Here is a 230,686-nt window from a genome sequence, read left to right as displayed (position 1 = left end):
ATATATTCTGCTGCGATCTGTTCGGCGGGTACGAGCAGCGTGAGTGTTGACCTGCGACCTCGACCACGCTGGGAGATCCAGCGAATCCAATCGCAGGCAGCCATTTTTTTGACAATGGTAAGGGTATTTCGATGTGTGCAATCCAGCAGTTCTGCGAGATCGGAGAGCGTAGCTTCATGCTCGGACATATCACCAAAGCGGTTATGAAGCAGCAAATATTGTTGATGCAGTTTCACGATTTCAAGCCTCCTCGGGAAAAGAGCTGTTGGTGCAACCGGACTAAAATAAGAAATTTTATCTCCTATAATTTCTCTTTATCTTCTTATTTTATCATCTAGAATAAAGTCTAGAAAGATAATGGAGGTTTTTCCCATGATTGAGAAAATACTGGCTTCACCGAATCGCGCTTTGATTACACTGTTGTCTGCCTTGCTGCTGGCGGTTATTCATCAGTATTTGTTTTATGGAAAAGAGGTGGGCGTATCGTATCTGCTCTTTGTGCTTCTTTTTTACGCATTTATGTACGTGTTTGCGAGGGATCGAATCCGGGCATTAACCCTGATTGACGCTTGGATGGCTGCAGTCGTACTCATGCTCGCGCTAACCTTTTTACTATTTGACAATGAACTGCTGCGTGTTCTCAATTTTCTGTTCATCCCTGGTTTGATTATTTTACATATAACATATTTGGCTGGACGTAAGCGGAAGCAGTGGTGGGATCTCCGAATCATCGGTACTTCACTGGATCATTTGCTGCCACAATCGATTCGCCACTGGGGGACCATCGCGGGCATCGTGGTAAAAGCAGGGGGGCGTGGAATGGGGAAGTCCCAGAAAGCAGTTCTGGTCAAAGTATTCATTGGACTGGCCGCATCCTTCCCGATCCTGATTGTGGTGGTCGCATTGCTGACTTCCGCAGATGGCGTATTCAATCAATATTTGTCCGGTTTTCCAGAATGGCTGAACCATCTGACTCTAACACCTGGATTTCCGAGAATGATCTGGATTATCATAGGAGGCATTTTACTGTTTAGTTATGTATGGGGATTCGTTCAACCTATGGAGTACGAAGCCGAGAAGAGGGAGAACGCCCATTGGAAAAATGCAGTCTTGTTATCGCCTGCGGCAGTCCATGTCTCCGATCAGGACCATGCGGGCCAGAAGAATACGGAAACCGAATCGAGCAAACCGGGTGAACCCAAAACCCATGCTCATTCCATCCGTACCGGCAGGGATACAGTGAAGCTGGATCCCATCATTGTGGGCACCATGCTGTTTGTTATTAACTGTGTGTATGTACTGTTTGTATTTGTACAGTTTTCCTACCTATTTGGTGCAGGGAGTGGGCATCTTCCCTCTGACCTGTCTTACGCAGAATATGCCCGAAGTGGCTTTGCTGAGCTGGTGCTGGTCACCAGTATTAACTTTTTCATTTTGATTGTTGCACTCCAATGTACTAGACCGAGTGGGAGAACAGCTTCGATTATTCATCAGGTACTTCTGCTTATTCTTGTGGGCTGCACCGCCATCATGCTGTATTCTGCGTTTATGCGTCTCCATCTGTACGAACAGGCTTACGGGTACACGTATATTCGATTCTTGGTACATGCATTCATGATTTTTCTGGCATTGCTGCTATTCATAGCTGGTATACGCATCCGATATACCTCCATTCCACTGCTTCGCTGGTACATTGTACTGTCACTTACAGCTTATGCAGTAGTCAATTATGTGGGTATGGATAACCGGATCGCCGAGATGAACGTGGCACGTTACCATAAGACAGGGAACATTGATGCGGCTTATCTGGCGAATTTGTCAGCGGATGCGATTCCGCAGTTAAGGAAGTTTGCCGAAGAGGAATTCCCGGCGCTGAAGGATCATTTATTGGAGCGTGAAGCTTACATGAATGAGAGAGAAAACAACAGTTCCTGGCCTTCTTTTAACGTGGCAAGACATAGGGCTGCGAAGGAATTGTCCAAATTGAGAACAGAATAGCGATTGATGATGACATTTAAGCCGTGAATTTATGCAAAACGGATATGTAAGTGTTATAATATAAAAATGAACCTATAAAGGGGGTGAATCCCTTGTTTGAACTTCAGGAGTTATTACCTTATTTATTCTCAATAGGGCTTATTTTCACCGTGAGCTATGCCTACATTGCCCATCTGCACTGTGGATTGACAGAGTACTGGATGGAAGGCGGAGGCGGAGACGGCGTTGAACCCGGACTCCCAACACTGACGCTTGATGGACAGCATAGACCTGAAGATTTAACCAGGATGATCAGACGTAGAGAAGCACCGGATGAAGATGAGCCAGATTGTACATCCTCGTTGGACACATGGAAACCCAATCAACGAGGAGGATATATATGGAACATAAGACAAGCAAGGGGTTCACTTTTACATCTGGCAAGGGACGGATCTATGGGCTGATTGCCATTTTATTTGCAGTCATGCTTTTGGCCGGATGCAGTAACAATGTTTCGGAGATTAACGCTTCAACACCTGGATTCTTCAATCACTATATTGTATTTCCGCTGTCGTATCTGATTCAGCACATTGCAACCATCTTTGGTGGCAGTTACGGCGTCTCCATTATCGTGATTACTTTGGTCATTCGGCTTGCGCTGCTGCCTTTGATGATGCGCCAGGCCAAATCCCAGCAGGGAACCCGTGTGATCATGAATGCCATGAAGCCCGAGATGGATGCACTCAAGAAAAAATACGAGGGCAAGAATGACGCAGCAGATCGCCAGAAGCTTTCTCAAGAAACGATGGAGCTGTACAAAAAACATAACTTTAATCCGCTGAATATCGGCTGCTTGCCGCTGCTGATTCAGCTGCCGATCCTTTCGGGCATATACACGGCGATTCGGCTAACGCCCGAATTGTCTTCACATTCTTTTTTGTGGTTCAAACTCGGGGCACCTGATTATGTGCTTGCTGTTGTGGTTGCGGTTATCTACCTGATTCAGGCAAAAGTTTCACAGGCCAATATGGCACCTGAACAGCGCAAACAGTTTGCTATCATGGGGTACATTTCACCGCTGATGATGGCCTTTTTCTCTCTGACAGCACCCGCAGCGATGCCGCTCTATTGGACGGTTGGCGGTTCATTCCTTGTCCTTCAGACGTTATTGTTCCGTAAACTGTATCCGGTGGAGCATCCTCAGGAAACAGTAATTCTGCAGGAGAAGAAGATCAAACCAGCCAAAGGAACCAAACCCGCAAAATCCTAGGTAACTTATCAACAAAAAACGCTATGAGAAGTGCAAGCTGGTAAGGTGTACTCAAGCGAATAGAACAAAAGAAGCGTAATCCTTAGATGGATTACGCTTCTTTTTTGTTCTCCGTCACTTATTAAACAGCACGATCATCGTTAAGTTGGAATCGGGATACGAAATACCAAATGAGCTCCCGGCGTGAGTATACGCTTGTCTTGGCGAAAATGGATTTTAAATGATCCTGGACTGTATACACGGAAATATTCATCACTGCAGCGATTTCTTTGGAAGAGTAGCTCCGCAGCACATAGCCGAGCAATTCCCGTTCACGCACAGATAAACCGTGACTCTCTGCAAGCAGGGACAGCAAATCCCGCGGCATGGCCTGTTCGAGTCTGACGGCGATCTGATTAGGACCAATCATCTGCTGCATGCGACTTGCATGTAGCACAAGATAGCGACCATCCAGGAGCTGTATGCAGACTTTGGAAGGTGACTTTGCGGACAACTCCGAAGATACAGCCGATGTGAGCGTCTGGCTCAACAAATGAGAACTAACTGCGCGTACCGGACGAGGCAGAATGTCCGGGCCTACTGACTCAAGCCGCTGCAATTGGGTTAGCCAATATTGGGCTGAGGCATTGGATGACAATAACTGAAAGGTATCGGTTATCATTATAAGCCCCGGATCGGCTGGACTTCCTTGTTTGATCTCATCTATAAGTGACAGACTGGTCCTTTTCAACATCCTGGCTATGGAAGTGGTCCATTCTTCAATCCATTGCCCTTCTTCTTCCGAGAAGAAAGGCTGATCTGCCTTTCGATAGAGGGTGAGGTACCCCCAACACCTCTCGTCACAGATCAGGACTGCTCGAAGCTCATCCCCGAAGCCAGCAGGCTGCAAGATCGAACGATATCGCAAACTTCGTTCGGGCATGTCATGGATGGATGCCTGTAGAAGAGCGGTGGGTTTGTTGCTGCGAATCAAGTCTGCATATTTATGTACATCGTCTTCCGTATATTCGTTAATGAACAGCCGATCATGTATCGCTTCAATGCCGTCTTCAGTCACAGCGCCGGTGGATAAAAGGGTCTGTGGGTCCACTGTCGTGAAACAGTATGCATCATAGGGAACAACGGTGTGGATTGCTTGGAGTACGGCTTCCCTGTAGGTACGGGAGGTCCAGGATCCTTTTTCGAGAGACGTTATGGATGTTCTGCCTTGCTCTAATGCTGACTTCATATCAGGTGTCTCCTCTCCCGCGGGGGTATCCCATTGTTCTGGGATTGTAGGCTCATCGTACTCTTTTATAATGAAATTAGATGAATCAGGAGTCAAGTCTAACATCAACACAGAAGGAGTGTGGCACCATGAACGCGGATCACTCATCCCTGATGAGCTGGAAGACAGCAGATGAAAATCGTTATGAACAATCCATTTCCCTAAAGATCCCGGGATATTCTCATATGCATGATCTGATGGAGAGGCTGCTGGCTGCATCATTAACGGATAACAACGAATCTAAGATACTCATTGCCGGTGCTGGAGGAGGGAAAGAGATTACCTTGCTCGCTGATAGACACCCAGGGTGGACGTTCACCGGCGTTGATCCTTCCGGGCCCATGCTTCAGTTAGCGAAGCGAAGGGTTGCTGAAGCAGGAGCAGGTCCAAGAGTGAAACTGCAAGGTATAACGGTGGAAGAATTGCCACTGGATGAGTTATACGACGGGGCAACAAGCATGCTGATGCTGCATTTCCTTCAGGGCATGGAGGCAAAGAGGGAATTTATGACCAGCCTCGCTGCGAGGCTTAAATCCGGAGCACCGCTGCTTCTTGCCGCCGTCAACGCCGATCTGAGTTCACCTGCGCATAAGGTCATGATGAACGCATGGAGGGACCACATGTTAAGTGCGGGAATTACACGGGAAGAATGGGATCGGTTTGAGGCATCCCTGGGAAGGGAGTCTGATCCGATCTCGGCCGAGCAGACCGTGGCGCTGCTCTCTGAATGTGGTTTTACTCATATTACACGCTATTTTGGAGCATTTTGGGTGGAGGGTTATTATGCAATTCGAATCTAATGTTAAGGCAAATAAAGAACAGATCTGGGTCGTAGGCGGTTATGGCCAGGTAGGACAAATGATATGCACCCAGCTCGGGCAACTGTTCCCGGGTAAGGTGTGGGCAGCGGGAACTCGAATGAATCGAGCGGAGGAATTCAGTCGCTCTACAGGGGGGACTGTGAAGCCGCTGCAGCTGGATGTGAGGCAAGCTATCGATCCAGTCATGCTGGAATCAGTTAAGCTGGTCATCATGTGTGTCGATCAATCGGATACACGGTTTGTGGAGGCATGCGCACAATCAGGAACGGATTATATGGATATCTCGGCCAAGGTAGATTTTCTTGCTCAAGTGGAAACATTACATAAGAAAATGGAGCGTCACAAGGCGACAGCCATGCTGAGTGTGGGCCTGTCACCTGGCGTGACGAATCTGCTTGTACGTGAAGCTGCTGCTCAACTGAATCAGGTGGATGAAGCAGATATCACCGTCATGCTGGGACTGGGGGAGAAGCACGGAAAGGCAGCGGTGGAGTGGACGGTTGATCAGATGAATGCGACTTATACTGTAATGAAGGGTGGTAAGCCAACTGAGGTCCGAAGTTTCCAGGATGGCAAATGGATTGATTTTGGACCAAAGCTGGGACGCAGAAAGGCATATCGGTTTAACTTCTCGGATCAACACGCGGTTGCCCGCACGCTGCATATTCCAACCGTGTCTACTCGCCTATGCCTGGATTCCCGCTGGATTACAAGATCCATGGCGATTACAAAGAGAGCAGGGGTGTTCAGCTTGCTGCGTTACCCTTCCATTCGAAACGAAACAGTCAAGGCATTCGCTCTCATTCCCGGCGGAGAAGAGATGTTTGCAGTCAAGGTGGATGCAGCTGGATGGAAGCAAGGCAAGCCGGTTCGAGTTGAGCACCTGCTAGTGGGTGAGCGTGAAGCCGATGCGACGGCCGCAGTGGCTGCAGCAGTTGCAGAACGAATGTACCGGACTGAACTGCCCCACGGCGTCTTCCATATTGAACAATGTCTCACCCTGCAAGATGTTCAGCATGCGCTCCCATCTCCGCTGAATGTCGTGACCGTTATCAAGTGAGTATTTTGAATAAACCCCATAAGTGCGCTCCAATCTTCAATGTTATAGTTCGAAATTCAAGTTATTATTTTGGCTCACCTCTCCAATCTGCTATGATGGAACCAGAATCATGACAAGAGCGGAGGGGGATCATGACCTGTATTGCAGTACTGCCATACTATAAAGTACAGAGGGAAGTGACAGGTCTCGCGCAAGAGATCAAGTCGAACGAACGATCCATGATCCTGTACTCGGACAAAATAGTAACGAAATATCGCGAGTTTCATATCAAGGATGTATTCGACATGTCCTTTCGAAGAATGGGGAATGGGGGGGATTTTTCTACCTCCATACAAGTACCGGGGTGTATCCCTATATGGTGAAAATGGACCCCAAACCTTTCATCCAAAGTTATCGAAAGATAACGATGCAGAAATATTCATGACTTGACCTTTCCGTTACGTGAAGGCTTATCCTTTGGATCTAGCTATTTATTTGAATCCAGAGGAGCTGTGAAACGAATGGGCATATTGATTCAGCAAGCGATGATTCTATCTATGAAAGACGGAGAGGCCCCCTTCCTGGGGGATATTCGTATTGAAGGAGACCGGATTGCCGAGATCTCGCATCACCTTGCCGCCAATCCGGGTGACGACATTATGAACGGAAAAAACATGCTTGCCATGCCGGGTCTGATTAATGCACATCAGCATTCCCCCATGAGTCTGCTTCGGGGGTTCTCGGATGATCTGAAGTTAATGGACTGGCTGGACCGCAAAATGCTGCCTGCTGAAGCACAAATGACGCGGGAAGACATCTATTGGGGAGCCCAATTGTCCATGGCCGAGATGATTCGATCAGGTACCACAGCATATGCGGATATGTATATCCACATGAATGAGATCGCTGAAGCCGTAACCAAAACGGGCATGCGTGCATCTCTTACGCGCGGAATGGTATTCATGGAGGATGATGGAGGCCGTAGGATGCAGGAAGCCATTGATCTCGTTCATCGCTGGTCAGGCAAGGCGGATGGAAGAATTACAACGATGTACGGGCCGCACTCGCCATACACCTGTCCCATGGAACCGTTAATGGAAGTCATTGCCCTGGCTGAAAAGGAAGATATACCTCTTCATATCCATCTGGCCGAAACGAAGGAAGAAGTCGCGAAAATTCGTGAGCGTTACGGTATGACCCCAACGCAATACCTTGAGGAAGCAGGTATGTTCGAGAACGCACATGTTCTGCTTGCCCATGGAGTGCACTTCAATCGCAGAGATATCGGCAGGCTGAAAGGCATGCGTGGAGGCATAGCCCACAATCCGGTCAGCAATCTGAAGCTGGGTTGTGGCATCGCTCCCATCACGGACATGATTGCACAGGACATTCATGTCGGACTCGGAACAGATGGAGCCGGTAGTGCGACGACTGTAGATATGTTCGAAGAGATCAAAGCTGCAACATGGCTGCAAAAGCTTGATTACGGAGATCCGACTCGCTTGCCAGCAAGGCAAGTGCTGAAGATGGCTACTCGAGGCAGCGCGGGTCTGCTTAAGCTTCAGGAGGATGTAGGTATGCTGGAGGCAGGGCGAAAGGCGGATCTGATTCTAATCGATCTGGAGAAGCCCCATCTTCAGCCTGTACATGAGGTGGAGTCTCTGCTTGCATACAGCGTAAATGGTGCAGACGTAGACACGACGATTGTAAACGGACAGGTTCTGATGAGAGGCAGGAAGCTCTTAACGATCGATGAGGATGAACTTTATCGTGAGGTGAAAGTTAGAGCGAAGCGGATTGTTAAGGGAATTTAATATTCTCTTTCGTATGAGGGATAAGGAGGCCAGCTTGGAACCGAGGTTCTTAGCTGGCCTATTTGTATATACACGGAAATGTAATGTTCGGAATCCCCATCTTTAACCTTAGTCAGTGAGGATAATATATATTTTTTGTTTACTAGCAGATCATTTGATAAAATAGAAGAGACGTGGAGAGTGAGTCTTTTAGAATGAAGTAGATTAGGACGTGGACTCAGGCGGTTGGTTCAAAATTCTTGTTTGCGCGTCCATGTGAATATATGAACATAAATATATATATTATATCAAAAGAATGGAGCCATCCCATGAAATATCGCAATATGGAAGATTGCATCAACGATCTGGAGCAGCATGGACATCTGATCCGGATTAAGGAAGAAGTAGACCCGAATCTGGAAATGGCCGCAATACATATGAAAGTTCACGAGGCGAAAGGCCCGGCGCTGTTGTTTGAAAATGTAAAAGGTTCGAAGTTCCAGGCGGTATCCAATCTGTTTGGCACGCTCGAACGCTGCAAATTCATGTTCCGTAACACGCTCGAAGGTGTACAACGGGTCATGGCAGTACGGGACGATCCGATGAAGGCGCTCAAGACACCTTTGCAGCACATCAGCACAGGTCTTGCAGCCTGGCAGGCGCTGCCCAAACAGAAGTCCATCAGTCTGCCTGTGTCCGCTCAGGAAATTCAAATCTCGGATCTGCCGCTGATTAAGCATTGGCCTATGGATGGTGGCGCCTTTGTAACGTTGCCGCAGGTTTATTCGGAGGACCCGGATAAACCGGGGATCATGAACTCCAATTTGGGAATGTACCGTGTCCAGCTGAGCGGTAATGATTATACGATGAACAAGGAAATCGGGCTGCACTATCAGATTCATCGCGGAATCGGTATACATCAGGCGAAGGCTGTCAAAAAGGGAGAGCCGCTCAAAGTCAGTATCTTTATCGGTGGTCCTCCAGCTCATACCCTGTCTGCGGTGATGCCTTTGCCTGAGGGTCTCAGTGAATTGACCTTCGCCGGTCTGCTCGCTGGACGTCGTTTCCGTTATAGCTACAAGGATGGATACTGTATTAGCAATGACGCTGATTTTGTCATTACCGGAGATATTTATCCAGGTGAAACAAAACCGGAAGGACCGTTTGGTGACCATCTGGGCTATTACAGTTTGACGCATGAGTTCCCGCTGATGAAAGTGCACAAGGTGTATGCGAAGCCTAATGCAATCTGGCCATTCACGGTAGTTGGTCGTCCTCCGCAGGAGGACACGGCATTTGGTGATCTGATCCATGAAATTACGGGCGATGCGATCAAACAGGAGATTCCGGGTGTCAAAGAAGTACATGCTGTAGACGCTGCCGGGGTGCACCCTCTGTTATTTGCAATCGGAAGTGAGCGTTATACGCCATATCAGACGGTGAAGCAGCCGACGGAATTGTTGACCATTGCGAACCGTATTCTGGGTACGGGGCAGCTGAGTCTGGCCAAGTATCTGTTTATTACAGCTGAGGATCAGCAGCCGCTGGATACCCATCGCGAAGTGGAATTCCTGACCTATATTCTGGAGCGCATAAATATGCAGCGGGATATCCATTTCCATACCAATACAACCATTGATACACTGGATTACTCAGGAACCGGGTTAAATACTGGCAGTAAGGTTGTTTTTGCAGCCTATGGTGAGAAGATTCGGGAGCTGTGCACCGAAGTGCCGGATACCTTGAAGAATATTCGTGGTTATACGAATGCGCAGCTGATTATGCCGGGGATCGTATCGATTCAGACGTCAGCTTTTACGAGTTATGAAGAGACGGCGCGGGAAATCCAGCAATTTACGGATATGCTGAAGGAACAAGGAGGACTTGATTCCTGTCCATTGATCATTCTGTGTGATGACAGCTCTTTCCTGAGTGCGAGCCTCAGCAACTTCTTATGGGCTACATTTACGCGCAGCAATCCATCTCACGACATATATGGCGTAAACAGCAGCTATACGCACAAGCACTGGGGCTGCGACCAGTTGATTATTGATGCTAGAGTGAAGCCGCATCAGGCACCACCGCTTATACCTGATCCTGCGGTTGAGAAAAGCATCGAACGCTTATTTGTCAGTGGAGCCAGTCTGGCATCGGTCAAAATTTAGCTTTGTAGGGAAGGGCCTAAACGGAAGTTTGGGCTCTTTATTTTTCTCCAATCCCAAGAAACGTAACATGCGATGTTCCTTATTGGGCAAAACCGGGATTATTTTAGAAATATGAATGAGAAGAAAGTCTTACTTGTTCGTATTTCCTTTTGCGATTAAGGTCGTTTGAACTATGCATAAAATCAAGAAAATGATCGATATAAAGAAGTATAGGTATTTTGGGGACCCAATCCATCGGGTACTGTTACTATAATGAATTGTTCAGGGGGAATACCGATTGAGAATCCATATTATGAACCTGCAAGACGGAGACCGTCTGACTGCGGATACATTTAGCGATGCGGGGTTGCACATTCTCGGGAAAGGGACTGTAATCAAAAGTGAGGATATTTCCTTGCTCATGCAGCACCGTGTGGACTATGTAGATATTGAATCACGTGAAGAAGAAATAACAGAAGCTGAGTTTTTTGCCGCTGCAGCCAAATTTGCAGCCGGTTCGAGTATGGCAGCTGGTTCGAGTATTAAGGAAGAACCGCCTGAAGAAGAAATGAAATCCCAATTTACACAGACTGTACATAATTACCAAAATGCATTTCTTGAAGCACTCACTGTAGGTAAATTCAATGCTACCATGGTGGATGATGCACTGCAGCCGATGGTGGATGGACTGGACGAGCAAAAGGATGTCGTACATCTCCTGATGATGCTGGAACGTGATGATGTAAACAACTACACACACTCCATTCAGGTTGGATTGCTGTCCTTCTATATTGCCAGCTGGATGGGTTATTCCCAGAAGGAAAGCTATCAGATCAGCCGCGGCGGCTATCTGCATGATATAGGCAAATGTAGGGTGTCCCATCGAATTCGTAATAAAATGGAACCGTTAACGGCGGATGAACAGCTGGAATTGCAGCGTCATACCATTTATGGCCATGATATCATCAAAAGTTCCATGACAGATGAGGCCACTGCGCTTGTTGCGCTTCAGCACCATGAACGTGAGGATGGCTCGGGGTATCCGATGCAAATGGATAAGAGTGAAATTCATCCCTATACGCAGATCGTATCTGTGGCTGACGTATACATCGGTATGAGATCCGGTATTCACGGTGGCAGTAATCCGAATCTGATCAACAATCTGCGTGACATCTATGCGATGGGGTTTGGCAAGTTGAATGAAAAGCCGGTTCAGGCTCTGATGCAGCACCTTCTTCCGAACTTTATCGGCAAGCAAGTGCTTCTGAGCAATGGTGAAAAAGGGGTAATCATCATGAATAATACATCGGACATCTTCAATCCATTGGTCAAGGTCGAGTCCGAGCAGTATCGTGACTTGTCCAAAGAACGCAGCATTGCCATTAAAGAACTGATTATTTAAGGTTATAAAAGTGTAGAGTACAAACAGGTCTCCTGCATAATGACAGGGGACCTGTTTTTGTGTAACGGCTTTTTGTGCATTGTTCTCTAAGAAGAGCAAGCGTATACTGGCTACAAAATCCATTTCACCTGAGGAGCGATAAACCTTGATTGAAGTAGTAACCGAAATCACGATACGTGCCCCAATTGAAAAATGTTTTGATTATGCCCGGGATATTGATGTTCATACACAGACGGTATGGAAACATACACGGGAACGAGCTGTTTCGGGCGTAACCTCCGGAAGAATAGGTGCCGGCGACACGGTGACGTTTCAGGCAACTCATTTTGGCATAAGGCAGAAACTGACTTCCCGTATTGTGCAATATGAACGTCCGCATGTGTTTGTCGATCAGATGGTAAGTGGGGCATTCCAGAGCATGCGTCACGAACATCATTTCAGCAGGATCGATGACCAAACCACTTGCATGAGGGACATGCTGAAATTTCAAGCACCACTCGGTGTGTTGGGAAGGCTGGCTGAGCAGCTCGTCTTGAAGAAGTATATGCATGCTTTTATCCAAAGCCGCAACACGAAGCTGAAAGCTATACTGGAACAGACGAACGAACAGGTTTGACGACAAATTACTTGATAAGGAATGATCGTGATGGAAAACGAATATTTTGTTGGTTGGGGTACCCTTGCGTTAATTAATGCCGGACTTGCTCAAGGGAAAAACAGAAGTGGGCTGAACTGGTTTCTGATCTCCCTCTTATGTGGTCCGCTTGCCACGCTGTTCATCGTTGTATGGAATAAGTTAGAGAAATAATTCAGTTTCCTTTATGTTGTATCGGAGCACAAGAGGACTGGATTATATTCCGTTGTAAGTAACGGTCAATAGCCCAGAATAGGAATGCGGCTGCACTCACTCCTGCTCCCAGCCAGCATACGCCCGTCCATCCTGACCAGGCATACATCATAGTCGAAGCGATAGATCCGGTTGCACTGCCAACCGAGTAAAATATCATGTATGCAGCAGTAAGACGGCTCTGTGCTTCAGGACGAACCTGATAGATTAGGCTCTGGTTGGTGACGTGGACGGCCTGTACAGCAAGGTCGAGAACGATGACACCACCGATCAGAAACCATAACGATTGATGAACGAATCCGATCGGCAGCCAGGACAGAAGGAGAAGTAGAAGAGAGAATCCAGTTGTGCGCTGCCCAAGCCCCCGATCAGCCAGTTTGCCGGCACGGGCAGCGGCCAGTGCACCCGCGGCACCTGCCAAACCAAAAGCGCCAATGGCTGTATGTGACAACGAGAATGGAGGTGCGCTGAGTGGAAGGACCATGGCAGTCCATAATATGCTGAATGCAGTGAAAATCAGCATGCCCAGCACGCCACGAACTCGAAGTATAGGCAACTCCCGGTAGAGTTGTATTACCGAAATAAGCAATTGAGCATAATTTAATTTTGTACGCTGAGGCTCATGCTTCGGCAGGAGAAGGAGCAGGGCGACTACTCCGAGCAATGTTAGCGATGCGGAGAACAGGTAAACCGATCTCCAGCCGATCCAATCATTCAGGGTGCCCGCAACCGTTCGAGCGAGCAATATGCCAATCACGATTCCGCTAGTCACAAGGCCTACAATCCGTCCGCGTTCCGAAGGGGCAGCGAGTGCTGCGGCAAAGGCAACGAGCGCTTGAGTGTTAACCGCCAGTAATCCGACGAGTGCCATTGCTATGAAAAAGATGAAACTGGATGATGTGGTGCCAACGACAAGCAGAGCCGCGACGGAGAAGAGCATCTGCACAATGATCAGTTTTCGCCTGTTAATCAGATCACCGAGAGGAACAAGAAAAAAGAGTCCAAGGGCGTAACAGACTTGGGTCACCGTAATGATTACGCCGATATGTGAGTGGGAGATCCGGAAATCCAGGGCCATGGCATCCAAAAGGGGCTGAGCATAATAAATGCTGGCTACGGAAAGTCCGCTGCACAGAGCGAAGAGGAGCGCAACAAGTTGTGACATGCCGGCATGAGCTTTTGAAGATGGGTGTACCTGTTGAATCGGAGTATTCATGGGAGTCACCTTTCAAGAGTGGATTTTTGAATTTAATTTTATACTGAACAGTACATAATAATTCTGAATTAACATACTGTATATATCATCCAAATGTCAATTGCATATTTTCAAAGTAGTTGTGAGTTAGTAATTCAATGATTTAGTGAAGGATTGCATTTGACATCATGATGGATGACAGCTACGATATAATATATCGATTGGTACATAAAAAGGAGAAAGAAAATGGTGAGACAACGGGAGTTTGATACCGATAAAGTGCTTGATGCAGCCATGCGCATATTTTGGGATAAAGGATTTGAAGCAGCGTCATTGACTGACCTGACATCCGCAATGGGTATTCAACGTCCCAGTTTGTATGCTGCCTTCGGGGACAAAAAAGAGTTATTTGAGACGGCGCTGCGCAGATATACCACTCTGCATGCCGCGCAAATTAGATCTAGGCTTCAGCATGAAGGGTCTGTAAAACAGGCATTTCGTGCGTTGTTTGAGCACATTGGGGCGGAGGGGGATGTATCGAAGCCGAGCCACGGTTGTTTTTGTATTAATACGATGGTTGAACTGGCTCCGCACGATTCGAAATTCGCCGTTTTAACCCGAGAGCATCAGATGTATCTGGCAGTGATTTTTCAGGAGACGATCGAACGGGGGCAGCGGTCCGGAGAATTGTCCGGTGATCTGAATGCGAGTGCAGCTGCAAAATCTTTGGTTATTTCAATGATTGGACTTACTGTGTTAATAAAATCGGGGCCAGAGCGCTCGTTTGTAGAGCAGAGTATTGAGGCGGCGTTATGGATTATTGGAGGGGAATCGATATGATTCAGCCGACCGAAACATTGCTGAAATGGTTTCATTCGGGCCGTCCTCTGGATATGGGTGTGATTCAATCCTATTGCCGAGTTATTGCGAGGTATGGGGACCGGGAAGACGCAGCGGTCTTGCTCCAGTTATATTTGGAGCACCCGGAGGACTACCGATATGTACTGCTGCTGGAGGTCGTCATGCGTTGCGGTGATTTGGAGCTTGCCCGGCAGCTTCATCAATGTAGTTTTGTGAATGGAAAGCTAAAAGAGGAGGTTCCCGGGGACGTTGTGCATGTCCTGGCTTACATGGGATATCAACTCAGCACCGAATATCTGGTGGATTGTGTAATGACAGATGATTGGTATTTGTCCAAAGATGCTTGTTTGGCTTTGCTGCATATGCCTTGTGAGGATCAACATCAGCGGTTGAGAGATAAATTCGAGCAAGTATATGGAAATGCTATTTTCCCGGAGATTCTCCCTGCATTGTGTGCAAAATGGGCTCCTGCTGATAAGATGGTGCCCAAGCTTCTGGCATGGGGAGAACAGGCGTCAGTGGACTGCAATGGCGGGCTGGTGTGGGGTATTGCGATGTTTGGAACATCCCAGAAGGAACAGGTTCGAAATATGTTATGGAATCCGAATTGGGAACTGTACGCTAATGGAACAGGCAGTCATTGGTGGGCCTACATGGCCATGCCCATGGTTGGATTAACATTCTCGGATTTGATCAGAGATCTGAAGGACGAAGCGGGCTTAGCTACAACAGTTAAAGCGAGTAGTGTGCAGACTTCCCAAGCAGGCTTAACAAGATGCGTGGCTGCGGAGCATCGGTTTCACGTGTTCCACGACTTGCTGCAGTTGAAACTCGAATCCGTCCCACACCCGCTTAGATATGTTAAGGAGAGCCAAGAATCAATGTTGAACCTGTATCAGCAGCTGTATAGCTGGAGTACACCACATGTGGATGATTCCATATTAGGTGTGATTGAGAAAGCACTCGGAATGGATCATGTGTTGGTCGAACGGTATAATCAATTGAGATCCAGGATGGAGCTATTTGTCAGTCATGAAATTGAACTGGATGCGTTGCGTTAAGGGGCGGGTGCTCGTTACACCCCTTCAATATCGTTAAACCGATAGGGAAATATAGAATATATGAGACTATATGTAAAGTGAAACGTAAATATAGTAACATTCAATTCCGAGGAGGAATTCCATGGTACTTACTACATATTGGCGATTGTATCTTACTATCTTTTATGTCCTGGGTGTATCGATAACGACTCTTGGTGGAGTAGGCATAATAACATTCATTCTCATCATGTTCGGATTATTGGCTCTGGCGGCGATAGAAGCATCTCTTTTTACCAATGATCAGGGAAAATTAGATCGGTTTGTATACAAAGTTCGTGGATTATCAAAGGTCACGGTTGCGATTGTAATTACGGCGCTAATTTTTAAAATGTTAATATGAATTGAAGAGGCGGAACTTACTTCCGGCTCTTTTTTATGTCTAAGGACATTGGGCAGACCAGTGTCGAATTGGTACAATACGGGTAGGTGTAGGATACAACGCATTTTGAAGGAGGGGTACATCTTGCAAACGAAATTACGTTGCGCCATATTGGACGATTACCAGAACGTCGCCCTGTCATTGGCTGACTGGAGTTCAGTCCAGGATCGGGTTGAGGTTCAGACCTTTAATCATTACATGGGCTCGGAAGAAAAGGTCTTTCAGGAGCTGCAGGATGTTGATATCGTCATTCTGATGCGTGAGCGTACGCCGTTTCCGGAATCGGTTATATCCAGGCTTCCCAAGCTGAAGCTGCTGATTACAACAGGGATGCGAAATGCCTCGATTGATCTTAAAGCTGCGGAACGCCATGGAGTCACGGTGTGTGGGACAGAGGGCAGCTCCAATCCTCCTACAGAACTAACTTGGGCGCTTATTTTGGGATTGTCCAGGCAGCTGGTTACCGAAAATAATGCGCTGAAATCCAATCGCAACTGGCAGAGTACGGTCGGCATGGATTTGTACGGAAAGACGCTCGGGCTTCTCGGATTGGGCAAGATAGGTGCCCGAATGGCCGCGATTGCCAAGGCTTTTGGCATGAACGTCATGGCCTGGAGTCAGAATTTAACACCTGGACAAGCCGGAGAACACGGCGTAATCTGGTGCGAAACAAAGGAAGAGCTGCTGGAGCAAAGTGATATCGTGTCGATTCATCTGGTGCTAAGTGAACGTACTCGTCATCTGATTGGACAGGCTGAATTCCAGCGGATGAAAAAGACAGCATTGCTGATCAATACATCCCGGGCGGGAATTGTGGATCAGGAGGCTATGGTAGAGGCATTGCAAAGCGGTCTGATCGCCGGGGCAGGACTTGATGTCTTTGAACAGGAACCTTTGCCCGTTAATCATATCATGCGAACCTTGCCCAACGTGCTGGCAACACCGCATTTGGGTTATGTGACCCAAGGGAATTATGAAATCTATTACAATCATGCAGTAGAGAACATCGAGATGTTTCTAAAAGGGAGCCCGATTAGACAGTTGGTTGTGAAGTAATAACAAACCACGCCAGAGTTCTCGCCAGTTTTCATTCAATCGATACAGACAAAAAAAGGTGACCCTCAGGCCGTGATTAATGGCTGCGAGGACACCTTTTTTGCTTGTGATTTTCATCATTTCATCATCCAGGATGGGCAATTAGGAATGTGGTGACGAGGGGCGAATCATCGCTACACTTGATTCACGTACGATAAGTCTGGGTTCAAACTGGATATGCTCATAGTCAGAAGTGTTCATCTCGCGGATTCGTTTGAGCAGCAATTCTGTCGCCAGCCTGGCAACCTCTTCGCCCATAATGGAAACCGAGCTGATCTGCGGGGACGAGACGGTAGTCCATTGATTGTTATCCACTCCGACCACAGCGACATCCTCGGGTACACGTACACCCAATTCTTTGAACCGGTTAACCAATCCGATGGCTACCATGTCATTGATGGCGTAGACTGCGTCTGGCATATGGGTCAGTCCATGGAAGTAATCCGCAGCGTTGGCACCGGTGTTCAGGGAGAAATCTTCTCCGAAATAGACAAGTGAAATATCGACATGAGACAGAGCTTGTTCATACGCCCGATAACGCTCTTCAATGATGTCCTTGGGGGCACCCGCATAGCCAATCCGGGTTCGTCCAATTTTAATCAGATGTTCCATCACAAGCTTTCCCTCAGGCTGAGATAGAGAGACGATATCTGCCTTCATGCCGGGTTCGAGTCTTTTGCCGTAGTTAATCATGGAGATGGGAAGGGGAGCCTTATCGATCAAGCCTGGCAGCGTTTTGGGATAAGCAAGCGGCATGAATATGAGTCCGTCCACATGCAGCTTTTTAATATTTCGAATGGTTTCCAGTTCTGTACGGGCATTCCCTGCCGTATTAATCTGTACCACGTGATAGCCGTGCTGTTTAGCGGTTTGTTCCACAGACCAGGAGATCTCTGGAATGATCGCGTTTCGTATATCCGGAACAACCAGGGCAATTTGGTGGGTCTGGCGTATTTTGAGACTCTGAGCGGATGTGTTGGGAACAAAACCGAGCTCTTCAATGGCCTGCATGACCTTATCTCTGGTTTTGCTGCTGATACCCTCAGAATTATTAATGGCTCTTGAGACGGTAGCAATTCCCACTCCCGCTAACTCCGCCACATCCTTGATAGTGACTTTTTGTTCTTTGCTCACGTTTGGGTAACCTCACTTCATCGGAAACGATTCCGAATCTATAGTAATTTCGTGTTGAATTCATGTATATACACTGATTATAACACTTTTAATAAGTCAATAGACTTTCCATGACCTATAATCGTAAGCAGAGTGTTAACTTATTCCATACGTTCTTGAGCGTATAATCTGCAAATCATTGGATACAGGCAATCGTAGCGGGTTTTATCATGCTGCATGTAAAGGCAAAAAATTCATGAATTCGACTTATTTATGGGGAAATGTGTTTGACAGACTATCTAAACTGTGACATATTTAACTACGGAAACGTTTCCGGTTATATTCAAACCTATGATCTGGGAGATGAAATGAATGAAAGCATTACGTTGGCATGGAGTTAAAGATTTGCGTCTCGAACATATCGATGAACCTAGCCCGGCACAGGGGAAAGTTAAAATAAAAGTGGAATGGTGCGGAATCTGCGGCAGTGACCTGCATGAATATACCGCAGGACCGATTTTCATTCCAGCTCAAGCACCGCATCCGCTAACAGGCGAACAAGCACCTGTAGTGATGGGACACGAGTTCTCGGGACAAGTCGTTGAAGTGGGTGAAGGGGTTACCCGTTTTCAAGCTGGAGACCGTGTTGTCGTTGAACCTATCTATGCATGCGGACATTGTGAAGCCTGCAAACAGGGAAGATACAATCTGTGCGACCAGATGGGATTCCTCGGTCTCGCCGGAGGGGGCGGAGGTTTCTCCGAATACGTAACAGCTGAAGAGTATATGGTACACGCCATCCCTGACTCCATTTCCTACGAACAGGGAGCATTGGTGGAACCGTCTGCGGTTGCGCTGCATGCTGTGCGTCAAAGCAAGCTGAAAGTAGGCGATACTGCAGCTGTATTTGGTGCGGGTCCAATCGGGTTGCTTGTTATTGAAGCGTTGAAAGCTTCCGGCGCCTCCGACATTTATGTGGTAGAGCTGTCCGAGGAGCGCAAAGCGAAAGCCGAAGAACTTGGTGCTATTGTTATTGATCCAACCCAGTACAATGCCGTGGAAGAGATTCATAGACGTACGCAAGGCGGCGTGAACGTTGCTTATGAAGTGACAGGTGTTCCACCTGTGCTGCAGCAGGCGATCGACTCGACACGTATTGGCGGAGAGCTGATGATCGTCAGCATTTTTGAGCAAGCGGCTCCGATTCTGCCTAACTCTATCGTCATGAAAGAACGTACAGTGAACGGCATTATTGGTTATCGGGATGTATTCCCGGCCGTAATTAGTCTGATGGATAAAGGCTTCTTCCCGGCAGACAAGCTGGTGACCAAACGTATTTCGCTGGATGAAGTGGTGGATCAAGGATTCGAAGCTCTTCTGAAAGAGAAAAATCAGGTGAAAATCCTGGTCAAAGCCGAGTAGCCACAATCAGAAATCTTCTCTAATTAATAATCGAAGTTATTTATGACTAAAGAGAGTACCTGCGTAGGCAGCTCATCTTCGGATGCAGCTGTCTATTTTTGTTGAAAAGGGCGGAATGTATTGCATGCTAGTTCTGTTTTACATAATATAAAAAGATACAATTTGTATCATTTATATGAAAAGGCATTCAATATCAAACGAAGGAGGAAGCGGGCATGCATAATAACACGAAATGGGCAGCTCTAATTTTGACCATCGTTGCAAGCGTGGGCTGGATGCTTACAGGGAGTGCCAAGCCCAAAAGCAGTGACAAGGCCGAGCGCAAGCCGACGGTTGAACGGGCTATGGCGAAGGTATCCAATGTACCCATCAATTCTGCGGATGTGACAAGCAAGATTGAGCTGCTTGGACGACCTTTTGCCAAAACGCCTTACGCCAATAATGTGTGGGATATGCAGTTGTACAGAGACAAGATCTATTTGGGCCATGGCAACAGCAGCAATATGGGGGTAGCGCCGAACTCGGGTCCCATTCCGGTCATCTATTTCGATACAGCAACCTCATCGTTTAATAGGCAGGCAGTCAGCAACAGCAATCATGGAATTGTCCCCTCAACCAAAATGGTTGTGGATGAAGAGCAGATTGATATCTACAAGGTCCTGGACGACAAGCTCTATATTCCGGGCAATGATTCTGACGGAGAGCAATGGAGTTTCGGAAACTTTTATCGGCTGGATGGGGACGTATGGACGAAATACCGCAACCTTCCGCTTGGGGTACACGTTTATGACCTTGCCCTGTATCAAGGCAAAATGTTCGCCGCCCTCGGAACAGAAAATAAGCCAACGATTCTGATTTCACATGATATGGGCGTAAGCTGGCAGAAGTTTGCAAACATTAATACGTTCGGGCTAAGGGCATATACGCTGTTTGAGCTGGGGGGCAAGCTGTATGCATCCGGCATGATGTATCCTGCCAATAAAATCTGGAATGACAAGACCAATTTCCTGGAGATTAACGCGAATCTGGAGAAGAAAGACGTCGTAATCTACGGTAACAAAATCCTGCCGGGACTGACCTATCAACAGGGCACGGTTCCGTATAACAAGATTGGGAAAAATGTTAACTTTGATAACAAGTTAGTCTATATCGCTGGTGGCGTATTCAATGACGGTCAATTGCTTCCCAAATCCTTGAATGTCATGACTGCGATTAACCAGGCTAGACGTGTGATTTTGCCGGATGCCAAAGCATTGCCAACAGACTTGCTTCTTCGCGACGGTAAAGTATATGTACTCACCTACACGTTCCAAAACAAAAATCTGTATATGAACCGGGTATACCAAACCACGGATCTGATCAATTGGCATGAAATCCTCCGGTTTAACCAGGATACGTATGCGAAGTCATTTGAAGAGCACGAAGGGGATTTCTATTTCGGTTTGGGAACGGATCCGGACGTCGTCTCACCTTCGTCAGGCAAAATACTCAGAGTTCATCGCAATGACATTCCTGTGAATTCGGATTAAGAGGGACGCACAGAAAGAGTAGGGAGTATATACTATGATTCATATTTATTTTTGGTTATCATTTAAAATGAAAAAGACGTAAACACAGAGCGTACACGTACAGCAGCGTAATTGTATTCCACTTGCTGCGGGGATGCTCTATTTTTTTCTGTTACATAATAGATCATTTCATTATTTCATTAGCGAGTTTGATAATAAAACTCACAAACTATAAAATGGAAAGGTAGTTGGGTTCTGACATTCCACAAGATAAAGGAGTTATAAACAAATGAACATACCTTCAGCGTTGTTTACACCCTTCACTTCAGACAAGCTTACATTGTCCAATCGGATCGTCATGGCACCCATGACTCGCGGTTTCTCTCCAGAGGGTGTACCCGGGCCGGAGGTTGCTGAATATTACAGACGCAGAGCAGCTGGCGGTGTAGGGCTCATTATTACGGAAGGGACAGGGATTAACCATCCTTCCTCTGTAAGCGGTGCGAGTATCCCGTTATTTCATGGTGATGAATCCCTCCAGGGCTGGTCGAATGTGGTTCAAGCCGTCCATGAAGCGGGCGGTAAAATCATGCCTCAATTGTGGCATGTGGGCACCGCAAGGCGTACGGGTGATCTGCCTCATGCAGAAGCGGAGCCTGTAAGCCCATCTGGCATCAGCATGGCAGGGGAAGAGAACAGGGAACCTTTAACGGAAGAAGAGATCCAAGGCCTGGTACAAGCGTTCGCACAAGCAGCTGCAGATGCGAAGCGGATCGGGTTCGATGGCATAGAATTGCATGGCGCTCACGGATACCTGATTGACCAGTTTTTCTGGGAGCATACCAATCGTCGTACAGACAAGTATGGCGGTGACTTGGTCAGACGCACACAATTCGCAGTCGAGGTTATTGAAGCATGCCGCAAGGCGGTTGGACCGGATTTTCCGATTGTACTTCGTTTCTCGCAATGGAAAATGGGCAATTATGATGCTCGGCTGGTGGATACCCCGGAACAGCTGGAGCAATTTCTTGCGCCGCTGGCTGCGGCAGGCGTAGATATCTTTCATTGCTCGACTCGTCGCTTCTGGCTGCCGGAATTCGAAGGATCTGAATTAAACCTTGCCGGTTGGACTCAAAAATTAAGCGGGAAACCTGCGATATCCGTTGGGTCCGTTGGTCTGGAAGCCGAATTCGTGGACCGATCAACCGAGAATCAGGGAACTGGCGATGCTCACTTGGACCAATTGAATACGATGTTAGAGAACAAGGAGTTTGAACTGATCGCTCTGGGGCGAGTACTGCTTAGTGATCCGGAGTGGCCTGCAAAAGTGCGTGAAGGACGCCAGTCCGAGATCATTCCATTTACGACTGAAGTGTTGAAAACACTGAATTAGTAAATAGTAGCAATTTAACAGCATTCTTCTGCATATTCACCTATAAGGAAGACAAAAAATGAGCAATCTACGACAACCTTATGCCGCCGAAAGGCGGCTTTTTCAACCTGCTTTAATAATAATTTCAACATATGAAAAATTCACAAGAGAATACCATTTCTCGCCCGCAATTACGCTCCCCGTTGATCCATACGACGCCCACGCCCTTCGCTTGAAAAAGTCATTTGAAACCATATTACAACCGCAAATGCAAACATTTTTTTGGCTAATCAGACTCATATCTCACTCTTTTAATTAAAGCAGGTGATTTTAAAAAAATAGTTGCTTATGTTAATGTTATGCCTGAACATTATGGTACACATTCCAACATGAATTAGGAGGATGACTTTCCTTGTATGTACATAACGATTCTATAAAAAATAAACGAAGACACTTGTTTCAAATGTTATTGCTGATTATTGCAGTCCTTATGCTCATTACCGCATGTGGAGAAACGCCAAAGCCAGGCTCCACAGCGAATTCCTCTGCAGGCTCTACTACGGAACAACAAGCTGCACCGGAAGGCAGTGATGATTCCGATGCGGAGGAAGCTGAGGAGAACAATGAGCAGAATAATGCTTCCCCTCAGGAAGAAGCAGATCCGGTTCAGGAGCAGTTGGACCAGCTCTCGCTGGATGAAAAGATTGGACAGATGATTTTGGCCGGGGTACAGGGGACGACTTTGGACGAGCAGGCCAAACAAATGATTGCGGACCAAAAGGTAGGAGGCATCATTTTCTATGGTAATAACGTGACGACGTTGCAGGGAACAGCGGATTTCGTGCAGTCCATCAAAGAAGCAAACCGTGCAAATCCGGTGCCAATCTTCATGAGTGTGGATCAGGAGGGCGGCAAAGTCAGCCGAATGCCGGATGAAGTGGAGAGTATTCCGTCCAATGGTGAAGTCGGTGCGACGAAAGACGCCGAACTGGCGGAAAGCATGGGAAGGTTGCTGGCAAGACAAATCCAACTTGCAGGCTTTAATGTGGATTTTGCTCCGGTATTGGACGTCAACAGCAATCCGAACAATCCGGTGATTGGTGACCGTTCCTATGGCAGTTCGGCTGAACTCGTGTCTCGTCTCGGCGTCGCTGAGATGAAAGGTCTGCGCAGCGAGGGAATGATTCCGGTCGTGAAGCATTTTCCCGGTCATGGGGATACGTCGGTGGACTCCCATCTGGATCTTCCCGTGGTGAATAAAACAGAGAAGCAGCTGGCTGAGCTGGAATGGATTCCGTTTCAGGCCGCGGTGAAAGAGCAAGTGGAAGCCGTAATGGTGGCTCACATTTTATTCCCCAAGCTGGATCCCGATCAGCCTGCTTCGTTATCGGATGTCATTATTGGTGAACATCTGCGGGGCAAATTCAATTATGACGGCGTCGTCATTACAGATGATCTCAGCATGGGTGCAATTGCCAAAAATTATAAACTGAATGAAGCTGCAATCGCGACCGTTCAGGCAGGCAGTGATATTCTGCTCGTGGCTCACAGCTATGAAAGTGCCAAAACGATATTTGATACATTAAAAAATGCGGTGAAGAATGGCAAAATTACCGAATCTCGAATTAATGAAAGCGTGTATCGCATTCTGGCCCTGAAGCAGTCGTACAAGCTGTCTGATGAGCAGCAGCCATCTGGTGACCTCAAGCAATTGAACGCAGACATTGTGCAGTGGCGCAAACAGGTTCATGCCGAATAATCCATCCTGTGTTATGATTTTGGAATGAGTGATAACATACTACATTTCATTATTACAGGTTAGGGGTGCGGCCCATTTATGTATACCATAATGATCGTTGAAGATGATCCCAAAATTGCAGGACTGCTGAAATCCCATATTGAACGTTACGGAGACAGAGCCGTTCTGGTAGAGGATTTTGAGGGGGTGTTACAGCAATTTGAGCAGATCCAGCCACATGTTGTTCTTCTGGATATCAACTTGCCCAGCTATGACGGGTTCTACTGGTGTCGTCAGATCCGTACGATGTCCACGTGTCCGATTTTGTTTATTTCCGCTCGGAGCGGCAAGATGGATCAGGTGATGGCGCTGGAGAACGGAGCGGATGATTATATAACGAAGCCGTTCGAACATGAGATCGTGATGGCCAAAATCAAAAGTCAGCTGCGACGTGTATATGGAGATTACGCAGCTCGTGACGAGGAACGCAAGGTCGAGCTGGAAGGGTTAACCGTATACCTGGAAAGACTGGAGATTCAGCTTGGTGATCGCAGAGTGCAGCTGACGAAGAAGGAAACGATCCTGCTGGAAACGCTCCTTCGTCGGAGTCCGAAGCTCGTGAGCAGGGAGACAATTCTGGAGAAACTGTGGGATGACTCATTTGTAGACGACAATACCCTCAGTGTCAATGTAACCCGTGTACGCAAGCGATTGGCCGAAATAGGCGTAACAGATGCTTTGGAAACGGTGAGGGGTTCCGGTTATCGATTAAACGCAAACTGGAATACGGCTTCATAATCATGAAGCTGTTTATGAGAGAACACCTTGCTTTGACATGCTGGGTGGTCGTCATCCTGCTTACCGTCGTCGGCGTATTTTGGTATGACGGTTACGACCATGTGCTGACGGCTGTCTATGCCGTATCGCTGGGGTTATTTTTATATGCAGGTTACCTGACGTACCGTTATATGTCTCACAGGGCGTTCTATACCCGAATGACACATCCCATGAATTCGCTTAATGAATTTGTCCCGCTCGAAGAGATGGTTCCCTTATCGGTAGCGCTGGAGAAGCTGCTGGATTCACAATATGGTCATTATCATGCTCATCTCCACCGTCTGGAGCAGCGCCAGCAGGAGTATCTCACATTTATGAATCAGTGGGTACACCAGATGAAGACACCATTATCCGTGATTGAACTGACCGTGCAGGACCAGGAGGACGATGACCCGCGTCTCAGGAGTATTCGTGAGGAAGCAGATCAGATGAGACGCGGATTGGAAACGGTGCTGTACGTAGCGCGTTTGGACACATTTGAACAGGACTTCAGTGTTGAACCGGTTACACTTAAGGCAGCAGGCGAAGAGGCCATTCATGAGCTGAAGCGTTTCTTCATTCGCAATCATGTCTATCCGGAGATTCAGATGGATGCTTCGCTAATTGTGCAATCGGACGCCAAATGGATTCGGTTTGTCATCGTCCAGCTGCTCTCCAATGCCATCAAATACTCCTCTGGTAACGGACAGAAGATATACCTGCGTGCATATAAAGCAGAACGGTCCATTATTCTTGAAGTTCAAGATCAGGGTGCCGGTATACCTAAGTCAGATCTCAACAGAGTGTTCCAGCCTTTCTTTACGGGAGAGAATGGTCGTCATTTCAAGGAGTCAACCGGTATGGGGCTGTACATCGTGAAAGAGGTCCTGACCCGAATGAATCATCGAATCGATCTGGAATCGGTATATGGTGAGGGAACGACGGTCCGGATTACATTTAGTGTCTAGAGACTGTATGGTGATTTTCAATATTGTTTTCCTAGAGGATGGTTCAAGCGAATCGACGTCTGTTACCCCGGGGTAATGACGTCTTTTTTGTTTTAATAGAAGCAACCTTACAACTTTGTCATGCAAGTGAAAGGTTAAGCCATAGGAGATTAGCCAAAACTTCGATAAACTGAAGTCAGAAGTCAGGGCATGAAGAGTGCAATGGATAACCAATGAATAAATAGGATAAGAGTTGGTCATGGGTGACTCATGTTCAACGTAAAAAAGGAGTGGTACATATGGAAATATGCTCGGTAAAACAGATCAGCAAAATCTATAAGGGAATTGTCTCTTATGAAGCATTATCGGGGATTGACCTCAGCATCCAGGAAGGCGAATTTGTAGGAATCATGGGTCCATCAGGCAGCGGCAAAACGACACTGCTCAACATGATCTCCACGATCGACCATCCGACATCGGGAGAACTGCGCATTGCCGGGAAAAATCCATTTGAGCTAAACCAGGATGAGCTTGCGCTGTTCCGGCGCAAAGAGCTGGGATTTGTCTTTCAGTCGTTCAATCTGTTGAATACTCTTACGGTGAAGGAGAATATCGTGCTGCCGCTTACGCTCGATGGAACACCGCTGGGGGAGATGAACGCTCGTGTGGAACGTCTCGCAAGCAAACTTGGGATTGAGGGAATTCTGGACAAGCGGACCTATGAGATTTCAGGTGGACAGGCACAGAGAACAGCTATTGCCAGAGCACTAATCCATTCCCCCAAGCTAATATTGGCGGATGAGCCAACAGGCAACCTGGACTCGAAAGCGGCACGTGATGTCATGGAAATGCTGGAGCTTCGCAATCAGGAGGACCAGGCGACGATGCTGCTGGTTACGCATGATGCGGTTGCAGCGAGCTACTGCAGCCGGGTTGTCTTCATCAAGGACGGCAAACTCTATAATGAGATTCACTATGGCGATAACCGGGCGGCTTTTTATCAAAAGATTATTAATGTGTTATCCCTAATGGGAGGGTCAGGACATGAATTTTCGCCAGTTCGCCATTAACAATGTAGTTCGCAACAAACGGATTTATTTGGCTCATTTTCTGAGCAGCACATTTTCCGTCATGATATTTTTCACATATGCACTGCTTCTGTTTCACCCGGATCTCAAGGATGGCTTGAGGGGATCAAGTGAAACGGTTACTGTTCTTGCCAATCAGGGCTTTATGATTGCAGAGATCATTATTTTTATCTTTTCATTCCTGTTTTTGCTGTACTCGGTCGGTTCATTTCTGAAAACACGCAAGAAGGAATTCGGTATATTTCTGATCATTGGGATGACACGCAAACAGATGAACCGGCTTCTGTTTATGGAGAACATGTGTATCGGAATCGCCGCCATTGCAGCGGGTATTGGACTTGGGATGATCTTCGGAAAACTGATACTGCTCATCTGTGGTTCCCTTCTGGCTGTGGAGAACAGTCTACGATTTTATTTTCCATTAAAAGCAATCGCTCTGACAGCTGTCGCGTTCCTTATTCTGTTTGCTGTCATTGCACTGTCTTCTTCTCTGCTTATCCGCAAGGGAACGCTGATTGATTTGGTGAAATCGGAGGAAAAGCCGAAACCGGAACCGAAGGCATCGCATTTGCTGGCCCTCTTGTCTGTTGTGCTCATTCTCGGAGGGTACGCAGGGGTGTTTACTTTTGTATGGGTGATTTTCTCATTTCCTTTGTTGCTTGGAAGTGTCGTTATGGTTATTGTGGGCACATACTTGTTGTTCACGCAGCTCAGTGTATACGCCATTCGGGCACTAAAAGGCAATCAGCGTTTGTTTTTCCGTAAAACCAATGTACTGTTTCTATCCGAGCTTACGTATCGCATGAAAGACAATGCTGTCATGTTTTTCATGGTAAGTGTCATCTCAGCCTCGGCATTTACCGGCATTGGCACCATGCTGGCGATCGCTGATCCAGGGTTGTCGTCGATGACGAACCCGTATGCATTCACTTACGCGAATTCATGGGATACACCTGAGGCAGAAGGGGATATCAGACAGATTGAGGAAATGCTTGTTGACCATGAGATCCCCTATGTAAAAGGCAGCTACACCCAGCTGTATGAGAATAAAGATGGCAGCAATATCATCAAATTGAGTGAATACAACCATCTGGCCAAGGCCCTTGGTTACGAAGAACGCACGTTGGATAAGGAAAATGGGGCCTTTATGACGCCATCGAATCTGACAGCACGCAAAGAGCTGCGTAAACAAGTAGAGCAGGGGTTCTCACCAACACAGGTCGATCTTGAAGTTGAAAATTATCATCAACAGGTTGAGCTGTCTCCTCCAGCTACCGAAATCGTTATCCCTGTTGATTTCAAAGTGGACATCTACGTCATTTCCGATGAATTGTTTGAAAAGATGAAGCGAGCGTACAATGAATTCCTAGACTTGAGTGAGGATTACTATTCCAATAAAATGACTCAATTTGTTGTGGAAGATTGGATGGGCACGCGGGCCTTCGCCCCTGAACTGGTTAATTCGATTCAGGATCGGCCGCGTACGAAAGGCTACTTCATGTTCAGTGCTCTCGTTGTGGACTGGCTGAATTCGAAACAAACCAATGGAATCATTTTGATCCTGAGCGGTCTGATCGGTATTGTCTTCTTTACCTTTGCGGCAAGCTTTACCTATTTTAGACTCTACGCGGATCTGGAAAGGGATGAAGCACAGTATCGCATGATTGGCAAGATGGGACTTAGTCGTCCTGAACTTCGTAAAATTGTAACTCAGCAGCTGCTGCTTATGTTTTTCCTGCCATTACTTATTGCTTTGATTCATAGTTCGGTAGCATTTGTGGCGCTGCAGCAGTTGGTCGATTTTTCGGTTATGGGATACAGCCTGCGTATCTTCTTCGTTTTTGCCACCATGCAGATCCTGTTCTTTGCGCTTGTGCGCTGGCGGTATTTACGCCATATGTACTCCAAATTAATCTAAACTGGCATGACCTAGGCAAACATCGGACGCTTCGTCCGGTGTTTGTTGACTTTTCTATCCTAGACACAGTACTATTTCATTAGATACAAATTGTATCACAGTGTGTATCATACATACCTTCAGCATGTGACAGTTGTAATTTGAGATTGGTAGCCATAGCAGGCTTTTTGCCTGAGAGGGAGGATGGATCATGAGCATCACGATGTCTCGCGGACAAGCTTACATACACCGATTGAATGATGAGCGAAACGTATGGCTGGATGGCAAGCGTGTCCGGGTAACCGTACATCCCGCCTTTCAGGGAACACTGCAGACCATTGAGAACTTGTTCGATTTGGTGGATGATCGGGATACACGAGATACGGTAGCATATTGGGATGAACAGACGGGGAGTTATGTGCACCAGGCTTTTCGGGTGCCTCACGCTGCTCAAGATGTCAGCAGTAGAGCGGCAGCATTTCGGCTCTGGTCGGATCGAACCTATGGAGTCATGAGCAGACTGTCGGATTATGCCCGCTCGCGTCTTGTCGGATGGTATGCCACACGTCAAGATATGGCACGACACGATCCCATGTATGCAGATAAGATAGCAGCCTACTATCAGGAGGCCAAACGAAAAGATGCATTCCTGACGATTGTCCAGCGTGACCCGCAGATCAACCGATCCCTGCCTGTTGGGGAAGATGAAGATGCCATGCTGCGGATTGTGAAAACCAACTCGGAAGGGATTATTGTTCGGGGCGCCAAGATGGTGGCGACCGCAGCTCCTTATGCAGATGATATCATTGCGTATCCGATTCAGCGGATTCCGGGACATCTGCCGGAACTGGCACATATGGTGATTGTTCCTGTGGGAAGTCCGGGTTTACATCTGATTTGCCGGGAATCTTTTGCCGCTCCGCAGTTGGATGCTGCTCATCCTCTCAGTGCCCGTTATGATGAGATGGACGCGGTATTATTTTTTGATGATGTATTGGTTCCATGGGAGCGTGTCCTGCTGCACAACAATCCGGAAGCCGTGTGGCAGGTTCGCTGTAACGCAGCCTCTTCCAGTCTGGCCTACCATCAGAGCATCATTCGGCTGCACGCCAAGCTGGAATTCATCACCGCCGTCACGGCAGCCATTGCCCAGGAGATCGGTGTGGATTCATTCCTGAATGTACAGGAACAACTCGGAGAGATGATCAGTCAGATGCAGACCATTGAGGGCTTGATCGTTGCTTCAGAGGCCCAGGCACAGCCAGATGCGCATGGCAACTGGCTCCCGTCATTCAAATACATTGAGACAGCTCGTAATCTGGGCAGCCGATATTACCCGAGAGCGGTTGAAATTCTGAAAACCATTGCAGCTGGTGGATTGATTCAGATCCCGTCGGGCAGATTTGATCTGGATGAAACGGTAGGACCATTGATGGCCAAATATCTTGGTGGAGTGACACTGCAAGCGCCAGAGAAAATCCGTCTGTTTCAGCTGGCTTGGGATCTGACCGGAAGTGCACTTGGGGCGAGGCATGATCTCTATGAGCGTTACTACGCAGGCGATCCGGTTCGCAACCGTGCAGGCCAGTATATACAATATGATAAGGAAAGTCTGAATAAAAAGGTTGAGCCTTGGCTCCACATGGAGTAGTCATTGAAGCTACAGCAGCATGGTGATTATGGATAGAATTACGAGCCCCGGCACATGCCAGGGCTTTTATTTAGGTTATCTTTAGATTTGATTTAGGTGGATTTAAGGGACGTGGTATATAGTAGTAAGATACATGTAAAAGAATACACAGCCGATGATTGAGGAATGAAGAAATGAGAGGAATAACATGAGATACACCGTATTGATTGCAGATGATGAACCAGAGATCGTGGAACTGCTTCAACTTTACCTTGAAAAGGACTATGACATCAGGACTGCCGCGAATGGAGCGGAGGCGCTGGAATGCATTCGTTCTGTACCGGTCGATCTTGTCATTTTGGATATTATGATGCCTGTAATGGATGGACTTCAGTTAATCAAGCAAATCAGGGCAACCCATCATATGCCCGTCCTGTTTCTATCCGCCAAAAGCCAGGACCATGACAAGATTCTCGGACTTGGACTCGGTGCGGATGATTATATTTCGAAGCCGTTTAATCCGCTGGAGATTGTTGCTCGTGTAGAAGCTTTGTTAAGACGTGTGAATCAATTTGACGCCCATGAATCCGCCGCACCTCAGGAGACAAATCTTGTTCTCGGCGAACTTACGCTGGATCGCTCCAAATGTGTGCTTTTTCGATCGGGCAAACCTGTAACCCTAACCTCCACGGAATACAAAATTGTGGATCTGCTGCTGGAGCAGCCTGGCCGGGTATTTACACGCAAGAAAATATACGAGGCGGTATGGGGGGACTATTACGCGCATGAAGACAGCACCATTATGGTGCATATCAGCAACATTCGTGAGAAGATCGAACACGACTCCAGACAACCGGAATATTTAAAAACGATAAGGGGACTCGGATACAAAATTGAAGCGCCAACGGAAAGCTAGAGAAAAGCGACTTTTGCAAACATCCCTGACACTGGACTTCCTGCTGTTCAACTTCTTTTTGCTGCTGCTCGTCTTGATTGTCTATCTCATGGTTTCGCTGGATGTCGTGGATTTCCGCATTTCGGATCAGGTGGTTGATCCTGATCTGAACGTCGAGGCGCATGTCTATGCAGCCGAATTAAACAAAAGGCTTGAGGATGACTCTTCAAGCAAGGAAATACAGCGTCTGCTGGATAGCGGAGGATGGATCGAAATTCTGGATGCAGATCGTTCGGTCATTCGCCAGATCGGTGTCAAGCAGGATGCAGTTACATATTACAGTGAGTCGGAGTTGTATGCCGGACTGGAGAATCGGAGCGATAGTACATATTATTATTCCATTTCTCCATACGCAGCAGAGAGAGGTGCGAAGTATGTACTGTTGAAAATACCGCGTGATCTGGTAAGTATCCGTATGAATGAAAATCTGCTGATTACCAATCTGAAGCATCCTTTGTCATTTTACATCATGATCGGAGTTGGCTTCGTTCTGCTCCTGATATTCGTATACAGCTATTGGGTCGCACGCCGAATCAAAAAACCACTTAGTATTTTATCACTGGGGCTTACACAGATGATTCAGGGAAATTACAGCACACGCTTGTCCATCTCGGCAGAGAAGGAATTTGTCCGGATCGGCGAGACGTTTAATTATATGGCAGATGTCATCGAGAATACCTCAGCTGAAAAGCGCTATGCGGAAGAGAGCAAACAGCGGCTGATCGTGGATCTGTCGCATGATCTGAAAACACCAATCACCTCCATTCAGGGATACGCTCAGGCTCTAGTGGAGGGACGGGTAGAAAACCAGGAAAGGCAGCAGCGTTATCTGGGATATATCTATAACAAGTCCGTTCAGGTGGCGCGAATGATACAGAATATGCTCGAACTGCTCAAGGTGGACTCTCCCGATTATCACATGCAGATCCAGAAGAGAGAGATCGGGGAATTCGTGCGTGAAGTCATGGCCGATACTTATGGTGAGATTGAGCAGAAACAATTTGTGCTTCATGTGCTGGTACCTGATCAGGAGATATACGCCAGATACGATCCTGAATTGCTGTCACGGGTTATTCAAAACCTCATTACCAATGCGCTGTCCTACAATCCGAAGGGAACAGAGCTGCGGGTAGAATTGATTCCGCTGGGTACGCATGTAGTCATTGAGGTTGCAGATACGGGGGTCGGTATTCCCCAGGAACTATGGAGCACCATTTTTGATCCATTTGTACGAGGAGATGAAGCACGCACTGGCACCGGCGGAACCGGACTAGGACTTGCGATTGCCCGGCGAAATACAGAGAAGATGGGTGGACGACTGATCCTGTCCCAGCGAGGCAAGGAGACTACTGTGTTTACGATTCAAATTCCAAACTGATAAGTTGAATGTACATTTAAACGGGTAACGAAGAGGGCAGAAAAAACCTGTAGAAAATCCCAAAAAGAAAAGGTTATGTGGAGGGGAACATTTTGTTTAAAGGAAGTTCGTTTGTCCGGTTCAGCATCGCGCTGGCTCTGGTGCTCGTCAATATCTACCTGCTATCACGTGTCAGCTTTATATTTCAGCCGCTGGTGACCATGCTTACGGTGATCACGGTTCCTATGATGCTGTCCGTATTCTTTTATTATCTGCTAAGGCCGCTCGTGAATTATATGGAACGGAAGAAGCTGAACCGAACACTCAGCATATTGCTAATCTATCTGGTCTTCGGTGTACTGCTCGTACTGTTCATTGTGGGGTTATGGCCGTCCTTGCGTGAACAGCTGATCAATCTGGTGGACAATGCACCGAATTTGATTAATTCACTTAGTGTACAGTTGAGAGAACTGGAGCAGAACGGAGCGATTAAGGCATTGTTCCCAGAGGGATCCACGCCGTTTTCTCAGCTTACGGACTATATTAATAAAGGATTTACCTTCGTGACCAACTATGTGAGTGGATTGTTCTCGCTCATTTCCAGCTTTGCGATCATTCTGTTTACGTTCCCGATCATCTTGTTCTACATGCTGAAACAGGGAGAGAAATTCGGCCGCAAACTGGTGCATATTGCACCAAAACGATTCCAAAAAGACAGCCGTGAGGTTGTTCTTGAGATCGATCAGGCACTCAGTGGCTTTATCGTCGGAAGAGTACTGGTCAACCTGGCACTTGGCGTACTGATGTATATTGGTTTTCTGATCATTGGTCTGCCGTATGCACTGCTGCTTACCGTCGTCGCGGTCATCATGAACTTTGTTCCATTTATCGGTGCTATCGTGTCGTCCATCCCCATTGTCATTATCGGTCTGATTCAGTCGCCATCGGTGGCGATCTGGTCGCTGATTATTATTCTGGTGGCCCAGCAAATTCAGGACAATCTGGTCGCTCCGTATGTGTTTGGCAAAAAGCTTGACATTCATCCGCTGACCACCATTATATTGGTGCTGGGTGCAGGGGATCTCGGCGGCATCATTGCCATCTTGATCATCATCCCTGTCTACATGATCGTTAAAATTATTCTGGTCAGGGTCTACCAGCTGTTCTTCAAGGAGAAATGGCAGAATGCCTGATTATAGGATTTAAAACGACTAGTCTGTTACACTCAGTCACTCCGATTGCAGTACCATCTTCCGATCGCTGTTATCCCCGAGTTTCTTGGATTCCCCTTATAAGGGGGAAACTCTGGTGATAAAGGCGAGCGCTTCGCTTCTCCAGATTGGTACTGCACTCTCCGTTAACGTGTAAAAATTTTATTTGCATTTTATAGCTTAATCATTCAATTAACCATAAAAGGAGTGGGAACCATGTCTGAAATCATCCCTAAACAATATATCGAACCCGAATACATCGAACCTCAAGCCGTCCGGATGGGCGCCATTCACATCTCTAATGATGTCGTATCCAAGATTGTGGGGATTGCAGCACAGGCCACCTCTGGCATCTCGTCCATGTCGGTTGGATTGACCGAAGGCATTGCGAAGAGCATCAGCGGTAAAAGCCTGCAGAAAGGCATTGACGTTGATGTAAAAGATGATCAGGCCTCCATCCAGCTGCGTATTAATGTACAGTACGGGTTCAAGATGCATCAAGTGTGCAAGGAGCTCCAGCACAATGTACAGCAGGCCGTGGAACAGATGACAGGCATCCTGGTCAATGAGATTAAAGTGCATGTCGTCGGTGTATCCATGCAGGAGCAAATGTAGCTGAAATCGTCTCTTCCGGAATAGGAATGATTATTAGCGATGGACAGGTTATGCTGTCTGAGCTTATGTGTAAGTAAAAGAACAGCACCCTCCCGTTAACTGCTTAACCGGGAAGGTGCTGTTCTGTGTTTACGGTAATGGGTGGGGGCTTCGCCCATCACCTTTTTGAACATTTTGGAGAAGAGAAGCTGATCGGAATATCCGACAGAGCGGGAGATATCCCCAATGGTCAAACCGGTATCCAGAGTCAGTTCGGCAGCCTTGCGCATCCGGTAGTTGACCAAATAGGATTGAATGCTGGTGCCCATCCGGTCTTTGAACAAGGAGCACAGATAGCTGCGCTGCAAGCCGATATGAGAAGCAATGGATTGCACCGTGATAGGGTTAGCATAGTTCATCTCGACAAAGTCCATGACCTGGGTGACATATGTTTCCTTGGAGAACTCTTGCTCGGGGGGAAGGATGTCTTCGTTTGCATGATCGATCAGAATGGAGAAAAATTGGTACAACCATCCGGTCATGCTAATCTCCCATCCTTTGTGTGTATTTCGGGAACGGATCATGCGATGCAGACAGGAGCGCATCTCATCGTCATTTTCCAGTTCGAAGATCGGATGCTGCTCCGACAGACAAGCCTGCTGTAATAGTGAATGGGAGGCATTTCCTTGAAAAGCAACCCAGCTGTATTCCCATGGATCTTCCAGATCAGCCTTGTAGTGCACGACGGAATGCGGGACGATGAGGAAGCCTTGACCCTTGTGCAGCTCATAGGTCTTGCCTCCGACTTCGAAAGTGCCTTTGCCATCCAAAATATAATGGATTTTGTAATGATCCCGCATGGCTGGGCCAAAGTGGTGACCCGGTGTGCAGGCTTCGGTTCCATAATGAAGGAGCTGCAGATCCTGGAACGGATTGTTTTTGAACATATATGTAATCAAGGCATTCACTCCTGTGCAGTTCTTTTCATCTTGCATTTTAACATGTTTTTAGTATGAGGATATGAATTGTAGATGTGATTTTATGAATAGACAACAAGTATTATTCCATACGGTTATAGCGATATGCCATATCGTTTTGGACCGAAACTGACTAAGATGAAAGGGTATTCACCCACTTTAACAAGAAATGAGAGAAAATGATATGCCTTATACTGCTAATGAACAACGTTACGATGAGATGAAGTATGCACGTTCCGGCAAATCCGGAATCAGACTGCCGCAAATAGCGCTTGGCCTGTGGCAGAACTTTGGCGGAAACCGCACGCTGGATATTCAGGAAGAGATGATTCTGCGTTCTTTTGATCTGGGAATTAACCATTTTGATCTGGCGAACAACTACGGACCACCTCCAGGATCTGCCGAGGAGAACTTTGGTGTCTTGTTCAAAAAACATCTGCGTCCATACCGGGATGAACTCCTGATCTCGACGAAAGCTGGATATTACATGTGGAAAGGTCCCTATGGCGAGTGGGGCTCCCGCAAAAACCTGATTGCCAGCCTGGATCAGAGCCTTGGACGGATGGGGCTTGAGTATGTGGACATTTTCTATCATCACCGTCCGGATCCGAATACACCACTGGAGGAAACGATGGCTGCGCTGGATCATATCGTAAGACAGGGCAAAGCGCTGTACGTCGGATTATCCAACTATGATGCGGAGCAGACAAGAGAGGCGGTCGCCATTTTGCGTAATCTGGGAACGCCTTGCCTCGTCCACCAACCGAACTATTCCATGCTTAACCGCTGGATCGAAGACGGATTACAGGATGTACTGGATGAGCAGGGCGTAGGCTCAATTGCATTCTGTCCTCTGGGGCGAGGTCAACTGACGAACAAATACGTGGACAAGATCAAGGAAGAACGTGCGAGCCCGACAGGCAATATGAGAACAGAAGCCTATACAGACGAACGGATTGCCAAGTTTGAAGCCCTTCAGGCCGTTGCTGAGCGCAGGGAACAAACCATTTCCCAATTGGCGCTGAATTGGATTCTCCGTGACAACCGGGTAACCTCTGCATTGATTGGCGCAAGCCGTGTTTTACAGATCGAGGAGAATGTTGCCGCATTGAAGGCACCTGGCCTGACCACCGAAGAAATGAATGAGATTGAAGGCATTCTGAACGGGATTGGAAATTACGCCTGGTAAACGAATTGGAACGAAAAAAGTTCGGAAATCACGAATAAAATCGCGAGAATAAACACAAGTCAGTTGTAATGAGAGTTCATTATAATTGACCTGTGTTTATTTTTTTCAAAAAGGTGTTCATATCATAGCACCTGGTCCTAGGATTTAGGGTATAATATATAGATGCTATACATTTGAAATATGAAGGAGAGGCTCCATTTGAATTTTGAACAGTGGATTTCGCCTGAAACCTATAACCTGACATCCGAGATGGAGAACCACCCGTCAGACCGGATTGCACTTAGATGGCTCAGCGATCAAAAAGAATTGGAAGAGATTACGTACGGAGAGTTGTTTAAGCAGGCCAACCGTCTTGCCGGGGGCTTGCGTGATTTGGGCTTGGAAAAAGGTGATCGGGTACTGGTCATGGTACCACGCCGTATTATTGCCTATGTCATTTATATCGCTTGTCTGAAACTGGGAATTGCCGTGATTCCATCGTCCGAAATGCTGCGTGCCAAGGACTTGGAGTATCGCCTGCGGCATTCCGAGGCGCGAGCGGTCATTGTATGGTCCGAGACAACGGCTGAAGTGGAGAAAATGGATGCAGACCTGCCTGCACTGGCCCATCGCATCGTGGCATCACCATCTGGCGACAGCAGCGTTCCCGCTGATGGCTGGGTTAACGTACATCAGCTGATGGAAGGTCAGTCGGATGAGATGAATGCCGTAGAGACACACCGTGATGATATCGCCATACTGGCCTACACTTCCGGCACAACCGGAAATCCAAAAGGAGTTGTACATAGCCACGGCTGGGGATATGCCCACCTGCGTATCGCTTCCACGTTATGGCTGGATATTCAGCCATCAGATATCGTATGGGCCACGGCCGCGCCGGGATGGCAAAAATGGATCTGGAGCCCGTTCCTTTCCGTACTCGGAAGAGGAGCAACGGGTCTCGTTTATAACGGATCATTCCAGCCAAAGCGCTATTTAGAGCTAATGCAGGAGCATGGCATTAACGTACTATGCTGCACGCCAACGGAATATCGTCTGATGGCAAAAGCGGATGACCTCGGTCACTATGATCTGTCCAAACTCCGCAGTGCGGTGTCAGCTGGTGAACCCTTGAATCAGGAAGTGATTGAGATCTTCCAGCGTCATTTCGACCTGACCATTCGTGATGGATACGGCCAGACCGAAAGTACATTGCTGATCGGCAGTCTGAAAGATGCGCCAGTACGGATCGGGTCCATGGGACAATCGATTACGCCGGGCCTCATCGAGATTGTTAACGAGGACGGACAACCTCAGCCTGCAGGGGTAGTGGGTGATATCGCCGTTCACCAGGATATGCCTGCCTTGTTCCGTACGTATTATAAGGATGCAGGACGGAAAGAAGCGAATCAGCGCGGGGAATATTTCGTAACAGGAGACCGCGCGCGTAGAGACGAAGAAGGATACTTCTGGTTTGAAGGCCGCAGCGACGACATTATCATCAGCTCCGGATATACGATAGGACCGTTCGAAGTGGAAGAGGCGCTGATGAAACACGCCAGCGTGAAGGAATGTGCCGTCGTTGCCAGTCCGGATGAAATTCGGGGAAATGTGGTCAAAGCCTTTGTTGTGCTGAGAGACGAGTCCCTTGCTTCGCCAGAACTGGTGCGTGAGCTGCAAAATCACGTCAAGGAATGGACCGCACCATACAAGTATCCACGCAAAATTGAATTTGTGACGGATCTGCCGAAGACGAATTCTGGCAAGATCCGCCGGATTGAACTGCGCGAGCAAGAAAAGAGAAACGCGTAAAACATAAATTAAATCCTATATGAACCAGGAGTGAATGGACCTATGAGTAATTTCGAGCAAACGTTTGAGCAATCGTTGGAACAATATGCAGAACTGGTGGTCAAAGTAGGCGTGAACATTCAAAAAGGACAGGATTTGCTTGTCACAGCTCCTATCGAAACGCTTGAGTTTACCCGCTTGATCGTTGCCAAGGCATACGCTGCCGGGGCCAAGTATGTACAGGTGGATTTTGAAGACGATCAAATTACACGCAGTCGTTTCCAGCAAGGTTCTGACGACAGCTTCGATTACTATCCGGCATGGAAAGGCGACATGATGGAGAGATTTGCAGAAGCTGGCGGCGCTACCTTAACGATCAAAGTACCGGACCCCGAACTGTATAACGGAATTGATTCCGACAAGGTTTCACGTGCTACCAAGGCGGCTGCCCAGGCACGCCGCGGTTATTCGAAATATACGCGCAACCATGAAATCAGCTGGTGCCTGATCAAGGCGCCGACCAAGGCATGGGCGAATAAGGTGTTTGCCGACATACCTGAGGAGGACCGCATCAATGTGATGTGGGACACCATCTTCAAAATGAATCGTGTGGATGGCGGTGATGCGATCCAGAACTGGAGACAGCATCTGGACACCCTGAACACGAAGAGTGATCAACTGAATCAGAAAAATTATAAGAGCCTGCACTACCGCGCACCAGGAACCGACTTGAAAATTGAGCTGGTAGACAATCACATCTGGGGTGGCGGCGGAAGTGAGAACAAAGCGGGTGTGTACACTGTCGCGAACATGCCAACCGAAGAAGTATTCACCATGCCGAAGCGCAGCGGTGTTAATGGTTATGTCAGCAGTACGATGCCTCTGAACTTGAACGGACAGCTGGTAGATCAGATGAGAATAACGTTTAAGGACGGTCAGGTTGTGGCTTTCACAGCGGCTTCTGGTGAAGAGCATCTGAAGAACCTGTTCGCTACGGATGAAGGAGCGCGTTATCTGGGTGAGGTGGCACTTGTGCCGCATGATTCACCTATTTCGAACCTGAATCGTATTTTCTATAATACCGGTATTGATGAGAATGCATCCTGCCATCTGGCTGTAGGCAGCGCATATCCGTTTAATATGAAGGACGGCACAACGATGTCTAACGAGGAATTGCTTAAACATGAGTGCAATGTGAGTTTGACTCACGTCGATTTCATGATTGGGTCGGCTGAACTGGACATTGACGGCGAGCTTCAGGATGGCACAATTGAACCAGTATTCCGCAAAGGCAACTGGGCATTTTAATATTTTTACAGCGTAGACTAGTGAAAAAGTGACTTCAATGATGAAGTCACTTTTTTGTGCTGTCCAACGGATTAGATTAGACCTGTTTCACAGGCACACATATTTCGCACTCATGCTGTTCGAGGAGATCCCATCGATATCGCTCCAGAACCGGTTGTTGATCAATGATATAACGGTTGTTTTGCAAATAAGGGATTATTTCATTCCATGCTTGCTGAATACCTTCTGGCGTGTGTCTAACCTTGCAGATCAGATAGTTCCCGCCCTGAAGCTCTCCAATCTCAATCGAGTCATCTTCAGGGAGTTCAAGTTCATGGAGCACGATTGCGGCATCGTATCTGCAGTGGTGCGGTGGTGTCGTTGATGGGTTATCCTGTGGTATGCCAAATAAAACGGCAGCTTCTGTGAGTAAGCGTTTCTCGTTTGCCCACTGTTTTAACTGGTTCATAGCTTGGACGTTAGCAGAACCATAAGGACCTACCTGCCTTACATAAGCGATTCGACATGACGCCAGATGTTCCATAGACATTTCCATTTTCTATCTTCCCTTCTCAGGAGGAATTCTCTTACTTGATGGATGTTAACATGATATAAAAAAATTTGCATAACTCTTTTCGAAAAAGGAGATTCGCAGGAGGGGACTTCATTTAACGATGGGTTCTAGGTTGTATGTAAGCTTCCTGATTGATTCCTGAAGCGGTACACCATAGAATAGGGATGATATGCTTGATGGACGTTTCGGTGTGAAATGAGGAAGGGAGATTCCGGATATGGATATTACACATGCCTTTACGGATGAACGTTTCAGACAGTATGTATTGGACCACTTTTGTAATCAACGGGATTATATTCAGGAGAGTGACATCCAAGAGGTAACTTCATTGCAAATCACAAGTCAAGATGTGAGAAGTCTGAGCGGAATTGAATATTTCAGAGACCTCGAAGAACTAGACTGTGGCAATAATTAAATAACGTATGTGGATCTTGGACGCAATGATAAGCTCAGAATTTTACACTGGTTTTGGCAGATGTGGAATTTCAGGACTGTGAGGTTTTCAGGCTCGGGTATGACGCGGGTGATACACCAGCAGGCCGAATGTACATCTATGCAGAGCTCGATGAGAACCTACAATTGTCGGAGCAGCTGATCTATGAAATGTATTAAAGCCACGGAACCGTGGCTTTTTTGGCATATCGATTTGAATGGATTTACTCTGCATGCATTTTATTAAAGCTGACGTACTCGTTGATGGGTTTGCGATAGCCGCGTGGGCGCTGTTTGGCTTCTGACTTTTTACCAATCGTAATCATCATGACAGGAACGTAATGTTCGGGAACATTCAGACTGCTCTGCAGTTCATCGGCGTCAAAACCAATCATTGGACACGTATCCCATCCCATATCCTGTGCAATCAGCATCAGCTGCATCGCCGACAGGCTGGCATTACGGATGGCGTCTTCACGCTGAAACACACTGCCACGGGCTTCGTAGAAGTCAAAAACACTTTGGGACTCCTGTTCATATTCAAACGGATTGAGCACACCCAAATGCAGTAAACCTTCATTAATCGTGCGGATGTGGTGGTGAGCCTTGATATCACCCAGAACAACGATGACAGCCGAGGCTGTTTTGACTTTGTATTGCTGTGAGGCTTCGTATGCTTTTTCTTTTTGGGCCGGGTCAGTCAAGACCAGGTAGTGGGTATGCTGAAGGTTAAAGGCTGATGGGGCAAATTTGTTTAAAGCAAACATCTGCTGCAAATCGGCTTCCGGGATTTCGATACCTTCTTCAAAAATAACGGCGGATCTACGGTTTTTGACCAAGTTTTCCAGTGAACTCATGGTGGTTTACCTCGCTTATGTATAAAGTATAAATTGACTATACCACGCTTGGTTACTTTTGGTAAGTATTATTTTCGAATAAGACAAGACCAAGGGACCATAACCTTTAATAAAAACAGTAGAGGTGAAACATGAGGACGTTCATCACCAGATTCAGGAGGGAGAGCTCCTATCACGAATTCAAGGTTTATGTCATTCAATCCTCCACACTAAAGCGATTTTTGGTCATGGAAATCATCGTTGGCACGCTTGCCTACCATGCTGCATTTTATTTGTTTCATAATGCACTCCTGGCAGGAGCAGGTTCCTGGGCGGGAACCGAAGGTTTGAAACGACTGCCTCTCGCGGTCAAAAGAATGGTCAGTTTTTGATCATAAGAAAGGTTGCTGCAGAAACGTATGGTGTCTTAACCATAAGCACAATGTAGTTATCGTGCAGAATGCAGGAGCAGAATGCCCATTCCGGGCTCCGGCTCCTGGTTCATTCATTTTTTCCTTAGTATAAGCAATCTCTTCGTTATTTGGCGCGCTCCAGATATTGTTCCAGAGTAAGTTTCTGACTTGTAATTTCCCCAGCGATATAGACCCCAACGTAACGCACATGCCAAGGTTCATAAGAGTAACCGGTCAACTTCTCCTGATCCTTGCCATATCGAATGATGAATCCATACTTGTGGGCATTGGCCTTCAGCCATTTGCCTTCTTTGGTGTTGCCGAAGCTCTGCTGCAGATCGTAGCCTACGGATGCACTGGAAATATCCATGGCAAGTCCGGTTTGATGTTCACTTTGACCTGGGCGAGCACTAGTCTTGTTGGCTACAGCTTCACCTTTGATGCTTGCATTTCGTTCGAAGATGGATTTCTGTGTCGAATAGGAACGGTAACCCGATACGGCTTTGATGTCAATGCCATCTTTTTTGGCTGCTGCAAACAGCTTTTCAATCGCGGTAGCAGCGACCTTACGCATTTGTTTCTTCGGACTGGAGCCGGAGAAGCTAAATGGAATATTCGGTACAACCAAATCTTTTGGTGCATAGGTTGAAGGCAGATTTCTTTTTTTATTCACGAGTACCACGGTGCTGGATAGATTCGTTACCGTTGCGAGACCGCTGCTGCTTGTTTTAATGGTGCGGCTTGGTGCGTTATCATGTAAAAATTGAGTGAAACTGGAGCTTGCAGCCGATGCGACTGGCGTCATGGATGGTACAAAGGGAAAGGCAGTGAAGGCAGCGCCTGCTACGACAGAGCCTATGAGTAAAGTGGATATGATAGATTTGCGTGTAAATGATTTCATGATGTTCCTCCTCGGGTTAATGAATCTCTGGCATGCTGCATCTGATCGATACCAGGCATGCTTTTCTATATACCGAGTATACTAGAGGATTATATCCATAGGTTCTCCAATTGTTTCCGAGTTGTAAACAAATCATGCGAGATTCATAGTTTCGGTCATTTGGCCAAAAGGAACACAAACAAAGACTCTGCATTCAGTGCAGAGTCTTTGCTTATCTGGATATTTAATGTTCAACGATTATTTAAGAAAATGAACGGTTGTTGCTTACAGCATGCATGCATCAGGTGCAGTGGATTGTCCCGCATTCACAGTTCGCGTGTCCCGAACACGAACGTTGCTGCTAAGTACACCCGAATCACTGCTCAATGTGAAAGAAGGATAGTTTTCTTCCGTATCCAGCTTCATATGCTGTTCGAGATTTAATTGCTGTTTTGGATCAACATAGAATGGAACCAGATTGGTCTCGATCTGCTCATCCAGTGCAGCAGGCTCATCCACAATCAAGAGGACCAGAATTCCGTTACATCCACAACCTTCAGTGTCATAGAACACTTTGAAGTAGCCAGGCTGGTCATTCAAGCTCTCGGTTAATCTCGCTGCAGCCAGATCTGTAATTTGAATATGCATCGTGCTCACTCCTTATATGTTGAAAATAATCCTGAAATGTAAATGAAGTAGTTGACTCTCCTTTCATTATACCACCTGGCTTCCAAATCAACGCAAAATATTTTCTTGACTGATTGGTCTGGAAAATGTATTCTATTCTCATGAAGAGGGAGGTGAGGTCGGGAATTGGGAAGAGCCAAGGAATTTGACACGGAATTTGTTCTGCGAAAAGCTACGTCAGTATTCGGGTCGTACGGTTATGAGGGGACTTCCTTGTCGGTGCTGCTGAAAGAACTAGGTATCGCTCGTCAGAGCCTATACGACACCTATGGAACGAAACATGAACTGTTTGTCTCTGCACTCAAGTTTTATGTTCAGCAGAAAACCGATGCCAGCATCGAATTCCTGAATGAATGCTCGAATATTCGCCAGGGTGTGGAAGAGATGTTTAACGAAGCAGTTCGTGTACTTTCGGATGATGAGCGCCGCAATGAATGTTTTATCATCAACAGTGCCGTCGAACAGGCACCGCAAAACCACGAAATCGCTGCCTTTATTCAGGAGAACAACAAGCAAATGGAGGATGTATTCCTTGCAGCGCTAATCCGGGGGAGAAATAATGGTGAACTTCGTCATACAGAGGAGGAATTGCCTGGTCTTGCCCGGTTTCTGAACTATTTTCGCTTGTCGCTGACGTTTACAGCCAAATGTGGTGCTGGTTCAGAAGTCCTGCAGGATCTGGTACGCACAACCTTAAGGGTATTGGATTAAAGTCGGATTTAGAGAATGAACGCGTAAAGCGTTTATTTTTTCACAATTTTAGACTGAATGGTCTGGAATAATACACATCCATTTTTGAGGAGGACATCAGATATGAATGATACGAACAAGCAAGTGGGGAACAACGTGGCCGGGCAAATTATGCATGGATTTACTCAACTGTTGTTGGAACGTAAGCTGGATCAATGGACCGAGCTGTTTGCAGCAAAAGCCGTGTTTGAATTTCCATATTCCCCGGCAGGATATCCGCAGCAATTGAATGGGAGCGCTGCAATCTCGCAGCATATCCATTCTCTTTTCGAACAAATGGAGATCCAGGAGTTCTCTGAGCCGGTAATCATGGCTTCACAGGATACGAATCAATTCGTAGCTGAGTTCACGTGCAAAGGGCGCTCGTTGATCACGAACAAGCCATATCATCAAGCCTACATATCGGTCGTTACTTATGACGATAACGGCAAGATTACACATTACAAGGACTATTGGAATCCCCTGGTGGTACTTGAGTCTATTGAAACAGAGTGAGTCTGTAAAGAAAGTATATAATTTATTAAAATTCAGGAGGAATTCACATGATTAACGATAAACCCCTAACGCTTATTACAGGAGCAAGCGGCAAGACGGGCAGCCGGATTGCTGCTATGCTTCAGAACCAAAACTATCCCGTTCGCCTCGCTGTTCGAAAGAAGTCTGCTTCCGATTTGGATGAAAACCAGGTCCATTTTGATTGGTATGACCCTTCTACTTATGCAGCTGCACTGAAAAACGTCGATCATGTCTACCTCGTTTTACCGATCCTGGACATGAACCCGGAGGACGTCATGATTCCGTTTATTAAGGAAGCGATCTGGGGAGGAGTGAAACGGTTGGTGCTGCTTGGCAGTGCTTCTATAGATGAAGATGGCCCAGTATTCGGGAAGGTTCATCAGACGTTGAAGGAGCTTGCTCCGGAGTGGGCGGTGCTCCAACCATCGTATTTCATGGAGAACTTTACGGAGGGACCACACCGGATGACGATGGAGCAGCATGGAGAAATTTACAGTGCTACAGGAGATGGAAGAGTTGGTTTTGTTAGCGCGGATGACATCGCAGCTGTAGCTTTTCATGCTCTCATTGATGAGGAGCCCCATAATACGGAGCATATTATTACTGGGCCGGAAGCCTTATCCTACGGGCAGGTCGCAGATATTTTCAGTCGAGTAATGGAACAGACCATAGAGTATCGTCCAATATCGGACGAAGCATTAACAAGAGGTATGGTGGAATCAGGAATGCCTGCTGAATACGCCGCCTTCCTCGCCGGACTGGACAGACTGATCCGGGAAGAAGGGACAGAAGATCAAACAACAGATACAGTGAAAAATGTGACGGGACGTGATCCGATATCACTGGAGCAGTTGATTACGATGCCTGTTCGCGTATGAAATGAATAAGTCTGGGACAGCTTTGCATGAATTGGAGGACGGTGCTTAATGCTCCGTCCTTTTTATGTTGGCCTTTTTCATATTCAGGATGCATTGAATAGCAGCAACAAGCCTCTGTTGAGGAGAGGTATTCTAGCAAAAGGGATGATTATTGGGGTGTTCTTTTGGGGAAATAGATGAGAATAAAAGGTTTTGCGGGAAGGAACAGGAGGGACAATTCATGACACAATTATACGATCTAATTGCAATAGGAACCGGTAGTGCAGCGAATTCAGTTGTAACTCGCTGTGCTGAAGCTGGTTGGAAAATAGCCGTGGTTGATGAGCGTGAATATGGCGGAACTTGCGCCCTGCGAGGCTGCGATCCCAAGAAAGTGTTGGCAGGAGCTGCTGAACTGATCGATTGGAATGAACGAATGCTGGGGAAGGGTATACAGGGAAGGACGACCATCAACTGGCCGGAACTTATGGCTTTCAAACGAACATTTACGGCGAGTATTCCGAGAGCCAGCGAGGATAAATTCAAACAGGCCGGCATGGATACCTTCCATGGCAAGGCTTCTTTTGTAGATGAAGATCACATTCGTGTGGGAGATGAAGTGCTGCATGGAAAACATATTCTGATTGCAACAGGCGCGCAGCCTGCACCGCTCCCAATAGACGGTTCAGAACATCTTCTTAACAGCGATGAGTTTCTGGAACTGGATCAGCTTCCGGATCAACTGGTTTTGGTGGGCGGAGGTTACATTGCGTTTGAATTTGCCCACATCGCTGCAAGAGCAGGAAGCGAGGTTCACATGATCCACCGGGGAGAGCGGCCGCTGGAGCAGTTTGATCCGGAGCTTGTTGACTTGCTGGTTCAAAAATCGGAAGAGATCGGCATTCACATTCACCTGAATGCGGAAGTGAAGTCCATTCGGAAACAGGGGGAGACCTTCGTGGTCAGTGGTACCCGGAATGGAGCCGATCATCAGTGGCATGGTGGACGGGTCGTCATGGGGCGGGACGTATCCCTAATGTGAATGGACTGGAATTGGAAAAAGGGAAGGTCAATTACAGTGAGAATGGCATCTCCGTGAATGAATATCTACAAAGCACCAGCAACCCCAAAGTATACGCTGCCGGTGACGTTGCTGCAACGAAGGGGCTTGCCCTGACGCCTCTGGCAGGTCAGGAATCGCGGGCTGTCGCCTTTAATCTGCTGAAGGGCAATCATACTATGCCGAACTATAACGTTATGCCTTCCATCGTATTTACTGTGCCATCTCTTGGCTCTGTTGGCCTCCAGGTTGATCAAGCGGAAGAGGAAGGATACAAGGTGAAGGTAAATGACATGTCGCAATGGTATACTTATAAACGGACAAATGAGAAGTATGCCATGGCCAAAGTTGTGATCGACAACGACTCAGGATGCATCCTGGGAGCCCATGTACTCGGCAGGGAGACCGAAGAGCTGATTAACCTGTTTGCCATGGCCATTCAGTTCGAACTGACAGCCGATCAGTTAAGCACCATGAATTTTGCATATCCTACGGCTGCATCGGATTTGGGCTCTTTGATTTGATGTTTTGATTAGGGGAGGGTGTTGAAAACATGTCTGCAGCACAATTTCTGGGCACATCAGATGCCAAATGGACCACTGAACCGGTTGCAACCCGTACAGAGGGAGAACGTTTCATCGTGGAGGCACAGGAAGGCAGTGATTTTTGGGAGAACACGTTCTACGGATTCAGTCACCAAAATGGACATGCCCTTCTGACGCCGTGGGAAGGTAATGAAGCCGTCGAAATTACGTTTGATCTAAGTTCTTTTACTGAACTTTATGATCAGGCAGGTTTAATGCTCTGGCACAGTCGTGAACAATGGATCAAGGCTGGCGTGGAAGTAAACGATGGGGTCGTTCATATCGGCGCTGTGGTAACAGATCACTTTTCGGACTGGTCGCTATCTCCCGTTCCGGAATGGGGAGGACGTAAGGTTACCATTCGAGCTTCCTATCACAACGAAGCGGTAGTCATTCGGGCGCGTACGGACGAACATCCTTGGCGAACCATTCGGGTTGCGCGTTTTGCCTATCCGGAGAACAAGAAGGCGGGTCCATTCCTGTGTTCACCCAAGCGTGCGGGGTTTGAAGTGGCATTCACGAAGTGGAGAACAACGACACCTGACGAGGATTTGCACTCCGATCCGCCCATACAGGATTGAGAACGGAAGCAACCGTTGAATGGTTCTTTCCATGCCAAACAAGCAAGTCCTTCCTGTGTGGAAGGCTTGCTTGTTTACGTTGTGAAGAAGGGAGCAGCCAGGATGCTCAGCAGGATTTCAGCGAGATGTGAAACAGCGATTATTCTGCCTTGTCTCTGGATTACTCATTTTTACACCCAAATTACTTCGTTTCGTTGTTCTCACCATTCTCTTCGTTACGTTCCTCAGCTTCGTTCAACTCACGCATCCGTTCTTCATAATCGTCCAGGAACCATAACGGGTCCATGTTGTCTTCTTCGCCATTGTAATTGATCAGGATCTCTTCGCCCGCTTTGATATCTGTATAAGCATAGAAGTCAAATGTATGGTTTTCAAAGTTGATATCATAGGTTGCGTTGGGCTCGTACGAATGATTGATCAAGCTGCCGTATCCCAGCAAAATGGCGGTGTGGTTGGCACCGTACTCAAATACATAATCCTCCAGGATCGTTTTTTCGACATGTTCGTGGTCTTCGTTGGGATAAGGGACAACCGGGGCCTGATGGATCAATTGGCCTTTGGGAATATCCACTGTGGCAAAAACCCCTCGATTAAATTCGCCATCACCCAATTTGGATTGTTTTACTTCAATCATAATGTTCACCTGATGCTCGCCTGAGAGAGCTCCGTTCTATAGTAGTTTAAGGCCAAATTTTAACCGATTCATGCATATAAGGCAAATATGGCGTTGAGTTGTGCAGGTTATAACGATTATAATATACAGGAATGAAGTCTATATAGAAAAGGTGTCATGAATGAGCATATTAAATGTGGAAAAATTAAGTCACGGTTTTGGTGACCGTGCTATCTTTAACGACGTATCTTTCCGCCTGCTGAAAGGCGAGCACATTGGACTGATCGGGGCCAATGGTGAAGGTAAATCCACCTTCATGAACATTATTACTGGCAAGCTTCAGCCCGATGAGGGCAAAGTCGAGTGGTCCAAGCGCATGCGCGTGGGATATCTCGATCAGCATGCCGTGCTGAACAAGGGACAATCCATTCGTGATATCCTGCGCAGTGCGTTCCAATACCTGTTCGACATGGAGCAGGAAATGAACGAGATGTATGGCAAGATGGGAGACGTTACTCCCGAGGAACTCGAACAGCTGCTTGAGGATGTCGGAACCATCCAGGATACCCTGACCAACCAGGACTTTTATATGATTGATGCAAAAGTGGACGAGACTGCACGCGGTCTGGGTCTTACGGATATCGGCCTGGACAAGGATGTTAATGATCTGAGCGGTGGTCAACGGACCAAAGTACTGCTCGCCAAGCTGTTGCTTGAAAAGCCGGATATTCTGCTCCTCGACGAGCCGACGAACTATCTGGATGAACAGCATATTGAATGGCTGAAGCGTTATTTGCAAGAGTATGAGAATGCATTTATTCTGATCTCGCATGATATTCCATTCCTGAACAGTGTCATTAACTTGATCTACCACATGGAAAATCAGGATCTGACCCGTTACGTGGGCGATTATGATCACTTCCAGGAAGTTTATGAAATGAAAAAGCAGCAGCTGGAATCAGCCTACAAGCGTCAGCAGCAGGAAATTGCGGATCTGAAGGATTTTGTTGCACGTAATAAGGCCAGTGTGGCGACACGCAACATGGCGATGTCCAGACAGAAAAAGCTCGACAAAATGGATGTGATTGAACTCGCCAAGGAGAAGCCGAAGCCACAGTTCAACTTCCGTGATGCCAGAACATCCGGCAAGCTTATTTTTGAAACCAAAGGACTGGTGATCGGGTACAACGAGCCATTGTCCAGACCACTGGATCTGCGTATGGAGCGTGGTCAGAAGATTGCACTCGTGGGTGCAAACGGAATCGGTAAAACCACCCTGATGCGCAGCATTTTGGGCGAAATTCCGGCCCTGGAAGGAACAGTTCAGCGCGGGGAGCATCTGGAGATCGGGTACTTCCAGCAGGAAATGAAGGATGCGAACTACAATACCTGTATCGAAGAGATCTGGCAGGAGTTCCCGTCCTATACCCAATTCGAGGTTCGTGCTGCCCTTGCCAAATGTGGACTGACCACGAAACACATTGAGAGTAAGGTTGCTGTGCTGAGTGGTGGAGAAAAGGCTAAAGTGCGTCTGTGCAAACTGATCAACAACGAAACCAACCTGCTTGTACTTGATGAGCCGACGAACCATCTGGACGTGGATGCCAAGGATGAGCTGAAACGCGCGCTCAAAGCCTACAAAGGCAGCATTCTGTTGATTTCGCACGAACCTGAATTCTATCGTGATGTTGTGACAGAAACATGGAACTGCGAATCGTGGACAACGAAAGTATTCTAGATTGATGTCGAAATGAAGAGTTGAGACTTGTCGCAATCAGAGAATAATTCGTTCTGGCCCCGGTTACATGATGCCAAATGAGCGCAATTGCGAACAAGCTCGAACCAATGATTAAGAACACGTATTTTGCTTGCGGAAGCAGGCAGGATGCGTGTTTTTTTGCGTGGTTCTGCGAAAAATGTTCGAGCTGTGATGCAGTTGACAGCGTCAATAAGGCGATAATATAATGCGAGAAAGCACTTACATTCACATGACATAAGCAACCTGTTTCACTACTTAGGGCAAAGAAGACACGGTAATCCGTATTGGGATCATTGCACTTAGCAGAGGAGACAGGTCTTTTTTTTTGCGCTCCAATGAAACCGATTTCATTAAACGAAGGAGGTGAAACGCCTTACCGCGCGCTGGATACACAGGTAATGCCAAATAACAGCATCGTGTGATCAGGACCATGCTTTCATTTTCCGAGGCAAAGGAGAGAATGGATATTGGATAAACTCAGAAAGCCGCTCATATTCATGTTATCTGCTACGCTCGTGTTATCTTCCGGACCTTTGATGCTGCCAGGCAAGACATATGCTGATGCTTACAGCATGCCTGGTATGCTGCTGCAGGACGATTTTTCTGATGGGGATTACTCGGCATCACCCGCATGGAACGTAAGCTCAGGTACGTGGGAGGTAAGCCCAGATCCTACAGACGCATCGAACCAGACGCTTTTTCAGAGCGATACTGGGGAAGGCATCATCTCCACTGGCGACATCATGTCCGACATGACGTTGTCCATGCGCTTTTACACGGGAGATGGTCAGGGATACCCGGGAATGCTGCCGCGATTTCAGGATAAGAGCAATTTTTATTATTTTCAGATGCAGGTTCCAGCCAATAAACTCGTCTTCTCCAAGCGGGTGAATGGAGCGGATACAACGTTAAAGTCGGTGGATTATTCTTTTGCCAAACACACATGGTATACCCTGAAAATAGTACTGTCAGGACCTTCCATTCGTGGGTACATCGTCGAAAACGGAGCAAATCGCTTGGTATTCGATCTGATCGATACGACATACAGTGCAGGCAGCATCGGCATACGAAATCGCTGGCAATCCGTTCATGCAGATGACGTGATCATCGCCGAGCCGCCGCCAGGAAATGATGTTGTGCTCTCAGCCGATGGGCAGACGTCATCCTCGGTTTCTCTGCAATGGACCGAGACAGCAGGTGCGACCAGCTATCGCCTGTATCGTTCCACCTCGCCTGAAGCGGGATATTCCTTGGTGGCGGATACCGAATCACTGGGTTATGTAGACGATGATTTAATCACCGATACGTTCTATTATTACAAGCTCGCCTATGAATACGGGGGAATGACGGAATCGTTATGGTCGGCACCACTCGAGGTTCGGACAGCAGCAACCGCACCGCAGGCTCCAGGAGAATTGAAAGCTCTGGCCCTGAATACATCCAGTGTGAAATTGTCTTGGCCAGCTGTGGATAAGGCAACCGGATACCGTATCGTCCGTTCAGAGGCGGGCAGTGAGCAATATGAGCAGGTGTATGAAGGTCAGGCACTCACTTACACGGATCAAGGTCTTGCATCCGGCCAAGGCTACAGCTATCGCATAACGGCGTATAATGCAGCCGGAGAGTCCGAATATGCAGCTGCAGAGGTGACAACGTACCTGATGGATTCCCCAGCCGAATTTACCGTTTCGGACGTGACCAGTACGTCGATTACCCTTGGGTGGAATGCGCTCCCCGGTTCGGATGTGACATATTCCGTTTCCAGATCCACCAGTGCAGGCGGGACGTATCAAGAGGTCTATAGCGGCGGGGCTAACACGTTTAACGATAGCGGCCTGACAATGGGCACAGGATATTATTATATTCTTCAGGCAACTGTGGATGGTGTTCCTTCTCCTGCATCTGCACCGCTGAGTGCTGCCACAATACGCACGAGCTTTACACCGGGCCAGTTATGGCCGGATCTTGGCGGTAAGCCCATCGATGCCCATGGGGCGGGCTTTTTCTACGATGAGCAGACAGAAAAGTACTACTGGTATGGGGAATATCATACGGGAGGCTGGCCGGCCGTTGGTATTCGCGTGTATTCATCGACGGATCTGCTGAACTGGACGGATGAAGGCATGGCACTCACCATGATTCAGTCCATGGATGATTTCGAGAATGATCCACTGATTTCCGAATTGTATGCTGGGCGTGAAGATAGGGTGGACATTTGGGCCGATATCCGTAAAGGGCGAATTATTGAACGTGCGAAGGTAATCTATAATGACAAAACGAAAAAGTACGTCATGTGGGCTCACATGGATGGAGACAAGGATCCCTACAACAATAGTGCCAATTACGGAAAAGCACAGGCTGGTTATGCCATTAGCGATTCGCCAACAGGGCCGTTCGTTTACCAAAAGAGCTACCGGATGGACAGAGCTCCGGAAGGGGAGAAAGATTACTTCCCAAGCGATCGGGGCATGGCACGTGACATGACTTTATTCAAGGACGATGACGGTACGGCATACCTGATCTATTCCAGTGAGGAAAATCTGACACTGTATATTTCCAAACTGAACGAAGATTACAGCGATGTGACAGGTTGGCATAAGCAAGGTCTCACGGATGAGAAAGGCAATCCGGTGCGAGATGCTACGTATCAGGCTGAATATGGCGTTGATTACGTCAGAGTATTCCCGGGTGGACAACGCGAGGCACCCGCCATGTTCAAATATCAAGGCAAATATTACATTTTGACCTCCGGTGCGTCGGGATGGTCCCCGAACGAAAACAAGGTAACTGTGGCGGATAACATTTTTGGTCCATGGTCCACGATGAAGAATCCATTTATACGTACACTGCCGAGCGATCCTGATCCAGGCAAGGCATTCGGCACGCAGACTACATCGGTCATTCCTGTTGACCCGGAAAAAGGAAAATTCATTTACGTGGGGGATACGTGGAACGGCGGTAATTTCTCCAATGATGGGGCTAAATACGTGTTCTTGCCGATTGAGTTTGGCATGGGCTCCGACATTGCAATTCGATGGTACGACAGCTGGACCCCTGATCTGCTGAATTCCATGGGCAAGGTCGACATCGCCGACCCACTGCCTGAGGCCGTGCCTCTCGGGAAAGTGCCTTCTCTGCCAGCAACAGTTAACGTGCGGGATGGAGGGTCGCTTGTGCCAACACCAGCAGTATGGACGGTGGATAACCGTGCGATGACTGCAGATGATTTTGCCAAACCGGGACCGGTTACGCTGCAAGTAACGACACCGGAGTACGGCAACAAGAAACAGGCAGTCCGTGTATATGTCATACCGGAGAACGCACTTTATTTCGTGAACAGCGGAGGTTATGAAACGGCTGATTACAAACTAATGGGTGAATATATGAAAGATTCGCTAGCCAATTCGGGAACAGCTGACCAGCAGTATGCACCGGCAGAAGGACGGAATTGGGGTTATGTTAGTGCTGATGCACTGCCATCCGGTTCAGCTGGCGGGGATATCTACTCCACCGTGCGCTATTTGAACGGTGGCAATGTGAGCAATTCGCCCAAGGGCAGCGACCTAACCTATACCTTTGAAGTGCCGAATGGAACTTATGATGTATACGCAGGTTTCAACGATCCGTGGACCAATACGTCCCGCAGAGCAAACTTCCTGATCAACGGCAATAACACGGGTCCGGTGACGTATACACCTGCTAATGTCAGAGCTCATACAGGTATTGCCGTTACGGAGAATAAGCTTGAATTGACGGTGCGCAATACGGCATCACAGGACCCGCTGATCAGCTGGATCGTGATCGTCAAGCCGGGTGAAGTTCCACCGATGGACAACACGGCCGGGCTGAATGCGGAAATATCGGATGTAACGAGTGCTACGCTTCGCTGGGATGCTCAGCTAGGTGCGGCAAGCTACAAGCTCTACCGTTCGAACAAGGAACAGGGTGAGTATAATGTCGTTTACAGCGGTAGTATGCGGGAAAACATCGACAGCGGGCTGCGTCTTGGCACCGATTACTATTACAAAGTGGAGGCCTTTGATGCCTCGGGGCGTACCATTCGTGGTTTATCTTCTGCTTATCTAGTGCGTACCGCTGAAGAGGCCGCTGCTGATGTGGCTGCACGCATTACAACATTGGAGCAGCCTTCTGCAGGTGCCAAGCAGTTAAAACTTCCGGTCGTACCGCAAGGCTTTACAGTAAAGATCGCTGCCAGCTCGTTACCATCCGTTATTCAAACCGATGGAACAATCGTGCCGCCAACCAAGGCAACTGCGGTGACATTGGAACTGGAGGTTACTCGAGCCTCGGATGACAGCAAAGCCATGACCCAGCCATTAACGGTGTACGTACCTGGGTATACGCCTTCCCCGGGTGGATCCGGATCCGATGGTTCAGGTGGAAATTCTAACGGAGGCTTAAGCAATTCCGGAGGACAACCGGGGTCTGGTACGCCAGCACCAGGGAATTCTTCGCCAAAACCTGAACCACAAAAAGATCGTTCCATTCTTGAGTTCGAAGGGGTGGCAGATAAGGATGGGCTTGTGCAGACGAAAGTGGATGCTTCTGTAATCCAAGAAGCCCTCCAAGCTGCACCTCCTACAGGTACGGGTATCCGACAGATCGAACTTCGGCAGAAACCTGTCTCAGGGGCAAGCACTTATGAAGTGTCCCTGCCAGCCTCGGCATTGGCGGATCAAGGCGAATCGCGCGTGTTCCAGATCGTGACGGAACTGGGAACACTAGAACTTCCTGCGAAGCTGTCAACAGAAGACTTGGCAGGCCACGAACTGGCTAAGGTGCGATTCATCCGCACGGAGCTGCCAAAAACAGTCGCCGATCAACTCGGAACGCAGCATGGAGTACGCCTTGAACTCGTTTTGGATGGAGATGCTTGGCCAGAAACACATGAGCTGAAGCTTCACCTGCCTTACCGAACGCTGCAAGGTGCAGAGCGAGATCGAATCGTAGCGTTCGCGTTGAATGCGAATCATGTGGCAGCCCCGTTGCCGCAAAGCCGTTACGATCAAGAGAAGAGGGAGGTAGCATTCTCCGTAGCGTCGGCAGCAGGAAATTATGCAGCCGTATCTGTGCAGCAGGAATTCGCAGATATCACCGATGTGCCATGGGCCAAGAATGCATTGGAGGCACTGGCTGTCCGCGGCGTCATGGATGCAGCTGAAAACGGTAGCGAACGTCAACTACATCCGAAACAGGAGATGACACGCGGCCAATATGTGCAGTGGCTGATTACTGCACTCGGCTTGAATGGCGCGCCTGGCATTCCGTTCTCGGATGTAAGTTCTGACGCTTCGTACTACGAAGCTGTTAATGCCGCTCGCTCGCTTGGCATTACTGGCGGCACGGGAGATGGGCGCTTTAAGCCTGAAGCCACTGTCACCCGTCAGGAAATGATCACGCTGACGGTAAGAGCACTGCAGGTGGCAGGGCTGGTCGAACCCGAATCGGCTTCCACGGATAGCCTTGCTCGCTTCCGCGACGCTTCTGCAATCCGTTCATATGCCCGGGACAGTGTTGCCATTCTGGTGGATCTTGGTATCGTTAGCGGGTACAACGGCGAGGTCAAGCCGCTTGCCAAAGCGACCCGTGCTGAATCGGCTGCGCTTGTGTACGCATTAATGGATAAATTGGTGTGGCCTAACTGACGAAAACAATATAACGAAGAGGAAGAAAAAAAGGCTTACTAAGACCTGGATTGAAGGTCTAAGCAAGCCTTTTTTGCATGACCATAGATGGAGTGAGTTTGTACATATTGTTCCTTTATCAGCGAAACTGATAAATGTTATAAAATGATTGAAATTGACCCCCAACACCCGGTGTGTTAGGTTCTAGAGAGTAGAAATAAATTTGATCATTTTAGTAGGAATTAAAATTGAAGCAATGCGCGAGGTGGCAAATGGTGGAACTTCAAGTGACAAACAGCCCTTTTAATCAGGAACAGGTTGAGCTGCTCAACCGTCTTATTCCTACATTGAACGATTCACAAAAGACTTGGCTTAGCGGATATTTAACAGCTATTCAGGGGATCGCAGCAGTAGCGGCCGGAACAGGTGCAGCACCAAATGTACAAGCGGAAGCGGTATCGGCTGTCAGTGTACCCCCGGCTTCCCGGGAAGTAACGGTACTCTACGGATCCCAAACAGGGAACTCCAGCGGATTATCCAAGAAGCTGGCTAAGAAATTGGAAGAGCAAGGTCTTCAGGTGACGTTATCATCAATGGGAGATTTCAAACCGAACGGACTGAAAAAAATTGAGAATCTGCTCATTGTTGTCAGTACTCATGGTGAAGGCGAGCCGCCGGATAATGCGATTCCGCTTCATGAGTTCCTGAACAGCAAACGCGCTCCGAAGCTTGATGGATTAAAATATTCCGTGCTGGCGCTGGGAGATACGTCGTATGAATTCTTCTGCCAGACTGGCAAGGATTTTGACCTTCGTCTGCAGGAGCTTGGTGGTACGCCAATTGTTCCTCGTGTAGACTGTGATGTTGATTTTGACGAAGCGGCAGCGGAATGGATGAATGACGTTCTTGCCTCCCTTAGCAGCACGCCAGCAACTGCGGGTACCGTATCCAGCGAAGCTGTCGTCGCTGCGGTGAGTGGCGGGGAATCCGAGTACAATCGGACCAATCCATTCAAGGCAGAAGTGCTGGAGAATCTTAATCTGAACGGCAGGGGATCAGACCGGGAGACTCGTCATATCGAATTGTCTCTGGAAGGTTCCAATCTGGACTACGAGCCGGGAGACAGCCTGGGTGTATTCCCGGAAAATCATCCTCGTCTGGTAGATGAGCTGATTGCAGCCATGGGATGGAATGCCGATGAACGTGTAACGGTGAACAAATCCGGTGAGCAGGTATCGGTATATGAAGCGTTGCTGCGCTATTTCGAAATTACCGCTGTGACCAAACCTGTAGTCCAGGAGCTTGCAAAACTAAGTCCTGACAGTGGACTTGCCGATTTGCTCGCAAATGACGCCGAGTTCCGCAATGTTATGAACAGCTGCGATCTGCTCGATCTGGTACAGGATTATAATCTGAAGGGCATACCGGCGGGAGAATTTGTTGCCGTTCTTCGTAAAATCCCTGCACGTTTATATTCCATCGCCAGCAGTTCGAAGTCATTCCCGGATGAAGTACATCTTACGGTACGTACGGTGCGTTACGAAGCGCGCGGAAGAGAGCGTTATGGAGTTTGTTCAGTTCATCTGGCAGAGCGAATTGAAGCAGGAGACAGCCTGCCCGTGTACATTCAGCATAATCCGAACTTCAAATTGCCAGAGAACCCGGATGCCCCAATCATCATGATTGGGCCTGGAACGGGAGTAGCCCCATTCAGATCGTTCCTGGGTGAGCGTGAAGAAACGGGAGCACAGGGCAAAACGTGGTTGTTTTACGGGGATCAACATTTCCTAACGGATTTCCTATATCAAACGGAATGGCAGCGCTGGCTCAAAGACGGTGTGCTCACCAAGATGGATGTGGCCTTCTCTCGGGATACGGAGCATAAGGTATATGTTCAGCACCGGATGCTGGAGAATAGCAAAGAGCTGTATCAATGGCTTCAGGAAGGCGCAGTCATCTATGTGTGCGGTGATGAGAAGAAAATGGCGCATGATGTTCATGGCGCACTTGCTACCATTCTTGAACAAGAGGGCGGTTTGACTTCTGAGCAGGCCTCGGAGTATCTGACAAGGTTGCAACAGGAAAAACGTTATCAGCGGGACGTTTATTAATTCGGAGATGAGGCACCCGCAGAGACGAGAGGAGAAAGCAGCATGGTTTATAATAACTTACTGAATCCGCAGCGCACAAATAGTGATGTGGAAGATATAAAGATCAAAAGTGATTACTTGCGCGGCAGTCTCACCGAAACACTGGCGGACCGTATTAGCGGTTCGATTCCGGAGGATGACAACCGGCTGATGAAGCATCACGGAAGCTATATGCAGGATGACCGTGATCTGCGCAACGAACGAAACAAGTCGAAGCTTGAGCCTGCTTACCAGTTCATGCTGCGTGTACGAGCTTCGGGCGGAATTGTCACTCCTGAGCAATGGCTCATGATGGACCGAGTCGCCCATAAATATGCGAACGGAACCATTCGCTTGACTACACGTCAGTCTTTCCAGCTTCATGGTGTATTGAAATGGGATCTCAAAAACACGATTCGTGAAGTGAACGATTCCCTGCTGAGCACACTTGCGGCATGTGGAGATGTGAACCGGAACGTGATGTGTAATCCAAACCCGAATCAGTCCGATGTGCATGCAGAAGTATATGAGTGGGCTTGTCAGGTGAGCAACCACCTGGATCCGCGTACTCGGGCATATCATGAGTTATGGCTGGACGGGGAGAAAGTGATCGATACCGGAGCGAGTGACGAGGAAGTGGAACCAATCTACGGTAAAGTATATTTGCCGCGGAAGTTCAAGATCGGGATTGCGGTTCCTCCATCGAATGATGTCGATGTATTTTCACAGGATCTTGGGTTTATCGCCATCGTCGAGAACGGCAAGCTGCAGGGATTCAACGTGTCGGTAGGTGGCGGAATGGGGATGTCGCATGGTGATCCGAAGACGTATCCACAAGTGTCCAAAGTCATCGGCTTCTGCACACCGGAGCAAATGATTGATGTTGCGGAGAAAACGGTCACGATTCAGCGGGACTATGGAGATCGTGCAGTACGGAAGCATGCACGATTCAAATATACCATCGATGACCGCGGGCTCGGCTGGTTCGTGGAGGAATTGACGAACCGCCTGGGCTGGAGCTTGGAAGCAGCACGTGCTTACCATTTTGATCATAACGGAGATCGTTACGGCTGGGTCAAAGGTAGCAATGGCAGATGGCATTATACGTTGTTTATCCAAAACGGACGGGTAAAAGATATCGACGGCTATCCGCTTATGACGGGATTGCGCGAAATTGCGAAGATTCATAGTGGCGATTTCCGGCTGACCGCCAATCAAAACCTGATTATCGGGGACATCAGCAGTCAGAAGAAGAAAAAAATCGAAGCGTTGATTCAGCAGTACAATCTAACGGATGGGGCTCATTATTCGGCTCTGCGCCGGAGCTCCATGGCGTGTGTGGCACTTCCTACCTGTGGTCTGGCCATGGCAGAGTCCGAGCGTTACCTGCCGTCCCTGATCGACAAGCTGGAACCAGTTCTGGATGAAGCAGGGCTGAGAGATGAAGAGATCGTCATTCGCATGACGGGATGCCCCAATGGGTGTGCGCGTCCAATGCTCGCCGAGGTTTCGTTTATTGGGAAGGCCCCGGGCAAATACAATATGTATCTGGGTGGCAGCTTTACGGGTCATCGTCTAAACAAGCTTTACAAAGAAAATATTGGTGAAGCAGAGATCCTGGATACGTTGACTCCGATGGTGCATCAGTATGCGAGAGAACGTCATGAAGGGGAACATTTCGGTGATTTTGTTATTCGTGCCGGTTATGTGTCTGAAGTGCTGGACGGCCAGCAGTTTCATGCCTGATTGAATCGGGTCGTTAGAAGAGCATTCCTGCGGGAATGCTCTTTGTGCTAGATTTATTGATTGATTTGGCATTCGGCGAAGCTCGTCAAACAATAGGAAATCGAAGTATATTTAGGAGAGAGCCGAAAGGTTAATGAAAGGCCGAATGACGTTTCAGACTTCATCTGACGACCGTTTGCTATGAAACATTACCATTATTTCGTCATACTGAACTTGTTGAAGCAGTCTCAACAAGATATAATAACTAGGTAGAATGCAGATTACATGTTGAAAGTGAGCGGAAACGATATGGGTCGTAAGTGGAATAATATTAAGGAAAAAAAAGCTTCAAAAGATGCAAATACAAGCCGGGTTTATGCCAAGTTCGGCGTTGAGATTTATGTAGCTGCCAAGAAGGGTGAACCAGACCCGGAGGCAAACCGCGCGCTGAAAGTCGTGCTGGAACGTGCGAAAACGTATAACGTACCAAAAGCGATTATCGATCGCGCGATGGAAAAGGCTAAAGGCAGCGGGGACGAGAACTATGAAGAGCTGCGTTATGAAGGCTTCGGACCAAATGGTGCGATGGTCATCGTGGATGCACTCACCAACAATGTGAACCGGACAGCGCCTGAAGTTCGCTCCGCATTTAACAAAAACGGCGGAAACATGGGCGTCAGCGGTTCGGTTGCTTACATGTTCGATCCCACTGCGGTCATCGGTGTAGAAGGCAAAAACTCCGAAGAAGTGCTGGAAATCCTGCTTGAAGCAGACGTGGATGTGCGGGATATCGTGGATGAGGATGAATCCGTGATCGTATACGCGGAGCCAGACCAATTCCATGCCGTACAGGAAGCTTTCAAAGCTGCTGGTGTTACCGAGTTCACCGTAGCCGAGCTGACGATGCTGGCACAAAACCATATTGAACTTCCCGAAGATGCACAGGCTCAATTCGAAAAGTTGATTGATGCCCTGGAAGACCTTGAAGATGTTCAGCAAGTGTACCACAACGTAGAATTTGTATAAGATTACTTGCATACTTGCCTATTGCTTGTGTCTATAAGAAAAAGAGTGTCCAATCCATCTTGCTGATGGTCGGACACTCTTTTTTTGCATGTGTAATTAAGAATCGGACCGCAGAGCTCGGCGAGGCTTCTCCGCTGTATTGCTTTTACTGCCGCCAAATTTGAACAGCACAATTCCTCCCACGATTACAAGCACCCCGAGCAGCTGATTCCAGGAGAAGGGGATCTTCTCCAGCCCGAGCCAACCCATCGAATCAAACAAGAGAGCAAAACTCAGCTGGGAGGTCAGGACAATGGATATGGCAAAGGTAGGCCCGAGAAGCTTCATTCCTTGAACGAGACAGAATACGACGCCTACCCCGATAGCACCACTTACCCAGTACCATGGCTGCATATGCTGGAAGCTGAACGTGTTTTTGCCTTCCACCAGCAGCGAAATCAGGAAAGAGGCAATAAATCCGGTGAAAAGAACCATCGTTGTCGTGGACCATGACCCCGTCTTTTCATTAACTTTACTATTAAAAACGGTTTGCAGACTCACGAGTGAACCTGCAAGTAATGCGAGCAAAATACCCGTAACAATCATGAGCTGTAATCTCCTTATTCATAGATGTTGTGACCTGCAATTTGACGCAAACCGGCTCGATCTTTGACTTGAATAAAACCTTGGTTGCGTTCAATGAACCCGTCCGTACATAGCTTCTGAATGACCCGATTTAGATGCCGATAGCTTGTGCCGATCAGATTGGCAATGTCCGTCAGATTGAACGAATCCAGCCCCTCATGTACGACCGCACCTGCTTCCTCGGTGGAGATGGACAGCAGGTAGCTGGCTAACCGTACCTCAACGGGGTACATCAGGTTGAAGCTTGAGAAGTTTGAATCAATATAGAACTTATGAGAAATGATCTTTAGCAAAAATTTGAGCAAAGGGGCATAGTCGCCTGCATGTTCAGCCAGGTGCCGGTAGTGGATACGAAGCATGACGACAGGCGTGACAGCCTGCACGGTATTGATGATATGGCTTTCCCGGACATACTCCACGTCTCCAACCACTTCAAGTGGGGTTTTGAAGCAGAGCACGAGTGTTTTGTCCTGAGCGGACGTCGTAAAAATCTTGATTTTGCCTTCTACCAGCACATATAAGTACTCGGATGCTTCACCTTGGCGGCAGATCAACTCACATTTCTCAAAATGACATACGGTCATCAATGGACGCAGGGGCTCGGGAAATACCGTTTCGAGCTGGTACTGCTTCAAGTAGTGCAACAATTGATTTTCATCATGGACTTCTTTCATTAAGTACTTCGCCCCCGACCTGTTCTTGTGCAAACTTAAAAAAGAAACTAGAGTTTCATAATAATAACACCCGTAATCATGAGTGCTATGCCTAGAAATTGCGGCAGCTTCATCTTCTGCTTCACGACACCAAACCACCCGTTGCTGTCGACCAGAAAGGTCAGGAATAGCTGTGCAATCAACAGGGCAGAGATGGTGAAGGTTACCCCAATTTGTTGAATGGCAGACACTTCACTGAAAATAATAACCGCACCGAAAGCTCCTCCGGCGAGATATAGTGGTTTGACTTGTTTTAATCCCTGAAGATTGACATCACGGACAAACATCAGAATGATGGCTGCCAAGATAAAGCCGGTAAACTGTGTAATGGTGGCGGCTTGCCATGTACCCATGTCCGAACTAATCCGGGTGTTGGCCACACCTTGCAGCGTAATGCAGGCACCGCCGAGTAATGCAAAAATAATTCCTTTCATGATGTACGCTCCTTATCACTGTGTTACTTCGACTTCTATTAAATGATAGAAGTGCCCCGATCGCCAAGGACAAATGTCCTGAACTCCAAAACCATAGCAATCAGCGTACAACAATGGAGCATAAAAATCCACATGTGAGCGAAGTGGAGGTCGAACAATCTAAACTTAATCAGTCAGACAGCAGCTAAGGATCTTTTGGAGGACAATAAAAAGAAGCCCTCTTCGCAGAGGGCGGCGATCAAGCCGAAATGAATTAAAGCAGGTTATATACAGGCTGTTCTCCAACAAAGGTCACAGGCAATTCAGGATAGGCTTGGTCTAGCTTCATGGCTAGGAGTTTCATCCCGGAAGACTCACTTTCGGCATGGCCGATCATGATAAGCGCCTGCTGCCTGCCTTGCTGTACAGCATCACGTATGTATTCCGGTGTTTCCCATTCGAAGCCCTCGCCTGCGATAATCAGGTTCAATCGTTCGTTATGCAGCAGGGGGATCGTTAGATTCCCATTACCGCGAAAACCAACCAATACGGCTGCACGCTGGCAAGTCATCTCCAGGTTACCGGCAACGCGCACATATTCAATCTGAAGTGTATGTTTGATATGTTCTGCAATTTGCTGAACCGTCATACCCGTATCAAAGGAAAGAATATCTGCTTCCGGCTTTCTTTGCTCAAGGAAAGATGTCCATCCCAATGCTTGAACTAATCCTACGGTGATGCCGTCGGGTTGAACTTGGTGAATGGAATCATGGCACCGATAAATGGCAATTCCGGCTTTATCAATGAGGTTACGCTTCGTCTGATAGACAGGATCTTCGGTTAGCCAATCCGTATGACTATGGTGGTTATAGAAGGGGGGCTCATGGGCGATGATCAGGTTGGCTCCCTGTTGTACTGCACGTTCAATGACTTGCTGAGTGGGCATGAATGCAACAACGACACCCGAGACGAGTTGATCCATTGATCCGCTAATTAACTGATCCACGGTGTTATCCTGCAATTCAACATGAGCAGTCAAATGATCGATAATTTCTTGAACACGTACCTCCATGAATACGATACCTCCAATGACAGAATATATCCTCAGTGTATCATTTTGATGAAATGCCAGCATTAACCATTGTAGACTTGCTGCTAAATAACGGGTGTATTTCACTGCTAGATTGACCATGTTAATAGCGAAAATAAATGATGGTGGCTTCCGGCAAACATGATGGTTGGGGTCTTTTTACCTCGTAATACAAGGAGAATGGAACATACATACGAGAAGGAACATACATTAACAACCTTATAAAACGTTCTAAAAGTAACGGTACCCGGTACAAGTAGTTTTCTTCTGCGAGAAAAAGTATACTTACATAGAATCTTTATCTGGATGAAGTAGGCATCCATAACAACCTGCATTGAACATGTGGTTCGCGTTCGGTTTTTAATTTTGATAAAGGAAGTAGAGAAAGGTGTGATTACATGACAGCCAGTACCATTATGGAACGTCTGAAGAGTGAGACAGCTCACTATCACAGACAAGTGGAACAGAACGACTATGCGAAGGCTATTATGAATCAAACCGTGAGCTTAGAAGAGTACAAGGAATATTTAGAGAAATTTTACGGTTTCTTAAAACCATTGGAAGAACATGCTCTGCAGCAGCCGTTTTGGGAGAATACAGGACTTGATTACCGGATCCGGGGCAAAGCCATTTTACTTGAAAACGACCTGCGTCATTTAGGCTCCAGTGATGAAGATATCAAGCAGCTGCCAAGATGTGAGGAATTGCCGGATATATCTTCGCCTGCACGATTGTTTGGGTATCTGTACGTCATTGAAGGGTCTACTAATGGAGGCCAGATCATAACCAAGCGTCTTTCACAATTTTTGCCGATTGAAGCGGGTCGCGGACTTGAATATTTCAACGCTTATGGTTCCGAAACCAGAACAAGATGGGCTGAATTCATGGAGAAGCTGGTTCAATTCGCTCACAGCGAGGAAGAACAAGACGTCATGGTCCATACTGCATCGGAAACATTCCGGTTACTTGACCAATGGATTAATACCAAATGAGAAATATAAACTTGTAATGTAATGAGCGAATACTTGCAATGAAAGAATCCTTTTAAATATATATAATTGGGGATACCATGAGAGGGGTTTTTTCAGGCCATGGCCGAATCGAAGTCCAGGAAAGATAATAATCTGCTGAACCGTACGCTGCTTCATCAAGGTACGTATACCAATGATCCGATAGATCTTAACAATTGTGATAAAGAACCGATTCATATCCCCGGCTTCATTCAGCCTCATGGTGTGCTTTTGGCTGTGAATACCCATAATGTCCCCACAATTGTACAATGCAGTCAGAATACAGAAGAGCTTCTCGGCCTTAAAACAGATAAAGTGCTCGGTCTGCCTCTCGAAAATCTGATTGGCAGAGAGAGTCTTCACCAGATTCTCGCACGCAGCTTCAGTGCTTCAGTTACCTCAGATCTGCAATATATGGATATTACAATCAACATCGCTGGACAGGATCAGGTGTTCACGTCGGTGATCCATGAGAGCGAAGGTTTGCTCATACTGGAGATGGAGCCTTCCAATGAGAGCAGAACGATGGAAGGTAATGATTTTGAGTGGATCTCACGCTTTTTTGGACGGATCAAGAGCACGGACAGCCGAATTGAGGCCAGTCAGATTGCAGCGGAGCAAGTGAAGGAAATGCTCGGTTATGACCGAGTCATGATTTACGAATTTGACGAACAATGGAATGGGAAGGTCATTGCCGAAGCGCGTGAGGAACAGCTTGAACCATTTCTCGGACATCACTATCCGGCATCGGACATTCCTAAACAGGCACGTGAATTGTATTTGCGGAACTGGCTGCGTACCATCGTTAATGTCAATTACCAACCTGTAGAGATTATCCCTACACTGCAGCCCTTGACGGGTAAACCGCTCAATCTGAGTCTTTCGGTCCTACGCAGTGTCTCGCCACTGCATATTGAATATTTACAGAACATGGGCGTTGGTGCGACAGTAACGATCTCTCTGATTCATGACAATCAACTGTGGGGCTTGATTACATGCCATCAATACTCGGCCAGATATGTACCTCATCGTGTCCGGAACTTATGCAACTTCCTCGGTGCATTTTTCTCCAGTGAATTGTTCCAGCGTCAACAGCTGGATGAATATCAGGCAGAGATCAGGTCGCGGGAAGCTGCTTCCCGGATTTCGAGCATATTTATCGGGAATACCAGCCCTGCCAGAATTCTGGAAGAGCTTCAGAGTGAAGAGCAAACGTTACTTGATCTCATGAGTGCTTCCGGGGCGGCCATCTGCTACCAGGACAAGTTAATGTTGTATGGCGATACACCGACACGTGAACAAGTACGTGAGCTTGCCGCTTGGCTTGCGGGTAAATCAGAAGACTATAGTTACCATACATCCAAGCTGAGTTTGGAGTACGGACCTGCGACAGCCTACAAGGACAAGGTGTCTGGCGCAATCTATGTTGCGATTTCACCAGGGCAGCATCATTATATGATCTGGTTCCGGCCTGAGGTGATTCAGCTTGTCGATTGGGCAGGGGACCCGGCAAAAGCAGTTATAAAGACCGATGACGGTGTGCGTCTCTCTCCGCGTAAATCGTTTGAGAAATGGCGAGAGGTTGTACAATCCACCTCCTATCCATGGACAACAAAAGAGCTGAATGTGCTGCCTTTGCTCAAAAGCATTGTGCGCCGTCAAACGGAAAATCAGCTGGTACAGGCCGAAGAACAGGCACTGCAAAATGCACGTATTTTGCGGCAAAATGAACAACGCTATTTACAACTGATGGAGTTCTCACCTGTAGCCTTCTTTACGTTGACGGATGGCAAAATTATATACTGCAATAACCGGGCGGCAGAACTGTTGGGGTATGAAAACTCGAAGCTTCTGAACGGCATGGACTTCAGCCAATTCGTGCCTGATAATGCAAGAACCGTCTTGCAGCAGCATCTGGAAGAGTTGAAACTGGATAATACACGTTTGTACACAAACCAGTCCTATTTCACAACAGCTGCAGGAGCTTCCCTGCTCCTGGAAGTTACACTTGCTTCGGTTACGCACGCAGGCAAACCTTCGGTCATGGTCGTTCTGAACAGTGGAGTATCGAACCACGAGCAGGAACGTTATACGGAGACAACCAATCAGCTGCAAAACTATCTTAATACAGATCCATTAACGGATATGCCTATTCAATCCATTTTTAAATCTCAGCTTCAGGAAGATTGGGATGCGTGTTTGCAGGAAAAATGCAGCCTTGGACTGCTGATTATTGATATCGACGATTTCCGATCCTACAATGCTACCTACGGTCTTCAGGGCGGAGATCTCTGCCTGCAATGGATAGGCGAAGTGCTGGCTGTCGTTAGTGAGCAGAATGAAGCGCTGATCTCCCGCCTGCGCGGAGGAACGTTCATGCTGAAACTCAAGGGCACAACGTCAGAACAGGCTGACCAGCTTGCAGAAGAGATCAGGCAGCATGTGCTTGCTCTTCAAATTCAGCGGGACCCGTCCAGCCCGGATGAAGTCGTTACCGTTAGTGTGGGCGGTGCTGTCATGGTGCCTGATGAGAGTCTAGCCGTGTCTGGTTTAATTGAAAAGGCAACGCAGGCTCTGCTTCAATCCAAGAGTGAAGGGAAAAATCGGATCACTATGGTCTGATATCCATTAAGGATCACAAATTCATTTTAGCAAGACTGTTTATCAATTATAGGGTGGCGTTTGAACTGGAGACCAGTTTGAACGTCATTCTTTCTTTTTATTGAAAAATGCATTCTCATCGCCATTGTCACAGGACAAGTGCTATAATGAGGCATATGGATACACTTGTTCGTATTATGAATTATGGAGGATGGTGAAACAGTTTCAATGAAAGACCATTCAAGACAGTTGGAATTTATGGAGATTGATCTGACCGAAGAGCCAGAAGCTTCGGCTGTTCCGGTGCCTGAACGTTCAACCATTCCCCGCACGCAATTTCATTCAAGCCGTGCTGGCGGCAGCATATTGTCTTCGGAAAAGCGATTCGTGGAAGAGGCAAGGCAGCTTGAAGAAACGGAGGGAGATCCTGCTCCGTTTGTTCCCTTTATGAGCTACTGGCCAACTTACGGTGTCATGAACGAGTCCCAGCGCGAGTGGTACTTGTACTGGAGGTCGGAAGTCAGGCAAGGGCGATTCCCGGATACGGATCTCTCTTACCTATTCGTTCATACGTATGAGTTAATTAACGGAGTAGGGTGGAGGGATCCTCAAGCGGGCTACGATCAACTGAAACAGTTATGGATACATTACCGTGTTCAGAATCCGCAGCTGGACATGTATATGCAGGAATGGCTCGTGGATTACACGCTGGTTCATCAACTGGACATGCCGTTGTCCGAGATTTTGGACATTTCAAGCGGATATCTTCCCGCTGAGATACAGGATATGGAGATGCAGCGGATTTTGCTGAATCGAATCTCCGACGTTTCGTTGAATCTGCTGCGGCGATATTATGACTATGACATCACGCTTAGCAAATTTTATAGGGATGGTGGCAAGGAAGTTCTGGAAAAGGTTATTCCCAAGGTTATGGTGCTCATCGATTCCTATCTGCTGCGAACACGTCAGGCAGGGATCGCGGACCATTTTATACAGGATAAGCCGAGAACAACGGAGCGGGTGCTCTTTCGCAAAGCGGTATATGACGATAACCTTTATGGGAAAACGGTTCCCTTGTCCTATGTTCCGGTTGGAGAAAATTCGGATTTTGTCCAGTTGGTTACACGCATCTTTCGTTGTACCGAAAACAAGTGCCGGGAACTGCTCGGATTCAGAGGCCGATTGCGTGGAAAGACTTTGGAACCTGAACTGGCTGGCTTGATCGAACGTTATCTGGACAAGGTATATGCTGCTAAACAAACAGAAGCCGCCGAGAAACCAATCATTCGAATTGATACGGAGAAACTGACGTCATTACAGCAGGAGAGCGAATATGTCCGCCAGGCTTTAACGATTGAGGAAGATCTGGAGCAGGTACAGGAAGCGGCTTCCTTTGAACATCAGGCTGCAGTTGAGGGAGACGCGAACGAAACCGTGACGATCATGACTGAATTGAAAAAGGATCACTCTCTCGAGCCAGAGGCTGATGAGGCGTTAGCTGAACGTTCCGAAGCCGTCGCAACGAACGATAAGGCAGTCGATTTGCAGTGGGAGGAAACGATTGAAGGGGATTTGGATGAAGAGTGGCTCCACTTGGCGGACCAACTTGCTCCTCAGCATGTGCTGGCCATTCATGCTCTGCTCGGCGAGCACCCAGATACTGAACTGAACCTTGTGGCTGAACAATATGGAACCATGCCTGCACTTCTGCTTGATGAAATTAACGATCTGGCCATGGAAACGATTGGAGACCTGCTGATCGACAGTGACCGGATTGTTTCTGAATATATGAGTGTATTTGAACATGTGAAGAGGTGAGAGGACAGTGACAGAACTAAAAATACCGAAACGGCTGACCACCGCGCTGGTGAATTCATTGACAGCGGGTGTTGTGCCGCGAATTGGACTGGAACAGATTGCCGTCGGCCGCAAGCCTGAAGTGGACGCGATATTGCGTGATTTGGATAACATTGCCGAAGGCGGAGCTGCATTTAAACTGATTACAGGAAGGTACGGCAGCGGGAAAAGCTTTCTTTTACAAATGATTCGCAACTATGCGATGGACCGGGAGTTCGTTGTAGCAGACGCAGACCTGTCCCCAGAGCGAAGATTGGTAGGGACCAAAGGTCAAGGACTCGCAACGTACCGAGAACTGATGACCCGTCTGTCCACGCGCACACGTCCGGATGGTGGAGCACTTGAACCAATCCTGCAAAAGTGGATTGCTGCCCTGCAGCAGCAAACGATGCAGAACCAGGGCTTGCGACCTGATGATCCTGCCCTGCCGTCCGAGGTGGAGAAGCAGATTTACGCGGTCACAAACGAAATGCAGAACCTGGTGCACGGCTTTGATTTTGCCAAAGTTCTTGCTTCGTATTGGAACGGATACAAGCTGGCAGATGATGATCGCAAACAGGCTGCGCTTCGCTGGCTCAGAGGGGAGTATGCCACCAAGACAGAAGCCAGAAAGGAACTTGCTGTCGGCGTGATCATCGATGATGACAACTGGTATGATTATTTTAAATTATGGTCAGAGTTTACGGCACGTATAGGTTATAAAGGATTGCTGCTCTTTATTGATGAAGCGGTGAATCTGTACAAGATCACGAATAGCCTCTCTCGGCAAAGCAATTATGAGAAATTGTTGACCATGTTCAATGACACGATGCAGGGCAAGGCGGAGCACCTCGGCATATTTGTTGGCGGTACGCCGCAATTTGTAGAGGATGAGAGACGCGGATTGTTTAGTTATGAGGCGCTTCGTTCCAGGCTGATCGATGGAAGGTATGCTGCGAGAGAATATGCGAATTATACAGGACCTATTCTGAAGCTTGCGATGTTATCCCATGAAGAGATTCTCATCCTATTGCAGAAGCTGCGTCAGATTCATGCCCTTCATTTTGGTTACCGTGCCAGCTTGACGGATGAAGAGCTGGTTGATTTCATGCAAACGGCGGTGAACCGTCTCGGGGCGGATGAGCTGCTTACGACCCGTGAGGTAGTACGAGATTTTATGGATGTACTGCATACGCTCCACCAGAATCCGGAAGTGGCTTATGCCCAATTGCTTGGTGAGCGGGCAGCCGAGCCACAGGATGGCGGAAAAGGAACATCAGCATCATCTGCTTCGGATGAGATGGACGATTTTCTGGCGGAATTTGAATTATGAGCCATAATCCTTTTTACAGACTGGCGCCTTTTGTCCAGGAATTTATATATAAAAAAAGATGGGATTCGCTTCGCCCTGCACAGATTGAGGCTTGTCATATCTGCTTCGATACCCCGCATCATATGCTGATTGCGGCAGGAACGGCTTCAGGCAAGACGGAGGCTGCCTTTTTTCCTGCACTGACAGAGTTGTATGAACGTCCTTCCAAATCGGTGGGCATTCTGTATATCGGGCCACTTAAGGCACTGATTAATGATCAATTTGAGCGTCTGAAGGATCTGTTATCCGAGGGCAACATTCCGGTGTGGCACTGGCACGGGGATGTGCCTCAAGCGGAAAAAACACGTTTGGTGCGTAATCCGTCCGGTGTGCTCCAGATTACACCGGAATCGCTCGAGGGTTTGCTCATGAATCGTCCCAATGCCATACCAGCGCTGTTTCATGATTTGCGGTACGTTATTATTGACGAGGTCCATGCATTCATGGGGGCAGATCGGGGCATTCAGGTATTGAGTGAACTGGCCCGGATTGAGCGGATGGCTGGCTGCAGACCTCGCAGAGTGGGATTATCTGCGACGCTGAGTGATTATGAGGCAGCAACTTCATGGCTGGCAGCTGGAACGCAGGAAGCGGTAGATGTCGTGTCTTCTCCAGGCGGCCGCAAGCTGCGCTTGCGGGTGGAGCATTTCTCTTTTCCGGATGCCCGGGATGAGGAGCAGGCCGAACATCTGCACAACGCACGCAAAGCCTATTACGATTTCATCTATGAGAGCACCCATCGCAAAAAGGCGCTAATCTTCACCAACAGCCGAACGGATGCCGAAGTGACCATCCTTGAAATGAGAAGAGTCGCTGCACGTCGGGAAGAAAGGGATGTATTTCATGTACATCACGGAAGCATATCAGCCATGCTTCGCGAAGAGACGGAGGCGGCCCTGCGGACCGGGGTGGGTCCGGCCGTAGCTGCAGCTACAGTAACATTGGAACTGGGGATTGACCTTGGTGAATTGGAACGGGTAGTGCAGCTCGGTGCCCCTTACAGCGCTTCGAGTTTTGTCCAGCGTCTCGGAAGGTCAGGAAGACGGGATGACATGGCTTCGGAAATGTTATTCGTATGTCCGGAAGAAGAGGATGAAGAAGCGCAGCTTCCAGCTCGCATGCCATGGACACTGCTTCGTGCCATTGCTGTCATAGAGCTGTATGTGAAGACCAAATGGGTCGAACCGCTTGAGGCTCGCAAAATGCCAATGGGCGTTCTTTACCATCAGACGATGAGCATGCTGAAAAGCATGGGGGAGGCAGAGCCGCGCGAGCTCGCGTATGCCGTTCTGTCTCTTGCACCGTTCAGTCAGATCCGGGCCGATCAGTACCAGACATTCTTAAATTATCTGATTGAAACCGATCATCTGCAGTGGACGGAAGAACAGACCTTGATCATTGGACTCACTGGCGAGAAAACGGTGAATAATTATCGATTTTACGCGGTTTTCAAAGACGATGAGGAACACAAGGTGCTGAATGGTTCAGAGGAAATCGGTTCGATTACGACAGTTCCACCGCCTGGCTATTGCTTTTCACTTGCAGGAAAGCTGTGGAAAGTAGAAGAAGTGGATCATAAACACAAAGCCGTATATGTGAAGGCGGCCAAAGGCAAAGTAGACACCCTGTGGCTTGGAGCGGGGGGTGACATTCATACGCTGGTCATTCAGAAAATGCGTGAGGTTCTGTCGGATTCAGTGATCTATCCTTATCTGTCTCCACAAGCGGTGAATCGCTTGGAGCGTGCACGCCGGTTGGCAAGGGAAAGTGGATTGCTGAAGCAGGTGGTTATTCCGGCTGGCGGTGATTCCTTGTACGTTCTCCCCTGGGTGGGAAGCAAATCGTTTCGAACACTGGAACGATTGATGAAGCATAATCTGTCCAATCGATTTGCACTTCGTTCGGTCGTGCCCATGGAGCCTTATTATTTTGTCGTCTCTGGAAAAGTGGATGCACGAACACTTCTGGCAGAGATAATGAGCGAATGCCGGACCGTTGAGGATGCTTCAGGACTGCTGGCGGAAGACGAAGCCCCGTATCTAGGCAAATATGATGAATTTGTGGCCCCGGCATTGATCAGGGAAGCTTTTGCCGTGGACGGCTTGGATCTGCAAGGTTTACAGGAGGGTTTGGAACAAACGCTGGCTTGGGAATCTCCTGAATGAGATGACGCCGTGGATGATATCGTTCGTTACTTATAGCTGTCCAATTTCATTTTCAATGCAATGATGGGGTTGACACCATCTCACCTGCCATGTAATATATGAAAAGTCGTCACATACGTAACATCACAAAAGCATACTTCATTTCGTATAACCTCGCAGGCCAAACGTGTACACAGGGCGAGGGTCTCTACGGGAAGCCTATACTTCCTAACTACGATGCCAGGAATTTCGTTTATTCCTTGCTCGAAGTTAGGATTTTTTGCGTTTGGATGGCAGGTTGTGACCTTGGCATGGATTAGACATGCGGACGTATTATCGATCATCAGGAGGTTTATTCATAATGAAGTACTATTTGTCCGTTCTCGCTGGAGCGATGAGCTATGGCATCTTGTCCACTATAGTTGTGCTGGCATACGGTGAAGGGTATCAACTCGGAGAGGTTGTTGGTTCACAGCTGGTGACGGGGTTCATCCTGTCCTGGTTGCTGGCATTATACACGAAATTTAAAACAAAACGCAGATCACAGACTAGCAAAACATCAGCAAAGGCGACCAGTGTGTTTACGCGATTGACATGGAAGCAGCGTCTTCTGTTAATGGCTGCCGGAACGCCAACAGTTATAACAGGGTTGGTATACTATCAGTCATTACGTTACATTCCCGCATCCCTCGCGATTATTCTGCTATTTCAATTTACCTGGATTAGCGTGTTGATTCAGGCGGTAAGCAAACGCCAACGTCCAGACAAAGTAACCTTCCTAACTCTGATTATCCTGTTCGGAGGTACACTTCTTGCTGCAGGATTCTTGGAGCAGGGACTGAGCGAGTTTAACGGTCTGGGGATTGCACTCGGACTGATGGCAGCAGTGAGTTATTCACTGTTTGTGTTGTTTAGCGGCAAAGCAGTCCCGTCAGCACATCCTGCGTTTCGCAGCGCGTGGATGGTTACCGGCGGATTGATTCTGCTCTGCATTCTGTTCCCGCCGACATTCCTGTTTAACGGACTGATCTGGAGCCAGCTGCTTGTGTTCGGATTACTGCTCGGTTTCTTCGGTGCTTTCATTCCGCCAGTGTTGTTCGCCATTGGGGTTCCTCATATTGGGGGCGATATGGCAGGCATTCTGGGTGCAGTAGAGCTTCCGGTTGCGGTGTTGTTATCTTCCATCGTACTTCATGAGCATGTTAGTGGACTGCAGTGGTTTGGCGTCATTATCGTTCTGATCGGCGTTGCACTGCCAGAGTTATATAAGATGCGGCTGAAACGGAGTCGAAGTGCTCCGCAGTATTCCTCTTAACTAATCTATCAAGCTGGGAATGCAAAAGAGTTATCATGGATATAAATATAAACATAGAGAAGCCTGAGCAATCAGGCTTTTTCTGATGAAATGAAGTTTTCAGTTGGATATACAACCCTCACTTGCTAAGTATGATCAGACATGGCCCATAGGAGCCATTTTCTTATGCAGCGGGTTAAGGTATGATATAGGCTGTACTTTTATTTCAGGAAAAGAGGCATGCTGATATGAATAGCTCGATTAAGAAAATGTGGCCGTGGCTTACGCTGGGCCTTGCTGTTATTGTATTACTCGGATCATTTTTGGTTTATTTCATGGGCAAGGACATGTCTCCCGGTGCAGGAGGCTCGGTAACAGCACAAGCTGGGACGCCAGAAGAATTGGAAGGATATGAAGTCATTGATGTGAATGTGAGTAATGACGGATTTGAGCCTGGGGTGATTGAAGTTAAAGCTGGAGTTCCCACTAAAATTAATTTTATTCTTACCCGGTCAGTCACCCATGTGAAATCGGTTGGTTCACAGGATCTGGGGATGGATTTGTATATGCAAAAAGGAGACAACTACTACACGGTTGATGAAAATTTGCAGCCTGGAGAATATGAAATTCACTGCGGCATGTACATGATATATGGAACAATTAAGGTCGTTTAAATGAGAGGAGCAGAGTCAGTGATAAGCTGGCTTTGCTCCTCTTTTGCATGCGTGCTATCATGGACTTGTGAGACATTCCATCTGGAGGTGGCTTAATATGAAAGCGCTATTTATTGGAGGAACGGGTACAATCAGTACGGCAATTACGCATCAGCTCGCCAGTCAGGGTTGTGAGCTTTACTTGATCAATCGCGGCAATCGTAATGATGACCTACCCGCGGAAGTCAATGTGCTGCAGGCCGACATCAACGATGAAGAACGGGTGGCAGAACTCATTGCGGATCTTGAATTTGATGTCGTTGCAGACTTTATAGCTTTTGTCCCGTCACAGCTTGAGAGAGATTATCGTTTATTTAAAGACAAAACCAAACAATTCATATTCATAAGCTCGGCATCAGCCTACCAGACACCACTTGCCGACTATCGCATTACGGAAGGTACACCATTATCCAATCCCTACTGGGAGTATTCACGCAATAAGATCGCTTGTGAAGACTATCTGATGAAGCAGTACCGGGAGTATGGTTTTCCGGTGACGATTATACGTCCAAGCCATACGTATGGTGACCTGTCTGTGCCTCTGGGCGTGCATGGAGCCAAAGGAAGCTGGCAGGTTCTCAAGCGGATTAATGAAGGCAAACCCGTAATCATTCACGGTGACGGTACATCGCTATGGACGATTACGCATAATAGTGATTTTGCCAAAGGTTTTATCGGTCTGATGGGGAATATCCATGCCATTGGTGAGTCTGTACATATTACCTCGGACGAGTCGGTGACGTGGAACCAGATCTATGAAATTATCGCTGGAGTACTTGGTGTCAAGCTGAATGCGGTTCATGTCTCTTCAGAATTCCTGGCTGCATGCAGTGATCAGGATCTTCGCGGCGGTTTGCTTGGAGATAAGGCCAATACGGTCGTATTCGACAATAGCAAACTCAAGAGGCTTGTACCTGAATTTGTAGCAACAACGAGAGCGGATCAGGGAATTCGGAGAACGATACAGTATATGCTGGATCATCCAGAGCTGCAAACCGAAGATCCTGAATTTGACGTTTGGTGTGACAAGGTGGTTGGAGCTCTGGACGAAGCGTTGAAGAAGATTAGAGAATAGAAGTGAGGGGACAGTCATGACCCAGACGGGGCATCGAATCGTCAAGGAAATAACCAAAACGTTGACATTGGACTACTTGCTGCACATTCCAGATACGGAAGACCAACCAGCAGATATGAAGTGGCCCGTTATTCTATTTCTTCACGGATCAGGCGAACGCGGCAGTGATTTGAATAAGGTGAAAGCAAACGGACTACCGAACATTGTAGATCAGGACAAGAGCTTTCCGTTTATCGTCATATCGCCTCAATGTCCGGAGGATGAATTCTGGGCAATGGAAAAGGAAGCTCTGCATGCCATTGTTGAACATGTCCTGGAGAACTATTCTGCAGATCCGAAGAGAGTATATCTTACCGGATTAAGCATGGGCGGTTACGGGGCGTGGCATCTGCCCATCGACTATCCCCATGTATTTGCTGCCGTAGCCCCTGTGTGCGGGGGAATCGATCCATCCAAAGCAGAAGCCTTGCGTGGTGTGCCGATCTGGGCATTTCACGGTGCCAAGGACGATGTTGTTCCTCTCTCGGAATCACAGGGAATTGTGGATGCCCTTGAAGCGATAGAGGCAAACGTGAAGCTGACTGTCTATCCGGAAGGGAACCACAATGTTTGGGATGAGACATACAGCAATCCGGACCTGTACAAGTGGTTTCTGAGTCACACCTTGTAAACAGTTATTTATCACCCGTGCTGATAGAACCACCAAGTGCATTAACCCTGCCAATAATGCTATAATAGGTTGCTAATATGATAAAAAGGGTAATGAACTATGGTGATGAATGATGAATAACAAGTTTATCCGAATCTACGAAGATATCGCAGCTCATATTCGGACTGGGGAGATCGAGGCGGGTTCGCTTCTGCCATCGGAGCTTGATTTGTCCGAAAGCTATCAGACGTCCAGGGAGACGATACGCAAAGCGCTGAAAATGCTGTATGAAGAAGGTTACATTCAGAAAATTCAAGGCAAGGGATCCATTGTACTGGATATCCGCAAAATTGATTTTCCCATTTCGGGACTGGTCAGCTTCAAGGAACTGGCCAAGAAAATGGGACATCGGGCAAGAACCCATGTTGAGAAATTTGAGGAACAGAAGGTAGACCAAGCCTTGTTTAAAACCATTCATTTTGGGATGGGCGAACAGGCATGGAAAATCGTGCGTGTAAGAAATGTGGATGGAGAACGTGTCATTCTGGACAAGGACTATATCAGTCAACGTCTTGTTCCGGGATTGAACAAAGAGATATGTAATGACTCCATTTATGAATACATTGAGGAGCAGCTCGGATTGTCCATTTCTTTTGCCAAGAAAGAGATCTTGGTGGAAGAGCCTACCGAAGAAGATCGCAGACTGATGGATCTGGAAGGTTTCCACAATGTTGTCGTTGTACGCAGCCAGGTCTATCTGGAGGATGCGAGTCCTTTTCAGTTCACGGAATCCAGGCACCGTCCGGACAAATTTAGGTTTGTTGATTTCGCAAGGCGAAAATAATTGCACAAAGAATTAAAAGAAATGCCTGTCCGATTCTTCATCATTGGGCGGGTGTTTCTTTTTTTTTCATAAAGAGTTAAGAATGAGTTGACTGGTAAGCGTTTTCATTTTATCATAATCTCATAACCTAAACGATAAAGTAAATTATAAACACAATGTTTAAATTTATTTGTTTTTTATAACTTTCTTTATTAGTTGTTAAATTTGATTTTAGTTAACCTGTTGCCTTGTGCAGGGTTAATTGAAATATAAAAAAACTCAGGAGGTTATATGCCATGGCCAAGTTGCAAAAGGGTACAATCTTAACAGTCATTGCAGCACTGATGTTTGTCCTTTTGGGAAGCGCGGCTCCCAAAGCCGCAGCAGCTTCAGGTTTTTACGTGAATGGAGGTAAATTATACGATTCTACGGGTAAACCATTTTACATGAGGGGTATCAATCATGGGCACTCCTGGTTCAAAAATGATTTGAACACGGCTATCCCTGCGATCGCAAAAACGGGTGCCAATACGGTACGAATTGTTTTGTCGAACGGTACACAATACACCAAAGATGATCTGAATTCCGTAAAAAACATCATTAATGTCGTAAACGCAAACAAGATGATTGCTGTGCTTGAAGTACACGATGCCACAGGCAAAGATGACTACAATTCGTTGGATGCAGCGGTCAACTACTGGATCAGCATCAAGGAAGCACTGATCGGGAAGGAAGATCGGGTTATTGTAAATATTGCAAACGAGTGGTACGGAACATGGAATGGAAGCGCTTGGGCTGACGGGTACAAAAAGGCTATTCCGAAATTAAGAGATGCAGGCATTAAAAATACCTTGATTGTAGATGCAGCAGGCTGGGGTCAGTATCCTCAATCGATCGTCGATTACGGACAAAGCGTATTCGCCGCGGATTCACAGAAAAATACGGTATTTTCCATTCACATGTATGAGTATGCAGGCAAGGATGCGGCCACCGTCAAATCCAATATGGAAAGTGTGCTGAACAAGGGGCTGGCGTTAATCATTGGGGAATTCGGAGGATATCACACGAATGGAGATGTCGATGAATATGCAATCATGAAATATGGTCAGGAAAAAGGGGTAGGATGGCTTGCATGGTCTTGGTATGGTAATAGCTCTGAACTAAACTATCTTGATTTGGCAACAGGACCTATCGGCAGCTTGACGAGCTATGGTAATACGGTGGTCAATGATACTTACGGAATTAAAAACACGTCCCAAAAAGCGGGAATCTTTTAATATCTATACCTATTTCCATCGATATTGTTCGGTAAGGATGGTTGAATTTTAAACGGCATGTTGAAGCTATACTGGTTTTTCACTGCATTCTTGACACTCTGACGGCAGCGTCAGGGTGTCTTTTGATTCAACGCATTAGCAGGGAGTTCATTCTTTTGATTATTTCCGTTTGTATTTAAAATCTTTTGTTTTCAAAACAAAACAAAGATGTTAAACTCTGATTAGGAATAAAACAAACATTATCGGAGGGGAATGAATGGTACAGAGTTTATGGAATTCTTCACAGGCTTCTGAGCAAACAACAGGACTTGAGCAGCTGGTTTACCGATCCAATCTGATTGGCGCAGACCGCAGTGTATGCAACATTTATGGTGGGAATACGTCTACCAAAACAACAGTGAAGGATTTTCGTGGGCGCGATGTAGAAGTCATGTACGTGAAAGGAAGCGGCTCCGACCTGGGCTCGATGCAAGCGAAGCATTTTACAGGCCTGGCTCTGGAAGACATTCGTCCCCTGATTGAACGTGAATCGATGACGGATGAAGAGATGGTTGAATATTTGGGTCATTGCATGATCGATTCCAAGCACCCGCGTGCCTCGATCGAGACCTTGCTGCATGCCTTTCTTCCGTACAACCATGTGGACCACACGCATCCGGATGCGATTATCAGTCTATGTTGTGCAGATAATGGGAAAGAGTTGGCGAGAGAGATTTATGGAGATCGGTTTGTGTGGGTCCCATATGTTCGCCCAGGTTTTACGTTATCCAAGATGATTGCTGAAAGCGTATTCGCGAATCCGAATGCGGAACTGGTTCTGATGGAGAAGCACGGACTCGTCACTTGGGGAGAGACATCCGAGGAATGTTACGCACAGACCATCAAGATTATCAATGAGGCGGAAGCGTTCATTGAAGCTCGTGTGGATGAAGGAAGTTTGTTTGGTGGCGTTAAACATCCAGCCCTCGCTGCTGAAGTGCGGCGTGAGATTGTAGCCAAAATCATGCCAACGCTTCGCGGTGCCGTATCGGATAGCAAAAAAATGATCCTGTCCTATGACGATCAGGACGATGTACTTGCTTTTGTCGGTGGAGCCAATTCACCAGAGCTGTCACAGGTGGGGGCGGCTTGCCCGGATCATCTGGTACATACCAAAGTCGTTCCGTTATTCATCGACTGGACGCCGGATGCTGAGGATATGGATGGTCTGAAAGCCAAACTGACAGAAGGCGTAGCTGCATACAAAGAGCAGTACAAACAGTATTTTGAAAGCAACAAAAACGAAGGCGATGTCATGTTTGAAGCAGCTCCTCGCGTTATTCTCATCCCGGGTGTGGGTATGATCAACACAGGCAAGAGCTGGGCGCTATCCCAAGTAAGCGGAGCACTGTATCACCGTGCGATTGCCGTCATGCGGGGTGCGACGAGCCTGGGTAAATTCGTATCGCTAAGTGCGAATGAGTCCTACAATGTAGAATACTGGCCGCTTGAATTGTATAAATTGTCTCTTGCACCGGCGGAGACGGAATTTTCCCGGAAAGTGGCGTTTATTACAGGTGGTGCCGGCGGAATTGGCAGCGAGACTGCACGCAGGCTGGTATCCGAGGGAGCTCACGTCGTTCTGGCTGACCTGAACCTGGAAGGCGCTCAAAAAGTAGCCCAGGAAATCAATGACCAATATGGTGCGAATCGCGCATATGCGCTAAAAATGGATGTAACGGATGAGGAAGCTGTGCAGTCGGCGTACGCTGAAGTGGCTGTACAATATGGCGGTGTGGACATTATCGTTAACAATGCGGGTCTTGCCACATCGAGTCCATTTGACGAAACCTCACTGAAGGAATGGAACCTCAACATGAATGTGCTGGGTACCGGTTACTTCCTCGTTGCCCGTGAAGCATTCAAGCTGATGAAACAGCAGGGGATTGGCGGCAGTATGGTCTTCATCGGGTCCAAAAACTCGGTCTATGCCGGTAAAAGTGCATCGGCTTACAGCTCGGCAAAAGCGCTTGAAGCTCACCTTGCACGTTGTATTGCAGCTGAAGGCGGCGAATATGGCATTCGTGTCAACACGATACTCCCTGACGCGATCCTGCAAGGGTCTGCGATCTGGAATGGTTCCTGGAGAAACGAACGTGCGGCAGCGTATGGGATTGAGCCTGATCAACTGGAAGAGTACTATCGCAAACGTACGACACTGCTTGTGAATATTTATCCGAAAGATATTGCGGAAGGTATTGCCTTCTTTGCATCTTCCAAATCCGAGAAAACAACCGGATGCATGATGACCATCGATGGCGGTGTACCGGCAGCATTTACACGTTAAGAGGAGGGTTTCTGCGAATGGATAACCAAGTCAAGCAAGCGTATGAAGCAGCCAAATTGTTATATGCCCAGCATGGAATTGATACGGATGAGGTATTGGAGAAGCTTGCAGAGATCAAGGTATCTGTGCACTGCTGGCAAGGTGATGACGTGAAAGGCTTTTTGAACCAGGATGGAGAGTTGACGGGAGGCATCTCCGTTACAGGTCAATATCCGGGAGCAGCAACCACTCCTGCTGAACTTCGGGCAGATCTGGAACAAGCCTTTTCGCTGATTCCAGGCAAGCATAAGGTCAATCTGCATGCAATCTATACCGATACGGATGAAAAAGTGGAGCTGGACCAGATTGAGCCCAAGCATTATGAGAAATGGGTGCAATGGGCCAAGGAGCAGGGGTTGGGTCTTGATTTTAACCCGACGTGCTTTTCCCATGAGAAATCAATCGACGGATTCACATTGAGTCATCCTGATCCGGAGATCCGTAAGTTCTGGATTGATCACTGCAAGGCGTCTCGTCGCATCGGTGCTTATTTTGGCGAACAATTGGGTCAGACGTGCGTAACGAATGTTTGGGTTCCAGACGGGTTCAAGGATAATCCGGTAGATCGCATGACACCGCGCAAACGTCTTAAGGAATCGTTGGATGAAGTATTTGCAGAGAAGCTTGATCCGAAGCATAATCTGGACGCGGTTGAGAGCAAGCTGTTCGGCCTTGGTTCGGAAGCGTACGTGGTTGGATCACACGAATTCTATATGGGATATGGATTGCAAAATGATACCTTGATCTGCCTGGATGCAGGCCATTTCCATCCCACAGAGGTCATCTCCAACAAGCTGTCTTCCCTTGCGCTGTTTACAAGTGGCATTCTGCTGCATGTGAGCCGTCCAATGCGTTGGGATAGTGACCATGTCGTCATTATGGACGATGAGCTGTTGGAAATTGCACGGGAACTCGTTCGTCATGACCTGCTGCCAACGACGCATGTGGGCCTTGATTTCTTTGATGCCAGCATCAATCGCGTAGCTGCCTGGGTTGTCGGTACGCGTAACACGATCAAGGCTTTGCTGCGTGCCATGCTGGAACCGGTAGATGCACTAAAAGCAGCTGAACTGCAAGGTGATTATACGGTACGGCTTGCGCTGACCGAAGAATTCAAATCCTATCCATTTGGTGCCATCTGGGATTATTATTGTGCCCAGCAGGGAGTGCCTGTTCGCGAGAAATGGATCTCCGAGATCAAAACCTATGAAGAGGATGTTTTGCTGCAGCGTGGTAAATCGCTCGTTTAACTTGTTCTTGTAAAGGAATTTTGTATTACTTACTTTATCCTAAATATCCTAAACTGATAAAAGTCCGCCGTGGAGCCAGTGTTCCATTGCGGGCTTTTTGGCGTGGTGATCAATCACGATGCATAAGTGAACCGAGAAATAACATACTACAAATACATAAACAGGCTTATAGAATAGCCCAGTTACTGCAGCAAAAAGAAAAGGAGGATGCTTTAAATTGAATCTAGCCCACAATAAGTTGTATGTCGCTGCTCTTGGCGGCGTAAATGAAATTGGTAAGAACATGTACATTATTCAGTACAACAAGGATATTATCGTCATCGATTGTGGTTCCAAATTTCCGGATGAGACCTTGCCCGGCATCGATCTGATTATTCCGGACGTCTCCTACTTGCTGGAAAATCTGGACCAGGTGAGAGCACTTGTGGTTACTCATGGACACGAAGATCACATTGGGGGCATACCTTATTTTCTGAAACAAATGAATATCCCCGTCTATGCATCCAGACTTACCCGTGGTTTGATTGAACTGAAACTGAAAGAGCATAACATGCTGCGAACGGCAGATCTTCATACAATCGATGCTCATTCCACTGTAAAGCTGGGGGAAATCGATGTTTCCTTTTTTGCAACGAGCCACAGCATCCCCGACTGCCTGGGTGTCTTCTTCCGTACACCTGGTGGAAATGTGGTACATACCGGCGACTTCAAGTTCGACATGTCACCTGTGAATGGGCCTTATCCAGACCTTTATCGAATGGCTGAGATTGGTAAACAGGGCGTTCATCTGCTGCTATCCGAGAGTACGAATGCCGAACGGCCTGGATTTACACCCTCGGAGCGTGTTGTAGGGGATCGGATTCTGGATGCTTTTATTCGAGCCAGGCAAAAGATATTCATCTCCACCTTTGCTTCCAATGTCAGCCGGGTCCAGCAAATTGTGAATGCCACGTTTGAGACCGGCCGCAAACTGGCCTTGCTGGGCAGAAGCATGGTTAACGTTGTGTCGGTTGCAAGTGAACTGGGATACCTGGACGTTCCTGACGGCCTACTGATTGAAGCGATTGATGCGGATCAGTTTCCTCCCGAACAAGTGGTCATTCTCTGTACTGGAAGCCAAGGTGAGCCTATGGCTGCACTGTCACGGCTCGCGACAGGTAAACACCCTCATGTGAGAGTGGCAGCAGGTGACACCGTCATTATTGCGGCAGGAGCGATTCCGGGCAACGAACGCAATTTAGCCCATGTTATTGATAACCTGTATGTATTGGGAGCAAGAGTACTATATGGTTCGAGCGGGTCGGGTGGCATGCATGTGTCGGGGCATGGAAGTCAGGAAGAGCTGAAGCTGATGTTGACACTCATGAAGCCGGATTATCTTGTTCCCATCCACGGCGAATTCCGCATGCTGTACCAGCACAGATTGCTGGCTGAATCGGTTGGCATAGACCCTGATCACGTATTCATCGTAAATAATGGTGACATGATTCAGTACAAGGATGGCGTAGCATCACCGGGTCCCAAAATCGCTTCAGGCAACAGTCTGGTTGACGGCTTGATTATGGGGGACGTAGGTAATATTGTGCTGCGGGATCGCAGACAGTTATCGTCAGACGGTATGCTTGTCATTGTGACGACACTAAGCAAAACGGAGAAGCAAATGGTCACCTCTCCAGAGATCATTTCCAGAGGATTTGTGTTTGTGAAAGACTCGGAGGAATTTATACAGGAGATTCACAGCCTGGTACTGTCCAGAATGGAAGAATTGACCGGAGCCGGAGTGAATCAGTGGAATGTCATCAAAAGAAAGCTTAAGGACGAGATCGGACATTACATTTATGCCCAGACGAAACGAAGACCGATGATCCTGCCTATTATCATAGAGGTATGAAAAATGGTTAGAATAAGAAAAAGCCTGAGGGATGCTCATTCATATTTAATGAATAGGCAACTCCTTCAGGCTTTTTTGCTTTTGCTTACTTTAAAAAATTCTGTTCATTTTCTTCTACGGCTTTTAATCCTTTAATAAACCGGATTGTCTCACAGAGGAGAGGAAATGATGGAATTGTTCGATGTTCAACTGCTGCGCACTATCGGATAGCGCAACCGCTGGATTCGGATGCACTTCCACCATAACGCCGTCGGCACCAGCCGCCAGAGCAGCTTTGGCGCATGGAGCCAGAATATCTTTGCGTCCGGTAGAGTGGGTTACATCCACCAGAACGGGCAGATGGGTTTCCTGTTTTAGAATAGGCACGGCAGAGATATCTAAGGTATTGCGAGTGGCTTTTTCATAAGTGCGGATCCCTCGTTCAATCAGCATGACTTGTTTGTTCCCACGGGATACGACATACTCCGCAGCATGCACGAATTCATCAATGGTTGCTGCCAACCCTCGTTTAAGCAAAATCGGAATACGAGCGTCGCCCGCTGCTTTGAGCAATTCAAAGTTTTGCATGTTACGGGCACCGATCTGGATCACATCGATGTAATCTGCTGCCAGCTCGATATGGCCTGGATGCACAATCTCACTGATCGTTTTGAGACCGAACTCGTCAGCCACTTCCTTCAGAATTTTCAGTCCTTCAATCCCTAATCCCTGAAAATCATATGGGGAGGTGCGTGGTTTAAACGCTCCGCCGCGCATAACCGAAATTCCGGCTTCTTTCAAAGCCTTGGCAACCTCCCGGACTTGCTCGTAACTCTCGACGGAACAAGGTCCGGCAATCATGATTGGTTTGCCTGCGCCAACCTGAATGTCACCAATGGAGACGATCGTATCCTCCTGCTGGTTTTTACGGCTAACGAGAAGCTGTTTCTTATGTTCGTCGACCTGCAAATGCAGCGAAGCCTGAAAGATCTGCTTGAACAGCAGCTTGATGGCATCATCCTGGAAAGGCCCAGGATTGGCTGCCGTCAATTCTTCCAGCATTTCTTTCTCACGAACGGGGTCAAACTTGGGAACGCCCTGTTTTTCCTTGATCTGACCGATTTCCTGTGTGATTTTCGCCCGCTCTGATAGTAAGTGAAGCAGATCATGATTAATCTCATTCAATCGGCTTCGTAATTGTTCCAAGGTTTTGTTCTCGTCCATTTACAACCACTCCTCCGTCACGTTGGATATGAATTCATTTTATTGAAAAACAAAAAAAGCCCTTCATCCGCAAGGGACGAAGAAGCCGTGGTACCACCCTAATTAGAAACGGTTTAGCCTGATTGCAGGCATGCCGATTCTCACTTTGACCTTTTAACGCAAGGAACGGATTGTCCTAGAAGCTGACGCTTGAAGAAGCCGCTTTTCAGCAATCGGCTCGGGAGTGAACTTCAGCGGATGGTTGCCTCGGGTGCTCTCAGTCTTTGGCACCACGTCCCTGTAATCAACGCCAGATTCCGCTTACTCTTTCCGTCATAGCCTGTACATTGTTTATTGATATGTTAATATTTCATCGTGCACGATATGAATTGAAGTTATACTAGCATGTACATCATATGCATGCAATGAATTGAAGTGATGCCGCACATCAATAACGCTGTACTGCAGCACAATGATATTCGCCACATCGACATCAACCAAGTATAATAAGAAGGGTGCATTATCCATTTTTAAGCTGTACACAAGAGGAGTAACTATGAACAAAACCATTTCTGATATCGCTCAGCTGGCCGGCGTGGCCAAAAGCACCGTTTCCCGTTTTCTTAATGGCGGTTCGGTCAGTGAAGATACACGCCAGAAGATTGAGCGCATTATTAAACAATATAATTACGTACCAAATACCTTTGCACAGAGCCTCAAAGCGAAGAAGACCAGTATTATCGGAACGGTCGTCCCCCGGCTGGACTCATTTGCAACGTCACAGACGCTTATCGGCATAGATGAGGAATTAAGAAGCAATCAGTACCAGATGTTGATTGCCAACACAAGCCAGGATATGGACCGTGAAATAGATGCCATCTATGATTTTGCAAGGCAGAAGGTATCCGGCATTATTCTGCTTGCCGCTGAAGTGACTGAAGCACATCTTAAGGCAGTCGAAGAGATTGGTATTCCGGTGTTGTTGGTGGGACAACAGCATGAACGTCTGCATAGTCTGGTTCACAACGATGACCAGGCCGGATACGATATGGGCAAATACGTGGTGGAGAAGGGGCATCGTCAGATTGTTTATATTGGAGTAACGGAGAGGGACCAGGCCGTCGGTATACATCGCAGACAGGGATTTCAGCGTGCCATCGCCGAATATGGCGGGGGCGGTTGTGATGTTACGTACTATGAGACAAGCTTCAAAATGTCCGAAGCGATCGTTACAGCAGAAGCCATTCTTCGGGACAATAAGCCGAGCATCATTGTAGGTGCCACGGATAACATCGCACTTGGTGTAATGAAGACCGCTTTCTCTAACAAGATTCAAATCCCCCATGAATTGTCGGTAGCCGGATTTGGCGGATACGATATCACGGAAATGATTCATCCGGCGCTGACAACAGTGAAGTTTCATTATTTGCAGGCCGGTAAACTGGCTGCGAGCCACATGATTCGTCAGGTTACAGGTGAGCCGGTAGAGAAGCAAACTATACTTGATGTGGAATTGATTCCCCGAGAAAGCGTTGACAACGTATAAACTTATCCTTTATGATAATTCCATCGAACCGGTTCCATTCGTTTAAGATATTCGAATTGGAACAATGGTTTTGGCTGTATGCCGTGGAATTATTTTTTTATTTGTGTTGGAACCGGTTCCTCTTTAATGTAATGATTTTGGGCAAGGATAGGAGATATGTTATGAAAATGACCAGAGAGCAGCGCTACAGATTCATTGAGCAGGCGGAAGAAGGAGAGATTGATAAGCTGAAAGCGTTGATTTCCGCTTGCTCTTGGAGACAGTCCTATCATATTCAACCTGTTACGGGCTTGCTGAATGATCCTAACGGATTTTCATATTACCAGGGACACTATCATCTTTTCTATCAATGGTTTCCCCTGGGAACAGAGCATGGAATGAAATATTGGTATCATGTTCGCTCGACAGATCTGGTGACCTGGGAGCAGGTGGGCATCGGCATCCGTCCCGGTGATCCATTCGATTCGCACGGGGCTTACTCAGGAAGTGCCATTGTCAAGGATGACAAGCTGCACCTGCTCTATACAGGCAACACCAGGGATGAAGCATGGATCAGACATCCGTATCAATGCTTGGCGGTCATGGATGAAAGCGGTTCAGTTGTGAAAGCCGACCAGCCGGTTATATCGTCAGTACCGTCCGGGTATACAGAGCATTTCAGGGACCCGAAGGTTTGGCAGGATGGGGATACCTATTATTGTGTAATCGGAGCACAGCGGACAGACATGACAGGATGCGCGGTGTTGTACCGATCATCCAACCTCACGGCGTGGGAGTTTCTGGGTGAGATCCAGACTCAGCTCTCCCAATTCGGCTATATGTGGGAGTGTCCGGATTACTTTGAGATGAATGGCAGAGGCGTGCTTCTTTTTTCACCGCAGGGTATCGAAGGTGAAGGGGATTTGTACAACAACATTTTTCAGTCAGGTTACCTGATTGGTGAGCCATTGAATCTACAGACGAGAGAGTTTGATCACGATTCTTTTCAGGAATTGGATCGCGGGTTCGATTTCTATGCGCCACAATCGATGGAAGCTCCGGACGGAAGACGCATATTGATTGGATGGATGGGACTTCCGGATGTGGAGTATCCAACCGATGCGAGCGGGTGGGCCCATTGCCTTACGATCCCGCGCCAGTTGTTCATGAAAGACAGCAAACTCATTCAACAGCCTGTAGATGAGATGAAGAAACTGCGTCAACAATCCGAGGGACACCGTTATCAAACGACACTTGTGAACAGATCTGAACGTGTAGCTGCATTCAACGGCACTGCCTATGAGCTGGAATGTGAAATCAGTTATTTTGATGCTGAACGATTCGGGATTGAATTTCGAACAGGCGGTGAAGAAAAAACCGTTTTGCAATATGACCGTCTCCAGCAAAAGTTGATACTGGACCGAACCTCATCAGGTGCTCCAATGGGGGGCATGAATGGCACGGTACGCCAGTGCACGCTGAACGGAGATCGGATCAAGTTACAACTGTTTGTAGATACGTCATCGGTTGAAATCTTTGTTAATGATGGGGAAGAGGTATTCACAAGCCGAATTTTCCCAAGCCCCGAAAGTACAGGAATTCGTTTTTTTGCGAGTGGAGGCAAGGCTGAGTTCAAAGCGACCAAATGGGATTACTAGATATCAGGTGAGGGGAATGAAATACCATGTCGGATAATCAACAAATAGCCAAGGAAGTCATTCAAGCCATTGGGGGCAAAGATAACATCGCATCATTTGCCCACTGCGCGACACGCCTTCGCATTATGGTGAATGACAAAGAGAAAATCGATCAGAAGCAGGTCGAGAATATAGACAAGGTCAAGGGTGCCTTCTTCAATTCCGGACAGTATCAGATTATTTTTGGTACGGGTACCGTGAACCGGATCTTTGAAGAGGTCGAGAAGCTCGGAATCGAAGGTACCTCCAAGGAAGACGTGAAGAATCAGGGGAAAAAGGAAGGCAATGCATTTCAACGAGCAATCCGAACGTTCGGAGATGTGTTTGTACCCATTATTCCTGTGCTGGTGGCTACAGGGTTGTTCATGGGGCTGCGCGGACTGCTTACCCAGAATGAAATTCTGTCCTTGTTCGGTGCAACCCCTGAGGACATTTCGCCCAATTTTCTGTTATTTACGCAAGTTCTGACGGACACTGCATTCGCATTCCTGCCTGCACTGGTGGCCTGGTCTGCATTCCGTGTATTTGGCGGCAGCCCTGTGCTCGGGATTGTACTCGGACTGATGCTTGTGAATCCGGCTCTGCCGAATGCCTATGCTGTGGCAGATGGATCGGCTCAAGCATTGCACATGTTCGGATTTATACCCGTTGTAGGCTATCAGGGGTCCGTTTTACCAGCATTTTTCGTGGGACTTATTGGAGCGAAGTTCGAAAAATTTCTGAGAAGACGCGTGCCGGAGGCGTTGGACCTGATCCTCACGCCTTTTATCACACTGACGGTTATGATCACATTGGGACTCTTTGCCATCGGTCCCGTCTTTCATTCACTTGAAGAGTGGGTGCTGCATGGGACGACAGCTGTTCTGGACCTCCCATTCGGTATTGCCGGAATTATTATTGGTTTCTTCAATCAGATTATTGTCGTTACCGGTGTGCATCACATCTTCAACTTTTTGGAAATCCAGTTGCTGGAGAAAACCGGTTATAATCCGTTCAATGCCATCGTAACTTCGGCAATGGCTGCACAAGGAGCCGCTTGTTTAGCGGTAGGATTAAAAACTAAGAATACGAAACTCAAGGCACTGGCCCTGCCATCGTCCTTATCCGCTTTTCTCGGGATTAGCGAACCTGCCATTTTTGGGGTAAACCTGCGCTACATGAAACCGTTCATTATGGGACTGATTGGTGGCGGAGTCGGTGGTTTCCTCGCATCCTTGTTCCATCTGCAGGGTACCGGCATGGCCGTAACGGTGATTCCCGGTACATTGCTGTATCTGAACAGTCAGCTGCCTCTGTACATTCTTGTCAATGTGGTTGCTGTGGGGGTGGCCTTTGCGTTAACCTGGTTCTTCGGTTACAAGGATCAGCCGCTTGCTGTAGAGGAGACAACGAAGAGTGGAAATGAGAGTGATCCTTCGGCTGACCAAACCGTAGCTATGAAAGATCGTATCAATCAAACAGCGGTACATCGGCCCAAAGTGGATATGTTGGAAATTGCTTCGCCGATGACCGGTACAGCGGTGGCTTTGGCCAACGTACCTGATCCTGCATTTTCAGAGAAACATATGGGTGAGGGGATTGCCATTGAGCCTACGGAGGGTAAGGTGTTCGCACCTTTTGATGGCGTCGTAGCCCATGTGATGAACAAGAGCAAACATGCTGTCATTCTGGAGCATGAGAGTGGTCTGCAGATGCTTGTTCACGTTGGAATCAATACCGTTGGTCTAAAGGGAGAGGGATTTACCGCTCATGTCCAAAGCGGAGATGCAGTCACCGCTGGACAATTATTGATTGAGTTTGACATGAACGCCATTCAGGCTGCGGGGCTGCCACTCATCACTCCCGTTCTGATCCCGAATGGAAATGAAACGATAGCAGAAGTGCAGACGGCCAAGATCGGCAGCGTACAGGCGAATGGGGACAACATCCTTGTCGTGAAGTTTAAATAATAATGAACAAAGCAGGCAGAGAGAGCTGATGAATTTGACCAGACTCACTACCTGCTTTTTTTTGTTATTCATTCATGTAACAAGTGTATTAAAACGAATAATAGGTGAGCGCATATTCCATCAAAAAGGCACGCACCTGTTCCTGGCTCATATGCAAATTCCCGCAGTTCTCCAGATTGAAGATCAAATTGTCCAGGCATTTTAGAAGAAAATGAGCACGATCCTCTCCCCACAGACTTTGGTGCTCGGTGATGTAATGGATAGCTTGCTTCGGTTCAAGCCCTTTTAACCCTCCGAATACCGAAGCCCATTTGATCAGATCGGCGGGCTCTGAACCTCTTGGTATATCAAATTCTGCAAATCCGTGAATGCCTCCACAAGAGATTTTGAACAAACCGGAGTAGCTGTTTGAATGTTCATAGGGGAGTAACGGCAGCTTTCTCACATCATACCGAATGATTTCCATGGAAGTAATCTTCATTTCATGGTTTTTTGTTATTTGATTTATGAGTTCACAACTCGGAAACACGCCACCAACCTCCATTGAATGAATGCGACTTTAAGTTCTTCAACCTTTGGTTTATGTTACGGCTGAGTGACGATGAAGTAAAATGTTGGGGATCTTTTATTTACCGCATTTAAGTGCTTCCGGGTAGATATTTCTGTGATGTAAGCGATTAAATCGGGATTAATTTTGCTGATTACATCCGTTTATTCATTGGCTCATTCCCTCCACGGTAAAATGAAGCTAGATTAAGCCAGGAGTAGATTATGGATTAAATGAACTGGAATTTCGCCAGAAACGGCTGATTTACGCAGTAAATCGTTCCCTTACTGCCTTGCAGCCCAGTGGGTACAGGACTATGATTCGCTCATACCGTGCCAGAGGATATTCTTGCTGGCTTGGAGACGAAGGTGAGGGAGTACGATGTCAGAGGACGCTGTAATGTTAGTTTCAACGGGACAGAGCTCAGCAGGAATGGAGTTTGTTCGTTTATTGCTCAAGAGGGGAATAGGTGTAATCGTGCTCGTCCACAACGCAGAAGAGGAACAGCAGCTGACTGAATTGATCGGTAAAATCTCTGTGTATCGCCTCTATCCCTCTGGTTCGGCAGACAAGACGCCCATTGCTATAGATTGGGCGGTGAAACATGCCTTTGTATTTGAAAGAAATCTGCCAGAGTGCTGTCAGGACATTCAATTATGCCATAGTTGGTGCCCGCAGCGGCTTTATGTGGTTACGAGCAGCTTGAATCCGGTCCAAATGGTTTATCGCGGGTTGGGAGCCTCATATGTGATACACAGCCAGAGCGGAGACATATCGTTTGTTTTGTAATGGGACGGTCATGTAAAAATAACAAGCGGTGCTCTCGAATATTGAGATGACCGCTTGACATATGTTCAGCACTACAAACCTGCTTGCCGCTTCAGCCGTTCTGCAATCTGTAACAGATCTTCCGCAGAGACGCCAGGGGCGAATTCTTCCGGCAGGTCCGGCAGATCGGGAATAGGGCCACTGTGTCCGGGCAGCCCTGCGAATGCCTCCAGTTTTCCGCCATCTGTCGGATGTGTGCCTTTCCAGATCTGGGCGATGTTCTGGTAGTCCTTGTCACTAAAGGTGTAAAGCCTGCGATGTTCGCCCATGGCTTCCCATTTCCGGGTCGTGTCAAACACCTTATTGTCCAGGCGGGGAATAGGGAACATCTTGGTCACATCAACGCCTGTTGCAATCTGCAGCGCTTTGGCATAGGCGAGAATATGTACGCCGCCACGGACGAGCAAATAACCGGTCATCTCCCGGGCAGTTGGATGATCCGTCATCTCGTACACTCTCATCTTGTGTGTACGTGCACCGCATTCGAGGAAAAAATTATGCAGCAGATCGAAGATCAGATTGCCGCTGTTCACGACATATGAACCGTTCCAGGGTCTGCCCATGGAATCAAAAGGGAGCCCTGTCTGAGCCGATTCAATGAAATGGGAAGTAATACGAGCATCCTTGCCTGCACGAAGCGGGGTAGTATCCGGATCTCCCGGAGAAGTAGTGCCAACCAGCATCAGATTAATGGTATTGGCGACAAGCTCCACATGACCAAATTCTTCAGCCGTAATACTTGCCACAATGTCATAAAAGGCACGCAGCTTTTTTTTGCCCCGGAAGTTGAAGGACTGAAACATATAGTTGTTTAACGTGGACATCTCGCCGAACTTTCCACCAAGCAGTTCCTGGACTGCGCTTGCTCCATTGGGGTCCGGGTTATTGGAGATCGGCAGTTCAATTGCAAGGCGGTCTACCCGTTTAAACATGATTTTGCCTCCTCAAGCCAAATTACTGTAAAGGTATGAGGCATGACTTGTACGTTATTCGGACTTTGGTCAAAACAAAAACGTTCTGTCAGAGCCTTGCTCTGAACAGAACGTTCGCATTTGTGAGTTAAGATGTTTGACCAACGACACTGGTACCGTTCTTCGTTATTTTGTAGGTGAGCACCTCGCCACTCCAAAAGTGGAATTTGAGAATAACCTCACCATCATTCGTTTCGTTGAAGAAGTTTGGTTTGAGTTCAATGATATTGCGGCTATAATCCGGACTAAAGGTGTAAGAGAACTCCTTGAAGGATGTCCAGTTTTGCGGCCCGGCGTTACCTCCGGTAGCATAAGTTGCTTCCATGGTAGCCAGCTGGTTTCCGTTAAATGTGGTTGGAATTGCAAAAGAATCGGTAGTTCCTGTAACATCGCCCAGCACAGGTGTATCATACGTAATGATATTCAGGTTCCAGTCGGCGCCTTTATTGAATTTCGCTGTAAGCTTCGCATTGACACCAAGATTGCCGGAAGCGGTCAGTCTGGTTAACAGACTGGATTTAAGGGTCAGCACGTCATCCTTAATCGTGTAATCCTTGCCTTTAGACAGTTTCTTGTTACCGTTAGCCAGGGATTTGAAGGTGTTTCCATTCAGATTCAATCGGATCGTTTGATCTTGAACGGCTGCTCCTTTTTTGAGGTGAACCAGATCGGATTCGGCTGTGGACGAACGACCTTTCCAGCTCGCTTTCATCGTGTTATAGAGATCAGGGTCAGACCAAGTATAGTTTGTACGACTGAAATGCTGCCCGTTATCCCACAGCATGGTGGTCATCTTCTTTTGACGCAGATACTGTCCTACGAATTCGAAGAATTTCAGTTTCTCACCTTGTTCGATGACACCGGTATGCTGATCGAAGCCCAGCAAGCCATACTCACCAACAATAACAGGAATGCCTTTGGCTACAAAAGCGTTGTATACGCGATCGAATGTATCCGTGACGTCTTTTTGTACTTCTTCATTAAACTTGGTAAAACCAGCGATGTTCACACTAAATGGCCAGAAGCCATAATAGTGAACTGTCGCAATAATGTTTGGATCATTTAATTTCGTGATCGTCTCATTTAATGCATCCAGATCGGCTTGTGCGGATGAGGTGTGCATCGTCGGGAGTACGAGTGGACGTGTCTTGTTGTTTCCGCCAGAAGACCTTACAATTTGATGAAAAGAAGTATTAAGCTCATCGAGCATACGGTACCCGACTGCGGCATCCGTTGTTCCACCTTCTGTGAAACGGGGCTCGTTAATACTTTCGAACATCAGCTTGGAAGGAGCATTTTTAAATTGGTTCGCAATCTGGGTCCATACGGAATTATAGCGTGCCAGCACAGGGTCATGATCCTTCTCCATGTAACTGACCCATCGCCAGGAATCGTGGTGGATATTAAGCATGACATAGAGATTGGCATCAAGTGCCCAATCCACAACTTCCTGTACACGGTTCATGTAGGCGGGATCGATGGTGTAGTCGGGTGCGTCGCCGATGTGGGCTTCCCAGGTCACAGGAATGCGAATGCTCTTATAACCTTGCTTCGCAATCTGCTTGATCAGTTCCTTGGTAATCCGCGGGTTACCCCAGGCTGTCTCATCTTCGCCCACAGCGTCGAGCGAATTACCCAAATTCCAGCCTGGCTCCATGGCGCTGACGTAGGACTGGATTTTGGTTGGCGCAGCAGGTTTACTTGGCTTGCCTTGGTGATCAGGAGCTGCAGAGGCCATGGTAGAAGAGAACAGAGACAGAATCAGTGCTGTGACCAGTGTGAGGGATAGAACATTTTTACGATTTTTCTTCATTAACAGTGTCTCCTTCATTCTTGGAATAGTTGAACTGATGAATTATGCTTGCTCAGATGGAGAAAAAGCTCAGATATAAAACAGTCCAGACAGGGTGTACGAAGGAAGGATCACCTCCAGAATATGTATTGAAAGCGTTTTCGTAGATGTTAATATAACATAGAATAAAAGAAGAGAATACCCTCACAATTGGAACAGAAATCAGTTGTAAATTAGTGATCCATTTCACGATAATAGGATGAATGAACTTTTCATATGTGAAAGCAAGAGTTTTCGAAGAGAAGCGGGCTTTAATGTGTAGATATGTTCTATGCAATGAGAGATATGTTTCTATGACTGGAGTGCAGGGTTCTTTAAAATGAAGATATCGTTAGCAAAATCAGCCATCCAGCTGCATGAACAGGGTGATATAATAAGTTCACCAGAGGGCAGCAAAAGGAGTCGGTTCATATGCGGAAGTGGCTGGGATGGATGATCCCCCACAAGCTCAAATACCGTTTGTTTGCAGGGTTCGCGCTTGTCATTCTGCTTCCATTCAGCATTCTCAATCTGTACAACTACGAAAAAATTGAATCGCTTGTGCAGCAGAAGATCAGTGAACAGAGTCATGAACAGCTGGATAATCTCCACCAGTCGCTGGAAGATCAGCTTAGTATCGCTTTCAAAACATTGATCTTCCTTGAACAGGACTCTGAAGTTCGCCGAATTCTTCAAAATCCTGGCGAGCACAATGTCCTGGACAACAAGGAACGTATGGAGGACAAATTCAAAGGGTTGAATAACAGCTTTTTTCTCTACAATCCATCTGTTTATTTTACGCTGCTTGATGAAGAGGGGCATATCTACACCTCTTATCAGCCCAAGGTCCCGTTAGATTATGACACCGTTGCCTCGGATCGTTCCTTCTTGGCCCTTCAGAAAAGTGGAACTTCATATGTATGGACGTCGAATGACGAGAATTACGTATCCCGTGATGTGACCAGGAGCCCAACCCTGTTATCTCTGTATGCCAAATTGCGTGACCGGAATAACAATTCATACGGACTGGCAAGAATCAGCATTGATTTCTCCTACTGGTTTCAGTCTGTATTGCAGAAGTCCGAGAGTGACCAGCTCTATTTTATCATGACCCGCCAAGGTGAAGTGATTGCTCGTTCCAACTCCGAATCCAAGCTGTCCGATGAAGTTATTCGTGAGGTTTCCCGCGAACCGAGTAATGGATATTGGACTGACAAGTCCAGTGAGTCACTCATTAACTATAGTTATCTGCCTTCACTGGATTGGTATATGATAAACCGCATTCCCTTACAATTGTTATTTGGTGAGATTGAAAGCCTCAAGAAGCATTATTTCGCAACTTTTTATGCCATTACGGCCCTTTTCATTGCTATTGCTTTCATGATTGCTTATACATTTACAAGGCCGTTGTCCCGTCTACAGGTCAAGATGAAAGAAGCGGTTGGCAAGGATCTCCGCATTCGGCTGCCAGAGGAGAATCACCGGGGAGAGGTGCTGGATCTTACACGGACCTTCAATACGATGATGGTAGACATGAACCGGCTGGTTCAACAGCTTCGTGCCGAAGAAAGGCAGAAGGATGCCGTCCATTTTCAGATGCTTCTGGCTCAGATGAATCCACATTTTCTGCTGAATACGCTCAATACACTGAAATGGATTGGACTGCGGAACGGGAATGAAGAAACGGTGGAAATATGCCTATCACTCGGTAAACTGCTGGAAACCAGTCTTAATTCAGATGTGGATCTCATTCTCCTACGTGATGAAATGGATCTGACGCGAGCTTTTCTGTATATCCAGCAAGTCAGATATGGAAATGTGTTTGACATCGAGTTCAGTTATGACGAAGAACTGCTGTATGCCCTGGTTCCCAAGCTCAGTCTGCAGCCTTTAATTGACAATGCCATTCGCCACGGGATTGGCAATATGGCTGAGGGAGGCCGCATCCAGATTCGGATGTTCAGAAATGCAGCTGTTCCTGATCGTTTGACGCTGGAGGTCGAGGATAACGGCGTAGGAATGGATCATTCGAAGAATAACAGGGAGCAGGGTCGTCAGAGACCGAGTATTGGGCTGCAGAATATCAGGGAGCGACTAAGACTTCTATTCAAGGACAAAGGTGAACTCGAGGTGATCTCGTTGGAACAGGGCACGTTGTGCCGGATTCATCTGCCTGTTTTGTTGTCCGAACCATATGCGAACCAAAACCTGGACAACAAGAATGACGAGGATTAACGGAATGGAGGGACTACGATGTGGAAAGTATTACTGGTGGAAGATGAGACATTCGTCCGGGAGTCCGTGAAGGAGATCATTCGTTGGGAGGACATGGGGTTCACGCTAGCAGGAGAAGCAAGCAATGGATTGGAAGCGTTACCAATGATTAAGCAGGATCCTCCGGATCTTGTTCTGTGTGACATTGTCATGCCGCAGATGGACGGATTAATGTTACTTCAGGAAACAAGGAAGGCTGGCATCCAATCCAAATTTGTCATGCTGACATGTATGGGTGATTTTGAATCCATGCGGCAGGCCATGGAATATGGAGCTTCCAATTACATTCTGAAGTTGTCGATGAGTGTGAAGGATTTGCGGGAGACCCTCGTTAAGGTAAGCAAGGAATTATCGAATAACGGAGTGCCACAAGAGCGCGCCATTCGTCCCGCAGCCACAGCGCCCAAGGAGAAAATTACACATCCGGAAGTGAATAAGATTATCCAATACATTGAACAGCATTATGATCAGGATATTACACTGAAGTTCCTCGCACGTTATGTCATGATGGGGGAAAACTACGTGAGTGCCCTGTTTAAAAAGAAGACCGGGGAGACGCTGATTCATTATTTGCATCGAACACGTATTAACAAAGCGATCGAGTACCTGACGGATACCGATTGGCCTGTGAACCAGATTGGCCACCAGGTCGGTTTTATGAACGATAATTATTTTATCAAAATCTTCAAACGTATGACGGGTACAACCCCGAGTCAGTATCGTCATCAGAAATAGAACAAAATGACTTGCCTGAAGGATGATAACGGTTTCAAATGTGTATTTCTGTTCCATGGCAATCATGATTCTGTTACTTACGACCATTCTCACTCCTTTGCTATCCTTAAGATGCAAACTTCAATCCAGAATTTACGAGGGGGTCGTCTCTTGGTGAGAAAAAAAGGCTTGGTAGCACGAATGGTATCACTTGTCCTTGTTGTGGGCATGATCGCAGGTTGCTCCAATGATTCAGGTTCCAATGCTCAGACCGGTGCGTCTGACAATGCGGGTGATACAGTCAAGCTCAAAATGTGGGGAGGCGTACCGCCTGAAGCGGGGCCGCAGGCAGTCATCGATGTGTGGAACAAGGAGCATCCCGAAACACAGATTGAATATGTGCGTTATGTGAATGATGACGAAGGCAATCTTAAACTGGACACCGCCATCATGACAGGTCAGGATGTGGATTTATTTGTGAACTATACGATCTCCCATACGGCCAAGAGGGTAGCATCCGGTGCTGCGGCTGACCTGAGTTCCTTCACCGACTACAACATAGACGAGAAAATGGGTCCTGATGCGGAGGGCTGGAAAATTGATGGGAAGTATTATGGTGTCCCTACCACGAAGAGCACCTATTTCGTGGCTCTGAACAAGGAAGCACTCGATGCGGCCAATCTGCCTGTGCCGAAGGATTGGACCTGGGATGAGATGAGAGAATATGCGAAAAAGCTAAAAAAGGATAGTGGATATGGGTTCATTCAAAACACAGAACCGTTCGTTGATTCGATGGATTCCGTCCTGTCACAGGAAGGGTATACCAAAGCAGACGGAACATCCAACCTGGATCATCCCATGGTGAGAAAGTGGTTGGAAACCCTGAATGCCATGATGGCTGAGGATAAAACGACACCGCCGCTCGGAGAGCAGCTGACGTCGAAAATGCCTGTGGAGCAAATGTTTCTGAGCGGGGAAGTACCTATGCTTAACATTGGGGCATGGCTTCTCCGCAGCTCGAACAATTTTACCGATTATCCGAGGGATTTCACCATCGCCTTTGCACCGGTACCGCGTTTGTCTGAAGATAAGGAAGGGTATGTTATGCGAGGTGGCCTGGGAGATTACATCTCCATTAATGCCAAATCGAAACATCAGGAAGCAGCCTGGGAATTTCTGAAGTGGTATGCGGATGGCGGCATGGCCCCAATGGCTGAGGGAGGACGATTCCCAGCTTCCAAGGATGCAGATCAGGATAAGGCGATGGAGAGCATGCTTGGGGACAAGAAAGATACGTATGATCTGGAGTCACTTATGTATGTCATGTTTGATTATCAAACGCCTACCTATGTGCGGACTGTGCCTCAGGAAGTGATGGATTTGCGAGCGCAGGAGTACGAAAAGTATTTTCTGGGCGTACAGGATCTGGAAACAACGATCTCCGCAATGGTCTCCAGACATAATGATTATCTCAAGACGGCCAAATAAAAAGAACAACAATATGTTTCGTGTACTCCAAAAGGTAGAAAATAATAGAGATTGCCCCACGTTCATGGGGGCAGTCTCTTTGTTTTGCCAGCAGATGGACAGGCTTCGCAGAATAGAACAAATTGATGTTTTTCTATGATCAGACCGCCTGTGGCAAAGCATTTTTTGCATCATTCTGTTTTATGAACAAGGTGGATTTGTTACTTATGGGAACATTGCCGGATTGGTAGACTTGGGTTATCCCTGGAAGAAACGAGGCGAAGAACAATGCATAACAACTGGATGAGAAGACAGCGCATGCTGGGATATATTTTTGTCGGTCCAAACATGCTGGGCGTTCTGCTTTTTTTCCTGATCCCGGCCGTCTACTCTTTTGGTCTCATGTTCACGGATTACAAATTTATGAACCCGGATATGACGTTTATAGGTTTGGACAATATCAAGCGATTGATGAAAGACCCGCTGTTCTTTTTATCCTTGCGAAATACCCTGATATTTTTGCTCGCCGTACCTGTCTCGATCGTGCTTGGTTTTATTGTAGCCGTCATCCTGAATCAAAAGATTTATCTGAAAAAGCTGCTGCGCGGGTTGTACTTTATGCCTTATATCACAAGCGGAGTGGCCGTGGCGTTTGTCTGGATGCTGCTATTTCAGCCGAATCAGGGCCCGATCAACGGTTTCTTGCGCAGTATTGGCGTAGATAACCCGCCGGGATGGCTTTCCACGACAACCTCCTCCATGTACGCCATCGATATCATCTGGATCTGGTTTATGCTCGGATACAATATGATCATTTACCTTGCTGCCTTACAGGAAGTGTCATCGGAGCTGCTGGAAGCAGCCAAGATCGATGGAGCCAGACCACTTCAGATTTTGCGCAGAATCATATGGCCTTTAGTAAGTCCAACCACATTTCTGCTGCTGATTACCGGGCTGATCATGGCTATCAAAACATTCGGAATCATCCAGGCTACGACACAGGGCGGACCTGGTAACAGTACAACCATCCTGTCTCTGTATGTATACCAGAATGCATTTCGATATTACGATATGGGATACGCAGCTACGGTCTCCTGGGCACTGTTCGCCATTATTCTGCTGATTACCGTTCTTCAGTGGGTAGGGCAAAAACGCTGGGTCCATTACTAAATGATGAGGGGAGACCGAAGAAATGGAAATCAAAAAACGCCTATCCATCCTGCAGCCAAGCAGTTTGTTCATCACCATTATCATGTTGGCACTGGCCGTGGTCATGATTATTCCTTTTCTATGGATGATCAGCACCTCGCTGAAGACTCCTGCTGAAGTTTTTAAGTATCCGATTGAATGGATTCCCTCCAATCTGACCTGGGAGCATCATCAAAAGGTATGGTCCGGTGCCAAAAGCTTCGGAACATATTATTTGAATTCACTCAAAATATCCATCATTGGCATGGTAGGCGCCACATTTTTATCTGCTTTTGCAGCATATGGCTTCGCCCGGATTGATTTCAAGGGTCGGAATGCGCTGTTTCTGCTCTATCTGTCCATGATGATGATTCCGCCGCAAGTGCTTTTCGTTCCGAAGTTCATCATGTTTGAGTGGGCGGGAATCTATAATACACATCTGGCACTGATTCTGCCTGGCTTGTTCACCATTTTCGGGGTGTTCATGCTTCGCCAATTCTTCCTGTCCATTCCGAATGAAATATCGGAGTCGGCCTTTATTGATGGTGCGGGACACTTCCGCATATTCTTTCGTCTGATTCTTCCGCTTGCCAAGCCAGCACTCGCGACACTGGCCATTATTGATTTTTCCTGGCAGTGGAACGATTATGAGAATGCACTTGTGTTTCTGATTGACGAGAATCTGTATACGGTACCTCTGGGACTGCAAAATTTCATATTGGAAAATACGGTGGATTATAATGGCATGATGGCTGCTGCTTCAGCGGGGATTATCCCCATGATCATTGTATTTGCTATAGGGCAGCGTTACATCATTCAGGGCTTAACCAATTCTGCCGTGAAAGGATGATGAACATGAGAACGGAACAGATTAGCAGTGACATTACCATTGTCGGGGCCGGGTTATCGGGCATCTGTGCTGCCATCGCAGCGGCGAGATTGGGAAGTACGGTATCGCTAATTAATAACCGGCCTGTGCTTGGCGGTAATTCAAGCAGTGAAGTAAGAGTGTGGGTTTGCGGAGCAACAGCACACGGAACGAATCGGTATGCCCGGGAGACGGGCATCATGGGGGAGCTGTTCCTGGAGAACCAGTACCGCAATCCGGAAGGCAATCCCTATTTGTGGGACCTGGTTCTAATGGAAGCCGTTCGAGCAGAAGAGCGGATCAGCCTGTTTCTGAATACGGATGTACACGAGGTGGAAGCAGAAGGAACAGAGGAAGACCGCCATATTCGATCGGTGACGGGGTGGATGATGGGCTCGGAACGGCGCATTCGCTTTGAAAGTCCGGTGTTTCTTGATTGTTCAGGAGACGGCTTAGTCGGATTTCTGGCAGGAGCCCGCTATCGTCTGGGCCGGGAGGCGGCACATGAATATGGAGAAGAGTGGGCGCCTGAGACGGCTGATCAAATAACGCTGGGAAGTACGCTGCTATTTTACACACAGGATGCAGGTAGACCTGTTCGTTTCGTGCCTCCGTCCTTTGCCAAAAACATTGAGGAAACACCCATTCCAATCAAACGTGTCATTCGCAGTGGTGATTCAGGCTGTCACTACTGGTGGATCGAATGGGGAGGGGAGCTGGACACGGTTCATGAGAACGAACGGATCCGGGATGAGCTCTGGTCGGTCATTTATGGCATCTGGGATTATATTAAAAATTCAGGGCAGTTTGATGCAGAAACGATGACACTGGAGTGGGTGGGTTCCATTCCGGGGAAACGAGAATACAGACGTTTTGTGGGAGATTATGTACTCAACCAAAATGATATTCTTGCTCAGGAGCCTTTTGCCGACCGGATTGCTTTTGGCGGGTGGTCCATTGATCTGCATCCACCGCAGGGCATGTACGCCGAAGCCAGCGGTTCCAAGCATATGCATGCCGACGGAATCTATCATATTCCTTATCGCTCACTGTTCTCGGTGAATGTGTCGAACCTGCTCTTTGCGGGAAGAAATGTAAGTGCTTCCCATGTGGCCTTCGGTACGACAAGAGTTATGGCTACCTGTGCAGTGATGGGTGAAGCTGCCGGAACGGCTGCTGCGTTATGTGCAGCCAAAGGGGTATCCCCGCGATTGATCCATAGCCAGCATCTGGAGGAATTGCAGCAGACCCTGCTGCGGCAGGATGCATCGGTCATCGGATTGCGAAATGAAGACAGGCAGGACCTGGCTCCTAAGGCTGTAGTAACTGCTTCAACAACGTGTATGACCATTGCTATTGATCAACCGGCAGCGTCCTATCGTTTGGAGAGAGATATCGGAATTCTATTTCCTGTTGATCCTTCGCTTCAGGGGATGGAGTTACTGGTATCGGCAGAGGAAGATACAGAGCTCCAAGTAGAACTCTGGGATACAGGGCGGGAAGAGAACTACGTTCCAGCAAAGCAGATTACCGAAAAGACCATTCGTGTAGCTAAAGGTGAAGAGCAATGGGTTCATGTCAGCATCCAATGGGAGCCTGTCCACTCGCAGAATGCATTTGTTGTTATCAGGCAGAATGACAGAATTAGACTCTATCAATCCAGTCAACAAGTAACTGGTGTGTTGGCCTTTGAGAAGGGTGCTGCCCCGCACGCGGTCGCTTCCCTTGAGGATCACGATGAGTCTCAGCCCGTTGTTGCCTGGAGCATGAAGGCGCTGAACCGCAAGCCATTTTGTTTTAAAATTACAGGGAAGACGGATGCCTATCTGCCGGAAAAAGTAATCGATGGCTATAAACGCCCTTATGGCGGTCCTCATTCCTGGATGTCTCTTCCTCTGAATGAGAACGAAAATGGTGAAGTCTGGGTGGAGTTGGAATGGGAGCATGCGGTGTCCATCCGTGAGATTCTTCTGACGTGGAATGATGATGTGAATGAAGATCTCATTAATCTGCATCACCACCGAACTCCGTTCGAGATCATTCCGGAGCTCGTAAAAGCGTACCGGATCGAGGCAGAGGTGGAAGGCAAATGGGTTCTGGTTGAATCCGTTAAGGACAATCGCAGGCGTACGAACCGTATTGTGTTGAAGCACTTTGTGTCGACAAGGAATTTGCGCATCGTTGTTGAGGAGACAAATGGGGCTTCCTGTGCCGAGTTGATTGAAGTCCGTGTATATTCCTAAAAAAGGCAGCGCCGTCGGCGCTGCCTTTTCATTTATATTTGTCTCGAATTGAATGAGTTAAAGCAGATTCGCTAACTGGACGTTAGAGCTGGGGGCAAGAGTCACCTTCATAAATCAATTCATTAGCTACGTTCCTCATTGAATTCAAAAAGTCGTGTCCTGTGTGGATGTAAGTACCTTCATGCACGGGGAAACGACTTTTTGGCTTGAGCATTTTTTAGTTTATATGTGTCCTTAGGATTCTGCTTTCACAATGGTCGAATTCAGATTACCTGTCAGTCGCTGCGGTGGGAATACCATACGAACTGGCGCGATGATGATCGCAGCAAAGAGTGCTTTGATCAGATCTCCGATAATGTAAGGATAGAAACCTTGAATCATGGCTTCCGGCAGAGACATTTTATAGGCATAAGCCAGCCAAGGTACGCCCGAAACATAGATCAGCAGCGATCCGAACAGTTCAAACACGACAAATGCCAGTACATAACCGCCGATCCCTTTCAGCTTGATTCGTGCCAGCAACAGTCCAATGAGCAGGGCGGCGAAAGGCCACATCATGACGTATCCGCCTGTTGGACCCAGAAGTACGGCGAGGCCGCCAGCCCCGTGCAGAAGCGGGAACCCGAGAGCAGTCAAAATAACGACCAGAGCAATACTTAGAAAACCGTATAACGGGCCAAGCAATCCTCCCGCAAGCATGACGGCGAGCGTCTGCAGCGTAATAGGGACGGGTGAGAAACCGATGGGAATACTTATGTAACCAAAAAGAACGAGTATAGCTGCCATGAGTGCACTAAATACAATACCCCGCAAAGATAACTTCATGATTGAACAATCCTTTCGATTTTGGTAATCTTATTGTTAACCAAAACAAGAAGTGGTGGTTAACGATTTGGATCGTACCACAAAAGAAGCAAAAGGGAAAGGACCAAATTTCGATGCAGGACGTTATACCTTTAATTACACTGGAACAAGCACGAGTCCATTATGCGGCTGAATCTGGCCAAGTTCGCAAAGCAGTTGATGGGGTTTCCCTGAACGTATATCCCGGAGAATGGATTAGTATTGTTGGAGCCAATGGCAGCGGGAAAAGTACACTGGCCGCAGTGCTGATCGGCTTCACACAACTATCAGGGGGAACAAGACAGGCGGCTCCTGAGCTTGCCGTTCGCGGAGTGCTTCAGCAGCCAGATGCGCAGGTGCTTGGAGATACGATTGAGGAAGAATTTCATTTCAGTCTATCGCCGTACGTTAATTCCGTAGAGGAACAATTACGGCGTAGAGAAGACGCTTTACATATGGTTGGCCTTCATTATTCCCCGGACACAGTTATATCTCGTATGTCTGGCGGCCAAAAGCAGCTGCTCAATATTGCGGTAGCCCTGGCCTCGAAGCCGGATGTTCTTGTCCTGGATGAACCTACAGCCATGCTGGATCCGGGAGCGAGAGAGCGGATAGAATCCATTGTGGCATCTGTCGTCCAGCAAGGAACCGCAGTTGTCTGGATTACGCATCACTTGGAAGAAGCAACTCTAAGCAACCGGATTATGGCTATGGAACAAGGACAATGTGTATATGATGGGGTACCATCGTCATTTTTCTATGGAAGTACGGTCGAGACTCCCCCGGCAACCATGGCTGAGGAACGTACAGGACGTACACCCTGTGAACGACTGAGACTGGACCCACCCTTTACAATCAAAACAGCTCTCCTTCTCAAACAGCAAGGTTTTCTGGATCAAGGCGCGACACCACTCCGACCAGAACAACTGGTGAAGGAGGTGGCCCGATGACTATTGGACTGGATCACCTAACCGTAGAAGCACCTGAATCCGGAACGAGGGCACTTTTGCAGGACCTTTCCACCGAGTTTAACAGCGGTGAGATAACCCTATTATTAGGCTGCACAGGATCTGGTAAAACCACTTTATTGCAAACTATAGCAGGTCTCAAACCTCCAAGTGCTGGTCACATTGCATTAAATGGTGAACCCTTCTGGCAAAATGGCAAGGTACCGCGGTCTATTTTGCTGCAGATGGGATTGGTGTTCCAGTTCCCCGAGCAGCAGCTATTTGCACGAAGCATTCAACGGGAATTCTCGTACTCGCTTCGCCCGTACCCACTATCGGATGAACAAAAGAAACGCCAGATGACCGAGTCGTTTATACAATGGGATCCGCCAACAGATTCAGATGAGATGAAGCAGCGCTTCAATCCGGATAGATCTCCTTTTGCGCTGAGCGGGGGTGAACGAAGAAGACTCGGACTCGCACTCGGGACGGCAACGAAGCCTGAGTGGCTGCTGCTTGATGAACCGAGCGCCGGATTGGAAGCACAGAGCGTTTTGCTTCTGCTTGACGTGCTTAAACGGCACCGGGAGGCAGGTAAGGGAGCCATTGTGGCAACGCACGACCTGGATACATTTTTGCCAGTTGCCGATCGTGTTCTTTTGTTGCGAGAAGGGCAGTTGATTGCGGATCTTACACCAAGAGAACTTCACATGCAACCCGAACTGCTGGAAGAGGCAGAGATCGGCTTGCCGCCTTCCATGCGACTTGCCCAGCAGCTCAGAGCAGCTGGGATGGACTTGCCTACGGCATTGACGCCAGAGGAGATGGCTGCAAGTATTGCTCAGTCCCCATTTGTTGCATCGGATAAGCTTTACCAGCAGGTGGAGCAGACAAGCGTGCCAGAGAAAAGTGAGGGGAGCCAGCAAGATTCAGCAAAAACGGAGCCTTCCAATGACCTTCAAGAGGTACTTCCACCCAAAGACCTCTATCGTCATATGGACCCGCGTCTCAAATGGCTGTTGTACATTCTGCTCGTGACTGCAGCTATGCTGCAGCACCGCTGGATTGGGTTGTCCCTCACACTGGTACCGGTCGTTTTGGCGCTAAGTGTATTGCCTCGTCAGACTCTGGCCGGCTGCGTGAAGTTAATGAAGCCCTTATTGATGTTCTTCATCATATCTACAGCGTTATCTGGAACCACGCTTGATGCAGAAGGAGGGAGTTTACGCTTCGGTTTTTCCTTACTCCAGGCGGAGGCAACACTCCTGAATGTGTATCGTTTGTTTATCGTTACTTTGGCGAGTCTCTGGTTTTCGCTAACCACGCCTTATGGCCGAATGGTAGAAGGGTTAAACTGGGTGCTGGGCATAGGTAAAAAAGTCAGACTGCCCGTTGCTTCGTTTGCACTTGCCGTTTCATTGATCTTCCGGTTTATCCCGATGATCTGGAGCGAGTGGCAGCGGTTCTCCCTTATTGTCCGGTCTCGCGGTAAAGCTGCCCTGAAACCCAATACGGTTCGGGTCCGGGACCTGGGACCGATGGTTATCCCTTTATTAATGTCGTTATTGCAGCGAGCAGAAGATATGACGATTGCTATGGAAATGCGTAAAGTGCGAGAAAATCCCATGCTGGGCGTACGTTCCACCCTGTTGGTATGGTCCAAAAGGGATACGATCATCTGTGGTATAGGCCTTATTGTTTTTGTTTTGTTCATATCGATACGTAAGTGATGACGAGAGAGTGCAGCACAGATTCATTCTATGAATCAAGGCATGAAACGCAGTGTTTTCCAGGGATGATGCATAAATGGTAAGGTTTTCGCTCAAAATAGACGTGCTTTGGATACCTCAAGGCGGATATGGAGGGACGAACAATGAAGGACAAATTTTTGCACGAAGAACGGCGCGAATATACCGATCTGTCTACGGTGGAGTCGCAGCGGAATGATCTGGCACTGGAGGAGTTTCCGGAAGGGCCTTACGGCTCATCGTTACTGTCAGAATCACTTGGAAAGAGTTCGCCATGGCGAGTGGATCAGCGATCCGCACATCGGTTTGACTATGAGAACCACGAGCTTCATGAAGGGGAAGTACGGGATTATCCAGGTCAGGATGTCTTCGACGAATCGGTTCCTGATCGCGTGACGAAGCCTCAATATTCGGAATAATCGCAGCGGTTCATCGTATACAAAAAATAAATCACAGTCTCCTGGCAGAACGTTCTGCTTGGGGGCTGTTTGGCGTCCCCTTCTGTAAAAGAATCTACCACCGATTCCACAATTTGGGTTATCATAGGTTTAGTTCAACAGATGGTGAGTACAAAGGAAATGGGGATCAAGAAATGAGAGAGATTGACTATAGTCAGTACTTTTGGCAGGATGAGCTGATCAGGCTGCGTGCTCTGCGCGAGGAAGATTGGGAAGCTCATTATTATAATCGGTTTGATACACCGGCCCGTCGTCTGCTCGAATGTGCAGTGGAACTGCCGCCAACGTTGGCCGAGGCCAAACATTTTACAGAGAGCTTCTCCAATTTCTCCAGTACACATGGACGCATCATGTTCTCGATTGAGGATTGGCATGGTGAGTACCTTGGCGGCGCTAACATAAACAGTATAGATGAGCGGAACGGTACATTCAGCATTGGAATTCAGGTGGATCGTGATCATCGGGGTAAAGGGGTTGGAACGCGAGCCGTTCGCATTATGCTGAAGTATGCCTTTTTCGAGAGAAGGCTGAATAAATTCAATGATAGTGTCCTTGAAGGGAACGAGCCTTCAGCAGCCATGATGAGAAAGCTGGGTTGCATACAGGAAGGCGTACGGCGCAAGGTTATATACACGAACGGCAGGTACCATGACATGATCCTTTTTGGATTAACCAAGGACGAGTTCATGGCGAAGGAGGGAATGGTATGACCCCGATATTAAATCAGATCGGTACCGTGTTTATTCCCGTCCGTGACATTGAGCGCGCGCGAGATTGGTATTGTGACATCTTGGGTTTACCAGCGGATGGCGAGATCCTGTTTGGACACTTATATATCATTCCAATGAACGGAACACGGATTGTGCTGGACAGCAAAATTTATGCCGAAGCGCATACGTTCAAAACGCCTGCATTCCATTTTGATACGAGAGATATTGAGGAAGCCTATGCGTTTATGCGATCCAGGGATGTTCATATAACGACACCCATTGAGCATGATCAATGGTTTAACTTTCAGGATCCGGATGGAAACCTGTTAATGGTGTGTAAGTGCTAGCTCATGAAATGAATAGAAGGCAAGGTGTAAAAGGGGGAGTATGAAGAAAATAATATGGATAAGCATCAGTCTGCTTGTGCTGTTGGTTGGGTTGGGATATGATGCAAGAACATTTACGTGAGAAAGTCTAATCTAACAGAGGTGATGGAATGGAAGATAAGCCTCAGCTTGTTTTGGATATAGCTGGAGTTCTGATTACGAATCTTTCCTCTTCATTTTGGCAGGAGCTTGCAGGTCATGCAGGCACGACTTTTCCTATATTCTTTGAACAGCTGAACGCTATTCGGATAGACCTCTGGACAGGAAAAATGAAAGAGGAACAGTTCTGGGTCTGGTTGCAATTGCAATACCCCAAGATAGACAAAACCTATGCATATGAATTACTAAATCGTACGACAGAAACATTACCTGCGATACATTATCTTGAACGATGGAGTCAGCACGCTGATATACATCTGCTAAGTAATCATTGCCATGAATGGGTTAAACCGATATTGCCAACGATTGAAAAGCACACCAAAAGCATCACCATTTCGAATCAGGTCGGATTCTGCAAACCCCATAGAGAAATTTATGAAATCGTAGAATCTCATATGAACTTCAGAACTCGTATTATATTTGTGGATGATCAATCGAAAAACTTTAAACCTGCTATGGAGCTGGGATGGGAAACAATGCTTGCAGATGAACAACATTATTGGATTGAAAAAATAGACCATATACTTACCGTAGAAGTTTAGAATTGAAAAAACTGAGTATTAAGTCAATAACCCTTTCACAGTCCCTAAGGAGCTGGAAAGGGTTATTGGTCATGCTAATGGTCAGAAGTTGTCTCAGATAAAGGCAGTAAAATGGTAAACGTTGTTCCGCCGCCTAACTTGCTGTTCACCGCAATACTTCCGCCATGCGCTTCCACAATGGAACGTGTAATGGCTAGACCAAGGCCAGCGCCGCCTTCCTTTCTGGAACGGGAAGAGCTGGTCCGGTAGAAGCGTTCAAAAATATGGGGAAGATGTTCCGGCTCAATCCCGGTGCCGTTGTCTTTTACGGTCAATTCGACCTTGTTAAGAACAGCATATAGCGCCACAGTAATGGAACCGGATTCCGGGTGGGTATGCTGTACCGCATTGTGGAACAAATTGAGAACCACCTGCTTCAGCTTGTGCGGCTCAGCCATTATGGATAAACCGGCAGTCAGGTCGAAGTGTACATGGCGTTCCCGAGCCATCATGTTCAGCTGAGGCTGCATTTCCAGCAGCAAATGATCCAGCTGAACCATCTCCTGTTCTTGCTTCGGAGCTTGATCTAGCTTGGTTAGCATAAGCAAATCTTCAACCAGTTTGTTAATTCGTACAGACTCCCCATACATGCTGTCCAGTGCCCTATACAGTTGTTCGCTATTGGATGCTGCGCCCCGCTGGAGAACTTCAATGAATCCGTGGATGGACGTCAATGGAGTCCGCAGTTCATGGGAAGCATCGGACAGGAAACGCTGCATCTGTTCCTTGGATTCACGTTCCGCTTCAAATGATTGCTCGAGTCTTTCGAGCATGCCGTTGAACGACTGCGCCAGCTGATCCACTTCCTGTTGACCCTGCGTGGCGGGAAGACGTTCTGCCAAGCTGCCTGCATCGATCCGCTGGACGGTATCGACCATACTGGATAACGGAATCAGTGTACGGCGGAGCGTTTTGGTATAGAGAATGAGACCCGCGACCATCGCCAGAATGGATAACATGACGAAAATGAGCAGCTGTTTAACAATGAGGTCCCCTATTGGTTTCGTCGGGGTACCCATCTGAACCATGGAGAAATCCCGATTACGCGGACCGGGCGAGGCAAAAACGATCAATTGCTCACTGCCTGTACGATCCGTCACGATCTGGTATGGGACATGTCGTTTGTCCAATAATTGGTTCGTGATTGTTTTGTATTCGGCGGAAGTGAGCTGGGGTGCAGCCAGACCATCTTCTTTACCGAATACATCCTCGAATGTACCATTTTGATCGAATAGGGCAAGTGAACGATCGGGAATGTAGAGCATCCTGTTACCCGACACGCGTGTATCCGTGCCTGCCTGTCCGGCAAATGGGTTGTTGAAGGACTCGTTTCGCGAAGATAAGCCGAGCCAGACAGGAGGCATGGACATAATCTGCTCTTCCATTGTTTTCGCCTGATTGCGATACAGAAAGCTTTCCATAATCCAGAACTGAAAAATGCCAATTAACAACAATAAGGCTGCAAGAATAAACAGAGAACGTGCGAGCAGCTGAGAACGGAGCGAACGGGGCCAGATCAACCGCTGCAGTCGCCCCAGATGAGATTTGGTGGTTGGCTTCATTGAAGGAATCATCAGAGATCCACTCGGTATCCAACACCTCGAAGAGTGCGAATGAGCTTGTGCTCTTTATCCCCAAGTTTGTCACGCAGTGAACGTATATAGACCTCGACAATATTTTCTTCTCCGCCAAAATCATATCCCCACACACGACTAAGAATTGTCGCCTTGCTTAGCACGATGCCGTGGTTCAGCACAATAAACTTCAATAGTTCATATTCGGTAGGGGACAACTCAAGAATCTGATCGTGATAGGTGATCTCCTTGCGTTGATCGTCGATTCGGAAAGGACCATGTGTTACGGCCCCAATAAGCAATGGAAACTGATTACGCAGCCTTGCCTGAATCCGGGCGAGCAGCTCATCGAAGGCAAAGGGCTTGATCATATAATCGTCAGCACCAAGCCATAGACCTTTCACCCGGTTCTCGACTTCGTCCTTGGCTGTGAGCATGATGACTCCAACCTGGGCTCCAGTCTTGCGCAGACGTTCAACCACCTCGAATCCATCCATTTCCGGCATCATGACGTCCAAAATGGCCATGTGCGGACGGAACTCAAGTGCGAGTTCAAGCGCTGCAGCACCATCCGGAGCCGTGCGTACATCGAAGCCCTCATTACTCAATCCAAGCTCCAAAAATTGCAAAATATGTGGTTCATCATCTGCCAAAAGGATCTTAATCCCGGTACTTAACTTCATAAGCGGGCATGCCTCCCTGTTAAATCCATCTAATAAGCCCCTCAAAAAGTTGAGGGCTTTGTGTTGTATTATCGCTTGCCAAGCTGAAAATTAGCTGAAAGGTTTGGAACGTATCCTCAGTTAACATTCAGCGGGGACTCATCCCAATTTTATTTTGGCATGTCACAATACAATCATGAAGAACGAGAAGGAGTGATTGACATTGAAACATGCCAAACGAAGGATTGATCTGGTCCTTCTGCCGATTGTCATATTGGCGGCAATTCTGAACGGATACGGGATTTGGAACGATCCATATGCCAATTCCTACTATACGACCGCCGTAGGGAGCATGCTGAGAAATTTCCACAATTTCTTCTATGCATCCCTTGATTCGGCTGGCTCCGTAACGGTAGATAAACCGCCCGTCGTGTTTTGGATTCAGACGGCTTTTGCCTATGTTTTCGGATTGCATGGATGGAGTGTTATTTTGCCGCAAGTATTAGCAGGAATCGGTTCGGTACTGATCATATATTTCATGGTTAAACCAACCTTTGGACTTGCTGCTGCACGCATTGCAGCTCTGGCCATGGCTACGGTTCCGGTTGTGGCGGCAGTAAGCCGTACCAACAATATCGACAGCATGCTGGTGTTTACGCTATTGCTCGGTTCCTGGTTTTTGTTCAAAGGTACCAAGCTGGGCAGTCCGTGGCGAATCCTCGTAGCATTTGGCCTTATTGGACTGGCATTTAACATGAAAATGCTTCAGGCCTACATGATTCTTCCGGCATTTTATATCTTCTACCTGCTTGCATTTCAGGCGAAATGGAGAAAGAAGATCCTTCTGCTTATTGGCAGTACCGCAGTACTGGCAGTTGTTTCCTTATCCTGGGCAGTGACGGTCGATTCTATACCGGAAAGTCAGCGGCCTTACATAGGAAGCAGCGAAACCAATTCGGTGCTGGAGCTTGCTTTTGGCTATAACGGTCTGTCCCGTCTTACAGGTCAGCAGAACAGAACCGCTGGCGCAGGCATGCCTGACATGGCAGATGATAGAAACCGTGACGATGCTTCAGCAGCAGCCTCGGATTCTGATTCATCAGACAAATCCGTTGCTGCAGGCAACCCATCAAGAGACGGTTCAACGCGTGAGATGGGCCCGATGAACGGAATGGACTTCCCGCAAGGCGGTCAGATGCCGAACGGCGCTGAAATGCCAAACGGAAGGAATTTCGGCGGTGGCAATGGTGGCGGAATGGGTGGCATGTTCGGCACAGGGGAGAAAGGTGTGCTTCGATTGTTCCAGACTGAACTGTCGGGGCAGGCCAGCTGGCTTCTGCCAACGGTACTGCTGGGATGCATTGCTCTCTTTGCGGGGCTTAGACGGAGAAATATTACGATGAAACATAAGGAAGCTGCGTTTTGGCTGATCTGGTTGCTTCCGGTTGCAGCGTTCTTCAGTGTGGCTGGTTTCTTCCACCAATATTACCTGATCATGCTGGCCCCGCCAGTTGCAGCTTTAACCGGTGCCGGATTTGTAGCCATGTGGCAGGCCTACCGAGAACGTAACGGCTGGCAAGCCTGGCTGCTTCCACTTGCCGTTCTGCTTACGACGATCTTCGGCTGGTATATCATGCAGGTCTATGATGACACCATCGGTGCAGGCTGGTCGATCAGCGAACTCATAGCAGGTATTGTGATCACGCTCATCCTAATCGTTTTGCTCAATCGTTCACATCAATGGAAGCAAGGCATCATTGTGGCAGGGTTTATGGTTATGCTTATTGGTCCAGTCTATTGGGCATTCACGCCAATTACCTACGGCGGTAACAGCATGATTCCTGCGGCGGGTCCTACGGGTTCGAATGGAATGTTCGGCGGCATGGGCATGGCTATGGGAAGCAGACAAGGTGATCGAGATAGCGAGATGACTCCACCCAATGCTGCAAGTGATACGGGTTCATCCTTCCCTAGTGCTTCTGGCAGCGGAGCTGCTGGTGATATTTCGAGTACAGAAACACCTCCGGCATCTGGTGGAAACATGTTTGGCGGTGGCGGCATGGGAGCAGCTGGCGGACGAGGCGGAGCCGGAAACAGGAACGAAGAAGTAGATACAACAACACTGAATTATCTCAGAGAAAATAACACAGGAGAGACCTATCTTTTCGCAACCACAGACTATAACCAGGCAGCCCCATACATCATTGATGAGAACGAGGCTGTTATTACACTCGGAGGCTTCTCCGGTTCTGATCCGGTATATACCACAGAGGAACTGGAAGAGCTCGTGAAGAGCGGACAAGTGAAATACTTTATGGTTGGTGGCATGGGCGGCCGAGGAGGCAATTCGGATATCAGCAGCTGGATCATGGAACATGGTACCGAAATTCCGACGTCAGAGTGGATGACAGGTACGAATAGCGGAGCTGGCTTCGGCGGACAGAGCACCCTATACGAAGTGAAGTTATAGAGATGGTCAAGTGGAACGAACTGAAAATGAAAAGGGAGGGAACGAATATGGCCCAAAAGTGCCGTTACAGCATCATTATTCCGATGTACAACGAAGAAGCAGTCATTGAAGAAACCTATCGACGTGTGAAAAAGGTTATGGGCAGTACAGGAGAAACGTATGAACTGCTGTTTGTCAACGATGGCAGTATCGACCGAAGTGCGCAGATGATCCGTGACTATGCACGTTGGGATGAAAGTGTAAAATTAATTGATTTTGCACGCAACTTCGGTCACCAGATCGCGATTACCGCAGGGATGGATTATGCAGCAGGTGATGCAGTAGTCATTATTGATGCAGACCTTCAGGACCCTCCCGAACTGATTCTGGACATGATTGCCAAATGGAAAGAGGGCTATGAGGTAGTGTATGCCCGCCGGACCAGACGAAGCGGGGAGACCCGCTTCAAGAAATGGTCTGCAAGCATGTTTTACCGCATACTTCGGGCCTCAACCGATACGGATATTCCAGTGGATACAGGAGATTTTCGCCTAATCGATCGCAAAGTGTGCGATGAAATGAAACGTCTTCCGGAAAAAAATCGATTTGTCCGTGGTTTGGTCAGTTGGGTTGGATTCAGACAAACAGCAATCGAATATGAACGGGATGAGCGTCTGGCTGGGGAGACCAAATATCCGTTGAAACGCATGCTGAAGCTGAGCCTGGATGGCATTACATCCTTCTCGTATAAACCGCTCAAGCTTGCGGGTTACGTGGGAGCTATTCTGTCCGTAGGCGGATTCATCTACATGCTCAGCGTGATCATTTCTGCGATTTTTACCGATTCAACGATCAAAGGCTGGCCATCTATCGTCAGCATCATGCTGATATTTAATGGATTTATTCTCATTATGCTGGGCATTCTTGGGGAGTACATTGGCCGCATCTATGATGAAACCAAGGCGAGACCCTTATACATTGTGCGTGACGTGTATCAATCGGAGAGTCAGCCCGGACAAGTGCGGTTGACAGGCAGAGTTGCTCACCATGATTAATCGGTTGGCCACACTGATCAAATTCGGGATCGTGGGTGTGATGAATACGGCGGTGGATGCATTGGTGTTTACCATGCTCGCTGCCCTGGGCACACCCGCTCTGATTGCCCAGGTCATTTCCTATAGCTGCGGGGTCTTGAACAGTTATTGGTGGAACCGACGATGGACGTTCAGGGATGCCAGAAGACAAGGTCCAAATAATGAATTGCTGCGTTTTGTGATTACAAATCTGATCGTCCTCGCCTTATCATCCCTGATCTTGTTTCTCTCGAATAACATACTTGGCTTGAATCTGGTCATAAGCAAAGCAGCAGCAACCCTCTTGGGGACGATCCTGAACTATATTGGCAGTCGATATTGGGTTTTCCGTGCTGTGTCCGCGACAACGCCCTATCCGAATACAGAAACGAACGAAAGGAGTGTTTCATGATATGAGAATCAAAAAGGCAGTCATTCCGGCAGCGGGACTCGGAACACGCTTCCTGCCGGCAACCAAGGCTCAGCCGAAAGAAATGCTGCCCATTGTGGATAAACCGGCCATTCAATATATTGTTGAAGAAGCGGTTCAATCGGGTATTGAAAATATTATTATTGTAACCGGACGCAACAAAAAATCGATCGAGGATCATTTTGACAAATCGGTGGAACTGGAACACTCCCTCTATGCCAAAGGCAAACAGGATTTGCTCGAGCAAGTGCAGGCGATAAGTGATATGGCCAGCATTCATTTTATCCGCCAGAAAGAACCACTGGGACTAGGACATGCCATCGGATGCGCGCGTCAGTTTGTGGGAGAGGATCCGTTCGCTGTACTGCTGGGGGATGATATTATGGTATCCGAACCGCCGGCACTTGCACAGATGATTCATTTGTATGAAAAGACCGGCAGTCAGGTCGTGGGTGTACGTCAAGTGCAGCCTGCAGATGTAAGCAAATATGGAATTATCGATTCAGCGGGTGCGGAAGATCGGGTTCACCGAATTACGAATCTGGTGGAGAAGCCCTCAATGGAGGAGGCACCATCAAGAACAGCGGTAATGGGCCGTTATATTCTGAAACCATCGATATTTCCCATTTTGGATCGGATCGAGAGAGGAGCAGGAGGAGAATATCAACTAACTGATGCGTTAAAAGAAGTGAGTCAGTTGGAGGAGCTTCTCGCTCTTGAGCTTGAGGGCCGCCGCTACGATATCGGCAATCAGTTCGGTTACATCCAGGCTATTTTGGAGATCGGACTCATGCGCAAGGAGCTGCAGCCGGTACTGTCACCATATCTCAAACAGCTCGCAGCGAGTGGGGCTCAATTAAATAATGTTTAGGCGCATCAGTAAATATGGTATAATATGGTGATATAAGAATAATGCAGGCTTGCCCTTCTGGTAACGAATGCTTTTGTCACTAAAACATAGTAAATAAATATCCAATTGCAGCAAATTATAAAAAATATGTTTACTTCGCAATGGTAACTTTGATATTATAATCGCAATATCAAATGCGACGAAGAGACGAGTAAATAAAAGTATTCTTTCTCAGAGAGCCCCGGCAGCTGAAAAGGGGTAAAGAATTTTTATTGAATAAAGACTCAGAGCAGCACATCGGAACTTGGCATATAAGGGATGGTGTGACAGGAGCTCCTGTTACAGAGCTGGAGTATAGGCTGTTACAACTGATTAACGGTTGTGTCCTTAACTCTTAGAGGCTGATATGGCGACATATGGGCGAATCTGGGTGGTACCACGAGTGTTCAATCTCGTCCCTGAGACTTCTGTCTTGGGGGTGGGATTTTTTGGTTTTTCCGGGGTATTGGCTACACGCTTTGGAATGACCTGAATAGTGTTTACTAAGGGAAGAATCATGAAGTCCCATCAACCGATGCAGGAATGAAAATAGCTAATATTGAACTCAAACCGAAAGGAAATGATGATTATATGACAGCAAAATTGAAAGTCGGTATTGTCGGAGGAACAGGAATGGTAGGCCAGCGTTTTGTGGACCTGCTGGATGGTCATCCATGGTTTGAAGTAACAGCCATTTCAGCAAGTGCCAACTCGGCAGGCAAAACATACGAAGAATCCGTTCAGGGCAGATGGAAACTCGCAGTTCCCATCCCGGAAGCCGTGAAACAAATCGTTGTACAGGATGCCTCCCAGGTTGAAGCATTTGCCAGCCAGGTTGATTTTATCTTCTGTGCCGTAGATATGAAAAAGAATGAGATACAAGCGCTTGAAGAAGCTTATGCCAAAACAGGCACTCCGGTTGTCTCCAACAACTCGGCTCATCGCTGGACTGCTGATGTACCTATGGTTATTCCAGAGATCAACCCAGGACACCTGGAAGTGATTGAAGCACAGCGTAAACGTCTGGGCACCACAACCGGCTTCATCGCAGTTAAACCAAACTGCTCCATTCAGAGCTATGTACCTGCACTGCATGCGCTTCGTGAGTTCAACCCGACTCAAGTGGTTGCTTCCACGTATCAAGCCATTTCGGGAGCAGGCAAAAACTTCACGGATTGGCCTGAAATGCTGGATAACGTCATTCCTTACATTGGTGGCGAAGAAGAGAAGAGTGAGCAAGAGCCGCTTCGCATCTGGGGAAGCGTGCAAAACAACGAGATTGTGAAAGCTTCGTCTCCACTCATCACGACCCAATGTATCCGTGTTCCGGTAACGGATGGGCATCTGGCTACGGTATTTGTCAACTTTGAGAAAAAACCTTCCAAAGATGAAATTCTGGAGCGTTGGTTGCAATTCAAAGGGCGTCCGCAAGAGCTGGAATTGCCAAGTGCACCGAAACAGTTTATTACGTATTTCGAGGAAGAGAACAGACCGCAAACGAAGCTTGATCGTGACATTGAACGCGGAATGGGCGTATCCACAGGAAGACTGCGTGAGGACTCGCTCTATGATTATAAATTCGTGGGATTGTCCCACAACACGCTCCGCGGAGCAGCAGGCGGTGCGGTTCTGATCGCGGAATTGCTTAAAGCTGAAGGGTATATTCAGCCGAAATAAGCAATGTAAAAGTAAGTGTTAAGGATAAAAAGCACCATCACATGCTGATGGTGCTTTTATTACACCCATCGGGAAAAATTGAAGATCCAGAGCCAGTCAGGTTATGCGGATATATTATAATGGGAAAAAGAGGGGGTTTTTTATGGGAGGAAGAAATGATTTTTCCAGCGGTACGACTGCATTTGGTAACATAAATACTTCCCCGAGCTCGACTGATACATTTTATGGGGCACTTAAGCATGTTGCAGAGGGCTTGATCCAGCGCTACCCAACCAACCTGATTGTCTTTTTGACTCCTCCGCATGGATCAAGTACAGCCGTACCTGAATATTTGCCCAATCCGGTGACCGGACGAGTATACTCAGAGTATATTGCTGCGATCAAAGAGGTGGCATCATTGTACTCCATTCCAGTCTGTGATCTGTGGAACATTGCGGGAATACAGCCTTTATTGAAGGTACATAAAAATTTATACTTTACTGGCGAAAACGGTGTGCCTGATGGGCTTCATCCCAATCAGGCCGGACATTCGAGATTGGCGTCAAGAATCGTGGGCTTCCTTAATACGTTGTAGGTTTAACTAAGAAGCGTCTTATGATTTATGTGGCTAATAAAAAAGGGTGTTCGGATTTTATGGTGGAGACAACATCAAAACATTTCACTTAAAAATCGGAGAATATGGTGGTATTTTTCTAAAGACTTGATTTGTAGTGATATCTTAGTACAATGGTTTTATGACTACTCAAAAAATAATAAATGATGAACTCAGAGTCAAAATATTTAAGGCGTTAGCCGATGAAACAAGATTGGACATCATACGAGCTCTATACACCAGCAGGAAGGAGATGAATTGTGGAGAAGTAGGAGATATTCGCGATACTACGAAATCGAATACTTCGTATCACTTGCGTGCTTTAAAGGAGGCGAAATTGATCAAGGTACGAAAAGAAGCCCAAGCAAAGTATATGAGCATCGATTTGGAGACATTTCAAACTTACTTACCCGGATTTCTGGATACGTTGTAGAAAGAAATTCTTTTTTTATTCATTAGTTCAATAATTATTGAACTATAGAACTAACTACAAAGGGTGAATATAGAATGATCAAGTTAACTGCTTTATTTTTCCTTATCATGTTTGTTATCGGTACGGATACGTTTTTGATCTCTCCGCTTATCCCCACTCTTCAGGACTTGTTTCATATTCCGACCGAATATTCGGGTTGGATGGTGGGGTCTTATGCATTAGGTTATGCCATTTTTGCACTGATTGCTGGGCCGCTTTCCGATGGATGGGATCGCAAAAAAGTAATGCTTTCCGGTATGGTCTGCTTCTCGGTTTCAACCATGTTATGCGGCTTTGCCACAGGTTTTTGGTCGATGTTCTTCTTCCGTTTTTTAGCCGGAGTCAGCGCAGCATTTACGGCGCCTCAAGTCTGGGCCTCGATCCCTGCTCTGTTTCCAACGTCAAAAATCGCCAAAGTATCAGGAATCGTCATGGCAGGCTTGGCTGCTTCCCAAGCGTTCGGCATCCCTATTGGAAGTCTGCTTGCGTCAACCCATTGGAATTATCCTTTTTTTACAATCGGTGCATGTGCATTATTGGTAGCGGTATTCATCTTCTATGCTTTGCCCGAAATGAAACCGGATCAAGGCCAAAAAGCGAAGATTCCGATTTTCAGCAGATACATCCCACTATTGAATAGCCGAATGGCGAGAAAGGCTTTCCTCGCTCATTTCTTATTTCAATGTGGATTCTTTGCTGCCTTTTCTTTTATTGGAAAATGGGTGACGGATCGCTTTTACCTTTCAATTGATCAAGCGGGGTACGTGATGTTTTTTCTTGGTCTCGGGAATATCGTCGGGAGCTTCGGCGGTGCCTATGTGATCAAAACGTTAAACCGTTTCAATACGCTGGTTGTGGGCTTTCTTGTCTCTATTGCATGTTTTATTGTTTTGCCTCACTTGCCATCAATTGCGGTTTTCGAAAGTGTTTACTTTTTCATATTCGTTAATATGGGGATCGCTTTTCCCCTAATATTGGGAATGCTGAATTCATTAAATCCAACCATCCGCGGCACAATCTCCAGCTTGGCCAATTCAATCATGTACGCTGCGACCACGCTCGGTTCTTGGATCGCAGGCCTGATTTACGCGAATTTTAACGGTTTTTACGCCGTAGGCATGTTTGCGGCCATATGCTTTGCAGGTTCTTTGTTATCTTTCATGTTCAGCGGTATTCTGACCAGTCATATGAAAACAAAGAAGGAGTTTGCATCATAAATGCATAGAAGATATTCATATGGATAGTCTAAATCTTTCAAAATTCAACATCCTAAGTATTAGTGAGAATGAATTTGATTTTCTAATACAAGTGGTGACGAACTCTCCACCTTTGGCTTGCCCTCATTGTGGATGTATAGCCAACCTCTACAAACATGATATCAGGGAACAGATCTGTATGGACTTACCTATTCACGGCAAGCATGTAGGCCTTCTTATAAAGCGTCAGAGGTATCGCTGTAGAGACTGTAATCGAACCTTTTGGGAACACTTAAACCACACCATAGACGAAAAGCGAAACTGTACCAAACGATTATTGTCTTATATAGAGAAGGAAAGCCTTAAACGCACGTTTGTCAGCATATCCGAGGATGTTGGATTGCATGAAAAAACGATACGTAACATCTTTCGTGATTACATCAATCGTCTTAATGAAACGCATCGATTTGAAACTCCTAATTGGCTTGGGATTGACGAAATACACATTATTAAGCCAAGATGTGTTTTAACCAACATTGAGGAACGTACTTTGTTAGATGTTTTGCCCAATCGTAACAAGGAAACCGTTGTAGGCTACCTCTCACGCCTTCCAAATAGAGGAGAAATACGATATGTCACAATGGATATGTGGCAACCGTATAAGGACGCCGTGAGGGCTATATTGCCAAAAGCTCTTATCATCGTCGATAAGTTTCACGTTGTCCGTATGGCAAACCAAGCGTTAGAAACCATTCGTAAGCAGCTCCGAGAAGGATTATCGCCAAAAGAACGCCGAGGGCTGATGCACGACCGTTTTATCCTCCTAAAACGCCATATAGCGCTTACAGAGATGGATAAAATTACGCTTGACCTTTGGACAAAGAATTATCCTTCTCTCGGCACTGCTTATGACTTAAAGGAATCATATTTCGATATTTGGGAATGTGATAGCAGACAGACGGCATTCCTTAAATACAACGAATGGAAAGCTAAAATACCAACTGAACTGCAATCCGCTTTTGAACCACTTACAAAGGCTATGAAGAACTGGGAAGAGGAAATATTCGCCTACTTCGACCATCGCATTACAAACGCTTATACGGAGTCGTCTCTAAACAGCCTTATTCGAGTCATTAATCGTTTAGGCAGGGGATACTCTTTTGAAGCCCTTCGAGCTAAAATACTCTTTACAGAGGGAATTAAAAAGCAACGTAAGCCTAAGTACCAAAGGCGGTTTGATAGCTACGATCTACGTGAGGAAAACTTCCAGATGTTTAATATGCCATCTATTGGAGTTGTTCATGGGCCAGAAGAAATAATCTTGCTGGGGATCGATTTTTCCACCCTGATCGAGAAATTGGAGAAGGGCCAGCTATAAGCCCTTCTCCACCATAAAATCCGAATACTCTAAAAAAACAGCACGTACTCCATTTTTGATATTGGAGCGTTGCTGTTTTTTTTATAGCAAACTTTGCAAATGTTAGGCTGCCGACGTTTTGTCTGCCTTTTGCAGCAGTTGTGAGCGCCGTCCTAGCAGATAACCTGACAGGGAAGCCAGCATTTGCTGAAATACCATTCCGAGAACAACTGGCACAGCAACGGGAGGTGGGAAATAGGATACGGCAAGCACCGCTCCTGCGCTGATATTGCGCATGCCCCCATTAAATACGAGCGCCACCTGGTCAGCCTCATTCCAGCCCAGCAATCTTGCAATGAAATAACTGAGTGCATAGCCTAAGGAAGCCAGGAAAATGATGATTGCCGCCAGACCTGCCAGTCTCCAGTTGAAATCGGCCAGATAAGGAGCAACGACCGATCCGTTGATAGCGACTACCACCGCCATAAACAACTTGGAAAATGGATTCAGTCTTGGGCCCCATACCGGTACAATGGCTCCCTTGGTCCATTCATTCAGCAGCATACCCACCAATGATGGCACAACGATCATCCAAAACAGACTGCTCATGATAGCTCCCATATCCAGCGTAACGCTGGTACCGATCAGGAGAGAAAGAACACCCGGAACGACGAATGGAGCCAGCAAAGTATCGATTAGAATGATGGATAGCGTCAATGCAATATTGCCACGGTAAATGCTAACCCAGATGAAGCTGCTTACACCTGTCGGAATGACGGCTGCCAGAACAAGTCCGGTTATCGTATAAGCGTCCATCGGAAAAACCAGATGCCCCATACCCAGTGCGATCAAAGGCATCGCCAAATGTAATATGAACAGACAAACAAACAGGGGAAAAGGCTTTTTCAAAACATTCAGAAAATCCCTGAACCCTAGACTGATGCTTCCTGCAAACGTCATAAATGCAAAAAGCCAAGGGGATAAAAAAGTGTACGAAGAAAGAAAGCTTCCGCAGAGTACGCCTATGATAATGCTGATTGGAGTAATCAGTGGCATGATGCGGTTCAAGCGCTGATTCAAAGCCTGAAGCATATTCATGACATCCCTTTACCGTGTGATTCTTCCATTATACATGTTCAATCCTATGAGTGCAGACCGATTTGCATTCGGGTATCCGGAACAGCTATCATTCAATTAAGTAAATGACTTCTGATACAAGGAAGGGAAGATGCTTATGATTTTACGTAAACGAAGGCAAACACTGATCATGACAGGCTTTATTGCTGCAAGTATTTTTGTCATCTCGGCTTGTTCTGTTGTGGAGCAGGCAAACGAAAGCTTAAACTACGTTAGTGGGGCAACGGACTATATCGAGCAAATATCCAGTGCTGGCGCGGAGCTCCAGCAGCTCGCATCGGATGCCGTCAACAATCCCCAGATCACCGAGCAGATTCAAACGAAGATTGATCAGATTCAAGCGGAAGCAAGTGAATTCTCACAGCTTACGGCTCCGGCCATCGGTGAGAGCATCCATGAAAATTTGGTCAGTTATAACAATCAGTTAACCGAAGTTGTGGATCAATTCGAGACCACCATAGCAGAGCAAGGCTTTACTGCGGAAAACTGGGAAAAGACCGGAATTCCGGATCTGATTAATAATATCAACAATCTAAAAGATCCGTTAAGCGGACTAGGAAATGAATGAGCCGGATTTCGAATATGGAGCAAAAAAAGGTGCCAAACGAAGTAATTCGTTTAGCACCTTTTTTTATATTTTTACATGTTGGATTATTCGATTTCACTTGCTATCAGGGCTTACTGCTTATCGAGCCAGCGGAGACGTGGTACAATGAGCAGGAATGTTTTTTATCATTTTGTGGTGTCATACACAATGCGTACACCGAGAGAGCCGTAGCTTTCTTCCTTATAATTGCACTGGCTGCAGGTCTTGGTGGCACAGAGTGAATCACTGCATACATGCAATTTTTCGCTGCAGTGAGGACACTTATTTTCAAAAAGAGTCTTGAACAGATTGAGCATGCTTAATCACTCATTTCTGATTAATTTACTTGGTTTTTATTATAGCCGATAAATTTCGCCGCGTATACAGTTTTTTGACACGGTTTTTCAAGCGCAAGAAAGGAAGAATTACCGATGGATGTTCTGCTTTTTATCATCATGTTTATACTGGGTCTGGTCGGTTCCTTCTTTTCCGGTTTACTGGGTATTGGTGGAGCTATTATTAACTACCCCCTGCTGCTGTACGTTCCCACTCTTGTGGGTATTGAGCCTTTTACTGCACATGAGGTTTCCTCCATTAGCATGTTCCAGGTATTCTTTTCCTCGTTGGCAGGTGTAGTCGCATTTCAGAGAAAGAAGAGGAAGGCCAGGGACGGGCGTGCTTTGGTGAATAGGACGCTCGTGGCATACATGGGCATCAGTATTCTCATCGGCAGCTTGATCGGAGGCATCATATCCGGCCATCTGGATGGAGATGTCATTAACCTGATTTACGGCATATTGGCGGTTATCGCAATTGTCCTCATGTTGATTCCGGGAAGAGGTACAGAAAATTCTTCTAATGTTGTGGAATTTAACCGATGGATTGCGGCAGGTTCGGCTCTGGCCGTCGGTGTTGTCTCAGGAATTGTTGGCGCTGGCGGTGCGTTTATTTTGATTCCCATCATGTTGACTGTGCTTCGTATTCCTACGAGAACGACGATTGCTTCGTCCCTGGCCATCGTGTTTATATCTGCGATTGGTGGAGTCATCGGGAAAGTCAGTGGTGGAGGCATTCCGATCGAGCCAGTCATCTACACCGTTATAGGGAGTCTAATAGGGGCTTCACTGGGTTCAAGAGTCAGTTCAATGATTAATGTAAGGGTGCTTCGCTATGGTTTAGTTGTTCTCATTGCTGTTACTGCCGTTAAAGTGTGGGCTTCTATTCTGTAAAAACAAGGATCAGTGGAGTGACCGTGACGATTTCGTAACCAAACGGTTCAAGCGCCGTATAAAGGTTATGAACATGAGCTGGCGAATTTGATACAGCATGAATTCACAACAGTTTTCGTCCATGGAGCACCCTCAATCTCCTCTCATGGATACATGTTTAACATTAATAGAAGTTGAGGTATCCATCCTATGAATAACGCACTTATAGATCATGCCGAAGCAGGATATCAGTTAGCCGAGCATAAGGCAGCCCAGTACTTTACTTCCCTTCATGACCAGCTAATGAATAACGCTTATACAACGGTTCTAATGCAGGATTTTCATCTATGGCAAAAGAAACATATTCATCGATTCTCATGGTTACCTTGGATATCACGAAGCACAAGAAAACCCGATTCCCGGGATGTACATAGATATATCCACTGGTTGAACGTGACCGGCAAACTGGATGAGTATCTGGATCGCAGCATCTCCTATATTTATATGAGAGATCTGGGCAAGGCGCTGGATACCCCGGAGACGCAGGCTCGCATTCAGCGGGTTGCGCAGGATACGAAGAAATATTTCATGCGTAAGGGTGGAGCGAAAGGCCAGGGCCAGCCTGATTTTATTAGCCTGGCGGCATTGTATCGCTGGGCTCAGAAGGAAAACGTGGAGACTGCTGTAATCTGGCTGATTCAGAAACTTGAAAACGTCGCTTCAAATATTCCGAAGGAGTTAGACGCAGAGCAGGCACAACGCAAGCTGATTAAGATCATTCTTGGCGTTGTTCTGCATGTGAATGATGAATTGGATGAGACGACGCCAATTCCGGAACGTTCGAAGAGATTTGATGCAGCCATCAGATTGGGGTATTCGTACGGGTTAACCTATCCATTCATTGATGATTTGTTGGATTCACAGGCACTGACTTCCCAGGAGAAAGAACAGTATTCCCTCCTGATTCGAAAGGCGCTGCTTACAGGAATTGTACCTGACATTGGCGAGTGGAACGGAGACAATGAGGAAGTCATTCGCTATGTTCACTCGGAGCTGCGGGAGGCATTTGAATACATCAAGAATTACCAGCGACCTGAGATGCAGCGAACCTTTTTTGAGCAATCTTACGTGTTTTTTCAATCCCAAGAGCTGGACCGGGCGAAGAAACTTACCAATGCTAACTATACCAATGAAGAGCTCTATATCCCGATTATTATCAAGTCATCTTCATCCAGGCTGATTGTTCGTTCCGTCCTAAGCGCTTCGGAGGATGAAGGCTTTGATCTCCGCACGTTCTATTATGGAATTTACAATCAACTGGCAGATGATTTTGCAGATATGTTTGATGATTTGGAAGAGGGGGCAGTGACTCCGTACACGTATTATCTGAAATACCGGGATTTGCGTCCTGACTTAATTAATCCATATGAGCTCTATTGGACAGTGATCTCTCACTTGATCCATAGCGTGTATGACTCGGATGCGAAGACACGTGAGGTCATATTGGATCGTGCGATCAATGGCCTCAAACGCAGCAGGGAACGACTCGGACCAGCGAAATATAATGAAATTATGGACATCTTTACTTCGGGTCAGCCTGAATTTAACGATCTCATTCAACGAATGGTTCGAAAAGCGGATGACGTGGACTTTCTCGATAAATTGCTCAGGGATCAGGTTATTGTCCATCTGAAGAATGACAAAAAGGAAAAAGAAGACTTTATTCAAACGGTTCGAACGGTTCGTGAACGGATTAACATGGAAGTTCAAATCTCCAAACCGAATGCAATTCCGGAAATGAAAGAAACGCTGATTGATGCAGCCAATTACAGCCTGCAGGGGAGCGGCAAACGGCTGAGGCCGATCTTAACCTGGGTTATGGGTGTGAGAGAGTATGGGCTGACAGAAGCATCGATCGTTCCGCTGTTAAGGTCACTGGAGTATATGCATACGGCTTCCCTCATTTTTGATGATCTGCCAACTCAGGATAATGCTTCAACCAGGCGGGGCCGTTCAACCTTGCATCAGGTGCATAACAGCGCCACAGCTGAATTAACAGGCCTCTTTCTGATCCAGAAAGCCATTGGAGAACAATCCTCACTCAATCAATTCGATGCTGCAACGGTGCTAACCTTGATTCGGTATTCGGCTGAAAAAGCAGAAGACATGTGTATGGGGCAGGCGATGGATCTGAACTCCAAAGGAAAAGCGCTAACGTTGGATCAGCTGAACATGATCTGCTTCTACAAAACAGGCATTGCCTTCGAAGCGGCGCTTGTCATGCCTGCTATTCTGGCACAGGTAAAGGATTCTGAAATTTCCTCCTTGAAGACATTTGCCTACCATGCGGGTATCGCTTTTCAAATCAAGGATGATCTGCTGGATCTGGACGGGAATGACCTGGTGCTTGGTAAACCAGCCGGGCAGGATGTCCGCAACAACAATTCAACCTTCGTATCCATCCTTGGGGAGGATGGAGCGAGAAAAGCAATGTGGGAACATTATTGTCTCGCAACGGATGCACTTGCCGAAATGCCGAAGCATATTCCTTTTTTGAAACATCTGTTGGATTACATGGTTGGGCGGGAGCGCTGACAGATTTTACTCGCGATTTTGTGCACCATATGACTTATAATGAACTTTAGCGACAAAGGTCGGGAATTCCATGTCTCTGGAATCCAGGCCTTGTTTCCGTTTGAAAGACACAAATCTCTTGGAAACAGATGTTTCAATCGCTATAATACGGGGTACTAAGCAGTTATTATGGTTCTAAAACGACTATTCCTTGTGGAACGGACAAGATGAAGCAAAATTTGAAATTTCGACAATTTATTGCATAAGTATATATTTCAAAAAGGAGATCTTAAAATGCAGGTTCAAAAGGTTGACCATCACGAATTGTTCGAGCAGATTTATAACCAAGCACCTATTGGAATTGCACTTGTGGCTCCTTCAGGTCAATGGATGAAAGTAAACCCTGCATTTTGCTGCATGATGGGCTATACCAGTGAGGAACTGATGAATCTCAGCTACCAGGATATTACACATCCGAACGATTGCCCTCAGGATGTAATCTATGCTGGTGATTTGTTTGAAGGCAGATCAAAAGAGTATACGTACGAAAAGCGCTACATCAAAAAAAATGGTGACGTACTCTGGATTTCATTGCATATATCCTTGGCTCGGGATGAAAGTACAGATGAGCCGCTTTATTTCATTTGTCATATTATAGATATCACAGATCGTAAGTTGTCCGAACAAAGACTCCTGCATAGTGAAGAGATGTTCAAACTGATTTCGGATAATGCACAGGAGATCATCTACATCGCCAATTTTGATGGGGTTTGCCGGTTCTGCTCACCTTCAGTTCGCGATCTGCTGGGCTACTCTCCAGAAGACATTATCGGCCAGAATAACAATGCCTATTTTCATCCGTTTGACTTGGAACAGATCTCACAGATGGACTTGACTACCGGAAATATGCTGAATGTCAGAGTTCGCCATAAAGATGGACATTATCTATGGTTCGAGACCACATACAAGATTATAGGGGATGCAGAGCAAGAACGGCAGATACTTACCATTGGACGAGACATATCTGAGCGAAAGAAACATGAAGAGATCAGTGCAGAGGCCGAACGCATTGCGATGATTGGTAGTTGGGAATGGGATATGGTTAATGACCAAATCGCCACTTCAGATCAGGTACTTGAAATTTTCGAGCTCGAGCGCACACACAAACGCTACCGGGCAAGGGATGTTCTTCGGGTGATGAATCCCGCGGATGCAGCATCCTTGCAAGAAAAAATCAGAGGCACGAAGCAAGGAGAACCGCTTGATTTCGAATACAAACATACTCGCTCTGACGGGAGTGAAAAATATCTTCATTTGCGAGGGCTGATTACGTTTGATGAACATCACCAGCCAGTACAATTGAACGGAACATTGCAGGACATCACCGAACGGAAACTCATTGAATTTAAACTGCAGGAATCCGTGGAACGTTACACTTCACTTAAGAAATATAATCATGACGCCATTATCTCGTTTAACATGGATGGCAACATCATGAATGCCAACCCTGTAGCGGTGAAGATGACAGGTTGTCCTGTGTCAGACATGATCGGCACGAGTATTAGCAGATTCATCGGAGCTGTCAATCTGGGAATGATCCTGCGCAGCAACTACGAATTGGCTGAGAAGGAAATTAACGCCGTTCGTCACATGGATGGCAGTGAGACAGAAGTGTTGGCTACACTTGCTCCGATCATCATCAACAAGACGAATGTCGGATTCTATCTGATTGCGAAGGATATTACCGAACAGAAGAAGCTGCTTGTGGCCAAAGAGACTGCCGAGAGAATGAACAAGGCCAAAAGTGAATTTTTGGCAATGATGAGCCATGAAATTCGTACACCCATGAACGGTGTCATCGGTATGACAGACCTGCTTCTGGATACGCCGGGACTTAGTGGGGAGCAAAAGGAATATATTCATATCATTCAGAAGAGCGGGGATTCCTTGCTGGCCATCATTAATGATATCCTGGATTTCTCAAAAATTGAGTCAGGTAAAACCGATCTGGTAGACGATCCCTTTGATCTTGGAGAAATCGTGACAGAGACCGTGCAAATTGTGAAACCACTGGCTCGTGAAAAGAAGCTGGATATTCGTTTATGTCTGGATGAGGCCATACCGACTCCGCTTTATGGCGATGCTTACCGTTTGAAACAAGTACTTACCAACATTATCGGCAATGCGGTCAAATTTACGCCAGAAGGCAGCGTGGAAATTGAAGTCGGAGTTAAGGAGCAGTGCAGCAATAACGTAATTCTTCATTTTAAGGTGAAGGATTCGGGCATAGGGATTCCTGCCGAGAAAAGAGAGCAATTGTTTGAGCCATTCTACCAGTTGGAGAACTTTATGACCCGTAAACCTCAAGGGACTGGTCTGGGGCTAGCCATCAGTAAGAAGCTCGTAGAGCTAATGCATGGCGATATCTGGATCGAGGAATCGGATGAACCTGGTACAACATTTATATTTACGGCTTCCTTCAAATTAAATAATGATGAAGGCAGCAGCCAGTTTGATCAACTGCAGAAAAAGAACAGAAGCACACCTCTGCACATTCTGATTGCGGAAGACAATGAGGTTAATCTGCTTGTACTCAGCCGGATGGTTGAGAAAAAGGGACATTTTGTAGATCATGTGGCAGATGGTGCGGAGGCTGTTGAGGCGGTCAAACGTAATGCATATGATATTGTTTTTATGGATGTGCATATGCCTCGGCTTGACGGATTTGAAGCCACCAAAGCGATTAAGGAACTTTCGGGCCCCGAAGCATGTCCATATATTGTTGCGGTTACGGCAAATGCCGTCCGAGGCGATATGGATAAATGCTTGAAGGCGGGCATGGATGATTATGTAAGCAAACCTATTAAGAACGAGTCCATCATGCAAGTGATGGAGAGGTATTACTACAAGAAACAAATCCATCATTGATCTCGTAAAAGTATCATTTCTGAACGAGTCAGCACCTGATGGGCAATAGAGCCGCTAACTTATCCTAGATAAGGGAGCGGTTTTTTTGGTATCGCATTCCAGCGTTCTTTTTATGTGAAGTGCCAACTTTATATGGTTGGTTAACGTTAACTATTCCAGAAAGAATGGTTACGTCATTTGTTCCATAGGAGGATGTCATATGAAATTAAAAAAACTTACTATATCATTGCTGGCCATCGTGATGATTGCCTCATTTACTGCACCGGTCTTCGCTGAAGAGGCTACAGTAGAGGTTGAGGATGGAATACTGTCCAATAATCGGGTTCTAATCCCTTTAAGAGTTGTATCCAGCAACCTAGGGGGAGAAATAAAGTGGTATCAGGAAGATAGATATATACAGATTAACACAAAAGAGAAAGAGATTTTGCTGGCTGTTAACTTCAAAAATGCACGCGTAAATGACACCATAATAACGATGGATTCGCCCGTCCTATTAATTGGAGACGTGACGTATGTTCCCTTGAAATTTGTCAGCCAGATCTTTGGAGCCAAGCTGAACTGGGATGGTGAGAACAAGCAGGCTACAATAAGGTCAAATGGTCAGACGGTGGTTGTGCATGTCCAGAGTGATGAATCCCGGATAACCGATTCTCGGAAAATAAGCCAAGCCAGGTTAATGTTATTGTTTGAAAAATTGAACGAAACGTCAAAGCTGTCTGAGATTAAACATATACAGACCTATTTCAAGCCCTATTTTACAGAGAAGTTGATCGGTTCCATTCTTGGAGGGCAGGAGCTGCAAAATGAATGGATTCAGTATGATGTACCTGAGAACACTGTTTATTATACAAGTTCTACCACAGGAACATTATCCCAATCGTTCGTTCTTGGAAATACGCTAACAGGTGAATCACACTACGTCTATGATCGAAACATTGAACTTGTATACCGTGAAGGTGTGTGGAAGGTCAATCAAATGAAGTTTGCCTACAGAACGATTCCTAATCTGGGGTATGATCGTTAAGCTAACCTCATATGATGATCAACATGTAGGAAATAACAATTCATACAAAATGTTCTTGACGTAATGTGGTGGAGCGCATACAATAAACAACAAATATGTCTAACGGGTGGGTAGTTGAATATGTTCATGCCAGTAAGGAATATACATTCAATAACTGAATAAGCATGAGCATAGATACGATCTTAGGATGAATGTCAGTGTGTAGACAGTCGTGCTTGTGCAGCCCCTGTCGTGGACACTATTCATTATTGCGATGCAGAGGAGAAATCCGGAAACGATTTTGATTTCATATGGTTCTCTTGTTGATACAAAGCTGTAGATGAACATCAGTTCATCTATGGCTTTTTTGCATGCATCCCGCCAATCGGTTCACATGGAAAGGAGATCTTGTAAGCTGTTGGGCTTCAATTCATTTTATATCCTAAGGGAAGAAAGGTGGTAAAGGTATGAACAAACCTTCTCAAAGCTATACGATTTGGTTTTCCCAACGCACAGGAAGTACACTGCTCAGTGAAGCTTTAAGTTCAACAGGTGTTGCAGGTAAACCTGGTGAATGGCTGCATTTCCAGCATAAGAGCCCGGAAACATTGAAGCGTGCAGATCTGGAGCAAATCTGGGAGATGGGTACAACACCTAATGGGGTATTCGGCATCAAGATCAATTTTGAACAGCGTTGGATCGATGCCATTCGCAAACTGTATCAGCTGCCACCCGAAACGCCTAGGGCGGAAGTATGGAGTACAGGTTTCCCGAACTGCACGAAGCATATTTACATGACACGCCGAAACAAAGTGAGGTTGGCTGTCTCCTGGTGGCGGGCCATTGTTTCAGGTGAGTGGCATCGTCAGCATGGTGCTCAGGCTGAAGAAAAAGATATTGCAGATCAATACCATTTTGATGCCATTAAACATTTACTTGTTGAGAGCAGTATGTGTGAAGCTGCCATCGAAGATTTCCTTTCGGAGTCAGGCATTGTTCCTTTAACGATCGTATACGAGGATTTCGTACTAAATTACGAGGGGACCGTCCAGAAGGTGCTGGAGTACTTGGATGTTTCGTCCGCTGACGTTACCGTCGCGCCACCGGCTTTTGACCCTATCGCAGATGAGATATCCGAGCAGTGGGTGCAAAGGTTCCGGGAAGATTGCCAGAAGGGTTGGGAGAATACAAGATGGTAAAACCACAAGTCAAATATGATGTTTGGGTGCAAGAAATGGTATTTCATGTTGTTCTGCATGATTCATCTTAGCCATACAACATGAATGGCATAATGAAGTTCATTGAAAAAGGAATTTAAATAGACGTAAAGGGGTGGGCAGCATGCCCAAACAAGAAAAAAGATCCATGACCTGGCTCTTGCGCTACCTGAAACCTGTAAAAGGGCGGCTCGCTCTGCTGCTGGTAATGCTGCTGACTTCTACCGGCTTGCAGCTGCTGAATCCGCAGATCATCCAGCGGTTTATTGATACAGCTGCTAGTGGTGGAATACTAACAAGTCTGATTCAACTCGCAGGCCTCTTTCTGGCCGTTGCAGTATGTAATCAGTTGATTACGGTGGCAGTCAGTTATTTTGGCAATGATGTGTCGTGGCGTGCAACCAATCAGCTGCGGGGAGATCTGCTTAAACATTGTCTGCAGCTGGATATGCGTTTTCACAATGTAAAAACACCCGGAGAGATGATTGAACGTGTCGATGGAGATGTAACGAGCATTTCCAACTTTTTCGCCATGTTTATTGTTCAGGTCATCGGGAGTTTTGTATTGCTTGCCGGCATACTCGGATTTATGTTCACGGTAAATGTACCTATTGCAATCGTCATGACCGTATTTACGTTATTATCGATTTTATTTATGGTATTTATCCGTAATCTGGGCGTACAATCTTCCAAAAATGAACGAGAAGCAAGTGCCTCCCTGTTCGGCATGATCGAAGAACGGATTGCCGGAATTGAGGATGTACAGGCGAACGGACACGTGCCTTATGTCATGAGCCGTTTCTACAAATTAATGCGCATGGTATTCCTGAAAGGCCGCAGAGCCTGGATGCTCCGCGTAATTCCGTGGAATACCACCGTGATTTTATTTGCCATTGCTGTTACAGTGGTTCTCTTGCTGGGTGTTCATTATTTTATGCAAGGGGCGATTAGCATCGGAACCTTGTTTCTAATCTATCAATATACCCAGATGCTGAATGATCCGATTGAGATGCTGGGGGATCAGGTGCAGGAGTTTCAAAAGGCGAAATCCGGTATGCTTCGTTCCAGGGAACTGCTTGCCTTGAGCAGTGAAATCAAAGACGGAGACCAGGATCAGCTTCCGAATGGAGCGCTTGGTCTTGAATTTGATCATGTACACTTCAGCTATAACACCGATAAGCCTGTTTTACAGGATATTCATTTTAGGATTGAGCCTGGCCAGAGGCTTGGAATTATTGGTCGAACAGGCAGCGGTAAGTCAAGCCTGAGCCGGGTGCTGCTTCGTTTATATAATCTGGACCGCGGTGTTATCCGCGTTGGCGGTACAGATATTTCCAAGCTTAGCTTAAAGGCACTGTACAGACGGGTGGGTATGGTTACGCAGGATGTTCAGCTGTTCGATGGTACACTGCGGGATAACCTGACACTGTTCAATCAGGAGGTGTCGGATGACATGATCCTGGAGACGACGGATCGACTGGGTCTGCGTCAATGGATTGATACCCAGCCAAATGGGCTGGATACTCATTTGACGGCGGGTGGTTCATCCTTGTCCGCTGGGGAAGCGCAATTATTTGCTTTAACAAGGGTATTTCTGACCGAGCCGAGTCTGGTTATTCTGGATGAACCATCCTCACGTCTGGATGCGGCTACGGAACACTTGCTCCAGTCGGCTGTCAACCAGTTGATGCAGCATTGTACGGGAATTATTATTGCTCATCGTCTGGCTACGCTTGAACAGGTAGATCAAATTATGGTACTGGGGGATGGCCGGATATTGGAATTCGGTGCGAGGGAAGATCTGGCGAATAATCCGAATTCTCATTATGCACGGCTGCGAATGACAGGCAGAGAGGAGGAACTTGCGTGAATGTGGCTGGATTTATTGGACGACTGTTTCGATTTAGAACTGTATTATTCATCATTAACGGTTTGTTGTGGTGCTTGTTTCATTCCTTGCCATTAGCTATTGGTATTGGGATGCAGTGGTTTTTTGACCGGGTGACGATTGGATCCAGTGACTACCTATGGCTGGCCGTTCCGCTAATATTTATTGCGCTAGTAAGATTAGCGAGAGTAGGCACGTTCTTTGCCGCTTTTTATGCATGGATTACATATGTCTTTCACATTCAGGCCATTCTTCGTACCAATATGCTGGCTGGCATTATGCGCTGGCCTGGACGTAATCTTCCGGCTTCACCCGGAGAAGCGATGAGTCGCTTTCGTGATGATGTGGACGAAGTTGTCGAGTATGTTGAGTCCTGGGTAGACTTCTGGGGAAGGCTCGTGTTTGCAATTGTATCCATCGTCATTATGGCGAGCATTAACTGGAAAATCACACTGGTTGCCGTCATGCCATTACTTGTGGTTACGCTGCTGAACAACCTGTCAGGCAATCGCGCACGTAAATACGCCCAGAAAAATCGGGAAGCGACAGGGCGGATTACAAGTTTTATAGCGGAAACGTTTGGTGCCGTGCAGGCTTTGAAACTGGGGCAGGCCGAGGAGCATGTTTCAGCCCGGTTCAATCAACTCAATGAGGATCGTCGTCAAGCAGCCTTAAGGGATAATCTGTTCAAACAGTGGATGAGATCCTTGAATCAGCATGTGCTCAGCATTTGTACAGGGTTAATCCTACTGATGTGTGCAGCCGAAATGAGAACCGGACAATTCACTGTAGGTGACTTTGCTTTGTTTACATCGTATCTTGTTAACATAGGCTTTAGCATTTCCTTATTCGGATACATGGTATTCCAGCATAAACGACTGAAGGTTTCATTTGACCGCATGCGCAAGCTGTTTCGTCCTGGTGAAGAGGATTGCATCATCGAATCAAGAGAGATCTATCTGTATGAGGATCCGCCGGAACCAGTTGAACCACAGAGAGAAAAGGACGATAAACTTAGGGAGCTGGAAGTCAGCAATCTGACATACCATTATCCTGATTCTACAAAAGGAATTCAGAATATTAACCTCCGACTGAAACGTGGACAATTTATTGTGATTACCGGACGAATCGGATCGGGGAAATCTACTCTGGTGAGGACGCTCCTTGGATTATTGCCGAAACAGGAGGGGGATATTCGGTGGAACGGGGAAGAGGTAGATCCCGCAACATTCTTGATGCCTCCTCGTGCGGCTTACACGCCTCAGGTCCCTCGATTGTTCAGTGATACATTGAAGGAGAACATTGTGCAAGGCAAACAGGGCAGAGTAGGTGAATCGCTCGCACGCGCCATTCGCCTGGCTGTAATGAAAAAGGATATTGAACACCTCGATCAGGGATTGGAAACCTCCGTTGGCCCAAGGGGTGTCATGCTGTCAGGTGGACAGATTCAGCGTGCAGCCACGGCACGTATGCTAATGACTGAAGCGGATCTGTATATCTTCGATGATCTATCGAGTGCACTGGATGTGGAGACGGAGCAGCAGGTGTGGGAGGGGTTATCCAACGAGCAGCATGTGACATGTATTGCCGTTTCACACCGGCGAGCAGCACTCTCCAAGGCAGATCATATTATCGTATTAAAAGATGGCCGTATTGAAGCAGAAGGAAGCTTGAGCGAGCTGCTTGCGACCAGTGAAGAAATGCAATTGCTCTGGCAGGGAGAACAAGCGCCTGTAAAAGTGGGATAAGATCAGATTAACAACCATATAAAAAGCCGTACAGTTAACTCTTTACAAGAGTTTGTCTGTACGGCTTGTTTGTATTCAACATTGCTGCAATTCTTTATCTGAGCAGCTGTGCGATCAGGGAGTAAGCGATGATCACCAGGAATACAATCGTAATGTGATTGATGGAGAAAATGAACATTTTATGTGACCATTTCTTGGTTTGGTTACGATCAAATGTTGCCACGCTAAGAATGAGCCATGCCAAGCTGACCAAGAAAGCTACAATCGCCACAAATGGGCTAAGCGGCCAGAATAAAAAGCTGGAGAGCAATAACAATACCAGATAGACATTCGTTTGAATATACGTACGTCGGATTCCTTTGACAACAGGAAGCATTGGAACACCAGCTGCCTTATATTCGTCAAATCGACGGATGGCAATACCGTAGAAGTGTGGCATCTGCCACAAGAGCATGGTAACCACCAAAGCCCAGATTTCGAAATGTCCGAGTTCCGGTGAGATTGCTGCCCAACCAATCAGTGGTGGAACAGCACCGGACAAGCTGCCTACTTCCGTATTGTATATTGTTGTCCGTTTGGTCCACATGGTATACGGGAAGACATAAAGCAGCAATCCCAGGATACCAAATACGGCTGCGGAAGGTGAAGCAATATACAGTAGAATGCCCCCAATCACCGTAATGGTGATCCCCAAAATCAGTCCGGACTTGGTATCGACCTGACCCGTAACGGTCGGACGTGTTCTTGTACGTTCCATAATCGCGTCAATATCCCGGTCGTACAAGTTGTTGAACACACCAGCAGCCCCGATGATCAGGGAAGAGCCGATAACAGACAGTATGATCGGGACAATGTTGGCTATGAATGAGGCATCAAATACATACAATGCCAGACACAAACCGGCAAGCATGGCGATCAGATTGGACTTGATGATTCCGACTTTGATCGTATCAAAGAATACTTTCGGAATGGAGCTATACTCTAGTTCAATTTTGGGTTGAGACCCCTTATTCAATGTTTTCAAATGCTCACTTCCTATATCTATACTTATATATCTCGTACCTTATTATAGCATTTAGTTTACTATGTGAATTAAAACACGTTTTTGTTTAAAAATACTGTCAATTGATTGTGAACAATTTAAAAACAAGGTTTTTTTTAATTGTTAAAATTGAATTTCTGTGCTACACAATTCATGAAAAAAACAAAGATATGATAATAAATGATAAAAATATACTTGCGTTTTTGAAAGTATGAGTCTATTGTAGATATAAAGGATCTTTAATTGGTTTTAATTGCATTCTCTTTATTATAGCTTATCTGGTTGTTATTGTCAGGGGATACTGTTTTAATCCATAGGCTATGAAAAAGAGAATCTATTTTTGGATCAATTAAAGACTTTAAGTATCTGGAAAGGGTGTTTAAAATGAAGAAAACAGTAGATGTGATTATCATAGGCGGGGGACCTTCCGGTCTGAATGCCGCACTGGTCCTCGGAAGAGCCAGAAAAGAGGTTGTAGTTATCGATGAAGGACGACCACGTAATAAGGTGACTCGTGAAACTCATGGTTTCTTGACAAGAGACGGGGCTACGCCTAGTGAATTCCGCCAAATTGCCAAAGAGCAGATCCGAGCCTATCCTTCTGTACATATCATGGAGGACACGGCTGCTGCCGTCACAGGAACGGAAGGTTCATTTGAAGTAACAACGGTAGAAGGAAAGATCGTAAGAGGCCGGAAGCTTCTTTTTGCAGTCGGTAAAAAAGACCAGCCTCTCGACATTCCCGGACTGTCCGCGGTATATGGCAAGAGTGCCTTTGTATGCCCATACTGCGATGGCTGGGAGTTGAGGGATCAACCACTTGGCATCATTGTGAGTGGGGATAAAGCCGTACACATGGCCAAAGTCATATCGGGTTGGACGAACCGATTCACCATACTAACGAACGGAACTGGAATGACGGAGGAACAGCGGGAGGAGTTGAAGCAGCATCAGGTGTCTGTATTGGACGCCCCGATCCAATACATTGAATCGGAGGAAGGAATGGTAAGGCAGATTGTGCTGGAGGACGGAAATACCGTGGAGTGTACAGGCATTTTCTTCGCACCAAAGCTTGTCATCGGTTCGGATCTGGCTCAAACTCTGGGGTGTGAAGTAACGGAGTCGGGGACAGTTAAGGTAGATGAGTTGGCTAAAACGTCCGTACCGGGTGTCTTCAGTTCGGGAGATGCTGCATCGGAAATATATCAGGCAATTACTGCAGCTTCGTTGGGCGCGCTCGCGGCCGTTAGCATGAATAGTGAGCTGAACGCCGAGGCCTGGGATCATTCAGGAAAGTTATAAATGTGATAGTTGAGTAGAGTAGATCAGATCAGATTGTTTTTTAATGAAACCTTGTGGACAGGTAAACGGAATGTTGATTTTTCAGAGATCGAGTACGAGCAGACGTACTAGGATCAAGGCGGCGAAAAGCCGTCTTTTTATATTCTTAGCCGATAATCCAGTCTCTTCGCTGCTTTTAATATGAAGATAACAAACTGTTAGCGTTTCCATAACATTTCTTTGATAAAGTGGTTGACAGTACTTCTGGAAACGGGTTTAATTATGTAGACCGATTGTTATAATTCAGATTAAGGAAGTGGCTCCATTGAGTGAAAAGTCTAATGCTAAAGAACAAATTGTCAGCACAGCAGCCAGACTGTTTTTTTCACAAGGCTATCATGCGACCGGTCTTAATCAGATTATTAAGGAGAGCAGTACGCCGAAAGGATCGTTATATCATTATTTTCCGCACGGCAAGGAAGAGCTCGCTCACGAGTGCATCCAGAAAGCCAATGAACACATCATGCAGAAATTTGAGGATACCTTTGCAGCCCATGAGAGCACAGGAGATGCCATCCAGAGATTTATACATGACATGGCTGATGAAACGGAAGCGGCTGGTTTCACGGGTTTTCTGCCATTCAGCTTTTGGGCGGCCGTGGAGACATCCTGTATCAGTCATCAACTGCGTGTGGCATGTCAGGGTGTATTCGCGAACTGGCAGAACATCATTACGAAACATCTGATGATGGAGGGCGTTGGTGAGGAGAAAGCACGAGAAACGGGTCTTTTGGTCATCTCTTTAATGGAGGGAGCACTGATTATCAGTCTGACCAATCAGGATAAACAGCCTCTGCTGACAGCTGCTGATTATTTGTCAAGTGTGGCTAAGAATGCCAGAGGGATTCATTAAGTCTGCACAAAGAGAGAAACAGTTATAACGTTTGAGGAGGATGGATCGTGGAGGTTTCCATGAAGGCTGGTTCTGTACAGGACCAAGAAGAAACAAAGCAATATAAGGTACTGCCCATATTATTCGCGATGCTGTTGAGCGGATTCATTGGCCTGTTCGGTGAAACAGCGCTTAATGTGGCACTGACGCCGCTGATGACCCTGCTTGAAGTTGGACCCACAACGATTCAATGGTTGACGACAGGTTATCTGCTCGTACTGGGTATTTTGGTGCCGGTTTCCGGTATGTTATTACAATGGTTTACAACGAGACAGTTGTTTACTACGTCTCTGATATTTTCGATTGCGGGAACCTTTGTTGCTGCACTCGCACCAAGTTTTGAACTGCTTTTGGTTGCAAGGGTGCTGCAGGCTGTAGGTACAGCTCTATTGCTGCCATTGATGTTTAACACGATTTTGGTTATTTTCCCGATTGAAAAACGTGGTGCTGCCATGGGATTAATCGGTCTCGTAATCATGTTTGCTCCAGCGAGTGGTCCGAGTATTTCCGGATTGATTTTGGCTAATCTGAGCTGGCACTGGATTTTCTGGATCTCGTTGCCGTTCTTCATTATCTCACTAGTGTGCGGCTTGTTGTTCTTACCGAACATTTCGAAACTGACCAAGCCTAAAATTGATGTTATTTCCATTATATTGTCTACCCTCGGTTTTGGCGGAATTGTATATGGATTCAGCAGTGCGGGTGGACATGGGGATACAGGCGGAGGCTGGACCAGTCCAGTGGTGGTAATTACCCTGGTTGTCGGAGTAGTGTCCTTGCTGCTATTCAGCATCCGTCAGTTACGAATGAAGCAGCCAATGATGGATCTGCGCGCATTCAAATATCCAATGTTTACGATCGGCTTGATCCTGATCTTCATCTGTATGATGATGATGTTGTCTTCAATGCTGATCCTTCCAATGTATCTGCAGCAAGGTATGGCTGTTACAGCACTGACTGCAGGTCTGGTATTGCTGCCGGGCAGCTTGCTGAACGGATTCCTGTCTCCGGTTATGGGACGTTTGTTTGATAAATTTGGTCCAAAATGGCTCGTTATCATTGGCCTGGCGATCGTGGCTGTTGTTCTGTTCATGTACACAGGCATTACGCCGACAACGGCTTTGGGAACAATCATTACCATGCATGTGTTCATGATGATCGGGATTTCCATGATCATGATGCCTGCTCAAACGAACGGTTTGAACCAGCTGCCGCCAGAGTATTATCCTCACGGCACAGCGATCATGAATACATTACAGCAAGTATCCGGTGCGATCGGTACTGCGGTTGCCGTAAGTATTCTGAGCGCGGGTCAGACTCGCTTCTTGAGCAATGTAACTAACCCGGAGAGCCCGGAAAACCAGCTCGCTGGTTTCACGTCAGGGGTGCAGAATGCATTTGTGTTTGCACTGGTTCTTGCGGTGATTGGTCTGGTGATCTCTTTCTTTGTTAAACGGGTGAAGGTTGGATCACAACAAGGTCAACAAGGCCCTATGCATTAATTCGATATTACTTAACATTAAACGATGTTCTCTCAGCTGCGGCTGAAGGACATCGTTTTTCTATATTTTGACACCTTGACATAGAACGGGTTCCATCCATTAGAGTGAAAAAAGCCAGCTGAAGTACGTCAAAAGTCACATATATAAACATGAAAGCAAATAGTTCATGTTCTGGCGAAATTGGATATGTTCAACTTCTAGTTTAGCGACAATAATAGTGAAGTGAAGTAAGATTCATCACAAAGTGGAAAACGTTTTAGCTTTGATAATCGATCAAGGAGAACTCTTTTATGAAAATCATTCAACCATTACCACTACATCTGGAAGATATGCTATTGCGTTATGAACGGAACGGGCACCTGAACATGCAGGCTTCGCTGCTGGGAAAACAGTCTGTCGTCTATAAAGTACAGGAATACTGCCTCAAAGTGTACACCAAGCGTGGGAAGATCGGTGGAGAACTCGAGGGCGAAGCCATCATGTCCATGCAAAGCAACTGCCATGTCCCCAAACTGTATGCCTACTCTCCAGGACATTTTATCTTGACCGAATGGATTGATGGATATAATCTGAGACAGTATCGAAAGTACAACGGGCATATTCCGTGCAACCTGATCTACGATATGTTATATTCCGAACTTCAGCAGATTCAGTCTGGCTATCGGGATTGGGATGTGATACGTTATGAAAATTTGCTCTGGACCCACGAGGGAAATGTGAAAAGAACTGATTTTTTGCTATGTGAGCCTGCAGGACCCGAGCGAGAAGGTATGGAAGATGCAGTGATTCGAAGAATCAACGGGGTTAAAGCTGGTGATGGAGCAGAAGTGAAGGAATTACAGGAATATCTGTTTCGGCACGGTCTTACAGCTTCAGAAGTTCAGCGTGCATTGGAGCAGTTCCAATCCCAGGTTAATGAATCCATTATTTCATAGTGAACCAGCTATGATGAAGAACAGAAGGTAATAAGATGACCAAATACGAAAATCAGATTCCAACATCGATGAATATGAGCTTGAAGGCCATGCTGAGCATGCTTAGGGATTCCCTTAAGGGAGGCCAGGAACGAAGACCTTTGAGTCATATACCGATAGTGAAAAGTGAGTTTATTGAAACGGTAAATGCTGATGATCATCCAGAAGTGACATGGTTCGGACATTCGGCTTTTCTGCTTGAAATGGAAGGAACTAGATTGTTTTTTGATCCCATGCTGGGTAACCGTCCATCTCCGGTATCATGGGTGGGGACGAAGCGCTACAACGTCAATTTGCCAGTTCAGCCAGAAGAACTTCCGCCCCTGGATGCCATCATTCTATCTCATGATCATTATGATCATCTGGATTATTCCTCCATTCGGAGGCTGATGAATAAAACCGAACGGTTTATCGTACCGGTTGGCGTACGCCGGCGTTTGATTCAAATCGGTGTGCCTTCGGATAAAATTACTGAGCATGTCTGGGGAGATGAGCTTCAATTCAAGAGCCTCACACTGGCATGCACGCCTGCAAGGCACTTTTCGGGGAGGGGATTATTCGATCGTAACTCCACGCTATGGTGCTCATGGATGATCTGTGGACAAGAGACAAAGGTGTTTTTTAGTGGAGACAGTGGGTACGGACCCCACTTCAAGGAGATCGGCGACAAGTATGGGCCATTTGACTTGACGATGATGGAATGTGGACAATATGACGAACGGTGGGCCAACATACATATGATGCCGGAAGAAACCGTACAAGCCCATCTCGATGTAAAAGGAAAACTGCTCATTCCCATTCATTGGGGAGCATTCACCCTGGCCTACCATGCCTGGACCGATCCGGTTGAACGAATTACCCAGGCAGCACGTAATGCACATATCGAGATCGCAACTCCGAAAATTGGAGAAAAGGTGCAGATCCATACCGGAATTTATCCAATGGAACATTGGTGGAAATCCGGCTTCTAGTAATCATACAGCGTCTACTCAGCACATGAGTGGACGTTTTTTTGTTTTAGTTTAACATTGAAATTGCACTATAAATTAAGAGGATGCCCATAGCCATATTAAATGCACGCTCATATCTCACGAGTACACTCTGAAATATCACCCCGCATAACGCCCATGTCATATTGGCACTGATCCCCACAATCGTTAATAATACAGAGAATACCATCATGTGAGCATGTGACTGGGCAAGCGGCAAAACAAACACCGAGATTGCGGTTAAACCATACAAAATGACTTTGGGATTCATGAACTGTAGAGTGAAGCCAAACCAAAATGAATAGGGATTGGTGCGATTGTCTTCCTGGTGTGCAGACGTACTACGCATAATTTTGAACGCCAAATAGATCAGATAGACACATCCCAACACATTCAAAACGGGTCTGATTCTCGGAATATACTGTTGCAGAACAAGATTGAAATAACTGGATAGAAACATTATCAGCAGGCAGCCTGCGGCTACACCACCAACAAAAGGCAATGTCTTGGCAAATCCCCGCTGTCTAGCCTGGGTCATGGCGATAATGTTATTGGGACCCGGTGTAAATGATGCGACAATGGCATACGTCAATAAAGGGATAATCATGATTGTCCTCCGCAAAAAGTTTGTTGTGTGCTATAATTGCATGAAATGTACGTTATAACGTTTGTGCGTTATCATTGTACGATATAGACTGCATAATGCACAATACCGATTTTAAAAAAGAGGTGGTTACAGGTTGGAAAATATCAACGTTGTACTTGCTCAAAATTTGAAGCAGATCAGGGAGCAAAGAAAGCTTAGTTTGGACAAGGTTGCCGAAATGTCAGGGATCAGCAAGACCATGTTAGGTCAGATTGAACGGGGAGAATCGAACCCTTCCATCGCAACGGTGTGGAAAATTGCGAACGGCCTCAAAGTATCGTTCACCGCATTGATTCATGAGCCGAAATTGAATGTGTCGGTCGTGACGGGTAATGATATTCACGTGTTAACGGAGGAAAACGGGAGAGTACGGATATATCCGCATTTTTCTTTTGAAGAAGGTCGTCGGTTCGAAATGTATGTTCTGGAGATGGATGAAGAAGCTTCATGGAGTGCAGAGCCGCACATTGATGGAACAGAGGAGTTTATTACCGTCTTTGAAGGGGAAATTACGATTCATGTCGGGGGTGAAGATTTTACGGTGAAACGGGGAGAGTCCATTCGTTTTCGAGCAGACAAGCCACATCGTTATATAAACTCCGGAGTTTCAGAGAACCGACTAAGTATGGTTATTCATTATCCCGGGTAAATAAGAGGTCGGCGCGAGTCAGCAGATTGGAGTTTATTTTTCAGGTGTCCATACAACAAAAAATAAAGTAGCCAGTTAAGCGTGGCTACTTTATGTGAATTATCTACTTCATGACGATACTGAGAGCGAATCGAGCTCAGCCGTTCAAGGTTTGATCTCTGCTTGACGCTGGATCTCTTTGGCGCTTAGCGCTTTGTCATACACTCTAACCAGATCCATTTTACCTTGATAGAACGGATCGGCAGCATATCGACTTTTGCCCAGATAGGCTTCCGCAGCTTGTAGATCCTTCGGATTGAACGTGATTTCTGAGCTGCTTGCTACTGATTTGCCGTTTACATATAAGTTGCCCGTGTCTCCTTGCAATGTGACAGCGACATGAACCCATTGATTGGTGGGCAGCGCTTCAGTCGCGATCAAACTCTGATCCCGACCCTGATCATGAATGGTGAATTGTAGAGCGCCGTTATGCTGGGATGGTGTAAGGAACATATGTCTGGTCAAGCCATTGCCGAAGTCGAATATACGCTGCCAAGCCCCGCCTCCGTCCCAGTTTACCCAAGCACTGAACGTGAAGTCCGTTGTGTCTGTAAGGAGTCCAGGCAGTTGAATGTAGCTGTCTTTCCCGTTAAAGGCAGCAGCCTGATTCTTGCTGCTAATTGCTGAGCTTACTACATTAAAGCTCTGTCCATGATAACCGTTTTTACTGAAATCCTGTGCGATTTTAGCGAGTTTTTTGTTGTCAAACGTATACTCGCCCAGCAGTGGGCCTATTGCCTGTTCAGGCACGATTACGCTGAACGTTTTGCTGGCCGAGGCCTTACCTTTTTGAATGGTTGCGGTCAATTTTACTTTGGCATCCCCTTTGCCGCTGCGTGGCCGGTTTACCGCTCCATCAGCCGATAGGACAGAGGGAAGAGAAGATTTCCATGTGATCTGACTATCACGTGTACCTGTGGTGGGAAGGGAGAGGTCATAGAAGATATTCTCCGTATTTCCAATCGTCAGATCCTTTTTGACAGCCTGTACCACATCCTGATCTTTCATGGCGTTCATCTGACTTCCCCAGACCGCTACACCAGATGAAGAGAGTGCACTGAAGGTCAGCACGTTCTGCTGGGATTCCGCATCCCATTCCTGGGTGAAGACGCCTTCGTATACCACATTGTTGGACGTTATTCGTACCTCGTTGTCCTCCAGGAGGCTCCATGTCCCTGTGACAGCACCAGTAACCTGGCCGTTTGCCGCAAACTGAACGATCTGGGAGGACTTGATCTCAGCTGTGATATCCTTCCCATGATTAACCCATTTATAAGAACCGGCTGCACTTTGTTCGGTCACTTGAACAGAATCGCTCTCCATGCCTGCATAACGGTAAGGAGATACGACTGGCCATCCTTCGGAATTCATATGCATCTCATGAACCCGTACCTCATGTTCTTCTCCGCGATTCGGAAAACGGGAGTGGAAGATGAGGAAGTGCTTGCCGGTCTCTTCATCATAGTAAGCAGAGTTGTGTCCTGGAGATACATATCCTGTTCCCTGGCCGGTGCCGGGGTCGCCGATCTGTCTCTCGAAGAGGTAGTTACCGAGCAGTTTTACGCCAAATGGTTCAATGGATTTGTCATCGAACAACGGCTTATCCTTATCTGCCATCACCTTGATCATATCGTTGCCTTCAGCATCGTAGAAGGGACCGTCCGGTGTTTTGGAGCGGGCAACACGAATGTTATATCCACCGTCAGCAGCGAGTCCGCCATAAGACAAGTACAGATAATAATAATCGGTTTCGGGACTGTAGAGCATATAAGGGGCCTCAATTCGGCTATGGTTGCCTCCGGTCAGCTTCTTGCCATAACCTTGATTAGGCAGTGGTTTGCCGGTTGTCTCATCCATTTCGAGAATGAAAATCCCTCCGGAGTAAGATCCGTACACCATCCATAGCTTGCCGTCTTTATCAAAAAATACATCCGGATCGACCACGTTGGGATGCTTGGTCGCATCGTATATGGTACCATCTTCGCTAATTTCATCCCACATGCCTGATTTCAGCAAAAGTCCCTGATCCTTGTATGGGCCTTCAATGTTGTCAGCTACGGCGACTCCAAGGGCCGACCGGGGAGAATCCCCTTTGCAGGCATTGTAATACATATAGAATTTGCCATCTGCCAGTTGAATGACATCTGCTGCCCAGAGCGTATCCGTTTGCGCCCATTGCAGAGCTTCTGCGAATTCCTTGGTTACATTGGGAACGACGGGATTGTCATCCGTAACGCCTGAAGCGACGGAATCCCAGCTGATTAAATCTTTGGACTTAGCGACCTGTAGATGTGAGCCGAATACATAATAGGTATCATCTACCTTGATGACAGAAGGGTCATGAACGGAGACGTTCTTAAACGCAGGCAACTGATTTTTGTTTAATATGGTGGAACTTTGCGAATTAAAAGCAGTTGAGGCTGTATTGTCCGCCAAAGCAGAGACTGGCGAAAGAGCTGGTGCAGAGAGCAATGCCGTACTAAGTGCAATGACCAAATAACGCTTCATACGTGTCCCCTTTCTTCATTCACAAAATATAAAACAAGTAAAAAATAAAGCGGATGAACGTGGTAGTGCAGTCCTCCTTTCAGTTATTGCTCGAATCAAGCGCTTATATTTGCTATAATATCAATTAATTTATATTTTTGTAAACCATGTTGTTGAAACGAGTTAAAAAAAGCAAAACGAACAGTTAAAGTTTGAATTTATTTTGAATTTAACACCGATTAGAAGTTTTTTGTTGAAAATTCAATTCGAAATGAGTACTATAACGAGTATATAATATATTTATAAATTTATTAATTATTCATGTTTTTGCGAATTAATTGATGATCTACATAGGAGGCATAACAATGAGCAGTTATCAGGATCATATCATTGCACACTACAAGTTTGAGGATGCGGGCAACATTGGTAAGGATTACTCCGGCCAAGGTAAGGATGGCATTGCTGCAGGTCTTTCCGTACCGTCGGTGGCGAAAGTGAGTGGAAGGAATGCTGCTACTTTTGCAGGGGGAAACAATGGAACGTCGTACCTACAGTTACCTTCAGATCTATTTCAACATGTAAGCGATAAAACAGGCATCACTGTGGCAGCGTGGGTGCATCTGAACAAGGGGTCCAATGTGTGGGAACGCATTTTTGACTTTGGAAAAGGAGAACAGGGCCCCAATCTGTTTTTGACAAGACAACTCAGAGGAACGATGTCTGCAGAAGGGGATTTGGTTGTGGATCCGGGCCGAGGATTTGCAGCGGGGGAATGGATGCATATCGCTCTGTCGGTAGCTGGAACTCAGGGAGGTACGCTTAGCAGTGCTGGCCCGATCGTCTATCTGAATGGAGAGAAAATAGCGGATGGGTCCATCAGTCAGACGTCCAGTGGTAATTATGCGAAGCTGCGCACATGGTTCGATTCCTTCACAGATCCGGCCAATTACAGCCAGAATTACATTGGTCGCTCTCAGTATGCAGCCGATGTGGATTTTGCCGGATCGCTGTCCGATTTTCGGATATATCAGGCCGGTTTAACCATGGATGAAGTCATCGAAGTCATGTGTGAATCATTAACCGATGAAGAGATTGTTGCGTTGGCAGGAGATAAGTATTTGTCATTTCCGACCCGAATCATTACGAAGAACACCTCGCTGCCTGCTGATTTGCTAGGTGGTAAAGTGAAGGTCCGCTGGCAGTCCAATCGCCCTGAAGTGTTGTCGCATGATGGGGAAGTGCAGCCCATTACCTTGGCACAGGAAGCAAGCCTGAATGCGATTTTGAGTAAAGGCGAGAGCACGCTGAGTAAACGTTTTGACGTATCCGTATTGCCGGAGGATCTGCCGCCTTATACCATAACAATCCACGGCGATCAGCAAGTCGCTGATATCAGTGAGGTCATGTACGGTCTGTTCTACGAGGACATTAACAATGCGGCGGATGGCGGAATCTATGCCGAGCTGGTTCAGAACCGTTCGTTTGAATCTTTTGCATTTGATACATACTCACATACCTCCGGTGAATGCGGATGTTCGACGGGACGGAACCGGGATCCGTTATTCGCCTGGTCTGGCGATATTGGTAAAATGACTGTGCACCACGAAGGTGGATTGAATGAACACTTCAAACTTGAAGACCCGGATGCAAATGCCTACTATGTGACCGCTCAGGATGGCGCTACGATACGAAATCGCGGTTTCTCCGATACCAATCAGCATTGTGCCATGTCCATCAAAAAAGGTGAACAATACGACTTCACCATCTGGGCAAAGGCAGAATCGGCCGGTACGATTACCATACAACTGCAGGATGGCTCGGAAACTGCAATCAGTGATTCCGTCAAGGTTCATGTCGATGGAGGAGGTACCTGGAAAAAGTATGGTGAAGTCCGCGTGGATTCGGAACCGAGAAAGCAGGCTCTTGTTCTTACCGGAACAGGCACAGCAATTGGGCAGCTCGCGCTTACGTTTGAAGGAGATATTTCCATCGATATGGTGTCTCTGATCCCGCGTGATGTATGGGGCGCAGTTCCTGATGAAACTGGCATTTCCGCATCAGCACATGCCAACTACAAGGGGAATCCGAACTATCGACTGAGGAAGGATCTGGTTCAGGCTCTCGTTGATATGCACCCCAAGTTTCTGCGCTTTCCGGGAGGCTGCATCTCGGAAGGATCCTTCATATGGGATAATGTGTACGACTGGAAGGACTCGGTTGGTCCGGTTGAGCTGCGCAAAGAGAATTACAATGTCTGGGGTTACATGATGACGATGGGGCTTGGATACATGGAGTACTTCCAGCTCGCGGAAGATTTGAATGCTGCTCCGGTTCCCGTTATGGCCTGTGGAGTTCTGTGTCAGGCACGTTCGGATTACGCACATCCAGCTGGTGGCGCTTTAAGAGACTATTACATCAAAAACTTCACGGATTTGATCGATTTTGCCCTGAGTACAGATGTTGAACATAACGAATGGGCGGCAATACGCAGCCAAATGGGGCACCCTGAGCCGTTCGATCTGCGCTACCTTGGTGTTGGCAACGAGAACTGGGGAACCGAATTTTTCGCCAACTTTGAAGTGTTCAAAGCATCCATTGATGATTATATGAAGTTAAACTATCCGGATCATGAATTGCATATTATTTCAACGGTTGGTGCACAAGCGGACGATGATGCATACCAACAAGGCTGGAAGTTCCTGAGCGGTAACCTTATGGGTTCGGCCCAAGTTGCATTTGCAGATGGACAGAAGGTCATTGAAGAAACGGTAACCTGGTATGAGAAGCAGGATGATTACATGGATACCATTGCAGACGAACACTATTATCGGTCCAATGATTACTTGCTGAATAACGTGGATCGTTATAATTACTACCATCGGGCATATCATGAAGATGGGCAAATTAACTGGAAAGAGACTTCCAAAGTCTTTGTTGGAGAGTACGCATCCACGGACAAAAATACACTGGCGGGTGCCGTTGCAGAAGCAGCAATGATGACCGGCTTCGAAAACAATGCAGATGTCGTTCGTTTGGCTGCCTACGCGCCATTGTTCAATAAAGTGCTGACGGATGGAACCTATCGCTGGACACCGGATTGCATCTGGTTTGACGATGAAACGGTATGGTATACGCCGAACTACTACGTTCAGCACCTTTTTGCGAAATACGTTGGGGATCAAGTGATCGGCACTTCATTTAAGACGTACAGCAAGGGGAAACAGGTGGAACTCATCCCGCATGGAGGGATTGAGATTGCGACCGGTAATGCAGACATCGTCGTGAAACGGGTGACGGTCACATCCAATCAGGATGGCAGAGTTCTGTTGAATGAAGATTTCAGTGAGCTGACGGAGCTGAGTGAGGCTTGGGGTCTGATTCCTGGTTCGAACGGATATACATTTGAAGCTGGAAACGGACTTATCCTGAAAGCGCAAACCAGCGGCCTGAACGGGATATATCTTATGAATGAGGAATGGACCAATTACAAAGTACAGGTGGAAACCAAGCGCTTGGCGGGTGATGACGGTTTCTATGTTGGTGTGGGACTTACGGATATTTCATCTGACAAGAAGGATGTCATTGAATATGCGATTGGTTACGGTGGTGATGCAACGGGAGTAAAAGTGTACAAACAAGGTATCGAAGGATATACGCTCGGTGATTATTCTTCAAGTTCAGCAGCGGGTAACCTGAGAGCTGCGAATTATGAATCGCTGGAGAGCGGTACCGATTATACGATCACTGTCAATTATGGCGGCGATACAGGAAAGAGCTTGATCTGCTCCTACACAGACGGATATACAACCAGCAAAGTGCTGGATTACAAGCTCGAAGCATATAACCGTGAGGTGTTCCATTCCGTAACGAGAGATCAACAGCATGTATATGTAAAACTGGTGAATGCCGATAGCGTGGACAAAGCCACACACGTCCATCTTGAGGATCTGAATGTGAAATCTGCAGCACGGTTGATCACACTCAGTGGAGATCAATCATTGGTTCATGTTCTGAATGTGAACCAGAAGAATGATGAGAAGGTGGTTCCACAGGAACAGGAGATTGGCCTGGATGGTGAATCCGTAGTTCTTCAGTTACCCGCTCATTCAGTCAATGTATTGATTCTTAGTCGTTTGTAGAGCAAATATTAATAAAATACCCTCTTTATACAGACGCTGTAATGTCTGCATGAAGAGGGTATTTAGGTGTGAACAAAAAGTAAATCAAGACTGTTGGTTCATAGAGGGTTACACTTCAGCTACCCAATAAGGACATGATCCTCGGCATAACCGATTTTGGACGTACGTTTTTTCTGCGCCAGAGCAAAAGCCAGCGTCAATGGACCCAACCGACCTGCAAACATTGTAAAAATGACAATGATTTTACCAGGGATACTCAGCTCGCTGGTCAGACCCATCGAAAGCCCTGTCGTGCTAAAAGCAGACGTCGCTTCAAACAGAACATCGAGAAAGTGCTTTTCAAGAATTCCTTCAGAAATGGACAGAAGTATGGAAATACCTAACACAAAGGCCAAAGAACTCATGACAACAGCAAGTGCACGCATGACCGTTTCTTCTGCTATTTTACGCTCAAAAGCATGTATTTGCCCGCCGCCTCGGAAGGTTTGTATAGTCGCCAGAACGAGCACGACAAAGGTGTTTATTTTAATGCCTCCACCTGTTCCGCCTGAAGAAGCTCCAATAAACATCAGAATAATAATAAAAAATTGGGATGTTGCAAGCATACTGCCAATGTCGATGGTGTTGAATCCTGAACTTCTCGGAGCGGTACCTTGAAACAAGGCAGCCCATACACGTTCACTATAAGACAAATCCGCAAACGTAGATGGATTCCAATTTTCTAGTAAAAAGATGATGATAAAACCTATCAGATAAAGCGAAGAGCTGCCGATGATCACGATTTTGGAATGCAAAGAAAGCTTTTTCCATGAACGTTTGCGAAAGAGATCGACAACCACGATATAGCCTAACCCACCACTAATAAATAACGTAATAATGGTAAGGTTCACAACCGGATCGCCGACAAAGGGTGAAAGGCTGTCAGACCATAGTGAGAATCCCGCGTTATTGAAGGCAGATACCGAATGGAAAAGTGCATAATAGAGGGCTTGTCCCCATCCAAGATCACCTTGCCATCGAACGGTAAGTACCAGTGTAGCCAGAGCTTCAAATGCAAATGCGATCAGGACGATATAAAGCGAAAGCTTAACCAGTCCTTGTGCGGAAGTGGAGTTGGTGGCTTGCTGAATAAGGAGCCTTTGTTTTAACCCAATCCGCTTACCCAATATAATGGCAACCATAACGCCTAGCGTCATGAATCCCAATCCGCCAACCTGAATCAGAATCATAATGATGACTTGGCCAAACGTAGAGAATACACTCCCGGTATCGACGACAACCAACCCGTTAACACATATGGCAGAGGTTGCCGTAAATAAGGCATCAAGCAATCCGATTGATTTTCCGTCACTGGCCGACAACGGTAGAGCTAGCAATATCGCTCCAACCCAGATCAGAGCGAAGAAAATAATCATGATGAGCTGTGGAGGACTCATGTTATTTTTTAACTTGTTCACTGTTGACTCCATTTTATTAAGAGAAGAACCTATCGATACGTGTTTATTTCTTTTTACCATAGTCACTCTCCAAATTTCGTATGTCCTCGTTACTTCCGATCAACAAGAGCATATCTCCAGTCCGGATGATATCTTCTGCTAGGGGTGAGATGTTCAGGTCATCTCCCGTTTTGATGGCAATAACAGTACAGCCATAGGCTGCCCGAACATTGAGTTCTTGCAATGTTTTCTGATTCATGCGTTCGGATGCTTTGATCTCGACGAGATTGTAATCAGCTGATAATTCAATGGAATCAATAATATTGTCGGAACTAAGCTGATTCCCCAGTCGGGTAGCCATGTCCCGTTCCGGATAAACAATCTGATCTGCACCAATTTTGCTAAGCACACTTCCATGATTATCATTTTTAGCCTTGGCTGTTACAACGGGCACTTGCAATTCCTTCAATATAAGTGTCGTCAAAATGCTGGCTTGCAAATCTTCACCGATTGCAACAATCGCATGTGAGAAGTTGCTTGCTCCGAGTTCCATAAGAACTGATTTGTCAGTACAATCTGCCTGTACGACATGGGTGGCTATGGATGACATTTCCTGTACCAAATTTTCATTTTTGTCCACGGCGAGCACTTCATGTCCATTGTTAATGAGTGTGCGTGTCAGACTAGACCCGAACCGTCCAAGACCAAGCACAATAAACTGTTTTTTCATGATATCCCTCATTTGTAATCAAATTTAAGCATCTGACTTGCACGATCTAATAAGTGAATAACATTACGAACACAGGATTGTAAGGTTTCAGTTATGAGGATTTATTTGGTAAGTAACCCCGTAATCTGAGATATGTATGGATCTGATGAAGTTTTTCATTTTAACTGTTTATTTTCATCATTGCAACCAATATTCCCTATTCAAAGTCAGAGTCAACAGAAGATACCCAAAGTAAATAACCTACACTATTTCAGCAGCTTGCCTGCTCCTATAATAAATTTTGAAGGAGGAGACAGCTCATGCGTTCCAACTACAAACAATTTATCAGAAACATTCCGCTTCATCTTATGATTCTGCCCGGTTTGATCATCATTATTGTATTCGGTTACATTCCAATGGCAGGTCTCTCGATTGCCTTTCAGAATTTCTCTCCGATTGCCGGATTCAAGAACATGAACTGGGTAGGCTTGGATAACTTCAGATACCTGTTTGATCTTCCAGGGTTTGGCCAGGTTGTGTGGAATACGGTATTCATCTCTGTCATGAAAATGTTATCCGGCCTTGTTATTCCGGTGCTCGTAGCCTTGCTGCTCAACGAAGTACGCAAAACCGGATTTAAACGAACGATTCAAACGGTCATTTATATGCCCCACTTTTTTTCGTGGGTCATCCTGGCTGGCATTATCGTGGACGTGTTATCCCCGAGCAGTGGAATCGTGAATATGCTGCTCAAGGCACTCGGGATGGAGCCCATTCAATTTCTGGCCAGCAACGATTGGTTTCCGTACATACTTGTCATTACTGATCAATGGAAAGAGTTCGGTTTTGGCACCATCATCTATTTGGCAGCACTGACCAGCATTGATAAGTCTCTCTATGAAGCCGCCGTCATGGACGGGGCAGGGCGATGGAAGCAGACCTGGCATATTACACTGCCCGGGATTCGTCCCATTGTCATTCTAATGGTTACTCTGAGTCTTGGAAACGTACTTAATGGTGGATTCGATCAGGTGTTCAATTTGTACAATCCGCTCGTCTATGAATCCGGTGATATCCTGGATACGATGATCTATCGAATTGGTTTGCAGGATGCCCAATATTCAGTTTCTACGGCGCTTGGTCTCATTAAGTCAGTAGTTTCATTTATCTTTATCGGACTTGGTTATTTTCTGGCCTATAGATTCGCCAATTATCGCATTTTTTAGAAAGGAGGCAGAATCATGCACCATGCATCGAGAGCCTATCGCTGGTTTTTAGGGTTTAACTACGTCATCCTGACGATTCTTGCCTTGCTCTGCCTGTTTCCAATCGTGAATATATTGGCGATATCCTTCAGTTCGAGTGATGCAGTGAAAGCAGGGAATGTTACGTTCTGGCCCGTGGATTTCACGTTATCGTCCTATAAGTACATTTTGGAAAATCAACAGTTCCTTCACTCGTTTGGCACGAGTCTGCTTCGGGTGATATTGGGCGTTGCCACGAATCTGGTCTTCACAATTCTCGTGGCTTTTCCTCTCTCCAAAGAAGCTTCCAGATTTCGTTCCAGAACATTCTATGCCTGGATATTTGTATTCACGATGCTGTTCAGTGGAGGGTTGATTCCGGGTTATCTGGTCGTCAAGGAAGCAGGTCTGCTGGACTCGATCTGGGCACTGATATTACCTGGGGCGGTTCCCATCTTCAATGTACTGCTGATGCTTAACTTCTTCAGAGGATTACCGAAAGAATTGGAAGAAGCCTCGTGGATGGATGGTGCAGGACATTTCCGTACACTGTGGAGCATCTATCTGCCCATTTCCCTGCCAAGTATCGCAACCATCACGTTGTTTGCCATGGTCGGACACTGGAATGCCTGGTTTGATGGCATGATCTATATGAAAAGCCCGGAACATTATCCACTCGCTACATACCTGCAGTCCATGCTGCAGCAGGTGACGATGATCCAGAGTGAAATGATGACGCTGGAGGATGCAACGCTGTTAAGTCAGGTGTCGGATCGAACGACCCAGGCGTCCCAGATTTTTTTATCCGTGATTCCCATTCTAATCGTCTATCCATTTCTGCAACGGTATTTCGTCCATGGGCTTGTTGTCGGCAGTGTAAAGGGATAAGATCGGTAGGAGGAAAACCGAGTAGAGGAGCCGATTTCCGGCTCCTTTTTTGCTGCTTGAGGAGAGGAGTGGAAGGGGCATGAGATTATTGGGGGGGAGCTGGAAGACCAACTCCATTGTGGTCAAACTGATGATTGCTTTTATATTGGTTATTCTACCGTTGTATGGAAGCAGCATTGTAATTACACATAATAGCTCCAAGCAAATGCAGACCGAGGTGGAAAATGCGCATGATTCCAAGCTGCACTTCTACCACAATCATCTGCAATTCGAATTGGAGCGAATGAGCAGTCTCGTGAATGAATTTTCGTTCGATGAACCGATGTCCACGCTAAGTACCAGAGCACCCATTATGAGCCGGTATGAGATTACATCCAGTCTGAATGACATCCATAAGAAACTCAGTCAGATCATGGTGACCAGTCCATACATCAGTGATGTTGTGTACTATGTTCCTGCGCTTCATAAGCGGGTAAGTGCAGTGGATGGCATCCGCAGCGTTGAGGACGGGGAGTGGAAAGATCTGCTTGCGACGATGGGGAATCTGAATGGGGAGTTATCGACTTCGGCAGATGATCTCTATTTCCTGAAGAGCAATCCGTACAATATGAATCACGAGGAGCCGCCCAATTTTATATTGGGAATACGCTTATCTGCAGATGAGCTAAAAAAAAGGCTGCAGCAGCTGTCGGAAACGGGCGGTAGTGACATCACGCTGAGCTTTGGTGACGAGCACGAAGTGGTCATTTCCTCCTCAGAGCAGGCTGTCTCTACTGGACTATTACAGATGCTTCCAACGGAATCGCAGGATGCGCTGCAGGTAACGAGATACCACTCCGATGATCATTTGTATTACTCCCTCTATGATTCGGATCATTCATTCACACTAACCTCCAGCATTGCTGAAGAGGTGCTTCAGGCACCACTTGAACGATATAAGTTATGGTTATGGATGTTAACCTTGATGTCGATGGTCATTATTATCGTCTTTTCATTATCTGTTTATAAATCTATCCACAAGCCGTTATCTGCACTCGTTAAAGGATTCAGAATGGCGGAGCAAGGGCAGCCTGACATCCGTATTCCGCATTCAAGACGGGATGAATTCGGATATTTATACTCTCGTTTCAACCATATGATAGAGCGCTTACATCTTTTGATCGAAGAAAATTATGTTGCCAGAATACGAACGAGTGAAGCAGAGCTCAAACATCTTCAATCCCAGATTCAGCCTCACTTTCTATACAACAGTCTGTTCAGTATTAAACAGATGGCAGAGGTAGAGAACGTCGAATTAATCCAGGAGTTTACCGACTATCTGGGTCAGTATTTCAGGTATATGTCACGTGACTCCCATACCGAAGTATCGCTCGGTGAGGAGGTAGACCATGCGATGGTCTATGCTGCGATTCAGAAGATCCGATTCGGGTCAAGGGTACAATTGCTCATTGAGGATATGAACCCTATGTACAGATCGATTGCAATCCCGAGAGTCATTGTTCAGCCAATCGTTGAGAATGTCTTCGAACATGCACTTGCCAAACGAAGTCAGGGAGGTATTCTTAAACTTTCCTATCAGACGGCGGAGGGCAGGTTGTCCATTCTGATCGAAGATGATGGTGATCAGTTAAGGGACGAGATGTTAGCTGGGCTGGTTCAGTCCTTTGGAGAGCCTGCGCAGAGACAGGAAGATGAGGAAATTACGGGGCTTATCAATGTGAACCAAAGGCTGAAAATCAAGTTTGGTTCAGAGTACGGTCTCGCTGCAAGGCGCAGTGACCTGGGTGGTTTATGTATTGTCGTGAATGTTCCATGGAAAGGGGAGCTGCCTCATGCAGCGGATGCTGATCGTTGATGACGAACCGGTCATTTTGGACGGACTATATGCCTTCTTTCAGAAGGCGAATTTTCAGGACATGGAGATTATCAAGGCCCATTCTGCCCTCGAAGCGATCGAGTGGTTGAATTCCGTGAAGGTGGATATCGTACTTAGCGATATCTGTATGCCTGGAATGGATGGCATGGAGCTCATTGAGAAAATTATGGACCGATGGCCCAGGTGCAAAGTACTGCTGCTGACAGGCCATAACGAATTCGATTATGCACATCAGGCCATACGCAATCCCTGTGTGGTGGACTACCTTCTCAAGACGGAGGGCATGAGTCAGATTCGTACGGCAGTAGAACGTGCTTTGGCACAAATCTCGGAAGAAAATGATTTCAGGTACCAGAATGCCTGGTTCCGCAGCAAGCTGCCAAGAGCCCTGCCCCAGCTGCAGCGCCAGTTAATGCTTGATCTTATGAAACGAACGGAAAGGCATGATGTTTCCTCGCTTCAGGAGGAATTGGATGCCGTACAGCTTCCTTTTCGCTCAGGGGAGTGTGTTATTCCAGTCATTATTCGAGTGGAGGAATGGAACAACTATCAGACGCAGGCCGATCGAAGTTTAATCAGGTATGCTGTGGCAAATGTGGCAGAGGAGCTGCTTCAGGATAAGTCGACAGTCAAGGCAATTGATCTGGATTATCAGGTGATTGCTTGTTTGATCCAGCCAGCCGCGGATAGTACAGCGTATCGTGTGAATGCACAGGAACTGTGGGAGCAAACGCTTCGCTTTGTCTATGGAACGCTGGAGTCTGTGCAGCAATCGTGTGCAGATTGCCTTAACCTCTCGGTGTCGATCATGGTGAGTGAACAGGCTGTAGCTTGGATGGACCTGAATCAGGCGATCGCGCAGTTGCGATTATCCATTCATGAAGGACCTGGACTCGGGATGGAAAAGCTGCTTCGTGTCAACGTGCAGCCGGATATAAACGTGGTACCAAACCCCCTGAGCCAGCAGGCGGTTGCGTCTCTGCATCTGGATCAGGTCAAGCAGTATGTCGCAGCGGGGAACAGCGAATGGATAACTTCTTATCAGAAATGGACCGAGAGTTCGAAGGAGGGGCTTCAAGATCCGTTCTTTCGACTGAAGGTATACACCGAAGCAGGGAGTACCTTGATTGAACTGCTTCATGAATTGGGTTTATACGAACCTGCGAAGGAAGAGATGGGTCTCTCCCGCATGCTGCATTTTGATATCCATACACCATGGCCCGAACTCGTCATCTTCTATCAGTCTGCCTTTGAATGGATGATATCGAAGCGGAGCGATACCCGCCTGAATGACCAGTCTCAAATCTTGATCTCGATCCATCAATACATCAAGCATCATCTGGAGGACGATCTCTCTCTTACCCGTATTGCGCAGGAAGTCTCTCTCAATCCTTCGTACTTGTCTCGTTGGTATAAACGAATCACGGGTAAAGGCATCTCGGAATATATTCATGATCGCCGCATTGAACGAAGCAAGGAACTGCTGCTCGGTTCTTCGTGTAAAATGCATGAAATTTCCGCCAAGGTCGGGTTCAGTGACCAGCATTACTTTTATCGTTTTTTCAAAAAAGCAATCGGCTGCACGCCTCAGGAGTATAGGGATCAAAAAAGTTAAAAACCATTTCAAATGGTAAATCAAAGATACCAGATGTAAACGAGATCCACTCGAACTGATAGCGCTTTCTTTATACAATGAACACAGATATAAGATGAAGATAAGAACTAAACCAGAACGGAGAGAGCAGAAAAAACCTGAAGAAGCGATAGCGCTCGCCTTTATCACCGGATTTCTCCCTATAATAAAGGGATAAAAGAAATCTGGGGATAACAGCGATCAGAAGGTTGTTCTGCTATCGTAGTGGCGTGTTTATAGTTCATTCTTTTATCTTATAACCTCACGGGAGGAACAAAAAGGGGGATTCGTCGTATGAATATGTCATTCAAAAGGCTTTCATTGTTATCGCTTAGCATGATCCTGGCAGGGACTCTTGCAGCCTGTTCATCAGGTGCTGGTAATGCAGAGAGCGAAACCAAGCCCAGTACACAGCAGGATGCTGGAGGACCACTCACCAAGTATGACCCGCCTATTAAATTAACCTCGACGATGAACGAAACGGGTAAGGAATCGCTTGCTCAAGGGGATACACATGCGAACAATATATGGACTCGCGGTTACAAGGACGAACTCGGCATTGAAGTAACGTATGACTGGATTGTGCCGGATGCCAATTACAACGATAAAATGAATGTGACCCTTGCAAGCGGAGATTTGCCTGACGTATTGAAAGTAAGTGCGGTGCAGTTCGAGCAATTGCATGAAGCTGGCATGCTTGAAGACTTAACGGAAGTATATGATAAGTACGCATCGGATCTGGTCAAAGAATTTATGTCAGCAGAAGACGGAGCAGGATTGAAACCCGTGACCAAAGATGGCAAGATTTACGCCATGGTGAGTTTTCCCGGTTCACTTGATTCATCGGACATGATCTGGATCAGACAGGACTGGCTGAAAAAGGTAGGGCTTGAAGCGCCAAAATCGATGCAGGATGTCATCCAGATTGCAGAAGCGTTCACGTTCGAAGATCCGGATGGCAATGGCAAAGATGATACTTATGGGATTGCGCTGAACAAGGATTTGCCAATCAATGCGTTCTTGCTGGGGTATCATGGATATCTCGAAACCTGGATCAAGGATGCATCCGGGCAGGTTGTGAATGGTACCATTCAGCCAGAGGTGAAAGAAGGCTTGAGAGAACTGCAGAATCTGTATCAAAAGGGCGTGCTGGATCCCGAATTCGGGGTGAAGGATTTTGCGAAAATGATGGAGGACGTGAACGCAGGGAAGTCGGGCATGTTCTTTTTACCGCAATGGGCCCCATTTCAAGTCAGCAGCATGATCAAGAAAGATCAGAACGTCGATTGGTTGCCTTATCCGGTACAATCCATCGATGATCAGCCAGCCAAAACACAGAACCACCTCAGTTTGGGGGGCATATTTGCAGTCCGCAAAGGATATGAGCATCCGGAAGCACTTGTTAAACTGCTGAACTTCCAGGCAGAGAAGATGTTCGGAGAATCGGCTGAGAAGGAACGCGCAGATTATTTGAATGGTTTAACCGGGCTTGGTTTTCATAATGCAACGGTATCCAATCTGCCTGCCAACAAAAACGTAAAGGCCCAGGATGAAGTGGAACAGGCCCTGAAAACGGGAGACATATCTGGGCTTGGGCTTGAAGCGAAGCTGTTCTATGATGATATTATGGATTACCGTAACGGCAATCTGGATAAATGGCATATGGAGCGCATCTTTGGACCGGAGAGCTCACAAGGCGTGATCAAGTACTACCGTGACAATGACCTGATCGTGATGAATGAATTTATATATGCACCAACAAGAACCATGAATACGAAGCAGGCTACACTGGATAAGCTTAGAGCGGAGACATTTTTGAAAATTATCTATGGCAACCTGTCGATTGATGAATTCGATAACTTTGTGGCCAACTGGAAAAAACTTGGCGGAGATCAGATTACACAGGAAGTCAATGAAGTCATTAATGCCAATAAATAAAAAACAAGAAGTGCCACAGTACAATTGAATTTGTATTGTGGCACTTTTGGTGCATGAATATACTTTGAATATATTGGGACTATAGTGTGCTCCATGTGGTTAAAGAAAGGGATGCTTCGTTCTTATTTGCGTTTCAACAAGATAACCCCGGAGATCGCCGATGTGTTTTTACGATATACGACTTTAAAACCGATGTCATGATCCAGCAAACAGTTTAGAGCATTGATTAACAAAGCACCGGGTACCAGGGAGAATGTGCAAGGTGATGTGTTTCCAATCACACGAACACTTCTGATTCTTCGAGCAGATCCCGGTACAAGCGGGTTTCTGGACCAATAGATTAACACGAGATCAGGTTGACGTGGTGCTTTTGTACAAGTTCGACAAGCCATCGTATCATCTCTTTTCTATTAATAATAGGTTCGCTATATTAAATGAAAAGTAGTGATAGGATGTGCTGGACGAACTACTCCAAGCGATATAAACAGGCGTATACCAAGTAAGAAAGCTTGAAAGTGAAGTCGGTTGATAGAGAGGAAAGAAGAGGAAAGGACCCCTAACGCGAGATCCTTTCTCTTACGGGAACATTGATTACGAAGGAAGCTTAGTCGGAAAAACTACAATTCAGTCAGCCAACTTACTTTTTGGTTCCGTGCTGTTTGGTTGGCAGCTTGTCGCTGGGTGTTCCTTTACCATTGTTTTTGTTATGACGGGCCTTTTCGGCGTTCTCATTTAACTTTTGCACAAATTCATGGGTGCTTTCCATGGACGATACAGCTCCTTTATAATCAAAATGTGTACCCGGATCTTAATATAACCACCCGAAGTCCGTTATATGAAACTGGACAAGGACTAGTACGATGTCTAAACTAAAACATACATAACGATACATACCTAGAAGGAGCGAAGATCCAAACATGTTGCAGAAATTCGGGTTTACGCAATACGAAAGTCAGGTGTATGAGGCGATCTTCGCTCAACAGGAACCACTCGATGCATCATCCATCGTCAATCATTCCAATGTACCCAAAGCCAAAATCTACGAAGTGTTAAACCGGCTTATCGATAAAGGAATTGTATTGACCACCATGCATGGCAAGAAAAAATTGTATACAGCCGTGGATCTCCAGTCTGTTATTTTGAAGATCAAGGCAGATTTTGAGAAGGATATCGAGGAATTGAATGCTTATAAAATCAAACGAACGTTTACGGATGAGCATATTTGGACACTGAAGGATGAAACATCGATTGGTTCCAATATTGAGCAGCTTATGGCAGAGGCCGATACATCAATTCTATTTCTGGCCTGGAATGAGAAGATGGAGAACTACCGTACACTTCTGGAACAAAAGGAACAGCAGGGTGTGCATGTTGAGGTGTTATCGGTGGGAGGATTGGAGACATCCTTAACCCACAAGTACGCTCTAATTCCCATGCTGGACAAGCTGGAACCGTTGCAGCTGCTAATTGTAGACCATGCCTATCTGCTGTTCGCAGGGGTTGAAAACGACTCTTGGAAAGCAATTAAGACCATGTCTAAGCCGATTGTCAAAGCGATGACGGATTATTTTTATCATGATATTGCCCTCACTCAAATCACCAAAAAATATGGAGTTCAACTGCTGCAGGACGAAGAAATATCCAAGCTGCTGGCCCGGTTGATTTATTAGAAAGCTATTCTGTTATGGAATAGTTTTTTTATTGAATTTTTACTCCCGTTAGGTTACTATCGTAGTTGTAACTTTTGAGGAGGATTCATGAAATGAATAAAAAAGTATATTTGCTTGCGATTGCGGCATTTGTGGTTGGAACCGTGGAACTCATTTTGGGTGGTATTCTCGATCTGATTGCTGCAGATCTTCATTTGACTCTGGCGAAGGCCGGTTATTTAATATCCATCTTTTCGTTGGTATATGCCATATCTGCGCCGATTCTGTTAAACGTAACGGCCAGATTTGAACGTAAAAAGGTATACATGTACACCCTGCTGATCTTCCTGGTCAGCAATCTTATTTCCGCTTTCAGTGCCAACTTTTATATGCTGATGGCAGGCAGGGCGCTCGGGGCTGCGACAGGCTCACTCATTTTTGTATTGTCCCTGACACTTGCTGCTCGCATTGTGGAGCCGCAGTACAAAGGACGTGCGGTTGGGATCATTACGATGGGTGGGAGTGCATCACTCATTCTCGGTGTGCCGCTTGGAATATTCGTGGGTAATCTGGCAGGATGGCGTGAAGTGTTTATTTTTATTGCCATATTGACTGCCATTGTCATGGTAGCCATTGGTCTAGTCATGCAGCGGGTTCAGCCGGTGCCTGTCGTCTCTCTGAAGCGTCAGTTTGCTGCACTGTGGAATCCGAGGATGTTAGCGATTCATGCGACGACCTTATTGGTGCTGGCGGGTCATTTGACGTTATATGCGTATTTCACACCATTTCTCCAGGAAACGATCGGTGCAAGTTCGACTATGGTTACCTTTATCTACATGATGTTTGGCATCGCGGCTGTAGCCGGTGGGGGACTTGGGGGCGTGTTATCGGACCGCCTGCATCCGGCTAAAGCCATCGTCATTGTGTTAATTCCTTTCATTGTGAGCATGGCGGTTATCCCATTCAGTGTTGGACTGCCTCTTATCGCGTTCCTCATCCTGCTGAGCATCTGGAGCGCCTTGAGCTGGACGGTTACGCCAGTGCAGAATAGTCTGATTATCAAAACATCTCCAGAAGCAGCGGAATCACTGATTAGCACCAATTCGGGAATTGCCCACGCAGGGATTGCCCTTGGGACGTATGTTGGCGGGATGGTGATTGATCATTCCACCATTCTGTATAACGGTTGGGTAGGTTCGATTCTGATTCTTCTGGGTTTGGCTTCGGCCATATATGCGATTAGTCGCAAGGAACAATCGGTACAGGCCACTGCATAAGAATGATACGAAAAGAGTACGCAAGTCTATCGAATCAGGGTAGACGGTGTGCTCTTTTTAAATTCGTAACTCTGACAACGCAGAATAAGTGTCATGTCAATGATTCGTTTTTATAGCAGGCGATTTTAATCACTTTCAAGATATTGTATAGTGGTTACATTGACGTTCGAAATTTGGAGGCTGGAACGCTTATGAAAATAGCAAACGCTAATTTGATGAAAGAGATTAATATAAACAACGTGCGCCAAGTCATGAAACAGGTGGAAACAGCAACCAAGCCACAACTTGCGTCCTTGACCAAATTGAGTGTGGTTACGGTGAATTCACTGGTTAAGGAATTGTGCGAACTCGGGGAACTGTACGAAGATGAGACAATTCCCTCTAACGGGGGCAGGCCCGCGCTAACTTACCGTTACAATTATGATTTCAGCCTGGCCCTGGTGATCTATATGAATGACAAGCAAGGGCAGGATGTTATTACGGCAACCGTCATCAATTTGGAGAATACGATTTTGCTGAAAGAAGAGCATACATTGCCTGAATTTGACCAAACAGAGTTTCTCGGAATCATTGAACCTATTCTCGCTCAGCATCCTTCCATTAAAGGCATTGGAATCGGGATTCCCGGGCAAACGGTGAACGGCGAGATCACGGTAAGCAGTCATCAGCAGCTGAAGGGTGTCCGTATAGTTGAGGAGATTGAAGCAAGGTTTGGACTGCCAGTCATGGTGGAAAATGACGTGAATGCTGCAGTTAGCGGTTATTGTTCCCAGCAGGAAATCGATGAGGGAAACAGTGTGATCGGAATGTACTTCCCGACCCACTATCCTCCAGGCATGGGCATTTATCTTAATGGAAAAGTCGTTAAAGGCAAGAACGGCATGGCTGGGGAAATTAAATTCCTTCCCTTGGAGATCGACTGGTATAGTCCAATGAATCCGGATGTGTTTGCTGAAAGGGTATATCAAATGATTCATACTGTAAATGCGATTCTCGCACCGGACAGGGTTGTTGTTTATCAAAGTCAGGTAGAAGCAGAGGCGTTTATTCGGGACTGGGAATCGTATCGAGCTGGGCAGCTCATGCCCGTTTTCCCAGAAGTGATTATAAATGAATCATTTCAGGAGCATTTCGAAGCGGGCATGCGGTGGTTAACTTTAAAAGAGCTTGAGCCTAACATCATTCAGATTACGTGAATCGTTCATGATAATAAGAACTCCCAAGCTAGAGCCAGAGAGAAGCCTATGAATCCTTTATGGAGCTTCCACAAGCCGTATTATGTTCAAACGGTACCCAGCGATGCAGATTCAATAATTATTCAAATTTGAACCATTTTTGCTTCCAAGCCATGCGTTATACTGAATGTGGAGAACGTTACATAATTCACAAACCAGGATTGGAAAGGTGAGATGGAATCTGATGAAGACAGTGATCGGCCGATTCAAAATTGCAGGGATATGTGAAGGGGTTTCCCTGCTCTTGCTTGTTTTTATTGCCATGCCTTTGAAATATTTCGCGGATATATCTTCTCCGGTGGCCATAATGGGCATGATTCACGGGATATTGTTCCCTCTGTATCTTATTGCACTGGTACATTTGGCTGTTGTAAACAGGTGGAAGGCGGCACGCTGGTTCATGGGTGTTTTGGCCGGTTTGCTGCCATTTGGAACCTTTGTTTTTGAATCTTATTTGAAGAAGAGAGACTGGAAATAAACCTCATACTCATGATGAAAAAGGCGATCATCCTACTGTAGAGCATAGTAGCAGAAGAGACGCCTTTTTTGTTATCTGTGATCGTGGCAAATTAAATGCCTTGACTTTTACGGTCACTTAGGCAGGTACTTGACAGGGGTATGGTATAGTATAAAAAGTTTGGACGAATAGAATGAAGATGTAAGCAGGAGGTTTAATCGTGTACCAATACAAGGATCAGGAATACGAAGCAGTGCATTTTGACGGGCACGACTTGAGATACGGAGAGCTGATGCGCTGCGTTTTTAAGCAATGTACCTTTATGAATGCCTCCATGGAAGAGATCGAGACGAGCAATTGCCGGTTCATTGAATGCGACTTCAGAGGAGCGAGCATGAACGGGTCGTTTCATACGGAATCTGCTTTTGAGAACTGTACATTTAGCGGAGCTAACCTTTTTGTCTCCAAATTTACGTCCTGTAAAATGACCGGTTCTGATTTCTCGGGAGCACAGATGGATGGCGTTACCCTTATTCAGGGGGACTGGTCCTATACGAATTTGAGACACACAAAGCTGGGCAAACAGGATCTGCGGGGCATTCGCTTCTACGAAACCGATTTCTCGGATACGGACCTTGGAAAGGCAGATCTCAGAGATTGTGACATGACCCGAGCAACACTGAGTAGAGCCAAGCTAATGGGAGCGGATCTGCGCGGAGCTAATCTGGAAGGCATTGATCTGAAATCCCTGGACGTCAAGGGTGCTCGTATAGACACAGAACAGGCTGTATTGTTCATGCGTTCATATGGCGCTAAGGTAGATTGACACCAAATGAGATCAAATGGACACAAGCCTGTATGAATCCACAGGTTGTGTCCATTTTCATGCCGTCATGAAGCCGACGTTATATGTAATCACTAAGAAGTTAGCTTTTGAGAGTTTGTCAATACGTTAACAAGCGCTAATTTAACAATACCCGTTTGCCGATCGGAAAGTGGGACTTTATGATTCATGGAACTCTGCCTGGTAATGAATAGATAATCCACTCCATTGTGCATTTTATAAGTGCATGTAATCATGGTACACTCATACTTGCTATATCATTTTGGATCGAGACGGAGGCGCAAATGAAAGAAATATATGAATTAACATCCATGGACATGGTTGATTCGTTTATCCAGCAGCATAACCTGACTTTTCTGTATGTCTCCAGGCAGGAATGCAGTGTGTGTCATGCCTTGCTGCCCAAGATCAGAGAACTGCTACAGCCTTACCCTTCGATTGCTCTGGGACACATCGATGCGAATCAGGTGGAAGAGGTGGCATCGAAGTTTCTCATTTTCACCGTTCCAATTATGCTTGTTCTGGTGGAGCAGAAGGAAGTTGTTCGGGCGGATCGGTTCGTTCGTCTGGATCGTTTGGCAGAGCAATTGGAGCAGATTTACAGCTCATACGCATAGAAAAAGCATAAAGCTTCAGCGATAAAAAATTTAAGTGTTGTGCTGAAAGCGGTTTTATGCTAATTTAACAATATAAAAACGTTTTTATAGTAAAGGACTAATCATTATGGCTAAGATTACGATCAAAGATGTTGCAAGGGAAGCGGGTGTTTCCATATCCACCGTGTCCAATGCCCTGAATGGTGTGGACGTACTGAACCCGGAGACCAAGTCTCATGTGCTGAAGGTAGCTGAGCGGTTAAATTACGTTCCCAATCTGAATGGCAAGCTGTTAAAATCCGGACAAACCAAAATGCTGGGCTTCTTCACGACCAGTGTATCAGGCCCGTATTTTTACAAACTGGTTGAGTCCATGTCCCGCGAGTGTGACCGTCTCGGTTATGGGCTGAATGTATTTGTCACCAAGGATAAGCAGGTCATCATGAGCAATATCATGGGGCGCCGCGTGGATGGTGTCATTATTTATGAAGAGTTGCGAATTGATGAGCAGGACATTCTGTCCATGCAAAAAGACAAGATCAAGGCAGTTTTTCTGGACCGTGTCTATCAGAGTGAAACGATGGGAAGCGTCATTTTTGACTCGTATGTGGCAGCATACGAAGCAACGAAGTACTTGATCTCACTTGGACACAAGAAGATTGCTTACATCTCCGGTGTGGATACGATGTTTGACAGCGTGCAGCGTAGGGACGGGTATCTGGCAGCTTTGCGTGAATACCAGCTTCTGGTGGATGATGATTATATCATTCAGGGTTATTTTGAGGAAGAGAGCACGTACAGTGCCATTAAGTCCTTTTTGCACCTGCATCCAGGCAAGCGTCCCGATGCATTTCTCGCGGGGAATGACCTGAGTGCGGTTGGCTGCATTCATGCATTAAAATCCGAAGGATATGAAGTTCCTCAAGATGTAAGTGTGGTGGGTTTTGACGATATTGATATCGCTCCGTATTTTTCACCGCCGCTCACGACGGTAAGGAATCAGATTGCAAGGCAAGGAATACTGGCCATTAACCAATTGGTTGGCATGATCAAGAAGAAAGAGCAAGGTGCAGCTCAAAAATTATCGGGTGAACTCATCGTCAGAGGTTCAAGCCACGTAAAGATCGGCCGGAATGATATCGAAGCATAGTTGTGCAAGGTCATTTCGGTCTTTTTTTAAATGATTGAAGCAGAATAAGGGGGTTTTTATGCACAAAAATAAAAACGTTTTTATAAGTATGGAAAGTCAGAGGGGAGCTATGGAACGTGAGTAAATTAGCTGTTGAGAAGGCAGCCGGGAATACGCCGATTGGGTCAGGGCCTAAACACAGAAAGCCGCTAGGACAGCGGGTTAAAGAGTTCTTCATCGACTATCGCAGACAGTGGGAAATTCAGTCCATGATTATACCGGGCATTATCTTTATGATCATTTTTTGTTACATTCCGATTTACGGTCTAACGATTGCTTTTAAGAATTACACGGTCATTGATACGCTCGCTACCGCACCGTGGGTAGGCTTGGAGAATTTCAGAATTATCCTGTCGGATAAATATTTCTGGGATGCGGTTGTGAATACGCTGGGCATCAGCTTTCTCAAATTGGGGATCGGCTTCGTCATTCCTATTATTCTTGCGATCATGATCTACGAGCTGAACAGTGGACGGTTCAAGAAATTTGTGCAAACGGTTTCATATTTGCCGCACTTTTTGTCCTGGATCGTACTTGGCGGCATGCTCATCACCTGGTTCTCTACGACGGGGCTGTTCAATCAGATCCTACTCAGTCTGGGCTTGATCTCGCAGCCGCAAAACATCCTGCTGGATGCCGGAAAGTACTGGTGGATTGCTACGTTATCGGATATATGGAAAGAGGCCGGCTGGGGGACCATCTTGTATCTGGCCATTATGTCGAAGATTGACCCCACGTACTATGAAGCTGCCAAAATTGATGGTGCAAGCAGGCTTAGGCAAATCTGGAACATCACGCTTCCGAACATGAGATCCATCATTAGCTTGAATCTGATTCTAACGGTAAGCGGTTTACTTGGCTCCAACCTGGATCAGACACTGGTTCTGATGAACTCGCAAAACCGTGAAAAAGCGGAAGTCATCAACTCTTATGTATATCGTATGGGGATGTCTCAGGGTGACTTTTCGTATGCGACAGCGGTTGGACTCGGTGTCTCGATTGTGTCCGTCATTTTGCTGGTTACCGCAAACAAGATCACGAGCAAGCTGAACGATAATCAATCTGTGCTGTAGAAGGAGGCGTAACGCGTGAATGGAAAGGTGGCAAAAGAAGATCTCGATAGCCGGATCTTTGATACGCTGAATATTATTTTACTGGTCATATGTACCATTGTTATTGTGGTCCCGCTCTGGAATGTGGTTATCTCTTCCTTTAGTTCCGGCAGGGCGCTGGCGGAAGGCGGGTTCATCTTCTGGTCACCGGAGTTCTCGCTGGAGAACTACCGGGCTGTATTTAATGATTCAAGTATTTGGCAAGCCTTCTTCATCTCGGTTTCCAAAACGACAATTGGAGTGGTTACTCACGTATTTTTCTGTGCCATGGTGGGTTACGGCCTGAGCAAAAAATACATACGGGGCCGGAAGTTATATGTTGCCATGGGTGTTATCACGATGTTCTTCTCAGGCGGGATGATTCCAACGTACCTGTTGATCAAATCACTCGGCCTGCTCAACAGCTTCTGGGTGTATATCATACCAGCGCTGTTCAGCTTCTATGATGTCGTGATTCTGATGAACTTCTTCCGGAACGTCCCGGATTCTCTGGAGGAGTCAGCCAAAATCGATGGCGCCGGAGACTGGCATATCTTCCTCAAAATCTTCATCCCGCTCTCCATGCCAGCAATGGCTACCATTGCGCTGTTCAATGGAGTGGGGCAATGGAATGACTTCATGACGACCAAGTTGTACATTACGGATCAGTCATTATATCCACTGCAGATGATGTTATATGAAATTATTGTGCAATCCCAGACACAATCCATGCAAAATATCGGAGGCTCTGCGGTCATTGAAACAACGACCAAAGGTGTGCAGCTCGCCACGATCGTGATTACTACTTTGCCAATCGTGCTGATCTATCCCATACTTCAGAGATATTTTATATCAGGAATGATGCTGGGGGCTGTCAAAGAGTAAATCCAAACTTAAGTTGGATCTATCAAGGTTTTTGAATGTTGTTTCAGGTATTTACCACATTCTGAGGAGGAATCTCGATGTTGAACATGAAGAAGGCCATTGGTCAAACAGGTGTTAAACTGAGTGCTGCCCTGCTGACAGCAGTATTAATGGTTACAGGATGCGGAGGAGGAGCAGGTGGCTCCGGTGAAGGAAACTGGGTTTCCATTGAAGACCGATACACGGTTGATCCTGAGAAGCCGGCATGGCAGCTGGACAAAAAAGAAGAGGTAACGGATCTAACCTGGTACGTTAACGCGGACTGGTGGAATACCGATTTTGGCAAAGACATCGTCACGAAGAAAATCAAAGAGGACCTGAACATCAATATCAAATTCATTACAGGGGACGACACGAAACTAAATACCTTTTTTGCCGGTGGGGAAATGCCCGACCTGCTGACCGTATTCGACTCGAACTCTCCAGTCGTGCAAAAGGCTGCAACCTGGGCACTGCCGCTGAATGATCTGGCTGAAAAATACGATCCGTATTTCAACAAGGTGGCTGCGGCAGATACCCTTAATTGGTTCCAGCTGGCTGATGGCAAGACCTACGGATATCCAAACTATTCCAATACACAAGCTGATTATGATAGCGGTAACATTCCAGCCAAAACAGCATTTATCATCCGCAAGGATGTCTATGAGGCACTGGGAAGTCCAGTTATTGGAACACCGGAAGAATTCCGGAGTGTAATGAAGCAGATCAAAGAAAAGTTTCCAACGTTGATCCCATTCGGGTTTAACGCCATTGGAGAAGGTACAGGTTCGCTCGGAGATACGCTGCAGGATTTCATCGGTGTACCTCTGGAGAGCGAGAACGGCGAATTCTATGATCGTAATCTGGATGAGGATTATCTCGCTTGGTTGAAAACGCTGAACACCGTATACAGAGATGGCAACATCAGTGATGACAGTTTTGCAGATGACGGTACAGCGTTCGAGGAAAAAGTGAAATCGGGAAAATATGCAACGATGCTGCTGGACGGCACACCACAGCAAGGAGGCAATCTTCAAATTTATATGAGTGCTAATCCTGGCAAGGAGTATATTGCAATTGACGGTCCACAGAGCACCAAAGGCAACGCTCCAACGCTGAATCAATCCGGCATAACGGGCTGGATGATCAACTTTATTTCCAAGGACAGCAAGGATCCGGCCAAAGCCATTCAGATCTTCACGTATCTGCTTAGTGAGGAGGGGCAGACGCTGATGAACTACGGTATTGAAGGTGAAACTTACCAGACCCAAGCGGACGGTACGGTTGAATTACTGCCAGCCGTGAAGGACCTGCAGCTCAACAATGCGGATAAGTTCAAAAAGGATTATCGCATGGGAGAATTCATGTTCTTCGGTCATGATCGTCATAAAGCGTTAAGTGCGGATGCTTTTCCGGAGTCGATTAAACAAATGCAGGAATGGGGCAAAGGCAAGCTGAAACCTCATTTTATTCTGGAGAATATCAATCCGGATCAGGGAACACAGGAAGCACGTGCCTTGTCAGCCATCAATACCAAATGGAATTCGACACTCGTAAGCATGGTTCGAGCGAAGGATGATGCTGCATTTGATGGTGCACTTGCCGCTTACAAGTCATTCCTGGATGAAAATCGCTGGGATGAGATCGTGAAGGTCCGCAGTGAGAAGATGAAACAGAATAAGGAGAAATTAGGCATTCAATAAAAGAAACCCGGAGGGGATCAGATGAGCCAATTTAGGATCTATCGATCAACAGGAGAACATGAACTATTTAAGCCGGTATCAGAGGAACAATTGAAATCGCTTCAATCGGACCGGGAGCCAATTGAAGTCAAGCTTGATGATCAGCATACTTTTCAGGAGATGGATGGTTTCGGGGCTTCCTTTACCGATTCGTCAGCGTATCTGATTCATCAGATATTGAGTGAAGAACAGAGGGAGGATCTGATGATCAGGCTATTTCACCCGCGGGATGGCATCGGCTTGTCAGTCATTCGCAATCCAATGGGCTCTTCGGATTATGCCAGAACGATATACAGCTATAATGATCAGCCTGAAGGGGAAACTGATCCAACTCTCGCCCGTTTCAGTATTGCGCATGATGAGGAGGATGTAATTCCCTTAACCCGGAAGGCGCTCGAATTAAATCCGAATCTGAAGCTCATTCTTTCGCCCTGGAGTGCTCCGGGTTGGATGAAAACAAGCGGGTCCATGATTACGGGACAACTGAAGCATGAGTATTATCCGGTGTACGCCGAATATTTTGCCAAAACCATCAAAGCGTACGCGGAACATGGACTGCCCGTCCATGCAGTGACACCTCAAAATGAGGCATTGTATGAACCGCGCCATTATCCAGGCATGCTGATGCCGGCGGAAGCACAGGCGGATTTTATCAAGAATCATCTGAAACCTTCCTTTGTCAGCCAAGGCATTCAGACCAAAATTCTCTGTTATGATCACAACTGGGATGAACCGGGTTATCCACTTACCGTGCTGGAGCAGGCGGGTGAGGAAGTTGATGGCGTTGCCTGGCACTGGTACGGGGGTGAAGCATCTGCACAAACGAGGGTGTATCAAGCGTACGCCGGAAAGGAAGTACATTTTACAGAAGGATCAGGAGGGGAATGGATTCCTCCGTTCCAACAAGCCTTCTCAAACGTCATGCGTACGGGAATTCAGATATTACGCAACTACAGCAAGTCTTTTGTACTCTGGAATATGGCACTTGATGAAAACAACGGACCGACGGTTCCGGGCTTCGGTCGCAGTACTTGCCGGGGAATCGTGCAGGTGAATCAGCAAACAGGTGAGCTTGTGTATACACTGGATTATTATGCTTTGGCTCATTTTAGCGCAATCATTCGCCCGCAGGCTGTTCGCATTGAATCCAGTTCCAATCAAAAATCCATCTATAACGTCGCTTTCCGTAACAAGGATGGTTCAATTGCCGTAGTGCTCTTCAATGAGGGAGAAGTGTCCGAAAATATCCGACTGAAGATACGCAATGATAAGCTTTTGAATCTGACAATGGAGCCACAAAGCGCCTGGTCTATATTGATTCCCAATCCATCATGAGAACAGAGAAAAGCCGATATGCAGAGAGAAACCAAGCTGCGTACCGGCTTTTTGCATACCTTTTATATCATCTGAATAGCCAGATTCGGTGTTCCTCCACTATCATCGACGAATAGTACATATTGATTCCCACTCGTACCAGTTAAGACAAGGCCGGGTTGATTCAAGACGCCCGGATTATAATATAACAACTGCTGCAGAGCTGGTAAAACAGCGGGAAGGGTTGGCTGATTAAGGGCCATGATCTGGGTAGCTGCTTTTACACTGTCCCCTGCCTCGATCACTCCGCCAACACCAAGATTATTCGTAATGGATGCACTATCGTTAATCTGCAGGCTGTTCGCAATGGTCTGGCTTCCGTTGACCTGCAGGTCTACTCCGATCGTTTCATTGCCATTCACTTGCAGATCCTGATTGATGGTCTGGCTTCCCGTAACGAGAATGCTATTAAATGTTGGCAAACATATCAACTCCCATCTGGTCTTGATATATTCTATGAGGACAAGAACCGGATGGACACGGGGTTCTTGCACATTTATGAGGAGATTTCCCAATCACTCCTGGTTGAACACCTAAAAATACAACTCTAGAAACCTAGCCAGTCTTCCGTGCATATTGTAGGCAGTGAGCGTCAATCCGTTTGAGATGGGAGGGATCGGTCATCACTAAAAAGAGACGGATGCAAGTCAAATCTCAAAAAAACAAGCTCTCTGCAGAGCAACCCAACCGAATGTTGATAAGACAGATGAATGCCACTTTGAATCGGAAACTGAAGTCCATTCAGCATCATCTGACCGCCCAACAGGCGGATCTGCAGCAGCATTTGATGGAAACTCTACGGGATGTCATTGATCCACCCAAGGAAGTTCCTCCGGATGTCGTCTACAAACAATTGAATGTTCTCTTCATTACGCCTTGTAATGATCGAGCATCCTCTTCCATTTCCATTCTCGTGGAACAGAGTTTGAGGCATCTGGTGAAAAGCATATATGAAATGAAGGCGATTCAGCCTGTTGGACCTTATTTGGAACGTTCCAAAACGGACCTGGTTCTCGTACTGGGTGGGGAAGAGGGAGAGATTCTGCCAGAGGAGAGCATGGAAGCCTTAAGGACTTCACCGGTCAAAAAGGCCATTTGGTTAACCGACCTATCCGGTGCGAAGCATTCGGAATCATTCATTTCCATATTTGACTATGTGTTTACACAGAAAGCGGAGAACATTCCAAGCTATGGACGCATGAGTAATGCACGATGTTATGAGGTTCCTTTTCCGCCAAATCCTAACGTATATTACCCGCAGTCTGTACTCAAGCAAGATGAGTCGGATGTTTATATCATTGGAGATGCTCAGCCGGGCAGCAGCCTTGTTGAGTTGGCGAATCATGCGTTGTTATCCGGCAAAGTGGTTCGAGTGGAGGGGAAAGGGTGGAAGCGATTCGAATCGTTTATACCCGTGCATGCTCATGAGGATCGGGCTGCGTTATACAACGGCAGTAAAATGGTTATTCAGGACAACTCTCCGGTTAGGAGCGTGTTGGAGGTAGCCGCTTGCGGCACGTTTCAGCTGAATTCGATATCTACGAATAGAAATCTGGATACGGACGTGTTCCAAAGCTATAACTCGCAGGAGGAGCTCACCCAGAAGTTTGACTTCTACTGGAACCGGGTGGATCAGCGAAGACTGGCGGCTTCCAGGGCAATGGCTTATGTCAAATACAATCATTCCTATCTTCAGAGCAGCCTGCAGCTTCTGGATCGAATCTTCCGATAAATCCGGCTGACGTATGGAGGAATCCCGATTGAAACTTATTGCGTTGCATTTACCTCAATTTCATCGTATTGCCGAGAATGACAGGTGGTGGGGAGAAGGTTTCACCGAATGGACCAATGTGAAAAAGTCAGTTCCCTTATACTCAGGGCATGTTCAGCCCAGGAAACCGTTACAAGAGAATTACTATGATCTGACCGACCCTGCAGTGCGCAAATGGCAGGCAGATACAGCAAGGAATCACGGGATATACGGATTTTGTTATTATCACTATTGGTTTAAGGGCAAGCGTCTGCTCGAAAAGCCGTTTGATCAGATTATACAAACCGGGGAACCTGATTTTCCATTTTGCCTGTCATGGGCAAATGAAACCTGGACACGTAAGTGGGATGGTCAGGAAACGGACGTTCTCATTTCACAGGATTATGGGGACGAGAATGACTGGAAAGAACATTTCGAGTATTTAGTGAGGGCATTTAAAGACAAACGGTATATCCGGGTGGACGGCAAGCCCATGTTCCTTATTTATCGGCCTGCCAGCATCCCCCGTTGTGAGGATATGATTCGGTACTGGCGCAAGCTCGCAGTGAAGCACGGGCTAGAAGGTATTCATTTTGTTGAAACGATAGGCGGTTTCCCGACTTACGACAGTCAGGTGTTTGACGCAAGCATGGAATTTGAGCCGCATTATACCTTTGCCCATGGTCACACAAACGAAATTTGGATCGAGCTGAAAATCGGCAGTCACAAGCATATTGTGGTGAACTACGACAAGGTATGGTCTGCCATTTTGGAAAGATCACCGCATCGAAACGGGGAGATCATCTACCCTGGTGCTTTTGTAAATTGGGATAATACACCTCGTCGGGGCATGGACGGGCAGAGTACCATCGGCTCGACTCCGGAGAAATTTGGGGTATACCTGTCAAGGCAGCTGGAACGGAGCCGGCATGGGTACAAGAGTGAGTTCATGTTCGTCAATGCATGGAACGAGTGGGCGGAAGGGGCATACCTTGAACCGGATGAAGAGTACGGATATGCCTATTTGAAAGAAATTAAGAAACTCATCCAGGCAAGGAGTCATTGAAATTCATAACAAGCTGTTGTAACTCACGGGGTTCCTTAGTCAGGGAACTCCTTTTGATGTTCTTGTATAAGTATACATAACCAGTCTTATGTTATCAGCAGTGTCGTTTGTTTGCGGAATTCAGTCGGGGTTAACCCGGTATGCTTCTTGAACAGCCTCGAAAAATAATACAAATCCCGGAATCCGAGATGTTCAGCAATCATGGTAATGGTGTTCGGCGTACAGCTGAGCAGCTCCTTGGCTTTGTCCACTTTTTTGCCCGTAATGTAGTGAATGGGCGGTATGCCTACCTGCTGCTTGAAGAAGCGAATGAAATAGTTGGGATGCATATAAGCGATCTGCGCCAGATCCTGAACGGTAATATTTTCTTCAATATGGGCATCGATATAGGCGAGTATGGCAGACATCTTCTCCATGATGGGTATGTTCAGATACGTGATCTGCTCCAGATCCAGATTCATCAGATAGTGGGATATAAGCTCCATCAGTTTGCTTTTGGCCATCATGTGAGCATATACTTCACCGGATCTCGCATACACAAGAATATGATCGAAGATTTCATTGACCAATTCAGGGCGTTCTATGGTACAAAAGTGAGGGAACTTCAAAATTTGAAATAAATTAATTTCCCCGACCTTAGCGCTGAAATGACACCAATACTTCAGAAAAGGCTGATCGCTAATGACTGAATAGGATTGTGTAACCCCCTCAGGCATCAAATATAGCTGTCCAGGTTCAGGATAATACTCCTGATCCCCAATCTTTAACCATCCTTCTCCTTCGCTGATCCAATAAAATTTGCTGTAATCGGGGGTGTAATCCAGATCACGCCAGTCGGCATCACACCGATTGTAGTTGACCATGTACAATTCCACCTGCAGGTTAGACAGGTAGTTCGTAAGCAGCGTCTGATGATTCATGAGCGTATTCTCCTTACAAGGTTATTATTGTGCATCCAAAAGTTAGTGTTCTGCATGTCTATCCCTTCATCCTACCGCTACAATACAAGGGAACAGGATAATGAAAGGATGAGAACAGACGATGGAGCATACCGAATATTTGCAAAAGATTGAAGCCACCATTGCTGAAGGCCGATTCAAGGATAACTGGAAGTCACTCCGTGCGTATCAGGTCCCGGATTGGTACAGGAATGCCAAGTTCGGCATTTTCATTCACTGGGGACTGTATTCCATTCCGGCTTACGATAGTGAGTGGTACTCACGTAATATGTATATCCAGGGTTCCAAAGCCCATGAACACCATCTTGAAGTATATGGACACCCGAAGGATTTTGGATATAAGGATTTCATTCCCATGTTCCGTGCGGAAAAGTTCGATGCAGACGAATGGGCCACCCTATTCAAAAAGGCTGGAGCCAGATACGTGATGCCTGTCGCTGAGCACCATGACGGATTTCAAATGTATAAAAGCTCCATTTCCCACTATAACACAGTTGAAATGGGACCCAAACGGGATCTTCTGGGGGAGATGAAGACCGCTTATGAGAAGCAAGACCTTACATTGTGCGTCTCCTCGCACCGGGCAGAGCACTGGTTCTTCATGTCCCACGGGAAGGAATTCGAATCGGATATTCAGGAGCCCCTTAGTCGCGGAGATTTTTACTGGCCTGCCATGCCTGAACCTGACCATCATGATCTGTATGGCTCGCCTCCTTCCAAGGAGTTTCTGGAAGACTGGCTGGTTCGCTGCTGCGAGCTGGTGGATCAATATCAGCCGCGAGTCTTTTATTTTGATTGGTGGATTCAGACTGCAGCCTTCAAGCCGTACCTGAAAAAATTCAGCGCATATTACTATAACAAAGGAGAAGAGTGGGGAATTCCTGTAGTCATTAATTACAAACATGATGCATTTGTTCTGGGCTGTGCCGTTCCCGACGTCGAACGAGGGCAGTTTGCCGACCTCAAGCCCTATTACTGGCAAACCGATACGGCTGTCGCCAAAAATTCCTGGTGCTACACGGAAAATAACAACTACAAAACAGCGAATGAAATCATCAGGGATCTGGTCGATATTGTGAGCAAAAACGGCAATCTGCTTCTCAATGTTGGACCCAAAGCGGATGGCAGCATACCCGAGGAAGACCGGGATATTCTGTTAGCCATAGGTGAGTGGCTCGGCGTGAACGGAGAGGCCATCTATGATACTACCTTCTGGCGCACTTACGGCGAAGGTCCGACAGAAGTGAAGGAAGGCCAGTTCACAGACGGAGATACCAAGATGTTTACAAGTGAAGATATTCGTTTTACCGTAAAAGACAGCAATCTCTACGCCACGGTTCTTGTCTATCCGGACAACGGAGAGGTTCGCATTCGATCCTTGAAAGAGAATTCACATCACTTCCAAGGAATAATCAAAAGCATTGAGATTTTGGGATTTGATGAACGACCTCAATGGGTAAGAACAACAGATGCGCTGACGATCACAACAACAAATGTGAAGAGCGAATCGCCTGTCGTATTCAAGATTGAAATGGACTAAGTGAAGGATGGAGCCGGCAGCATTGTCGGTTCTTTTTGTAATTTCAATGGTTATTTCGAGGGTGTCTATGCATTTCAGTTGTCTCTTACACAGCAAGTCTTAGTCATAAAGACATGATTTGAATCTATCACGATACCAATGGTGCGCAATTATGAAAAAACGAGTTCAAGTTAAGAGAGACATCAGACATATAAAAGCATTAAAAAGGCTTATTTTCTATAATTTTCTAGAAAAGTGCTTGTACATATCAAATGGTGACGATATACTATTCCATAAAAATCCAGTTAAATTGCAATTTGGTTATTACATGTAATTCACAGAGATTCCTACATCACTCGAACAAATCGCAAATGAACGTTTCATTCACTTCCTGGCAAGCTTTCTGCTAACGCTCGTGATTACCCTCCTATATGAATGCTTATCGACATTCACTCTCATGTTTGGGCCTATCAATCTTCCATTTCTAAACTTCCGAGACTTACAATTTCTAAACTTCCGAGACTTACAATCTGCTGCTACCGTTTCATATCGCCTGTGTAACCAGACCTTTAAAGGAGGTGAGGCTCTATGTAATGATTCGGGCGTCTATTGGTGTCCGCCCAAAGGCCGTCATTCCATTTTGATTTTAATTGAGAAAGGCTTAAGCACCAGAATAATCCAAAAACCGGGTAAAGGGAGTGGAAAAGTTTGATTAAGAGTAGTCGGTTACGCAAGCCCATCTCCATGGGCCTCTCGCTTCTCCTTGCATTTTCGATTGTACATCCGGTTTCAGCTGAAAACTCCACATCACAAAAAATCGACATGAAATCAAGCCAGGCCAAGGTTTCGACATCCAAAGTCAACGCGAAATTGACCAAACAGTTTGAGGATAGCGACTATGTCACCTATCTCGTGAAAATGAAGGAGCAGGTGGACACGTCAGCGGTCTCGAAACAGGCCATGGAAAAGGCGACGATCGAGAAACAGACGGCTTCAGCGACCAAGCTGTCCGTACGAAATTCGGTAGTCAGCTCTCTACGGGAAACGGCTTCGCGAACGCAGTACACGCTCGAAAGCTATCTCGAGAAACAACTTGACCAAGGCAAGGTCAAAGAATATAAAAGCTATTTTATCGTCAATTCACTCGCTGTAACGAGTACCAAGGAAGTCATGGAACAGATTGCTCTGCTGCCTGAAGTGGAGAAAGTTCTCCCTAACGAAACGCGTTACTTGCAAAAAGCTGAGGTAAACAAAGAAAAGGCAAGTGCAGCTCCGGCTGCAGATCCTGCAAAAACACCGGTCAAGGAAGATGCAGCAACTTCCAAGGACTCGGCAGCTGCATCAAAGGATAACCTGGCAACAGAAAATGTCGAATGGAATATCGATTATATCAATGCACCCGCAGTTTGGGAGAGAGGAATCGATGGAACAGGCATCGTCGTTGCCAACTTGGATAGTGGGGTTGATTACAATCATCCAGCTCTTCGCAGCAAATGGAGAGGAATCGATGCATCTGGTAATATCGTTGATCCAGAGCTTAGCTGGTATGATCCACATAGTAACGCTTCCCTGCCTGCGGATGAAGACGGGCATGGTACCCATACGATGGGGACGATGGTGGGTTCGGAGGAAGATGGAAGCAATCAGATCGGTGTGGCTCCAGGTGCCAAATGGATCGGTGTGCGGATATTCAATCCGGAAACCACCGATGCGATTATCCTGGATGGCGGGCAGTGGCTAATAGCTCCAGTGGATGCCGAAGGCAACCTCCATCCTGAGCTCGCCCCGGATGTTGTCAACAATTCCTGGGGTGGTGGCGCAGGACTGGACGAGTGGTTCCGGCCGATGGTACAAGCCTGGCGGGATGCACAGATTTTCCCTGAATTTTCGGCAGGTAATGTGAGATTAACGAATCCAGGTGGCCCGGGTTCAGTTGCGAATCCAGCAAATTATCCGGAAAGCTTCGCCACAGGAGCAACAGATATTAACGGTAACCTGGCCTCATTCTCACTCCTGGGTCCATCTCCGTATGATGAGATCAAGCCGGAAGTCTCGGCACCAGGAGTCAATATCCGATCAGCTGTTCCTGGCGGGGTATACGAGGGAGGCTGGGATGGAACATCCATGGCGGGTCCCCATACGACAGCACTTGCTGCATTGCTGCTCCAGGCCAATCATTCCCTGAGCGTGGATCAGCTGGAACAGATCATTATGGATACAGCAACACCACGCACGGACAGTCAATATCCAACTTCGCCCAACAACGGTTACGGGCATGGCATTATCAACGCCTTGGACGCTGTGGGTTCCGTGCTTGAAGGAATAGGAAGCGTATCCGGACGAGTGGTAACGGCAGGAGATGATCTGGAAGAGCCGATACTCCAGCATACGCCTGTGAATTCAGCTTTTACCGGACTCGATATTCCGCTGACGGCTCATGTGACGGATAATGTGGGAGTGGTCTCCGTAGAGGCATTTGCCAAAACGACGGGAACAAGCCAGTATGTCTATCTGCCGATGAACCGCATAGCGGGGGACAGCAAGGATGGAACGTATTCCACTACCATTCCGGCGTTCCTGATTGAACCTGCAGGCGTGGAATATTATATCCGGGTTAACGATTACGGCAACAACGGATTTGACAGCCAGGTGTACAAAGTGGCTGTATCCAATGGGGTCCAGCCCGGATATGTTCAGGATTTTGAAGAAGATCAGTTGGGCTTCACAACAGGCGGTACAGGAAGCACATGGGTTTGGGGTGCGCCAATAAGTGGACCAGGCAGTGCAGCCTCCGGCGAGAAGGTCATTGCCACCAACCTGGAAGGTACGTATGCAGCAAATAGCAACGCCTATCTGCTCGCTCCACCTATTGATCTAACCGAAAGTCCTGAAGGGGCATTACTCTCGTTCAAACACTGGTTTGATCTCGAGAGCAATATTGATTTCGGTAAGGTATACATCGCGACGGAAGACAGTGACTATGTATTTGAAGAGCTGTTAAGCTTTACGGGCACAGGCGGTGATTGGAAAACCCAGTATGTGGACCTGCGTGAATATGCAGGACAACAGGTGTTCATCCAGTTTAATCTGACCAGTGACAACACTGTACAGAAGGCAGGCTGGTATATCGATGACTTCTCTGTACAATCACCAGATGATATCGCTCCGGGTGCACCTGTAGAGCTGAGTGCTGCAGCTGACGTTTTGGGTAATGTGGCGTTATCCTGGAATGGACCTGACGATGAGGATCTGGAGTCTTATGTCGTGTATCGTTCGACAACTTCGGGTGCTGAATACGAGGCAATCGGAAATACAAGAGCGACAACATTTACGGATACAGCTACAGTAACGGATACAACGTACTATTACACCGTTGCGGCTCTGGATTATAGCGGCAATGAGAGTGAAAAGTCGAATGAGGTATCCATCTCGGTTGAGGTGCCGGAAGACATTTACGTCGACCAATTTGACGGTAGTGACGATAATGGCTGGACCCATTCGGGAACGAAGGATGAGTGGGAACGTGGGGTTCCAGTCAATGGACCAGCGAGTGCCGTTTCTCCGCCAAATGTCTGGGCAACTGATCTGGACAGTACGTATGAGAATGGTTCAAACTATTCACTGGTTTCACCCGTTGTGGATTTGACGGATACCAATGATGCTACCCTGACATTCAACCATTGGTATGAAATTGAGGGCGGATATGATTTTGGCTATGTGGAAGCTTCATCTGATGGTGGAAGCACATGGTCAGAGCTGGGCAAGTTCTCTCATAATTCGAATGGCAAGCAGTGGACACCGGTATTTTATGACCTGAGTTCGCTGACTGGAAACGAAGTTCAATTCCGATTCCGCCTGACCTCCGATAGCAGTGTGGTCAAGACCGGTTGGTATATTGACGATTTCCGCATCTTGAGCATTGCTCCAGAGACGGTTACACAGGATAGTTCGGTAGTGCTGAGCAGTGACAAGCCAAAACCGGAATATGACAACTCCTGGTACAAGGTTACACGAACCGATAAGGCAGCATTCAATCAATCCAAGCAGCAGCAGCCTGAGGCTGAGAAGCCGGAAACAGGCGCTGTTAATCCACAAAGCCTGCCTGCAAGTGCAACGGTTACGGTAATTGAAACCGGACGTTCGGTGAAAACAGATCCATCCACAGGGAAATACAGCTTCACTCATGTGGCGGGTGATTATACATTGAAAGCGGAGGCTTATGGTTATTATCCGCGTACACAAGCAGTAACCATTACCGATGGTAGTGGTGCAAAAGCCAATTTCAATCTGGAAGCTATACCTCATGGTACGATTGAAGGTGTCGTTACCGACGAACGGACAGGCGAACCTCTGGCTGATGCTTCCGTTCTGGTACTGGAAGATGCCCAGGTCGGTGAGGTTCACACCGGGTCGGACGGCAGTTTTGTATTGGATGTGCTGGAAGGAAGTTATACCGTCTCCGTCAGAGCTGCAGACTATTACAGTAAAACCGTTAATGTGACGGTACCAGGGAATGGTACTGCAGATGCGAGTGTGGCATTGAAGCCGTTTATTGGTTTCCCTGGAGAAATCGCATATGATGACGGTACAGCGGAGAATGCAAGAGCCTTTGTAGCCGCAGATAATGCCTGGGCGGTCCGGATGACACCTGAGCAAGCAACCGCTCAAGTAACAGGCGCATCGTTCCGGTTCTGGAACACAGAGTGGCCTGTACCTGGTGGAACCGCATTCCAATATGCTGTCTATGATGCATCCGGAGCAGATGGAGCACCAGGACGCTTGCTGGCAGGACCGTTTGAGGGAACAGCACTGCGCAATGATCAGTGGACCAGCGTTGAATTCCCGGAACCGGTCATCACGAGCGGAGATTTCTATATCGTGTATGTACAATCCGTTGCAGGAACAAGTGCTCCGGGACTGGCTACCGATGAGAACGGAACCAATGCTGGACGAAGCTGGCAGCGTGTAAGCGGCGCATGGAGCACAGCACCGTCAGAAGAAGGTAACTATATGATTCGGGCGGTGGTGAGATATCCGGTAAACGCACCAGTACTTACGGCACCAAGCAATACCTATTCCAATAAATCAACATTCACCGTATCAGGTACTTCTCCAGCGAATGGAGCTCAGATCAAAATTTACAATGGGAAAGATGTAGCAGGGACAACAACGGTAACCAACGGAACGTTCAAGTTTGACGCCAAACTTCGTTCAGGAGTCAATGCCTTTACTGCAGAGGCAATCATTGATGGAAAAGTAACGGATCGTTCACTTCCCGTTGTCATTATCCAGGATCTGACGCCGCCGCAGGTAACTCTTGTTACGCCTGAGGAAGGAAGCCGAACCAACGCTGAAGTGGTGCATGTTACAGGCAGCACAGTGGATCAATTCCTCAACAAGGTTACGGTAAACGGCGAGACAGTCAAGTTGGAGAGAGACCGAAGCTTCAGTCATCGTATTCTCGTCAATGAAGGCGAAAACACGATTACAGTCATTGCGACGGACGTCGCGGGCAATAAAACAACGGTAACCCGTAAAGTCTACGTGGAAACAACGCTGCCTGAGTTGACCAATATTACACCTGCCGAAGATGTGCGAATTGTGTCCGGAGAAACCGTATCCGTCTCCTTCGACAGTGCTCCAGGACTGCAGGCTTCATTCCGAATCCAGCTGCCGCTGAATCTGAATGCGGAAGGCGGATCGGAGATTCCACTGGAGGAGACAGAGCCTGGTCATTATACGGGCACATATACCACGCCTTCCTCATTAGTCCTTGAGGGTGGAGTCATTGTTATTCGCGTACAGGACGCAGCAGGGAACAAAATCGAGACCGAAGCACCAGGCCGGTTATACGTAACTGCCGGGGAAGAGAACACTCCTGAACCGGAACCCGAAGTAACTGCCGAAGAGAATTTGCTCCCTTAAATCGCGAAAGGATCCATGAAACAGAATCCATTCTATGAAAAAAGACCAGGGTCATGCAATTGCATGAGCCCTGGTCTTTTTTTGATTTTCATGATAAGCCATTAAACCTCAATAGGTAAGGCTTCTAACCGCAAAATCATGGAGGAGACAGCTCCTTGGATTGTTGAACACAGAATGTCGACCTCTGAATGAGATGTCGTAATTTTATATATTTGTTGTCGCCTGTTTCTATTAAAATTAAACGAAGCCTGTGATAACTTATATTTAAATGTCAGGATATTATATACTAGGAGGTAAGACATCGTGACCATTCGAATTGGTAAAATAAGCTTGTGGCATGTGCATGCATGGGATTATATCAAGCAAGTCCAGGAACATGAGGATACTGAAATTGCAGCGGTATGGGATGACAATGCTCAGCGCGGGCAGGAAGCTGCCGAACGACTGAATGTACCCTACTTTGCATCTCTTGAAGAGATGCTGGCACAGAAGGACATTGACGCCGTGATCGTGGATGCACCTACCCGTGACCACCAGGACGTCATCACCGCTGCTGCAAGAGCAGGTAAACATATTTTCACGGAAAAAGTCATTGCTTCAACGGTAAAAGAAGTGAATGCCATCCTGGCTGAAGTCCGTGAGCAGGGAGTCAAGATGACCGTATCCTTACCGCGCTTAAATGACGGGTATACGCTAACCATTCAGGATGTGCTCCAGCAAGGTTTATTGGGGAAAGTGACTTATGTCCGGGTTCGCCTGTCTCATAACGGAGCGATTGCAGACTGGTTGCCTCAGCATTTTTACAACTTGGAGGAATGTCAGGGAGGTGCTATGATTGACCTGGGGTGCCATCCGATGTATTTAACCAGACTCTTTTTGGGTCAGGAAGTGACAGGTGTGAGTGCCAATTTCGGCTATGTCACAGGCAAAGAGGTAGAAGATAATGCAGTGGCAACCCTGTTTACGGATTCTGGAGCGATCGGTGTGGTTGAGGCCGGTTTCGTGAACAGTCACTCTCCATTTACCATTGAAGTTCATGGAACGGAAGGGACCTTGTTGTATGGTACACCTGACGACAGGCTGCTGATCCGGACCAATGTGGGTACAGAGGCGGTTAAAGAGTGGACTGAGCTTCCGTTGCTGGAGAAAAGAGAAAGCGCATTCAGCCAATGGGTTTCGCATATTCAGAATGATTCCTTGGCTGCTGAGAATCTGCAGATTGCCTCCGAGCTGACACGCCTGATGGAAGCTGCCAACACCTCTGCCAAGGAAGGACGCAGGATCTCCCTCAGTGATTTGCAAGGTTAGGCTGGTTGGGGAGGTAAGATATTGAACCGATATCCTTTTGAAAAAATGCTTGAACGACAGGATCTCCTCGAGCGTTTGGACATAACCATTGCTTGGGGACATTACGAAATACGGGTTTTACGATTTCACTTGACGTCATTCCCGGCAGGTCGAATCGTTGATTTTCATAACCATGCGGAATTTGAATTTCATTTTATTCCGCGGGGCAAGGGGAAAGTTATTCTGGGCGACCAGATGCATTCCTTGTCCGAAGGCATGCTTTATTTGACCGGGCCTGGCGTCGTTCACTATCAGGAGGCCGATGCCGAAGAGGACATGGATGAACTATGTCTCCATGTGGATATTGTCGAGCAGCCCAGAGAGGATGTAGATCCGTGGGAAGCCGCAGAATCCGAGGAAACGATCGCCAAGCTCAAGGCACTGCCCCTCGTTCCGGTGCATGATTATCACCGGGCCATGAACTGTTTTTTGGAAGCGTATGAAGCATGTGATCGTAAACTGATCGGGTATTATACATCCATTAAACAGCTTGTGATCAGCATTCTGCTGAGAACCGTTCGTGCCCATGATAACGGCGAAATCCGGGTAGAAGCACCGGAGCGGGATATGTCCATGTACAGGTATGAATATGCTGTGCAGTATATGGAGGCCAATTATTCCAATGTCGTCACACTGGAACATGTGGCAGAGAAGCTACATATCAGCACCAGACAACTGCAGCGGATATTTTATCAGGTGCAGCCAGGCATGCCGTTCAGCCGTGTGCTGGAAGATATTCGCCTTGGCGCGGTGTGCCGCAAGCTGGAGGAGAGCAACGGATCGATTGAACAGATTGCACTTGTCTCCGGTTTTACCAATGCCAACTATTTGCATGCCGTCTTCCGCAAGCGCCTGGGGATGACCCCGTCTGCTTTTCGGAAGATGAAACAAAACAAATCAAAAGTGAGGGTGAATGGATATGAGTAAAGTGTACCGGATCGGAATTGTTGGATGTGGCGGGATTGCGAATGGCAAGCATCTGCCAAGTTTGAGCAAGCTCGAACATGTTGAACTGGTTGCATTCTGTGATATTGTTCCTGAACGGGCTGAGGAAGCCAAAGAGAAATATGGCAATGCCGAAGCCGAAGTATATACGGATTATCAGGAGCTGCTGAAGGATGAATCAATTGACATCGTTCACGTACTCACACCTAATATTTCGCATGCCGAAATCTCCATTGCTGCGCTTGAAGCCGGCAAACACGTCATGTGTGAAAAACCGATGGCGAAGACATCCGCCGAAGCACAGAGCATGCTTGAAGCAGCTGAACGCACAGGCAAAAAGCTGACCATTGGATACAATAACCGCTTCAGAGAAGATAGCTTGTACCTGAAGCAGATGTGCGAAGCAGGCGAGCTGGGATCGATCTATTATGCCAAGGCACATGCGATTCGCAGAAGAGCCGTACCGACGTGGGGTGTTTTCCTCGATGAAGAAAAACAAGGCGGCGGACCACTGATCGATATCGGTACACACGCACTGGACCTGACACTCTGGATGATGGACAATTACAAACCGAAAGTGGTTCTGGGCACGACGTATCATGAGCTCTCCCAAAAGGAAAATGCTGCGAATGCATGGGGACCGTGGGATCCGAAGAAATTCTCGGTTGAGGATTCGGCCTTCGGCATGATCGTGATGGAAAATGGTGCGACCATCATGCTGGAATCCAGCTGGGCGCTGAATTCTCTGGATGTGGATGAAGCAAAATGCAGTCTTAGTGGAACGGAAGCTGGAGCCGACATGAAGAATGGCCTGCGCATTAACGGCGAGAAATTCAGCCGTCTCTATACGAATGAGATCTCGCTAAGTGCAGACGGCGTAGCGTTCTACGACGGGAAGTCGGAAAGCGCGCCGGATATTGAGATGAGAAAATGGATTGAAGCTATCGATAAGGATCAAGAGCCTGTAGTTACACCTAAACAAGCTCTGGTTGTATCACAAATTCTCGAAGCTCTCTATGAATCTGCCCGCACGGGAAAAGCGGTGTACTTGAACGAGCAAAACTAATTCTTTTGAAGCAACACTAATTAAACGATAGGAAGACGCTGCTGATATTCAGCAGCGTCTTTTTCGTTATTAGATTAAGCATTTTCGCCGGATTAAAAAAATATTTGTGATATTTTGAAAAAAAATCATTGCATATCTGTTTACTCGGAATTATATTATGAGTAAGAGTTTAATGGTATAAGGTTTAGACATTATATCGATCGGAGTGTTGATATGTTCAACCAAGCGACTTTCCAGTTTGAGAAAGTTTCTGCAATAAAGGTCAGTGAGTTTATCAGAGAACAGTTAGAGGAAGCTATTATCCTTAAAGAAATCATGAGTGAAGATCAGCTCCCTTCAGAACGTGAACTTGCCGAAATGTTCAATGCAAGCCGAATAACGGTTCGTGAAGCCTTATCTGCTCTTGAGAGTAAGGGATTGATTGAAAAACGTGTTGGTGCCAAGGGAGGAACATTCGTACTCCCCATCACGGCTAATGCACACAAAAGAACCAAGGAAGAAATCATGCGTGACTGGGATCAGATGTTACATGTGTTTGAATATCGGACAATCGTGGAGCCGGAAGGTGCTTTTCTGGCTGCTGAGCGGATCACCGCAGGCGAACTGGAGCTGCTGGAAGGTTACATCAAACAGAGTACCGAGCCAGATTGTACCCGGGAATGGTTCAGGGCACTGGATGTCAAGTTTCATCTGACGATTGCCAAGGCGTCAGGGAATCCTTACCTGGAAACGGCAGTCAGACTGATTCGTACCAAGATCAATCCTGCGCTGGATCTGATGCCATACGATGAAAACATTCGGGTTCTTAACCAAGGAGTACATACCGGGATACTTGAAGCACTGAAATCACGTGATCCGGTGAAATCTCGAGATACGATGAAACGTCACATTGCATTTTCTGCTGATGCCATCTATTCACGGTTGGTCTCATCAGAACCACAGGAAGGGAATGAGCAATAATGGAACAAAAATCACTATTTGAACTCGCACAGCAGCTGCAGCCGAAGCTAACGAACTGGCGGAGAGACTTCCATCGCCATCCGGAAATCGGATACGAAGAGGTGCGGACTTCTGGAATCGTGGCCGAGCATCTGGAGAGCCTGGGGCTTGAAGTGACCCGTCATGTTGGCAGGACCGGGGTTGTCGGTTTGCTTCGTGGGGAAACGGATGGTCCAACCATGGCACTCCGGGCAGATATGGATGCACTTCCGATCCAGGATCAGAAATCGGCGGAGTACAGTTCCCAGGTTGAAGGCAAGGCTCACTTGTGCGGTCATGATGCCCACACCACCATTTTGTTGGGAGCGGCTGAATTACTTACCGGTCTCGGCAGACCGAAGTCGGGCAACATCAAGTTTGTGTTCCAGCCAGCAGAAGAGGGGTTAGCCGGTGCACGGGCCATGATTCAGGACGGTGTACTGGAGAATCCGAAGGTCGATGCGATCGCAGGTCTGCATGTGACACCTGGCCAGGATACGGGTACCGTTGGTGTGAGTAAAGGGGTGGCTTTTGCTTCAGCAGACCGTCTGGTGATTCGTGTATTCGGCAAAGGTGGACATGCTGCACGGCCGCATGAAGGCATCGATGCGATTGCCGTATCGGCTCAGGTTATCACAGCGCTGCAGAATATCGCCAGTCGTTTGGTGGATCCGCTGGAGCCTGTTGTAGTTACCATTGGCAAAATCACTGGCGGGTATATGGGCACAGCCATTGCGCCAGAGGTGGAGATGATCGGTACGGTTCGCACACTGTCACCGACCCTTCGTGAACGCATGCCTGCATTGATTGAACAAGTCGTTAGCGGGGTGTGCGCTTCCTTCGGCGCAGGGCATGAAGTGGTTTACGGCGATGGATATCCGGTCGTGGTGAACGATCATGCGATGGTGGACTTGCTTACCGAAACTGTTGATGGATTGGATTGGGCAAAAGGATGGAGCAGCATTCCGCCTTCTACCGGCGGTGAGGATTTTGCCTTCTATTGCGAACAGATTCCTGGCGTTTTCTTCCGTCTTGGTTCAGGCAATGAGGAAGAGCGGACAAGATACCCGCTTCATCATCCGATGTTTGATCTGGATGAAACGGCAATGCCTTATGGTGTAGGCATGCTGTCATCCATAGCACTTGAGTTTTTGGCAAGAAACACGACTTCTGAGGGGGAACGTTCCAAATGAAAAAAAGACAATGGACTGGCATGTGGATTACATTACTGGCTGTAGCATTGGTGCTCAGCGCATGCGGTGGAACAAGCACAGACAGCAACTCGGCATCAAGTGGAACCGAAGGCAGCGGAGCTTCCAGCACAACACTGACAATTGCAGCAGCTACGGATATTGAGAGCTTCGATCCGCATAACAACAACAATACATCCAGTGAGGCGGTTCTGGTTAACGTATTCGATTATCTGATCAAAAACGACAGTGAACAAAATAAAGTGCCTGGGCTTGCTGAATCCTGGGAACAAGTGGATGACACTACCTGGCGTTTCAAGCTGCGTGAAGGGGTTACGTTCCACAATGGCGATCCATTCACTTCAGCAGACGTCAAATATACACTCGAGCGTGTAGCCAAAGATGTAACGCTTAAACAAAACAGCTATTTCAAAAATATCGTTGAAGTTAAAGCCGTTGATGAGCATACCGTGGATATCATTACAGATGGACCGGATCCGCTCCTGCTTAACCGCCTCTCCAAAATGGGAGCAGGCATCCTGCCTGCCAAATATATCGAGGATAATGGCATGGATGCTTTCCTGAAACAGCCTGTAGGAACCGGACCTTATAAATTCAGCAAATGGACCAAAGATGATCGTGTGGTACTCGTGAAGAATGAAAACTACTATGGCGATGAACCGCAATGGAATGAAGTCGTATTCCGCGTAATCCCTGAGGCTTCCACACGGGTGTCCGAACTGCTCGCGGGTGGAGTTGACGTAGCTGCATCGATTCCATCTACAGACATCGCCCGCATTGAAGGTGAAGCAGACAAGAAAATTGTCAAAGCGCCAATCCAGCGTGTGCTGCAGCTGATCTTCCGCCAGACAGAAGGCAGCATTACAGCTGATCCGAAAGTCCGTGAAGCCATTGATCTGGCCATCGACAAACAAGGTATTGTCGACAGCATTGCAGGCGGAGCAGGTATCGTCACCCGTACATCCGTAACGCCAGGTAACTTTGGTGCAGATCCGTCATTATACAAAACATCTCTATACGATCTGGAGAAAGCCAAACAGCTTCTGAACGAAGCGGGTTACGCCGAAGGCGAAACCGAGATGACCATTTCCGTTTCATCGCAATATAAGGAACAGGTTGAAGTTGTGGCTGCCATGCTGGAGCAAGCAGGCTTCAAAATCAATATGGACGTGCTGGAGCCAAGTGCTTTCAGTGAACGTTACAGCTCCAAATCATTCAAGGAAATCTTCATGATTGGTATCGGCAACTCCTTGTTCGACGCTTCAAATAACTACAACCGCTACATGTTGGAAGAAGCAAAAGGAGAATCGGATTACAATAATCCGGAAGTGGAGAAATTGCTTCAATCTGCACTCGTGAACATGGACCCTGAGGCTCGGGAAAAAGAGTACCAGAAAGTACAGCAAATCTTCGCAGAAGAACGTCCAGCCGTGTATCTGTACCAGATGGAAGGGGTCTACGGAACGAATGCACGCGTGAACTTCACGCCACGCAGTGATGAAATGTTCTATGCCGACGAGATTACAACTGCAGCACAGTAAGACCCGGCAGAACAACTGGTCATTGCAACGATAGGCCGTGAACGGCAGGGACTGGGTTGACCAAGTTCCTGCCGTTCTTTGGTATCGCATGGAGGTGAATGAGGATGGGGAAGTACGTATTCAAATCTTTACTGCAAGTCATACCGGTATTATTTATTGTATCGCTGATTGTATTCATTTTAGTCAGGGTCACGGGTGATCCTGTTGCCCTGATGCTGCCCGAGACTGCCACAGCGGAAGATCGCGCGGTGCTAACAGAAGCGCTTGGGCTGGACCAACCGCTCTACACGCAATACATGAAATTCCTGGGCAGTGCATTGCAGGGCGATTTCGGTCAATCTTTTCGCTATGGACAACCTGCCCTGCAGCTTGTTCTGGAGAGATTGCCTGCCAGCTTCGAACTGGCTGTTGCAGCCATGTTTTTTGCCGTTATGATGGCTGTGCCGCTGGGTGTCATTTCGGCGGTTAAACGTAATACGTTTACCGATCTGATCATTTCGGGGATATCCGTCATCGGTAAGGCGATGCCGAACTTCTGGATGGGCATCATGCTGATCCTGTTGTTCTCCGTTATATTGGGCGTTCTGCCCGTCTCGGGCCGTGGTGGTCTGTCGCATTTGATCCTGCCCGCATTTACCCTTGGCGTAGGTCTGGCCGCACAGATGACCCGTCTAATTCGTTCCAGCATGCTGGAAATTCTAAGTCAGGATTATATTCGTACAGCACGCAGCAAGGGGCTTGGTCGGATGGTCGTGATTGGGAAACATGCGTTCCGTAACGGCTTGATCCCGGTTGTAACGATTATGAGCTTGCAGTTTACGAGTCTGATCGGCGGAACACTGATTACGGAAACGGTGTTCTCCTGGCCGGGGCTGGGACAGCTTCTGGTCGTCGCCGTTAATACACATGACATGGCGATTGTACAGGCAGCCGTATTTGTCATTGCCTTAATCGTAGTTATAACCAATATTTTGACGGACGTAGCTTACCGGCTGCTTGATCCGCGCATTAATTTCGACTAGAAGGAGGTGCAACCTATGAGAGGGAGCAATGAAATGCCAATTCCGGGTGCGGAACAGAAAAAGGAGAGTTCCCGTACGCAAGGGGGATTTCGCTATATATGGAAACAACTGATCATCAGCAAGACCGGGATGCTTGGCTCTGTGCTCGTTTTGTTGGTCGTTTTGATCGCCATATGTGCACCTCTGCTGACGAGTCACGATCCTGCAGCTGTCGATCCGCTTAATCGCCTTAAACCTCCTGCCTGGTTGGACGGAGGAGCGTCGGAACATTGGCTTGGTACGGATAACCTGGGCCGAGACATGTGGAGCCGAATCGTCTATGGTGCACGCGTTTCATTAATCGTCGGTATGGGAGCAGTCATTGTCTCAGGAGTGATCGGAGCCATCCTGGGACTGCTATCCGGATTTTATGGGAAATGGCTGGATGCGGTCATCATGCGAGTGGGAGATGCCTTCATGGCCATTCCTACCATTCTGTTCATGCTCGTTGTGATGGCCATCGTTGGCCCGGGAATAACGACCTTGATCTTTGTCATCGGCGTAACCAACTGGGTTCCGTTTACCCGTATCGTTCGAAGTGAGGTTCTCAGCATCAAGGAGCGTGACTTTGTTCATGCTGCCAGGTCCATAGGAGCCAAGAATGGACGGTTGATTGTAAAACACATTCTGCCAAACATCCTGTCTTCCTTTATCGTCATCTGCGGTATGAACGTCGGAACGACCATTATTATGGAAGCTTCGCTCAGTTTCCTCGGTCTGGGCATTAAGCCGCCGGACGTTTCATGGGGAGGCATGCTCAGTGATGGAAGACAATATGTAGCCACAAGCTGGTGGGTCGCCACATTCCCTGGACTAGCCATCACATTCACAGTGCTTGGCGTTATTTTCCTCGGCGATTGGCTGCGCGATGTACTTGATCCACGTACGGAAACGAGTAAAAAATAACAGGACTGGAGAAAGGGGACCTTCATATGAACAAACGAGCAATCATGCCGGAGGATTTATATCACTATCGTTCCATTAGCCATCCCGTAATCCATCCGAATGGACAGGTGGCCTACGTAGAGCAGATCATAGATCGGCAAAAGAACGAGTACAACACCCGGATTCGAGGAATATCGCTGGATGGCAGCAATGATGTCGAGCTCACGAATGGCACCAAGGACACAGCGCCGAGCTGGACACCGGACGGAATACGGCTTGCTTTTTTGCGTTTGGAAGAGGGCGGCAAAGGATTATGGATACTTGCGGCTGGTGAGGACGAACCTGTTAATCTTATTCCGCCCGAGCGAAAAATATTGGATTACGCATGGTCACCTGACGGCCAGTATGTTGCCTTCACGAGCAAAGTGCAGATAAAAGATGCAGGTGACCAAGATAAGCCGAAGAATGAAACGGCATCTGTGCTGCGTGGCAAAGTGTATGAACGTACAACGCCGAAAGCGGAGGGATCCGGCTGGTGGGACGGTCTCTACAGCCATCTGTTCGTTTATGAGGTCCGAAGTGGGGTGATCACTTCGGTGACCACCGGATCGTGGAACGTCAGTGGACCCACATGGTCCCCGGATAGCCGGAGCATTGCTTTTATCTCGAAGCAGGTGGAGGATAAGGAGGCCGATGCGGATCTGCTGTACTTCACTGACGTATACACGATTCGGTTGGGAGAAAGTGAGCCTTCCAAAGTGACGGACTCGAGTCTGCAGTTGAGCCAGTTCTCCTATTCTCCCGATGGTCAGGTACTGAATCTGATCGCCAGCGACCGGGAATTCGGCAGCGGCAGTCATAACCGATTATACACAGTCCCCGTGCAAGGCGGAACGCCAAAGCCGATCACAGCGAAATTGGATATGCAGTTAGGCAACGCAGCGCTCGGAGATATGAAATCTGCCGGTCCGTCTCCATCTCCGATCTGGGATGTGAACCATCCTGAACGAGGCATGCTTGTACTCGGTACGCACGATGGAAGCGTGGATGTGTACCGCATCCACGAAAATGGAGAATGTCAGCCCGTGACGGGAAAAGGTGAAAAGGATGTGTACCAATACACATTGTCACCAGATGGAGCTACACTCGTCATTGCTGCACTTACTGCTGATCACCCAGCGGAGCTGTATCGCGTGGATGTTGAGACTGGCGAAATGATCCGGCTCACCCGGAGAAACGACGAATGGATCAACGGGCTCCAAGTGAATGTACCTGAACGGATTGAATTTACATCCACAGACGGCTGGCGCATCCAGGGATGGCTGCTGCAGCCTGCGGGGCAGGATTCGATTGCCAAAACTCCACTGATTCTGCAAATCCATGGAGGTCCGCATGCAATGTATACGGGCACTTTCAGTTATGAGATGCAGACACTTGCAGCACAAGGGTATGCCGTTTTATGGGTGAATCCGCGAGGGAGTATGGGATACGGACAGGAATTTGCCAGAGCTTGCCGTGGTGATTTCGCGGGTGGAGACTTCCGTGATTTAATGGAGGCGGTTGACCATGCCCTTGACACATATGAACAATTTGATGAATCACGCCTGGGTGTTGCAGGCGGCAGTTACGGAGGGGTTATGACGAACTGGATCGTTGCCCACTGCAATCGGTTCAAGGCAGCTGTTACCCAGCGCTGCATCTCCAATTGGCTGTCCATGTACGGTACCAGTGATATAGGTATCTCTTATGTTGAGGGAGTCATTGGGGGCAATCCGGCAGAGAATGCCGAGCTGTTATGGTCCCGTTCACCGCTGGCTCACGCACATAAGATCAACACACCGCTTCTTATCCTGCATGGAGAGCAGGACTATCGGACACCGATTGCCCAGGCGGAGGAGCTCTATACCACGCTCAGACGTTACGGCAAAACAACCAAACTGATTCGCTATCCTGGTTCCAATCATTCGCTGCTGAAAAGCGGCAAGCCTTCACTACGAGTGGACAGTTTCGAACAGATCAATGCCTGGTTCAATCAGTATCTTCGAGAAGAGGCGGTCTGAGCATGAGTCAGGTGCGGCTTTCGATTCCTGTAGGGATGCTGGTGGAGAATGTTTTGACGAGTAGTGAACCGATTGAGATTATTATCGATCGTTTGCAGCGAAGAGATCTCGCACCTTTGCTGTCCAAGATCAAGGAACCGACCATGGATTTGGAAGAACGGTTGCAGACGGCAGAAGAAGCTGGTGAGGATTGGGCGGAGGCCATTCGCAGCGGATACGAGTTTAAGTTTTTGCATATCAACGGACTGAAAAGGGTGCTGGACTTTCGGTTTGATCGTAAGATTGATCTGGACTATAGCCAAGAGGAGTTAACGCTGAGACATATCCGATTAAGCGCTCAAGAGATAGAATTGCTGCGCATGCTTATTAACCGGCAGTGGGACGTTGTTGAAGAAGAAAATAATGAGGCAGGTGCAGCGCTCTCAACCGATACTCTCACTCTCGTGGGGATAAAGCTAAAATATCAATAATTCTACCTAGATAAATCGCAATCATATATATGGAAAGGTCCTGGGGAATTTAACAGGGCTTTTTTTGTTTTGTTAAGCGAAAGGCAGATGCGCACGATTAATCGCTGCATGAAAAAAGGAACAGGATCATTCGATGAGGCACTTATATTAGCCGTGACAGTTGATAGACAGGAACATAGTATAGTCTAATCGGAAGAATTGTACCTTTTTTCTGCAGAGAAGGGAGTGAAATGTTTTGCCGAATAGTACAGGTCTTGTCTATAATCCCGTAACTGGAGCTACACAATCTACCCAGGTCATTGTAACCTGCATCAACGATTCACTTAATGCTCCCGTCAATATTGAACTTGAAGTATTCAGGTGGGACACGACTCAAACTACTCGCTTTACTGTCGGTCACGATCTGTTTCAATTGGCTCCCCAAGCAACAAGAACGTTTATCTATCCACTAGTTAATGCCGCTTTTTTTGAGGTGCAAAGTGATTATTTCAGTGCTACCAGCACCATAATTGACGTCTACGCCGTTAACTCTACAGGTCAAATTGTCCAACGAATCCTTCAGTCGGAAATGACGTTAATAGACCGATTTACAAATATCCCCTAAAGGAATAGAGGTGAGCATATTGCCAGTAGTGAATATTACCGGTGCCTTGGGAGGCAACCAGTTTGAACCTTCCATTGCTGTAAATACGCTAAATCCGAATATTATGTGTGTTGTTGCTGTGGATACCAGTACAGGGCCCACGCTAACAGGATTCTATCGTTCAATCGATGGTGGAAACACATGGTCGACTACAGTGCTTCCACAGCCAGCCGGATATTCGGGGGCAGAGGCACCTACCATTGACTATACTTTTCCAAGTACCTTTATAGTGACCGTTCATGTGTTCAATGGAATCAACGATGGGACAATCGTCAGTTATACTTCGTTTGATGATGGCGCAACATGGCAGCCTCCCGTTATCGCGCAAGCAGGGTATGGAACAATTGTTCATAATGATGAGCCATTCATTGCCGTTGATCGGTCTCCGGGAAGTCCTTACCGCGGGCATGCCTACGTGGGGTATACACCCCTTGCTACAACATCTTCTGCCATTTTTACGCAGAGATCGGTGAATCAGGGTTTGACCTGGGAACCACCGGACAGACAGTCCAACCCGCGTGGGATACATGACCGTGCAGCGTTAGCCGTTGGTTTTTCTGGTGAGGTCTATGCCGGGTATATTATAACAGGACCTGCCAGTCCTTCTGCATTACTGAGGATATCTTATGATGGTGGAATCAATTATCAGCCTCCTATTGAGCGTCAGGCTACGTTTATCTCCTCGGTCGTGCCCGCTCCTTCGCCATTGCCTGTGCCCAATTATGCTTTTCGAGTTCAAACCAACCTGTGTCTGGGGGCGGATATATCCATTGGACCAAACAGTGGAACCGTATACGGGGTATGGAACGATGCCCGAAATGGTTACACGGATGTGTTCCTGAGCGAATCTCCCGATGGACTGCTCTGGTCAGCTCCTGTAAGTATAACGGGTGCCCCTCCAGGTACACAGAACTTCTTTCCATTTATTACCGTGTCCCCGTTTGCCGGAACGATTCGGGTCATTTATATGACCAACCGGATCGACGGATTCCTTCTGGATGTATTCGTTGCTGAATCTTTTGACGGTGGGGTTACGTTCAGTAATCGTAGACTCACGACGACTTCTTTTAATCCAAATGGAAATAATCCGGTTCCAACACCGCTCATTGGGGATTATATTACGGCTGCTACCGCCGCTCCTGATAATCTGGCTGCCGTGTGGATGGCGACCACGCCACCAACAGGAAAACTGGACGTGTATTTTGGTACGTAACCATGATTGGGGAGCCTTGGCAGGTCAGCCAGGGCTCAATCTATAATTCTTTTCTATTAGCCTACACCTGATCTATTCTTCTACATATGATGAAAGATCATTCATAGAAGAGAGGTTAAACCTTGAACAATACAGAGGGTGGACATGGGGTTTCCATTATTGTATGTACGAACCGGTCACAGTTTTTTGATAACATTCTGACGAATTTTAAGAGACAGCGGTATCGGAGCAAAGAGTTGATTATCATTCTGAATCATGACGGCATGAATCTGGAATCATATCGAAACCGTGTTCGAGGCCACGCCAATATTCATGTATATCAGGTTCCTGAGAGAATCTCGTTGGGACAATGTTTGAATGCAGGGATTGAACGTGCCCGGTATTCGTTAATTGCTAAGTTTGATGATGACGATTATTATTCCGCCTATTATCTGAAAGAACAAGTAGGGGCATTAAAACGGACCCGAAGTGATATCGTGGGCAAACATTCCTGTCTGGTATATCTCGGCGCTTCGAAAAAACTACTGATCAGATCCCCTAAGGAAGCCAGTAAATTCGTAGAGTTTGTGCAGGGGGGCACGATCCTGTTCAAAAAGGAAGTACTCAAGAAGGTTCGATTCACCGACCGTTCCGTGGGGGAAGATGTTACCTTTCTGAGGCAATGCAGGAAGAAAGGGTTCAAAACATATGCGACCTCACCCTATAACTATGTCTACCACCGGAGGCAGAACAAGAAAAGCCATACGTGGAAAGCGGATGATACATTTTATCTGCAGGGCAGTAAACTACTCACCGTTACAGATCAGTTTCGCCCATTCGTTAGACAAGGAAATTTAAAAGGCGACATCCATGAAGTAAAAAGGCGCTCCTGTGAGCGCCACATATAACTATTGATTAGTAGAAAACAAGTCTCGCTTGTAAAATGGAATCAAGTTGTTGATCACCCGTTCGAGGTTGGCGAGATAGATTTCCTTATGGAACAGAGGATTGTTCAATCGAGACGAATCTATTTAATTTTTCTATTATAAAACCTGGTGTACACACCAGCTCAAGGCTCGCTTATTTTAACATGTGCAGGAATATCGCATCTAATCTTGAAGTAATCTGTATGAAGTCTCATTTAAGGAGGATGAAATGACGACAACGTTAACTACCTTAATCATTGGTATAGTAATTGTTGTGCTCGGGCTGACCACAGGATTGATTCTCGTCTTAAATGTCACCAAAAGGCTGCGAACGGGTCAAGAGAAGATGCAGAACAAAAAAGAGATTTTGAAATTCGGAATGCCCGCAGAAGCAATCATCCAGGATATCGCTGAGACTTCATCCAGCATGGATGGACGGCCTGGCGTGCGTCTTGATCTGTTAGTTACCCAGGAAGATGGTCAGACCTTTCAAACCATTGTGAAGACGTATATCCCAATCATACATGTCCCAAAATTTCAGAGAGGAAGCGTAATAGATGTGAAATACATAGAGGATGGGGCTGTGAAAAAAGTAGAGGTTGTGGATGCTTACATCCCGTAACAATTCATCTCAAACAAATTATCGTATTAAAACCGCAGCAATGCGGTTTTTTCTTATGTCTATGTACTATCATCATTCCTCATGCCGAATCCAAAGAATTCTATAAAATGATTTTCTTGAAAATCAACAAATTGATAAATATTATTTATCGAATAGCAACTAAATTCCTTTCATGAAAGTTTCATAACTTCGTTTACATCAAAGAAAAAAAGTCATATAATTGTCATCGGAAGGTTAACAACTAACTTAAAGTTATCTAGTGTTAAAAAGAAACTAAAGAGACATCATGAAAGAAGGCTATTAGTAATGAACACATTTTTTGTTGATGCGAGCGGGAATCTGAAAACACAATTAAGAGGTAAAGAGGTTCTATCCAATCCAATTCTGAACAAGGGTATTGCCTTTACCGAAGAAGAGCGAAGAGAACTTAACCTGAACGGCATTTTGCCGCCGATGGTTTTAAATATTGAAGAACAGGTGAGCCGGGTATACCAGCAACTGCAAAATGAGTCTGATAACTTGCGTAAAAGCATCATGCTAAATGACTTGTTTAACCGAAACATTGTTTTATTTTATCGATTATTGAAAGAACATCTTAGTGAAATGCTGCCGATTGTATATACACCTACCGTTGGGCAAGCGATTCAGGAATATAGCCATCAATACCATAGACCTGGTGGAGTGTACCTCTCCATTAACGATATGGACGGCCTGGAGGAGGCATTCCGAAACAGCGGTCTGCAAGCTGGAGATGTGGATCTCATTGTGGTAACCGACTCGGAAAGCATCCTCGGTATTGGAGACTGGGGTGTGGGCGGCATTAACATTGCCATCGGTAAACTGGCGGTGTACACCGCAGCCGTAGGGGTTGATCCAAGCCGAGTACTTCCTGTGGTACTTGATGTTGGAACAAATAATCCTACTTTGCTGAATGATCCATTATATGTGGGAAATCGTCATGAACGTATCCGCGGCGAGAAGTATGATCAGTTTATTGACGCTTTTGTGAAAGAAACGACCAAATGGTTCCCGGATGTTCTGCTTCACTGGGAAGACATGGGCAGCGTAAATGCCAGAAGCATCATCCATAAATATGGAGAAGAGCTGCTCACCTTCAATGATGACATTCAAGGGACGGGTGCAGTCACACTGGCTGCTGTAATGTCAGGTGTTCAGGTTACGGGTGTACCACTTCGCGAGCATCGTGTACTGGTATTTGGCCCAGGGGCTGCCGGTATTGGTAATGCGGATCAGATCAGAGATGCCATGATGGAAGAAGGACTTACGCAGGAGGAAGCGGAAAACCGGTTCTGGGCGTTCGACTATCGCGGTATTTTGACGGACGAGATCGAAGGATTGTTCGAGTACCAAAAGCCATATGTACGCAAATCGGAGGAGATCAAAGACTGGAATCGGGATGAACAGGGGCAGGTTCATCTGCTTGAAGCTGTTACTCGTATTAAACCGACCATTCTGATCGGTACATCAGGTGTTACAGGTGCCTTCAACGAACAGGTTGTTAAGGAAATGGCCAAGCATGTGGAACGTCCAATCATTATGCCGATGTCCAATCCAACTTCCCTCGCCGAAGCAGCTCCAAAAAGCCTGATTGAATGGACGGATGGCAAAGCATTGATCGCAACAGGAAGCCCATTTGAACCTGTAATGTATAATGACATTCAGTTCGAAATTGGTCAATCCAACAATGCGTTTGTTTTCCCTGGTCTGGGACTGGGAGCTATTGTAGCTAAAGCTTCGAAATTTACGAAAAATATGTTTACAGCAGCGGCGATCGCGGTAGCAGGTGCAGTAGATTCTTCTGAACCAGGAGCTCCACTGCTGCCAAGGGTGAAAGAATTGCAGGATGTTTCTTACAAAGTGGCCGTTGCTGTAGCGAAAGCAGCAATCGAAGACGGTGTCGCCCGCCGTCAACTTGAAAACGTGGAAGAGGCGATTAAGGAAGCCATGTGGCACCCTGTATATAGACCGATCCTTGCAGCAGTTTAATCACTGTGAACACGCAATGGTTTGAATATGACAATACGTCACACCGAGAGAATATCTGTCCATCGTACAGGTATTCCTTGGCTGTGTCCAAAATTGAAAATAACATATCACATGATCAAAATTTTTGTCATTTGTTGAAGTGTTGCAAATGCTCAGATCATAAATGGAGGTTTGACCAACATGTCAGTAAGTGACATTTTCATTATATTAATTCCTATATTTTTCGTAATTTTACTCGGTTTTTTTGGAGGCTATTTCAAAGTATTTAATTCCGCATCCTCCAAAGGCCTGAATACACTGGTGACCAAGTTTGCGCTGCCGGCGCATTTGTTTATTGGTATCACTACGACGAAAAAAGAGACCTTGATTGACAAGTGGCCATTCTTCATGACCATATTCCTGGGGATTATCGGCTTCTATGTTGTACTGCTGCTGGTGATGCGTTTCATTTTCAAAGTCAATCTTAGCCAGTCATCGATCTTTTCATTGAATGCTACTCAACCTTCGTTTGCATTTATGGGGATTCCGGTTCTGGGTAACCTGTTCGGTGCCGCTGAAGTCACCATTCCAATTGCAATCACGGGCATCGTAGTGAATGCGCTGCTTGATCCAATCGCGACCATTGTCAGTTCTGTGGGGAAGAAAACGGAAGAGGGCAAGCAGAGTGGTCATGGCGAAAGCTTGTTTAAACTTACGATCCATTCCATCATCCATGGCCTGAAAGAACCGCTTGCCTGCATTCCACTTCTGGGTGTGATCCTGACACTTGTTGGCTTCCAGTCACCTCAGCTGCTGCAAAGCTCTTTTGATCAGATCGGTAGCATAACATCCGGAGCAGCCCTGTTTGCAATCGGGGTAACGGTGGGCATTAACCGGATCAAATTCAGCCTGAATGCCATCAGCATTTCGCTGTTGAAGGTGATTGCCCTGCCGTTGTTTACGTACATGTTTGCACTGTTGATGGGACTATCATCAACCGACACGACTATGGTCATCCTGCTTGTATCCTTCCCAGGTTCAGCCGTAGCTGCGATGATTGCATCCAGGTTCGATACACTTGAGGTGGAGACGGCATCTTCCTTTGTCATGAGCTCCGTGCTGTCATTGATCTCACTGCCAATCCTTATTTCCTTATTGGTTTGATTCAGAAGAAGCCGCGATATTCGCGGTTTTTTTCCGTTTCTGAACTTAAAAAAGTTGCGTATACGATGAAAATTATGAATAATATTTAGATGTGCAGAAGGGGGAGGTTTTTTGAAAAAGAAGAAGAATAGAATTCCGTTTACACTTCTCGTATTATTTGTTCCTGCGATGATCCTGACGGTACAGATCTGGAATGATTATCGAGGTGGGGTTATGAGCATCCAAGATCAATATTCCAATTTGACAGGCATGTATTATCTTGATGGCGGGAACAAAATTGTAGCTTTAACGGATGAAAGGGACGGAGAATATTCGAGGCTCCACATGTATGAGGCTAACACAGGAAACCTGATCAAAGAACAAATGATCCGTGCCAATTCTCAAGGTCCATTAGCAGCAACTACATATCAGAATAACGGTGTGATCATCCCAACATTAGATAGCAGTCAGAGCTTACAGCTGACTCACGTACGGGATACGGGAGAAGTGACAGAATTAGCCCGAAGTACATTGCAGCTCGATACTCCTTGGGCAGGTGTACACGCATGGCGTGGCAGGCTCATTGTGAATGGTGAAACATCAGGTTCAACGACATACCTTGCAGAGGTCAGGGACGCAGAAGTAAAACTAGAGATTCTGAATAGTCCAGATGTACTTCCGTCGGATCCGGATAGTATCTCTGACGTAGACGGGAGCTTCAAAAACGAACTGCCTGTTCCTTTATTTGAAGTCATACTTGAACATGGCCAAAGGGCCTATGTAAGTGGAATTCTTCAACAGGATGGCCTTCCGGCCGTGGAGATCCAGACTGAGGATGTAGGTATTTTCCTTGCACAGGAACAGGCCTCCAATACGTTTGCCGAATCATTTGGCGTTGATTACACCCGGTTGGTTCGCGCCCAGGATTCCAATCCCAAACAAGTCCGTTTCTATAATGCCAAAACGAATGAGTGGGGATCTGTCGTCAATACTCCCAAACCGGTATACCAAGCGAGTGTATTTTTATTGAATGACCAGGAGGTTTTCATTGTTGGATCTTCCATGGAGGATGAGAAACAAGGTGAAGTTCGCGGTTATATCTACAATGAAAAGAAAAAGACTTTCATGGATGTAGGAGCAATGGTTGGGCAATTAACAAATGAGGATCTGGAGAACACGGACGTTCAATTTTACAAAGCTCTCGAAGACGATACGCTCTATTACTCCGGCGGCGAACAGGCTGCAGGGGCCATGAACGTGCAGACAGGACTAGTCCATATGCAGACGAAGGATCAGATGCTCGATTGGATCAAAACAGCGAATGAAGGGCAGTTATCCTTCCGTGGATTCCTAGGTCATATCGGTGAAGGGGGAGTGCTTGTCCTCAATTGGGCGGTCTGGCTCGCTATTCCGCTGTTAGTAATCATCGTGCCACAGTTCGTCCTGCCACTAATATTTAAAAGGCGAACACAGCTGATTAACGAGGGTGAACTGTTGAATGGTACTATCATGGAGATGGCAGAGACAGGCACCTACGTCAACAATCAGCCGCTGGTTCGCTTCAAAATTCGTTTCGAGGTGGATGGTGAACGGAAGGAGGTTGAACTCAAAAAGGTTATCTCTCTCCTGAATGCTAATCGTATCGGCGATCAGGTAGTTATCAGCTATAATCGGGAAAAGGACAAGGCCGTGTTGATATCCGAGGAGGATTTACAGGGCCAGATGCCATCAACCATACATCATGCTGTTCTTGAACGTATTGATCATTATGGATTCCTCAATCGCGGCAAGGTCCTCCTGCTCCATTTTATAGCGGATGAACAAGAATACGAGGTGCCGGTTGTGCAGCCTCCTGGCTTCAGCTACCGTGTAGGAACCGAGGCAACGTTGATTCTGGCTGGAGGCCAGGTTCGCCTTCAAAGTTATGGTGTGGGTACTTCGGAACTTGCCGATCAATTGGCGCTGGAGGCAGAAGTTGTCCAAATGGAGAAAAAGGAGACGGAGTTCCTGGATCGGGAGCTATTGGTCATGGATTTGATGATAACAAGTGGTGAGGACAGTATCCGCAAAACAAACAGCCTGTTCGTACCATTGGGTACTGTTGTTCAGAACGGAACACGGATTCCAATGCATATGAAACGTGAAGATTATGAGCGTGAACTTCGGTTAGCCAAAGGCAAACAGGGTGCGGCCACGATTCGCACCGTCATGTATGAAGGGATAACAGTCGGCGAGCGCCCCTTGGCGCGGATTACTGTGGATCGAGGTGGTCAGATCTATGAAATTCATCAGTCGATCGATCCTGTATTCGGTGTAGAGATCGGCGACGAGCTCTGGATCAGTTATGATGAACAGACACGTGAAGCTCTTATATTAAATTATTCATCAAATGGATAGCATCCCTCAGCTAAGGGATATATTTAGAATTTCATAAAACACATTGAAAAAGCCGCAGATCTGCGGCTTTTGTTGTCTATGCAAGGACGTTTAATTATAAGGTTTAATCTACTGCGTTACTGCTCACCATGTATTGATCCATATTCGCTTTTAATTGCTCAGATGCCGGCATCAGCGGCAGGCGCAGTTGATCTGAAGTAATGATTCCTTGATTGACAAGCAGCCATTTGATCATGGCAGGAGCGGGCTCTGCAAAGAGATGGTCAATAAAAGGAGCGACACGAGTAAACAGCTCACGCGAGCCCTCTTTGTCCCCATTTTTATAGCGATCGTACACCTCAATGAATTGCTCCGTGTTAATATTGGCAGATGCCAGCATGCCGCCAGCAGCACCTTCACTTAACATATCGTAAAAGAATGCATCATCCCCGCACAGGATTGGTTTGGATCCGCTTCGTACCAGCTCCGACATTAATTCCACGCCGTTGGTGCTGTCCTTAAGGCCAATAACCCCGTCTAAGTTCATAATTCTTTTCATTGTATCCACCGAGACACGGACACCCGTGCGTGCAGGGATTTCATATACAATAATGGGTACTCCCACTTCGGCAGTCACACGAAAATGCTCATAAATGCCTTCCTCTGTTGGTCTGTTGTAGTAGGGAGTGACTACAAGAACGGCGTCCGCACCGAGTTCACCAGCCATTTGTGTACGCTTGACCGTTGATGCTGTATCGTTGGTTCCGGTCCCAACGACGATGGGTATAGTTTTATTTATGCTTTGCAAGGTTTCCTTCGTGACTTGAACGAGCTGTTCCACTTCATCCCATGAAACCGTAGGTGACTCTCCAGTAGTGCCGTTAATAACTAAACCGTGAATTCCACTATTCGCCATATGTGTGATGTAGTTCCGAAAGGAAGGGATATCGAGCTGATTATCCTTCGTAAAAGGGGTGATTACCGGTACATAAATACCTTGAATCTGTTGTTCGGTTAGCATAAAATGGCCTCCATTTATGTTGAAATGACATTAAATTCACTTTACCATGGGAATTGGCATCATAGTTAACTATAATAGATGATGGGTGTTATCGATTATTTTGATAAGGAAGGGTTCAGGAACATGGATTTGAATTATTTTCAAACCTTTCGTGAAGTGGCCGTGCGGCAAAGTTTCACCAAGGCGGCAGAAGAGCTTGGCTACGCACAGTCGAGTGTAACGACACAGATTCAAAAGCTGGAAAAAATCTATCAGGTCAAATTATTCGAACGTTACAACAACAATAAAATCCGACTTACTTCAGCAGGGGAAGAATTGTTCAAGCTCTCGGGACAACTCCTGGAGATATATGAACATTCGCAGGAAAAGCTGACCAAACAGGGCGGAGGTTCACTTACCATTGCAACGATGGATTCGCTGGCTTCCTATTTTCTTCCTGCCCCGATTCAGACGACGCGCAAGCAGTATCCTGAACTGGGTATTCGGCTGCAGACCGACCGGGAAGACATGATTTTGCAGAAGGTAAAAGAGGGAGAAGCCGATGTGGGACTTATTCTCGCGAATGCTTCATCCGAATCAGGCTTGCAGTGGATCACCATCCGGGAAGAGCCGCTTGTCCTCATCGTTAATACAGATCATCCCCTTGCGAAGAAGCAGAAAATTGAACTGAGCGATCTGTCTGACGAAGAATGGATTATGCCCGAGGATACCTGCAACTACAGACAGCTGCTGGAGAGAGTACTCAGGGCTAACGGTATTCCTTATAAGGTAGGTCTGGAGCTTGGAAGCCCTGAGGCGATTAAACGAAGCATTATGGCAGGATCGGGTATCTCGCTTTTGCCTCAAATGATCGCCCTCGATGAGATCCGGCGGGAGGAACTCACCGTATTGCCACTGGAGCATGGCGAATTCAGACTCGAAATCCAGTTAGTCATTCACACCCGAAAATGGGTATCTCATGCATTGCGCCAATTTGTCACAAACCTCGGAGCCAAGGAGACTGAATGGTAACCCATTCGGTCTTTTTGGCGATAAATATATCGAAAACGTTTAGCAAAACCGAAAGTGATGAAATGTTCTATTCCATTTTATCTTGAAGCTTAAATATCAAATTTTTGTTCTATTAAAAGCATGATTTTGTATATGACGTACAGCGGAAAACTCATGTTACCATGATGATGGCGCTAACAAGCATCCAGTAAACTGTAAGCGCTTTAATTATTCCCGGCCGGGGATCCTTTCTCTACGAATTCATGTTACACCAATCATGAAGGAGGCGAATGATCTTGGGAAAAGGCAGGTTCTGGAAGATAGGCGCCGTTGCAGCACTGCTCATATCTGTACTGCCAACGAGCACAGGTATGGCAACAGCAACACTCACGGAGGTACCTTATGCCATGGATTCAAGCAATCAGGCGGGATGGTGGACGCCGCTTGAGACATATGGCACGGGAAATGAGTATGCGTACTTGGCATATAACGGCCCGGGAGGCTCAGAGAGCACACATACTGTAAATATCGCAAGACGGGACGGAACAGGAGCGTGGTCCAACATTCCGGTAATGAATGGCAGCAGCATTGCTCAGTATAGCGATGACATAGGGCACAATCAACCTTCCATAGCACGCGACGGCAGCGGCCGATTTCATGTCTTTGCTTCCATGCACAACGATAGCTGGCGTTATTTCAGGTCAGATACCGTTGGAGGCGCTCCGCAGAATCATTCTTCCGATATGCCTTCCTTCTCCACTTTCAAGGGGACATACCCCGTTCTGACAACAGCACCGAATGGGGATGTCTATCTTCTGATCCGATCAAGCGATGATTTGACGGGATATCGTTCTGGCATTTTGTATCGTTGGAACAATGCCCAGTCCAGCTGGAGCCAAGAGGCGGTCGTCGGTGCGAACGCAGGTCGTTCATTCTATCCGAATGATCTGGTTTTCGATGCGCAAGGCGACTTACACATCCTGTTTGAATGGTCTACTTTTGTTTCGAGCGCACTTCGTCATGATCTGTCTTACGTGAAGTACAGACCTTCAACAGGTACTTTCTATAAAGCAGATGGCAGTGTCATAGCTTCACCCGTATCGCTAAGTAATGTGGATATTGTCCAGCCGTTTGCTCCAACCGAGGCCTACGTCAAAGATGGAGGCGATCCAGGGGGACCGGGAATCCAGAGCGCCAAACTGGCTGTAGATTCAGCAGGCAAACCGAAGATTGTCTACCGGTACCGGGAGGAAGGAAGCACGAACTTCTCCGTGAAATATGCTTCTTATGATGCAGGTGGATGGACGCAGCAGACCGTATATAATGCTACGGCAACGAGGGCGGGCATTGATATTACGTGGACGGGGTCAGATGTTCGGGTCTATTATACGAAATATAGCGGCACCGACCGTGCATATATGGCGGTTCCGGATGGCAATGGCGGATGGGCCCAAACGTCGATTGCTCCAGGCAAACCGATTGAGAGGCTCAGTGTTGAGCGCAATGCCAACGGGGTCGACATTCTGTACCTGGTGGATATCACCAATCGCAAGCTGTATTACGGCAGAAACTAATCTGCTTCCCCACTTCTGAATAGTACCTCTGGAGAGTCAACCGCGCCGGCAGTGCGGAATCACTCCAGAGGTGTTTTTTTTGATCATATTCAAATATTAATAGAGTTCAGAATTTGAGATTTCATAATTACAAGAAATGATATAAATTTCTAGTAGATCCAAAACATTACCAAATTAAGACAGCATATTCGGAACAAGGAGGCTGGTATCCAGACATATTTTCCAGAGTGAACAGCTTGAACGCATTCCATCATATCCAAATAGGAGGGATCCCATGCTTTATACGATTATTGTGCCAGTTAACCAGGATTATAACATTCTGAACTTGTTCACCGATTCACTGCTTCGGACGGTTAGCCCATCCACACAGATTATCTTCATCAATGATGGCTCCGGCTCGGCAGTCTTTCAACATCTGGAGAAACTGAAGCAGGAAGTTCGTGAAGGGGTAACGATTGAAATTCTGCAGCATGATTTTCCACTCGGTTGCGCGGTATCCATTAACAGTGCACTGCGGCGAGCTGAGGGAGATTATATTTTCTTCCTGGATTCCGACACGATTCTGCAGCCGGATTGGCAGTCCATGATGAGAGAGACGCTGGATAGCGATATTACAATCGGCATGATTGGTGGTGTGCTGCTGTATCCGCAAACCGGTGGCGTGCAGCACTGCGGTATTGCTTTTGTAGACACCATCGGCAGACACCTTTTCCTAAATGCATCCCCTGAAGATATTCCGAAAGAGACGTTCTCGGTGCAGCTGGTTGTATTCGCCATGTTCGGCATGAAGCGGGAAGTCTACGAGACGATCGGTACCCTGGATGAGAAATTCTTCAATGGATACGAGGATTTTGATTACCAGATGCGTGCACGTGCAGCCGGATATGATACGGTCATTAACCCGAATATTCGCGCTTATCACTGGGAGCGCAGCAGCGGCATTCATCGAAATTTCAACCGGAAAAACAATTTGGCCCGCTTCTGGAAAAAGTGGGGCAGTGAGATCGAGGCTGATGTTTGGCCGTTTGTGTTCGGTCACTTGAAAGAACAGTTGAATAATCAACCCGAGCACCAACATCTGCCGATCGTCGGCATTGATCTCGCTGAAGTACGCAGTGATGCTGATACGTTCTGGACCAAGCTTGAGGAAGCTGAGATTGCACCTATTGCAGAGGTACGTGATTATTCCAACCGCTTCAATTCAAACGGGGCCATCTGGCTGCCGCAGGTACTGGGCAAGGAACTCATTCATAGTGAGAACCGGTTGCTGTTTTTGGTAGACAATTTCGCCCGTTTACTGGAAAACCGGTACTGGATCGAGATGAGACATGCCCACCGGGCCAAGGATCTGATTATCGATTTGTATGGCAATGTCATTACGATGGATCGCATCTATGATGGCTGCTGGCCTGGAACCAAGGTTCGTTAACCATTAAACCAAGTGTACAGGGAGGGACTATAGGTGAATTCAAAAGAGAGCACGCTGGACCGTGCCGTACGATTTACCCGGAATCTGGAGTGGCTCGCGCACGTCGAAAAGGTTATTCCGAGCGGATGCAGTACACTTGCCAAAGCGCCTGAACGGTTGTTTCCAGGCTACACGCCCGTGTGTTGTGCGGAAGCCCGGAATTCCCGCTTTATCGATATTGATGGGAATGAATGGCTGGATTGCGAGATGGCCATGGGTACGGCTCCTTGGGGGCATGCGCGGCATGAAGTTCAATTGACCGTCATTCATCAGTTGAAGAAAGGGACAAGCTATTCCATCCCAGCTGACATTGAATTGGAATGTGCTGATCTGATCCTTCAGCGGTTTGGTGGGCGTTATCCTTCGCTGCGGTTCACGAAGAGCGGTGCGGATGCTGTCAGTGGAGCCGTACGTTTGGCTAGGGCAGGAAGCGGCAAGAGCAAGGTGATTGCAACAGCCTATCACGGGTGGCATGACTGGTCAGCCTATGGTTATTATGGTCGCGAAACGAAAGAGCGCGGCATTCCAGTAGATATTGAACGTACAACGATCTGGGTGGACAAGCCATCACCAGAGCGAATTGAAGCTCAGATTACAGCGTCACCGGAAGACATCGCATGCATTGTGCTGTGCCCCAATGAATGGAAGCGTGAACAGCTGGAGCAAGTCGTCTCCCTTTGCCGATCACTGGATATCATTGTGATTTTTGATGAAGTCACTTCGGGCATTCGTATGGGCAAGCAGGCAACAGCAGGAGAGTATGACATCTGGCCGGATCTGCTCTGCATCTCTAAAGGCATGGCGAACGGACTGCCCCTCGCTGCCGTGATGGGACCCGAGCATTTGATGTCCTTGTCCGGACAAGTAAGATTCAGCAATGCGCATTCCAGTGAGACCACTGCACTTGCAGCAGCCATCGCATGTGAACGATTGATGCAAGCTGCCAAGGTATGGCCAAGCTGGAGGGATGCCACCATCCGAATCATGGATCTGATCGAAGCAGAACTCGTACTTCTTGGGCTGACGGACCAATTGGCCTTGAAGGGTACCTATGCAAGCTTCTACATTCACTCGATTACGGAGGATAACTTCCAATCGGATCCCTTCCGTGAGTTTATTGTAAAGAAAATGGCACACTTCGGCATTTTCACCAAAGGGTACTTTATTTTCTCGGATGCCCATACTCGCGAAGAATTGCTGTGGGTGGAAGAAGCACTCTTGCAGACCCTTTCGGACTGGAAAGAGCTGCGTAAACAGGAGCATCTTGCTCGATAACGTATTCGAAAACGTTTATAACTTCATCCCTACAGGGAATCGACTAGGAGGAATAATCCATGAAGGCACTCGTATATCAGGATCATAAACAGGTAGCGTTACTTGATGTTGAACAACCAAGCATCCAGAAACCGAACCAGGTTAAAGTCAAAATTTATGGCTCAGGCATCTGTGGCACGGATCTAAACATTGTCAAAGGCAAAGTTCCGGCAAACAAGGGAACGATTATCGGCCATGAAGGCGTGGGTACGGTTGTGGAGGTGGGCCCCGAAGTCCGTGGATTCAAGGTAGGCGACCGCGTTCTGATTGATCCCACTCAATCCTGTGGAACCTGCTCCTACTGCCGCGAAGGATTGTTCATCTATTGCGAAAACTTCGATGACTATCAGGTAGGCATGACCACGCATGGTACATTTGCCGAATATTATGTGGGGGATGAGAAATATATCTACCCGATTCCGGATTCCATGAGCTGGGAAACGGCGATGATGATTGAGCCGCTTGGTTGTGTGCTGCAGACGTTTATGAAAGCAGGCGTGAAGCCAAGCGATTCAGTACTCGTTCTGGGTTCAGGCGCCATTGGTTCCCTGTGTCAGCTCGTAAGCAAACGATTGGCACGGCTCACCGTTGGCACCGAAGTAGACCCATACCGCAAAGAGTTCGCTTCAAGCATTGCTGATCATGTGTTCTATCCTCAGGAACTGACGCTGGATAATGTATATAAAATCAACAACAACAAAAAGTTCGACATCGTAGTCGATGCGGTAGGGAATCAGCTTCATGTTGGATTCGAGATGATTGCCAAAGGGGGCAGAATCATTCCCATGGGCTATGACGACAGCTATAAGGTAACCTTCAAATCAACAGATGTAATTAATGATGGAATCAGCATTATTGGCGCCGTAGCCGTGCATTCCATGATCAGTACGGCATTGAAATTCGCGCAAAGCATTCCGGAGCTGGAGCGCATGGTGACGGCCAAGGAGCTGCTGTCTGATTATGAGGAGGCATTCAACGGTACGGTGGGATATCATCTGCGTACCGGGGAGCCCCTGCCGATGAATTCCGTCAAAACAGCTCTCATTTTATAGAAGTATAGAAGTCTCGGGATTGCCGCTGCGATGCACAACCATCCGCAGCGGCAAGGTCCGCAGAAAGAGGGGGATATGGATTGAAGTTGCTTCAGGATTTGCCGAGAAACCCGCGGTATTCCATTTTACTTGAGCCGGTATGGGCCATCCCTGGCACAATTGTCCTGTTTTATGCTCCTTTATATATGAAGGAAGCCGGACTTTCGGACATCGAAATCGGTTTGATCAATTCGGTGAATCTTTATTTTGCCTTTATATTTCAATTGTTTGCCGGTTCAATTACGAACAAGCTGGGCCGGAAACGGACGACACTAATCTTTGATCTGGTTGCGTGGAGTATTCCGATGTTTATCTGGGCATTCTCGCACAATTTCTGGCTGTTTCTGATTGCTTACCTTCTGAATGCCACCTCAAAATTCGTGACGGTGTCCTTCAACTGTCTAATCATTGAGGATGTCGAAGAACATAAACGCTCCAGAGTGTTCGGCATTCTTAACATGATTATCACGGCAGCTGGAGTATTAACGCCGATCGCAGGTGTAGTTATTGCTGATTTTGGTATTGTGCCAACGCTGGCCAGCATCTATTTCGTCGGAGGAATACTGATGACCGCGATGTTCTTCATTCGCAACCGGTATACCGATGAAACCGAGGTTGGAAAAGAGCTGATGGGTATGCATAGTCAAACGAGGGTGATGCACAGCCTTGCTTCAAGTTTGCGACTGTTCGGCAGATCGTTTTATAAACGAAGACTTTTTCCGATCATACTGATTACCGTGCTTTCCAATCTGATTCTGCAGCTGAATTTTTTTCAGGTCATTTTCTTTAAGGAACAGCTCAAGTTTGATGATCGTGTGATTTCGTTTATCCCGGTAGTGACAGCATTAACGGTCATGCTGCTGTATTTGGTCATCATTCCACGTCTGAAACAACGATCAGAGGAGAAGTATGTAGGGTTTTCCATCATATTGAGTACAATCGGAGCCGTGCTGTTTCTGTTGATACCTGTTGGAAACATAGCCATGCTGTTCCTGACACTGATCGTGCTTGCAGCCGGTAATTTTATACTGCAGACGTACCGGGATTCCCTGCTTATGAACAGACTGGGCACGCATGAAAAAGCCGATATGTTCTCTGCCGTACAGACAGTTATGACTCTGACTGCCATTCCATCTGGTTACCTGACAGGATTGCTGTACCATCATCATCCCGTACTTTTGTTTAGCGTCATTCTTGCACTGTATGTCATCCTGATGGTCATTATGTTATTCCTGCCTGATCCACAGAAACATACCCAAGTGATCGAAACATACAAAAATATGTAGGAGAAGGGGTTTTCTGTATATAGAAAGAATATGTAATACAGAAAACGAACTTGGGAGGTTACGAGATGTCTAACGTATTTGCAACAGAAAAGCGAAACCAAATGAAGTGGATGAATGAACCTGAAAACTGGTCCTACACAGAAGAGGGTGTACTTATTGTGGAGGCTCAGGCTGACACAGACTTTTTCCAGGACCCCGCGGGCATTAACGTCCGTGCATCCGCACCATATCTGGCGATACCTGTTCCAGGTGATTTTGAACTGACCACCCAATTAACCGTGGACATGAAACACCAGTATGACTCCGGATGTCTGATGATCATGGCAGATGAACGAAACTGGTGCAAACTTTGTTTTGAGTATGACGGGAAAGCGGCAACCATTGTGTCGGTGGTTACCCGGGACGGTTCATCTGATGATTGCAATTCAATTGAAGTTCCCGTACCCGATCCATACCTGCGCGTACGCAAGGTGGAGGGCTGCATTTCATTTTTTTATTCACCTGATGGGGAAGAGTGGAAACTAATTAGGTACTTTGGCATGCCGCTTCAAGGGAAGATTCAGGCTGGCGTGGTTGCACAGTCACCAACGGGAACAGGTTGTACCTGCCGATTTTTGTCGTTGGAGGTTACAAGCCCTGACTTGACTGCACGCTTCTAGGCCATTTCCCCTGCCGATCAATGGAGGGAGAAGAGATTGATGATAAAAGCCTTTATTTTGGATTTTGATGGACTGATCCTGGATACAGAGACACCCTGGTATTATGCTTTTCGGGATATTTATCAGGAGCACGGTATTGAACTCGGACTGGACCTCTGGTCCAAAAATGTGGGAACCGACTTTGAAGAGTTTCATCCGTTTCTGTACTTGGAACAGGCACTGCAAAAACCGATTGATCATGATCAGATCAAGCTGTTATCGGAACAGAAATATACAACCTACCTGGGGCAGGCAACCATCCTGCCAGGAGTTCATGAATTGCTTCGGACAGCTCGTGAAAAGGGGATTCAGCTTGCCGTTGCTTCAAGCTCCACGCGCGATTGGGTGCATGGTTATCTGCACAAGCTGGGTATATACGAACAATTTGCCGTCATTCATACGGCTGAGGATGTCAAGCGGGTCAAGCCAGATCCGGAATTATATCTTCTGGCTCTGCACAGTCTGGGGATCGAGGCTTCGGAAGCGGTTGTTTTCGAAGATTCGCCTAATGGGCTGAAGGCAGCCAAGGCGGCGGGAATTCGCTGCGTCATTGTGCCGAACGAGGTAACTCGCGATCTGGAGTTCCAGCTTCATGATCTGCGGTTATCCTCGCTGGCTGAGATCGATGTGGAAATTCTCTAACCCAGGTATTGCTTGCGTAACTCAATCGGGGAGATGCCTTCGTATTTCTTGAATACGGAACCAAAATAACTGGCACTGTTGAAACCGACTGCTTTGGCAATATCATGAGCGGTAATGGCATCATTCTGGATGAGCATTTCCTTGGCTTTCAGAAGACGATATCGTGTCAGGTACTCAAGCGGAGTCATTTGAAATTCTTTCTTGAATATCCGGTTTAAGTGCTGTTCGGTTACTTTCATCTGCTGGGCCAGCATGGAAAGGGAAATATCCTCATGATAATTCTGTTTGATAAAAGTAACGAGTCCGCCAAGCTTTAGGCGTGCATCGGAGCTTTTATAAGCACCATAACGATCTCCTTCGATCGTCAATCTGACCAGAAGCATGTAGAGCAATGCGGATACGTGCCAGATCTGATCCTTGTGCCGGGACTGCAGCGCCAGCGTTATTTCATGCAGTAGGATATGAAGCATTCCATCCGGCTTGAAGGCGCGCAGCTCCCCGATCTGCAAGGTATGCAGGAAGCGGGGCAACAAATAGCCATTAAACGTAAGACAATCAAACAACAATGAATCACTCAGATTGTGATAACGATAGGTAACTTCAGGAAACATAATAAGAGCGGTTCCTTCACGGATCAGGAATTCATGATTTTTGGCTGCGATTCGCCCGGTTCCTCCGATGCATTGTACAATGGTGTAATCCCGTGAATGGTCGCTCCAATGCTTGAATTCATCAGCATTCATCTGGATCTGCCCTGTAATCATTAGTGGCATATCGGCATCCAGCGGATTCTCCATGCTAGGTTTCGGCATCGTTGTGTAATTCCTCTTTTCGTTAAAGAATCTTGTGCGTTAATGGCGCGGATACAGCGTTAAAAGAAACCTAAATTGAATTATATTACATAATTAACATTTTTTTAAACAACACGATTGCAACATTGCATCATAGAGCGAAAACCTTTTAGTTTGGGATATTAAAATGGGGATCTCTTGCTAATTGGATGCGAAACAGTATACGCTATAATGAAAGCAGTGATAGAGGAAAGGAATGCAAGCATGAAGAAAGTCATCGTAGTAGGATCAGGAATACTGGGGGCTTCGACAGCCTATCAGTTAGCAAAAAGGGGTGCGGAAGTCATCCTTGTGGATCGTGGTGATATCGGACAAGCTACGGATGCTGCCGCAGGCATCATCTGCCCCTGGTTGTCGCAGAGGCGTAATCAGGATTGGTACCAGCTTGCCAAGGCCGGCGCACGCTTTTACCCCGGACTGATTGAAGAACTGCAGAGCGAGGGAGAAACGGAAACCGGGTATGCCCGAGTGGGGGCATTGAGTATTCATTCGGATATCGAAAAGATCGGCAAGATGGAGGAACGTGCCCATCTTCGAAGAGCAGATGCACCGGAAGTTGGGGACATTACAAGGCTTAATGAAGAGGAAACGCATGCACGGTTTCCATTGTTGGATCAACAATATCATTCGGTATATATTAGCGGCGCAGCGCGTATAGATGGGCGTGCCCTGCGAGATGCCTTAATTCGATCCGCGCAGCGGAATGGAGCCGTCCTCGTTCATGGGGATGCTGCTCTTCTATTCGATTCTGGTCGGGTAACAGGAGTGTCAGTTGATACAGAGCGTTTTCAGGCAGATGAAGTCATTGTATGTGCCGGAGCATGGGCCAATTCGATCATGAAGCCTCTGGGTATTCACTTTAAGGTTCATTACCAAAAAGCACAAATTATGCATTTGCAGGTATCCGATCAGGAAGAGACAGGAAGCTGGCCTGTGGTTATGCCACCTTCTGATCAATATCTTTTGGCTTTTGGTGAGCACAAAATCGTGATCGGGGCCACACATGAAAATGAAATTGAAGGATACGACACCAGAATCACGCCGGGCGGTATGCAGGAAATCTTGAATAAAGGGTTGGAACTCGCACCAGGTTTGTCGAACAGCACGTTTCAGGAGGTAAGAGTTGGTTTCCGTCCGTTTACGCCAGGTTTTCTTCCGGTAATGGGGTCTGTTCCTGGATGGGAGGGACTGATCGCGGCCAACGGACTTGGTGCTTCCGGCTTAACGATGGGCCCCTTTATCGGCAGTCAGTTAGCAAAGCTGGCTCTGAATCAGGAGCTGGATATCGATATCCAGCCGTATGATCTTGCCAAAGCGATGGATGAATCTTAAGAAGAAGGAATGTTGAGGTGAACCCATGACCTATTCACAGCGATTAAGCCAAGCAAGCTCTTCTGATATATCTTATCTGGAGTACCAGATCGGTGCAGCGGAGGACGAATTGAAACAAGCCGAAAGGCAGCAGATCAAATACGAGTCTGAACTGAATCAGCTCAGAGCTTCTCTTGACGATGATTCAGGTTCCATTTCATCACAGGACACCGACAGGGAGTTAAAACTGCAGAATCAAATAGCCGAAGTCAAGAGTCGTATGGAAGCAATCCGTACACGGCTAATTCAATTGCAGGATGATATGGAGAAGTTGGCAGATTGAGAGGTCCTTACCTTATGATAAATCAAACTTTTTTAATGGAAGGCAAGGCGCTAGCGATTATTCAAGTAAAAAGCGGCAGACAGGACATGAAGTTCGTCCTGATCTGCCGCTTTTTTAGTTTGTATCATTACCAATTTAGTTCGAATTCATGGAAACTTTCTGTCTAACAGGAATTTTGACTTCTTCTTCGGTTGCCTGCTTCGTTCGTTTGATGAAGAAGGAGAGTGCGAGCCCTACAACTGCTATGCCGATAATAACGACATAAGCATCGTTGATTCCCTGAATCATGGACTCCATCGCCAATTGTTCCCGGGACAAGCCGTTCGCAGCACCGCTTGCGATCATGTCCTGTACATGTGTCGTTGTACGACTGGTCATGACACTCACGAGCAATGAAGTACCGACCGCGCCAGCGACTTGTCTGACCGTATTGGAGATTGCTGTACCATGAGGACCGAGTCTTGGTGGCAGCTGGTTCAGACCTGCTGTTTGAATTGGCATCATGAGCAGAGCCATACCAATCCGGCGTCCAGTAGACATCAGAACCAAGTATGTGTAGCTGGTCGAATCGGTCAGATCGATAAAGCCAATCGTCGTTACGATTGTAATGATCATACCGATGATGGCAAGCCATTTTGCACCGAAGCGGTCGAACAAACGTCCAGTAACCGGCATCAGGAATCCCATGACGAGAGCACCTGGGAGCAGCAATAATCCGGATTCGAGTGCGGTGTAACCACGTGCATTTTGAAGATACAGAGGCAGCAGCATCATGTCTGCATACATGATCATCGTAATTGCGATATTAATGATCGTGGTCAAAGAGAACATATTATACTTGAACGCACGAAGGTCGAGCAGCGGGGCTGCAGAAACAAGCTGGCGCCAAGTGAACAAGGCGAGGGCCAAGATTCCTGCCACAAGACAGATGAGTACTTCCGCACTCGACCATCCCAAGCTCCCTGCGCGGCTGAATCCATACAGCAGTGCACCAAAACCAATGGTCGATAATGTCACACTAAGTGTATCAAATTTCGTATCTATGCGTTCCGATACATTTTTCAAATATACAAATGCACAACCGATAACAATGACCGTCAATGGGATCATTCCATAAAACATCGTTTGCCATGAATAGTTCTCGAGCACGTACCCAGCGAGGGTAGGGCCGATTGCCGGGGCGAAAATGACTGCGAAGCCGACCATTCCCATGGCAGCTCCTCTTTTCTCAGGGGAGAACAATGTAAGAATGACATGCATCAGCAGCGGCATGATAATACCTGCTCCAGCAGCCTGCACCATACGACCTGTTAGCAGTGTACCGAAGTTAGTCGCTAATGCCGATATGATCGTACCGATCAGGAAAATGAACATGGAAGCCTGAAAGAGCTGCCTTGTCGAGAAACGCTGCATGAAATACGCAGTAATTGGTATAAGTACGCCATTCACCAGCATGTAGCCAGTGGTTAACCATTGCGCCGTTGTAGCGGAGATATTGAAATCACCCATCAACTCCGGAGTGGCAACACTCATTAGGGTTTGATTCAATGTGGCAAGAAATGCACCCAGAATCATGACAAACAGTATGGGACCTTTTTTGATGTTTTTCTCATCATCTAATCTAGCCTGACGCAAGTCCATTCCATCCTTTCAATCTACACGTGACTAAATTTACAACGTGTTGTATAGTTTACATTGTATCTATTGAATTATATACATATTCCCGCAGATTACAATTTACACTTCTGGGCATATTCGTTGCTTATTTTACAGAATCGTTAATTATGTAGCTTATTGCGAAAATAAACGACTCATTATTTAAAATTGTAATTTTCTCAAATTGAAGGAGTGATACGTTATGAAAAACGATAACAAGTCAGCTACCGATCCGCGAATACTTCGGACAAGACAGCTTATTCGGGATGCTTTTGTAGATCTGCTGCAGGAGGTGGATATCGAGAAGTTAACGGTGAACCGGATTGCCGAACGTGCAACCATTAACCGGGTAACCTTCTATCTTCATTATCGTGATATTACGGATATGATGGAGAAGATGGCGGATGAGATGAACGAGCATATTGAACGGATCGTTGATCAGTACCACCGATTTGACAATCATGAGACAGAGGAGGCCTGGCCAGTTCTGGTGAAAGTGCTTGAGCATTTTGCCGATCATCCCAAATTCTATCGTGTCGTGCTCGCCTCCAAACGAACCCCTATTTTCACAGAACGGTTGTTGAAATTGCTGACTAGACTCGTTACAGAGAAAATAGAGAAGCTGGAGATGGAAAGTGCTTTTGCGCAGGCAGGCATCCATAAAGAAATTGCAATTTGGTACACTTCTTCGGCACTGATCGGAACCATTGTGGCCTGGCTTCGCAATGACATGCCTTATGCCCCTCATTTTCTGGCCAAACAATTTTCATTGATTCGCTCGTATTCGTACAAAGGCTTCATGTAAATAACAACGAAGAATGGATGTGGGACAATTGAACATTATCATATTTGGAGCGACCGGAAGAACGGGAAAGGAGCTGCTGCAGCGTGCACTTGATGAAGGGCATACCGTAACTGCTTTTGTCCGAAACCCTTCCAAACTGGGTATTTCTCATCCAAATTTAAAAATCGTGCAGGGCGAAGTTACCCGATTTACGGAGGTCGATCATGTCCTGAAAAAAGAAAAATTTGACGCAGTCTTTTCGATTCTTGGTGCGAAGAGCATGTTCAAAAGAGATCTCGTTCTTATCGATGCGCTGAAAAATATCATCCAGGCGATGGAAAACAACGAAGCAGGCAAACTGATTCATGTGTCGTTTATTGGTACTCACAGAGAGGCCGGTAAGCTCGGTTTCTTATACAAATATGTCATCCCGAACGTCATGACCAATCTGCTTCGAGATCACCTGGACAAGGACAACCTCGTAACCAGCAGCAAGCTGAATTGGATACTGGTTCAACCTCCCGTGCTCACGATGGATCGATATAATGGAAAGTATGTTCACGAAATGGAGATTCACCCGGACAAGTCTCGGAAACTCAAGCTGTCGCGTGCCAATTTGGCTGATTTTATGCTTCAACATGTGAACGATAGCACGTATGATCGTAAAGCCGTCTTGGTGACAGAGTAGGTCATCCCGGACACCATATCATGACCGCCCATAGGCGGTTTTTTTCAAATGACGAAAGGCTGGAAGGCGAGGAGGGAACGTTTTGCTGATCAATTCTATCCAACATAAACATCTGATTGAGATCATGAAGTCATTTCCCCTGAAACAGAAATACACAAAAGAGGATCTGTTAATTAAAGATCTGAAATTGGGAGCAGCAGGAAACGTTGAGATGTACTATTCTCCGCATAATGAATACATCAATTCCTCCGCCAAAGTCATGCTTGTTGGCATTACACCCGGTTGGCAGCAGATGGAGATTGCTTTTCGCACAGCCGTCCAAGCTTTGAAACGTCAGGCCACCTACGAAGCAGCCTGTCAGGAAGCAAAGGTTGCCGCCAGAATGGCTGGTGTCATGCGAACAAACGTAATCCAAATGCTTCAGGAGATAGGCCTGCATCAATTTTTAAATGTACCTAATGTAGAAGCGCTATTTGATCCTGAATGCATGCTTCTGCACACCACTTCCCTGATTCGGTATCCAATCTTAGTGAAGCAGCAAAATTATACGGGACATCAGCCTGCTATCACCCAGAATAACTTTCTATATGAAGCTGTGCTTGGGTCTTTTCTGCCTGAGTGGAGTCAACTGGACGAACCCTTAGTTATTCCGCTCGGGAAGTCAGTTGAAGCTGTGCTTCGTCAATTGCTTGAGGAGAAACGAATACGTGAGAAAAGGATATTGTGGGGCTTCCCTCATCCGTCCGGTGCTAACGGTTCTCGGCTCAAACAGTTTCAACAGAACAAGGCAGACATGCAGCATAGATTGAGCAACCTCCATATAACTGCTCCTGCCTATGAAAAGCAATGAGAGTCTCAAGCGGCAGTCTGGATAAACATCCACAGAGGGTCAACCAGGAAAATTAATAGTATAATAGTTGAGACTACTTAGAATGCATTGAAGGAAAAGGAGAAGCACATGCCGACAATACTTGTTGCTGACGATGATGCGAACATTCGCGAACTTGTCTGTTTATTTCTGAAAAATGACGGTTTCACAACGGTAGAAGCTGCAGATGGCAAGCAGGCCCTGGCGGTGTATGCCTCGACACCTGTCGATCTGGTTGTGCTTGATATTATGATGCCGATTATGGATGGATGGACATTATGCAAGGAGCTGCGCAGGGCAAGTCCCGACCTTCCCTTGCTTATGTTGACTGCACGAGGTGAAACGTGGGAGAAAGTAAAGGGTTTTGAACTGGGAACCGATGATTATCTGACCAAACCGTTCGACCCCATGGAATTGACGGTTCGGGTCAGAGCGCTGCTGAAGCGTTACAAGATTGGCTCTACACAAACGATTCAGCTCGGGAATCTTATTCTGAATAAACAAACCTATAAAGTCACTATGGGCACGGAATCTCTTGCGCTGCCGCTCAAAGAATTCGAATTGCTGTACAAGCTAGCTGGTACACCAGGACAAGTATATACGCGCGAGCAGTTAATTGATCAGATTTGGGGAATTGATTACGCTGGAGATGATCGAACGATAGACGTACATATTAAACGTTTGAGAGAAAGGTTTGTCGCTTCAACTGATTTTCGAATTGAAACGGTGCGCGGCCTTGGTTATCGGCTTGAGGTTAGTGAATGATCAGATCTCTGTATATCCGTGTGGTACTAACCTTTTTAATTTCCGTCATCGCGGGTACAATCATCGCTTTCGTGATTACCTTTTTGGTATTCAGGGGGAATATGAATGAGAATGTCCAGGAAGAATTATTGAGTTTCGGACAGGATATCGTGCGTATCTATGAAACTATTCCATTGCATGAAGCAGACAAATTTGTGGGAGGGATGAAGCAGCTCAACTCCTATCATATCCGCATTTACGACGAGGATAATACTGAGGTCCATTCCTATGGAACACTGGGTGACCAGGCTTCTGCTCGGGTGTCATCGGATCAAGTAAAGAAGGTACTGAATGGGGAGATCGTTCGTGCTGATTCGTCCAACGAATCTACAGGTTTTGTCGGATTGCCGTTCATGACGGAAGCGGGGGCGAAAGCGTTATTTATACAGCCGCTCTTATCACCGTACACTTCTTTCAACGTAAGATGGATATCCACTTTCCTGATATATTCTTTGGTCATAGGGAGTTTGTTGATTCTGATTGCTTCCATATACGTGGTGAAACCGATTAACAAACTTACCAAAGCAACCAAGCGTCTGGCCTCAGGTGATTTCAATGTCAGGCTGAATATCAAGCAGACGGGAGAGCTTGGAACCTTAGCTCGAAGTTTTGAGGAGATGACACATGATCTGCAGCAGCTTGAACAAATGCGCAGAGAATTTGTAACGAATGTATCGCATGAGGTTCAGTCGCCGCTGACTTCCATATCCGGTTATGCTCAAGCGCTCAAGCAGGTCAATCTTGCAGAGCATGAACGAAGCCGCTATCTGGATATCATTATTGCTGAAGCAAAGCGGATGTCCAAAATGAGTGACAGCTTGCTGAAGCTGAGTTTGCTTGAGTCCGATTCTCAGCCATTGCGATCTGTCACACGTAGTCTGGATGAACAGATCCGGCGCGTAATTGTAGCACTGCAGCCGCAGTGGACTGTCCGAAACATCGCTTTTGAGTTGGATCTTGAACTGATCAAAGTAACAGCGGATCATGATCAACTGGACCAGGTCTGGATGAATATTATAGGCAATGGTATCAAGTTTACTGAAGATGGTGGCATCATTGGCGTGAGCATCAAGCGGAATCTCTCGGATGTAATAATTCGAATATCCGATAATGGAATCGGAATCGACCCTGAAGATCAGAAGCGTATTTTCGAGCGCTTTTTCAAGGCGGATCGTTCCCACAGCAGAAAATACGAGGGTAGTGGGATGGGACTCGCCATCGTCAAACAGATTGTTTCACTTCATCAAGGAGACATTCAGGTGGAGAGCTATCCGGGTCAAGGAACAACCTTTGTCATCACCTTGCCGATCAACCCTGCAGAAAATCAATCATAAGTAGGTCATTGATGAACATCGGTTATATAGCATGAAGAGAAGCTGCGACAACATCGCAGTTTTTTCTTATTGGAAAAAAGGAGTGTTCACATAATTGGAAAATAACGGTTGACAGGTTACTTTTTTGTGTATACAATCGTATACATATTAATTCGTATACAAATGTATACGATGTGGAGGTGTTCTTGAAATGAGAGAACAATACGCTAGTGAGTCTGCAGAACGTCAAAATATGCGTTCAGGACGTGGACGCGGAGAAGAAGAGCAGCGTGGTGAACGGTCCAGAAGGGGCAGAGGACATGGTGAACATCACGGTAAGCGGGGGAACGGAGCGCAAACGTTCCGGCGTGGCCGCATTCTGGTTTTTCTGGAGCAAATGCAAAATCGAAGAACGACTTTGGCCAGACAGCTGGGTCAAGCGGAATATGAGCATATTCGTCCCATGATTAGTGGTGAACTGAAAGCCATTGACCAGGTCATCGATGAGTATATTCATCTCTTCGAGCTGCAGGATGAACAAGAAAGCCCTAATAAGGATTTGGAGAGTGAATAAGAATGATTCGTCGTTTCTTTTCGTATTATCGGCCTTACAAGAAACTGTTTGTCATTGATTTCGGATGTGCAGTTATCGCAGGTCTGCTGGAACTGGCATTTCCACTGGCCGTGAGCAAATTTATTAATGAATTACTGCCAGGTCAGGACTGGCCGCTCATTATCCTGGCTTGTGTTGTATTGTTGTCGATCTATGCACTTAATACAGCCTTGAATTATGTTGTTACATATTGGGGTCACATGCTCGGTATCAACATTGAGACCAACATGCGTGAGAAGATGTTCGCTCACTTGCAGAAGTTATCCTTCCGTTTCTTTGATAATCGAAAAACGGGCCATCTGATTGGTCATTTGACAAATGATCTGAATGATATCGGAGAGGTTGCTCACCATGGACCGGAGGATGTCTTCATCGCCGTTATGACACTGATTGGTTCATTCTGGCTCATGGCAAATATTAATCTGGAGCTCGCATTGATTACATTTATTATCATACCGATCATGGCCTGGGTCATAATCGTGTTTGGTGGACGCATGACCAAAACTTATCGGCGTCTATTCGGCAACGTGGGTAATTTCAATTCCCGGATCGAAGATAACGTAGGCGGAATTCGTGTCGTTCAATCCTTTGCGAATGAAGAGCATGAGAAAAAACTATTTTCCGTCGACAATGAAAACTTTCGTCAAACCAAACTGCTTGCTTATAAAACGATGGCCAAGAGCATCTCGGTCAGCTATATGATGATGAGACTGGTCACTGTATTTGTGATGATTAGTGGTGCATGGTTCTTTATTGACGGTAAAATCGATATGGGTGATTTCATGGCATTCCTGCTGCTCTCCAACATCTTCTTTCGTCCGATCGAGAAAATCAACGCAGTCATCGAGAGCTATCCGAAGGGAATTGCCGGCTTCAAACGCTACCTCGAAATTATTGATACGGAGCCTGAAATTGCGGATGCCAAAAACGCAGTTGAGCTGAAACATGTTCGGGGGGATATCCGTTTCGAGAATGTATCATTTGGTTATGAATCCAGCCGCCGTATACTGAATAATATCAGTCTGTCTATTAAACCGGGAGAAACCGTTGCCTTCGTTGGACCTTCCGGTGCAGGAAAAACAACCATCTGCAGTCTGCTCCCAAGGTTCTACGAAGTGGAAGAGGGAAGAATCACAGTAGATGGCGTTGATATTCGGGATGTGCAGCTGCAATCCCTTCGCAAGCATATTGGTATCGTTCAGCAGGATGTATTCCTGTTCTCGGGAACCATCAAGGAGAATATCGCCTATGGGGATCTCACGGCAACAGATGAGCAAATCTGGGATGCTGCCCGCCGGGCATCGCTGGAGGAATTACTTCTCACATTGCCGGATGGCATCGATACGATCATCGGTGAACGCGGGGTTAAGCTATCAGGAGGGCAGAAGCAGCGTTTGTCCATCGCCCGCATGTTCCTGAAAAATCCACCGATTCTGATCCTTGACGAAGCTACATCGGCTCTGGATACAGAAACGGAAGCTTTAATTCAGAAATCTCTCGCAGAACTGTCTGTGGGCAGAACTACGCTGGTCATTGCACACCGCCTGACAACCATCAAGAATGCCGACCGTATCATGGTTGTGAACGCGGATGGCATTGCCGAGCAGGGGAATCATGATGAGCTGGTCGCTGCTGGTGGGATCTACAGCCGACTTCATCAGGTGCAGTACAGTCATTCATAGAAAAGGTTTTTGAGTCTGAACCGCGCAATTTGCGCGGTTTTTTGCTGTTCATCTTTTTTGACTGAATAAGTGGATTCGTATCCACATCCTGTACGTGAACGGTATAAAGTGTGATTCTTACCCTTAAATAGAATATAAACGGGGGATGGGGACAACATATTCATGAAAAACGGAGGTGACGAAATGACCAACCCACCGGAACACTTGGCCGGACATGAATCTTTGGATTTGCATGAAGTTATTAATTTCAAAACGCTCTGCCTGGCAAAGTCCAAGCTGATGCAGGGTCTTGTTTTCGATCAGGACTTGAAAAACTTGATGCAAAAGGACGTCACGCAGTCCATGCAGGCGCTGCTTGATTTGCAGGCTATTTATAAAAAGGCCCCTTTTGAAACGGCAGTTCCTGCTCACAGACCAACGCCAATACTAAACTGAGGTGATCCACTTGAAACAGGAAGCAATTCATCCCGCGAAGATGGATGCATTGGATCCAGCCAATGCTCTTCATATGCCTGAAATGGCAGATATGACGTTTGCGATGGATTTTTTGATCCGTGCCAAAGAAGGGGTTCGCAATATAGCGATCGCTCTAACTGAAACGGTTTCTGCAGATGCCAGAGCAGTACTAAAACAGCAGCTTCATCAGGGTATTGAACTTCATCAGGAAATTTCGGAGCTAATGATTCGTAAGAAGTGGTTCCATCCTTATGAGCTGCAGGAGCAATACCAATTGGATCAATTGTCTGCGAATCAAACCGTCGAAATTGCCAAGCAGCAGATTTTTCCGGATGATACCCGTCGAAAAGGTTTATTTGATCGTACGCCGGATGAGCACATTGGAGGAGACAAGGCATGAAGGCAGTGACCTACCAAGGTATCAAAAATGTCGTTGTTAAGGATGTACCTGATCCCAAAATTGAAAAGCGGGATGATGCGATCATCAGGCTCACCACGACAGCTATTTGCGGATCGGATCTGCATCTGATCCATGGCATGATTCCCAATTTGCAGGAAGACTATGTCATCGGGCATGAACCGATGGGTGTTGTTGAAGAAGTAGGGCCTGATGTGACGAATTTGAAAAAGGGAGATCGAGTCATTATTCCTTTCAATATCGCGTGCGGCCAGTGTTTTTATTGTCAAAATCATCTGGAGAGTCAATGTGACCAATCGAACGAACATGGAGAAATGGGTGGATTCTTCGGTTATTCAGGAACCACTGGGGGTTATGCAGGAGGGCAAGCAGAGTACTTGAGAGTACCTTTTGCCAACTTTACACATTTCAAAATTCCCGAAAGCTGTGAACAGGAAGACGAGTCATTATGCCTGATATCGGATGCGATGACGACTGCTTTCTGGAGCGTAGACAATGCGGGAGTGAAGGACGGGGACACCGTAGTCGTTGTTGGATGCGGTCCGGTTGGTTTACTAGCTCAAAAATTTGCTTGGTTCAAGGGAGCAAAACGAGTGATCGCAGTTGACTACCTGGACTACCGTTTACAGCACGCCAAACAAACCAATCAAGTCGAGATCGTTAACTCTGGAACGATTCCTGGCGCGGGAGACCATATCAAGGAGTTAACCAAAGGCGGCGCAGACATTGTAATCGACTGCTCTGGCATGAGCGGGAAAATGACCCCACTGGAGTCTCTGGCCTCCGGACTTAAGCTGCATGGTGGAGCTTTGGGTGGATTCCTGATTGCATCCCAAGCTGTTCGCAAAGGAGGAACCATTCAGGTAACTGGAGTATATGGAGGGAAATATAACGGATTTCCGCTTGGGGATATTTTTCAGAGAAACATTAACCTTCGTACAGGTCAGGCTCCGGTCATTCATTATATGCCTTATATGTATGAACTGATTGATACAGGGAAAGTGAATCCACGTGATGTGGTTACCCATGTGATTCCGTTAAGTGATGCCAAAAAGGGATATGAAATATTCGATACAAGGCAGGATCACTGTATTAAGGTGGTTCTCAAACCATAAGCTATTTGGAAAGGAAGCGTGAATCAACATGAAATATGCGCTCCATGAAACTTTTGAAGTCCAGGAGATGGCTGCTTTCAGAACTGTTAATTTAACTAAATCCAATATCATGGTGCTGCTCGTGTCAGATCCGGAGCTGAAGGACATATTGAGGCAGGAAGTGCAGCAATCGGTAGAAGCCGTCCAGGAGCTGAAGGAGATTATGAAAAAGGCCGAACAGCAGGAGATGATGACATGAATCCAATCATTGAGCATTTGATGGGTGTGCAATCCCTGACAGACCAAGTCATCGCAATGGATTTTTTGATTACTTCCAAAAGTGCAGTGAGGAATTATGCGATGGCCGTCACGGATGCGGGTACTCCAGAAATCAAAGCGGTATTGGTTCGTCAGTTGGATGAAGCAATTCTTGCTCATGAACGCATTGTGACGTATATGCTTGAACGTGGATGGTATCATCCATGGGATACCAAGCAACAGCTGCAATTCAATATGCAGAATGTAGATACCGCCCTAGGGCTGCCTTTAAACTGAATAGATTGGGAGAATTTTGAAGTTAAGTCACAGTCCAATGCCGAGAGGTGGATGGGTTGTGGCTTTTTGTCATAGAGCAATCATTATGTTGACAACGTCCACTAATCAACTTATTATAATGTTGACAATGTCCACTAAAAGGGAGGGCTTCACATCGACTCTCAGCATATACATTCTGATATTCTGGCTGACATGCGGCGTTTTAACCGTTTTTATACCAATATTCTTGGCGTATTGGATAAGCACATCCTTGGTACGGGGTATTCGTTTGCCGAGGTAAGGGTCATCATTGAAATTGGTATTCGTGGAGAAAGTATTGCCAACAATCTGGTGGATACACTGACCATCGATCGCAGTTATATGAGCCGGATCGTGAACAAGCTGTCCAAGGAAGGCCTGCTCATCAAAGTGAATTCGGAAGCTGACAGCCGGGTCAGTCTTATTCGCCTGACGGATAAAGGTAAGGAACTCTACGCTGAATTAAACGATCGGTCTGACCAGCAAATATTGAAATTAATGCAGGATTTGAATGAGGATGAGATCCAAGAGGTCTATGCTTCCATGATGAACATACAAGAGAAGTTAACGAAGAAAGCAGGAGAGACAACACGATGATACGATTCGAATGTGATTATAACGAAGGTGCGCATGAACGCATTCTGCAAAGACTGATCGAGACCAATATGGAACAAACGAGCGGTTATGGCACAGATCCCCACTGTGATCGGGCGAGAGCTCTTATTCGTCAGGCGTGTGACAACGAGCAGGCTGATGTGCATTTTCTGGTCGGAGGCACTCAAACCAACACAACGGTCATTGCATCCATACTGCGTCCCTATCAAGGAGTCGTTGCGGCTACTTCAGGACACATCGCTGTTCACGAAACGGGGGCAATAGAAGCGACTGGCCATAAAGTACTTACCGTTCCCAGCGAAGACGGGAAGATCACAGCTGACCAAGTGAGAGCAGTCTATGAAGCGCATAGGAGTGAGTCTTCTCCTGAGCACTGCGTACAGCCAGGAATGGTTTACATATCCCAGCCAACAGAGAACGGTACGATGTATAGTAAGGCCGAATTGCAGTCATTATTTGAGACAAGTAAGAAATGCGGACTCCCGTTATTTGTGGATGGGGCAAGGCTCGGCTACGCACTAGCATCCCCAGATTGTGACATGACCCTTGCTGATCTCGCCCGTCTATCTGATGTGTTCTATATCGGAGGAACCAAGATTGGTGCCCTGATGGGGGAAGCTGTAGTCATCCTGAATGATGCATTGAAGCGTGATTTCCGTTACATGATCAAGCAGAAGGGCGGTCTGCTCGCAAAAGGCAGATTGCTGGGCATTCAGTTTGAAACGTTGTTTGAAGACGGATTGTATCTCGAAATTTCACGACATGCCATCGATATGGCCATGCGAATTCACGATTCGCTTGAAGAACAACATATTCGGTTCCTGTACGAATCACCAACCAATCAGCAGTTTCCAATCTTGCCTGATGTTTTGCTTGAGAAATTACGCAGCCAATACACGTTCACCTTCTGGGAGAAGGTAGACGCCACACATAGTGCAGTCCGTTTTTGCACCAGTTGGGCGACTGAGCAGGATAATGTGGATGCGCTGGCTCGTGATATCGCCCGATTAATGCATGAATCAAGTGAAACCCGGGAACTTGCTGAAGTACTGGCTTAAACATTGTATAAGAAGGAAGATTAGTTCCGATTTTCTGATCAAGGGCGACTACATAAGTCGTCCTTTTTTGATTGGAAATAACGTGAATTGGAAGCAAAGTAGTGATCCGATTGACAGTTGGTCTTAAACGGAGTTACCATGAACACATGAAAATAGATAGCCCGAAAATTCAGGAACAATCGATGACCATAGAGACCATCCAGGTTTTGGAGTCCAAAACTGAGTACCGGAATCAACTCATTGAACATATCTCACTCGATTACCAGGAAGCGCTCAAAGTATCCTTCGAGAATGTCATTTTCAGAAATGTGATGATCTCTGATTCCTCGCTGGAGCAATTTGAATTTACGGATGTTGTTTTTGAAAATTGTGATTTCTCCAACGTCAATTTCTCAGGTGCTATCATGCACCGGACCGCATGGACCAACTGCAAATTTGTCGGCACGGATTTTTCCACCAGCAGGATGCAAAACGTTCAATTTGCTCAGAGTGTGGGGGACTACTCCAATTTTAGATTTGCCAACCTTAAACAAGTCGCTTTTGCTGAATGTTCATTAATTAGTGCTGACTTTGCCTATCTAGCATTACAAAAAATGCTGCTGGACCATTGTAATATCGATCAGGCATTCATGACAGGTACGAAATTAAAGGGCTTGGATCTTAGCAATTGCGAATTTGACTCGCTCGTAGTGAACATGGAAGATCTGAACGGCTGCGTTATTTCACCCTATCAAGCGGCGACCTTCGTCGGATTAATGGGAATTGTGATCAAATCCTAAAAGACTTGCCCCAAGGGGAGAAGTGTGTATAATAGGTTACATAAAATCATACGACATGCTTTCTAGGGTTCCGCGATATGATCGGCCTGGTCCGAGAGAAAGCTCATAACCTGTTGGTTATGCCACGGAGGGATAAAAGCCTGGGAGATAAACTGCTTGAATGCAGTTTGTTTCCCGGGCTTTTTTGTTTTGCTTTCGAA

Annotated in this window: 194 protein-coding genes, 1 pseudogene, 1 riboswitch and 1 other annotated feature (1 of these 197 running past the window's edge); of the genes and pseudogenes, 161 read left to right on the top strand and 34 right to left on the bottom strand. The window is 46.9% G+C overall.

Annotation, left to right across the window (positions count from 1 at the left end):
- A protein-coding gene (locus tag CHI14_RS06165) for an ABC transporter substrate-binding protein (RefSeq protein WP_095287518.1) crosses the window boundary here: on the bottom strand, positions 1-236 show its 5' portion. Its footprint begins 1,486 nt before the window's first position; only the first 236 of its 1,722 coding nucleotides appear in the window; its start codon is at positions 234-236; its stop codon lies beyond the left edge, outside the window.
- Between the two features lie 136 nt (positions 237-372).
- On the opposite strand from CHI14_RS06165, the gene CHI14_RS06160 reads away from it, so the two are divergent.
- The 3 genes from CHI14_RS06160 (at position 373) to yidC (ending at position 3,247) form a co-directional block, all read left to right on the top strand.
- Positions 373-1,998, top strand: a complete 1,626-nt coding sequence (locus CHI14_RS06160; protein WP_170948028.1) for a DUF4153 domain-containing protein — start codon at positions 373-375, stop codon at positions 1,996-1,998.
- Positions 1,999-2,090: 92 nt separating this feature from the next.
- Positions 2,091-2,441, top strand: coding sequence for a hypothetical protein (locus CHI14_RS06155; RefSeq protein WP_193721771.1), 351 nt, complete (start codon positions 2,091-2,093; stop codon positions 2,439-2,441).
- The gene (gene yidC / locus CHI14_RS06150) at positions 2,378-3,247 is read left to right on the top strand and encodes a membrane protein insertase YidC (protein WP_095287516.1); all 870 of its coding nucleotides are present in this window, start codon (positions 2,378-2,380) and stop codon (positions 3,245-3,247) included. The genes CHI14_RS06155 and yidC overlap by 64 nt, the downstream gene beginning before the upstream one ends.
- A 121-nt stretch (positions 3,248-3,368) precedes the next feature.
- Here the strand turns inward: yidC and CHI14_RS06145 are convergent, their stop codons facing one another.
- Positions 3,369-4,475, bottom strand: a complete 1,107-nt coding sequence (locus tag CHI14_RS06145; RefSeq protein ID WP_170948027.1) for a helix-turn-helix transcriptional regulator — start codon at positions 4,473-4,475, stop codon at positions 3,369-3,371.
- Between the two features lie 128 nt (positions 4,476-4,603).
- On the opposite strand from CHI14_RS06145, the gene CHI14_RS06140 reads away from it, so the two are divergent.
- The 8 genes from CHI14_RS06140 (at position 4,604) to CHI14_RS29880 (ending at position 12,521) form a co-directional block, all read left to right on the top strand.
- Positions 4,604-5,314 carry a class I SAM-dependent methyltransferase gene (locus tag CHI14_RS06140; protein WP_095287514.1) on the top strand — a complete coding sequence of 237 codons (711 nt, stop codon included), beginning with the start codon at positions 4,604-4,606 and terminating at the stop codon, positions 5,312-5,314.
- Positions 5,298-6,395: a saccharopine dehydrogenase family protein gene (locus tag CHI14_RS06135; protein WP_095287513.1), complete on the top strand. Its 1,098-nt coding sequence runs from the start codon at positions 5,298-5,300 to the stop codon at positions 6,393-6,395. The genes CHI14_RS06140 and CHI14_RS06135 overlap by 17 nt, the downstream gene beginning before the upstream one ends.
- Before the next feature lie 131 nt (positions 6,396-6,526).
- Positions 6,527-6,757 (top strand): hypothetical protein, encoded by a 231-nt coding sequence (locus CHI14_RS06130; protein WP_249281016.1) that lies wholly within the window; start codon positions 6,527-6,529, stop codon positions 6,755-6,757.
- 138 nt (positions 6,758-6,895) lie between these two features.
- The gene (locus CHI14_RS06125; RefSeq protein WP_095287512.1) at positions 6,896-8,188 is read left to right on the top strand and encodes an amidohydrolase; all 1,293 of its coding nucleotides are present in this window, start codon (positions 6,896-6,898) and stop codon (positions 8,186-8,188) included.
- A 308-nt stretch (positions 8,189-8,496) separates the two neighbouring features.
- A complete protein-coding gene (locus CHI14_RS06120; protein WP_095287511.1) occupies positions 8,497-10,332 on the top strand; it encodes a UbiD family decarboxylase in 1,836 nt (611 codons plus the stop codon).
- Positions 10,333-10,609: 277 nt separating this feature from the next.
- The gene (locus CHI14_RS06115; protein WP_095287510.1) at positions 10,610-11,713 is read left to right on the top strand and encodes an HD-GYP domain-containing protein; all 1,104 of its coding nucleotides are present in this window, start codon (positions 10,610-10,612) and stop codon (positions 11,711-11,713) included.
- 145 nt (positions 11,714-11,858) lie between these two features.
- Positions 11,859-12,329, top strand: coding sequence for an SRPBCC family protein (locus CHI14_RS06110; protein ID WP_095287509.1), 471 nt, complete (start codon positions 11,859-11,861; stop codon positions 12,327-12,329).
- Between the two features lie 21 nt (positions 12,330-12,350).
- Positions 12,351-12,521, top strand: a complete 171-nt coding sequence (locus tag CHI14_RS29880; protein ID WP_212676983.1) for a hypothetical protein — start codon at positions 12,351-12,353, stop codon at positions 12,519-12,521.
- A gap of 1 nt (position 12,522) precedes the next feature.
- Here the strand turns inward: CHI14_RS29880 and CHI14_RS06105 are convergent, their stop codons facing one another.
- Positions 12,523-13,776: an MFS transporter gene (locus CHI14_RS06105; protein ID WP_095287508.1), complete on the bottom strand. Its 1,254-nt coding sequence runs from the start codon at positions 13,774-13,776 to the stop codon at positions 12,523-12,525.
- A gap of 225 nt (positions 13,777-14,001) precedes the next feature.
- Between CHI14_RS06105 and CHI14_RS06100 the strand changes: the two genes are divergently transcribed.
- From CHI14_RS06100 to CHI14_RS06085, 4 genes are all read left to right on the top strand, one after another.
- Positions 14,002-14,595: a TetR/AcrR family transcriptional regulator gene (locus tag CHI14_RS06100; RefSeq protein ID WP_095287507.1), complete on the top strand. Its 594-nt coding sequence runs from the start codon at positions 14,002-14,004 to the stop codon at positions 14,593-14,595.
- On the top strand, positions 14,592-15,677 hold the full coding sequence (locus CHI14_RS06095) for a hypothetical protein (RefSeq protein ID WP_095287506.1): 1,086 nt from the start codon (positions 14,592-14,594) through the stop codon (positions 15,675-15,677). The genes CHI14_RS06100 and CHI14_RS06095 overlap by 4 nt, the downstream gene beginning before the upstream one ends.
- 121 nt (positions 15,678-15,798) lie before the next feature.
- The gene (locus CHI14_RS06090; protein ID WP_095287505.1) at positions 15,799-16,056 is read left to right on the top strand and encodes a hypothetical protein; all 258 of its coding nucleotides are present in this window, start codon (positions 15,799-15,801) and stop codon (positions 16,054-16,056) included.
- Positions 16,057-16,179: 123 nt separating this feature from the next.
- Positions 16,180-17,151: a D-2-hydroxyacid dehydrogenase family protein gene (locus CHI14_RS06085; protein ID WP_095287504.1), complete on the top strand. Its 972-nt coding sequence runs from the start codon at positions 16,180-16,182 to the stop codon at positions 17,149-17,151.
- A 141-nt stretch (positions 17,152-17,292) separates the two neighbouring features.
- On the opposite strand, the gene CHI14_RS06080 is transcribed toward CHI14_RS06085, so the two are convergent.
- The gene (locus CHI14_RS06080) at positions 17,293-18,324 is read right to left on the bottom strand and encodes a LacI family DNA-binding transcriptional regulator (protein WP_095287503.1); all 1,032 of its coding nucleotides are present in this window, start codon (positions 18,322-18,324) and stop codon (positions 17,293-17,295) included.
- A 351-nt stretch (positions 18,325-18,675) separates the two neighbouring features.
- Here CHI14_RS06080 and CHI14_RS06075 point away from each other — a divergent pair, with 351 nt between their 5' ends.
- The 13 genes from CHI14_RS06075 to CHI14_RS06010 all read left to right on the top strand — a co-directional run bounded on the left by CHI14_RS06075 (position 18,676) and on the right by CHI14_RS06010 (position 34,859).
- Positions 18,676-19,725 (top strand): 2,3-butanediol dehydrogenase, encoded by a 1,050-nt coding sequence (locus CHI14_RS06075; RefSeq protein WP_095287502.1) that lies wholly within the window; start codon positions 18,676-18,678, stop codon positions 19,723-19,725.
- Between the two features lie 215 nt (positions 19,726-19,940).
- Complete coding sequence (locus CHI14_RS06070) at positions 19,941-21,254, top strand: hypothetical protein (RefSeq protein ID WP_095287501.1); 1,314 nt, start codon at positions 19,941-19,943, stop codon at positions 21,252-21,254.
- Positions 21,255-21,522: 268 nt separating this feature from the next.
- Positions 21,523-22,626, top strand: coding sequence for an NADH:flavin oxidoreductase (locus CHI14_RS06065; protein ID WP_095287500.1), 1,104 nt, complete (start codon positions 21,523-21,525; stop codon positions 22,624-22,626).
- Positions 22,627-23,068: 442 nt separating this feature from the next.
- A complete protein-coding gene (gene nagZ, locus CHI14_RS06055) occupies positions 23,069-24,364 on the top strand; it encodes a beta-N-acetylhexosaminidase (RefSeq protein WP_095287769.1) in 1,296 nt (431 codons plus the stop codon).
- Positions 24,365-24,442: 78 nt separating this feature from the next.
- Positions 24,443-25,141 (top strand): response regulator transcription factor, encoded by a 699-nt coding sequence (locus CHI14_RS06050; protein WP_095287498.1) that lies wholly within the window; start codon positions 24,443-24,445, stop codon positions 25,139-25,141.
- A gap of 2 nt (positions 25,142-25,143) precedes the next feature.
- On the top strand, positions 25,144-26,127 hold the full coding sequence (locus CHI14_RS06045) for a sensor histidine kinase (protein ID WP_141236641.1): 984 nt from the start codon (positions 25,144-25,146) through the stop codon (positions 26,125-26,127).
- Positions 26,128-26,405: 278 nt separating this feature from the next.
- On the top strand, positions 26,406-27,176 hold the full coding sequence (locus CHI14_RS06040; protein WP_095287496.1) for an ABC transporter ATP-binding protein: 771 nt from the start codon (positions 26,406-26,408) through the stop codon (positions 27,174-27,176).
- The gene (locus tag CHI14_RS06035) at positions 27,151-29,112 is read left to right on the top strand and encodes an ABC transporter permease (protein WP_095287495.1); all 1,962 of its coding nucleotides are present in this window, start codon (positions 27,151-27,153) and stop codon (positions 29,110-29,112) included. Before CHI14_RS06040 ends, CHI14_RS06035 begins: the two co-directional genes overlap by 26 nt.
- Before the next feature lie 190 nt (positions 29,113-29,302).
- Positions 29,303-30,742: a 4-hydroxyphenylacetate 3-hydroxylase family protein gene (locus tag CHI14_RS06030; protein ID WP_095287494.1), complete on the top strand. Its 1,440-nt coding sequence runs from the start codon at positions 29,303-29,305 to the stop codon at positions 30,740-30,742.
- 187 nt (positions 30,743-30,929) lie between these two features.
- On the top strand, positions 30,930-31,637 hold the full coding sequence (locus CHI14_RS06025) for a response regulator transcription factor (protein WP_095287493.1): 708 nt from the start codon (positions 30,930-30,932) through the stop codon (positions 31,635-31,637).
- Between the two features lie 13 nt (positions 31,638-31,650).
- A complete protein-coding gene (locus CHI14_RS06020; RefSeq protein ID WP_249281015.1) occupies positions 31,651-33,054 on the top strand; it encodes a sensor histidine kinase in 1,404 nt (467 codons plus the stop codon).
- 92 nt (positions 33,055-33,146) lie between these two features.
- Positions 33,147-34,226 (top strand): AI-2E family transporter, encoded by a 1,080-nt coding sequence (locus CHI14_RS06015; protein WP_095287491.1) that lies wholly within the window; start codon positions 33,147-33,149, stop codon positions 34,224-34,226.
- Between the two features lie 234 nt (positions 34,227-34,460).
- On the top strand, positions 34,461-34,859 hold the full coding sequence (locus tag CHI14_RS06010; protein WP_095287490.1) for an Asp23/Gls24 family envelope stress response protein: 399 nt from the start codon (positions 34,461-34,463) through the stop codon (positions 34,857-34,859).
- A 95-nt stretch (positions 34,860-34,954) separates the two neighbouring features.
- Here the strand turns inward: CHI14_RS06010 and CHI14_RS06005 are convergent, their stop codons facing one another.
- Entirely contained in the window at positions 34,955-35,797 is an 843-nt protein-coding gene (locus tag CHI14_RS06005; RefSeq protein ID WP_170948026.1) for an AraC family transcriptional regulator, read from the bottom strand.
- Positions 35,798-35,999: 202 nt separating this feature from the next.
- On the opposite strand from CHI14_RS06005, the gene CHI14_RS06000 reads away from it, so the two are divergent.
- The 3 genes from CHI14_RS06000 to CHI14_RS05990 all read left to right on the top strand — a co-directional run bounded on the left by CHI14_RS06000 (position 36,000) and on the right by CHI14_RS05990 (position 40,082).
- On the top strand, positions 36,000-37,004 hold the full coding sequence (locus tag CHI14_RS06000) for an aldo/keto reductase (protein ID WP_095287489.1): 1,005 nt from the start codon (positions 36,000-36,002) through the stop codon (positions 37,002-37,004).
- Positions 37,005-37,184: 180 nt separating this feature from the next.
- Positions 37,185-38,795 carry an acyl-CoA synthetase MbcS gene (mbcS, locus tag CHI14_RS05995; protein ID WP_095287488.1) on the top strand — a complete coding sequence of 537 codons (1,611 nt, stop codon included), beginning with the start codon at positions 37,185-37,187 and terminating at the stop codon, positions 38,793-38,795.
- Positions 38,796-38,837: 42 nt separating this feature from the next.
- Positions 38,838-40,082, top strand: coding sequence for an aminopeptidase (locus CHI14_RS05990; protein ID WP_095287487.1), 1,245 nt, complete (start codon positions 38,838-38,840; stop codon positions 40,080-40,082).
- Between the two features lie 76 nt (positions 40,083-40,158).
- Here CHI14_RS05990 and CHI14_RS05985 read toward each other — a convergent pair whose 3' ends face one another.
- Entirely contained in the window at positions 40,159-40,617 is a 459-nt protein-coding gene (locus CHI14_RS05985; protein WP_095287486.1) for an AraC family transcriptional regulator, read from the bottom strand.
- 235 nt (positions 40,618-40,852) lie between these two features.
- On the opposite strand from CHI14_RS05985, the gene CHI14_RS05980 reads away from it, so the two are divergent.
- On the top strand, positions 40,853-41,050 hold the full coding sequence (locus CHI14_RS05980; RefSeq protein WP_095287485.1) for a hypothetical protein: 198 nt from the start codon (positions 40,853-40,855) through the stop codon (positions 41,048-41,050).
- A 53-nt stretch (positions 41,051-41,103) separates the two neighbouring features.
- A complete protein-coding gene (locus CHI14_RS29875; protein ID WP_170948025.1) occupies positions 41,104-41,247 on the top strand; it encodes a hypothetical protein in 144 nt (47 codons plus the stop codon).
- A gap of 44 nt (positions 41,248-41,291) precedes the next feature.
- Here CHI14_RS29875 and CHI14_RS05975 read toward each other — a convergent pair whose 3' ends face one another.
- Positions 41,292-41,924 (bottom strand): nitroreductase family protein, encoded by a 633-nt coding sequence (locus CHI14_RS05975; RefSeq protein WP_095287484.1) that lies wholly within the window; start codon positions 41,922-41,924, stop codon positions 41,292-41,294.
- Positions 41,925-42,055: 131 nt separating this feature from the next.
- On the opposite strand from CHI14_RS05975, the gene CHI14_RS05970 reads away from it, so the two are divergent.
- A complete protein-coding gene (locus CHI14_RS05970; RefSeq protein WP_095287483.1) occupies positions 42,056-42,295 on the top strand; it encodes a hypothetical protein in 240 nt (79 codons plus the stop codon).
- 145 nt (positions 42,296-42,440) lie between these two features.
- On the opposite strand, the gene CHI14_RS05965 is transcribed toward CHI14_RS05970, so the two are convergent.
- Complete coding sequence (locus tag CHI14_RS05965) at positions 42,441-43,217, bottom strand: M15 family metallopeptidase (protein ID WP_095287482.1); 777 nt, start codon at positions 43,215-43,217, stop codon at positions 42,441-42,443.
- Positions 43,218-43,481: 264 nt separating this feature from the next.
- Positions 43,482-43,844, bottom strand: coding sequence for an iron-sulfur cluster biosynthesis family protein (locus tag CHI14_RS05960; protein ID WP_095287481.1), 363 nt, complete (start codon positions 43,842-43,844; stop codon positions 43,482-43,484).
- A 165-nt stretch (positions 43,845-44,009) separates the two neighbouring features.
- On the opposite strand from CHI14_RS05960, the gene CHI14_RS05955 reads away from it, so the two are divergent.
- From CHI14_RS05955 to CHI14_RS05935, 5 genes and pseudogenes are all read left to right on the top strand, one after another.
- Complete coding sequence (locus CHI14_RS05955) at positions 44,010-44,594, top strand: TetR/AcrR family transcriptional regulator (protein ID WP_095287480.1); 585 nt, start codon at positions 44,010-44,012, stop codon at positions 44,592-44,594.
- A gap of 102 nt (positions 44,595-44,696) precedes the next feature.
- Entirely contained in the window at positions 44,697-45,128 is a 432-nt protein-coding gene (locus CHI14_RS05950; protein WP_095287479.1) for a nuclear transport factor 2 family protein, read from the top strand.
- A gap of 50 nt (positions 45,129-45,178) precedes the next feature.
- Positions 45,179-46,027, top strand: coding sequence for an NmrA family NAD(P)-binding protein (locus CHI14_RS05945; protein ID WP_095287767.1), 849 nt, complete (start codon positions 45,179-45,181; stop codon positions 46,025-46,027).
- A gap of 220 nt (positions 46,028-46,247) precedes the next feature.
- Positions 46,248-47,590, top strand: a pseudogene (locus CHI14_RS05940) (dihydrolipoyl dehydrogenase family protein).
- Positions 47,591-47,619: 29 nt separating this feature from the next.
- Positions 47,620-48,231, top strand: coding sequence for a DUF1349 domain-containing protein (locus CHI14_RS05935; protein ID WP_095287478.1), 612 nt, complete (start codon positions 47,620-47,622; stop codon positions 48,229-48,231).
- A 181-nt stretch (positions 48,232-48,412) separates the two neighbouring features.
- Here CHI14_RS05935 and CHI14_RS05930 read toward each other — a convergent pair whose 3' ends face one another.
- The gene (locus tag CHI14_RS05930; RefSeq protein WP_095287477.1) at positions 48,413-48,865 is read right to left on the bottom strand and encodes an SET domain-containing protein; all 453 of its coding nucleotides are present in this window, start codon (positions 48,863-48,865) and stop codon (positions 48,413-48,415) included.
- A gap of 160 nt (positions 48,866-49,025) precedes the next feature.
- Between CHI14_RS05930 and CHI14_RS05925 the strand changes: the two genes are divergently transcribed.
- The 5 genes from CHI14_RS05925 to CHI14_RS05905 all read left to right on the top strand — a co-directional run bounded on the left by CHI14_RS05925 (position 49,026) and on the right by CHI14_RS05905 (position 61,128).
- A complete protein-coding gene (locus CHI14_RS05925) occupies positions 49,026-50,582 on the top strand; it encodes an ABC-F family ATP-binding cassette domain-containing protein (RefSeq protein ID WP_095287476.1) in 1,557 nt (518 codons plus the stop codon).
- A 488-nt stretch (positions 50,583-51,070) separates the two neighbouring features.
- A complete protein-coding gene (locus CHI14_RS05920) occupies positions 51,071-56,269 on the top strand; it encodes an S-layer homology domain-containing protein (RefSeq protein ID WP_095287475.1) in 5,199 nt (1,732 codons plus the stop codon).
- Positions 56,270-56,523: 254 nt separating this feature from the next.
- A complete protein-coding gene (locus CHI14_RS05915; RefSeq protein ID WP_095287766.1) occupies positions 56,524-58,359 on the top strand; it encodes an assimilatory sulfite reductase (NADPH) flavoprotein subunit in 1,836 nt (611 codons plus the stop codon).
- Positions 58,360-58,401: 42 nt separating this feature from the next.
- On the top strand, positions 58,402-60,123 hold the full coding sequence (gene cysI / locus CHI14_RS05910) for an assimilatory sulfite reductase (NADPH) hemoprotein subunit (protein WP_095287474.1): 1,722 nt from the start codon (positions 58,402-58,404) through the stop codon (positions 60,121-60,123).
- Positions 60,124-60,411: 288 nt separating this feature from the next.
- Positions 60,412-61,128, top strand: coding sequence for a YebC/PmpR family DNA-binding transcriptional regulator (locus CHI14_RS05905; protein ID WP_095287765.1), 717 nt, complete (start codon positions 60,412-60,414; stop codon positions 61,126-61,128).
- A 96-nt stretch (positions 61,129-61,224) separates the two neighbouring features.
- Here the strand turns inward: CHI14_RS05905 and CHI14_RS05900 are convergent, their stop codons facing one another.
- From CHI14_RS05900 to CHI14_RS05885, 4 genes are all read right to left on the bottom strand, one after another.
- The gene (locus tag CHI14_RS05900; RefSeq protein ID WP_095287764.1) at positions 61,225-61,710 is read right to left on the bottom strand and encodes a DMT family transporter; all 486 of its coding nucleotides are present in this window, start codon (positions 61,708-61,710) and stop codon (positions 61,225-61,227) included.
- Positions 61,711-61,727: 17 nt separating this feature from the next.
- Positions 61,728-62,426: a Crp/Fnr family transcriptional regulator gene (locus CHI14_RS05895; protein WP_095287473.1), complete on the bottom strand. Its 699-nt coding sequence runs from the start codon at positions 62,424-62,426 to the stop codon at positions 61,728-61,730.
- A gap of 47 nt (positions 62,427-62,473) precedes the next feature.
- Positions 62,474-62,899, bottom strand: a complete 426-nt coding sequence (locus tag CHI14_RS05890; protein WP_095287472.1) for a DMT family transporter — start codon at positions 62,897-62,899, stop codon at positions 62,474-62,476.
- 253 nt (positions 62,900-63,152) lie between these two features.
- Positions 63,153-63,950 carry a Nif3-like dinuclear metal center hexameric protein gene (locus CHI14_RS05885; RefSeq protein WP_095287471.1) on the bottom strand — a complete coding sequence of 266 codons (798 nt, stop codon included), beginning with the start codon at positions 63,948-63,950 and terminating at the stop codon, positions 63,153-63,155.
- A gap of 416 nt (positions 63,951-64,366) precedes the next feature.
- Between CHI14_RS05885 and CHI14_RS05880 the strand changes: the two genes are divergently transcribed.
- From CHI14_RS05880 to CHI14_RS05815, 14 genes are all read left to right on the top strand, one after another.
- Positions 64,367-64,960 carry a biliverdin-producing heme oxygenase gene (locus tag CHI14_RS05880; RefSeq protein WP_095287470.1) on the top strand — a complete coding sequence of 198 codons (594 nt, stop codon included), beginning with the start codon at positions 64,367-64,369 and terminating at the stop codon, positions 64,958-64,960.
- Positions 64,961-65,059: 99 nt separating this feature from the next.
- Positions 65,060-67,600: a diguanylate cyclase domain-containing protein gene (locus tag CHI14_RS05875; protein WP_095287469.1), complete on the top strand. Its 2,541-nt coding sequence runs from the start codon at positions 65,060-65,062 to the stop codon at positions 67,598-67,600.
- A 207-nt stretch (positions 67,601-67,807) separates the two neighbouring features.
- The gene (locus CHI14_RS05870) at positions 67,808-69,397 is read left to right on the top strand and encodes a TerB N-terminal domain-containing protein (RefSeq protein ID WP_170948024.1); all 1,590 of its coding nucleotides are present in this window, start codon (positions 67,808-67,810) and stop codon (positions 69,395-69,397) included.
- 7 nt (positions 69,398-69,404) lie between these two features.
- Positions 69,405-70,748: an ATP-binding protein gene (locus CHI14_RS05865; protein ID WP_095287467.1), complete on the top strand. Its 1,344-nt coding sequence runs from the start codon at positions 69,405-69,407 to the stop codon at positions 70,746-70,748.
- The gene (locus tag CHI14_RS05860) at positions 70,745-72,952 is read left to right on the top strand and encodes a DEAD/DEAH box helicase (protein WP_095287466.1); all 2,208 of its coding nucleotides are present in this window, start codon (positions 70,745-70,747) and stop codon (positions 72,950-72,952) included. The genes CHI14_RS05865 and CHI14_RS05860 overlap by 4 nt, the downstream gene beginning before the upstream one ends.
- A 340-nt stretch (positions 72,953-73,292) precedes the next feature.
- A complete protein-coding gene (locus CHI14_RS05855; protein WP_095287465.1) occupies positions 73,293-74,246 on the top strand; it encodes an EamA family transporter in 954 nt (317 codons plus the stop codon).
- A gap of 248 nt (positions 74,247-74,494) precedes the next feature.
- Entirely contained in the window at positions 74,495-74,899 is a 405-nt protein-coding gene (locus CHI14_RS05850; protein WP_212676980.1) for a cupredoxin domain-containing protein, read from the top strand.
- Positions 74,900-74,996: 97 nt separating this feature from the next.
- Complete coding sequence (locus CHI14_RS05845; protein ID WP_095287463.1) at positions 74,997-76,013, top strand: SDR family oxidoreductase; 1,017 nt, start codon at positions 74,997-74,999, stop codon at positions 76,011-76,013.
- Between the two features lie 16 nt (positions 76,014-76,029).
- Positions 76,030-76,683 (top strand): carboxylesterase family protein, encoded by a 654-nt coding sequence (locus tag CHI14_RS05840; protein WP_095287462.1) that lies wholly within the window; start codon positions 76,030-76,032, stop codon positions 76,681-76,683.
- 112 nt (positions 76,684-76,795) lie between these two features.
- Positions 76,796-77,506, top strand: coding sequence for a trehalose operon repressor (gene treR / locus CHI14_RS05835; RefSeq protein WP_095287461.1), 711 nt, complete (start codon positions 76,796-76,798; stop codon positions 77,504-77,506).
- Positions 77,507-77,829: 323 nt separating this feature from the next.
- Positions 77,830-78,762 carry a glycoside hydrolase family 5 protein gene (locus CHI14_RS05830; RefSeq protein ID WP_481856392.1) on the top strand — a complete coding sequence of 311 codons (933 nt, stop codon included), beginning with the start codon at positions 77,830-77,832 and terminating at the stop codon, positions 78,760-78,762.
- Positions 78,763-79,018: 256 nt separating this feature from the next.
- On the top strand, positions 79,019-81,088 hold the full coding sequence (locus CHI14_RS05825; protein WP_095287459.1) for a bifunctional aldolase/short-chain dehydrogenase: 2,070 nt from the start codon (positions 79,019-79,021) through the stop codon (positions 81,086-81,088).
- A gap of 17 nt (positions 81,089-81,105) precedes the next feature.
- Complete coding sequence (rhaA, locus tag CHI14_RS05820) at positions 81,106-82,377, top strand: L-rhamnose isomerase (RefSeq protein WP_095287458.1); 1,272 nt, start codon at positions 81,106-81,108, stop codon at positions 82,375-82,377.
- Positions 82,378-82,594: 217 nt separating this feature from the next.
- Complete coding sequence (locus tag CHI14_RS05815; protein WP_095287457.1) at positions 82,595-84,268, top strand: ribonuclease J; 1,674 nt, start codon at positions 82,595-82,597, stop codon at positions 84,266-84,268.
- Positions 84,269-84,391: 123 nt separating this feature from the next.
- Here CHI14_RS05815 and CHI14_RS05810 read toward each other — a convergent pair whose 3' ends face one another.
- On the bottom strand, positions 84,392-85,471 hold the full coding sequence (locus CHI14_RS05810; RefSeq protein WP_095287456.1) for a bifunctional 3-deoxy-7-phosphoheptulonate synthase/chorismate mutase: 1,080 nt from the start codon (positions 85,469-85,471) through the stop codon (positions 84,392-84,394).
- 535 nt (positions 85,472-86,006) lie between these two features.
- Between CHI14_RS05810 and CHI14_RS05805 the strand changes: the two genes are divergently transcribed.
- From CHI14_RS05805 to CHI14_RS05795, 3 genes are all read left to right on the top strand, one after another.
- On the top strand, positions 86,007-86,996 hold the full coding sequence (locus tag CHI14_RS05805; RefSeq protein ID WP_095287455.1) for a LacI family DNA-binding transcriptional regulator: 990 nt from the start codon (positions 86,007-86,009) through the stop codon (positions 86,994-86,996).
- A 161-nt stretch (positions 86,997-87,157) separates the two neighbouring features.
- Positions 87,158-88,633: a glycoside hydrolase family 32 protein gene (locus CHI14_RS05800; protein WP_095287454.1), complete on the top strand. Its 1,476-nt coding sequence runs from the start codon at positions 87,158-87,160 to the stop codon at positions 88,631-88,633.
- 26 nt (positions 88,634-88,659) lie between these two features.
- Positions 88,660-90,621 (top strand): sucrose-specific PTS transporter subunit IIBC, encoded by a 1,962-nt coding sequence (locus CHI14_RS05795; protein ID WP_095287453.1) that lies wholly within the window; start codon positions 88,660-88,662, stop codon positions 90,619-90,621.
- A gap of 88 nt (positions 90,622-90,709) precedes the next feature.
- Here CHI14_RS05795 and CHI14_RS05790 read toward each other — a convergent pair whose 3' ends face one another.
- On the bottom strand, positions 90,710-91,102 hold the full coding sequence (locus CHI14_RS05790) for a hypothetical protein (RefSeq protein ID WP_212676979.1): 393 nt from the start codon (positions 91,100-91,102) through the stop codon (positions 90,710-90,712).
- A 465-nt stretch (positions 91,103-91,567) separates the two neighbouring features.
- Here CHI14_RS05790 and CHI14_RS05785 point away from each other — a divergent pair, with 465 nt between their 5' ends.
- Positions 91,568-91,957, top strand: a complete 390-nt coding sequence (locus tag CHI14_RS05785; protein WP_141236639.1) for a hypothetical protein — start codon at positions 91,568-91,570, stop codon at positions 91,955-91,957.
- Positions 91,958-92,028: 71 nt separating this feature from the next.
- Here the strand turns inward: CHI14_RS05785 and CHI14_RS05780 are convergent, their stop codons facing one another.
- Together CHI14_RS05780 and CHI14_RS05775 are read right to left on the bottom strand one after the other, a co-directional pair.
- The gene (locus CHI14_RS05780) at positions 92,029-92,928 is read right to left on the bottom strand and encodes a manganese catalase family protein (RefSeq protein WP_095287450.1); all 900 of its coding nucleotides are present in this window, start codon (positions 92,926-92,928) and stop codon (positions 92,029-92,031) included.
- A gap of 127 nt (positions 92,929-93,055) precedes the next feature.
- On the bottom strand, positions 93,056-94,780 hold the full coding sequence (locus CHI14_RS05775; protein WP_095287449.1) for a cellulase family glycosylhydrolase: 1,725 nt from the start codon (positions 94,778-94,780) through the stop codon (positions 93,056-93,058).
- Between the two features lie 450 nt (positions 94,781-95,230).
- On the opposite strand from CHI14_RS05775, the gene CHI14_RS05770 reads away from it, so the two are divergent.
- From CHI14_RS05770 to CHI14_RS05745, 6 genes are all read left to right on the top strand, one after another.
- A complete protein-coding gene (locus CHI14_RS05770) occupies positions 95,231-97,033 on the top strand; it encodes a sensor histidine kinase (protein WP_095287448.1) in 1,803 nt (600 codons plus the stop codon).
- A gap of 18 nt (positions 97,034-97,051) precedes the next feature.
- Positions 97,052-97,807, top strand: coding sequence for a response regulator transcription factor (locus CHI14_RS05765; RefSeq protein WP_095287447.1), 756 nt, complete (start codon positions 97,052-97,054; stop codon positions 97,805-97,807).
- Positions 97,808-97,960: 153 nt separating this feature from the next.
- Positions 97,961-99,274 (top strand): ABC transporter substrate-binding protein, encoded by a 1,314-nt coding sequence (locus CHI14_RS05760; protein WP_349290354.1) that lies wholly within the window; start codon positions 97,961-97,963, stop codon positions 99,272-99,274.
- A gap of 267 nt (positions 99,275-99,541) precedes the next feature.
- On the top strand, positions 99,542-100,423 hold the full coding sequence (locus CHI14_RS05755; RefSeq protein ID WP_095287446.1) for a carbohydrate ABC transporter permease: 882 nt from the start codon (positions 99,542-99,544) through the stop codon (positions 100,421-100,423).
- Positions 100,424-100,445: 22 nt separating this feature from the next.
- Entirely contained in the window at positions 100,446-101,291 is an 846-nt protein-coding gene (locus tag CHI14_RS05750; protein WP_095287445.1) for a carbohydrate ABC transporter permease, read from the top strand.
- Between the two features lie 5 nt (positions 101,292-101,296).
- A complete protein-coding gene (locus tag CHI14_RS05745) occupies positions 101,297-103,552 on the top strand; it encodes an FAD-dependent oxidoreductase (RefSeq protein WP_095287444.1) in 2,256 nt (751 codons plus the stop codon).
- A gap of 234 nt (positions 103,553-103,786) precedes the next feature.
- Here the strand turns inward: CHI14_RS05745 and CHI14_RS05740 are convergent, their stop codons facing one another.
- Positions 103,787-104,377: a biotin transporter BioY gene (locus tag CHI14_RS05740; protein ID WP_095287443.1), complete on the bottom strand. Its 591-nt coding sequence runs from the start codon at positions 104,375-104,377 to the stop codon at positions 103,787-103,789.
- A 113-nt stretch (positions 104,378-104,490) separates the two neighbouring features.
- Here CHI14_RS05740 and CHI14_RS05735 point away from each other — a divergent pair, with 113 nt between their 5' ends.
- The 6 genes from CHI14_RS05735 (at position 104,491) to CHI14_RS05710 (ending at position 109,345) form a co-directional block, all read left to right on the top strand.
- On the top strand, positions 104,491-105,345 hold the full coding sequence (locus CHI14_RS05735; protein ID WP_141236638.1) for an ATP-binding cassette domain-containing protein: 855 nt from the start codon (positions 104,491-104,493) through the stop codon (positions 105,343-105,345).
- Entirely contained in the window at positions 105,342-107,072 is a 1,731-nt protein-coding gene (locus CHI14_RS05730) for an ATP-binding cassette domain-containing protein (protein WP_095287441.1), read from the top strand. Before CHI14_RS05735 ends, CHI14_RS05730 begins: the two co-directional genes overlap by 4 nt.
- 143 nt (positions 107,073-107,215) lie before the next feature.
- Positions 107,216-107,509: a hypothetical protein gene (locus CHI14_RS05725; RefSeq protein ID WP_095287440.1), complete on the top strand. Its 294-nt coding sequence runs from the start codon at positions 107,216-107,218 to the stop codon at positions 107,507-107,509.
- Positions 107,510-107,682: 173 nt separating this feature from the next.
- Positions 107,683-108,258 carry a GNAT family N-acetyltransferase gene (locus tag CHI14_RS05720; protein ID WP_095287439.1) on the top strand — a complete coding sequence of 192 codons (576 nt, stop codon included), beginning with the start codon at positions 107,683-107,685 and terminating at the stop codon, positions 108,256-108,258.
- The gene (locus tag CHI14_RS05715; protein WP_095287438.1) at positions 108,255-108,605 is read left to right on the top strand and encodes a VOC family protein; all 351 of its coding nucleotides are present in this window, start codon (positions 108,255-108,257) and stop codon (positions 108,603-108,605) included. Before CHI14_RS05720 ends, CHI14_RS05715 begins: the two co-directional genes overlap by 4 nt.
- A gap of 149 nt (positions 108,606-108,754) precedes the next feature.
- Positions 108,755-109,345 carry an HAD-IA family hydrolase gene (locus tag CHI14_RS05710; protein ID WP_095287437.1) on the top strand — a complete coding sequence of 197 codons (591 nt, stop codon included), beginning with the start codon at positions 108,755-108,757 and terminating at the stop codon, positions 109,343-109,345.
- A 74-nt stretch (positions 109,346-109,419) separates the two neighbouring features.
- Here CHI14_RS05710 and CHI14_RS05705 read toward each other — a convergent pair whose 3' ends face one another.
- Both CHI14_RS05705 and CHI14_RS05700 read right to left on the bottom strand, forming a co-directional pair.
- A complete protein-coding gene (locus tag CHI14_RS05705; RefSeq protein WP_249281013.1) occupies positions 109,420-110,958 on the bottom strand; it encodes a sensor histidine kinase in 1,539 nt (512 codons plus the stop codon).
- On the bottom strand, positions 110,958-111,641 hold the full coding sequence (locus CHI14_RS05700; RefSeq protein ID WP_095287436.1) for a response regulator transcription factor: 684 nt from the start codon (positions 111,639-111,641) through the stop codon (positions 110,958-110,960). Before CHI14_RS05700 ends, CHI14_RS05705 begins: the two co-directional genes overlap by 1 nt.
- 196 nt (positions 111,642-111,837) lie before the next feature.
- On the opposite strand from CHI14_RS05700, the gene CHI14_RS05695 reads away from it, so the two are divergent.
- The 9 genes from CHI14_RS05695 to CHI14_RS05650 all read left to right on the top strand — a co-directional run bounded on the left by CHI14_RS05695 (position 111,838) and on the right by CHI14_RS05650 (position 121,776).
- A complete protein-coding gene (locus tag CHI14_RS05695) occupies positions 111,838-114,090 on the top strand; it encodes a glycosyltransferase family 39 protein (protein WP_481856387.1) in 2,253 nt (750 codons plus the stop codon).
- A gap of 47 nt (positions 114,091-114,137) precedes the next feature.
- A complete protein-coding gene (locus tag CHI14_RS05685) occupies positions 114,138-115,124 on the top strand; it encodes a glycosyltransferase family 2 protein (RefSeq protein WP_095287435.1) in 987 nt (328 codons plus the stop codon).
- Positions 115,117-115,554: a GtrA family protein gene (locus tag CHI14_RS05680; RefSeq protein ID WP_095287434.1), complete on the top strand. Its 438-nt coding sequence runs from the start codon at positions 115,117-115,119 to the stop codon at positions 115,552-115,554. The genes CHI14_RS05685 and CHI14_RS05680 overlap by 8 nt, the downstream gene beginning before the upstream one ends.
- 1 nt (position 115,555) lies before the next feature.
- Positions 115,556-116,443 (top strand): UTP--glucose-1-phosphate uridylyltransferase GalU, encoded by an 888-nt coding sequence (gene galU, locus CHI14_RS05675; protein WP_095287433.1) that lies wholly within the window; start codon positions 115,556-115,558, stop codon positions 116,441-116,443.
- A 169-nt stretch (positions 116,444-116,612) separates the two neighbouring features.
- Positions 116,613-116,885, top strand: a binding site (T-box leader).
- A gap of 167 nt (positions 116,886-117,052) precedes the next feature.
- Positions 117,053-118,138 (top strand): aspartate-semialdehyde dehydrogenase, encoded by a 1,086-nt coding sequence (gene asd / locus CHI14_RS05670; RefSeq protein ID WP_095287761.1) that lies wholly within the window; start codon positions 117,053-117,055, stop codon positions 118,136-118,138.
- Between the two features lie 142 nt (positions 118,139-118,280).
- Entirely contained in the window at positions 118,281-118,712 is a 432-nt protein-coding gene (locus CHI14_RS05665; RefSeq protein WP_249281011.1) for an SGNH/GDSL hydrolase family protein, read from the top strand.
- A gap of 160 nt (positions 118,713-118,872) precedes the next feature.
- Positions 118,873-119,163, top strand: a complete 291-nt coding sequence (locus CHI14_RS05660; protein ID WP_095287432.1) for an ArsR/SmtB family transcription factor — start codon at positions 118,873-118,875, stop codon at positions 119,161-119,163.
- 74 nt (positions 119,164-119,237) lie between these two features.
- Complete coding sequence (locus CHI14_RS05655) at positions 119,238-120,419, top strand: MFS transporter (protein ID WP_095287431.1); 1,182 nt, start codon at positions 119,238-119,240, stop codon at positions 120,417-120,419.
- 19 nt (positions 120,420-120,438) lie between these two features.
- Complete coding sequence (locus CHI14_RS05650; RefSeq protein WP_095287430.1) at positions 120,439-121,776, top strand: ISL3 family transposase; 1,338 nt, start codon at positions 120,439-120,441, stop codon at positions 121,774-121,776.
- Positions 121,777-121,878: 102 nt separating this feature from the next.
- Here the strand turns inward: CHI14_RS05650 and CHI14_RS05645 are convergent, their stop codons facing one another.
- Positions 121,879-122,847 (bottom strand): bile acid:sodium symporter family protein, encoded by a 969-nt coding sequence (locus tag CHI14_RS05645; RefSeq protein ID WP_095287429.1) that lies wholly within the window; start codon positions 122,845-122,847, stop codon positions 121,879-121,881.
- A gap of 142 nt (positions 122,848-122,989) precedes the next feature.
- Between CHI14_RS05645 and CHI14_RS05640 the strand changes: the two genes are divergently transcribed.
- The 9 genes from CHI14_RS05640 to CHI14_RS05600 all read left to right on the top strand — a co-directional run bounded on the left by CHI14_RS05640 (position 122,990) and on the right by CHI14_RS05600 (position 136,044).
- A complete protein-coding gene (locus CHI14_RS05640; protein WP_141236636.1) occupies positions 122,990-123,460 on the top strand; it encodes a DUF6376 family protein in 471 nt (156 codons plus the stop codon).
- A gap of 14 nt (positions 123,461-123,474) precedes the next feature.
- Positions 123,475-123,720, top strand: a complete 246-nt coding sequence (locus tag CHI14_RS29870; RefSeq protein WP_170948023.1) for a hypothetical protein — start codon at positions 123,475-123,477, stop codon at positions 123,718-123,720.
- Positions 123,721-123,909: 189 nt separating this feature from the next.
- Positions 123,910-124,707 (top strand): sulfite exporter TauE/SafE family protein, encoded by a 798-nt coding sequence (locus tag CHI14_RS05630; protein WP_095287426.1) that lies wholly within the window; start codon positions 123,910-123,912, stop codon positions 124,705-124,707.
- Between the two features lie 189 nt (positions 124,708-124,896).
- On the top strand, positions 124,897-127,281 hold the full coding sequence (locus CHI14_RS05625) for a polyprenyl synthetase family protein (RefSeq protein WP_095287425.1): 2,385 nt from the start codon (positions 124,897-124,899) through the stop codon (positions 127,279-127,281).
- 273 nt (positions 127,282-127,554) lie between these two features.
- Entirely contained in the window at positions 127,555-130,188 is a 2,634-nt protein-coding gene (locus tag CHI14_RS05620) for a PAS domain S-box protein (protein WP_095287424.1), read from the top strand.
- 199 nt (positions 130,189-130,387) lie between these two features.
- The gene (locus CHI14_RS05615) at positions 130,388-131,212 is read left to right on the top strand and encodes a copper amine oxidase N-terminal domain-containing protein (RefSeq protein WP_095287423.1); all 825 of its coding nucleotides are present in this window, start codon (positions 130,388-130,390) and stop codon (positions 131,210-131,212) included.
- Positions 131,213-131,658: 446 nt separating this feature from the next.
- Positions 131,659-132,390, top strand: coding sequence for a Stf0 family sulfotransferase (locus CHI14_RS05610; protein ID WP_095287422.1), 732 nt, complete (start codon positions 131,659-131,661; stop codon positions 132,388-132,390).
- Between the two features lie 142 nt (positions 132,391-132,532).
- Positions 132,533-134,278, top strand: coding sequence for an ABC transporter ATP-binding protein (locus CHI14_RS05605; RefSeq protein ID WP_095287421.1), 1,746 nt, complete (start codon positions 132,533-132,535; stop codon positions 134,276-134,278).
- Positions 134,275-136,044, top strand: coding sequence for an ABC transporter ATP-binding protein (locus CHI14_RS05600; RefSeq protein WP_095287420.1), 1,770 nt, complete (start codon positions 134,275-134,277; stop codon positions 136,042-136,044). Before CHI14_RS05605 ends, CHI14_RS05600 begins: the two co-directional genes overlap by 4 nt.
- Before the next feature lie 94 nt (positions 136,045-136,138).
- On the opposite strand, the gene cyoE is transcribed toward CHI14_RS05600, so the two are convergent.
- A complete protein-coding gene (gene cyoE, locus CHI14_RS05595; protein WP_095287419.1) occupies positions 136,139-137,068 on the bottom strand; it encodes a heme o synthase in 930 nt (309 codons plus the stop codon).
- 402 nt (positions 137,069-137,470) lie between these two features.
- Here cyoE and CHI14_RS05590 point away from each other — a divergent pair, with 402 nt between their 5' ends.
- The 5 genes from CHI14_RS05590 (at position 137,471) to CHI14_RS05570 (ending at position 142,766) form a co-directional block, all read left to right on the top strand.
- Positions 137,471-138,388: an NAD(P)/FAD-dependent oxidoreductase gene (locus CHI14_RS05590; RefSeq protein WP_095287418.1), complete on the top strand. Its 918-nt coding sequence runs from the start codon at positions 137,471-137,473 to the stop codon at positions 138,386-138,388.
- Between the two features lie 304 nt (positions 138,389-138,692).
- Positions 138,693-139,280 (top strand): TetR/AcrR family transcriptional regulator, encoded by a 588-nt coding sequence (locus tag CHI14_RS05585; RefSeq protein WP_095287417.1) that lies wholly within the window; start codon positions 138,693-138,695, stop codon positions 139,278-139,280.
- 59 nt (positions 139,281-139,339) lie between these two features.
- A complete protein-coding gene (locus CHI14_RS05580; protein ID WP_141236646.1) occupies positions 139,340-140,821 on the top strand; it encodes a DHA2 family efflux MFS transporter permease subunit in 1,482 nt (493 codons plus the stop codon).
- A gap of 290 nt (positions 140,822-141,111) precedes the next feature.
- Positions 141,112-141,756, top strand: a complete 645-nt coding sequence (locus tag CHI14_RS05575; RefSeq protein ID WP_095287415.1) for a protein kinase family protein — start codon at positions 141,112-141,114, stop codon at positions 141,754-141,756.
- Between the two features lie 35 nt (positions 141,757-141,791).
- Positions 141,792-142,766 (top strand): MBL fold metallo-hydrolase, encoded by a 975-nt coding sequence (locus tag CHI14_RS05570; RefSeq protein WP_095287414.1) that lies wholly within the window; start codon positions 141,792-141,794, stop codon positions 142,764-142,766.
- A gap of 46 nt (positions 142,767-142,812) precedes the next feature.
- Here CHI14_RS05570 and CHI14_RS05565 read toward each other — a convergent pair whose 3' ends face one another.
- The gene (locus CHI14_RS05565; protein WP_249281010.1) at positions 142,813-143,391 is read right to left on the bottom strand and encodes a LysE family transporter; all 579 of its coding nucleotides are present in this window, start codon (positions 143,389-143,391) and stop codon (positions 142,813-142,815) included.
- Positions 143,392-143,524: 133 nt separating this feature from the next.
- Here CHI14_RS05565 and CHI14_RS05560 point away from each other — a divergent pair, with 133 nt between their 5' ends.
- Positions 143,525-144,079: a helix-turn-helix domain-containing protein gene (locus CHI14_RS05560; protein ID WP_095287413.1), complete on the top strand. Its 555-nt coding sequence runs from the start codon at positions 143,525-143,527 to the stop codon at positions 144,077-144,079.
- A gap of 144 nt (positions 144,080-144,223) precedes the next feature.
- On the opposite strand, the gene abnB is transcribed toward CHI14_RS05560, so the two are convergent.
- Complete coding sequence (gene abnB / locus CHI14_RS05555; protein WP_095287412.1) at positions 144,224-146,626, bottom strand: arabinan endo-1,5-alpha-L-arabinosidase AbnB; 2,403 nt, start codon at positions 146,624-146,626, stop codon at positions 144,224-144,226.
- A gap of 344 nt (positions 146,627-146,970) precedes the next feature.
- On the opposite strand from abnB, the gene CHI14_RS05550 reads away from it, so the two are divergent.
- Positions 146,971-150,744, top strand: coding sequence for an alpha-L-arabinofuranosidase C-terminal domain-containing protein (locus CHI14_RS05550; protein ID WP_095287411.1), 3,774 nt, complete (start codon positions 146,971-146,973; stop codon positions 150,742-150,744).
- Between the two features lie 119 nt (positions 150,745-150,863).
- On the opposite strand, the gene CHI14_RS05545 is transcribed toward CHI14_RS05550, so the two are convergent.
- Positions 150,864-152,213 carry a TrkH family potassium uptake protein gene (locus CHI14_RS05545; RefSeq protein WP_249281036.1) on the bottom strand — a complete coding sequence of 450 codons (1,350 nt, stop codon included), beginning with the start codon at positions 152,211-152,213 and terminating at the stop codon, positions 150,864-150,866.
- Positions 152,214-152,244: 31 nt separating this feature from the next.
- Positions 152,245-152,910 carry a potassium channel family protein gene (locus tag CHI14_RS05540; protein WP_095287409.1) on the bottom strand — a complete coding sequence of 222 codons (666 nt, stop codon included), beginning with the start codon at positions 152,908-152,910 and terminating at the stop codon, positions 152,245-152,247.
- A 299-nt stretch (positions 152,911-153,209) separates the two neighbouring features.
- Between CHI14_RS05540 and CHI14_RS05535 the strand changes: the two genes are divergently transcribed.
- From CHI14_RS05535 to CHI14_RS05515, 5 genes are all read left to right on the top strand, one after another.
- Complete coding sequence (locus CHI14_RS05535; protein ID WP_095287408.1) at positions 153,210-154,115, top strand: ABC transporter permease; 906 nt, start codon at positions 153,210-153,212, stop codon at positions 154,113-154,115.
- A gap of 15 nt (positions 154,116-154,130) precedes the next feature.
- A complete protein-coding gene (locus CHI14_RS05530) occupies positions 154,131-155,021 on the top strand; it encodes a carbohydrate ABC transporter permease (RefSeq protein WP_095287407.1) in 891 nt (296 codons plus the stop codon).
- A gap of 79 nt (positions 155,022-155,100) precedes the next feature.
- Entirely contained in the window at positions 155,101-156,876 is a 1,776-nt protein-coding gene (locus tag CHI14_RS05525; protein ID WP_249281009.1) for a sensor histidine kinase, read from the top strand.
- A complete protein-coding gene (locus tag CHI14_RS05520; RefSeq protein ID WP_095287406.1) occupies positions 156,854-158,512 on the top strand; it encodes a response regulator transcription factor in 1,659 nt (552 codons plus the stop codon). Before CHI14_RS05525 ends, CHI14_RS05520 begins: the two co-directional genes overlap by 23 nt.
- 312 nt (positions 158,513-158,824) lie before the next feature.
- Entirely contained in the window at positions 158,825-160,468 is a 1,644-nt protein-coding gene (locus CHI14_RS05515; RefSeq protein ID WP_095287405.1) for an extracellular solute-binding protein, read from the top strand.
- 122 nt (positions 160,469-160,590) lie between these two features.
- Here the strand turns inward: CHI14_RS05515 and CHI14_RS30285 are convergent, their stop codons facing one another.
- Together CHI14_RS30285 and CHI14_RS05505 are read right to left on the bottom strand one after the other, a co-directional pair.
- A complete protein-coding gene (locus tag CHI14_RS30285; RefSeq protein ID WP_095287404.1) occupies positions 160,591-160,860 on the bottom strand; it encodes a hypothetical protein in 270 nt (89 codons plus the stop codon).
- A 245-nt stretch (positions 160,861-161,105) separates the two neighbouring features.
- Complete coding sequence (locus CHI14_RS05505) at positions 161,106-161,234, bottom strand: DUF4023 family protein (protein ID WP_095287403.1); 129 nt, start codon at positions 161,232-161,234, stop codon at positions 161,106-161,108.
- A gap of 151 nt (positions 161,235-161,385) precedes the next feature.
- Here CHI14_RS05505 and CHI14_RS05500 point away from each other — a divergent pair, with 151 nt between their 5' ends.
- The 11 genes from CHI14_RS05500 to CHI14_RS05450 all read left to right on the top strand — a co-directional run bounded on the left by CHI14_RS05500 (position 161,386) and on the right by CHI14_RS05450 (position 172,786).
- Entirely contained in the window at positions 161,386-162,138 is a 753-nt protein-coding gene (locus tag CHI14_RS05500) for a TrmB family transcriptional regulator (RefSeq protein ID WP_095287402.1), read from the top strand.
- A 92-nt stretch (positions 162,139-162,230) separates the two neighbouring features.
- Positions 162,231-163,394, top strand: coding sequence for an MFS transporter (locus CHI14_RS05495; protein WP_095287401.1), 1,164 nt, complete (start codon positions 162,231-162,233; stop codon positions 163,392-163,394).
- A 191-nt stretch (positions 163,395-163,585) separates the two neighbouring features.
- Entirely contained in the window at positions 163,586-164,590 is a 1,005-nt protein-coding gene (locus CHI14_RS05490) for an ROK family protein (protein ID WP_095287400.1), read from the top strand.
- 223 nt (positions 164,591-164,813) lie between these two features.
- Positions 164,814-165,107, top strand: a complete 294-nt coding sequence (locus CHI14_RS05485) for a DUF3817 domain-containing protein (RefSeq protein ID WP_095287399.1) — start codon at positions 164,814-164,816, stop codon at positions 165,105-165,107.
- 199 nt (positions 165,108-165,306) lie between these two features.
- Positions 165,307-165,912 (top strand): pentapeptide repeat-containing protein, encoded by a 606-nt coding sequence (locus CHI14_RS05480; protein ID WP_095287398.1) that lies wholly within the window; start codon positions 165,307-165,309, stop codon positions 165,910-165,912.
- A gap of 302 nt (positions 165,913-166,214) precedes the next feature.
- Positions 166,215-166,547, top strand: a complete 333-nt coding sequence (locus tag CHI14_RS05475) for a thioredoxin family protein (protein ID WP_095287397.1) — start codon at positions 166,215-166,217, stop codon at positions 166,545-166,547.
- Between the two features lie 106 nt (positions 166,548-166,653).
- Positions 166,654-167,676, top strand: coding sequence for a LacI family DNA-binding transcriptional regulator (locus tag CHI14_RS05470; RefSeq protein WP_095287396.1), 1,023 nt, complete (start codon positions 166,654-166,656; stop codon positions 167,674-167,676).
- 116 nt (positions 167,677-167,792) lie between these two features.
- The gene (locus CHI14_RS05465) at positions 167,793-168,788 is read left to right on the top strand and encodes an ABC transporter permease (protein WP_249281008.1); all 996 of its coding nucleotides are present in this window, start codon (positions 167,793-167,795) and stop codon (positions 168,786-168,788) included.
- A gap of 15 nt (positions 168,789-168,803) precedes the next feature.
- A complete protein-coding gene (locus CHI14_RS05460; protein ID WP_095287395.1) occupies positions 168,804-169,691 on the top strand; it encodes a carbohydrate ABC transporter permease in 888 nt (295 codons plus the stop codon).
- A gap of 77 nt (positions 169,692-169,768) precedes the next feature.
- Positions 169,769-171,412, top strand: coding sequence for a type 2 periplasmic-binding domain-containing protein (locus CHI14_RS05455; RefSeq protein WP_170948022.1), 1,644 nt, complete (start codon positions 169,769-169,771; stop codon positions 171,410-171,412).
- 21 nt (positions 171,413-171,433) lie between these two features.
- Positions 171,434-172,786: a glycoside hydrolase family 30 protein gene (locus tag CHI14_RS05450; protein ID WP_095287394.1), complete on the top strand. Its 1,353-nt coding sequence runs from the start codon at positions 171,434-171,436 to the stop codon at positions 172,784-172,786.
- A 62-nt stretch (positions 172,787-172,848) separates the two neighbouring features.
- On the opposite strand, the gene CHI14_RS05445 is transcribed toward CHI14_RS05450, so the two are convergent.
- Positions 172,849-173,247 (bottom strand): hypothetical protein, encoded by a 399-nt coding sequence (locus tag CHI14_RS05445; protein ID WP_095287393.1) that lies wholly within the window; start codon positions 173,245-173,247, stop codon positions 172,849-172,851.
- A 218-nt stretch (positions 173,248-173,465) separates the two neighbouring features.
- Here CHI14_RS05445 and CHI14_RS05440 point away from each other — a divergent pair, with 218 nt between their 5' ends.
- The gene (locus tag CHI14_RS05440) at positions 173,466-174,557 is read left to right on the top strand and encodes a glycosyltransferase family protein (protein WP_095287392.1); all 1,092 of its coding nucleotides are present in this window, start codon (positions 173,466-173,468) and stop codon (positions 174,555-174,557) included.
- A gap of 28 nt (positions 174,558-174,585) precedes the next feature.
- Complete coding sequence (locus CHI14_RS05435) at positions 174,586-175,641, top strand: glycosyltransferase WbsX family protein (RefSeq protein ID WP_095287391.1); 1,056 nt, start codon at positions 174,586-174,588, stop codon at positions 175,639-175,641.
- An 86-nt stretch (positions 175,642-175,727) separates the two neighbouring features.
- Here CHI14_RS05435 and CHI14_RS05430 read toward each other — a convergent pair whose 3' ends face one another.
- Positions 175,728-176,561 carry an AraC family transcriptional regulator gene (locus tag CHI14_RS05430; RefSeq protein WP_095287390.1) on the bottom strand — a complete coding sequence of 278 codons (834 nt, stop codon included), beginning with the start codon at positions 176,559-176,561 and terminating at the stop codon, positions 175,728-175,730.
- 121 nt (positions 176,562-176,682) lie between these two features.
- Here CHI14_RS05430 and CHI14_RS05425 point away from each other — a divergent pair, with 121 nt between their 5' ends.
- The 19 genes from CHI14_RS05425 to CHI14_RS05335 all read left to right on the top strand — a co-directional run bounded on the left by CHI14_RS05425 (position 176,683) and on the right by CHI14_RS05335 (position 204,517).
- Positions 176,683-178,140, top strand: a complete 1,458-nt coding sequence (locus CHI14_RS05425; protein WP_095287389.1) for an alpha-L-fucosidase — start codon at positions 176,683-176,685, stop codon at positions 178,138-178,140.
- A gap of 687 nt (positions 178,141-178,827) precedes the next feature.
- Positions 178,828-184,044 (top strand): S8 family peptidase, encoded by a 5,217-nt coding sequence (locus CHI14_RS05420; protein WP_095287388.1) that lies wholly within the window; start codon positions 178,828-178,830, stop codon positions 184,042-184,044.
- Positions 184,045-184,347: 303 nt separating this feature from the next.
- Entirely contained in the window at positions 184,348-185,352 is a 1,005-nt protein-coding gene (locus CHI14_RS05415) for a Gfo/Idh/MocA family protein (protein ID WP_095287387.1), read from the top strand.
- A 21-nt stretch (positions 185,353-185,373) separates the two neighbouring features.
- Positions 185,374-186,318: an AraC family transcriptional regulator gene (locus tag CHI14_RS05410; RefSeq protein WP_249281007.1), complete on the top strand. Its 945-nt coding sequence runs from the start codon at positions 185,374-185,376 to the stop codon at positions 186,316-186,318.
- Positions 186,311-187,402, top strand: a complete 1,092-nt coding sequence (locus tag CHI14_RS05405) for a Gfo/Idh/MocA family protein (RefSeq protein ID WP_095287385.1) — start codon at positions 186,311-186,313, stop codon at positions 187,400-187,402. Before CHI14_RS05410 ends, CHI14_RS05405 begins: the two co-directional genes overlap by 8 nt.
- A 213-nt stretch (positions 187,403-187,615) precedes the next feature.
- Complete coding sequence (locus CHI14_RS05400; protein WP_095287384.1) at positions 187,616-188,362, top strand: FadR/GntR family transcriptional regulator; 747 nt, start codon at positions 187,616-187,618, stop codon at positions 188,360-188,362.
- Positions 188,362-189,573 carry a M20 metallopeptidase family protein gene (locus CHI14_RS05395; RefSeq protein WP_095287383.1) on the top strand — a complete coding sequence of 404 codons (1,212 nt, stop codon included), beginning with the start codon at positions 188,362-188,364 and terminating at the stop codon, positions 189,571-189,573. The genes CHI14_RS05400 and CHI14_RS05395 overlap by 1 nt, the downstream gene beginning before the upstream one ends.
- Complete coding sequence (locus tag CHI14_RS05390) at positions 189,570-191,132, top strand: ABC transporter substrate-binding protein (protein ID WP_095287382.1); 1,563 nt, start codon at positions 189,570-189,572, stop codon at positions 191,130-191,132. The genes CHI14_RS05395 and CHI14_RS05390 overlap by 4 nt, the downstream gene beginning before the upstream one ends.
- Positions 191,133-191,236: 104 nt before the next feature.
- A complete protein-coding gene (locus tag CHI14_RS05385) occupies positions 191,237-192,154 on the top strand; it encodes an ABC transporter permease (RefSeq protein WP_095287381.1) in 918 nt (305 codons plus the stop codon).
- A gap of 15 nt (positions 192,155-192,169) precedes the next feature.
- Positions 192,170-193,099: an ABC transporter permease gene (locus CHI14_RS05380; protein ID WP_095287380.1), complete on the top strand. Its 930-nt coding sequence runs from the start codon at positions 192,170-192,172 to the stop codon at positions 193,097-193,099.
- A gap of 26 nt (positions 193,100-193,125) precedes the next feature.
- Complete coding sequence (locus tag CHI14_RS05375; protein WP_095287379.1) at positions 193,126-195,138, top strand: S9 family peptidase; 2,013 nt, start codon at positions 193,126-193,128, stop codon at positions 195,136-195,138.
- Between the two features lie 2 nt (positions 195,139-195,140).
- On the top strand, positions 195,141-195,608 hold the full coding sequence (locus CHI14_RS05370) for a hypothetical protein (protein ID WP_095287378.1): 468 nt from the start codon (positions 195,141-195,143) through the stop codon (positions 195,606-195,608).
- A 235-nt stretch (positions 195,609-195,843) separates the two neighbouring features.
- Positions 195,844-196,212, top strand: coding sequence for a hypothetical protein (locus CHI14_RS05365; protein WP_095287377.1), 369 nt, complete (start codon positions 195,844-195,846; stop codon positions 196,210-196,212).
- Between the two features lie 28 nt (positions 196,213-196,240).
- Entirely contained in the window at positions 196,241-197,464 is a 1,224-nt protein-coding gene (locus tag CHI14_RS05360; protein ID WP_249281006.1) for a sialidase family protein, read from the top strand.
- Positions 197,465-197,586: 122 nt separating this feature from the next.
- Positions 197,587-198,351 (top strand): glycosyltransferase family 2 protein, encoded by a 765-nt coding sequence (locus tag CHI14_RS05355; protein ID WP_095287375.1) that lies wholly within the window; start codon positions 197,587-197,589, stop codon positions 198,349-198,351.
- A 247-nt stretch (positions 198,352-198,598) separates the two neighbouring features.
- A complete protein-coding gene (locus CHI14_RS05350) occupies positions 198,599-198,991 on the top strand; it encodes a hypothetical protein (RefSeq protein WP_095287374.1) in 393 nt (130 codons plus the stop codon).
- A gap of 306 nt (positions 198,992-199,297) precedes the next feature.
- Positions 199,298-200,998, top strand: a complete 1,701-nt coding sequence (locus CHI14_RS05345) for an NAD-dependent malic enzyme (RefSeq protein ID WP_095287373.1) — start codon at positions 199,298-199,300, stop codon at positions 200,996-200,998.
- Positions 200,999-201,178: 180 nt separating this feature from the next.
- Complete coding sequence (locus tag CHI14_RS05340; protein WP_095287372.1) at positions 201,179-202,141, top strand: AEC family transporter; 963 nt, start codon at positions 201,179-201,181, stop codon at positions 202,139-202,141.
- 111 nt (positions 202,142-202,252) lie between these two features.
- Positions 202,253-204,517, top strand: coding sequence for a hypothetical protein (locus tag CHI14_RS05335; protein WP_095287371.1), 2,265 nt, complete (start codon positions 202,253-202,255; stop codon positions 204,515-204,517).
- A gap of 103 nt (positions 204,518-204,620) precedes the next feature.
- Here CHI14_RS05335 and dapA read toward each other — a convergent pair whose 3' ends face one another.
- The gene (gene dapA / locus CHI14_RS05330) at positions 204,621-205,517 is read right to left on the bottom strand and encodes a 4-hydroxy-tetrahydrodipicolinate synthase (protein ID WP_095287370.1); all 897 of its coding nucleotides are present in this window, start codon (positions 205,515-205,517) and stop codon (positions 204,621-204,623) included.
- Positions 205,518-205,640: 123 nt separating this feature from the next.
- Between dapA and CHI14_RS05325 the strand changes: the two genes are divergently transcribed.
- The 8 genes from CHI14_RS05325 to CHI14_RS05290 all read left to right on the top strand — a co-directional run bounded on the left by CHI14_RS05325 (position 205,641) and on the right by CHI14_RS05290 (position 214,580).
- Positions 205,641-206,528, top strand: coding sequence for a LysR family transcriptional regulator (locus tag CHI14_RS05325; RefSeq protein WP_095287369.1), 888 nt, complete (start codon positions 205,641-205,643; stop codon positions 206,526-206,528).
- Positions 206,529-206,803: 275 nt separating this feature from the next.
- Entirely contained in the window at positions 206,804-208,081 is a 1,278-nt protein-coding gene (locus CHI14_RS05320) for a BNR-4 repeat-containing protein (protein ID WP_212676978.1), read from the top strand.
- A gap of 274 nt (positions 208,082-208,355) precedes the next feature.
- On the top strand, positions 208,356-209,510 hold the full coding sequence (locus tag CHI14_RS05315) for a glycosyltransferase family 2 protein (RefSeq protein WP_095287367.1): 1,155 nt from the start codon (positions 208,356-208,358) through the stop codon (positions 209,508-209,510).
- 33 nt (positions 209,511-209,543) lie between these two features.
- Positions 209,544-210,824 carry an aminotransferase class III-fold pyridoxal phosphate-dependent enzyme gene (locus CHI14_RS05310; protein WP_095287366.1) on the top strand — a complete coding sequence of 427 codons (1,281 nt, stop codon included), beginning with the start codon at positions 209,544-209,546 and terminating at the stop codon, positions 210,822-210,824.
- 59 nt (positions 210,825-210,883) lie between these two features.
- On the top strand, positions 210,884-211,915 hold the full coding sequence (locus tag CHI14_RS05305; RefSeq protein ID WP_095287365.1) for a zinc-dependent alcohol dehydrogenase: 1,032 nt from the start codon (positions 210,884-210,886) through the stop codon (positions 211,913-211,915).
- A gap of 80 nt (positions 211,916-211,995) precedes the next feature.
- Positions 211,996-213,240 (top strand): MFS transporter, encoded by a 1,245-nt coding sequence (locus tag CHI14_RS05300; protein WP_095287364.1) that lies wholly within the window; start codon positions 211,996-211,998, stop codon positions 213,238-213,240.
- 65 nt (positions 213,241-213,305) lie between these two features.
- Positions 213,306-213,899: a DUF1349 domain-containing protein gene (locus CHI14_RS05295; RefSeq protein WP_095287363.1), complete on the top strand. Its 594-nt coding sequence runs from the start codon at positions 213,306-213,308 to the stop codon at positions 213,897-213,899.
- Positions 213,900-213,938: 39 nt separating this feature from the next.
- On the top strand, positions 213,939-214,580 hold the full coding sequence (locus CHI14_RS05290; RefSeq protein ID WP_095287362.1) for an HAD family hydrolase: 642 nt from the start codon (positions 213,939-213,941) through the stop codon (positions 214,578-214,580).
- Here the strand turns inward: CHI14_RS05290 and CHI14_RS05285 are convergent.
- Positions 214,577-215,392: an AraC family transcriptional regulator gene (locus CHI14_RS05285; RefSeq protein ID WP_095287361.1), complete on the bottom strand. Its 816-nt coding sequence runs from the start codon at positions 215,390-215,392 to the stop codon at positions 214,577-214,579. The two genes, CHI14_RS05290 and CHI14_RS05285, sit on opposite strands and share 4 nt — an antisense overlap.
- Positions 215,393-215,635: 243 nt before the next feature.
- Here CHI14_RS05285 and CHI14_RS05280 point away from each other — a divergent pair, with 243 nt between their 5' ends.
- Positions 215,636-216,763: an NAD(P)/FAD-dependent oxidoreductase gene (locus CHI14_RS05280; protein WP_095287360.1), complete on the top strand. Its 1,128-nt coding sequence runs from the start codon at positions 215,636-215,638 to the stop codon at positions 216,761-216,763.
- A gap of 25 nt (positions 216,764-216,788) precedes the next feature.
- Complete coding sequence (locus tag CHI14_RS05275; protein WP_095287359.1) at positions 216,789-217,085, top strand: hypothetical protein; 297 nt, start codon at positions 216,789-216,791, stop codon at positions 217,083-217,085.
- Between the two features lie 135 nt (positions 217,086-217,220).
- On the opposite strand, the gene CHI14_RS05270 is transcribed toward CHI14_RS05275, so the two are convergent.
- A complete protein-coding gene (locus tag CHI14_RS05270; protein WP_095287358.1) occupies positions 217,221-218,726 on the bottom strand; it encodes a DHA2 family efflux MFS transporter permease subunit in 1,506 nt (501 codons plus the stop codon).
- Positions 218,727-218,943: 217 nt separating this feature from the next.
- Here CHI14_RS05270 and CHI14_RS05265 point away from each other — a divergent pair, with 217 nt between their 5' ends.
- The 15 genes from CHI14_RS05265 (at position 218,944) to CHI14_RS05195 (ending at position 230,486) form a co-directional block, all read left to right on the top strand.
- On the top strand, positions 218,944-219,546 hold the full coding sequence (locus CHI14_RS05265) for a TetR/AcrR family transcriptional regulator (protein WP_095287357.1): 603 nt from the start codon (positions 218,944-218,946) through the stop codon (positions 219,544-219,546).
- Between the two features lie 28 nt (positions 219,547-219,574).
- Positions 219,575-220,213, top strand: a complete 639-nt coding sequence (locus tag CHI14_RS05260) for an NAD(P)-dependent oxidoreductase (protein WP_170948021.1) — start codon at positions 219,575-219,577, stop codon at positions 220,211-220,213.
- A gap of 82 nt (positions 220,214-220,295) precedes the next feature.
- Positions 220,296-221,063, top strand: coding sequence for a hypothetical protein (locus tag CHI14_RS05255; protein WP_249281005.1), 768 nt, complete (start codon positions 220,296-220,298; stop codon positions 221,061-221,063).
- 108 nt (positions 221,064-221,171) lie between these two features.
- Positions 221,172-221,846, top strand: coding sequence for a response regulator transcription factor (locus CHI14_RS05250; RefSeq protein WP_095287355.1), 675 nt, complete (start codon positions 221,172-221,174; stop codon positions 221,844-221,846).
- On the top strand, positions 221,843-223,219 hold the full coding sequence (locus tag CHI14_RS05245; RefSeq protein WP_095287354.1) for a sensor histidine kinase: 1,377 nt from the start codon (positions 221,843-221,845) through the stop codon (positions 223,217-223,219). Before CHI14_RS05250 ends, CHI14_RS05245 begins: the two co-directional genes overlap by 4 nt.
- Positions 223,220-223,409: 190 nt before the next feature.
- Complete coding sequence (locus tag CHI14_RS05240) at positions 223,410-223,772, top strand: hypothetical protein (protein ID WP_212676977.1); 363 nt, start codon at positions 223,410-223,412, stop codon at positions 223,770-223,772.
- 2 nt (positions 223,773-223,774) lie between these two features.
- Positions 223,775-225,493, top strand: coding sequence for an ABC transporter ATP-binding protein (locus CHI14_RS05235; RefSeq protein WP_095287353.1), 1,719 nt, complete (start codon positions 223,775-223,777; stop codon positions 225,491-225,493).
- Between the two features lie 162 nt (positions 225,494-225,655).
- Positions 225,656-225,928, top strand: a complete 273-nt coding sequence (locus tag CHI14_RS05230; RefSeq protein WP_249281004.1) for a spore gernimation protein GerQ — start codon at positions 225,656-225,658, stop codon at positions 225,926-225,928.
- Between the two features lie 40 nt (positions 225,929-225,968).
- Positions 225,969-226,349 (top strand): spore coat protein, encoded by a 381-nt coding sequence (locus CHI14_RS05225; RefSeq protein ID WP_095287756.1) that lies wholly within the window; start codon positions 225,969-225,971, stop codon positions 226,347-226,349.
- Complete coding sequence (locus tag CHI14_RS05220; RefSeq protein ID WP_095287351.1) at positions 226,346-227,482, top strand: zinc-dependent alcohol dehydrogenase; 1,137 nt, start codon at positions 226,346-226,348, stop codon at positions 227,480-227,482. Before CHI14_RS05225 ends, CHI14_RS05220 begins: the two co-directional genes overlap by 4 nt.
- Before the next feature lie 28 nt (positions 227,483-227,510).
- Positions 227,511-227,720, top strand: coding sequence for a hypothetical protein (locus CHI14_RS05215; RefSeq protein ID WP_095287350.1), 210 nt, complete (start codon positions 227,511-227,513; stop codon positions 227,718-227,720).
- Positions 227,717-228,016, top strand: a complete 300-nt coding sequence (locus tag CHI14_RS05210) for a spore coat protein (RefSeq protein WP_095287349.1) — start codon at positions 227,717-227,719, stop codon at positions 228,014-228,016. Before CHI14_RS05215 ends, CHI14_RS05210 begins: the two co-directional genes overlap by 4 nt.
- A gap of 192 nt (positions 228,017-228,208) precedes the next feature.
- Entirely contained in the window at positions 228,209-228,631 is a 423-nt protein-coding gene (locus CHI14_RS05205) for a MarR family winged helix-turn-helix transcriptional regulator (protein ID WP_095287348.1), read from the top strand.
- A complete protein-coding gene (locus CHI14_RS05200) occupies positions 228,628-229,707 on the top strand; it encodes a threonine aldolase family protein (protein ID WP_095287347.1) in 1,080 nt (359 codons plus the stop codon). The genes CHI14_RS05205 and CHI14_RS05200 overlap by 4 nt, the downstream gene beginning before the upstream one ends.
- 146 nt (positions 229,708-229,853) lie before the next feature.
- The gene (locus CHI14_RS05195; protein WP_095287346.1) at positions 229,854-230,486 is read left to right on the top strand and encodes a pentapeptide repeat-containing protein; all 633 of its coding nucleotides are present in this window, start codon (positions 229,854-229,856) and stop codon (positions 230,484-230,486) included.
- 51 nt (positions 230,487-230,537) lie between these two features.
- A riboswitch (guanidine-I (ykkC/yxkD leader) is annotated at positions 230,538-230,635 on the top strand.
- The last annotated feature ends 51 nt before the right edge of the window (positions 230,636-230,686 follow it).

Source organism: Paenibacillus sp. 7516 (genome assembly GCF_002272715.1).
GTDB lineage: Bacteria > Bacillota > Bacilli > Paenibacillales > Paenibacillaceae > Paenibacillus > Paenibacillus illinoisensis_A.
The sequence above is the reverse complement of the archived record's forward strand: the minus strand, read 5'-3'. Positions and strand labels throughout refer to the sequence as shown.

Bases quoted from the DNA above. Each gene is read 5' to 3' on its own strand.
- CHI14_RS05765 (WP_095287447.1), top strand. From the start codon at position 97,052: ATGTGGAAAGTATTACTGGTGGAAGATGAGACATTCGTCCGGGAGTCC.
- CHI14_RS05930 (WP_095287477.1), bottom strand. From the start codon at position 48,865: ATGATTGAAGTAAAACAATCCAAATTGGGTGATGGCGAATTTAATCGA.
- CHI14_RS05400 (WP_095287384.1), top strand. From the start codon at position 187,616: ATGTTCAACCAAGCGACTTTCCAGTTTGAGAAAGTTTCTGCAATAAAG.
- CHI14_RS05950 (WP_095287479.1), top strand. From the start codon at position 44,697: ATGAATGATACGAACAAGCAAGTGGGGAACAACGTGGCCGGGCAAATT.
- CHI14_RS05630 (WP_095287426.1), top strand. From the start codon at position 123,910: ATGGATGTTCTGCTTTTTATCATCATGTTTATACTGGGTCTGGTCGGT.
- CHI14_RS05575 (WP_095287415.1), top strand. From the start codon at position 141,112: ATGAAAATCATTCAACCATTACCACTACATCTGGAAGATATGCTATTG.
- CHI14_RS06070 (WP_095287501.1), top strand. From the start codon at position 19,941: ATGCATAATAACACGAAATGGGCAGCTCTAATTTTGACCATCGTTGCA.
- CHI14_RS05800 (WP_095287454.1), top strand. From the start codon at position 87,158: ATGAAAATGACCAGAGAGCAGCGCTACAGATTCATTGAGCAGGCGGAA.
- CHI14_RS05755 (WP_095287446.1), top strand. From the start codon at position 99,542: ATGCATAACAACTGGATGAGAAGACAGCGCATGCTGGGATATATTTTT.
- CHI14_RS05195 (WP_095287346.1), top strand. From the start codon at position 229,854: ATGAAAATAGATAGCCCGAAAATTCAGGAACAATCGATGACCATAGAG.
- CHI14_RS05710 (WP_095287437.1), top strand. From the start codon at position 108,755: ATGGAAGATAAGCCTCAGCTTGTTTTGGATATAGCTGGAGTTCTGATT.
- CHI14_RS05205 (WP_095287348.1), top strand. From the start codon at position 228,209: ATGCGGCGTTTTAACCGTTTTTATACCAATATTCTTGGCGTATTGGAT.
- CHI14_RS05870 (WP_170948024.1), top strand. From the start codon at position 67,808: ATGAAAGACCATTCAAGACAGTTGGAATTTATGGAGATTGATCTGACC.
- CHI14_RS05390 (WP_095287382.1), top strand. From the start codon at position 189,570: ATGAAAAAAAGACAATGGACTGGCATGTGGATTACATTACTGGCTGTA.
- CHI14_RS05705 (WP_249281013.1), bottom strand. From the start codon at position 110,958: ATGATTCCTTCAATGAAGCCAACCACCAAATCTCATCTGGGGCGACTG.
- CHI14_RS05700 (WP_095287436.1), bottom strand. From the start codon at position 111,641: ATGAAGTTAAGTACCGGGATTAAGATCCTTTTGGCAGATGATGAACCA.
- CHI14_RS05885 (WP_095287471.1), bottom strand. From the start codon at position 63,950: ATGGAGGTACGTGTTCAAGAAATTATCGATCATTTGACTGCTCATGTT.
- mbcS (WP_095287488.1), top strand. From the start codon at position 37,185: ATGAAGGAGAGGCTCCATTTGAATTTTGAACAGTGGATTTCGCCTGAA.
- CHI14_RS06160 (WP_170948028.1), top strand. From the start codon at position 373: ATGATTGAGAAAATACTGGCTTCACCGAATCGCGCTTTGATTACACTG.
- CHI14_RS05960 (WP_095287481.1), bottom strand. From the start codon at position 43,844: ATGCATATTCAAATTACAGATCTGGCTGCAGCGAGATTAACCGAGAGC.
- CHI14_RS05240 (WP_212676977.1), top strand. From the start codon at position 223,410: ATGAGAGAACAATACGCTAGTGAGTCTGCAGAACGTCAAAATATGCGT.
- CHI14_RS05380 (WP_095287380.1), top strand. From the start codon at position 192,170: ATGAGAGGGAGCAATGAAATGCCAATTCCGGGTGCGGAACAGAAAAAG.
- CHI14_RS06145 (WP_170948027.1), bottom strand. From the start codon at position 4,475: ATGAAGTCAGCATTAGAGCAAGGCAGAACATCCATAACGTCTCTCGAA.
- CHI14_RS05645 (WP_095287429.1), bottom strand. From the start codon at position 122,847: ATGCTTCAGGCTTTGAATCAGCGCTTGAACCGCATCATGCCACTGATT.
- CHI14_RS05745 (WP_095287444.1), top strand. From the start codon at position 101,297: ATGAGAACGGAACAGATTAGCAGTGACATTACCATTGTCGGGGCCGGG.
- CHI14_RS05245 (WP_095287354.1), top strand. From the start codon at position 221,843: ATGATCAGATCTCTGTATATCCGTGTGGTACTAACCTTTTTAATTTCC.
- CHI14_RS05875 (WP_095287469.1), top strand. From the start codon at position 65,060: ATGGCCGAATCGAAGTCCAGGAAAGATAATAATCTGCTGAACCGTACG.
- CHI14_RS05505 (WP_095287403.1), bottom strand. From the start codon at position 161,234: ATGGAAAGCACCCATGAATTTGTGCAAAAGTTAAATGAGAACGCCGAA.
- CHI14_RS05230 (WP_249281004.1), top strand. From the start codon at position 225,656: ATGAAAAACGGAGGTGACGAAATGACCAACCCACCGGAACACTTGGCC.
- dapA (WP_095287370.1), bottom strand. From the start codon at position 205,517: ATGCTAACCGAACAACAGATTCAAGGTATTTATGTACCGGTAATCACC.
- CHI14_RS29870 (WP_170948023.1), top strand. From the start codon at position 123,475: ATGGAGCAAAAAAAGGTGCCAAACGAAGTAATTCGTTTAGCACCTTTT.
- CHI14_RS05975 (WP_095287484.1), bottom strand. From the start codon at position 41,924: ATGAGTTCACTGGAAAACTTGGTCAAAAACCGTAGATCCGCCGTTATT.
- CHI14_RS05665 (WP_249281011.1), top strand. From the start codon at position 118,281: ATGGGAGGAAGAAATGATTTTTCCAGCGGTACGACTGCATTTGGTAAC.
- CHI14_RS05925 (WP_095287476.1), top strand. From the start codon at position 49,026: ATGAGCATATTAAATGTGGAAAAATTAAGTCACGGTTTTGGTGACCGT.
- CHI14_RS05370 (WP_095287378.1), top strand. From the start codon at position 195,141: ATGAGTCAGGTGCGGCTTTCGATTCCTGTAGGGATGCTGGTGGAGAAT.
- CHI14_RS05375 (WP_095287379.1), top strand. From the start codon at position 193,126: ATGAACAAACGAGCAATCATGCCGGAGGATTTATATCACTATCGTTCC.
- CHI14_RS05430 (WP_095287390.1), bottom strand. From the start codon at position 176,561: ATGAATCATCAGACGCTGCTTACGAACTACCTGTCTAACCTGCAGGTG.
- CHI14_RS05810 (WP_095287456.1), bottom strand. From the start codon at position 85,471: ATGGACGAGAACAAAACCTTGGAACAATTACGAAGCCGATTGAATGAG.
- CHI14_RS05515 (WP_095287405.1), top strand. From the start codon at position 158,825: ATGAATATGTCATTCAAAAGGCTTTCATTGTTATCGCTTAGCATGATC.
- CHI14_RS05520 (WP_095287406.1), top strand. From the start codon at position 156,854: ATGCAGCGGATGCTGATCGTTGATGACGAACCGGTCATTTTGGACGGA.
- CHI14_RS05270 (WP_095287358.1), bottom strand. From the start codon at position 218,726: ATGGACTTGCGTCAGGCTAGATTAGATGATGAGAAAAACATCAAAAAA.
- CHI14_RS05275 (WP_095287359.1), top strand. From the start codon at position 216,789: ATGACCTATTCACAGCGATTAAGCCAAGCAAGCTCTTCTGATATATCT.
- CHI14_RS05235 (WP_095287353.1), top strand. From the start codon at position 223,775: ATGATTCGTCGTTTCTTTTCGTATTATCGGCCTTACAAGAAACTGTTT.
- CHI14_RS05935 (WP_095287478.1), top strand. From the start codon at position 47,620: ATGTCTGCAGCACAATTTCTGGGCACATCAGATGCCAAATGGACCACT.
- CHI14_RS05715 (WP_095287438.1), top strand. From the start codon at position 108,255: ATGACCCCGATATTAAATCAGATCGGTACCGTGTTTATTCCCGTCCGT.
- CHI14_RS05215 (WP_095287350.1), top strand. From the start codon at position 227,511: ATGAAATATGCGCTCCATGAAACTTTTGAAGTCCAGGAGATGGCTGCT.
- rhaA (WP_095287458.1), top strand. From the start codon at position 81,106: ATGGATAACCAAGTCAAGCAAGCGTATGAAGCAGCCAAATTGTTATAT.
- CHI14_RS05450 (WP_095287394.1), top strand. From the start codon at position 171,434: ATGAGCCAATTTAGGATCTATCGATCAACAGGAGAACATGAACTATTT.
- CHI14_RS05570 (WP_095287414.1), top strand. From the start codon at position 141,792: ATGACCAAATACGAAAATCAGATTCCAACATCGATGAATATGAGCTTG.
- CHI14_RS06130 (WP_249281016.1), top strand. From the start codon at position 6,527: ATGACCTGTATTGCAGTACTGCCATACTATAAAGTACAGAGGGAAGTG.
- CHI14_RS05405 (WP_095287385.1), top strand. From the start codon at position 186,311: ATGAGTAAAGTGTACCGGATCGGAATTGTTGGATGTGGCGGGATTGCG.
- CHI14_RS06065 (WP_095287500.1), top strand. From the start codon at position 21,523: ATGAACATACCTTCAGCGTTGTTTACACCCTTCACTTCAGACAAGCTT.
- CHI14_RS05525 (WP_249281009.1), top strand. From the start codon at position 155,101: ATGAGATTATTGGGGGGGAGCTGGAAGACCAACTCCATTGTGGTCAAA.
- CHI14_RS05685 (WP_095287435.1), top strand. From the start codon at position 114,138: ATGGCCCAAAAGTGCCGTTACAGCATCATTATTCCGATGTACAACGAA.
- CHI14_RS05880 (WP_095287470.1), top strand. From the start codon at position 64,367: ATGACAGCCAGTACCATTATGGAACGTCTGAAGAGTGAGACAGCTCAC.
- CHI14_RS05305 (WP_095287365.1), top strand. From the start codon at position 210,884: ATGAAGGCACTCGTATATCAGGATCATAAACAGGTAGCGTTACTTGAT.
- CHI14_RS05840 (WP_095287462.1), top strand. From the start codon at position 76,030: ATGACCCAGACGGGGCATCGAATCGTCAAGGAAATAACCAAAACGTTG.
- CHI14_RS05730 (WP_095287441.1), top strand. From the start codon at position 105,342: ATGACTATTGGACTGGATCACCTAACCGTAGAAGCACCTGAATCCGGA.
- CHI14_RS05225 (WP_095287756.1), top strand. From the start codon at position 225,969: ATGGATGCATTGGATCCAGCCAATGCTCTTCATATGCCTGAAATGGCA.
- CHI14_RS05770 (WP_095287448.1), top strand. From the start codon at position 95,231: ATGCGGAAGTGGCTGGGATGGATGATCCCCCACAAGCTCAAATACCGT.
- CHI14_RS05540 (WP_095287409.1), bottom strand. From the start codon at position 152,910: ATGAAAAAACAGTTTATTGTGCTTGGTCTTGGACGGTTCGGGTCTAGT.
- CHI14_RS05285 (WP_095287361.1), bottom strand. From the start codon at position 215,392: ATGCCGAAACCTAGCATGGAGAATCCGCTGGATGCCGATATGCCACTA.
- CHI14_RS05265 (WP_095287357.1), top strand. From the start codon at position 218,944: ATGAAAAACGATAACAAGTCAGCTACCGATCCGCGAATACTTCGGACA.
- CHI14_RS05350 (WP_095287374.1), top strand. From the start codon at position 198,599: ATGACGACAACGTTAACTACCTTAATCATTGGTATAGTAATTGTTGTG.
- CHI14_RS05725 (WP_095287440.1), top strand. From the start codon at position 107,216: ATGAAGGACAAATTTTTGCACGAAGAACGGCGCGAATATACCGATCTG.
- CHI14_RS05650 (WP_095287430.1), top strand. From the start codon at position 120,439: ATGGATAGTCTAAATCTTTCAAAATTCAACATCCTAAGTATTAGTGAG.
- CHI14_RS05605 (WP_095287421.1), top strand. From the start codon at position 132,533: ATGCCCAAACAAGAAAAAAGATCCATGACCTGGCTCTTGCGCTACCTG.
- CHI14_RS05890 (WP_095287472.1), bottom strand. From the start codon at position 62,899: ATGAAAGGAATTATTTTTGCATTACTCGGCGGTGCCTGCATTACGCTG.
- CHI14_RS05620 (WP_095287424.1), top strand. From the start codon at position 127,555: ATGCAGGTTCAAAAGGTTGACCATCACGAATTGTTCGAGCAGATTTAT.
- CHI14_RS06100 (WP_095287507.1), top strand. From the start codon at position 14,002: ATGGTGAGACAACGGGAGTTTGATACCGATAAAGTGCTTGATGCAGCC.
- CHI14_RS05965 (WP_095287482.1), bottom strand. From the start codon at position 43,217: ATGAAATCATTTACACGCAAATCTATCATATCCACTTTACTCATAGGC.
- CHI14_RS05325 (WP_095287369.1), top strand. From the start codon at position 205,641: ATGGATTTGAATTATTTTCAAACCTTTCGTGAAGTGGCCGTGCGGCAA.
- CHI14_RS05385 (WP_095287381.1), top strand. From the start codon at position 191,237: ATGGGGAAGTACGTATTCAAATCTTTACTGCAAGTCATACCGGTATTA.
- CHI14_RS06040 (WP_095287496.1), top strand. From the start codon at position 26,406: ATGGAAATATGCTCGGTAAAACAGATCAGCAAAATCTATAAGGGAATT.
- CHI14_RS06140 (WP_095287514.1), top strand. From the start codon at position 4,604: ATGAACGCGGATCACTCATCCCTGATGAGCTGGAAGACAGCAGATGAA.
- CHI14_RS06000 (WP_095287489.1), top strand. From the start codon at position 36,000: ATGCCTTATACTGCTAATGAACAACGTTACGATGAGATGAAGTATGCA.
- CHI14_RS05790 (WP_212676979.1), bottom strand. From the start codon at position 91,102: ATGAAGATTACTTCCATGGAAATCATTCGGTATGATGTGAGAAAGCTG.
- CHI14_RS05750 (WP_095287445.1), top strand. From the start codon at position 100,446: ATGGAAATCAAAAAACGCCTATCCATCCTGCAGCCAAGCAGTTTGTTC.
- CHI14_RS05625 (WP_095287425.1), top strand. From the start codon at position 124,897: ATGAATAACGCACTTATAGATCATGCCGAAGCAGGATATCAGTTAGCC.
- CHI14_RS05860 (WP_095287466.1), top strand. From the start codon at position 70,745: ATGAGCCATAATCCTTTTTACAGACTGGCGCCTTTTGTCCAGGAATTT.
- CHI14_RS05290 (WP_095287362.1), top strand. From the start codon at position 213,939: ATGATAAAAGCCTTTATTTTGGATTTTGATGGACTGATCCTGGATACA.
- treR (WP_095287461.1), top strand. From the start codon at position 76,796: ATGAATAACAAGTTTATCCGAATCTACGAAGATATCGCAGCTCATATT.
- CHI14_RS06025 (WP_095287493.1), top strand. From the start codon at position 30,930: ATGAGATACACCGTATTGATTGCAGATGATGAACCAGAGATCGTGGAA.
- CHI14_RS30285 (WP_095287404.1), bottom strand. From the start codon at position 160,860: ATGGCTTGTCGAACTTGTACAAAAGCACCACGTCAACCTGATCTCGTG.
- CHI14_RS05535 (WP_095287408.1), top strand. From the start codon at position 153,210: ATGCGTTCCAACTACAAACAATTTATCAGAAACATTCCGCTTCATCTT.
- CHI14_RS05315 (WP_095287367.1), top strand. From the start codon at position 208,356: ATGCTTTATACGATTATTGTGCCAGTTAACCAGGATTATAACATTCTG.
- galU (WP_095287433.1), top strand. From the start codon at position 115,556: ATGAGAATCAAAAAGGCAGTCATTCCGGCAGCGGGACTCGGAACACGC.
- CHI14_RS05795 (WP_095287453.1), top strand. From the start codon at position 88,660: ATGTCGGATAATCAACAAATAGCCAAGGAAGTCATTCAAGCCATTGGG.
- asd (WP_095287761.1), top strand. From the start codon at position 117,053: ATGACAGCAAAATTGAAAGTCGGTATTGTCGGAGGAACAGGAATGGTA.
- nagZ (WP_095287769.1), top strand. From the start codon at position 23,069: ATGTTATTGCTGATTATTGCAGTCCTTATGCTCATTACCGCATGTGGA.
- CHI14_RS06095 (WP_095287506.1), top strand. From the start codon at position 14,592: ATGATTCAGCCGACCGAAACATTGCTGAAATGGTTTCATTCGGGCCGT.
- CHI14_RS05210 (WP_095287349.1), top strand. From the start codon at position 227,717: ATGAATCCAATCATTGAGCATTTGATGGGTGTGCAATCCCTGACAGAC.
- CHI14_RS05590 (WP_095287418.1), top strand. From the start codon at position 137,471: ATGAAGAAAACAGTAGATGTGATTATCATAGGCGGGGGACCTTCCGGT.
- CHI14_RS05825 (WP_095287459.1), top strand. From the start codon at position 79,019: ATGGTACAGAGTTTATGGAATTCTTCACAGGCTTCTGAGCAAACAACA.
- CHI14_RS05490 (WP_095287400.1), top strand. From the start codon at position 163,586: ATGAAAATAGCAAACGCTAATTTGATGAAAGAGATTAATATAAACAAC.
- CHI14_RS05500 (WP_095287402.1), top strand. From the start codon at position 161,386: ATGTTGCAGAAATTCGGGTTTACGCAATACGAAAGTCAGGTGTATGAG.
- CHI14_RS05780 (WP_095287450.1), bottom strand. From the start codon at position 92,928: ATGTTTAAACGGGTAGACCGCCTTGCAATTGAACTGCCGATCTCCAAT.
- CHI14_RS05990 (WP_095287487.1), top strand. From the start codon at position 38,838: ATGAGTAATTTCGAGCAAACGTTTGAGCAATCGTTGGAACAATATGCA.
- CHI14_RS05845 (WP_095287463.1), top strand. From the start codon at position 74,997: ATGAAAGCGCTATTTATTGGAGGAACGGGTACAATCAGTACGGCAATT.
- CHI14_RS05200 (WP_095287347.1), top strand. From the start codon at position 228,628: ATGATACGATTCGAATGTGATTATAACGAAGGTGCGCATGAACGCATT.
- CHI14_RS06045 (WP_141236641.1), top strand. From the start codon at position 25,144: ATGAAGCTGTTTATGAGAGAACACCTTGCTTTGACATGCTGGGTGGTC.
- CHI14_RS05455 (WP_170948022.1), top strand. From the start codon at position 169,769: ATGTTGAACATGAAGAAGGCCATTGGTCAAACAGGTGTTAAACTGAGT.
- CHI14_RS05655 (WP_095287431.1), top strand. From the start codon at position 119,238: ATGATCAAGTTAACTGCTTTATTTTTCCTTATCATGTTTGTTATCGGT.
- CHI14_RS05720 (WP_095287439.1), top strand. From the start codon at position 107,683: ATGAGAGAGATTGACTATAGTCAGTACTTTTGGCAGGATGAGCTGATC.
- CHI14_RS06125 (WP_095287512.1), top strand. From the start codon at position 6,896: ATGGGCATATTGATTCAGCAAGCGATGATTCTATCTATGAAAGACGGA.
- CHI14_RS05785 (WP_141236639.1), top strand. From the start codon at position 91,568: ATGTTAGTTTCAACGGGACAGAGCTCAGCAGGAATGGAGTTTGTTCGT.
- CHI14_RS06090 (WP_095287505.1), top strand. From the start codon at position 15,799: ATGGTACTTACTACATATTGGCGATTGTATCTTACTATCTTTTATGTC.
- CHI14_RS05805 (WP_095287455.1), top strand. From the start codon at position 86,007: ATGAACAAAACCATTTCTGATATCGCTCAGCTGGCCGGCGTGGCCAAA.
- CHI14_RS05340 (WP_095287372.1), top strand. From the start codon at position 201,179: ATGTCAGTAAGTGACATTTTCATTATATTAATTCCTATATTTTTCGTA.
- CHI14_RS05425 (WP_095287389.1), top strand. From the start codon at position 176,683: ATGGAGCATACCGAATATTTGCAAAAGATTGAAGCCACCATTGCTGAA.
- CHI14_RS05980 (WP_095287485.1), top strand. From the start codon at position 40,853: ATGGATATTACACATGCCTTTACGGATGAACGTTTCAGACAGTATGTA.
- CHI14_RS29880 (WP_212676983.1), top strand. From the start codon at position 12,351: ATGATCGTGATGGAAAACGAATATTTTGTTGGTTGGGGTACCCTTGCG.
- cysI (WP_095287474.1), top strand. From the start codon at position 58,402: ATGGTTTATAATAACTTACTGAATCCGCAGCGCACAAATAGTGATGTG.
- CHI14_RS05280 (WP_095287360.1), top strand. From the start codon at position 215,636: ATGAAGAAAGTCATCGTAGTAGGATCAGGAATACTGGGGGCTTCGACA.
- yidC (WP_095287516.1), top strand. From the start codon at position 2,378: ATGGAACATAAGACAAGCAAGGGGTTCACTTTTACATCTGGCAAGGGA.
- CHI14_RS06035 (WP_095287495.1), top strand. From the start codon at position 27,151: ATGAATTTTCGCCAGTTCGCCATTAACAATGTAGTTCGCAACAAACGG.
- CHI14_RS05985 (WP_095287486.1), bottom strand. From the start codon at position 40,617: ATGGAAATGTCTATGGAACATCTGGCGTCATGTCGAATCGCTTATGTA.
- CHI14_RS06030 (WP_095287494.1), top strand. From the start codon at position 29,303: ATGAGCATCACGATGTCTCGCGGACAAGCTTACATACACCGATTGAAT.
- CHI14_RS05660 (WP_095287432.1), top strand. From the start codon at position 118,873: ATGACTACTCAAAAAATAATAAATGATGAACTCAGAGTCAAAATATTT.
- CHI14_RS05440 (WP_095287392.1), top strand. From the start codon at position 173,466: ATGCAAGTCAAATCTCAAAAAAACAAGCTCTCTGCAGAGCAACCCAAC.
- CHI14_RS05580 (WP_141236646.1), top strand. From the start codon at position 139,340: ATGAAGGCTGGTTCTGTACAGGACCAAGAAGAAACAAAGCAATATAAG.
- CHI14_RS05550 (WP_095287411.1), top strand. From the start codon at position 146,971: ATGAGCAGTTATCAGGATCATATCATTGCACACTACAAGTTTGAGGAT.
- CHI14_RS05495 (WP_095287401.1), top strand. From the start codon at position 162,231: ATGAATAAAAAAGTATATTTGCTTGCGATTGCGGCATTTGTGGTTGGA.
- CHI14_RS05220 (WP_095287351.1), top strand. From the start codon at position 226,346: ATGAAGGCAGTGACCTACCAAGGTATCAAAAATGTCGTTGTTAAGGAT.
- CHI14_RS06075 (WP_095287502.1), top strand. From the start codon at position 18,676: ATGAAAGCATTACGTTGGCATGGAGTTAAAGATTTGCGTCTCGAACAT.
- CHI14_RS05485 (WP_095287399.1), top strand. From the start codon at position 164,814: ATGAAGACAGTGATCGGCCGATTCAAAATTGCAGGGATATGTGAAGGG.
- abnB (WP_095287412.1), bottom strand. From the start codon at position 146,626: ATGAAGCGTTATTTGGTCATTGCACTTAGTACGGCATTGCTCTCTGCA.
- CHI14_RS05775 (WP_095287449.1), bottom strand. From the start codon at position 94,780: ATGAAGAAAAATCGTAAAAATGTTCTATCCCTCACACTGGTCACAGCA.
- CHI14_RS05250 (WP_095287355.1), top strand. From the start codon at position 221,172: ATGCCGACAATACTTGTTGCTGACGATGATGCGAACATTCGCGAACTT.
- CHI14_RS05830 (WP_481856392.1), top strand. From the start codon at position 77,830: ATGTTTGTCCTTTTGGGAAGCGCGGCTCCCAAAGCCGCAGCAGCTTCA.
- CHI14_RS05680 (WP_095287434.1), top strand. From the start codon at position 115,117: ATGATTAATCGGTTGGCCACACTGATCAAATTCGGGATCGTGGGTGTG.
- CHI14_RS05855 (WP_095287465.1), top strand. From the start codon at position 73,293: ATGAAGTACTATTTGTCCGTTCTCGCTGGAGCGATGAGCTATGGCATC.
- CHI14_RS05565 (WP_249281010.1), bottom strand. From the start codon at position 143,391: ATGATTATCCCTTTATTGACGTATGCCATTGTCGCATCATTTACACCG.
- CHI14_RS05735 (WP_141236638.1), top strand. From the start codon at position 104,491: ATGCAGGACGTTATACCTTTAATTACACTGGAACAAGCACGAGTCCAT.
- CHI14_RS06050 (WP_095287498.1), top strand. From the start codon at position 24,443: ATGTATACCATAATGATCGTTGAAGATGATCCCAAAATTGCAGGACTG.
- CHI14_RS05395 (WP_095287383.1), top strand. From the start codon at position 188,362: ATGGAACAAAAATCACTATTTGAACTCGCACAGCAGCTGCAGCCGAAG.
- CHI14_RS06105 (WP_095287508.1), bottom strand. From the start codon at position 13,776: ATGAATACTCCGATTCAACAGGTACACCCATCTTCAAAAGCTCATGCC.
- CHI14_RS05475 (WP_095287397.1), top strand. From the start codon at position 166,215: ATGAAAGAAATATATGAATTAACATCCATGGACATGGTTGATTCGTTT.
- CHI14_RS05640 (WP_141236636.1), top strand. From the start codon at position 122,990: ATGATTTTACGTAAACGAAGGCAAACACTGATCATGACAGGCTTTATT.
- CHI14_RS05895 (WP_095287473.1), bottom strand. From the start codon at position 62,426: ATGAAAGAAGTCCATGATGAAAATCAATTGTTGCACTACTTGAAGCAG.
- CHI14_RS05615 (WP_095287423.1), top strand. From the start codon at position 130,388: ATGAAATTAAAAAAACTTACTATATCATTGCTGGCCATCGTGATGATT.
- CHI14_RS05905 (WP_095287765.1), top strand. From the start codon at position 60,412: ATGGGTCGTAAGTGGAATAATATTAAGGAAAAAAAAGCTTCAAAAGAT.
- CHI14_RS05530 (WP_095287407.1), top strand. From the start codon at position 154,131: ATGCACCATGCATCGAGAGCCTATCGCTGGTTTTTAGGGTTTAACTAC.
- CHI14_RS05850 (WP_212676980.1), top strand. From the start codon at position 74,495: ATGTGGCCGTGGCTTACGCTGGGCCTTGCTGTTATTGTATTACTCGGA.
- CHI14_RS06120 (WP_095287511.1), top strand. From the start codon at position 8,497: ATGAAATATCGCAATATGGAAGATTGCATCAACGATCTGGAGCAGCAT.
- CHI14_RS05545 (WP_249281036.1), bottom strand. From the start codon at position 152,213: ATGGAGTCAACAGTGAACAAGTTAAAAAATAACATGAGTCCTCCACAG.
- CHI14_RS05970 (WP_095287483.1), top strand. From the start codon at position 42,056: ATGAGGACGTTCATCACCAGATTCAGGAGGGAGAGCTCCTATCACGAA.
- CHI14_RS06135 (WP_095287513.1), top strand. From the start codon at position 5,298: ATGCAATTCGAATCTAATGTTAAGGCAAATAAAGAACAGATCTGGGTC.
- CHI14_RS05740 (WP_095287443.1), bottom strand. From the start codon at position 104,377: ATGAAGTTATCTTTGCGGGGTATTGTATTTAGTGCACTCATGGCAGCT.
- CHI14_RS05345 (WP_095287373.1), top strand. From the start codon at position 199,298: ATGAACACATTTTTTGTTGATGCGAGCGGGAATCTGAAAACACAATTA.
- CHI14_RS05610 (WP_095287422.1), top strand. From the start codon at position 131,659: ATGAACAAACCTTCTCAAAGCTATACGATTTGGTTTTCCCAACGCACA.
- CHI14_RS05470 (WP_095287396.1), top strand. From the start codon at position 166,654: ATGGCTAAGATTACGATCAAAGATGTTGCAAGGGAAGCGGGTGTTTCC.
- CHI14_RS05295 (WP_095287363.1), top strand. From the start codon at position 213,306: ATGTCTAACGTATTTGCAACAGAAAAGCGAAACCAAATGAAGTGGATG.
- CHI14_RS06010 (WP_095287490.1), top strand. From the start codon at position 34,461: ATGTCTGAAATCATCCCTAAACAATATATCGAACCCGAATACATCGAA.